Annotated in this window: 239 protein-coding genes and 9 pseudogenes (1 of these 248 only partly in view); 83 read left to right on the forward strand and 165 right to left on the reverse strand. The window is 52.8% G+C overall.

All coding sequences use genetic code 11. The features are described from left to right. Nucleotides 1–114 precede the first annotated feature (114 nt). The 3 genes and pseudogenes from AC22LX_RS05075 to AC22LX_RS05085 all read left to right on the forward strand — a co-directional run. A pseudogene (locus tag AC22LX_RS05075) lies at nucleotides 115–486 on the forward strand (ABC transporter permease subunit); the annotation flags it as partial. Further along, nucleotides 486–1,130 (forward strand): ATP-binding cassette domain-containing protein, encoded by a 645-nt coding sequence (locus tag AC22LX_RS05080; RefSeq protein WP_487333958.1) that lies wholly within the window; start codon nucleotides 486–488, stop codon nucleotides 1,128–1,130. The pseudogene AC22LX_RS05075 and the gene AC22LX_RS05080, both read left to right, overlap by 1 nt. Nucleotides 1,131–1,205: 75 nt before the next feature. Further along, on the forward strand, nucleotides 1,206–2,513 hold the full coding sequence (locus tag AC22LX_RS05085; RefSeq protein ID WP_047045093.1) for a rhodanese-like domain-containing protein: 1,308 nt from the start codon (nucleotides 1,206–1,208) through the stop codon (nucleotides 2,511–2,513). Between the two features lie 5 nt (nucleotides 2,514–2,518). On the opposite strand, the gene AC22LX_RS05090 is transcribed toward AC22LX_RS05085, so the two are convergent. Then, nucleotides 2,519–3,151 (reverse strand): CDP-alcohol phosphatidyltransferase family protein, encoded by a 633-nt coding sequence (locus AC22LX_RS05090; RefSeq protein WP_487333785.1) that lies wholly within the window; start codon nucleotides 3,149–3,151, stop codon nucleotides 2,519–2,521. 100 nt (nucleotides 3,152–3,251) lie between these two features. On the opposite strand from AC22LX_RS05090, the gene AC22LX_RS05095 reads away from it, so the two are divergent. After that, nucleotides 3,252–3,650, forward strand: a complete 399-nt coding sequence (locus AC22LX_RS05095; RefSeq protein ID WP_045393266.1) for a pyrimidine (deoxy)nucleoside triphosphate diphosphatase — start codon at nucleotides 3,252–3,254, stop codon at nucleotides 3,648–3,650. A gap of 193 nt (nucleotides 3,651–3,843) precedes the next feature. Further along, complete coding sequence (gene gdhA, locus AC22LX_RS05100; protein ID WP_063447185.1) at nucleotides 3,844–5,187, forward strand: NADP-specific glutamate dehydrogenase; 1,344 nt, start codon at nucleotides 3,844–3,846, stop codon at nucleotides 5,185–5,187. Between the two features lie 43 nt (nucleotides 5,188–5,230). Here gdhA and AC22LX_RS05105 read toward each other — a convergent pair whose 3' ends face one another. The 5 genes from AC22LX_RS05105 to selD form a co-directional block, all read right to left on the reverse strand. Then, entirely contained in the window at nucleotides 5,231–6,208 is a 978-nt protein-coding gene (locus AC22LX_RS05105; RefSeq protein ID WP_063447186.1) for an NAD(P)H-quinone oxidoreductase, read from the reverse strand. Nucleotides 6,209–6,234: 26 nt separating this feature from the next. Beyond that, nucleotides 6,235–7,086, reverse strand: coding sequence for a glyoxalase III HchA (gene hchA / locus AC22LX_RS05110; RefSeq protein ID WP_045393272.1), 852 nt, complete (start codon nucleotides 7,084–7,086; stop codon nucleotides 6,235–6,237). 32 nt (nucleotides 7,087–7,118) lie between these two features. Further along, on the reverse strand, nucleotides 7,119–7,838 hold the full coding sequence (locus tag AC22LX_RS05115) for a PA1136 family autoinducer-binding transcriptional regulator (protein ID WP_223683751.1): 720 nt from the start codon (nucleotides 7,836–7,838) through the stop codon (nucleotides 7,119–7,121). Between the two features lie 139 nt (nucleotides 7,839–7,977). Continuing rightward, nucleotides 7,978–9,927: a DNA topoisomerase III gene (locus tag AC22LX_RS05120; protein WP_015366158.1), complete on the reverse strand. Its 1,950-nt coding sequence runs from the start codon at nucleotides 9,925–9,927 to the stop codon at nucleotides 7,978–7,980. Nucleotides 9,928–9,931: 4 nt separating this feature from the next. Next, a complete protein-coding gene (gene selD / locus AC22LX_RS05125) occupies nucleotides 9,932–10,975 on the reverse strand; it encodes a selenide, water dikinase SelD (RefSeq protein ID WP_045360482.1) in 1,044 nt (347 codons plus the stop codon). 226 nt (nucleotides 10,976–11,201) lie between these two features. Between selD and phoC the strand changes: the two genes are divergently transcribed. After that, entirely contained in the window at nucleotides 11,202–11,948 is a 747-nt protein-coding gene (gene phoC / locus AC22LX_RS05130) for an acid phosphatase PhoC (protein ID WP_015705781.1), read from the forward strand. Nucleotides 11,949–12,166: 218 nt separating this feature from the next. On the opposite strand, the gene AC22LX_RS05135 is transcribed toward phoC, so the two are convergent. After that, nucleotides 12,167–12,718 carry an NAD(P)H nitroreductase gene (locus AC22LX_RS05135; RefSeq protein WP_045393276.1) on the reverse strand — a complete coding sequence of 184 codons (552 nt, stop codon included), beginning with the start codon at nucleotides 12,716–12,718 and terminating at the stop codon, nucleotides 12,167–12,169. 164 nt (nucleotides 12,719–12,882) lie between these two features. Between AC22LX_RS05135 and sppA the strand changes: the two genes are divergently transcribed. From sppA to chiD, 4 genes are all read left to right on the forward strand, one after another. Beyond that, complete coding sequence (gene sppA, locus AC22LX_RS05140) at nucleotides 12,883–14,736, forward strand: signal peptide peptidase SppA (RefSeq protein WP_487333786.1); 1,854 nt, start codon at nucleotides 12,883–12,885, stop codon at nucleotides 14,734–14,736. Nucleotides 14,737–14,876: 140 nt separating this feature from the next. Further along, entirely contained in the window at nucleotides 14,877–15,893 is a 1,017-nt protein-coding gene (gene ansA, locus AC22LX_RS05145) for an asparaginase (protein WP_045393280.1), read from the forward strand. Between the two features lie 10 nt (nucleotides 15,894–15,903). Further along, nucleotides 15,904–16,545, forward strand: coding sequence for a bifunctional nicotinamidase/pyrazinamidase (gene pncA, locus AC22LX_RS05150; RefSeq protein ID WP_045393282.1), 642 nt, complete (start codon nucleotides 15,904–15,906; stop codon nucleotides 16,543–16,545). A gap of 172 nt (nucleotides 16,546–16,717) precedes the next feature. Next, nucleotides 16,718–17,974 (forward strand): chitinase ChiD, encoded by a 1,257-nt coding sequence (gene chiD, locus AC22LX_RS05155; protein ID WP_047077933.1) that lies wholly within the window; start codon nucleotides 16,718–16,720, stop codon nucleotides 17,972–17,974. A 79-nt stretch (nucleotides 17,975–18,053) separates the two neighbouring features. On the opposite strand, the gene AC22LX_RS05160 is transcribed toward chiD, so the two are convergent. Beyond that, nucleotides 18,054–18,332 carry a YeaC family protein gene (locus AC22LX_RS05160; protein WP_015366149.1) on the reverse strand — a complete coding sequence of 93 codons (279 nt, stop codon included), beginning with the start codon at nucleotides 18,330–18,332 and terminating at the stop codon, nucleotides 18,054–18,056. 41 nt (nucleotides 18,333–18,373) lie between these two features. Beyond that, a complete protein-coding gene (gene msrB / locus AC22LX_RS05165) occupies nucleotides 18,374–18,787 on the reverse strand; it encodes a peptide-methionine (R)-S-oxide reductase MsrB (RefSeq protein WP_045393286.1) in 414 nt (137 codons plus the stop codon). A 338-nt stretch (nucleotides 18,788–19,125) separates the two neighbouring features. Here msrB and gapA point away from each other — a divergent pair, with 338 nt between their 5' ends. Both gapA and AC22LX_RS05175 read left to right on the forward strand, forming a co-directional pair. After that, complete coding sequence (gene gapA / locus AC22LX_RS05170; RefSeq protein WP_004203784.1) at nucleotides 19,126–20,121, forward strand: glyceraldehyde-3-phosphate dehydrogenase; 996 nt, start codon at nucleotides 19,126–19,128, stop codon at nucleotides 20,119–20,121. A 71-nt stretch (nucleotides 20,122–20,192) separates the two neighbouring features. Beyond that, entirely contained in the window at nucleotides 20,193–21,077 is an 885-nt protein-coding gene (locus tag AC22LX_RS05175; protein WP_045393288.1) for a D-hexose-6-phosphate mutarotase, read from the forward strand. Between the two features lie 332 nt (nucleotides 21,078–21,409). Here the strand turns inward: AC22LX_RS05175 and AC22LX_RS05180 are convergent, their stop codons facing one another. After that, nucleotides 21,410–22,156 (reverse strand): MipA/OmpV family protein, encoded by a 747-nt coding sequence (locus AC22LX_RS05180; protein ID WP_045393290.1) that lies wholly within the window; start codon nucleotides 22,154–22,156, stop codon nucleotides 21,410–21,412. Between the two features lie 427 nt (nucleotides 22,157–22,583). Here AC22LX_RS05180 and AC22LX_RS05185 point away from each other — a divergent pair. The 7 genes and pseudogenes from AC22LX_RS05185 to AC22LX_RS05215 form a co-directional block, all read left to right on the forward strand. Further along, nucleotides 22,584–22,712 (forward strand): annotated as a pseudogene (locus tag AC22LX_RS05185) (hypothetical protein); the annotation flags it as partial. A 93-nt stretch (nucleotides 22,713–22,805) separates the two neighbouring features. Then, entirely contained in the window at nucleotides 22,806–24,740 is a 1,935-nt protein-coding gene (yeaG, locus tag AC22LX_RS05190; protein ID WP_015366145.1) for a protein kinase YeaG, read from the forward strand. Nucleotides 24,741–24,857: 117 nt separating this feature from the next. Next, complete coding sequence (locus AC22LX_RS05195; RefSeq protein ID WP_015366144.1) at nucleotides 24,858–26,141, forward strand: YeaH/YhbH family protein; 1,284 nt, start codon at nucleotides 24,858–24,860, stop codon at nucleotides 26,139–26,141. A 637-nt stretch (nucleotides 26,142–26,778) separates the two neighbouring features. Further along, a complete protein-coding gene (gene ymcF, locus AC22LX_RS05200; RefSeq protein ID WP_047077931.1) occupies nucleotides 26,779–26,994 on the forward strand; it encodes a cold shock small protein YmcF in 216 nt (71 codons plus the stop codon). Nucleotides 26,995–27,199: 205 nt separating this feature from the next. After that, on the forward strand, nucleotides 27,200–28,690 hold the full coding sequence (gene dgcJ / locus AC22LX_RS05205) for a diguanylate cyclase DgcJ (RefSeq protein WP_063447189.1): 1,491 nt from the start codon (nucleotides 27,200–27,202) through the stop codon (nucleotides 28,688–28,690). 60 nt (nucleotides 28,691–28,750) lie between these two features. Continuing rightward, the gene (locus tag AC22LX_RS05210) at nucleotides 28,751–29,251 is read left to right on the forward strand and encodes a YbaK/prolyl-tRNA synthetase associated domain-containing protein (RefSeq protein ID WP_045393294.1); all 501 of its coding nucleotides are present in this window, start codon (nucleotides 28,751–28,753) and stop codon (nucleotides 29,249–29,251) included. A 140-nt stretch (nucleotides 29,252–29,391) separates the two neighbouring features. Beyond that, on the forward strand, nucleotides 29,392–29,838 hold the full coding sequence (locus AC22LX_RS05215) for a DUF441 domain-containing protein (RefSeq protein ID WP_045393296.1): 447 nt from the start codon (nucleotides 29,392–29,394) through the stop codon (nucleotides 29,836–29,838). On the opposite strand, the gene AC22LX_RS05220 is transcribed toward AC22LX_RS05215, so the two are convergent. Continuing rightward, on the reverse strand, nucleotides 29,822–30,616 hold the full coding sequence (locus AC22LX_RS05220) for an AraC family transcriptional regulator (protein ID WP_487333787.1): 795 nt from the start codon (nucleotides 30,614–30,616) through the stop codon (nucleotides 29,822–29,824). The genes AC22LX_RS05215 and AC22LX_RS05220 overlap by 17 nt on opposite strands. Before the next feature lie 97 nt (nucleotides 30,617–30,713). Between AC22LX_RS05220 and AC22LX_RS05225 the strand changes: the two genes are divergently transcribed. Further along, complete coding sequence (locus AC22LX_RS05225; RefSeq protein WP_045393300.1) at nucleotides 30,714–31,895, forward strand: CynX/NimT family MFS transporter; 1,182 nt, start codon at nucleotides 30,714–30,716, stop codon at nucleotides 31,893–31,895. A gap of 33 nt (nucleotides 31,896–31,928) precedes the next feature. Here the strand turns inward: AC22LX_RS05225 and AC22LX_RS05230 are convergent, their stop codons facing one another. Then, entirely contained in the window at nucleotides 31,929–32,621 is a 693-nt protein-coding gene (locus AC22LX_RS05230; RefSeq protein ID WP_045393302.1) for a CTP synthase C-terminal region-related (seleno)protein, read from the reverse strand. A gap of 140 nt (nucleotides 32,622–32,761) precedes the next feature. Here AC22LX_RS05230 and AC22LX_RS05235 point away from each other — a divergent pair, with 140 nt between their 5' ends. Next, on the forward strand, nucleotides 32,762–33,109 hold the full coding sequence (locus AC22LX_RS05235) for a DUF488 domain-containing protein (protein ID WP_045393317.1): 348 nt from the start codon (nucleotides 32,762–32,764) through the stop codon (nucleotides 33,107–33,109). 10 nt (nucleotides 33,110–33,119) lie between these two features. Here AC22LX_RS05235 and AC22LX_RS05240 read toward each other — a convergent pair whose 3' ends face one another. Beyond that, nucleotides 33,120–33,368, reverse strand: coding sequence for a putative hemolysin (locus tag AC22LX_RS05240; RefSeq protein ID WP_045374851.1), 249 nt, complete (start codon nucleotides 33,366–33,368; stop codon nucleotides 33,120–33,122). A 292-nt stretch (nucleotides 33,369–33,660) separates the two neighbouring features. On the opposite strand from AC22LX_RS05240, the gene AC22LX_RS05245 reads away from it, so the two are divergent. The 4 genes from AC22LX_RS05245 (at nucleotide 33,661) to AC22LX_RS05260 (ending at nucleotide 35,158) form a co-directional block, all read left to right on the forward strand. Beyond that, nucleotides 33,661–34,683, forward strand: a complete 1,023-nt coding sequence (locus tag AC22LX_RS05245; protein ID WP_045397993.1) for a sensor domain-containing diguanylate cyclase — start codon at nucleotides 33,661–33,663, stop codon at nucleotides 34,681–34,683. A 47-nt stretch (nucleotides 34,684–34,730) separates the two neighbouring features. Next, nucleotides 34,731–34,835, forward strand: coding sequence for a YoaK family small membrane protein (locus AC22LX_RS05250; RefSeq protein ID WP_045374857.1), 105 nt, complete (start codon nucleotides 34,731–34,733; stop codon nucleotides 34,833–34,835). Further along, nucleotides 34,832–34,906 (forward strand): protein YoaJ, encoded by a 75-nt coding sequence (gene yoaJ / locus AC22LX_RS05255; protein WP_100279139.1) that lies wholly within the window; start codon nucleotides 34,832–34,834, stop codon nucleotides 34,904–34,906. The genes AC22LX_RS05250 and yoaJ overlap by 4 nt, the downstream gene beginning before the upstream one ends. 132 nt (nucleotides 34,907–35,038) lie before the next feature. Beyond that, the gene (locus tag AC22LX_RS05260) at nucleotides 35,039–35,158 is read left to right on the forward strand and encodes a hypothetical protein (protein ID WP_487333788.1); all 120 of its coding nucleotides are present in this window, start codon (nucleotides 35,039–35,041) and stop codon (nucleotides 35,156–35,158) included. A gap of 47 nt (nucleotides 35,159–35,205) precedes the next feature. Here AC22LX_RS05260 and AC22LX_RS05265 read toward each other — a convergent pair whose 3' ends face one another. The 3 genes from AC22LX_RS05265 to lpxP all read right to left on the reverse strand — a co-directional run bounded on the left by AC22LX_RS05265 (nucleotide 35,206) and on the right by lpxP (nucleotide 37,228). Then, on the reverse strand, nucleotides 35,206–35,469 hold the full coding sequence (locus tag AC22LX_RS05265) for a DUF2534 family protein (protein ID WP_015366132.1): 264 nt from the start codon (nucleotides 35,467–35,469) through the stop codon (nucleotides 35,206–35,208). A gap of 114 nt (nucleotides 35,470–35,583) precedes the next feature. Beyond that, nucleotides 35,584–36,222 (reverse strand): leucine efflux protein LeuE, encoded by a 639-nt coding sequence (gene leuE, locus AC22LX_RS05270; protein ID WP_047045141.1) that lies wholly within the window; start codon nucleotides 36,220–36,222, stop codon nucleotides 35,584–35,586. A 91-nt stretch (nucleotides 36,223–36,313) separates the two neighbouring features. Then, entirely contained in the window at nucleotides 36,314–37,228 is a 915-nt protein-coding gene (gene lpxP, locus AC22LX_RS05275; RefSeq protein ID WP_045397989.1) for a kdo(2)-lipid IV(A) palmitoleoyltransferase, read from the reverse strand. 925 nt (nucleotides 37,229–38,153) lie between these two features. On the opposite strand from lpxP, the gene AC22LX_RS05280 reads away from it, so the two are divergent. Continuing rightward, nucleotides 38,154–39,341, forward strand: coding sequence for an HD-GYP domain-containing protein (locus AC22LX_RS05280; RefSeq protein WP_045397987.1), 1,188 nt, complete (start codon nucleotides 38,154–38,156; stop codon nucleotides 39,339–39,341). A gap of 74 nt (nucleotides 39,342–39,415) precedes the next feature. Beyond that, nucleotides 39,416–41,200 (forward strand): diguanylate cyclase, encoded by a 1,785-nt coding sequence (locus tag AC22LX_RS05285; protein ID WP_045397984.1) that lies wholly within the window; start codon nucleotides 39,416–39,418, stop codon nucleotides 41,198–41,200. Between the two features lie 43 nt (nucleotides 41,201–41,243). On the opposite strand, the gene AC22LX_RS05290 is transcribed toward AC22LX_RS05285, so the two are convergent. Both AC22LX_RS05290 and AC22LX_RS05295 read right to left on the reverse strand, forming a co-directional pair. Next, on the reverse strand, nucleotides 41,244–41,672 hold the full coding sequence (locus tag AC22LX_RS05290; RefSeq protein WP_047045152.1) for a glycine zipper 2TM domain-containing protein: 429 nt from the start codon (nucleotides 41,670–41,672) through the stop codon (nucleotides 41,244–41,246). A gap of 75 nt (nucleotides 41,673–41,747) precedes the next feature. Then, nucleotides 41,748–42,158, reverse strand: coding sequence for a Spy/CpxP family protein refolding chaperone (locus AC22LX_RS05295; RefSeq protein WP_072251527.1), 411 nt, complete (start codon nucleotides 42,156–42,158; stop codon nucleotides 41,748–41,750). A 215-nt stretch (nucleotides 42,159–42,373) separates the two neighbouring features. Between AC22LX_RS05295 and AC22LX_RS05300 the strand changes: the two genes are divergently transcribed. Beyond that, entirely contained in the window at nucleotides 42,374–43,402 is a 1,029-nt protein-coding gene (locus AC22LX_RS05300) for a diguanylate cyclase domain-containing protein (protein ID WP_046883172.1), read from the forward strand. A gap of 14 nt (nucleotides 43,403–43,416) precedes the next feature. Here AC22LX_RS05300 and AC22LX_RS05305 read toward each other — a convergent pair. The 12 genes and pseudogenes from AC22LX_RS05305 to AC22LX_RS05360 form a co-directional block, all read right to left on the reverse strand. Next, a pseudogene (locus AC22LX_RS05305) lies at nucleotides 43,417–43,548 on the reverse strand (sugar-binding protein); the annotation flags it as partial. A 198-nt stretch (nucleotides 43,549–43,746) separates the two neighbouring features. Next, complete coding sequence (locus AC22LX_RS05310; protein ID WP_045413618.1) at nucleotides 43,747–44,172, reverse strand: tetratricopeptide repeat protein; 426 nt, start codon at nucleotides 44,170–44,172, stop codon at nucleotides 43,747–43,749. Nucleotides 44,173–44,399: 227 nt separating this feature from the next. Continuing rightward, the gene (locus AC22LX_RS05315; RefSeq protein ID WP_049059672.1) at nucleotides 44,400–44,921 is read right to left on the reverse strand and encodes an SMI1/KNR4 family protein; all 522 of its coding nucleotides are present in this window, start codon (nucleotides 44,919–44,921) and stop codon (nucleotides 44,400–44,402) included. Nucleotides 44,922–44,937: 16 nt separating this feature from the next. Continuing rightward, complete coding sequence (locus AC22LX_RS05320) at nucleotides 44,938–45,048, reverse strand: HNH endonuclease (RefSeq protein ID WP_487333959.1); 111 nt, start codon at nucleotides 45,046–45,048, stop codon at nucleotides 44,938–44,940. A 273-nt stretch (nucleotides 45,049–45,321) separates the two neighbouring features. Then, a pseudogene (locus tag AC22LX_RS05325) lies at nucleotides 45,322–45,405 on the reverse strand (RHS repeat-associated core domain-containing protein); the annotation flags it as partial. A 127-nt stretch (nucleotides 45,406–45,532) separates the two neighbouring features. Then, on the reverse strand, nucleotides 45,533–46,000 hold the full coding sequence (locus AC22LX_RS05330) for a hypothetical protein (protein WP_047045164.1): 468 nt from the start codon (nucleotides 45,998–46,000) through the stop codon (nucleotides 45,533–45,535). 385 nt (nucleotides 46,001–46,385) lie between these two features. Next, nucleotides 46,386–46,646 (reverse strand): annotated as a pseudogene (locus AC22LX_RS05335) (RHS repeat-associated core domain-containing protein); the annotation flags it as partial. Nucleotides 46,647–46,766: 120 nt separating this feature from the next. Continuing rightward, the gene (locus AC22LX_RS05340) at nucleotides 46,767–47,552 is read right to left on the reverse strand and encodes a macro domain-containing protein (RefSeq protein WP_020078516.1); all 786 of its coding nucleotides are present in this window, start codon (nucleotides 47,550–47,552) and stop codon (nucleotides 46,767–46,769) included. After that, the gene (locus AC22LX_RS05345; protein ID WP_047049999.1) at nucleotides 47,503–51,603 is read right to left on the reverse strand and encodes an RHS repeat-associated core domain-containing protein; all 4,101 of its coding nucleotides are present in this window, start codon (nucleotides 51,601–51,603) and stop codon (nucleotides 47,503–47,505) included. The genes AC22LX_RS05340 and AC22LX_RS05345 overlap by 50 nt, the downstream gene beginning before the upstream one ends. A 10-nt stretch (nucleotides 51,604–51,613) precedes the next feature. Continuing rightward, nucleotides 51,614–51,742, reverse strand: a complete 129-nt coding sequence (locus AC22LX_RS05350) for a hypothetical protein (RefSeq protein ID WP_015366119.1) — start codon at nucleotides 51,740–51,742, stop codon at nucleotides 51,614–51,616. Further along, complete coding sequence (locus tag AC22LX_RS05355; RefSeq protein ID WP_487333789.1) at nucleotides 51,739–53,292, reverse strand: hypothetical protein; 1,554 nt, start codon at nucleotides 53,290–53,292, stop codon at nucleotides 51,739–51,741. Before AC22LX_RS05355 ends, AC22LX_RS05350 begins: the two co-directional genes overlap by 4 nt. A 12-nt stretch (nucleotides 53,293–53,304) precedes the next feature. Next, entirely contained in the window at nucleotides 53,305–55,521 is a 2,217-nt protein-coding gene (locus AC22LX_RS05360; RefSeq protein ID WP_487333790.1) for a type VI secretion system Vgr family protein, read from the reverse strand. A 651-nt stretch (nucleotides 55,522–56,172) separates the two neighbouring features. Between AC22LX_RS05360 and AC22LX_RS05365 the strand changes: the two genes are divergently transcribed. Together AC22LX_RS05365 and AC22LX_RS05370 are read left to right on the forward strand one after the other, a co-directional pair. Further along, nucleotides 56,173–56,592 (forward strand): translesion error-prone DNA polymerase V autoproteolytic subunit, encoded by a 420-nt coding sequence (locus AC22LX_RS05365; protein ID WP_045398198.1) that lies wholly within the window; start codon nucleotides 56,173–56,175, stop codon nucleotides 56,590–56,592. 2 nt (nucleotides 56,593–56,594) lie between these two features. Continuing rightward, nucleotides 56,595–57,860: a Y-family DNA polymerase gene (locus AC22LX_RS05370; protein ID WP_047066916.1), complete on the forward strand. Its 1,266-nt coding sequence runs from the start codon at nucleotides 56,595–56,597 to the stop codon at nucleotides 57,858–57,860. A gap of 62 nt (nucleotides 57,861–57,922) precedes the next feature. Here the strand turns inward: AC22LX_RS05370 and AC22LX_RS05375 are convergent, their stop codons facing one another. The 5 genes and pseudogenes from AC22LX_RS05375 to AC22LX_RS05395 form a co-directional block, all read right to left on the reverse strand. Beyond that, complete coding sequence (locus AC22LX_RS05375; protein WP_487333791.1) at nucleotides 57,923–58,657, reverse strand: hypothetical protein; 735 nt, start codon at nucleotides 58,655–58,657, stop codon at nucleotides 57,923–57,925. Nucleotides 58,658–58,709: 52 nt separating this feature from the next. After that, complete coding sequence (gene tssJ / locus AC22LX_RS05380; RefSeq protein WP_487333792.1) at nucleotides 58,710–59,249, reverse strand: type VI secretion system lipoprotein TssJ; 540 nt, start codon at nucleotides 59,247–59,249, stop codon at nucleotides 58,710–58,712. Further along, nucleotides 59,227–60,312, reverse strand: a complete 1,086-nt coding sequence (tssG, locus tag AC22LX_RS05385) for a type VI secretion system baseplate subunit TssG (protein ID WP_487333793.1) — start codon at nucleotides 60,310–60,312, stop codon at nucleotides 59,227–59,229. The genes tssJ and tssG overlap by 23 nt, the downstream gene beginning before the upstream one ends. Beyond that, nucleotides 60,276–62,036, reverse strand: a complete 1,761-nt coding sequence (tssF, locus tag AC22LX_RS05390) for a type VI secretion system baseplate subunit TssF (protein ID WP_213292458.1) — start codon at nucleotides 62,034–62,036, stop codon at nucleotides 60,276–60,278. Before tssF ends, tssG begins: the two co-directional genes overlap by 37 nt. Before the next feature lie 72 nt (nucleotides 62,037–62,108). After that, nucleotides 62,109–63,077: pseudogene (locus AC22LX_RS05395) on the reverse strand (type VI secretion IcmF C-terminal domain-containing protein); the annotation flags it as partial. A 938-nt stretch (nucleotides 63,078–64,015) separates the two neighbouring features. On the opposite strand from AC22LX_RS05395, the gene AC22LX_RS05400 reads away from it, so the two are divergent. Then, nucleotides 64,016–65,047, forward strand: a complete 1,032-nt coding sequence (locus AC22LX_RS05400) for a GIY-YIG nuclease family protein (RefSeq protein WP_487333794.1) — start codon at nucleotides 64,016–64,018, stop codon at nucleotides 65,045–65,047. 105 nt (nucleotides 65,048–65,152) lie between these two features. On the opposite strand, the gene AC22LX_RS05405 is transcribed toward AC22LX_RS05400, so the two are convergent. After that, nucleotides 65,153–65,344 carry a hypothetical protein gene (locus AC22LX_RS05405; RefSeq protein ID WP_487333965.1) on the reverse strand — a complete coding sequence of 64 codons (192 nt, stop codon included), beginning with the start codon at nucleotides 65,342–65,344 and terminating at the stop codon, nucleotides 65,153–65,155. 712 nt (nucleotides 65,345–66,056) lie between these two features. Between AC22LX_RS05405 and AC22LX_RS05410 the strand changes: the two genes are divergently transcribed. After that, the gene (locus AC22LX_RS05410; RefSeq protein ID WP_487333795.1) at nucleotides 66,057–67,094 is read left to right on the forward strand and encodes an acyltransferase family protein; all 1,038 of its coding nucleotides are present in this window, start codon (nucleotides 66,057–66,059) and stop codon (nucleotides 67,092–67,094) included. Between the two features lie 29 nt (nucleotides 67,095–67,123). On the opposite strand, the gene AC22LX_RS05415 is transcribed toward AC22LX_RS05410, so the two are convergent. From AC22LX_RS05415 to AC22LX_RS05520, 22 genes are all read right to left on the reverse strand, one after another. After that, nucleotides 67,124–67,546 carry a tail fiber assembly protein gene (locus AC22LX_RS05415; protein WP_487333796.1) on the reverse strand — a complete coding sequence of 141 codons (423 nt, stop codon included), beginning with the start codon at nucleotides 67,544–67,546 and terminating at the stop codon, nucleotides 67,124–67,126. A gap of 25 nt (nucleotides 67,547–67,571) precedes the next feature. After that, nucleotides 67,572–69,011 carry a phage tail protein gene (locus tag AC22LX_RS05420; protein ID WP_487333797.1) on the reverse strand — a complete coding sequence of 480 codons (1,440 nt, stop codon included), beginning with the start codon at nucleotides 69,009–69,011 and terminating at the stop codon, nucleotides 67,572–67,574. Continuing rightward, nucleotides 69,004–69,567 (reverse strand): phage tail protein I, encoded by a 564-nt coding sequence (locus AC22LX_RS05425; protein ID WP_487333798.1) that lies wholly within the window; start codon nucleotides 69,565–69,567, stop codon nucleotides 69,004–69,006. Before AC22LX_RS05425 ends, AC22LX_RS05420 begins: the two co-directional genes overlap by 8 nt. Then, nucleotides 69,557–70,477 carry a baseplate assembly protein gene (locus AC22LX_RS05430; protein ID WP_487333799.1) on the reverse strand — a complete coding sequence of 307 codons (921 nt, stop codon included), beginning with the start codon at nucleotides 70,475–70,477 and terminating at the stop codon, nucleotides 69,557–69,559. Before AC22LX_RS05430 ends, AC22LX_RS05425 begins: the two co-directional genes overlap by 11 nt. Further along, nucleotides 70,461–70,814 (reverse strand): GPW/gp25 family protein, encoded by a 354-nt coding sequence (locus AC22LX_RS05435; protein WP_139397659.1) that lies wholly within the window; start codon nucleotides 70,812–70,814, stop codon nucleotides 70,461–70,463. The genes AC22LX_RS05430 and AC22LX_RS05435 overlap by 17 nt, the downstream gene beginning before the upstream one ends. A 37-nt stretch (nucleotides 70,815–70,851) precedes the next feature. Beyond that, nucleotides 70,852–71,967 (reverse strand): contractile injection system protein, VgrG/Pvc8 family, encoded by a 1,116-nt coding sequence (locus AC22LX_RS05440; RefSeq protein ID WP_487333800.1) that lies wholly within the window; start codon nucleotides 71,965–71,967, stop codon nucleotides 70,852–70,854. A 4-nt stretch (nucleotides 71,968–71,971) separates the two neighbouring features. After that, nucleotides 71,972–72,187, reverse strand: coding sequence for a tail protein X (locus AC22LX_RS05445; RefSeq protein ID WP_487333801.1), 216 nt, complete (start codon nucleotides 72,185–72,187; stop codon nucleotides 71,972–71,974). Next, nucleotides 72,162–72,623 carry a phage tail protein gene (locus AC22LX_RS05450; protein WP_487333960.1) on the reverse strand — a complete coding sequence of 154 codons (462 nt, stop codon included), beginning with the start codon at nucleotides 72,621–72,623 and terminating at the stop codon, nucleotides 72,162–72,164. Before AC22LX_RS05450 ends, AC22LX_RS05445 begins: the two co-directional genes overlap by 26 nt. A 5-nt stretch (nucleotides 72,624–72,628) precedes the next feature. Next, on the reverse strand, nucleotides 72,629–74,338 hold the full coding sequence (locus tag AC22LX_RS05455; RefSeq protein WP_487333802.1) for a hypothetical protein: 1,710 nt from the start codon (nucleotides 74,336–74,338) through the stop codon (nucleotides 72,629–72,631). A 102-nt stretch (nucleotides 74,339–74,440) separates the two neighbouring features. Beyond that, nucleotides 74,441–74,740 (reverse strand): phage tail assembly protein, encoded by a 300-nt coding sequence (locus tag AC22LX_RS05460; RefSeq protein ID WP_487333803.1) that lies wholly within the window; start codon nucleotides 74,738–74,740, stop codon nucleotides 74,441–74,443. A 53-nt stretch (nucleotides 74,741–74,793) separates the two neighbouring features. Beyond that, nucleotides 74,794–75,300, reverse strand: coding sequence for a phage major tail tube protein (locus AC22LX_RS05465; protein WP_139397615.1), 507 nt, complete (start codon nucleotides 75,298–75,300; stop codon nucleotides 74,794–74,796). Then, nucleotides 75,297–76,766 carry a phage tail sheath C-terminal domain-containing protein gene (locus AC22LX_RS05470; protein WP_487333804.1) on the reverse strand — a complete coding sequence of 490 codons (1,470 nt, stop codon included), beginning with the start codon at nucleotides 76,764–76,766 and terminating at the stop codon, nucleotides 75,297–75,299. The genes AC22LX_RS05465 and AC22LX_RS05470 overlap by 4 nt, the downstream gene beginning before the upstream one ends. A gap of 38 nt (nucleotides 76,767–76,804) precedes the next feature. After that, a complete protein-coding gene (locus AC22LX_RS05475; RefSeq protein WP_487333805.1) occupies nucleotides 76,805–77,428 on the reverse strand; it encodes a phage baseplate assembly protein V in 624 nt (207 codons plus the stop codon). Beyond that, nucleotides 77,421–77,975 carry a hypothetical protein gene (locus AC22LX_RS05480; protein WP_487333806.1) on the reverse strand — a complete coding sequence of 185 codons (555 nt, stop codon included), beginning with the start codon at nucleotides 77,973–77,975 and terminating at the stop codon, nucleotides 77,421–77,423. Before AC22LX_RS05480 ends, AC22LX_RS05475 begins: the two co-directional genes overlap by 8 nt. A gap of 11 nt (nucleotides 77,976–77,986) precedes the next feature. Next, nucleotides 77,987–78,643, reverse strand: coding sequence for a hypothetical protein (locus AC22LX_RS05485; RefSeq protein WP_487333807.1), 657 nt, complete (start codon nucleotides 78,641–78,643; stop codon nucleotides 77,987–77,989). Nucleotide 78,644: 1 nt separating this feature from the next. Beyond that, nucleotides 78,645–79,001 carry a head-tail joining protein gene (locus AC22LX_RS05490; protein ID WP_487333808.1) on the reverse strand — a complete coding sequence of 119 codons (357 nt, stop codon included), beginning with the start codon at nucleotides 78,999–79,001 and terminating at the stop codon, nucleotides 78,645–78,647. Next, nucleotides 79,001–79,336, reverse strand: coding sequence for a DUF2190 family protein (locus AC22LX_RS05495; RefSeq protein ID WP_487333809.1), 336 nt, complete (start codon nucleotides 79,334–79,336; stop codon nucleotides 79,001–79,003). Before AC22LX_RS05495 ends, AC22LX_RS05490 begins: the two co-directional genes overlap by 1 nt. A gap of 69 nt (nucleotides 79,337–79,405) precedes the next feature. Continuing rightward, nucleotides 79,406–81,478 carry a ClpP-like prohead protease/major capsid protein fusion protein gene (locus AC22LX_RS05500; protein WP_487333810.1) on the reverse strand — a complete coding sequence of 691 codons (2,073 nt, stop codon included), beginning with the start codon at nucleotides 81,476–81,478 and terminating at the stop codon, nucleotides 79,406–79,408. Continuing rightward, complete coding sequence (locus tag AC22LX_RS05505; protein ID WP_487333811.1) at nucleotides 81,468–82,988, reverse strand: phage portal protein; 1,521 nt, start codon at nucleotides 82,986–82,988, stop codon at nucleotides 81,468–81,470. The genes AC22LX_RS05500 and AC22LX_RS05505 overlap by 11 nt, the downstream gene beginning before the upstream one ends. An 8-nt stretch (nucleotides 82,989–82,996) precedes the next feature. Then, nucleotides 82,997–83,212 (reverse strand): hypothetical protein, encoded by a 216-nt coding sequence (locus AC22LX_RS05510; RefSeq protein WP_032723207.1) that lies wholly within the window; start codon nucleotides 83,210–83,212, stop codon nucleotides 82,997–82,999. Further along, nucleotides 83,209–85,329 (reverse strand): phage terminase large subunit family protein, encoded by a 2,121-nt coding sequence (locus tag AC22LX_RS05515; RefSeq protein ID WP_487333812.1) that lies wholly within the window; start codon nucleotides 85,327–85,329, stop codon nucleotides 83,209–83,211. Before AC22LX_RS05515 ends, AC22LX_RS05510 begins: the two co-directional genes overlap by 4 nt. Next, nucleotides 85,329–85,823 (reverse strand): DUF1441 family protein, encoded by a 495-nt coding sequence (locus tag AC22LX_RS05520; RefSeq protein ID WP_032723211.1) that lies wholly within the window; start codon nucleotides 85,821–85,823, stop codon nucleotides 85,329–85,331. Before AC22LX_RS05520 ends, AC22LX_RS05515 begins: the two co-directional genes overlap by 1 nt. A gap of 303 nt (nucleotides 85,824–86,126) precedes the next feature. Here AC22LX_RS05520 and AC22LX_RS05525 point away from each other — a divergent pair, with 303 nt between their 5' ends. After that, entirely contained in the window at nucleotides 86,127–86,684 is a 558-nt protein-coding gene (locus AC22LX_RS05525; RefSeq protein ID WP_275549331.1) for a YfbU family protein, read from the forward strand. Nucleotides 86,685–86,781: 97 nt separating this feature from the next. Here AC22LX_RS05525 and AC22LX_RS05530 read toward each other — a convergent pair whose 3' ends face one another. The 4 genes from AC22LX_RS05530 to AC22LX_RS05545 all read right to left on the reverse strand — a co-directional run bounded on the left by AC22LX_RS05530 (nucleotide 86,782) and on the right by AC22LX_RS05545 (nucleotide 88,732). Further along, a complete protein-coding gene (locus tag AC22LX_RS05530; RefSeq protein ID WP_275549330.1) occupies nucleotides 86,782–87,306 on the reverse strand; it encodes a Rha family transcriptional regulator in 525 nt (174 codons plus the stop codon). A 220-nt stretch (nucleotides 87,307–87,526) separates the two neighbouring features. Next, entirely contained in the window at nucleotides 87,527–87,994 is a 468-nt protein-coding gene (locus tag AC22LX_RS05535; protein ID WP_487333813.1) for a lysis protein, read from the reverse strand. After that, on the reverse strand, nucleotides 87,991–88,518 hold the full coding sequence (locus tag AC22LX_RS05540) for a lysozyme (protein WP_487333814.1): 528 nt from the start codon (nucleotides 88,516–88,518) through the stop codon (nucleotides 87,991–87,993). The genes AC22LX_RS05535 and AC22LX_RS05540 overlap by 4 nt, the downstream gene beginning before the upstream one ends. Continuing rightward, nucleotides 88,508–88,732: a class II holin family protein gene (locus tag AC22LX_RS05545; RefSeq protein WP_047043761.1), complete on the reverse strand. Its 225-nt coding sequence runs from the start codon at nucleotides 88,730–88,732 to the stop codon at nucleotides 88,508–88,510. Before AC22LX_RS05545 ends, AC22LX_RS05540 begins: the two co-directional genes overlap by 11 nt. Before the next feature lie 233 nt (nucleotides 88,733–88,965). Here AC22LX_RS05545 and AC22LX_RS05550 point away from each other — a divergent pair, with 233 nt between their 5' ends. From AC22LX_RS05550 to AC22LX_RS05560, 3 genes are all read left to right on the forward strand, one after another. Continuing rightward, nucleotides 88,966–89,148 (forward strand): type II toxin-antitoxin system HicA family toxin, encoded by a 183-nt coding sequence (locus AC22LX_RS05550; RefSeq protein WP_047043763.1) that lies wholly within the window; start codon nucleotides 88,966–88,968, stop codon nucleotides 89,146–89,148. Between the two features lie 24 nt (nucleotides 89,149–89,172). After that, entirely contained in the window at nucleotides 89,173–89,604 is a 432-nt protein-coding gene (locus tag AC22LX_RS05555; protein WP_139397592.1) for a type II toxin-antitoxin system HicB family antitoxin, read from the forward strand. A gap of 71 nt (nucleotides 89,605–89,675) precedes the next feature. After that, nucleotides 89,676–90,182: a helix-hairpin-helix domain-containing protein gene (locus tag AC22LX_RS05560; protein ID WP_487333815.1), complete on the forward strand. Its 507-nt coding sequence runs from the start codon at nucleotides 89,676–89,678 to the stop codon at nucleotides 90,180–90,182. Nucleotides 90,183–90,957: 775 nt separating this feature from the next. On the opposite strand, the gene AC22LX_RS05565 is transcribed toward AC22LX_RS05560, so the two are convergent. The 5 genes from AC22LX_RS05565 to AC22LX_RS05585 form a co-directional block, all read right to left on the reverse strand. Beyond that, nucleotides 90,958–91,560 (reverse strand): hypothetical protein, encoded by a 603-nt coding sequence (locus AC22LX_RS05565; protein WP_166479891.1) that lies wholly within the window; start codon nucleotides 91,558–91,560, stop codon nucleotides 90,958–90,960. Nucleotides 91,561–91,573: 13 nt separating this feature from the next. Then, a complete protein-coding gene (locus tag AC22LX_RS05570; RefSeq protein ID WP_487333816.1) occupies nucleotides 91,574–92,605 on the reverse strand; it encodes a DUF968 domain-containing protein in 1,032 nt (343 codons plus the stop codon). Next, nucleotides 92,605–92,808: a hypothetical protein gene (locus AC22LX_RS05575; RefSeq protein WP_487333817.1), complete on the reverse strand. Its 204-nt coding sequence runs from the start codon at nucleotides 92,806–92,808 to the stop codon at nucleotides 92,605–92,607. The genes AC22LX_RS05570 and AC22LX_RS05575 overlap by 1 nt, the downstream gene beginning before the upstream one ends. Next, a complete protein-coding gene (locus AC22LX_RS05580; RefSeq protein ID WP_487333818.1) occupies nucleotides 92,805–93,197 on the reverse strand; it encodes a LexA family protein in 393 nt (130 codons plus the stop codon). Before AC22LX_RS05580 ends, AC22LX_RS05575 begins: the two co-directional genes overlap by 4 nt. A gap of 342 nt (nucleotides 93,198–93,539) precedes the next feature. Continuing rightward, a complete protein-coding gene (locus AC22LX_RS05585; RefSeq protein WP_487333819.1) occupies nucleotides 93,540–93,773 on the reverse strand; it encodes a DinI family protein in 234 nt (77 codons plus the stop codon). A gap of 700 nt (nucleotides 93,774–94,473) precedes the next feature. Here AC22LX_RS05585 and AC22LX_RS05590 point away from each other — a divergent pair. Continuing rightward, nucleotides 94,474–95,001: a hypothetical protein gene (locus AC22LX_RS05590; protein ID WP_487333820.1), complete on the forward strand. Its 528-nt coding sequence runs from the start codon at nucleotides 94,474–94,476 to the stop codon at nucleotides 94,999–95,001. A 409-nt stretch (nucleotides 95,002–95,410) separates the two neighbouring features. Here AC22LX_RS05590 and AC22LX_RS05595 read toward each other — a convergent pair whose 3' ends face one another. The 7 genes from AC22LX_RS05595 to AC22LX_RS05625 form a co-directional block, all read right to left on the reverse strand. Continuing rightward, entirely contained in the window at nucleotides 95,411–96,325 is a 915-nt protein-coding gene (locus AC22LX_RS05595) for an FRG domain-containing protein (RefSeq protein WP_487333821.1), read from the reverse strand. Nucleotides 96,326–96,864: 539 nt separating this feature from the next. After that, on the reverse strand, nucleotides 96,865–97,017 hold the full coding sequence (locus AC22LX_RS05600) for a hypothetical protein (RefSeq protein ID WP_487333822.1): 153 nt from the start codon (nucleotides 97,015–97,017) through the stop codon (nucleotides 96,865–96,867). Then, entirely contained in the window at nucleotides 97,014–97,313 is a 300-nt protein-coding gene (locus tag AC22LX_RS05605) for a MarR family transcriptional regulator (RefSeq protein ID WP_487333823.1), read from the reverse strand. The genes AC22LX_RS05600 and AC22LX_RS05605 overlap by 4 nt, the downstream gene beginning before the upstream one ends. 13 nt (nucleotides 97,314–97,326) lie before the next feature. Further along, entirely contained in the window at nucleotides 97,327–97,872 is a 546-nt protein-coding gene (locus AC22LX_RS05610) for a replication protein P (RefSeq protein WP_487333824.1), read from the reverse strand. Continuing rightward, entirely contained in the window at nucleotides 97,784–98,767 is a 984-nt protein-coding gene (locus tag AC22LX_RS05615; RefSeq protein ID WP_487333825.1) for a DnaT-like ssDNA-binding domain-containing protein, read from the reverse strand. The genes AC22LX_RS05610 and AC22LX_RS05615 overlap by 89 nt, the downstream gene beginning before the upstream one ends. Before the next feature lie 51 nt (nucleotides 98,768–98,818). Next, a complete protein-coding gene (locus tag AC22LX_RS05620; protein WP_117032123.1) occupies nucleotides 98,819–99,373 on the reverse strand; it encodes a toxin YdaT family protein in 555 nt (184 codons plus the stop codon). Between the two features lie 2 nt (nucleotides 99,374–99,375). Then, entirely contained in the window at nucleotides 99,376–99,597 is a 222-nt protein-coding gene (locus tag AC22LX_RS05625) for a YdaS family helix-turn-helix protein (RefSeq protein ID WP_487333826.1), read from the reverse strand. A gap of 131 nt (nucleotides 99,598–99,728) precedes the next feature. Between AC22LX_RS05625 and AC22LX_RS05630 the strand changes: the two genes are divergently transcribed. Continuing rightward, entirely contained in the window at nucleotides 99,729–100,139 is a 411-nt protein-coding gene (locus tag AC22LX_RS05630) for a helix-turn-helix domain-containing protein (protein ID WP_042897099.1), read from the forward strand. A 496-nt stretch (nucleotides 100,140–100,635) separates the two neighbouring features. Here the strand turns inward: AC22LX_RS05630 and ymfI are convergent, their stop codons facing one another. Further along, entirely contained in the window at nucleotides 100,636–100,977 is a 342-nt protein-coding gene (gene ymfI, locus AC22LX_RS05635; protein ID WP_221012581.1) for a YmfI family phage protein, read from the reverse strand. 379 nt (nucleotides 100,978–101,356) lie between these two features. Between ymfI and AC22LX_RS05640 the strand changes: the two genes are divergently transcribed. The 6 genes from AC22LX_RS05640 (at nucleotide 101,357) to AC22LX_RS05665 (ending at nucleotide 106,161) form a co-directional block, all read left to right on the forward strand. Then, nucleotides 101,357–101,479 (forward strand): hypothetical protein, encoded by a 123-nt coding sequence (locus AC22LX_RS05640; RefSeq protein WP_259393463.1) that lies wholly within the window; start codon nucleotides 101,357–101,359, stop codon nucleotides 101,477–101,479. After that, nucleotides 101,476–101,670, forward strand: a complete 195-nt coding sequence (locus AC22LX_RS05645) for a DUF1482 family protein (protein ID WP_487333827.1) — start codon at nucleotides 101,476–101,478, stop codon at nucleotides 101,668–101,670. The genes AC22LX_RS05640 and AC22LX_RS05645 overlap by 4 nt, the downstream gene beginning before the upstream one ends. 169 nt (nucleotides 101,671–101,839) lie before the next feature. After that, nucleotides 101,840–102,136, forward strand: coding sequence for a hypothetical protein (locus AC22LX_RS05650; RefSeq protein ID WP_032708427.1), 297 nt, complete (start codon nucleotides 101,840–101,842; stop codon nucleotides 102,134–102,136). Between the two features lie 141 nt (nucleotides 102,137–102,277). Further along, nucleotides 102,278–104,737, forward strand: a complete 2,460-nt coding sequence (locus AC22LX_RS05655; protein WP_487333828.1) for a 3'-5' exonuclease — start codon at nucleotides 102,278–102,280, stop codon at nucleotides 104,735–104,737. Between the two features lie 67 nt (nucleotides 104,738–104,804). Beyond that, complete coding sequence (locus tag AC22LX_RS05660) at nucleotides 104,805–105,068, forward strand: excisionase (protein WP_072035725.1); 264 nt, start codon at nucleotides 104,805–104,807, stop codon at nucleotides 105,066–105,068. Beyond that, nucleotides 105,043–106,161 carry a phage integrase Arm DNA-binding domain-containing protein gene (locus tag AC22LX_RS05665; RefSeq protein WP_221696271.1) on the forward strand — a complete coding sequence of 373 codons (1,119 nt, stop codon included), beginning with the start codon at nucleotides 105,043–105,045 and terminating at the stop codon, nucleotides 106,159–106,161. The genes AC22LX_RS05660 and AC22LX_RS05665 overlap by 26 nt, the downstream gene beginning before the upstream one ends. 159 nt (nucleotides 106,162–106,320) lie before the next feature. On the opposite strand, the pseudogene AC22LX_RS05670 reads toward AC22LX_RS05665, so the two are convergent. From AC22LX_RS05670 to AC22LX_RS05760, 19 genes and pseudogenes are all read right to left on the reverse strand, one after another. Next, nucleotides 106,321–108,753: pseudogene (locus AC22LX_RS05670) on the reverse strand (ImcF-related family protein); the annotation flags it as partial. A 97-nt stretch (nucleotides 108,754–108,850) separates the two neighbouring features. Beyond that, nucleotides 108,851–111,289 carry a T6SS phospholipase effector Tle1-like catalytic domain-containing protein gene (locus AC22LX_RS05675; RefSeq protein WP_487333829.1) on the reverse strand — a complete coding sequence of 813 codons (2,439 nt, stop codon included), beginning with the start codon at nucleotides 111,287–111,289 and terminating at the stop codon, nucleotides 108,851–108,853. Continuing rightward, on the reverse strand, nucleotides 111,262–111,852 hold the full coding sequence (tli1a, locus tag AC22LX_RS05680) for a Tli1a family immunity protein (protein ID WP_487333830.1): 591 nt from the start codon (nucleotides 111,850–111,852) through the stop codon (nucleotides 111,262–111,264). The genes AC22LX_RS05675 and tli1a (AC22LX_RS05680) overlap by 28 nt, the downstream gene beginning before the upstream one ends. A gap of 213 nt (nucleotides 111,853–112,065) precedes the next feature. Beyond that, complete coding sequence (locus AC22LX_RS05685) at nucleotides 112,066–114,093, reverse strand: T6SS phospholipase effector Tle1-like catalytic domain-containing protein (RefSeq protein ID WP_487333831.1); 2,028 nt, start codon at nucleotides 114,091–114,093, stop codon at nucleotides 112,066–112,068. After that, a complete protein-coding gene (tli1a, locus tag AC22LX_RS05690; protein WP_487333832.1) occupies nucleotides 114,066–114,635 on the reverse strand; it encodes a Tli1a family immunity protein in 570 nt (189 codons plus the stop codon). The genes AC22LX_RS05685 and tli1a (AC22LX_RS05690) overlap by 28 nt, the downstream gene beginning before the upstream one ends. A 162-nt stretch (nucleotides 114,636–114,797) precedes the next feature. Next, complete coding sequence (locus AC22LX_RS05695; RefSeq protein ID WP_015366105.1) at nucleotides 114,798–115,217, reverse strand: hypothetical protein; 420 nt, start codon at nucleotides 115,215–115,217, stop codon at nucleotides 114,798–114,800. After that, a complete protein-coding gene (tli1a, locus tag AC22LX_RS05700) occupies nucleotides 115,190–115,762 on the reverse strand; it encodes a Tli1a family immunity protein (protein WP_487333833.1) in 573 nt (190 codons plus the stop codon). Before tli1a (AC22LX_RS05700) ends, AC22LX_RS05695 begins: the two co-directional genes overlap by 28 nt. 120 nt (nucleotides 115,763–115,882) lie before the next feature. Then, nucleotides 115,883–116,032 carry a hypothetical protein gene (locus AC22LX_RS05705; RefSeq protein WP_155956334.1) on the reverse strand — a complete coding sequence of 50 codons (150 nt, stop codon included), beginning with the start codon at nucleotides 116,030–116,032 and terminating at the stop codon, nucleotides 115,883–115,885. Then, on the reverse strand, nucleotides 116,005–116,574 hold the full coding sequence (tli1a, locus tag AC22LX_RS05710; RefSeq protein WP_063447869.1) for a Tli1a family immunity protein: 570 nt from the start codon (nucleotides 116,572–116,574) through the stop codon (nucleotides 116,005–116,007). The genes AC22LX_RS05705 and tli1a (AC22LX_RS05710) overlap by 28 nt, the downstream gene beginning before the upstream one ends. A gap of 56 nt (nucleotides 116,575–116,630) precedes the next feature. Then, entirely contained in the window at nucleotides 116,631–117,389 is a 759-nt protein-coding gene (gene tla1 / locus AC22LX_RS05715) for a toxin Tle1 chaperone Tla1 (protein WP_045390483.1), read from the reverse strand. Nucleotides 117,390–117,406: 17 nt separating this feature from the next. Continuing rightward, nucleotides 117,407–118,552 (reverse strand): hypothetical protein, encoded by a 1,146-nt coding sequence (locus AC22LX_RS05720; protein ID WP_063447867.1) that lies wholly within the window; start codon nucleotides 118,550–118,552, stop codon nucleotides 117,407–117,409. Then, nucleotides 118,549–118,806: a PAAR domain-containing protein gene (locus AC22LX_RS05725; protein ID WP_045390479.1), complete on the reverse strand. Its 258-nt coding sequence runs from the start codon at nucleotides 118,804–118,806 to the stop codon at nucleotides 118,549–118,551. Before AC22LX_RS05725 ends, AC22LX_RS05720 begins: the two co-directional genes overlap by 4 nt. A 39-nt stretch (nucleotides 118,807–118,845) precedes the next feature. Next, nucleotides 118,846–121,224: a type VI secretion system Vgr family protein gene (locus tag AC22LX_RS05730; protein WP_049060270.1), complete on the reverse strand. Its 2,379-nt coding sequence runs from the start codon at nucleotides 121,222–121,224 to the stop codon at nucleotides 118,846–118,848. A 200-nt stretch (nucleotides 121,225–121,424) separates the two neighbouring features. Continuing rightward, nucleotides 121,425–123,104, reverse strand: coding sequence for an OmpA family protein (locus AC22LX_RS05735; protein WP_487333834.1), 1,680 nt, complete (start codon nucleotides 123,102–123,104; stop codon nucleotides 121,425–121,427). Beyond that, nucleotides 123,101–123,766, reverse strand: a complete 666-nt coding sequence (tssL, locus tag AC22LX_RS05740; protein ID WP_047045208.1) for a type VI secretion system protein TssL, short form — start codon at nucleotides 123,764–123,766, stop codon at nucleotides 123,101–123,103. The genes AC22LX_RS05735 and tssL overlap by 4 nt, the downstream gene beginning before the upstream one ends. Beyond that, complete coding sequence (gene tssK / locus AC22LX_RS05745; RefSeq protein ID WP_487333835.1) at nucleotides 123,763–125,106, reverse strand: type VI secretion system baseplate subunit TssK; 1,344 nt, start codon at nucleotides 125,104–125,106, stop codon at nucleotides 123,763–123,765. The genes tssL and tssK overlap by 4 nt, the downstream gene beginning before the upstream one ends. 768 nt (nucleotides 125,107–125,874) lie before the next feature. Further along, nucleotides 125,875–126,870, reverse strand: coding sequence for a FecCD family ABC transporter permease (locus AC22LX_RS05750; protein WP_080961904.1), 996 nt, complete (start codon nucleotides 126,868–126,870; stop codon nucleotides 125,875–125,877). 8 nt (nucleotides 126,871–126,878) lie between these two features. Continuing rightward, nucleotides 126,879–127,835, reverse strand: coding sequence for an ABC transporter substrate-binding protein (locus tag AC22LX_RS05755; protein ID WP_063448046.1), 957 nt, complete (start codon nucleotides 127,833–127,835; stop codon nucleotides 126,879–126,881). 15 nt (nucleotides 127,836–127,850) lie between these two features. Beyond that, a complete protein-coding gene (locus AC22LX_RS05760) occupies nucleotides 127,851–128,639 on the reverse strand; it encodes an ABC transporter ATP-binding protein (protein WP_045390466.1) in 789 nt (262 codons plus the stop codon). 187 nt (nucleotides 128,640–128,826) lie between these two features. Here AC22LX_RS05760 and AC22LX_RS05765 point away from each other — a divergent pair, with 187 nt between their 5' ends. Next, nucleotides 128,827–129,513 carry an RluA family pseudouridine synthase gene (locus AC22LX_RS05765; RefSeq protein ID WP_049060741.1) on the forward strand — a complete coding sequence of 229 codons (687 nt, stop codon included), beginning with the start codon at nucleotides 128,827–128,829 and terminating at the stop codon, nucleotides 129,511–129,513. A gap of 4 nt (nucleotides 129,514–129,517) precedes the next feature. On the opposite strand, the gene tdcG is transcribed toward AC22LX_RS05765, so the two are convergent. From tdcG to AC22LX_RS05800, 7 genes are all read right to left on the reverse strand, one after another. Further along, nucleotides 129,518–130,882 (reverse strand): L-serine ammonia-lyase, encoded by a 1,365-nt coding sequence (gene tdcG, locus AC22LX_RS05770; RefSeq protein WP_049060740.1) that lies wholly within the window; start codon nucleotides 130,880–130,882, stop codon nucleotides 129,518–129,520. 86 nt (nucleotides 130,883–130,968) lie between these two features. Continuing rightward, entirely contained in the window at nucleotides 130,969–133,263 is a 2,295-nt protein-coding gene (gene pflB, locus AC22LX_RS05775; protein ID WP_487333836.1) for a formate C-acetyltransferase, read from the reverse strand. Between the two features lie 32 nt (nucleotides 133,264–133,295). After that, a complete protein-coding gene (gene tdcD, locus AC22LX_RS05780) occupies nucleotides 133,296–134,504 on the reverse strand; it encodes a propionate kinase (RefSeq protein ID WP_487333837.1) in 1,209 nt (402 codons plus the stop codon). 28 nt (nucleotides 134,505–134,532) lie between these two features. Further along, complete coding sequence (gene tdcC, locus AC22LX_RS05785; protein WP_045390456.1) at nucleotides 134,533–135,864, reverse strand: threonine/serine transporter TdcC; 1,332 nt, start codon at nucleotides 135,862–135,864, stop codon at nucleotides 134,533–134,535. 21 nt (nucleotides 135,865–135,885) lie between these two features. After that, the gene (tdcB, locus tag AC22LX_RS05790; protein ID WP_045376007.1) at nucleotides 135,886–136,875 is read right to left on the reverse strand and encodes a bifunctional threonine ammonia-lyase/L-serine ammonia-lyase TdcB; all 990 of its coding nucleotides are present in this window, start codon (nucleotides 136,873–136,875) and stop codon (nucleotides 135,886–135,888) included. Between the two features lie 95 nt (nucleotides 136,876–136,970). Then, nucleotides 136,971–137,909, reverse strand: coding sequence for a transcriptional regulator TdcA (gene tdcA / locus AC22LX_RS05795; RefSeq protein ID WP_045390453.1), 939 nt, complete (start codon nucleotides 137,907–137,909; stop codon nucleotides 136,971–136,973). Between the two features lie 585 nt (nucleotides 137,910–138,494). After that, nucleotides 138,495–139,640, reverse strand: a complete 1,146-nt coding sequence (locus tag AC22LX_RS05800; protein ID WP_045390450.1) for an MFS transporter — start codon at nucleotides 139,638–139,640, stop codon at nucleotides 138,495–138,497. Between the two features lie 91 nt (nucleotides 139,641–139,731). Between AC22LX_RS05800 and AC22LX_RS05805 the strand changes: the two genes are divergently transcribed. The 5 genes from AC22LX_RS05805 to AC22LX_RS05825 all read left to right on the forward strand — a co-directional run bounded on the left by AC22LX_RS05805 (nucleotide 139,732) and on the right by AC22LX_RS05825 (nucleotide 146,587). Next, on the forward strand, nucleotides 139,732–140,502 hold the full coding sequence (locus AC22LX_RS05805) for an AraC family transcriptional regulator (protein WP_045390448.1): 771 nt from the start codon (nucleotides 139,732–139,734) through the stop codon (nucleotides 140,500–140,502). Nucleotides 140,503–140,624: 122 nt separating this feature from the next. Beyond that, nucleotides 140,625–142,358: an alpha,alpha-trehalase gene (locus AC22LX_RS05810; RefSeq protein WP_045390445.1), complete on the forward strand. Its 1,734-nt coding sequence runs from the start codon at nucleotides 140,625–140,627 to the stop codon at nucleotides 142,356–142,358. A gap of 221 nt (nucleotides 142,359–142,579) precedes the next feature. Then, on the forward strand, nucleotides 142,580–144,700 hold the full coding sequence (locus tag AC22LX_RS05815) for a TonB-dependent siderophore receptor (RefSeq protein ID WP_487333838.1): 2,121 nt from the start codon (nucleotides 142,580–142,582) through the stop codon (nucleotides 144,698–144,700). 198 nt (nucleotides 144,701–144,898) lie between these two features. Continuing rightward, entirely contained in the window at nucleotides 144,899–145,750 is an 852-nt protein-coding gene (locus AC22LX_RS05820; RefSeq protein WP_063448041.1) for a hypothetical protein, read from the forward strand. A 15-nt stretch (nucleotides 145,751–145,765) separates the two neighbouring features. Next, entirely contained in the window at nucleotides 145,766–146,587 is an 822-nt protein-coding gene (locus AC22LX_RS05825) for a DUF2207 domain-containing protein (RefSeq protein WP_487333839.1), read from the forward strand. A gap of 57 nt (nucleotides 146,588–146,644) precedes the next feature. Here the strand turns inward: AC22LX_RS05825 and emtA are convergent, their stop codons facing one another. After that, nucleotides 146,645–147,256, reverse strand: a complete 612-nt coding sequence (emtA, locus tag AC22LX_RS05830; protein WP_015366071.1) for a membrane-bound lytic murein transglycosylase EmtA — start codon at nucleotides 147,254–147,256, stop codon at nucleotides 146,645–146,647. 95 nt (nucleotides 147,257–147,351) lie between these two features. Here emtA and ldcA point away from each other — a divergent pair, with 95 nt between their 5' ends. Both ldcA and AC22LX_RS05840 read left to right on the forward strand, forming a co-directional pair. Beyond that, nucleotides 147,352–148,266: a muramoyltetrapeptide carboxypeptidase gene (gene ldcA / locus AC22LX_RS05835; RefSeq protein WP_487333840.1), complete on the forward strand. Its 915-nt coding sequence runs from the start codon at nucleotides 147,352–147,354 to the stop codon at nucleotides 148,264–148,266. Nucleotides 148,267–148,356: 90 nt separating this feature from the next. Next, nucleotides 148,357–150,090: a potassium/proton antiporter gene (locus AC22LX_RS05840; RefSeq protein WP_015366069.1), complete on the forward strand. Its 1,734-nt coding sequence runs from the start codon at nucleotides 148,357–148,359 to the stop codon at nucleotides 150,088–150,090. A 16-nt stretch (nucleotides 150,091–150,106) separates the two neighbouring features. On the opposite strand, the gene dadX is transcribed toward AC22LX_RS05840, so the two are convergent. Both dadX and AC22LX_RS05850 read right to left on the reverse strand, forming a co-directional pair. Continuing rightward, complete coding sequence (gene dadX / locus AC22LX_RS05845) at nucleotides 150,107–151,177, reverse strand: catabolic alanine racemase DadX (protein WP_045390433.1); 1,071 nt, start codon at nucleotides 151,175–151,177, stop codon at nucleotides 150,107–150,109. 9 nt (nucleotides 151,178–151,186) lie between these two features. Further along, nucleotides 151,187–152,485, reverse strand: a complete 1,299-nt coding sequence (locus AC22LX_RS05850) for a D-amino acid dehydrogenase (RefSeq protein WP_047050672.1) — start codon at nucleotides 152,483–152,485, stop codon at nucleotides 151,187–151,189. 321 nt (nucleotides 152,486–152,806) lie between these two features. Between AC22LX_RS05850 and AC22LX_RS05855 the strand changes: the two genes are divergently transcribed. Beyond that, nucleotides 152,807–154,339, forward strand: coding sequence for a SpoVR family protein (locus tag AC22LX_RS05855; protein WP_015705842.1), 1,533 nt, complete (start codon nucleotides 152,807–152,809; stop codon nucleotides 154,337–154,339). A gap of 67 nt (nucleotides 154,340–154,406) precedes the next feature. Here AC22LX_RS05855 and fadR read toward each other — a convergent pair whose 3' ends face one another. After that, entirely contained in the window at nucleotides 154,407–155,126 is a 720-nt protein-coding gene (fadR, locus tag AC22LX_RS05860; protein ID WP_045390428.1) for a fatty acid metabolism transcriptional regulator FadR, read from the reverse strand. A 235-nt stretch (nucleotides 155,127–155,361) separates the two neighbouring features. Here fadR and nhaB point away from each other — a divergent pair, with 235 nt between their 5' ends. From nhaB to AC22LX_RS05885, 5 genes are all read left to right on the forward strand, one after another. Beyond that, the gene (nhaB, locus tag AC22LX_RS05865; protein WP_045390425.1) at nucleotides 155,362–156,912 is read left to right on the forward strand and encodes a sodium/proton antiporter NhaB; all 1,551 of its coding nucleotides are present in this window, start codon (nucleotides 155,362–155,364) and stop codon (nucleotides 156,910–156,912) included. 132 nt (nucleotides 156,913–157,044) lie between these two features. Beyond that, nucleotides 157,045–157,575: a disulfide bond formation protein DsbB gene (gene dsbB / locus AC22LX_RS05870; RefSeq protein WP_015705844.1), complete on the forward strand. Its 531-nt coding sequence runs from the start codon at nucleotides 157,045–157,047 to the stop codon at nucleotides 157,573–157,575. Between the two features lie 119 nt (nucleotides 157,576–157,694). Then, a complete protein-coding gene (locus AC22LX_RS05875; protein ID WP_047045263.1) occupies nucleotides 157,695–158,039 on the forward strand; it encodes a TehB family protein in 345 nt (114 codons plus the stop codon). Nucleotides 158,040–158,926: 887 nt separating this feature from the next. Continuing rightward, on the forward strand, nucleotides 158,927–159,604 hold the full coding sequence (locus AC22LX_RS05880) for an SOS response-associated peptidase (RefSeq protein WP_487333841.1): 678 nt from the start codon (nucleotides 158,927–158,929) through the stop codon (nucleotides 159,602–159,604). Nucleotides 159,605–159,750: 146 nt separating this feature from the next. Continuing rightward, nucleotides 159,751–160,503 carry a hypothetical protein gene (locus tag AC22LX_RS05885; RefSeq protein ID WP_316423160.1) on the forward strand — a complete coding sequence of 251 codons (753 nt, stop codon included), beginning with the start codon at nucleotides 159,751–159,753 and terminating at the stop codon, nucleotides 160,501–160,503. A gap of 600 nt (nucleotides 160,504–161,103) precedes the next feature. On the opposite strand, the gene AC22LX_RS05890 is transcribed toward AC22LX_RS05885, so the two are convergent. The 8 genes from AC22LX_RS05890 to AC22LX_RS05925 form a co-directional block, all read right to left on the reverse strand. Beyond that, nucleotides 161,104–162,369, reverse strand: a complete 1,266-nt coding sequence (locus AC22LX_RS05890; RefSeq protein ID WP_487333842.1) for a Y-family DNA polymerase — start codon at nucleotides 162,367–162,369, stop codon at nucleotides 161,104–161,106. After that, nucleotides 162,369–162,659 carry a hypothetical protein gene (locus AC22LX_RS05895; RefSeq protein WP_200782141.1) on the reverse strand — a complete coding sequence of 97 codons (291 nt, stop codon included), beginning with the start codon at nucleotides 162,657–162,659 and terminating at the stop codon, nucleotides 162,369–162,371. Before AC22LX_RS05895 ends, AC22LX_RS05890 begins: the two co-directional genes overlap by 1 nt. A 489-nt stretch (nucleotides 162,660–163,148) precedes the next feature. Next, nucleotides 163,149–163,907, reverse strand: coding sequence for a hypothetical protein (locus AC22LX_RS05900; RefSeq protein WP_348877090.1), 759 nt, complete (start codon nucleotides 163,905–163,907; stop codon nucleotides 163,149–163,151). Nucleotides 163,908–163,914: 7 nt separating this feature from the next. Continuing rightward, a complete protein-coding gene (locus tag AC22LX_RS05905; RefSeq protein ID WP_487333843.1) occupies nucleotides 163,915–166,065 on the reverse strand; it encodes a hypothetical protein in 2,151 nt (716 codons plus the stop codon). 87 nt (nucleotides 166,066–166,152) lie between these two features. Next, nucleotides 166,153–168,636, reverse strand: coding sequence for a host specificity factor TipJ family phage tail protein (locus tag AC22LX_RS05910; protein ID WP_487333844.1), 2,484 nt, complete (start codon nucleotides 168,634–168,636; stop codon nucleotides 166,153–166,155). Further along, nucleotides 168,623–169,018, reverse strand: coding sequence for an NlpC/P60 family protein (locus AC22LX_RS05915; protein WP_348877093.1), 396 nt, complete (start codon nucleotides 169,016–169,018; stop codon nucleotides 168,623–168,625). The genes AC22LX_RS05910 and AC22LX_RS05915 overlap by 14 nt, the downstream gene beginning before the upstream one ends. Next, nucleotides 169,015–169,485: a hypothetical protein gene (locus AC22LX_RS05920; RefSeq protein ID WP_348877094.1), complete on the reverse strand. Its 471-nt coding sequence runs from the start codon at nucleotides 169,483–169,485 to the stop codon at nucleotides 169,015–169,017. The genes AC22LX_RS05915 and AC22LX_RS05920 overlap by 4 nt, the downstream gene beginning before the upstream one ends. Continuing rightward, on the reverse strand, nucleotides 169,482–169,970 hold the full coding sequence (locus AC22LX_RS05925) for a hypothetical protein (protein ID WP_334754354.1): 489 nt from the start codon (nucleotides 169,968–169,970) through the stop codon (nucleotides 169,482–169,484). The genes AC22LX_RS05920 and AC22LX_RS05925 overlap by 4 nt, the downstream gene beginning before the upstream one ends. Before the next feature lie 111 nt (nucleotides 169,971–170,081). Between AC22LX_RS05925 and AC22LX_RS05930 the strand changes: the two genes are divergently transcribed. After that, on the forward strand, nucleotides 170,082–170,495 hold the full coding sequence (locus AC22LX_RS05930) for a coiled-coil domain-containing protein (RefSeq protein ID WP_072207329.1): 414 nt from the start codon (nucleotides 170,082–170,084) through the stop codon (nucleotides 170,493–170,495). 27 nt (nucleotides 170,496–170,522) lie between these two features. Here the strand turns inward: AC22LX_RS05930 and AC22LX_RS05935 are convergent, their stop codons facing one another. From AC22LX_RS05935 to AC22LX_RS06020, 18 genes and pseudogenes are all read right to left on the reverse strand, one after another. Then, the gene (locus AC22LX_RS05935; protein ID WP_487333845.1) at nucleotides 170,523–172,874 is read right to left on the reverse strand and encodes a tape measure protein; all 2,352 of its coding nucleotides are present in this window, start codon (nucleotides 172,872–172,874) and stop codon (nucleotides 170,523–170,525) included. A 59-nt stretch (nucleotides 172,875–172,933) separates the two neighbouring features. Next, entirely contained in the window at nucleotides 172,934–173,338 is a 405-nt protein-coding gene (locus AC22LX_RS05940; RefSeq protein WP_015705863.1) for a hypothetical protein, read from the reverse strand. 86 nt (nucleotides 173,339–173,424) lie between these two features. Beyond that, complete coding sequence (locus tag AC22LX_RS05945; RefSeq protein WP_487333846.1) at nucleotides 173,425–173,955, reverse strand: KilA-N domain-containing protein; 531 nt, start codon at nucleotides 173,953–173,955, stop codon at nucleotides 173,425–173,427. A 175-nt stretch (nucleotides 173,956–174,130) separates the two neighbouring features. After that, nucleotides 174,131–174,835, reverse strand: coding sequence for a DUF6246 family protein (locus tag AC22LX_RS05950; RefSeq protein ID WP_487333847.1), 705 nt, complete (start codon nucleotides 174,833–174,835; stop codon nucleotides 174,131–174,133). 67 nt (nucleotides 174,836–174,902) lie between these two features. Beyond that, nucleotides 174,903–175,667, reverse strand: coding sequence for an immunoglobulin domain-containing protein (locus tag AC22LX_RS05955; RefSeq protein ID WP_395030891.1), 765 nt, complete (start codon nucleotides 175,665–175,667; stop codon nucleotides 174,903–174,905). A gap of 58 nt (nucleotides 175,668–175,725) precedes the next feature. After that, nucleotides 175,726–176,109 carry a phage tail termination protein gene (locus AC22LX_RS05960; protein WP_212769684.1) on the reverse strand — a complete coding sequence of 128 codons (384 nt, stop codon included), beginning with the start codon at nucleotides 176,107–176,109 and terminating at the stop codon, nucleotides 175,726–175,728. Beyond that, the gene (locus AC22LX_RS05965; RefSeq protein ID WP_348854188.1) at nucleotides 176,106–176,474 is read right to left on the reverse strand and encodes an HK97 gp10 family phage protein; all 369 of its coding nucleotides are present in this window, start codon (nucleotides 176,472–176,474) and stop codon (nucleotides 176,106–176,108) included. The genes AC22LX_RS05960 and AC22LX_RS05965 overlap by 4 nt, the downstream gene beginning before the upstream one ends. A gap of 2 nt (nucleotides 176,475–176,476) precedes the next feature. Further along, nucleotides 176,477–176,839 (reverse strand): hypothetical protein, encoded by a 363-nt coding sequence (locus AC22LX_RS05970; protein WP_023301678.1) that lies wholly within the window; start codon nucleotides 176,837–176,839, stop codon nucleotides 176,477–176,479. Nucleotides 176,840–177,011: 172 nt separating this feature from the next. Then, entirely contained in the window at nucleotides 177,012–177,392 is a 381-nt protein-coding gene (locus AC22LX_RS05975; protein ID WP_487333848.1) for a DUF7370 family protein, read from the reverse strand. A 2-nt stretch (nucleotides 177,393–177,394) separates the two neighbouring features. Further along, entirely contained in the window at nucleotides 177,395–177,796 is a 402-nt protein-coding gene (locus AC22LX_RS05980) for a hypothetical protein (RefSeq protein WP_487333849.1), read from the reverse strand. A gap of 9 nt (nucleotides 177,797–177,805) precedes the next feature. Further along, on the reverse strand, nucleotides 177,806–178,882 hold the full coding sequence (locus AC22LX_RS05985; protein WP_487333850.1) for a major capsid protein: 1,077 nt from the start codon (nucleotides 178,880–178,882) through the stop codon (nucleotides 177,806–177,808). Nucleotides 178,883–178,893: 11 nt separating this feature from the next. Continuing rightward, complete coding sequence (locus AC22LX_RS05990) at nucleotides 178,894–179,334, reverse strand: hypothetical protein (RefSeq protein ID WP_032708492.1); 441 nt, start codon at nucleotides 179,332–179,334, stop codon at nucleotides 178,894–178,896. 362 nt (nucleotides 179,335–179,696) lie between these two features. Further along, nucleotides 179,697–180,534 (reverse strand): annotated as a pseudogene (locus AC22LX_RS05995) (DUF2213 domain-containing protein); the annotation flags it as partial. Nucleotides 180,535–180,596: 62 nt separating this feature from the next. Next, on the reverse strand, nucleotides 180,597–180,908 hold the full coding sequence (locus tag AC22LX_RS06000) for a hypothetical protein (protein ID WP_316423136.1): 312 nt from the start codon (nucleotides 180,906–180,908) through the stop codon (nucleotides 180,597–180,599). A gap of 42 nt (nucleotides 180,909–180,950) precedes the next feature. Beyond that, nucleotides 180,951–181,841 (reverse strand): phage minor head protein, encoded by an 891-nt coding sequence (locus tag AC22LX_RS06005; protein ID WP_487333961.1) that lies wholly within the window; start codon nucleotides 181,839–181,841, stop codon nucleotides 180,951–180,953. Nucleotides 181,842–181,872: 31 nt separating this feature from the next. After that, nucleotides 181,873–183,321: a DUF1073 domain-containing protein gene (locus AC22LX_RS06010; RefSeq protein WP_487333851.1), complete on the reverse strand. Its 1,449-nt coding sequence runs from the start codon at nucleotides 183,319–183,321 to the stop codon at nucleotides 181,873–181,875. A gap of 11 nt (nucleotides 183,322–183,332) precedes the next feature. After that, nucleotides 183,333–184,805, reverse strand: a complete 1,473-nt coding sequence (locus AC22LX_RS06015; RefSeq protein ID WP_487333852.1) for a phage terminase large subunit family protein — start codon at nucleotides 184,803–184,805, stop codon at nucleotides 183,333–183,335. Continuing rightward, a complete protein-coding gene (locus AC22LX_RS06020; protein ID WP_164961820.1) occupies nucleotides 184,792–185,364 on the reverse strand; it encodes a terminase small subunit in 573 nt (190 codons plus the stop codon). The genes AC22LX_RS06015 and AC22LX_RS06020 overlap by 14 nt, the downstream gene beginning before the upstream one ends. 22 nt (nucleotides 185,365–185,386) lie before the next feature. Between AC22LX_RS06020 and AC22LX_RS06025 the strand changes: the two genes are divergently transcribed. Continuing rightward, complete coding sequence (locus AC22LX_RS06025; protein ID WP_487333853.1) at nucleotides 185,387–185,614, forward strand: hypothetical protein; 228 nt, start codon at nucleotides 185,387–185,389, stop codon at nucleotides 185,612–185,614. A 197-nt stretch (nucleotides 185,615–185,811) separates the two neighbouring features. Here the strand turns inward: AC22LX_RS06025 and AC22LX_RS06030 are convergent, their stop codons facing one another. The 5 genes from AC22LX_RS06030 to AC22LX_RS06050 all read right to left on the reverse strand — a co-directional run bounded on the left by AC22LX_RS06030 (nucleotide 185,812) and on the right by AC22LX_RS06050 (nucleotide 187,652). Beyond that, on the reverse strand, nucleotides 185,812–186,063 hold the full coding sequence (locus AC22LX_RS06030) for a hypothetical protein (RefSeq protein ID WP_487333854.1): 252 nt from the start codon (nucleotides 186,061–186,063) through the stop codon (nucleotides 185,812–185,814). Nucleotides 186,064–186,421: 358 nt separating this feature from the next. Beyond that, entirely contained in the window at nucleotides 186,422–186,613 is a 192-nt protein-coding gene (gene lysC / locus AC22LX_RS06035) for an Rz1-like lysis system protein LysC (protein WP_487333855.1), read from the reverse strand. Next, nucleotides 186,582–186,959, reverse strand: a complete 378-nt coding sequence (locus AC22LX_RS06040) for a DUF2570 family protein (protein ID WP_487333856.1) — start codon at nucleotides 186,957–186,959, stop codon at nucleotides 186,582–186,584. The genes lysC and AC22LX_RS06040 overlap by 32 nt, the downstream gene beginning before the upstream one ends. Further along, on the reverse strand, nucleotides 186,956–187,450 hold the full coding sequence (locus tag AC22LX_RS06045) for a lysozyme (protein WP_487333857.1): 495 nt from the start codon (nucleotides 187,448–187,450) through the stop codon (nucleotides 186,956–186,958). The genes AC22LX_RS06040 and AC22LX_RS06045 overlap by 4 nt, the downstream gene beginning before the upstream one ends. Next, complete coding sequence (locus AC22LX_RS06050; RefSeq protein WP_015705890.1) at nucleotides 187,428–187,652, reverse strand: class II holin family protein; 225 nt, start codon at nucleotides 187,650–187,652, stop codon at nucleotides 187,428–187,430. The genes AC22LX_RS06045 and AC22LX_RS06050 overlap by 23 nt, the downstream gene beginning before the upstream one ends. 419 nt (nucleotides 187,653–188,071) lie before the next feature. Between AC22LX_RS06050 and AC22LX_RS06055 the strand changes: the two genes are divergently transcribed. Further along, complete coding sequence (locus tag AC22LX_RS06055; protein ID WP_063410419.1) at nucleotides 188,072–188,359, forward strand: hypothetical protein; 288 nt, start codon at nucleotides 188,072–188,074, stop codon at nucleotides 188,357–188,359. A gap of 73 nt (nucleotides 188,360–188,432) precedes the next feature. Here AC22LX_RS06055 and AC22LX_RS06060 read toward each other — a convergent pair whose 3' ends face one another. From AC22LX_RS06060 to AC22LX_RS06150, 19 genes and pseudogenes are all read right to left on the reverse strand, one after another. Beyond that, nucleotides 188,433–189,122 (reverse strand): bacteriophage antitermination protein Q, encoded by a 690-nt coding sequence (locus AC22LX_RS06060; RefSeq protein ID WP_487333858.1) that lies wholly within the window; start codon nucleotides 189,120–189,122, stop codon nucleotides 188,433–188,435. Continuing rightward, nucleotides 189,119–189,259 carry a YlcG family protein gene (locus AC22LX_RS06065; protein ID WP_487333859.1) on the reverse strand — a complete coding sequence of 47 codons (141 nt, stop codon included), beginning with the start codon at nucleotides 189,257–189,259 and terminating at the stop codon, nucleotides 189,119–189,121. The genes AC22LX_RS06060 and AC22LX_RS06065 overlap by 4 nt, the downstream gene beginning before the upstream one ends. After that, nucleotides 189,256–189,621 carry a crossover junction endodeoxyribonuclease RusA gene (rusA, locus tag AC22LX_RS06070; protein ID WP_487333860.1) on the reverse strand — a complete coding sequence of 122 codons (366 nt, stop codon included), beginning with the start codon at nucleotides 189,619–189,621 and terminating at the stop codon, nucleotides 189,256–189,258. The genes AC22LX_RS06065 and rusA overlap by 4 nt, the downstream gene beginning before the upstream one ends. Next, a complete protein-coding gene (locus AC22LX_RS06075) occupies nucleotides 189,614–190,186 on the reverse strand; it encodes an NUMOD4 motif-containing HNH endonuclease (protein WP_487333861.1) in 573 nt (190 codons plus the stop codon). The genes rusA and AC22LX_RS06075 overlap by 8 nt, the downstream gene beginning before the upstream one ends. After that, nucleotides 190,179–190,610: a NinB/YbcN family protein gene (locus AC22LX_RS06080; protein ID WP_087877426.1), complete on the reverse strand. Its 432-nt coding sequence runs from the start codon at nucleotides 190,608–190,610 to the stop codon at nucleotides 190,179–190,181. Before AC22LX_RS06080 ends, AC22LX_RS06075 begins: the two co-directional genes overlap by 8 nt. After that, nucleotides 190,607–190,675 (reverse strand): annotated as a pseudogene (locus AC22LX_RS06085) (hypothetical protein); the annotation flags it as partial. The pseudogene AC22LX_RS06085 and the gene AC22LX_RS06080, both read right to left, overlap by 4 nt. Nucleotides 190,676–190,798: 123 nt before the next feature. After that, nucleotides 190,799–191,041, reverse strand: coding sequence for an HTH-like domain-containing protein (locus tag AC22LX_RS06090; RefSeq protein ID WP_487333862.1), 243 nt, complete (start codon nucleotides 191,039–191,041; stop codon nucleotides 190,799–190,801). A 97-nt stretch (nucleotides 191,042–191,138) separates the two neighbouring features. Beyond that, on the reverse strand, nucleotides 191,139–191,282 hold the full coding sequence (locus AC22LX_RS06095; protein WP_487333863.1) for a hypothetical protein: 144 nt from the start codon (nucleotides 191,280–191,282) through the stop codon (nucleotides 191,139–191,141). 92 nt (nucleotides 191,283–191,374) lie between these two features. Next, nucleotides 191,375–191,632, reverse strand: coding sequence for a bacteriocin immunity protein (locus AC22LX_RS06100; protein WP_487333864.1), 258 nt, complete (start codon nucleotides 191,630–191,632; stop codon nucleotides 191,375–191,377). Next, complete coding sequence (locus AC22LX_RS06105; protein WP_487333865.1) at nucleotides 191,633–193,669, reverse strand: S-type pyocin domain-containing protein; 2,037 nt, start codon at nucleotides 193,667–193,669, stop codon at nucleotides 191,633–191,635. Between the two features lie 80 nt (nucleotides 193,670–193,749). Beyond that, nucleotides 193,750–194,991, reverse strand: coding sequence for a phage tail fiber protein (locus tag AC22LX_RS06110; protein ID WP_487333962.1), 1,242 nt, complete (start codon nucleotides 194,989–194,991; stop codon nucleotides 193,750–193,752). A gap of 87 nt (nucleotides 194,992–195,078) precedes the next feature. Continuing rightward, the gene (locus tag AC22LX_RS06115) at nucleotides 195,079–195,321 is read right to left on the reverse strand and encodes a hypothetical protein (protein ID WP_487333866.1); all 243 of its coding nucleotides are present in this window, start codon (nucleotides 195,319–195,321) and stop codon (nucleotides 195,079–195,081) included. A 10-nt stretch (nucleotides 195,322–195,331) separates the two neighbouring features. Continuing rightward, on the reverse strand, nucleotides 195,332–196,084 hold the full coding sequence (locus AC22LX_RS06120) for a hypothetical protein (protein WP_171824419.1): 753 nt from the start codon (nucleotides 196,082–196,084) through the stop codon (nucleotides 195,332–195,334). Then, the gene (locus AC22LX_RS06125; RefSeq protein ID WP_487333867.1) at nucleotides 196,081–196,503 is read right to left on the reverse strand and encodes a hypothetical protein; all 423 of its coding nucleotides are present in this window, start codon (nucleotides 196,501–196,503) and stop codon (nucleotides 196,081–196,083) included. The genes AC22LX_RS06120 and AC22LX_RS06125 overlap by 4 nt, the downstream gene beginning before the upstream one ends. Continuing rightward, entirely contained in the window at nucleotides 196,500–196,793 is a 294-nt protein-coding gene (locus tag AC22LX_RS06130; protein WP_487333868.1) for a protein ren, read from the reverse strand. The genes AC22LX_RS06125 and AC22LX_RS06130 overlap by 4 nt, the downstream gene beginning before the upstream one ends. Further along, a complete protein-coding gene (locus AC22LX_RS06135) occupies nucleotides 196,790–197,491 on the reverse strand; it encodes a replication protein P (protein WP_487333869.1) in 702 nt (233 codons plus the stop codon). The genes AC22LX_RS06130 and AC22LX_RS06135 overlap by 4 nt, the downstream gene beginning before the upstream one ends. Further along, nucleotides 197,488–198,420 carry a replication protein gene (locus AC22LX_RS06140; RefSeq protein WP_487333870.1) on the reverse strand — a complete coding sequence of 311 codons (933 nt, stop codon included), beginning with the start codon at nucleotides 198,418–198,420 and terminating at the stop codon, nucleotides 197,488–197,490. The genes AC22LX_RS06135 and AC22LX_RS06140 overlap by 4 nt, the downstream gene beginning before the upstream one ends. 185 nt (nucleotides 198,421–198,605) lie before the next feature. Continuing rightward, nucleotides 198,606–199,148 carry a toxin YdaT domain-containing protein gene (locus AC22LX_RS06145; RefSeq protein ID WP_277967588.1) on the reverse strand — a complete coding sequence of 181 codons (543 nt, stop codon included), beginning with the start codon at nucleotides 199,146–199,148 and terminating at the stop codon, nucleotides 198,606–198,608. A 3-nt stretch (nucleotides 199,149–199,151) separates the two neighbouring features. Further along, a complete protein-coding gene (locus AC22LX_RS06150; protein WP_017383044.1) occupies nucleotides 199,152–199,352 on the reverse strand; it encodes a Cro/CI family transcriptional regulator in 201 nt (66 codons plus the stop codon). Nucleotides 199,353–199,455: 103 nt separating this feature from the next. Here AC22LX_RS06150 and AC22LX_RS06155 point away from each other — a divergent pair, with 103 nt between their 5' ends. The 3 genes from AC22LX_RS06155 (at nucleotide 199,456) to AC22LX_RS06165 (ending at nucleotide 201,817) form a co-directional block, all read left to right on the forward strand. Next, nucleotides 199,456–200,166: a LexA family protein gene (locus tag AC22LX_RS06155; protein WP_047076784.1), complete on the forward strand. Its 711-nt coding sequence runs from the start codon at nucleotides 199,456–199,458 to the stop codon at nucleotides 200,164–200,166. Nucleotides 200,167–200,723: 557 nt separating this feature from the next. After that, entirely contained in the window at nucleotides 200,724–201,341 is a 618-nt protein-coding gene (locus tag AC22LX_RS06160; RefSeq protein ID WP_052766214.1) for a type II toxin-antitoxin system MqsA family antitoxin, read from the forward strand. Beyond that, nucleotides 201,338–201,817 carry a hypothetical protein gene (locus AC22LX_RS06165; RefSeq protein ID WP_047076783.1) on the forward strand — a complete coding sequence of 160 codons (480 nt, stop codon included), beginning with the start codon at nucleotides 201,338–201,340 and terminating at the stop codon, nucleotides 201,815–201,817. The genes AC22LX_RS06160 and AC22LX_RS06165 overlap by 4 nt, the downstream gene beginning before the upstream one ends. Before the next feature lie 48 nt (nucleotides 201,818–201,865). Here the strand turns inward: AC22LX_RS06165 and AC22LX_RS06170 are convergent, their stop codons facing one another. Continuing rightward, a complete protein-coding gene (locus AC22LX_RS06170; protein ID WP_343558468.1) occupies nucleotides 201,866–202,240 on the reverse strand; it encodes a hypothetical protein in 375 nt (124 codons plus the stop codon). A gap of 542 nt (nucleotides 202,241–202,782) precedes the next feature. Here AC22LX_RS06170 and AC22LX_RS06175 point away from each other — a divergent pair. The 12 genes from AC22LX_RS06175 to AC22LX_RS06230 all read left to right on the forward strand — a co-directional run bounded on the left by AC22LX_RS06175 (nucleotide 202,783) and on the right by AC22LX_RS06230 (nucleotide 209,629). Continuing rightward, the gene (locus tag AC22LX_RS06175; protein WP_487333871.1) at nucleotides 202,783–202,989 is read left to right on the forward strand and encodes a cell division inhibitor protein; all 207 of its coding nucleotides are present in this window, start codon (nucleotides 202,783–202,785) and stop codon (nucleotides 202,987–202,989) included. Between the two features lie 70 nt (nucleotides 202,990–203,059). Next, nucleotides 203,060–204,031 (forward strand): hypothetical protein, encoded by a 972-nt coding sequence (locus AC22LX_RS06180; RefSeq protein WP_487333872.1) that lies wholly within the window; start codon nucleotides 203,060–203,062, stop codon nucleotides 204,029–204,031. A gap of 202 nt (nucleotides 204,032–204,233) precedes the next feature. After that, complete coding sequence (locus tag AC22LX_RS06185) at nucleotides 204,234–204,392, forward strand: hypothetical protein (RefSeq protein ID WP_487333873.1); 159 nt, start codon at nucleotides 204,234–204,236, stop codon at nucleotides 204,390–204,392. An 11-nt stretch (nucleotides 204,393–204,403) separates the two neighbouring features. Then, nucleotides 204,404–205,276, forward strand: coding sequence for an ATP-binding protein (locus AC22LX_RS06190; protein WP_487333874.1), 873 nt, complete (start codon nucleotides 204,404–204,406; stop codon nucleotides 205,274–205,276). Next, nucleotides 205,273–205,788, forward strand: coding sequence for a single-stranded DNA-binding protein (ssb, locus tag AC22LX_RS06195; RefSeq protein WP_049061149.1), 516 nt, complete (start codon nucleotides 205,273–205,275; stop codon nucleotides 205,786–205,788). Before AC22LX_RS06190 ends, ssb begins: the two co-directional genes overlap by 4 nt. A 14-nt stretch (nucleotides 205,789–205,802) precedes the next feature. Further along, nucleotides 205,803–206,087, forward strand: a complete 285-nt coding sequence (locus AC22LX_RS06200) for a hypothetical protein (protein WP_285197817.1) — start codon at nucleotides 205,803–205,805, stop codon at nucleotides 206,085–206,087. A 13-nt stretch (nucleotides 206,088–206,100) separates the two neighbouring features. Further along, nucleotides 206,101–206,760 carry an MT-A70 family methyltransferase gene (locus tag AC22LX_RS06205; RefSeq protein ID WP_487333875.1) on the forward strand — a complete coding sequence of 220 codons (660 nt, stop codon included), beginning with the start codon at nucleotides 206,101–206,103 and terminating at the stop codon, nucleotides 206,758–206,760. Then, on the forward strand, nucleotides 206,757–207,491 hold the full coding sequence (locus AC22LX_RS06210; RefSeq protein WP_487333876.1) for a DNA cytosine methyltransferase: 735 nt from the start codon (nucleotides 206,757–206,759) through the stop codon (nucleotides 207,489–207,491). Before AC22LX_RS06205 ends, AC22LX_RS06210 begins: the two co-directional genes overlap by 4 nt. 18 nt (nucleotides 207,492–207,509) lie before the next feature. Next, nucleotides 207,510–207,731: a TraR/DksA family transcriptional regulator gene (locus tag AC22LX_RS06215; protein ID WP_431527529.1), complete on the forward strand. Its 222-nt coding sequence runs from the start codon at nucleotides 207,510–207,512 to the stop codon at nucleotides 207,729–207,731. Between the two features lies 1 nt (nucleotide 207,732). Further along, entirely contained in the window at nucleotides 207,733–207,942 is a 210-nt protein-coding gene (locus AC22LX_RS06220) for a hypothetical protein (RefSeq protein WP_431527530.1), read from the forward strand. 126 nt (nucleotides 207,943–208,068) lie between these two features. Then, nucleotides 208,069–208,317 (forward strand): excisionase family protein, encoded by a 249-nt coding sequence (locus AC22LX_RS06225; RefSeq protein WP_015705920.1) that lies wholly within the window; start codon nucleotides 208,069–208,071, stop codon nucleotides 208,315–208,317. Between the two features lie 31 nt (nucleotides 208,318–208,348). Continuing rightward, complete coding sequence (locus AC22LX_RS06230; protein ID WP_431527531.1) at nucleotides 208,349–209,629, forward strand: site-specific integrase; 1,281 nt, start codon at nucleotides 208,349–208,351, stop codon at nucleotides 209,627–209,629. A gap of 26 nt (nucleotides 209,630–209,655) precedes the next feature. On the opposite strand, the gene ycgN is transcribed toward AC22LX_RS06230, so the two are convergent. The 3 genes from ycgN to AC22LX_RS06245 form a co-directional block, all read right to left on the reverse strand. Then, on the reverse strand, nucleotides 209,656–210,102 hold the full coding sequence (gene ycgN, locus AC22LX_RS06235; protein WP_045390420.1) for a cysteine cluster protein YcgN: 447 nt from the start codon (nucleotides 210,100–210,102) through the stop codon (nucleotides 209,656–209,658). Between the two features lie 93 nt (nucleotides 210,103–210,195). Further along, the gene (locus AC22LX_RS06240; protein WP_045390418.1) at nucleotides 210,196–210,855 is read right to left on the reverse strand and encodes a fumarylacetoacetate hydrolase family protein; all 660 of its coding nucleotides are present in this window, start codon (nucleotides 210,853–210,855) and stop codon (nucleotides 210,196–210,198) included. A 17-nt stretch (nucleotides 210,856–210,872) separates the two neighbouring features. Next, on the reverse strand, nucleotides 210,873–211,154 hold the full coding sequence (locus AC22LX_RS06245) for a YcgL domain-containing protein (protein ID WP_026612271.1): 282 nt from the start codon (nucleotides 211,152–211,154) through the stop codon (nucleotides 210,873–210,875). 126 nt (nucleotides 211,155–211,280) lie between these two features. Here AC22LX_RS06245 and minC point away from each other — a divergent pair, with 126 nt between their 5' ends. From minC to minE, 3 genes are read left to right on the forward strand one after another with little or no spacing between them, the layout of a single operon-like run. Beyond that, nucleotides 211,281–211,982, forward strand: coding sequence for a septum site-determining protein MinC (gene minC, locus AC22LX_RS06250; protein ID WP_047045268.1), 702 nt, complete (start codon nucleotides 211,281–211,283; stop codon nucleotides 211,980–211,982). A gap of 23 nt (nucleotides 211,983–212,005) precedes the next feature. Next, nucleotides 212,006–212,818, forward strand: coding sequence for a septum site-determining protein MinD (gene minD, locus AC22LX_RS06255; protein ID WP_015366054.1), 813 nt, complete (start codon nucleotides 212,006–212,008; stop codon nucleotides 212,816–212,818). 3 nt (nucleotides 212,819–212,821) lie between these two features. Next, a complete protein-coding gene (gene minE, locus AC22LX_RS06260; protein ID WP_015366053.1) occupies nucleotides 212,822–213,091 on the forward strand; it encodes a cell division topological specificity factor MinE in 270 nt (89 codons plus the stop codon). A 96-nt stretch (nucleotides 213,092–213,187) separates the two neighbouring features. Here the strand turns inward: minE and rnd are convergent, their stop codons facing one another. The 5 genes from rnd to yoaA all read right to left on the reverse strand — a co-directional run bounded on the left by rnd (nucleotide 213,188) and on the right by yoaA (nucleotide 219,810). Next, complete coding sequence (gene rnd, locus AC22LX_RS06265; protein ID WP_161801895.1) at nucleotides 213,188–214,303, reverse strand: ribonuclease D; 1,116 nt, start codon at nucleotides 214,301–214,303, stop codon at nucleotides 213,188–213,190. Nucleotides 214,304–214,544: 241 nt separating this feature from the next. Further along, the gene (gene fadD / locus AC22LX_RS06270) at nucleotides 214,545–216,230 is read right to left on the reverse strand and encodes a long-chain-fatty-acid--CoA ligase FadD (RefSeq protein ID WP_015705923.1); all 1,686 of its coding nucleotides are present in this window, start codon (nucleotides 216,228–216,230) and stop codon (nucleotides 214,545–214,547) included. Between the two features lie 208 nt (nucleotides 216,231–216,438). Further along, on the reverse strand, nucleotides 216,439–217,020 hold the full coding sequence (locus AC22LX_RS06275) for a Slp family lipoprotein (RefSeq protein WP_045390409.1): 582 nt from the start codon (nucleotides 217,018–217,020) through the stop codon (nucleotides 216,439–216,441). Nucleotides 217,021–217,058: 38 nt separating this feature from the next. Continuing rightward, the gene (gene tsaB / locus AC22LX_RS06280) at nucleotides 217,059–217,754 is read right to left on the reverse strand and encodes a tRNA (adenosine(37)-N6)-threonylcarbamoyltransferase complex dimerization subunit type 1 TsaB (RefSeq protein ID WP_045390407.1); all 696 of its coding nucleotides are present in this window, start codon (nucleotides 217,752–217,754) and stop codon (nucleotides 217,059–217,061) included. Nucleotides 217,755–217,899: 145 nt separating this feature from the next. Beyond that, complete coding sequence (gene yoaA / locus AC22LX_RS06285; RefSeq protein WP_045390404.1) at nucleotides 217,900–219,810, reverse strand: DNA repair helicase YoaA; 1,911 nt, start codon at nucleotides 219,808–219,810, stop codon at nucleotides 217,900–217,902. A gap of 131 nt (nucleotides 219,811–219,941) precedes the next feature. On the opposite strand from yoaA, the gene AC22LX_RS06290 reads away from it, so the two are divergent. Continuing rightward, entirely contained in the window at nucleotides 219,942–220,286 is a 345-nt protein-coding gene (locus AC22LX_RS06290) for a RidA family protein (protein WP_015366047.1), read from the forward strand. Here AC22LX_RS06290 and AC22LX_RS06295 read toward each other — a convergent pair whose 3' ends face one another. Beyond that, nucleotides 220,287–220,472 carry a YoaH family protein gene (locus AC22LX_RS06295; protein WP_015366046.1) on the reverse strand — a complete coding sequence of 62 codons (186 nt, stop codon included), beginning with the start codon at nucleotides 220,470–220,472 and terminating at the stop codon, nucleotides 220,287–220,289. 85 nt (nucleotides 220,473–220,557) lie between these two features. On the opposite strand from AC22LX_RS06295, the gene pabB reads away from it, so the two are divergent. The 3 genes from pabB to sdaA all read left to right on the forward strand — a co-directional run. Further along, nucleotides 220,558–221,913, forward strand: coding sequence for an aminodeoxychorismate synthase component 1 (gene pabB / locus AC22LX_RS06300; RefSeq protein WP_487333877.1), 1,356 nt, complete (start codon nucleotides 220,558–220,560; stop codon nucleotides 221,911–221,913). 3 nt (nucleotides 221,914–221,916) lie between these two features. Next, nucleotides 221,917–222,495 carry a CoA pyrophosphatase gene (locus AC22LX_RS06305; RefSeq protein WP_487333878.1) on the forward strand — a complete coding sequence of 193 codons (579 nt, stop codon included), beginning with the start codon at nucleotides 221,917–221,919 and terminating at the stop codon, nucleotides 222,493–222,495. 163 nt (nucleotides 222,496–222,658) lie between these two features. Beyond that, a protein-coding gene (gene sdaA / locus AC22LX_RS06310; protein ID WP_487333879.1) for an L-serine ammonia-lyase crosses the window boundary here: on the forward strand, nucleotides 222,659–223,617 show its 5' portion. Its footprint extends 406 nt past the window's final position; only the first 959 of its 1,365 coding nucleotides appear in the window; its start codon is at nucleotides 222,659–222,661; its stop codon lies off the right edge, out of view.

Genomic DNA, 223,617 nt, shown 5'->3' on the forward strand with positions numbered 1-223,617 from the left:
CCTGGCGGATTTCATCATGGTTCGGGATAAAGAAATCCCATCAGAAACCGGATATATGGCTGCACCTACCCGTTTTATTACTGAACTGAAGAAAGCATTGCATTCCGGGAGCGTCCATATATGCTGTTTATCCTCTCCCCGGCGTGGCGCAATCTTGATCCACGGTTGTTATTAATTGCCCGTACGCTTGGCTGGCGGCGCGGCCGCCTGTTTTGGCGGGTCAAACTGCCGTCAATGGCGCGACCGCTGCTCACCGCGCTGGCGGTCGGATTTTCGGTGAGTATCGCGCAATATCTGCCGACCGTGTGGCTCGGCGGCGGACGGACGCCGACGTTGACCAGCGAAGCGGTAGCGCTGAGCAGCGGCGGCGACAGCACGCGGCTTGCCGCACAAGCGCTGTGGCAATTGCTGCTACCGGCGATCTGCTTTATGGTTACTGCGCTGATGGCCTGGTTTATGGGCCGTCGCCGCCGGGGATTACGCTAATGCTAACCGTTAACGACCTGACATTAACCCTCCACCGCCAACCGCTGTTGTGTGGAGTCAATTTTTCTGTCGCTCCCGGCGAAGTGTTGACCCTGATGGGCCCTTCCGGCAGCGGTAAATCAACCCTTTTTGCCTGGATGATCGGCGCGCTTGCCGACACCTTTCGCGCTGAAGGTGAATTATGGCTCAACGAACGCCGCTGCGACGGGCTCGCCACCGAAGCGCGGCACATTGGCATCCTGTTTCAGGATGCGCTACTGTTTGACCACTTCAGCGTGGGGCACAATTTACAGCTCGCTCTGCCTGCGGAGATCCGCGGCGCGGCGCGGCGGGCCGAAGTCGAGCACGCGCTGGCGCGCGCCGGTATGCCGGGCTTCGCCTCGCGCGATCCGGCCACGCTCTCCGGCGGACAGCGCGCGCGCGTCAGCCTGCTGCGCGCCCTGCTGGCGAGGCCGCAAGCGCTGCTGCTGGATGAGCCTTTTAATCGCCTGGACGCAGAACGCCGCGCCGATTTTCGCCAGTGGGTATTTGCGGAAATTGACCGGCTGGCAATCCCGGCGGTGCTGGTGACTCACGACAGCCAGGATCTCCCGCCGGGCGGACGCTATATTAATATCGCCGCCTGGCAGGCAAATTCCGTCTAACCTGCGTTATCGCAAAGAAATTCCCTTATCAGGAGCAGAGAATGAGCCCTCCTCTTTCTACCGTCGGGCATTTCGATGAAACGTGTTTCTCAATTGACCGCACTCGCCCTGCTCATGGGGCTTGCTGCTTCCTCTTCTTTCGCCGCTGATACCATGCCAACGCTGGACTTTTCAACGCTGCAACAGCGGCACGGCGTGGCGATAGACACCCGCCTCAGCGCTTTCTATAACGGTTGGCCGCAAAGCGCCAACGGGCCACAGGGCCATGAACCTCAGGCGCTAAACCTCTCCGCTACTTGGCTTGGCGCAATGAGCGACGAACAACTGCGCGCATGGGCAACTCAGCACCAGCTGCAGGCCGATACGCCAATCGCGTTATATGGCGGCGCCGAGGATAACGCCAGAGTTGCGGCGCGCCTGAAAGAAGCCGGATTCACGAAGCTCAGCACGCTTAGCGACGCCTTCAGTCAGAGCGAGCGCCTGCAGAAGCTGCCGCACTTTGAGCAGCTGGTGTATCCGCAGTGGATCCACGATTTACAGCAAGGTAAAACCGTTACCGCCGCCCCACAAGGCGACTGGAAACTGTTTGAAGTGGCCTGGGGCGCGCCGAAATTTTATCTGCTGAATCACATTCCCGGCGCCGGTTATATCGATACCAATGAAGTGGAAAGCGAGCCGCTGTGGAACAAAGTGTCCGATGAACAGCTAAAAGCGATGCTGGCTAAACACGGTATTCGCCATGACACCACGGTGATTCTGTACGGCCGCGACGTCTACGCCGCCGCGCGCGTCGCGCAGATCATGCTGTATGCCGGGGTGAAAGATGTACGCCTGCTCGACGGCGGTTGGAAAAGCTGGTCCGACGCGAATCTGCCGGTCGAACGCGGTATGCCAGCCGCAGAAAAAGCGGCGGCGGATTTCGGCGCGCCGATCCCCGGTCAGCCGCAGTTAATGCTCAATACCGAACAGGCGCGTGGGTTACTACACCGCCAGGATGCTTCGCTGGTCAGCGTCCGCTCGTGGCCGGAATTTATCGGCACCACCAGCGGCTACAGCTACATCAAGCCGAAGGGCGATATTGCCGGCGCGCGCTGGGGCCATGCCGGCAGCGATTCCACCCATATGGAAGACTTCCATAATCCGGACGGCACGATGCGCAGCGCCGACGATATCGCGGCGATGTGGAAACAGTGGAACATTCTGCCCAACCAGCAGGTCTCTTTTTACTGTGGCACAGGCTGGCGCGCCTCAGAGACTTTCATGTACGCCAGAGCGATGGGCTGGAAAAACGTCTCCGTTTACGACGGCGGCTGGTATGAATGGAGCGGTAATCCGCAAAATCCGGTAGCCACCGGCGAACGCGGCCCGGACAGCAGCAAATAATCCGACTACTGAGGGAGGTTCTGGCTTTGCGCCTCCCTCAGCGTCAGGTAGCCGCTCCAGATACGGGTGAAGGTCGTCAGCCAGCATAGCGCGCCGAAGCACCACGCCAGCCAGGTGAAGTGCGCCGGAAACAGGCAACACAGTACAAATAGCAGGATCGTCTCCGTTCCTTCCGTCAACCCGCCAAGATAATAAAATGATTTATGCGCATAGCCCGGATTGGCAATTTGATGCTTTGCCGCAAGGGTCGCAAACGCCAGGAAGCTGCTGCCGGTGCCGATAAACGCAAACAGCAGCCAGCCGCCCGCCGGCGCATTTTGCGCCGGGTCGGCGACAATAAAACCGAACGGCACCAGCGCGTAAAACAAAAAATCGAGCGAAATATCCAAAAACCCGCCCGCATCGCTGAGGCCGCGCCGCCGCGCCAGCGCGCCATCCAGGCCATCCAGCAACCGGTTGAGCAAAATGGCCGCCAGCGCGGCGCCGTACCAGCCGAGCGCCAGAAACGGCAGGGCCAGCACGCCGATAGCAAAACCGAAAAGCGTCAGGCCGTCAGGGGAGATCCCCGGGCGATCGAGCACGCGGGCGATGGCATTCAGTACGGGCTTCAATCGGGGGTGCAGGCGGCTATCAAGCACGGTGACGCTCCATCAGGCTAAAAGGTTGTCGGTACAGGGGAAAGACGGAGATAATACGCCATTATAAGCAAGGCCGGTATTTGAATGATTCAGGACAACTATGCAAAAAATCATTGATGTCGTCGCCGCGATTATCGAACGCGACGGCAAAATTCTCCTGGCGCAGCGCCCGCCGCATGCCGATCAGCCGGGGCTGTGGGAGTTCGCCGGCGGCAAGATCGAACCCGGAGAAAGCCAGGCGCAGGCGTTAGCGCGCGAGCTGGAAGAGGAGCTGGCTATCGTCGCGAGGCCAACCCGCTATATCGCCAGCCATCAGCGGGAAGTTTCCGGACGTTTGATCCACCTGCACGCCTGGTGGGTTGGCGAGTTTAGCGGTGAACCCGTCGCCCATTACCATAGCGAACTGCGCTGGTGTACGCCGTCGCAAGCATTAGAATTTGATCTGGCGCCAGCGGATATTCCTCTGCTGAATGCCTTTATAAACCAACAAGCAGGCTAGCTTCTCTCCCCCTCATCTCCGGCCTGGGTCATCGTTTTTAGTTATGACCCTCGTCGGATTATAAATTTTTCTCCGCGCTCAATTTTTCCTTGTCAGCCTAACTATTTCCGGTGTTATAGTCGGAAAATCGGCTTTTTCAAGGCCGGGTATAAAAAATAACAAGCAACCACAACCGTAAGGGGAAATTACATCTATGGATCAGGCGTGTACTCTGGAAAGTTTTCTCGCCCGCGTTCAACAGCGCGACCCGCATCAAACTGAATTCGCTCAGGCCGTCCGCGAAGTGATGACTACTCTGTGGCCGTTCCTTGAACAGAATCCGCGCTATCGTCAGCTCAATTTGCTGGAACGCCTGGTCGAACCGGAGCGCGTCATCCAGTTCCGCGTCGTCTGGGTTGACGATCGCAATCAGGTTCAGGTTAACCGCGCCTGGCGCGTGCAGTTCAACTCCGCGATTGGCCCGTACAAAGGTGGTATGCGCTTCCATCCGTCGGTCAACCTGTCGATCCTTAAGTTCCTGGGCTTCGAACAGACCTTCAAAAACGCCCTCACCACGCTGCCGATGGGCGGCGGTAAAGGCGGCAGCGATTTCGACCCGAAAGGTAAAAGCGACGGCGAAGTGATGCGCTTCTGCCAGGCTTTGATGACGGAACTGTATCGTCACCTCGGCCCGGATACCGACGTTCCGGCGGGCGATATCGGCGTTGGCGGCCGCGAAGTCGGCTTTATGGCCGGCATGATGCGCAAACTTTCCAACAACAGCGCCTGCGTCTTCACCGGCAAGGGTCTCTCCTTCGGCGGCAGTCTCATCCGCCCGGAGGCCACCGGTTACGGTCTGGTTTACTTTACGGAAGCGATGCTTAAGCGCCACGGTCTGGGCTTCGAAGGGATGCGCGTCGCGGTATCCGGCTCCGGCAACGTGGCGCAGTTCGCCATTGAGAAAGCCATGGAATTCGGCGCGCGCGTCATTACCGCCTCCGACTCCAACGGTACGGTGGTAGACGAAGCCGGCTTCACTAAAGAGAAACTGGCCCGTCTGATCGATATTAAAGAGCGTAGCCACGGCCGCGTCGCCGACTACGCGCGCGAATTCGGTCTGACCTACCTCGAAGGCCAGCAGCCGTGGTCAGTGCCGGTAGATATCGCGCTGCCGTGCGCGACCCAGAACGAACTGGATGTCGATGCCGCGCAAATCCTGATCGCCAATGGCGTTAAGGCGGTTGCCGAAGGCGCCAACATGCCCACCACCATTGCCGCCACCGATCTGTTCCTCGACGCTGGCGTGCTGTTCGCGCCGGGCAAAGCAGCCAACGCCGGCGGCGTTGCCACATCCGGCCTTGAAATGGCGCAAAACGCCGCGCGTATGGGCTGGAAAGCGGAGAAAGTGGATGCGCGTCTGCATCACATCATGTTGGATATTCACCACGCCTGCGTCGAGTACGGCGGTGAAGAGAAACAGACCAACTACGTCCGCGGCGCCAATATCGCCGGCTTCGTCAAGGTCGCTGACGCCATGCTGGCGCAGGGTGTGATTTAATCTGTGTCTTTATCCCCGACGCCTGGCGTCGGGGATATCAACTCTACTCCATGGTAATCACCACTTTCCCCAGATGATTACCGCTATCGAGGCAGGCATGCGCCTGCGCGATTTCAGCCATCGGATAGCTGGCGTAAATCAGCGGCTTACATTTACCCTGCGACAGCAGCGGCCAGACGTGGTCCTTCAACGCCTGAGCGATCTGCCTTTTTTCTTCTGCGCTTCGGCCGCGCATCGTTGAACCGGTCACGGTCGCGCGCTTGAGCATCAAGGTTTGAATATCAACATCATGGGCGATTCGCCCGCCCATAAATCCGATAATAACCAGCCGCCCGTCTCGTTTCAGCAGTTCCAGGTTACGATTAAAATAGGGTCCACCCACGATATCGAGAATAACGTCGACGCCTTTACCATCGGTCAGCTGAGTGATTTTCTCTGCGAAATCATCGGCTTTATAATTGATGGCCGTGGCATAAGGACGCAGCGCCGCCACTTTTTCTTCCTGCCCGACGGTGGTATAGACTTTCATACCTAACTCATGACACAACAGGATCGCCGTCGTCCCGATGCCGCTGGCCCCGCCGTGAATCAGGACGCTTTCATGAGGTTGCGCCCGGCCCATCTGAAACAGGTTCGCCCACACGGTAAAGAAAGTTTCAGGTATCGCCGCCGCTTCGCTAAAACTCAGCCCAGGCGGTATTGGCAACGTTTGCCCCGCCGGTACCGCGCAATACTCCGCATAGCCGCCGCCGTTGGTCAGGGCGCAAACCTTATCGCCGGGATGAAAATCCGTCACCTGCGATCCTACCGCCGCGACCACCCCAGCGACTTCCAGTCCGGGTATCGGCGTTACCCCTTCCGGCATCGGATAAACGCCCTGTCGCTGTAAGATATCCGGCCGATTGACGCCAGCGGCTTTAACCTGGATCAGGACGTCGTTATCACCGACCGAGGGGATGTCGCCTTCACCAATCTGAAGAACCTCCGGGCCGCCCGGTTGACTAATTGAGATATACTTCACTGCTCCCCCTCATCATCAGATTGCTGTTACTTTGCATATTCGTCGAGCAACGCTTTTGCCGCCAACTGACCGAGCGCATTCGCCGCAAAAGGGCTGTCCCCGGTCAGCACTTTACGGTCCTGATGTACACGACCTTTAATATCGCTGTTTACGATCTCAAGCCCCATTGCTTTTAACGCTTCGCCAAAATACCAGGTCAGGTGACCAGGCATATAGCCGATATCAGGGGTTTGTTTATCGGCGGCATCCGGAAACGCGCAAATAGCATAACCGTTTAACGGATTCTCCCCCTGTCGTAACGCGAGGAACGCCGCCGGGCCGTGACAGAGCGAAATCACAAACCGATCGTGTCGTAGCGCCCAGCGCAGCGTTTCGGCGACGGCTTCGCTCTCCGGCAGGCCGATAAGCGCACCGTGGCCGCCGGGAATAAATACCGCCGCATAATCGCTATCAGCATCCAGCTGCGCTACGACGTCAGAAAGGGCCAGAGGCTGGCGGAACTGCGGAAGATAACGCTCGAAGAACGGCATAATCTTTTGGTCTTCGCGCGGCATCGCCCAGTATTCAAACTTGACCATTTGCCCGGAGAGCGTCGCAATATCAAAATCGAAACCTGCGGCGTGCAGATGGTACATCGGCAGCAGCGTCTCTACCGGATGATTACCGGTCGAAAAGAGCGCGCCGTTATCGGTAGGCAGATAACGTTCATCGGCGGCGATAACCAGCACTTTCCGCCGTCCATTATAGCGCCGCGTGTAATCAGCGCCGCTAAGGTCAGACACCGGACTGGTAAACTGGCTGAGGGAATAGGCCGAAGGAAAAAAAGCATTCTCTTCAGCATGGTCCACTTGCGGTTGTTTACTGATTTGTTCGCTCATCATCTTTTCCTTTTCATCTGCGGATATAGCGATTATTCACTGTGTGGCGGCGATATTTCACCGTTCAGCATCGCCACCTGGACGGCCTGCGCCGTGGTCACCACTCTCAGGCGACCGCGCGCATGGCGCAAATGATTCTCCACCGTACGTTCAGAGATCCCCAGCACGGCGGCAATGTCTCCCTGCCTAAGCCCTTTGGCTACCAGAGTGAGTACTTCGATTTCTCTCCGGGTCAGTACGGTTGCGTTACCTTCCTCAACAGAGCTCAACAATCTCCGCGCGCAATGAAATGCCTCTATGCCCAGTAACATCAGCAGCATTTCGGCTCGTGGAGAAGCGTCGATGGCCATGCCGCCAAGGCTCAGCGCCCCTTCAATCCCCGTGCGGCCGAAAATGGGGATCTGCATGCCATGAAGCGCGCCTTTCAGGGGAATGTCGACAATTTGATACTCACCGCTGGCCGTGTCACTACCTGTTTTTCGCCACAAAAATGGCCGGGAGGTATGGATGAAATGCTGGTTGACCGGGCAGCGCTGCAGGTAGGTTTGTTCATCTACCTCATCGTCAAACCAGTGCCCTTCAATCCAGTAAATGCGTTCAATATAGGGAGTACGTAGTGGGGAAATAGAAAATAGTACGATCCGGTCATAGCCAAAAGCGGACATCACGTTTCTGACGTGTCGTTGCAGTTCAGCCATAGTGCTGACCGATCTGATTTTGAGGATACTGTCCATTGGATCGTTTGCCATCATCATCCCTTCTTTAACATCAATGACCCTATTTTAGAGCAGGGAGGCGGAAATGATATGCGGGAAAACCCTCAACCGGGTTAAGCGCCCTCAGACGGAAGGGCGTTTTAGCTAAGCCCCTCCGTGGCGAGGGGCGGAGACATTATTGCGGACTTTCCGGCGCGATATCCGCCGCCGGCTTTTTGCCTTTCGGCTTACCCTTCCCTTTACTAAACGATTTTTTCGCTCCGCCTGGCGCAACCAGCCCGCGGAACTGGCGCACCGGCGTGCTCCGCGCCTGATCGATAAGCTGGAAAAGCGTCCCTACCAGCGGCTGCATAAAGTCCTGATAGCGGCACTGTTTTTCGCTGATTTGCGTCAATACCGACTCCCAATGGGCGGTCATATCCGGACGTGCGGCCATTTCCGGCAGGGAATGGATTAGCGCCCGACCGGCGTCCGATGAGTGGATATAGCGCCCCTTTTTATTCAGAAAACCGCGCTTAAACAGCAGCTCGATAATCCCTGCACGGGTCGCTTCCGTCCCCAAACCGTCGGTTGCGCGGAGGATTTTTTTCAGTTCTTTATCCTGCACAAAGCGGGCAATACCGGTCATCGCCGACAGTAGCGTCGCGTCGGTAAAGTGGCGCGGCGGCTGGGTCTGTCGCTCCACCACTTCACCTTTTTCGCACAATAGCTCATCGCCTTTGGCGACCACCGGCAGCGGCGTACCGTCGTTCTCTTCGTCGCGCTCTTTGTTGCCAAGCAGCGCGCGCCAGCCCGCTTCGGCGAGGAAGCGCGCCTTAGCGACAAATTTGCCGTTAGCAATATCAAGGTCAATCTGGCACTTGCGGAATACCGCATCCGGGCAGAACTGCATCAGATACTGACGAGCGATCAGGTTGTACACCTTCTCTTCGTTATCGTTGAGTTTGACCTGACTGCTGCGCGCGGTCGGGATAATCGCGTGGTGCGCATCGACCTTTTTATCATCCCAGCAGCGGTTGCGGATTTCCGGATCCATCACCGGCTGCGGTAGCAGATCCGGCGCATGGACGCTAATCGCGTTCAGTACCGCATGGCGGCCAGCAAAGTGTTCTTCCGGCAGATAGCGGCTATCCGAACGCGGATAGGTAATTAGCTTATGGGTCTCATACAGCTTCTGGCAGATATCCAGCACATTCTGCGCGCTGAAGCCGAAGCGTTTCGCCGCCTCAATCTGCAACGCCGACAGCGAAAACGGCAGCGGCGCCGGTTCGGAATCGCGTTTATCGTTATAGCCGGTTACGATTGCCGGCTGCCCTTCTATGCGTTTAACGACATGCTCGGCCAGTGGACGATGCAGTAAACGCCCCTCTTCATCCTGATAGGGTTCGCAGGCTTCGCTTGGCACCCAGGTGGCGATAAACCGCTCGTCTTGCGGCGTGACAATATGCGCTTTGACGTCAAAGAAATCTTTGGCGACGAAGTTTTCAATCTCTTCATCGCGACGGACTACCAGCCCCAATACCGGCGTCTGTACGCGGCCAACCGACAACACTCCCTGATAGCCGGCATTACGCCCGAGAATGGTGTAGGCGCGGGTCATGTTGATGCCATACAGCCAGTCGGCGCGAGCGCGGGCCAGCGCCGACACGCACAGCGGGACAAACTCGCTATTCGCGCGCAGGCGGTTAATCGCCCGTTCAACCGCCTGTGGGTTAAGGTCGTTAATCAGGCAACGCTGCACCTGCTGGCGCTTTTCCGGCGCCAGTTGCAGGTAGTCCAGCACTTCATCGACCAGCAGTTGCCCTTCTCTATCCGGGTCACCCGCATGAACCACTTCCTGCGCCTCGCCAAGCAAGCGCTTGATGACGTTCAGCTGTTTCGTGACCGACGGTTTTGGTTGTAGTTGCCACTTTTCCGGAACGATGGGCAGGTCGAGCAGATTCCAGCGCGCATAGCGGCCGTCGTAAACATCCGGCTGCGCCTGCTCCAGCAGGTGGCCGATACACCAGGTGACCACCTGCCCGTTGCCGCACTCAATAAAACCATCACCTTTGCGATGCGGTTTCGGCAACACATCGGCGATAGCGCGACCGAGACTCGGTTTTTCTGCAATAAACAACCGCATCTAATCAACGGATCTCGATCATTGGACGCCCGCCGCGGGCGGTTACCAGCTCGCCAATGGCGGCCAGCTTGATGCCAAATTCCGCGGCAGCGGCCTGGACTTCGGCTTCAGCTTCCGGCGTTACCGCCAGCAGCAGGCCGCCGGAAGTTTGCGGATCGCACAGCAGATCGCGCCATTCCGCCGGCATCTCGCCCATCAAATGACCGTAGCTGGCAAAGTTGCGCCCGGTGCCGCCCGGCACCGCTCCGGCGGCGATATAGGCTTCAACGCCCGGCAGTTTCGGGATATCGGCGTAATTTAGCTGCGCCTGAACGCCCGCGCCGCGGCAGACTTCGCTGAGATGCCCCAGCAGGCCGAAACCGGTGACGTCCGTCATCGCTTTTACCCCTTCGATATTGGCAAATGCGGCGCCGGCAAGATTCATCTGGCACATGGTCTCCGTCGCCAGCCCCTGATGTTCCGGCTTCAGCAGCGATTTCTTCTCGGCGGTAGTCAGCACGCCAATGCCCAGTGGTTTGGTCAGATACAGCTTACAGCCCGCCTGCGCGGTGCTATTTTTCTTGATACGTTCGGTTGGTACCACGCCGGTCACCGCGAGCCCGAAAATCGGTTCCGGCGCATCGATGGAGTGACCGCCCGCCAGCGCAATTCCGGCCTGCTGGCAGGCAAAACGCCCGCCTTCAACCACTTCGCGAGCAATCTCCGGCGCCAGCGTGTTGATTGGCCAGCCAAGTATCGCAATCGCCATAATCGGTTTGCCGCCCATGGCGAAAATGTCGCTGATGGCGTTAGTCGCCGCAATACGGCCAAAATCAAAAGGATTATCGACGATCGGCATGAAAAAATCGGTGGTGCTGATGATCGACGTCCCGTTACCCAGATCGTAAACCGCCGCATCATCGCTGGTTTCGTTGCCGACAAGCAGGTTCGGGTCGACAAACTTCGCCTGCTCGCTATGCAGAATGGTTTCCAGCACTTTGGGGGAAATTTTACAACCGCAACCGGCTCCGTGGCTGTATTGCGTTAAACGAATAGCTTGCTCGCTCATGGACATCTCCTGTCATTGCAATCCCGCTATGGTAGCGCCCAAACGGCAAGGTGATAAGTGCGACAGTCCGAAATCGCGAGTGGTTGCTCATTAAGCAGACAAATATGCGTTTTTGCGATACCGAACAATTTTTTCAATGTGATTTTAACTTTTACTTACAGATGACAAAAATGTGACTAAAAACAAAACCATTGTTCTGGACATATAACACCGTAAGGAAATGTAGATGAAAAAGCGCGTTCTCGCCCTCTGCCTCGCCAGCCTGTTTTCCGTTAACGCTTTCGCACTGGTCCCTGCCGGCAACGATGCGACAACCAAACCCGATCTCTATTATCTGAAAAATGCCCAGGCCATCGATAGCCTGGCGCTGCTGCCGCCGCCGCCGGAAGTTGGCAGTATCGCATTTTTAAACGATCAGGCGATGTATGAGAAAGGACGACTGCTGCGCAATACCGAACGCGGTAAACTGGCGGCTGAAGATGCCAACCTTAGCGCCGGCGGCGTGGCGAATGCCTTCTCCAGCGCCTTTGGTTCGCCCATCACCGAAAAAGACGCGCCGCAGCTGCATAAGCTGCTGACGAATATGATTGAGGATGCCGGCGATCTGGCCACCCGCAGCGCGAAAGAAAAATATATGCGCATTCGCCCGTTTGCGTTCTACGGCGTCTCAACCTGTAACACCACCGAGCAGGACAAGCTGTCGAAAAACGGCTCTTATCCTTCCGGCCACACCTCAATCGGTTGGGCAACCGCGCTGGTACTGGCGGAGATCAACCCGCAACGACAAAACGAAATTCTCAAGCGCGGCTATGAGCTGGGCGAAAGCCGGGTTATCTGCGGCTATCATTGGCAGAGCGACGTCGATGCGGCGCGTATTGTCGGCTCGGCGGTAGTGGCGACCCTGCATACCAATCCGGCTTTCCAGCAGCAGTTGCAGAAAGCCAAAGATGAATTCGCCAAAACGCAGAAGTAACGTCATCGCCTTTGCATTCCCGGAGGCGGCGCGCTGCGCCTTCTCCGGGCTACCAAATCGCAAAGCGCTGTAGCCCCGGTAAGCGGCAACGCCACCGGGGATTTTGAGATAGCCAGCATCAGTAGTTTCAGCCAGCATGGTGAATAAATTAAAGGCAGGCCGCACGCCCCGTAGGCCGGGTAAGGCGCCAGCCGCCACCCGGCGTAACAAGCGTTGACTCAGAAGCGCGTGACGAACGGCGCGGTATCCGGTCGCGCAAACGTGGTTGCTGCTTTTAACTGCGGCGTGCCGAGGTAAAGGAAACCGACAATTTTGTCCTGCTCGCGGCAGCCAAAGCCTTCGCGGACAACCGGACTCTCGGTTAACGCACCGCTACGCCAGATACCGTTAAAGCCCTGCGCCACTGCGGCCATTTGCATCGCCATCACCGCGCATCCCGCGGACATCTCCTGTTCCCACTGCGGCACCTTCGGATGCTCTTCGCAGCGCGCGACCACCGCGATAATCAGCGGTGCGCGAAACGGCGCATTGCGTGCTTTTTCAATGGCTTTTTCATCCTGCCCGGCGGCCATCGCCCCTTTTTCCAGCAGTTGACTAAAGCGTTCGCGGCCATCATCGGCAATAATAAAGAACCGCCACGGCTGTAACGTACCGTGATCCGGCGCGCGCATCCCCGCATGAAGGATATTTTCCAGCTGTTCGCCAGCCGGAGCCGGGTCGGTCAGGCGCGACGCGCTGCGGCGATTTATCAGTAGTTCGAGAGCATCCATCTGTGTAACTCCTGTGATGTCATTTTGCATAAAATTAACATGCGCATGGATTTTGTTACAGCCCGATGGGTGATTCCTGCTGACAAGCGTCGGCACTCTCTTTAGGATAGCCAGACGCGGCAGCCCCTGCGGCTGACCCATCATCAAAATATTAGGGAGAATACATGCGAACCCTTTGGCGATTTCTTGCCGGATTTTTTAAATGGACATGGCGAATACTCAATTTCATTCGCCAATTCGCGCTGAACCTGGTGTTCCTGGCACTGGTGCTGATTTGCGTCGGCATCTGGGCGCAGTTTAGCAGCAGCAACGCGGAACATACCGCACGCGGCGCGCTGCTGATGAACATCACCGGCGTGGTAGTTGATAAGCCTTCTGCCAGCAGCAAACTGGGAGTCATCGGTCGCCAGCTGTTCGGCGCCAGTTCCGATCGTCTGCAGGAGAACTCACTGTTCGATATCGTGCAGACGATTCGCCAGGCGAAAGACGACCGTAATATCACCGGTATCGTACTGGATCTGAAAAACTTCGTCGGCGGCGATCAGCCTTCGATGCAGTACATCGGTAAAGCGCTTCGCGAGTTCCGCGACAGCGGTAAACCGGTATATGCCGTCGGCAGCAGCTACACCCAGGGGCAATACTACCTGGCGAGCTTCGCCAATAAAATTTGGCTCTCGCCGCAGGGTGAAGTCGACCTGCACGGCTTTGCCACCAACGGTCTGTACTACAAATCGCTGCTGGATAAACTGAAAGTCTCGACCCACGTTTTCCGCGTCGGTACCTACAAATCCGCCGTCGAGCCGTTTATTCGCGACGACATGTCGCCGGCTGCGCGTGAAGCGGACAGCCGTTGGATCGGCGAACTGTGGCAGAACTATCTCAACACTATTGCCGCTAACCGCCAGATCACCGCGCAGCAGCTGTTCCCCGGCGCTCAGGGCGTGATCGACGGCCTGCGTAAAGTCGATGGCGATACCGCGAAATACGCGCTGGATAACAAGCTGGTCGACGAGCTGGCCACCTCGACGGAAGTGGAAAAGGCGCTCACTAAGCAGTTTGGCTGGAGCAAAGCGGATAACAACTATCGCGCCATCAGCTACTACGATTACAACGTCAAAGCGCCTGCTGAACAGGGTTCAGCGGTAGCGGTTATCTTTGCGAACGGCGCCATCATGGATGGTGAAGAAACGCCGGGTAACGTCGGCGGCGACACCACCGCGGCGCAAATCCGCGACGCGCGCCTGGATCCGAAAGTGAAAGCGATCGTCCTGCGCGTCAACAGTCCTGGCGGCAGCGTCAGCGCCTCGGAGGTCATCCGCGAAGAACTGGCGGCGGCGAAAGCGGCGGGTAAACCGGTGGTGGTCTCAATGGGCGGCATGGCGGCATCCGGCGGTTACTGGATCTCCACCCCAGCGGATTACATCGTGGCGAACCCGAGCACCCTTACCGGCTCCATCGGTATCTTTGGCGTGATTAACACGGTGGAAAATACGCTCGGTTCAATTGGCGTCCATACCGATGGCGTCGCCACCTCGCCGTTGGCCGATGTCTCAACCACCAAATCGCTGCCGCCGGAAGTGCAGCAGTTAATACAGCTGAGCATCGAAAACGGCTATAAGCGCTTTATCACCCTGGTGGCTAACGCGCGTAAGAGCACGCCGGAGAAGATTGACCAAATCGCGCAAGGCCACGTCTGGACCGGTGAAGACGCCAAGGCCAACGGTCTGGTGGATAGCCTCGGCGATTTTGACGATGCGGTGGCGAAAGCCGCGGAGCTGGCGAAACTGAAACAGTGGCATATCACCTGGTACCAGGAAGAACCAACGTTCTTCGCGATGGTGATGGATAGCCTGACCGGTTCAGTGCGCGCGGCTCTGCCGGCCGCCATCCAGGCATACCTGCCTGCGCCGGTTGCGGCAGCCGCGGACGTTGTGAAAACGGAAAGCGATAAACTGGCGGCATTTAACGATCCGCAGAATCGCTATGCCTTCTGTCTGACCTGCGCCAATATTCGTTAATCCCCCGTCTGCCCCCGCCGTGGGGCAGCGTTTCAACGACATTAAATTCAAGCGCTTCTCTGCAACTCCCAGGGTTAGCGCTTTATTTTTTTGCCTGCCACTTTATACTGCGCCTGTTCACATCCAACCTAAGCGATGCTATGCAAAAGAAATCGATTTACGTTGCCTACACCGGTGGGACCATCGGTATGCAGCGCTCCGATCACGGTTATATCCCCGTTTCCGGCCACCTGCAGCGCCAGCTGGCGCTGATGCCCGAGTTCCACCGCCCGGAGATGCCGGACTTCACTATTCATGAATATGCGCCGTTGATGGATTCGTCTGATATGACGCCGGAAGACTGGCAGCATATCGCTGACGATATTCGCGACCACTACGACCAATACGATGGCTTTGTTATCCTGCACGGCACCGACACCATGGCCTTTACCGCTTCGGCGCTGTCGTTCATGCTGGAGAATTTAGGTAAGCCGGTGATTGTGACAGGGTCACAAATCCCGCTAGCCGAGCTGCGTTCCGATGGGCAAATCAATTTGCTCAATGCGCTGTACGTCGCCGCCAACTATCCCATCAACGAAGTTTCGCTGTTCTTCAATAATCGTTTGTATCGCGGCAACCGCACGACTAAGGCCCACGCAGACGGTTTTGATGCCTTTGCTTCGCCAAACCTCGCGCCACTGCTGGAGGCCGGCATCCATATCCGCCGTCTCGGTACCCCGCCGGCGCCGCACGGAAATGGCGAGCTGATCGTTCACCCGATTACGCCGCAGCCGATCGGCGTGGTCACCATCTATCCGGGGATTTCTGCCGATGTGGTGCGTAACTTCCTGCGTCAGCCGGTGAAAGCGCTGATCCTGCGCTCTTATGGCGTAGGCAATGCGCCGCAGAACGGCGAGTTTATTCAGGTCCTGGCGGAAGCCAGCCAGCGCGGTATCGTGGTGGTGAATCTGACGCAATGCATGTCGGGTAAGGTGAATATGGGCGGCTACGCCACCGGCAACGCACTGGCGCAGGCCGGTGTCATTAGCGGTTTTGATATGACCGTGGAAGCGACGCTGACCAAGCTACACTATCTGCTCAGTCAGAACCTTGATGGTGCGGCCATTCGGAACGCCATGCAGCAAAACCTGCGCGGCGAGCTGACCCCCGATGAATAAGGAGCATGCTATGAGCCACCGCGCACTGCTATTGGTCGACCTGCAAAACGATTTCTGCGCCGGCGGCGCGCTAGCCGTCCCCGAAGGCGATAGCACCATTGATATCGCAAATCAGCTGATCGACTGGAGCCTGGCGCGCGGCGACGCCATCATCGCAAGCCAGGACTGGCATCCGGCCAACCACGGCAGCTTTGCCAGCCAGCATCAGGCAGAACCCTATGCCCAGGGCGAGCTTGATGGCCTGCCGCAGACTTTCTGGCCCGATCACTGCGTGCAGCATAGCGATGGCGCCGCGCTGCACCCGTTACTGAAACAGCAGGCCATCAACGCCGTGTTTCATAAAGGGCAAAACCCGGCAATCGACAGCTACAGCGCGTTTTTCGACAACGGTCACCGGCAGAAAACCGAACTGGATGGCTGGCTACGCGCGCACGGCGTGACGGAGCTGAACATTCTCGGCCTCGCGACGGATTACTGCGTTAAATTTACCGTGCTCGATGCGCTGGATTTGGGCTACACCGTTAACGTTATCACCGACGGCTGTCGCGGCGTCAACCTGCAGCCGCAGGACAGCGCCGTTGCCTTTATGGACATGGCCGCTGCCGGAGCCACGCTCTACACCCTCGATGACTGGCTGGAAACTCAGCCCTGACGTCGCGCCCGGCGTACCTTACGCCGGGCGGTATTTACCGCCTCGTTGACCTCGATAAATTGAGCTGTCTCGCAGTTTCCCCGGATAAGGGCTGATACTGTGGGCAGGCTGTTTTTTCGCCACGCCATTTCCGTGGCGTGTGCATTTTTATTATTGTCAAAGAGGAACTCCGATGAAACTTTTGCCCTTGCTGGCAGCATTACCCCTGCTCTGCGCCTCTGTCGTTTCCGCGCAATCTTACATGTCGGTCGGCTACTTTAACGGCGGCGGCGACGTCACCGCTGGCCCCGGCGGCGATATCGACAAGCTTGATGTCCGACAAATAACCCATCTTAACTACTCGTTCGGCCTTATCTACAACGATGAAAAAGACGAGACCAACGACGCGCTGAAAGACCCTGACCATCTCCATCAAATCTGGCTGTCGCCGAAAGTACAGGCGGATTTACAAAAACTGCCGGCGCTACGTCAGCAAAACCCGGATCTAAAAGTCCTGCTCTCCGTCGGCGGCTGGGGCGCGCGTGGATTTTCCGGCGCGGCGGCCACGCCGGAAAGCCGGGCGGTGTTTATTCGTTCGGTTCAGCAGGTCATTAACCAGTATGGCCTTGATGGCATCGATCTTGACTGGGAATTTCCGGTTAACGGCGCCTGGGGATTAGTGGCTAGCCAACCGGCGGATCGCGATAACTTTACCGCGTTGCTTAAAGAACTGCGTGCCGCCGTTGGCACTAAGAAACTGGTGACCATCGCCGTGGGCGCTAATGTTGAAAGTCCAAAAAGCTGGGTCGACGTGAAAGCGGTCGCCCCGCAGCTGGATTACATCAACCTGATGACCTACGACATGGCCTACGGCACGCAATATTTCAACTCCAATCTGTATGACTCCCGCCACTGGCCGACGGCGGCCGCAGCGGATAAATACAGCGCCGATTTTGTGGTTAATAACTATCTGGCTGCTGGTCTCAAACCCAGCCAGATGAATCTCGGTATCGGTTTCTATGGCCGGGTACCGAAACGTGCCGTCGAGCCAGGCATCGACTGGAGTAAGCCGGATGCGCAGAAAAACCCGGCCACCCAACCTTACTTCGGGGCGCAGCAAATCGAGTTGTTTAAATCGCTGGGTTATGACCTGAGCAAAGATACCTATGTGAAATACAACGATATTGTCGCCAAACTACTAAACGATCCGCAGAAACGCTTTACTGAACATTGGGATGACGAAGCGAAGGTGCCGTGGTTATCGGTAAAATCAACCGATGGCAAAGCGCTATTCGCCCTGTCCTACGAGAACCCTCGTTCGGTGGCGATCAAAGCCGATTACATCAAGAGCAAAGGGTTAGCGGGCGGCATGTTCTGGGAATATGGCGCAGATGACAAAAACCAGCTTGCCCGACAGCTGGCCGAGTCGCTAGGTATCAAGACGCAGTAAAGCGCGAGCCCCGGAAGCACGACGCGACCGGGGTGACTTAAAGAGCCGCCCGGTTAAACCGGGCGCTCAGTGCAGCAGATTACTGCGGTTTGAACGTCGCAATCGGCTTCGGCACGATTCCGAAATCCTCTTTCAATTGCTGTTTGCTCTTCATCACCATCTGACCGTTGGTGTCGATGGTCATATGCTGCGCATCCGTGTTGTTGCGCGCCTGCCACAACATCACCAGCTGCATGCTGTTTTCTTTTTGTTCCGGGGTCAGCGCAACGCCGTCCGGCCATTTTCCTAACTCCACCGCGGTGGCTAAACGTTGGTACAGTTCCGGCGTCATACTGGCAATAATTTGCTCGATATCCATCTTCTGCTCATCCGACTTGGAATAATTTGCTGAATCGTTTCTTAGCCTTTGGTTCGCTCGCCGTTTTGGTCATCGGTGAAGCTTAATGAGGCCGAATTGACGCAAAAACGCTCGCCGGTCGGCTGCGGGCCATCCGGGAAGACATGCCCCAGGTGCGCATCGCAATTGCCACAGCGAATTTCCGTACGCTGCATACCGTGGGAGTAATCATTGAGATAACGAATCGCGTCGTCGCTCACCGGCTCATAGAAGCTCGGCCAGCCACAGCCGGAGTCATACTTGGATTGTGAGTGAAACAGCGGCGCATCGCAGACCAGGCAGTGGTAGATGCCGTCTTTTTTGTTATGCAGCAACCGACCGGTAAACGGCGGTTCGGTACCGTGATTCTGCGTCACATAAAACTGCATCTCGCTCAATTCTTGTTTGAGCTCGTCAGGAGATGGTTTATTAGCCATGTGATTACTTCTCGCTTTGAAAGGGCAACTTTACCCGTCGATTCTAACAAAACATTAACAATGAAACCTGTACTTTTGTTCTAAACTTATCCGATGCCATCAGGCAGCCAGATAATTGTGATACCAATCACATTTTTATCTTATATGACCTTTAAAATTCCGGACGCAGTCCCCATATGGAATTGGGCTCAAAGGGAGAGTGAGGCAAATCAATCGCGCAAAGGTCTGCTCAGGATTGATTTGTCGCAATGATTGACACGATTCCGCTTGACGCTGCGTAAGGTTTTTGTAATTTTACAGGCAACCTTTTATTCACTAACAAATAGCTGGTGGAATATATGACTATCAAAGTAGGTATCAACGGTTTTGGCCGTATCGGTCGCATTGTTTTCCGTGCTGCTCAGAAACGTTCTGACATCGAGATCGTTGCAATCAACGACCTGTTAGACGCAGAGTACATGGCTTACATGCTGAAGTATGACTCCACTCACGGTCGTTTCGACGGCACCGTTGAAGTGAAAGACGGTCATCTGGTCGTTAACGGTAAAAAAATCCGTGTTACCGCTGAACGTGACCCGGCTAACCTGAAATGGGACGAAGTTGGTGTTGACGTTGTTGCTGAAGCAACCGGTATCTTCCTGACCGACGAAACCGCTCGTAAACACATCACCGCTGGCGCGAAAAAAGTCGTTCTGACTGGCCCGTCCAAAGACAACACTCCGATGTTCGTTCGCGGCGCTAACTTCGACACTTACGCAGGCCAGGACATCGTTTCTAACGCATCCTGCACCACTAACTGCCTGGCTCCGCTGGCTAAAGTTATCAACGACAACTTCGGTATCGTTGAAGGCCTGATGACCACCGTTCACGCTACCACCGCAACTCAGAAAACCGTTGATGGCCCGTCTCACAAAGACTGGCGCGGCGGCCGCGGCGCAGCTCAGAACATCATCCCGTCCTCTACCGGCGCTGCTAAAGCTGTAGGTAAAGTACTGCCAGAACTGAACGGCAAACTGACCGGTATGGCGTTCCGCGTTCCGACTCCGAACGTATCCGTTGTTGACCTGACCGTTCGTCTGGAAAAAGCAGCGTCCTACGAAGAAATCAAGAAAGCAATCAAAGCGGCTTCTGAAGGCGCAATGAAAGGCGTTCTGGGTTACACCGAAGACGACGTTGTATCTACCGATTTCAACGGCGAAGTTTGCACTTCCGTGTTCGATGCTAAAGCTGGTATCGCACTGAACGACAACTTCGTGAAACTGGTTTCCTGGTACGACAACGAAACTGGTTACTCCAACAAAGTTCTGGACCTGATTGCTCACATCTCCAAATAAGTTGAGATGAACAAGTAATTAATAAGAGCGGCTTCGGTCGCTCTTTTTTTTGCCTGAAAGAGGATGGCGTAATGATTAATAAAATTTTTGCTCTCCCGGTGATTGAACAACTTTCTCCTGCTTTATCCCGCCGCCAGCTGGACGATCTTGAACTTATCGTGGTTGACCACCCACAGGTAAAAGCTTCCGTCGCCCTACAGGGCGCTCACCTGCTCTCCTGGCAACCGGCCGGTGAAGAAGAAGTTTTGTGGTTGAGCAACAATACCCCATTTAAAAGCGGCGTCGCCCTGCGCGGTGGCGTACCCATCTGCTGGCCGTGGTTCGGCCCATCAGCGCAACAGGGGCTGCCGTCGCACGGTTTCGCACGTAACCTGCCGTGGGCGCTAAAATGCCAGGACGAAGATGAAAACGGCGTGATGCTGACCTTCGAACTGCAGAGCAGTGACGAAACCCGCAAATACTGGCCGCACGACTTCACGCTGTATGCGCGCTTCAAGCTGGGTAAGACCTGCGAGATCGAACTGGAAGCCCACGGCGAGTTTGAAACCACTTCTGCCCTGCACACCTATTTCAACGTTGGCGATATCGCGGCGGTGAAAGTTAGCGGCCTTGGCAATCGCTATGTTGATAAAGTGCTGAATGCCGAAGAAGGCGTGCTGAAAGACGGCATCCAGACCTTCCCTGACCGTACCGACCGCGTTTATCTGAACGCCGAAGCCTGCAGCGTGATTCATGATGATGTCCTGAAGCGCAACATCGATGTGATCCATCGCCACCACGGTAACGTCGTTGCCTGGAACCCGGGCCCGGCGCTTTCCGTCAGCATGGGCGATATGCCGGATGATGGCTACAAAACTTTCGTTTGCGTCGAAACCTGCTGCGTGACCGTGCCGCAGAAAGCCAGCGAAGAGAAACCCACCCGCCTGGCGCAGACCATTCGCGTCGTGAAGCGTTAATCAACGCGCAAACCCTGCACGAAAACGCCCGATAACCGTCGGGCGTGAGCGGGTAGCCTATGTGCGCCTGATGGCGCTTCGCTTATCAGGCCTACTTAAATGGGGCGACAGGGAGCGGCCAGTCGCCACCAACACCGGCAGTGTCAGTAACCATGGGTACGAGATAGAGATTTAAGCTCACAATAGCGCGGACCGTAGGCCGGATAAGGCGTAGCCGCCACCCGGCATAAACGCGAATTGTCGTGGGAGTTCGCCACTTTCGCGCCACCGGATAGTAAAACAGGGCATAACGCCCTGTTTTGATGCACAAAAAAGTCTGTCGTAGTGCGCTGTTAGAAGGAGTAGGTAATCCCGGTCGAAATCAGGCCGCTCCAGGATTTGTCCACCATCGGGCTATCGGTGATTTCGTCAGACAAACGAGTGTAGCGGGCGATACCGTAAACGCTCCAGTCGCCGAGGAAACGATAGTTCGCCGCCAGCTCCAGATACGGGTTCCAGCTGCTGTCAGGATCGTAGCTGCGCATGCCGCTGCGATTAGACTCATGCTTCGAGACGCCGTAGTAGTATTCGTTTTGATTGTCGCTGTTCCACTCCACGCCAATACCCGGCGTCAGGGTCAGGTTGCCGTTGGTATAACGGTACAGCCAGGCCAGATCCCAGGTGATACCGTTGCTGTTGTCCAGCGTATCACCAGCAAGCGTCGTACGCAGGAATCCGTACTGAGTGTTATGAACGTAGCTCAAACCCGCCATCATGGTGGATTTGCGGCGGTCCAGCTTGCGCATCTGCGAATTGTCGCTGTCGCCCGGCTTGAAATACATCGGCGACCAGTAAGCGGTCACGGACAGTTTGTCGTTGGTATCATTCCACAGGTAGTAACCACCACCCAAACCGTGGAACCAGAAATTATCACTTTCATAACTAATGACAGGTACCGGATAAACATCTGCATCATATTGTTTATAAGGATGCTCGACGACGCCCACGCCGGCCCCCAGCGTTAACTTCCCGTCAGCGTGCGCTGCGCTAGCTGACGTCGCGATGAACACACCCAGTGCCAGAAGTTTGATTTTAGTCACGATCCATATTCCTGTTGTCAAATAATTAGCGCGTGCAGTTTAACGTCGTAGAGGTCATGCCTCAAATACTTTACTTGCTCTTACACTAAACCGAACAATTTCCCACTGCTTGATGACCGCCCTCTTGCAACTTCATGACGCATTGATGAACGGCTTTGGCAAGATATGCGAAAAATTGCCTGGTTTCCGGATGAGTTATTGATATGTCATTGAAATTGAGTTTTAGCTGCATGCAAGTTTTCTAAATGCATCTACGCTTAAATTTAGAAGGTGTAGTCGCAGAGCACGTTATCCAAATCGCTTCTGTAACCTGGCACGAGGGTTGCTGAGAAGTGAAGGATGTCGTTCAGCCTGCTCCTTCCGGGGGCCCCTACTATTCATATGAACGGCTCTCAACCTGTGCTAAAAAACGAAAGGACGGCATGCCATGAATATATTCGATCACTATCGCCAGCGCTATGAAGCTGCCAAGGACGAAGAGTTCACACTGCAGGAGTTTCTTACCATCTGCCGGCAAGATCGCAGTGCTTATGCCAACGCGGCTGAGCGGCTATTGACGGNATGTCGTTCAGCCTGCTCCTTCCGGGGGCCCCTACTATTCATATGAACGGCTCTCAACCTGTGCTAAAAAACGAAAGGACGGCATGCCATGAATATATTCGATCACTATCGCCAGCGCTATGAAGCTGCCAAGGACGAAGAGTTCACACTGCAGGAGTTTCTTACCATCTGCCGGCAAGATCGCAGTGCTTATGCCAACGCGGCTGAGCGGCTATTGACGGCCATTGGTGAACCAGTCATGGTCGATACGGCCCTGGAGCCGCGGCTGTCCCGCCTCTTTTCAAACCGGGTTGTTGCACGCTATCCGGCGTTTGAAGAGTTTTATGGTATGGAAGATGCCATCGAGCAGATTGTTTCCTATCTGAAACATGCTGCGCAGGGTCTGGAAGAGAAAAAACAGATTCTGTATCTGCTGGGGCCGGTCGGCGGTGGTAAGTCCTCGCTGGCGGAACGACTGAAATCGCTGATGCAGCGAGTGCCAATCTATGTACTGAGCGCCAACGGCGAACGCAGCCCGGTCAACGATCATCCGCTGTGCCTGTTTAACCCGCAGGAGGACGCGCAGATCCTCAACAAAGAATACGGTATTCCTAACCGTTATCTCGGCACAATTATGTCGCCATGGGCGGCGAAACGCCTGCACGAGTTCGGCGGCGATATCACTAAATTCCGCGTCGTGAAAGTGTGGCCGTCAATCCTCGAACAGATTGCCATCGCCAAAACGGAACCCGGTGATGAAAATAACCAGGACATTTCGGCGCTGGTGGGGAAAGTGGATATCCGCAAACTGGAACACTATGCGCAAAACGACCCGGATGCCTATGGTTACTCCGGCGCGCTGTGCCGCGCCAACCAGGGGATCATGGAATTCGTCGAGATGTTTAAAGCGCCGATTAAGGTACTGCACCCACTGCTGACGGCGACCCAGGAAGGCAACTATAACGGTACCGAGGGGATCTCCGCCCTGCCGTTCAACGGCATTATCCTCGCGCACTCCAACGAATCCGAGTGGGTAACCTTCCGTAATAACAAAAACAACGAGGCGTTCCTTGACCGTGTCTATATCGTCAAAGTGCCTTATTGCCTGCGCATCTCGGAAGAGATCCGTATTTATGAAAAACTGTTGAATAACAGTGAGCTGACCCATGCGCCATGCGCCCCAGGAACGCTTGAAACGCTGTCGCGCTTCTCTATTCTGTCGCGCCTGAAAGAGCCGGAAAACTCGAGCATCTACTCGAAGATGCGCGTCTATGACGGCGAAAGCCTGAAAGATACCGACCCGAAAGCGAAATCCTACCAGGAGTATCGCGATTACGCCGGCGTCGACGAAGGGATGAACGGTCTCTCTACCCGTTTTGCCTTTAAAATTCTCTCAAGGGTGTTTAACTTCGATCATGCCGAAGTGGCGGCCAATCCGGTCCATCTGTTCTACGTCCTGGAACAGCAAATCGAACGCGAACAGTTCCCGCAAGAGCAGGCCGAACGTTATCTGGAATTCCTCAAAGGCTATCTGATCCCGAAATACGCCGAGTTTATCGGCAAAGAGATCCAGACGGCGTATCTTGAGTCTTATTCCGAATATGGACAGAACATTTTTGACAGATATGTCACTTATGCAGATTTCTGGATTCAGGATCAGGAGTACCGCGATCCGGATACCGGGCAACTGTTCGACCGTGAATCGCTGAATTCGGAACTGGAGAAAATCGAGAAACCTGCGGGGATCAGCAACCCGAAAGATTTCCGTAATGAAATCGTCAACTTCGTGCTCCGCGCCAGAGCGAATAACAGCGGACGTAATCCGAACTGGACCAGCTATGAAAAACTGCGCACGGTTATTGAGAAGAAAATGTTCTCCAATACCGAGGAGCTGTTGCCGGTCATTTCGTTCAATGCCAAAACGTCTACCGACGAGCAGAAAAAACACGACGACTTTGTCGATCGCATGATGGAAAAAGGCTATACCCGTAAACAGGTGCGCCTGCTGTGCGAATGGTACCTGCGGGTACGTAAATCGTCCTGATAGCGACAAACCCGGTAGCCGCGGCTGCCGGGTTTCAGCACCACGGCTCGTATAATGAAAGACATCTACCCTAATCAACATCAGGGTACAGTTGGCAAATGCAGTACAGGAGGGCATATGACCTGGTTCATAGACCGACGCCTGAACGGGAAGAACAAAAGCGCTGTCAATCGTCAGCGCTTTCTGCGCCGTTACAAGGCGCAGATAAAGCAGTCGATCTCCGAAGCCATCAATAAACGTTCGGTGACCGACATTGACAGCGGTGAGTCCGTCTCTATTCCGACGGACGATATTAACGAGCCGATGTTTCATCAGGGGCGCGGCGGGCTACGTAATCGCGTCCATCCCGGCAACGATCACTTTGTGCAGAACGACCGCATTGAACGCCCTCAGGGCGGCGGCGGTGGAGGCGGCGGTGGTCAGGGGCAGGCCAGCGCCGATGGCGAGGGCCAGGATGAATTCGTCTTTCAGATTTCCAAAGATGAATATCTTGACCTGCTGTTTGAAGATCTGGCCCTTCCCAACCTGAAGAAAAACCAGCAACGCCAGTTGAACGAGTTCAAAACCCATCGTGCGGGTTTTACCGCCAACGGCGTACCGGCCAATATCAGCGTGGTGCGCTCGCTACAGAATTCGCTGGCGCGGCGAACCGCGATGACCGCCGGTAAACGGCGCGAACTGCGGGCGCTGGAAGACGATCTCGATACCATTGCCAAAAGCGAACCAGCGCAGTTGCTGGAAGAGGAGCGGCTACGTAAAGAGATTGCTGAACTGCGGGCTAAAATTGAGCGCGTGCCGTTTATCGACACCTTTGATTTACGCTATAAAAACTATGAGAAACGACCGGAGCCTTCAAGCCAGGCGGTGATGTTCTGCCTGATGGATGTTTCTGGTTCAATGGACCAGTCCACAAAAGACATGGCGAAACGTTTTTACATTCTGCTGTATTTGTTCCTCAGCCGGACCTATAAAAACGTTGAGGTGGTCTATATTCGCCACCACACCCAGGCGAAAGAGGTGGATGAACATGAGTTTTTCTATTCCCAGGAGACCGGCGGCACGATCGTTTCAAGCGCCTTAAAGCTGATGGATGAGGTTGTTAAAGCCCGCTATGACCCGGCGCAGTGGAATATTTACGCCGCGCAGGCGTCGGATGGCGATAACTGGGCGGACGACTCGCCGCTGTGTCATGAACTGCTGGCGAAGAAAATATTGCCGGTGGTTCGTTACTACAGCTATATCGAAATCACCCGCCGCGCCCACCAGACGCTGTGGCGCGAGTATGAGCATCTGCAGGCGACGTTTGAGAATTTTGCAATGCAGCATATTCGCGATCAGGAAGATATTTACCCGGTCTTCCGCGAGTTGTTCCATAAACAAGGCGCCACCAGTAATACTTAGTCTCATAAATCAGCCAGATAAATACCCATTCTGGCTGATTTATCTGTCACGAAAACACATTGCCAGGCAGATTCTGGCTCCGTCCATTTAAATTTTGATAATTGCCGAATTAATCCTTTACGCATCGGGCCTCCGGACGGCTAAAATAAAGGTTGCACTATTTTTTCTACTATGCGTTAATGGTTGCGTCGATTTGAAAGACAGAAAGATATTACCCAAGCAGTTACTCACACCTCCAGGCGCTATCGCTGATACCACCTTTCCTGAGTCTCTCCAATAGTATTAAGATTCTTCTGCAAATCAAATCCTGTATGCTTTGATACATTAAAAACTGGATAGAAGATGACTAATAAGAGTAATGGCTTAGTAAGACGGTTAAACGCCGACTGAATTTGATGCGAACTTCTGATTTACGATAACGATGACGGCCTTGACCTGAGTAGATAAATAAGAAGCATCTCATTCAAATCAACACAAAATGGCATAAATTGATAACATAATTTGTCAGGCATGCTATTTTTAGTAGTAACACAAACGATATTTCCGTTTTGCAGTTCAGCCCATCAGAAATTTACATATTCATCTGTGGGTCAGTGACAAAATGTAAAAAAACATAATAATATAAAAGGATAAAATTATGATTAACAATATTCATTTCCGATGCCCGTGCTGCCATGGGTCACAGTACAGAACCTCACATTTTGATGTGAGCGAAAAAAACCCCTTCGGCGCGAAATGCATTTTTTGCAAATCCGACATGGTGACTTTTGACAATATCGAATCTATCGATGTTTATCAGCCTGTCATGTCACAAGTCGCCGGAAGCAAAATGTTTGCCTCCGCCGCCTCATGAGTGGCCTTTGGCCAGTCCTGCGCACTCTTCAGACACGCGTCATGAAGAGTGCCGCATTTTAGTTAATCTGCCCTGCCTCGCTCTCCACACCTACACTATCTGTCAGCATAGTTAATCTGACCAGCCGTTCGTTCACCCACGCTCTGGTAGCCTGTTTATCCACTATGATAAAATCAGCTAAACGGGTAAGACGAATCCAAACATCATGAAATTACAGAATAAATTACTGCGACATGTTATTTCCGCAGGCGTTGTGGTGTTGACGTCTTCATTTCTTGTATACGAATTAATCGCTACCCATCGCGATATGTCAGGCTATATGCGATACATCATAGAAAAAGGAGAATCGACCTTTCTCTATGATAAGTATCAGAATCAACTCATCATCTCTCAATTTCTGCGCAAACTGGATACTCCCCCAAATCAAACGGAGCTAGAGCAGGTCTGCAATAGCGTACAACACCACGGGGATGTCAGTGGTTTGAATATCGCCGGATATACCTATCCCCAACTGCATGGCACGCTAAGCGCCGCGCATGCCGACTGCGGCAAGTGGCGTGGCGATATTCCTGCGCTCCAGGCATTCGATCGCGCGGTTGCCAGGAATGATAGCTGGCAGCCAGAGGTACCTGCGACGCTCAAATCAGAAAAACGCTTTCGCTATTACATAGATCTGGTAAATAAATATATCTATTTTTATGCGCCCGTCAGAATTAAAAGCAATCCGATACAGAACTGGAATTTTCTTCAGGACAGTAAACTGGGTATTAGCCAGGCCAGCCTCGATGGTTTAGAACAGGGTCGCTCGCTCATCTCAACCGTGTATGTTGATGCGATGACGGGAAAGAATATTTTATCGTTTTTAACGCCGGTGTATTTCAAGGATAAGCTAAAAGGCGTAGTGATGGTCGATGTGACCGCGCAAGAGATTGAGGCGTTGTTATATACCAGCGACCGGCCTTTAGTGTGGCGCTATCTGGATATTACCTTGAAGGATTCCGATACTGGCGCCCTCATTGAGGTACATCATAGTAAAACACATCTGTTGAATTACGCCCATTACACCCATCAGGTGGCAGAAAACTTACGGATAAGCTTATCTCTTGATATTATGTATTTTCTGCTCAGTTCGTGGAAACTCTTCCTGTTTTATTTACTCTCTACCGCCGCGTTACTGCATCTGGTGCGGGTTCATTTCCGCCTTTATAACTCGGTATCGAAAGAGAATATCAGCGATACCATGACCGGCCTTTATAATCGTAAGATCCTTACCCCGATGCTGGAGTCGCGCCTGCAACGGCTTACCGCGCAAGGGGTTAACGTGGTAACGATGGCGCTTGACTGCGATGGACTGAAAAAGATCAACGATACCTGGGGGCATAACGCCGGCGACGAAGCGATTATTCTTCTGGCGCGGGCTATTTCCGCTTCCATTCGTAGCAGCGATTATGGCGTGCGCTTAGGAGGTGATGAGTTCTTTCTAATTCTGATCGATTATCCGCATGATGAAGCGGAAAATATCGCGGCGAAGATCCGGCAATATCTGGCGATTCATGACCATCAACAGCGCGTCGATTTTTCCTGGGGCGGGGAACATCTCGCGCCAGAACAATCACTCAGCGACGCAATGAAAGCTGCCGATGCGCGCCTGTATATGAACAAAAAGCAGAAAAAAAGCCCCGACCTTCGCAGATAAGTTTTCATTGCCATCGCGCGGGGTTAAGCTTTGCCTTTTCTGTAGAGGAACTATCGCAACATGCAATCGCCAGAGACCGCAGACATACACCAGCGGTTATGTCGCCTCCTTGATCGGCAACAGGCTCGCTACCGGGTTATGGAACATGAAGCCGTTGGTAAATGTGAAGCCGTATCTGCAATCCGCGGTACCGCGCTGGGACAGGGCGCCAAAGCGCTGGTCTGTAAAGTGAAAGGTAATGGGATAAACCAGCACGTGCTGGCTATCCTTGCCGCCGATCAGCAGGCCGATTTATCCCGCCTGGCGCAGCATATTGGCGGCAGTAAAGCGTCACTCGCCAGCCCGGCAGAAGTCGATGCCCTTACCGCCTGCGTATTCGGCGCTATTCCGCCGTTTAGCTTCCACCCTAAGCTAAAACTGGTCGCCGACCCGTTGCTGTTCGAACGTTTTACAGAGATAGCCTTTAATGCCGGCCTGCTGGAAAAATCGATCATTATGAATACCGACGATTATCTGCGTATCGCCCGTCCTGAGCTGGTAGCGTTCCGTCGCGTCATTTAACGCATCGCCGGTATGCGACAAGGTTCACGGGCGGCGCTGGTAGTCTTATTTGCAGCTAATAAATTAAAAGCCTGTTTATTCACGCGATTATGCGTAGAGTAAGCAGGTTTTCTTTTTTTATTTTGGCAAGGATCTCTGGCATGTTCGATACAACCCTGTTTATTTTGCTGGGGCTGGCGGCGCTCGGCTTTATCAGTCATAACACCACTGTCGCTATCTCAATACTGGTGCTCATCATCGTGCGGGTGACGCCGCTTAATGTTTTCTTCCCCTGGATTGAAAAGCAGGGGCTGACCATTGGTATCATCATTCTGACCATCGGCGTGATGGCTCCCATCGCCAGCGGAACGTTACCGCCCTCGACGCTGATCCACTCTTTTGTGAACTGGAAGTCACTGCTGGCGATTGCCGTGGGCGTGTTCGTCTCGTGGCTTGGCGGACGCGGAGTCGCGCTCATGGGTTCGCAGCCTCAGCTGGTCGCCGGGCTGCTGGTGGGTACCGTGCTGGGCGTGGCGCTGTTTCGCGGCGTCCCGGTCGGGCCGCTTATCGCCGCCGGCATTATTTCACTTTTTATCGGAAAGGCTTAGATAAACTGGCGTGGTAGCGGCCAGGCGTTTGCCCTAATCCTTTTTTAAACATGGTGATAAAGGCGGTTGTTGAATCATAACCGAGCGTCTGAGCGGTTTGCTGTACCGTCTGTCCGCGCACCAGCATCTGCAGCGCCAGAATCAACTGCAGCTGATGCCGCCAGCAGCGAAAGCTTAGCCCGGTTTCCCGCACCACCAGCCGCGCCAGGTTGCGTTCGCTCATGGCGAACGCCGCCGCCCACTGCGACAGCGTCTGCCAGTGCGCCGGATCGCGAGCCATGGTGTCGGCCATCCGGCGGATCTTCGGATGTCCTGAAACCGGCAACTGCAGGTGCTCCTGCGGTTGTTGCGGTAGCTCATCAAATAACACCTGCACCAGGCGCTGCGTAGGCGGCGCGTCAAGCGCCTCCCTGCCGCGTTCGGCAAGGGCCATAATCAACTCTCGCACCAGGGGTGAGATTTTTAACGTGCAGCAATGCTCAGGCATCGGCGCCGCCCCCGGTTCGATAAACAAAAAGCACACCTGCGCCCCTGGCGTTGCACGATTGCTGTGTGGAAGCTGACCCGGAACCCACACCGCATACAGCGGCGGCACCATCCACATAGCGTTATCCACTTCGCAGGTTAAAGCGCCGTGCAGCGCGAGGATCAGTTGACCTTTGCGGTGCTGATGGCGCGGAATAAACTGCTCGTCGTCCACCACCTGGATGCGAAACGCCAGCGCCGCTTCATGCCCGCTGTCTGGTTCATAGCCGTCTAAACCCAGTCCAATCATCAAATTGTCCGATATTAGCGATAATCTGTCATTTTAGCTTGATTCAAACAGCGGTTAAACAGGCTATTGTTACGACCCTGTTTATTAGTCTGAGAATGTTATGAGTCCTGTTTCTTCCTCTGCCAACGGCAGCAAGCTGCTGCTGATTGTCGGCATTTTATTTATCGCCGCCACGCTACGGGTAACTTTCACCGGTATCGCCCCACTGCTGGATGCGATACGCGCTGAATACCAACTGACGACGGCGCAAACCGGGCTGCTCACTACACTACCTTTGCTGGCCTTCGGACTGGTCTCTCCGCTGGCGGCCGGCGTCGCCCGCCGTTTCGGCATTGAGCGTAGCCTGCTGCTGGCGATGGTGATTATTTGCCTCGGGATCGGATTACGTTCCCTCCCCTCAACAGCCTGGCTATATCTCGGTACAGCGCTCATTGGCTGCGGCATCGCGCTGGGTAACGTGCTGCTGCCTGGGTTAATTAAGCGTGATTTTTCCGGCCATGTGGCCCGTATGACCGGCGCCTACTCCATTACCATGGGTGCGGCGGCGGCGGCAGGTTCCGCAATGGTGGTGCCGCTGGCGCTAGTGGGTTTTGGCTGGCGCGGCGCGCTGCTGCTACTGATGATTTTCCCCCTATTTGCGCTCTTTCTCTGGCTGCCGCAGGCCCGCCGCCAGGCTTCCACGCCGATGACCGGTTCGGGCGCCGCGCATAATCGGGGGATCTGGCGCTCGGCGCTGGCCTGGCAGGTAACGCTGTTCCTCGGCATTAATTCACTGGTCTATTACGTGATCGTTGGTTGGCTGCCCGCAATCCTGCAGAGTATGGGCTACAGCGAAGCGCAGGCTGGCTCTCTGCATGGTCTGTTGCAGCTGGCGACCGCTGCGCCTGGCCTGGCCATCCCGCTGGTACTCCATCGCCTGAAAGATCAGCGTGGCATCGCCGTTCTGGTAGCCTTAATGTGCGTGTTCAGCACGCTCGGTCTGTGGTTACTGCCCGGTCAGGCGGTGATCTGGACATTGATTTTTGGTTTCGGATCCGGCGCTACCATGATCCTTGGCCTGACGTTTATTGGCCTGCGCGCCAGCTCAGCGCATCAGGCCGCGGCGCTCTCCGGCATGGCGCAGACTATCGGTTATCTGCTGGCCGCCTGCGGGCCGCCGCTCATCGGTAAAATCCATGATGCTTACGGCGATTGGCATATACCGTTAATTATCGTCGCACTCATCGCAGTGATCATGGCGCTGTTTGGCGCCCTTGCCGGCAGGGCGCGGGAAATTCATTAATAACAAGGGTCGGCAGCCGGGGCTGCCGATTTTTTATTGTCGGGCTGCGTGCAGGAAAGCCTGTACCAGCGGCGCCGGACGCCCTTCCAGCGCGTTGCGCTCGTGCTGGAACAACGTGGCGACGAAGAACGGATGGGTGGTTAACTCCACGGCGCGGATCTCGCCGTTCTCATCCCAACCGGTCACCCGCAGCGCGCCCTGCTCCAGCTCATGGGCAAAGCTTTCGGCAATGCCGTAGTTACAATGATATCCCTCTTCAATGCTGTCCCGGCCATAAGCGCGAGCAATCAGCGTGTTCGCGCGCAGCTCGATAGCGTCTGATTTCTCCACCAGCGAACAGCTTAACGGCGCAATGACCATTCGCCCTTCGCTATCGGTTTCGGCGTGCGCCGCATCCTGCCATCCCATTACATTACGGGCGTATTCGATAATCGCGTGCTGGAAACCGCCGCAGGTGCCGAGGAACGGAATGCCATTTTCACGGGCGTAGCGAATGGCGATAAATGCGCCTTCGGCGTTTTTATACGGGCTGGCGGGAACCACCCAGATAGCGTCATAATCGGTGAGCCGGTCTGCGCTGGTAATCTCGCTGGTGGCTATCCAGTCATAACTCACCGGTTGTTCCAGAACCGCGGCTGCGTCATCAATAGCCAGCGAAATCGCCTTATGGGCAATCACGTCAGGGTTGTAATCGCCAACAAGAGCAATGCGCAAAGGGGTGTTCATAGCAGGATCCTTATGTCTGTGGATTATCGGGCAACACAAGGAACCTCAGATTAGCGTTATCATTCGCGGAACACAATGGTTATTTATCGGTGCGCTGCAAGGGCTTACCGCCCGATTGACATAACGACGGGAGAATAATGATGATTCAATGTAAACGCGTTTATGACACCACAGAGGCCAGCGACGGTTACCGCGTGCTGGTCGATCGCCTGTGGCCACGGGGGATAAAAAAAGAGGATTTGCATTATGACGAGTGGTGTAAAACCCTGACGCCTTCCAGCGATTTACGCAAGGCTCTGCATGGAGAAGCGATTGACTTCCCTCACTTCCGCCAGCAGTACCACAAAGAACTGGAAAACCATCGCGATGAAGGGCTACGGCTCGCCAAATTGGCCAACCAGCAACCATTAACCCTGCTCTATGCGGCAAAAGATACGCAACAAAACCATGCGCTGGTGCTGGCGGAGTGGCTAAAGAGCTTAATTTAGCGGCGGCGAATTATTTTTTCGCCGGATGATCGCGCCGCCACAGTTCCCATTCATCGAGCGTTTCGCCACTGGGAAGTTTACAGTCGGTGCGCACGCCCTGAGGTGTCTGGACCGGAACCTGCTTACCGCCCTTCTGGTCGCAATAGACGGCGGCCGGATTGGCCATCCCGATCGAGTTTGGCGGCGGCGGCGCATCAGGCTGTTGTGACTGAGCGCAGCCCGCTAACGCCAGCGGCAACATCATTACTATCCACTTCATAATTGCTCCTGTTTTATTCAAAGCGACCTTTCGCCCTGAATCTCCACGGTTTCTCCATTTTAACTACACTTTTGCCCTTTAGAGTAGCGCTCGTTCTCGAATTGACCAGAGAACAGATCATTCCATAATCAATGAGTTTTGCCCCATCGCCCCCGATGGGGCTTTTTTTTACCGTCGCGATAGCAGATATCCCCCTGCCAAATGTGATACATTCGTTATAAATATGTTTGTTATTAGCTGTTCGCTGCGCCAGCTCGCAGTACTGCGCTAACGTCCGGGGGCCGTTTCATTCATGTCAGACTTCATTCTTGCCCGCGTCTCACAGACGCTTGCTACCGAACGAACGCTCGAAACGTTGGTGCGACAATTGCTGGAAATGCTGGAGCTGGTGACCCGTATGGAGTCAACTTATCTCACCCGCATTGACTTCGAAGCGCAGCGCCAGCTCGTCATGTATGCCCACAACAGCAGCGAAATGCAGATCCCCGAAGGGTTCTCCGTTCCCTGGGACGAGTCGCTTTGCAAACGCGCGCTCGATGATAACTGTATATTTTGCAACGACGTTGGCCAACGTTGGCGCTCCTGTATTGCCGCGCAGGAGCTCGGTATCGCTACGTTCTTCAGTATCCCGGTCCATCTTGCCGATGGTTCCTTATATGGCACGTTGTGCGCCACCAGCCGCGTCAAGCAGCCCTTTAACCTGGAAGGCGAGCAGGTTATGATCCTGTTCGCCAGCCTGATATCTCATTACGTGGAGAAAGAGACGCTGGTTCAGCAACTGCGCAGCGCGAATGCGGCGCTGGAGATGCACTCCTATACCGATGAGTTGACAGGTTTAGCTAATCGTCGCGCATTGTTTAAACATCTTAAGACGCTGTTTATTACAGCTGGCGCCCAACAACGCAGACTTCTGCTTATCTTCATCGACCTCGATGATTTTAAAGCGATTAACGATAAACTGGGCCACCCCTGCGGCGACAGTTTTCTCATCCAGATAGGCGAACGATTAAGTGCCAGCGTGCGTGACGAAGATACCGTTGGCCGCCTCGGCGGCGATGAGTTTTTAATCATCGGCCCGGCGCTTGAATCATCCGCGCAGGAGGCGTTTATTGCCCACTTACGCCAGCAGCTTACCGGACGTTACCGCCTGGCCGGACACGGTATAGAATATCCTGGCGCCAGCTTTGGGGTGATCGAAGTCGATCCGCGAAATATGGATGTTGAGCAGGCGCTACGCGCGGCGGATGAGGCTATGTACCACGACAAAAACGCACGCCGCATGCTGACCCGGTTCGATATTGACCAAAAAGCATAACTTTCCAGTATGATAGATAACATAACGTTAATAGACAGGAACTGAGCATGAAATTGGGTATTCTTTTTCCGGTGGTGATTTTCATCGTCGCCGTGGTCTTTCTGGGCTGGTTTTTTGTTGGTGGCTATGCGGCGCCAGGGGGGGCATCATGAAAAAGACGACCATTATTATGATTATCGTCGCCATCGTAGTGGTCGCCGGTACCGAATTGGGCTGGTGGTAATCTCATTTTTCCCCTCCGCCCGGTATTGCAGAGTTGTCTTATCTACTCAATAAGTTAAGACGATACACTCACTTCATCAGCCGCTTCGCTGTATTTATTTGCTAAAGCGGGCATTAACTGGAGAAGTGAGTAATGAAAAAACCGATGGTGTTACCGTTGATTATTGCGCTGTGCACGCTGTTATCGGGATGTATCGTAGATGATGGTTATCATCATCAACACCACCACCATCATCATGACCGTGGCTGGTGACAGATAGGATCATTCAAAAAGGCGAACAAGAGTTCGCCTTGTTGCATTTAGTCCTGACGATCAGAACCTAAAAACAGAAAGCCCAGCGGGATAGCAAATAACACGGTGAACACGGTACTGTAAACCATCACCATCGCGCCTTGCAGGAAGAACATTGAAGTTGTCCACTCCGAGTACGGCATGTTGTACTCGCTCACCACGCCACCGAACGTTGCGCGGCCCACGACGGCAAGCGCAATAGCAAATACCGTCGCCATCGACAACAGAAACTTCTTGCCGTTTTTATTACTGAGGATTTTTTGCAGAATCATCCGGGTTCCCTTCTCTGTGAGCGATAATCGGCTGTATATGTAACACCAATGCAATAAAAATTGAAGGGTTTTTGTTACAACACAGCGATTATCGCTGGCAGATAGTTTCCGGGATCAGGACTGCAGCGTCGCCAGGCGTGCGGCAAAGCCGACAAAGACCAGGCCGATCAAGCTGTTGCCCAATTTCGCCAGTTTCTTTTTGGTTTTCACATAGCGCGTAACAAACGAACCAGACAGGATAAGGAAGCTCATGTAGATAAAACTAATGATCTCCAGCGTCAGCGCCAGGATAAAGAACGCGACGCCCGGCGATGTCGCATTAACGTCAATGAACTGGACGAAAAAAGAGACATAGAAAAGGATCGCTTTCGGGTTGGTCAGGCTCAGGGTTAACGAACGTTTGAGGATCGCGCTCCCCGGCTCAGCATCGGCGGCATCATGCCCCTCGCGCTGTTTAAATACCGAGTAGAGCATTTTGGCGCCCAACCAAAGCAGATAAATCGCGCCGAGATAGCGCACAATATTAAACAGCACCGGGGTCGTTTTGATAAGCGTCGCAACGCCAGCAAAAGCCAGGAACATCAGAACCGCATCGCCGATAAATACGCCAGCGGCGGCAAGGTATCCTTTCTTAACGCCGTGCGCGATACCGGTTTTCAGTACAAAAAAAGTATTGGGACCTGGTACGAGAATGATAAAAATAGCCCCGACCAGGTAGGTCAGATAATTCAAAACACCAAACTCAGCGAACACGCTGCACTCCTTCGCTTTCAACAAAAAGTATGATCCGGCTCACGTTAACGCAACTGCGGTCATTTTGAAAGCGTGGAGCGCAACTGTGGTACTAATATACCGAAGTTTCGCCAAGCGGGCGGGTTTTGAACCGGCGATGCACCCACAGGTACTGCTCCGGCGCACGCAGAATTTCGCGTTCAATGACCTTGTTGATATAACTGGCGGCAATCTGTTTATCTTCGCCGGGATAATCATTCATGACTTCACTGATATGCAGGCTGTAGCCTTTACGATCCAGCTTGCGCACCATACTGATACTCAGCATTTTTGAACCGGAGAGGCGCGACAGCACCCAGGTACCATTAGTCGTCGCCGCCTGTGGAACCGAGAAGAACGGCGCAAATACGCTGCCCTTCGGGCCGTAATCCTGATCCGGCGCAAACCACACCGCCTCACCGGATTTCAGCGCATGTACCAGACCGGAGAGATTACGACGGTCGATCATCGCTTTATTCGAGCGCAGACGAGCGCGAGTCTGCACCCACTCCATAAGCGGGCTATTGTGCGGGCGATACGTCGCCATCATCGGACGACACAAGCCCATTGCGCGGCCACCCAGTTCCAGTGACATAAAGTGAATGCCAACAACCATCACGCCTTTATCGGCGCTGAGCGCGTTGTTCAGATTGGCGATACCGTCGACGTCAAACCATTTTTTAACGCGTTCATCGCTCCAGAACCACGCCATACCCGTTTCGATAAGCCCCATGCCGAGAGACATAAAGTTCTCTTCCAACAGCTTTTCGCGGGCAGCGCAGGACATCTCCGGAAAGCACAGCTCAATGTTACGCCGGGCAATGTGTTCCCGACGTTTCAGAAAACGACGTGATAACCGCCCTGCGCTAGTACCGAGCGTATGTAACACGGGATAAGGGAGTTGGACGATTAACCAAAGAATGGCCAGGCCAAACCAGGTCACCCAATAGCGGGGAAGCAATAGATGTTTTTTAAAGGCGCAAGACATGGTTTTTCCTGTAAACATTAAAATATAGGGTAACGCTTAAGGAAAAAACGAGTCCCTTCATCCGTCATTAGGCGATACAGCAAGTCAGACAATAGTAATCCTGGTAAATTCACGGCAGCAAGAAAAAATTACACTTAATGCCAAAATACATAATAGATTCACAGATGTTACAAATTGTAAAGCGGAAATGAAGTCCGTTCATTCATATTCACGCTGATAATCATTTTCGCGCTAATGATTTTTTCTGATATAGGAATGGACTTAAACTGCTATCTGGCGTTTTTACAGGCATGACATCACGCAGGCCGCTGTTGACGCCGCCTTCCGGCACATTAGGCCCTGAACGCGCACGGGCAAAAAACATACATACATCAAATATAGTCAGTGCAAACAATCACTGTGGATAATAATATTTGCGACCGCGCTGGCCGATTAAAAATGTTAGCTATTAATAAATATAAATAAGAACAGGATTATTTATGCTTACTGATAAATACTGACAAAAGTATAACATTGCAATTAACTAATAGTCGCGTTCGCAGGAATCTCAACTATTCCCTGGTTGTTACTTTTTGCTGCACTCCTGGTAATTAAACCGCATTGCCGATGCCATCTCGCAAAATTGAGACTGACAACACATTATCGCTGATTTGGGTTTGTCAGTCCGCGCCTATCGCCTCCTGAAAGGTGATGTAAAAGCAATCACTCCTCATCGCAACTAGATATGAATCAAACTGTGAAAGGATTCATCAAGTGATTAGCAGAATGAAAGCGACTATGTGAGCTAAAATGAATTGTTTACGGAGCGTGGATGAAGCCTCAGATATACATCTCTTCACTCATGCAGCGTCCGGGAGGCATTTGAGCATGCTTTCGGATGCCACAGGATTAACGGCAACAGCGGTTTACATGGACGGAGAGAAAAATGCGTATTGCCTTAAAGTCGGCTTTAATGCTGGTCACGCGCGTCATTAACGCCATCAACCCAAGGTTGGACCTGCATTTACTGCGCACGGCGCTGATAAGCTACAAATTATCGCTGGCGTTGGAGCTTCCAGCACTGCAGCAAAAAACCATCTTTCTGGCCGCGCTGCTGCATGATATCGGCGTACTGGGTGATAAGCGGCGCATTGACTCACTGAATGCGATAGATAACCTTTATGACCCACACCAAATCCGCGGCGTACAGATGCTTGCCGGCCTGGACACTTTTACCCTTATCCGTCCTATTATTGGCGATCACCACTTTGATCCAACCCGCAAAGGCAATCTGGAGCAGCATATCGTCTATTTTGCGGACTGCTTTGAGCGTCTCCTTCCTACGCAAGGCGTCGTTGCTCCAGACCAACAAAAGGCGCTCGTCGCCCGCTTTGTCGATGACTATCGCGATATCGATCCACCACTTTGCGATACTCTGCGTGAACTAGCGCAACACCCTACCTTCTGGCGCCATATGCAAGCAGAGCATATTCAGCGGTTGCTGGAAATTGTGGGGCCGATTAACGACGTATATATTGACATCGATGGTCTGAAAGATATTTGTTTGCTGATCGCGAAAATTGTTGATACCTACAGTAGTTTCACCGCCAGCCACAGCATCATGGTTGGCGAAATTTCTTATGCCCTCGCCGTCTATATGAATTTACCGCCGCTGGTGTGCCGTAAAATTGAAATTGCCGGCTATTTGCATGATATCGGCAAAATATATATTCCACTGGCGATCCTCGAAAAACAGGCTGAACTTAGCGATGACGAAGCCGAATTGATTCGCGAACACAGCTATATGACCGGTGAAATATTACGAGATTTCACCGATCTGGCGGAAATCATCGATTGGGCCGCTAATCACCATGAAAAACTCGATGGCAGCGGCTATCCACTTCATTTGAATCATCGTTATTTGCACCTTCCAGACAGAATTATCGCCGTTGCGGATATCTTTACCGCGCTCGTTGAGGATCGCCCTTATCGGCTCGGTATGCCGTATCAAGAGGCGTTACATCTTATCGAAACTGATGTTATAAATGGCGCTCTGGATAACGATGTGTATCTTGTTTTGCGCCAGCATGCCGAGGAGTTACACCACCTCGTCACCCGCATACCGCGCCTCTGAATCTTCCGGTTGGCTGCGGGGTTCTATAATAAAAAGACGAATGTCTCATTCATCTGCCTGCAAGGAAATATTCGGTGAGAATCGCCACCATGACTAACTGGGCCTACGGGATCACCGTAGGCCTGACCATTGCATCCGGTATGGCGATGCTAATGGCTTCCGGCGCCGATCGCGCTGAACGCCAGGCTGTACAACAACGGGATGCGTTCGTTCGTCTTGCCGATGAGATAGAAAGCGACGCGTGGGAGCTTTCGGACCTCACGCGACTGTACGTCATCGAAAAACAACCAGAGACCCTGCAACAGTATCGTCAGCAGATCCAAACTCTCAAATCAATTGAAGATCGGTTGCTTAAACTAAAAGACATTGGCGCCAGCCAGCAGGAGTTGGCGCTGTTGCGCGACGGCCTGCGTATTGCCGATGAATTACAAGATGAACAGCAGGCCGCCATCGATCGCGTCGCTCGCGGCGAAGAGAAAGAGGCGATTTTGCAGGTTTACGGCAAGCCTTATGAGCAGGAGTTGGATCGGGTGCAAACGCAGATCGATCATTTCCGCCTGCTGCTGGAAGGCCGAACGAACAACGCCATGCAGCAAGCTACTGAAAAATCGCACCTCTGGCGGACGCTTTCGGAAGCGATGGTCGGCCTGACCGCCTTAATGTTTTTATTTGTTCTCGGTTTTATTCTCAAACGCCGGGTACTCACCCCTGTGGTACGACTCAGCGATGTGGTACAACGTCTGGCATCACAGGATTATGCCGTCGAACCACCGCACTTCAAACAGATCGATGAAATCGGCGATATGGCGCAGGCAATCCGCATCTTTCGCGAAAATGGCCTTGCCCGCCAGCGCCTTGAACAACAACGCGATGCCGACTGGGCGGTTCGTGAACTGCTGGCGCGAATGACTCAACGCTTGCAGGGATGTGAGTCATTCGAGGATGTGGTGAAGGTTGCTGAACTTTTCGCGCCCAACATCGCGCCGGACGTTCCTGGCCGACTGTATATTCTGGATACCGATCCCTGGCAAATGCGCTGCGTCGCGCAGTGGCTTTCGCCACCTGACGAGCCCGCAGTCTTTTATCCTGATAACTGCTGGGCAGTACGCCGCGGTCTGAGCCATCCGCCGGTTAACGGCGAGCCGGACATCGCCTGCTATCATCTGCCGCAAGAATGTAACGAGCAATCATTGTGCGTCCCACTGATCGCCCAGGGTGAAGCCATTGGCCTGCTCTCTTTTCGTAATGTCACCAGTGAGACAGCCCCTTCCCGCGCCTATCTCGAACTCATGGCGGAAGCGCTGGGCCTGGCGCTGTCCAATCAGCGTCTGCGCAACGCGCTGCTGGAAAAAGCGTTGTTTGATTCTCTGACCGGGTTGCGAAACCGCCACCATCTTGAGGAAGCGCTGCATACGCAGATGAATCTGGCGGTGCGCAACAACAGTCCGCTGAGCTGCCTGATGATTGATATCGATCACTTTAAGGCGGTTAACGATAATTACGGCCATGAAGCGGGCGATCTGGTGATTAAAAACGTCGCAGCGATCATCCAGCGCGCGGTTCGCGATATTGGCATGGCATTCCGCTATGGCGGCGAAGAGTTTTTGGTGCTGCTTTCCGGCAGCGATGAGGCCAGAGCGGAAGCCTGCGCGACTGAAATCTACAACAACGTGAGAAATATGACTTTACGCTGCGGGCTGACGGATATAGGCCAGGTGAATGTCTCTATCGGTATCGCCAGCTATCCGCAACACGCGCAAAGCGACAGCCTGCTACGTGCTGCAGATGCCGCGCTGTATCGGGCGAAAGAGCTGGGACGTTCGCGGATTATCCGCTTTGATATGCTGAAATCAGCATAACGTGTCACGCCAACCGGGAGTATATTGGCTCCCGCTTGGCGCATTACACCGATTTATCCACCCGGGTATCATTTCCCGACGTCAGGATACGCACCTTATCTCCCTTGTTGAAGATAAGCCGACCGTCGTAACCCTGTAGCACCTGTATCACCTGGCCGCTATTGGTTTTGATTAGCAGTTCAACCTGCTGAGCGCCCTGCTGCCGATCCTGGTGATAGCGTGAAGCGCCAGCTCCGGCCAGGGCGCCTGCGGCGGTCATTGCCGTCTGCCCTTTACCATTACCGAATTGATGGCCGACAACGCCGCCCAGCGTTCCCGCAGCCAGCGTGCGAAGCGGCTGGCGCTGATGCGGGTTGCTAATAATATGGCTTTCCTGTACGACGCCATAATCGACCAACGTTTTAGTCCCGGCGACCCCAGCCTGGCTAAACAACGCGGTCATTCCCAGCGCAATAAAGAGAAACTTCTTCATGATGGCACCCTTGTCTTTTCATTGCGGAAAGTCATTACGCATGTTCCGCCAAAGGGCGGAACATGCGTACATTGTTTAGTTTAGTGCCTGCTGCAGATCTTTTTTTACCTGCTCGCGCTGTTCAGCCGTCAGTACCTGATTAATACCGAAGTAATATTTCACTCGGTAATAACGCGTTTGCTGATCCAATTGCGCAAAAGCGGCTAACTGCTGTTTTACTTTCGCATCATCCCATTTGCCGGATTGAATCACATCAACCAGAGCCCCATCCTGGTAACCACCAATTTTGATATTTTTGAGGTTTGTTTCCAGCTCCTGACGCAGGGCCTGAATTTTGCTGACCTGATCGTTGCTCAGCTTGAGATGTTGCACCACCGGGTCCTGGGATAACGGCGGTACTTCGGTTGTCGTCGCGGCCTGAGCGGCAACGGAAAGACCCGCAGTCATCAACACGGCGGCCAGGGTGTTACGCAAGAAAGTATTCACGATAAATTGTCCTTAATACGCTTTATAAAGAGTGCGGATTATTACCTCCGGAATATGATCCATCTGTAACTAAGCGTTAAATTTAAATCTGGACAAATTTACAATAGATTTTATTTAATAGATAAAATAGCGGAGATGTCAGCAGCGGATCTTTTTTTAACTACACTTATTGTTATATTGGTTGAATATTCTCTTCGATTCATCAGGAACGCCTTATGCCACCACGTAGCGCCAGCGATCTCTACGCCGAAATGAAAAATATGTCAGTAGAAGAGCGTATTCGCTTTTTCTCGCTTTCGCTTGCGGAAATGCATCGTGAGCTGCAAGAGAGTATCAGCGAGATTGAGTCGATGCAGCGAGCGCTGGCAGAAAGCGAGGAGAACCATCGACAGCTGGTTGAGACCGCGCAGGATGCGGTGATTACCATCAATCATGCGGGCGTAGTGATTAACTGGAACCAGGCCGCGGAAAGAATGTTCGGCTGGTCCGCTGGGGAAGCTATCGGCAACAACCTGGGCGAGATGATCGTGCCGGAAGAGTTTCGCGAGCAGCACGCACGTGGTTTAATGCGCTTTCAGGCGGCTCAGCCGTCGAATATCCTTAATCGCACCATCGAAATTACCGCCCTGCATCGCACTAAAGGCAAGTTCCCTATCGAGCTGTCAATCTGGCCACATCAACAATCAGGCAAGCAGATTTTCTCCGCGTTTATTCGCGATATCACCGACCGCAAACAGCGGGAGCAGGTGGTCTGGTTGCACGCCAACTTCGACGCGCTGACCGGATTACCAAACCGCAGGCTGTTGGTTAATCGCCTGGAGCTGGCGATTACTCAGGCCATCGCCAATGAGACAGAAGTAGCGCTGCTCTTTATCGATCTCGACCGCTTTAAGCCGGTGAATGACGTTTACGGCCACGCCGTGGGTGACGAACTGCTGCGGCTGGTGGCGTTTCGTCTACAAAGCGTTTTACGAGAAGGTGATACGGTGGCCCGCCTCGGTGGCGATGAGTTTATCGCCCTGCTCCCTGGTTTAAAAGCAAACGATCCGCTCCCCCGACAAACGGCGGAAAAAATCAGCAATGCGCTGACTCAGTCATTTTTGATCCACGAGCATGTTATTACGATTTCCGGCAGCATCGGCATTGCGCTTTTCCCTCACGATGCCGCAGATGCCGATACATTGCTGAACAGTGCGGATAAAGCGATGTACAGTAGTAAGAAGGCGACGCCGCGAGAGAGGTAAGTAAGGTATTCAGCCGTTTCAGCGTCAAAATACTGGCCCCGGAAGCGCAGCGGGTTGTTGATACGATCGGCGTAGACCTCCCCTTTTTCTCCCCATACGCCCGTCTTCTCTGACCACACTATCTCGCCCTGCAATGGCGTCAGGCGGTGCTGCCGGCTGCCAGTATCAAAAATACCCTGTGCCGCCGGCTGGAATCTTTTTTCCCGACATTATTCCATTTGCTAAAAGGGCTTTCGCATTGCAAAAACCACACAGTAGCGTGGATTTTTATCATTTAAAGAAATAGTTCTTACTCTCGCTAAAAAATAAACTCTCTCATTTTCGATTACTTTATAAAATTTCCACTATGCCCTTTTATTTAAAAAAAACTCAAGGTACTTCTTAGGTCTGCCTTTAAATGCTCTCTCTTTTCCATAGCTATAAGCATCGTTAAAATATTTGTAAGCTTCATCAAATTGTTCTAGCTCATAACAAACCATACCCAGATCGATCGATGGCGCTGTATCTATCTCCGACCCTCTCGTTTGCAACGTCATTTCGCCCCATTTTTTTGCCTCATTGTAATCACCAAGGTCAAAATAAGCGCTGAATATATTTGCGGAAATCCAGTTAGCAACTTGCCATTCTGGTTTTGGTTCAGGCAAAATACTCCAGGCTTTTTCATATTGCTCTAACGCCTGTGCATATTTTTTGTCATCATGCAACTCATTCCCTTTTTCAACAAAGGAGTTAACTTTGGATTCAATTCTTGGATTTTCGAGTTCTTTCATAGTGCAATACTCCTTTACTGGAAATACTGAGATTTTTCTTCTGGGCCAATAAAATTTTCAAAATGTTTATATCTATCAGGAAGCAAGACTCCCTAAACCCTATGATTCCATTTATAACTTTTTAATGCTTGACATTATAGATATGCAATCCAATTTATTATTGAACCCTGCATGATAATTAACCAAGCAGGGTATTAAAGAAGTACATCCTTAAATTAAGAATATCATTACAATCCCGTAGATAACATCATTCCTTTATTAACTGTTAGATTCATTATACTTCCAAAAAAATCTGAAAAGGTTTTATTCATAAGATAAAGATGATTTAAATCATCATCATCACTAATATCATAGCTTTGTTTATTATCTTCAGCATGTAGGCAAGTCCGGTCCCAGTAATAAACTCCGGCTAAATCATTTTTAGTTATCAGGACATAACCATTGTCACTTGGATCCATGCCAATTATTAGCGCGCCATCAATAAACGATATTTCATCTAGTAACTCTTCATTAATTTCAATTATATCAAAATTACTATTACTAGTCTTATAACCAAGAAGCACATCGAATGAAATAAAATCATTATCAACCTTGTCGAATGGTAGATCGCAATAGTCAGGTGCAACGATTCTATATCCATTGTGTTTTTTTAAAAAATCTTTGTAATCATCAGGAAAAGCAACAGAGAAATGTCCCTCCAGATAACTAATATCTTGTTTATCAATACTTAATCCAGTCAAAATAGGCATTCTATAACTCCTGATATTATTGACAGTTGCTTTTTATTTTAGATACACCACCTCTATGGGTGAACCGGCGATGAATATTTTTGGGCACTTCCTGCATTGTGATGCCATTTTGATGATGATGCCACATATTAAGATCATAATTCGCCTGACCTTTTGGCGCTAATGCATCTGCTTTACCAAAATCTCCTCCAGGTGACTTACTATGATCTCCCCTTAAGTCTGGAACATTAACACTCTGCCTTTCATATGGTGTAAAATCTGGAAACCCTTCTGGATAGCGAACAACATTGCCAGCACTATCTTGGTATACCCAAACTTTGCTTTCAACTTCTTGCCAAACCGTTCCCCCTTTATTAAGCCACTTGCTTATATCAGGTGAGTTTAACGGTTTTCCAGTCAGCCCCCACGGATCCACCCATCCCAGCGGGTTCGGCGCATACTGAAAAACATTCAGCCCACCGGCTAATCCAATCGGATCAGACGAACAATCCTATCCCCTGGGCCAATCGTACCGTCAACCCGCACCAATCTAAGCTCTAAGATAGAGTTCCCAAAGCGCAGCGTTGCTATAAAGGCCGGGAAGAGTTAATTTATTACCCGGCTTTGCTTTGTTATTTACATGGATTCCAAAATGAAAAATCCCCTATATATATTTCATTCAATTTCAAGTCGGACGGAATGTTATCTATACTGTCAGCTATCTCATCAAATGGTGAGGGTAATATAAATTGAATGCCAAAATCCTCGTCTATAATAATGGAACCATTAAATATTCTTTGCCGATAAGTGAGTTTTTTTATCTCACCAAATTCTTGACCGGCATATAATAAGTTTTTGTATAACCCTTTGTAATTTTGATTGCATCCAATAGAAAATATATTTCCATCAGGTTCGGTTGATATAGTTAAAGTATCATCCAATACATAGGCAAATCTCTTACTCGCATCAGGTAGAAGATACTCTTTGTACTCAACACAATGGTCAGCATACATTTCAGCAAGATAGACAGATATATTTGTATTTAACAGCACATCGCCTAACGAATGAAATGATTTTATTTCTGCAGAAAAATCAAACATTTTACATCCCACCATTTACTAATACACCGTCGACATAAACAGGAGAGTCCTTTATTAGATCATAATTTTCAAAACCACCATGACCTATACGTCCATATACGATATCCTCACCTTCACTATTAGTCCTATAAACCTTCCAGTAATCATTTCCATGAATATTTTGTTGTTTTGCGTTACCACCAGGATGATAATCTAATTTATATGTTGTACCAGATTTTGTCGTTTTCACATATTGTATATGTTGAATAGCCTCAGGCCTACCAGCTTGTGGATAGATCTTCGTCCAACCTTTAGATGTTAAAAGGGAGTCTATTTCAGCCGGAGTTTTACCTGTTAATTTATTTACCCACCTTTGGGTTATATTGTCCTTTTCCGCGAAGCCACATTTTAGTCCCAGCGGATCGATCCAGCTTAATGGGTTCGGCGCATACTGATAAACATTCAGCCCACCGGCTAATCCAATCGGATCCTGGCTAATAAATCCCGCAATTTCAGGATCATAGTAACGATGTCGATTATAGTGCAGCCCCGTTTCAGCGTCAAAATACTGGCCCTGAAAACGCAGCGGGTCACAATGATAGTGCCAGCTCTCCTTCCTGCCCGCTTCCTGCGTCAGCAGCGCCAACAGCTGAAAACTTACAGGATAGTTGTTAATATCACCGGACTTAGAATATTTAAAGAGCGAATATATTATGATAAATTCACTTTAATATCCCGCCTATCCAGATACAGCTGTAAAAAAAAATAAGGTACCCCGCTCTGGGAATCACAATATCACAACAGTACATTTAATTAATTTATAACATAAATGTTTTTGTATTAAACTCTCAATATGCTTCCAATCTCCGCCACCTAATCCAGCTCCAATTTTTGGCATTTGTACAACCAATCGATTAATCAATGCAAACTCCGATAGTTTTTCAAGACATTCCTCAAGTGCGTGATATGATAAATATTGTTTTTTATCAGCATGGTTTTTTCTTATCCCATCTTGAGAAACCATATTAGCCACAAATATTCTATCCTTTTCATCTACAGATATGAACTGTATATCACCCAAAGTTAAATCTGATGTGTTAGAATATTTATCCAAATAAACCTTCTTGGCTGCTGGGTATTTTTTTGATAATGATAAAACAAATCCTTTCCCCCATTTACCTTTGTTATTAACTATATGAGCAATGATAGTGGCAGAACTTAATGGGACAGCAGCATCTCCAGTTACATATTGAATGATTTCTTTTTCTTTGTGATCATTCATAGCTATTAACCACACAGCCTCAAATTCGTCTTTTGATATAATCTGTGAATCAGATAGTTCTAATTCACTTTTTTTTCCATCATAAAGAAGGAAACCTATTTTATCATTTTCATCACTCAACGAGGCTGATGGGTAATATAAGCTATCCAAAACACTTATCTGTCTTGTGGCAATTTCCCCCATAAACTCTGTATACAGGATGCCTTCCCCAGACGTAAATTCCGCATTAGACTTATAATATTCAACCACAACTTGTGGACTTTCCACTGCTGACGATTCTATCCGAAACATTCAGTTCTCCTGTATTTGCAACTCTAAATGTATTTTTTCTTGGTTCTGTGACATTTAGCCCAGTTACATCTATTTCTACAAAATGAGTAATACCATTCAACTTTCTGGAATCACCATATATGTTACTTGCCAGTTGGCCCAGAGACATTTTACCTGTCCCTGAAGCATCTTTTAATGTCCTTCCGCCGATCATGGCTGGTGTAATATCTGTAAAATATTGCCCCTCACCAAAACGCGCATGTATATCACCTGATGAGGCGCGAATAGTCCCACTTTCCATAATCCCATTCATCCCCTCCTCGGTCGTATAATGATACAATGTCTTCGGTGTTAAACCTTTTGGATCTATATAACCCAGCGGGTTCGGCGCATACTGATAAACATTCAGCCCACCGGCTAATCCAATCGGATCCTGGCTAATAAATCCCGCAATTTCAGGATCATAGTAACGATATCGATTATAGTGCAGCCCCGTTTCAGCGTCAAAATACTGGCCCTGGAAACGCAGCGGGTTGCTGATACGATCGGCGTAGATCTCCCCTTTTTCTCCCCATACGCCCGTCTTCTCTGACCACACTATCTCGCCCTGCAATGACGTCAGGCGAACCGGCGCGCCGTTCGGGTCACAATGATAGTGCCAGCTCTCCTTCCTGCCCGCTTCCTGCGTCAGCAGCGCCAGCGGCTGAAAACTTCCCGGATAGTACACGTACTCGCGCATACTGCCGAACAGCGCGGCCTGCGCTTTCTGCCGCTGCAGCCGGCTGCCGGTATCAAAAATGTTCTGTGCCGCCAGCGGTTCGCGGGTGATAGTGACCGTTTCCCCCGCCAGCGCGTCGCCCTGCCAGTAGAACCAGCGCGTCTCTTCCGCCGTCTGCTTGAACACCCGGCGCCCCAGCCCGTCGTAACCGTAGCGCACCAGCCGCTCGCCCTTGCGCACCGCCACCAGCTGGCGGTTATCGTCCCAGCTAAAATCCTCTTTCTCGCCGTTATGCCGGACATCGCGCCGCTGTCGCAGCTCGCCCGCGCGATCGAATACATAACGCACCCCGCGCTGCTGCCCCTCGCGGAACCAGCCTCCGGCGCTCTCATTCACCGCCCGGGTCTGCGTCTGCAGGTGGCTGCCTGCCGCATCCTGCACAAACTGCCGCAGCGTACCGTCCGGCGCGGTATGGGCCGTCAAGCGCCCCACCGGATCGTAAGCGTAACGATCGCTGCCCCACAGGCTGTCATCGCGCCGGGTCAGGTTACCCAGCCTATCCCAGCTGAAGCCGCTGGTGAACAGCGGTAAATCATTCTGCAACACCTGCTGCGACGTCAGCTGGCCGAGCCGGTCGTAGGTGAAATGACGCGTCACTTCAGCCGACAGCTGCTCGCTGACCCGCCGCCCGGCCTCATCGTAACCCAGCACGATCGGCGCATCGTCATTCAGCTGGATCTGGCTCAACCGGTCATACTCATCCATGGCGTAACGCACCTGATGACCGCTGTCGCTGCGCCGGGAGACCAGCAGGCCGCGCTCGTTATAGCCATAATGCAGCTGAAAACCGTCCTGCTCCTCCAGCAGCACCCGCCCGGCGTCATCATAGCGCCACGCCAGCCGCCGCCACGGATTCTCACACAGCACCATCCGCCCGCAGGGATCGTAATGATACTTCGCCTGCAGGGTATCGCCGCTGCGCCGCTCGCTTAGCCGCCCACCGCGGTCGTAACCGTAGCGCACCAGCCGCCCCAGCGGATCCTCACGGCCGATCAGCCGGTTGCCTTTATCCCAGCCATAACGGGTCACCTGTCCCCAGTAATCGGTCTCCGCGGCGATGCGCCCCAGCGCGTCGCGGTCCAGCTGCCAGCGCTGACCGTTCTGGTTGATCACCGCCAGCAGGCGATCTTCCAGGTCGTACTGATAGCCAAGCGTCGCGCCATCCGGCGTCTCGCAGGCGGCCAGCATTCCTGTGCGGTTATAACGAAAACGGGTTATCTGGCCGGCTTCATCGGTGAAGTGAAGCGGTGAATCTTCCCGGTCGTAAGCGACGCGAATTTCGCCACCCTGCGGATTGACCATCGCCACCAGCCTATCCTTGCTGTCCCAGTGGAAACGGCTGCTGCCACCACTAGCGTCAATACGCTCCAGCAGCGTACCGCGCGCGGAATGCCGCAGTTGAGTGGTTCCCGCGCCGGCCTGGCTCAGCGCCTGCAAAAAACCAAACCGATCATAGCGATAACGACTCTGCCCGGAACCCGGCACGTCCGCCGCGCTCAGTTGTCCGTACTCATCATACTGATAGCGCGTGGTGACGCCGGTAGGGTCCGTTCCCGCCAGCAGGTTGCCGCGTTCGTCATAGTCCGAACGCCAGCACGCGCCTTTCTCATCAATCAGCGTCAGCAGATCGCCGTCTTCATTGTAGGCCGCCTGAATCTGGCTACCGTCCGGCAGATGTTCGGCGATCATTCGCCCCTGTTCATCATACTCCCAGCGACGCGCGCTGCCGTCCGGCTCAATGAGTTCGACGGTACGGCCAAAATCATCGTAGTGGAAGACGGTATTGCCGCCGATCGGATCGACCTCCGAAACCGGCAGGCCGTTATCATCAAAGCTGACAGACGTTACATGGCCGTTGGAATCGGTGATTTCCACTTCGTTGAGCAAGTCGTGCCAGGCGAAATGGTAATCCCATACGCCGCCGTCGCCCCAGGCGTGGACCACCTGCCACTCGTCATTGAACTGGTAGTGGAAGCCCTGGCCGTTACGGTCGACATGGCTGGTCATATGACGCTGTTGATAGTAGAAGCGCCGCGGATGCGAAAGCGCATCGATCTCCGCGCTCAACTGATTATCGCTATCGTATTCATAGCGGGTCAACGGCGTGATCTCGTCATCCAGCGCGTTGCGCAGGCGTAGCGCCCGCAGGCGGCCATCCTGCCAGGTGACGAGGATCTCCCTGCCGCTCATGCCGCGCGTGCTGACCTCGCGGATGCGCTCAAGTTCGCGTCCCTGCCAGTCGAACTGCCAGCCGTTACCGTTACGGTCCGCCAGCCGGTAAATCGCCAGCGGCCCGCGCTTACCGCGAAATTGCAGCCGCGCGCTCCCTTCCTGCTCAACATGCCAGAAGCATTCGCCATTGCGGGTTTCCCGCCACAGGCGGCTGCCGTCCGGCAGGCCGACAATAGCCTGCTCGCGGCCGTCGGACTGCGGCAGCGCCGCAAACAGCGTCATCCCTTCCGGCTGAGTCAACACCGCGACGCCTTCATCGGCCAGTATTTCAAGGCGGGTGTCCGCCGGGGTTGACCAGCCGTAACCGCACAGCCCTTCTTCATCGAGATCCGCCGACGAGTAGCTTCGCGTCCACGCCAGCGGCAGGCGGCCGGGTAACAAAAAATCCTCATGCTCCAGGCTCACGCTACCGTCGCGGATATCAACCGGTTCGGCGCGTAGCACCCGGCATTTCAGGACGCCGGGATCCATGTTGCGAAACAGCTTCTGGCGCAGCTTTTTAAACCGCCGCATAAACAGTCGCCACTGCGGCGTTTTTTTAACTTTCTTCAACCCCTTGCCCAACCCGCTTAACCCGGCGCGCATCAGCAGCGCCATCAGGTTGATGGTTGGCGGCCCGCCGACAATCACATTGTTGGGAATCGCGAGGTTAAACGTCAGCGGCAGCGTTAGCGAAAGCGGCTTTGGTTTGCTCAGCCGCTTCAGGCGGAACGGCGGCACCATCCCGAGGATGTTACAGCTCAGCACCGGCATGCCGATACGGGAAAACGGCTCACCGTCGACGGCGACGGTTTTACTGCCCATAAACAGCTCGTCTTCCATCTGCGGGCCGCCGGGCGCGCGCAGCGGCGGTACCCACACGCCGCCGACCGGAATATGTACCGCAATACCGCCGGTCCCCGCGCTGGCGCGTTTGATGCCGTTGACGTGTACGGTAGTGCCCAGCAGCGGCAGATAATCAAACACGTCGAAAACGATGCCAATATGCGGCGTCGGCAGCGGCCAGGGATAAGTATGGATATCCAGGCCAAGCTGCGGGTCGAAGTGAGCGCCGGAGTGCATCAGACGCGCCTCAGAACATGGCGCGCAGCAGCGCGCGCAGGAAGGTGCGCACTTCGGTGGCGAAACCGCCGTCCGAGAGGCTTAAAAACAGGATTGCCAGCAGCGTCACGGCAACAATAATAATAATCCGGGTCTTCATAGCGGGTTGCTCCCTGCAGTTTCAGTGGATGATGCATCGGTATTTCCCCAGGCAGGCAGGCTTTGCCATTCACCCGGCGGGGCATCAAAGGGGTGGGCGATCTCCGGCAGGCCGTTCCAGTGCGGATGCAGCGTCTCCCGCGCCAGACGGATCACGCGGCGAAAGCTGTCATCGCCGCCGCGGATCAGTTTTTCCCGCGCTTCGCGGATCAGCGCGAACGCGGCTTCCAGCTGTAGCTGTAACTGCCGATCCACGCGTTTTACCTGTTCGACGACGGGTTCCTGCGGCAAGCGGTCTTCCGCCTGCTGGATTAAGCGCTGTTTTTCGCTTTGCCAGCGCGTCGCGCAGGCTTCAAGCGCCTCGGTCCGCCGTTTATCATGGATACGCAGCAGATCCTGAAATGCCAGCGGCAGCGTGGTCTGGGCGCGCTCCTGGCGTGGGATCGGCTCCGCCGCCTGGATAGCGTGGGCATACTCCTCCATCGCTTTTGCCCGATGCCCGGCGAGGTTGAGACAAAAACCGGACATCCGCCAGCCTTCCACGGCAAATACCGGGTGTGGAATGGCTTGCGCTTCACCCGCCGCCCGACGATAGCCTTTCGCCGCCTGGAGATACTCTTTGCGTGCGAACCAGGCGCCGGCCTCGCCAAAAGTGCTTTGGGTACGCAGTTGTCCTTTAAGCGCCGGATCGGCAATTTCGCCGCTGATGTTTTGCGCCTGGCGGTAGTGTTCAACGGCCCGTTGATGATCGTTACCTTTCAACCAACCGCCGGCGATCAGGTTATGCATCATCGCCTGCTGGTCGGCCCAACCGCAGCGCTGGGCGACGCCGAGCGCCATGCCGCCGCGCGCGGCCACCTGCGCGGCGCTGCCTTTTTCCAGCAGCAGCATGGCGTCAGCCAGATAGCGGCGAAACAGCAGGCGATCGGGATTCGGATCGCTCTGCCCGCGCGCGGTTTGGTGCATCACTTTCATACTGTCGACATCATCGGTCAGCAGCCGTACCCTGCGCGGATGCGCCTCATACAGCGGCTGCCAGATCGGTTGCTCAAGGGTGTCGATCAGTAACAGTCTGGCGTTGCACGCCTCCTGCGCCAGCCAGCCGTTCAACCAGCGGTTCAACGCCTTTTCATCGCTGACGGCGGAGGGTTTCAGCACCAACACCAGATAACGTAAATCGTCATGAAATGTCGTCGCAAAATCCTGCAGCATCTGCCGCAACTGCGCCGGGCTATAGGTCGGAAGAAAGCGTTCGGCATCCCATATAGCGGCATCCGGCGTCGCTTCGTAATGTTCCACAAACTCGCGCCCAAGCGCGTCGCTGTAGCCATAGCTGGTCTCAAACGGCGTGGTTAGCCCCAGCAGCAGATCCGGCAGCGAGCGCCCTTCAGGGTGCTGCTGCAGCGCGATAAAACCATCAAGCAGCGACTCGCCGCCGGCAGGCACCCGCCAGATAAATAAGCGGATCTGTTCCGCCTGCTCGCTGGCGTCCAGCCAGCTAAGCTCAAGCTCGCTCATCACTTTTTCGGTCGGATTCTTCGCCGCGTTCATTCCCTTTCCCTGTCAGGCATTGAGCTCAATCTTCTTACCATTCACCATCACGCCGGCGGCGTTAATGGTGATCGTCGACCCGCCAGCGGTAATCTCCACGCTGCCGTTGCTTATCAGAATGCCGCTTTCACCCACGTTGATATGTACGGTATCGGTAGCGCTGTCGGTTACGCTCCCTTGCGTAAAGCGGGTATCACCGCCGGTGATGCTCAGGGTACGCCCGGCGCCGATCGTCACCTCTTGCTTGCTGGCAATGGTCTGCGTTTGCTTACCGGTCACGGAAATATCGTGATTGCCGGTCACTCCCAGCGTCTGATTGCCGGTGACCTGCACGTTACGGTTCTGCTGGACGCTGACGCTTTCGTTACCCTGCACCTGACGGGTGCGATCCTGTACGACCGCCAGAGACTGCTTGCCTTCGACGGTCGCGGTATGGTTGCTTTTCACCGTGGTGGTATGGTTGCCGCTAATAGTTTCATCGCGGTTCTGCTCAACGCTTAGGGTCTCATTCCCCTTCACGCTCTCGGTACGGTTCTGCTCAACGGTGGTGGTTTCATTACCATTGATGGTTTTGCTGCGATCTTTGCCGACGGTCACGCTTTCATTGCCATCCACCGTGCGGGTTCGATTCTGTTTGATATGGCTGGTTTCGTCTTTGCCGACGGTTTTGGTGCGGTTATTGCCGACATCATGGGTCTCGTCGTTTTCGACTTCAGTATCCATGTTGCGCTCGGCGTGCAGCCAGAGCTGCTCTTCGCCGGGTTTATCTTCAAAACGCAGGGCGTTGGCGTTGTCCGGCGAACCATCCTTTGAGCGGCTCATAAAGCCCATCTGCGTGGCTGCCGCCGGTAGCGCCCACGGCGGCATACTGGCTTCGTTATAGACGCGACCAATGACAATCGGCCGGTCCGGCTCGCCGTTAATAAAGTCCACCACCACTTCATCACCGACGCGTGGGATCTGTACCCCGCCGTAACCTTGCCCGGCCCAGGCGCTGGAAACGCGCACCCAACAGGAGCTATTTTCATCGCCCTGGCTTTCGCGGTCCCAGTGGAATTTCACCTTAATCCGGCCATATTTATCGGTCCAGATCGATTCTCCTTTCGGCCCTACCACGCGGGCGGTTTGCGGCCCGTAGGTGCGCGGCCAGTCGGTCCTTGACGCGGGGACAAATGGCGTCGCGGCGGGAATAACGGTGAATGCGATGCGGTGCTGCGCGGTATTTCCGCCGCCGGAGGCATACTGATTCTCTTCAAAATCATAGCGGGCGCCCACCACCAGCCATTTAGCGTTATCAGTCATATTAGGCGCATGCGTCAGGGTAAAGGTGTGTCCCGGGACGATACCGGTCGCGGTGGCGATACCCTGCGTTTGCTGCTGTTCGGCCTGCCAGGACTGCTGACGAATGCGGGCGTAGGCTTCGCCGTCGCCGTGCTCCATAAAGCGCCCCGGCCAGTCGTAAACGTCGATTTTGCCCGGCGTCGGCGAGACCGGGTTCTGCAGCGTTTGCAGCATCCAGGCGTGGGGCTTGCGAAAATCATAGTCATCGGTGCTGTAAAGCCCCGGCGTGACGACGTGGCTCGCCATCAGCTGGCTGATGCCCTCTTCGCCGACCGCGCCGCCGCCCGGCTGCGCATGCCAGGGAATAGTTTCATAACCGGGGAAGGATTCAGCCTGCTGATAGTCATCCATCAGCACCAGGGTATGGCCGTCTTTATCGTGGCGGAACAGATAGCTAATACCTTCCAGCTCCAGCAAACGGCTGATGAAATGGAAGCTACTTTCCGCGTACTGCACACAATAATCCCACTGCCGGTAGCTACGCGTAAGTTTGTCCTCAAACTTAACGTTATGCTCGCTAAACAGTTTGGCCACGATATCCGGCACCCGCTGCTGCTGGAAAATACGGAAGTTGCGGTCGCGCATCATCGGCCAAAAATCGGGTTCCAGCGTGGTCTGATAGACGGCGTAGCGCGTCTCGCCAAGATCTTCGGCGCGCACGGTAACGGCGGTGATTTTGCCGGAAAGATAACGCTCCTGCCCCCATTGGCCGGGGACCGCCACCGTCATGTTTTTGCCAAGCATGGCCTGACGGTCGATAGCAAAATCCTGGCTGAGTAAATCGACCTGAAAGTGGAAAGGTTCGGACAGTTTCTCCTGCCCGCTGAATTTCCAGAATAATAACGAGGAGCTGTCGACAGATGACAGGATCGATATCCGATTAACCATATGGATTCCTTTATGGTACAGGCAGCCGCGGGGCAAATTCCTTAAGATTGATAAATTATCCTGAATATTTATCAGAAGTCATCTCTCTGCCCGATAATTCCCCCAGGAATACTCTTAATTATTCAACTCTGTGCTTTTGTTCATCTTTATACCGTCATTATTAGTAGTGGAGCTTTCTTAACAGGCGTTAATTAGTGGTTTGACTTATTAGCAACGGTAATGAGGTAAGTCTGAAAATAGCCTCCTGGCGCGAAGAAATATGTTTAAACCTGCGCGGACGCTTTAAAATAACCGCGGCTGCGAACTGCCATCACAGCCATTTGCTCACCGGCCAGCTCTTGCATACGGTCGGCCGGTGAGCAATCCCAGCGCGTTAATCGCGCAGACATCCCAGTCTCGTTAATATCAGATCCTTTACCCAGTCATATTCAGATTCTTTTTACATAAAATCGCCGCGCTATTTTCGCCAGCTAAACGGCGAAGTCGTTAATATTAGCGATGAGGTAATCTATTGTTTATCAACCGGCTTCAGACATAAAACCCCCGCCAGCCGGGCGCTGGCGCAGGTTTTGATAAGGTACGCCCCTCTTGATCTCTGCCACCGATCTACAATACTGTATATGCATACAGTAAAAATAATCGGTGATCATCATGCAGTTTTTCACACTAACCGAACTACGCCAGATCGTGGCATTACCGCTGTTCAGCGACCTTGTTCCCTGCGGTTTTCCTAGCCCCGCACAGGATTATGTTGAGCGGCGTATCGACTTGAATGAACTGCTGATTCAGCATCCAGGCGCCACCTACTTTGTGAAATCAAGCGGTGACTCAATGATTGACGCTGGCATTGGCGATGGTGATTTACTGGTGGTGGATAGCTCCCGCAAGGCCGTCCATGGCAGCATCGTTATTGCCGCAGTGGATGGAGAATTCACGGTTAAGCGCCTCCAGTTACATCCTGTTGTCATGCTCAAACCTGATAATCCCGCCTACCAGCCGATTATGCCAGGCAGTGAAGAGTGTCTGGAAATTTTTGGCGTGGTGACCTACATCGTGAAATCGGCGGGCTGATCGTGTTTGCCCTGTGTGATGTGAACTCGTTCTATGCTTCCTGTGAAACCGTCTTTCGCCCGGACTTACGCGGCCGCCCGGTGGTCGTTTTGTCCAATAATGACGGTTGTGTGATTTCACGTTCTGCGGAAGCCAAACCGTTTGTGAAAATGGGTGAACCGTACTTTAAACAAAAAGATATCTTCAGACATCATGGGGTGGTTTGCTTTAGTAGCAACTATGAACTCTACGCCGATATGTCCAACCGGGTAATGACGACGCTTGAAGAGATGTCGCCTCGCTGTGAAAAATACTCCATTGATGAAGTTTTTTGCGATCTTACCGGCGTGCGTAACTGCCGCGTTCTTACCGAGTTTGGACATGAGCTCAGAGCCACGGTGCGGCAACGCACGCACCTGACGGTAGGCGTCGGTATAGCCCAGACAAAAACGCTGGCTAAACTGGCGAATCATGCGGCAAAACGCTGGCAACAGCAGACAGGAGGCGTGGTTGACCTGTCGAATGCGGAGCGGCAAAGAAAATTGATGGCGGCGCTACCGGTGGAAGAGGTTTGGGGAGTGGGTCGACGCATTGCGAAGAAGCTTGAAGCGATGGGGATCCGGACGGTATTGCAGCTGGCTGACACGGATATTCGATTCATCAGAAAACACTTTAATGTCGTACTGGAAAGAACCGTCCGTGAATTACGCGGCGAACCCTGCCTTGAGCTGGAAGAGTTTGCCCCGGTAAAGCAAGAGATCGTCTGCTCCCGTTCGTTCGGCCATCGCATTACGGAGTACGAAGAAATGCGCCAGGCCATCTGTAGTTATGCCTCCCGGGCAGCAGAGAAACTTCGTCAGGAACATCAATACTGCCGGTTTATCTCCGTCTTTGTAAAAACCTCACCCTTCGCGCCTGACGAACGGTATTACGCCAATAATGCCTCGGTGGCCCTGCTTACCCCAACGCAGGACAGCAGGGATATTATCGCCGCCGCGACGCGTTGTCTGGATGCCATCTGGCAAAGTGGCTGCCGGTATCAGAAGGCCGGGGTAATGCTGGGCGATTTTTATAGCCAGGGCGTCGCGCAACTTAATCTGTTTGACGAAAATGCGCCGCGAAAAAACAGCCAAAAATTGATGGAGGTGCTGGACCGCCTGAATGCAGAAGACGGACGTGGGACGCTTTACTTCGCCGGCCAGGGTATCCAGCAACCGTGGCAGATGAAGCGGGAAATGCTCTCCCCGCGATACACCACCCGATATAGCGATCTGCCCACGGTTAAATGATTCCCCAACAGGCCAAACCTTAAATAAAATCAGGTTTGGCCATCATGGCAAAATGTTGTTGTTTATTTTTTCGACCGCGGTTTGGCGATTCTTTTTGCAATCAATGGTTCGTTAGCATAAATTTCATTTAAATTATTTTGTTGTTCAAAGCGTAACATTGGGCTTTGCATCACGGTAATCGAACTATTTTCATAAGCATAAGGTAATGGCTGAATCAAATGTGGATTCTGTTTATCATAAATACAGACAGGTCTCCCCCCCAAGAGATCAACAAAAATAACCTTATCAAACATAGAATTAGACTTAGATATTAAGTATTCAGACCATTGTCGCAGCCCATTTTTGAAAATAACATTGTCAGTTCCTATTACTTCACTAAAACAGATAAGCACAACCTCTTTAAATACCCCGGCACAGACGTAGTCATTGAACTTGCTATTCTTTCTGACAACCCCCTCATATATATAATCAACAGGAATTTTAACATCGACCTTTTTATTTGGGGTTTTACTATCTATCCCATGAATAAAATCATTAATTTGGTTATCGACCTTATCTTTGCCAAATTTATCATCCTTTAAATAGCCAAGATCACCACACTTATCGCAAGTAGTAATTTCGATTCCTACCCTAAATGGAACTCGTGATTTACAAAATGCCCTGTGCGTTTTTTTAACATAAATTGCAGCATCCGGTCGGTCAATCTGACTTTTATCAATGCTGTATCCGCCATAAATTTTATGTAGTAATGGCCGGGAAAGTTCCAGTACATGAACTTCAGTTTCTCTTTTATCCATCATGATATCCTTGACATTATTTATTGAAAATAAAAATTGCGCAGCGCGTTTCTCACTTGTCTTTCCGCGGTTGCAGAACAAGTTGATGATGGCTGGCCTCAATGACGCGCGCGCGGTCCGGGTCAAGATCCTCACGGGCAAGCACCAGCTTCCAGTCGTTTTTCGTCAGATCCGGCGCCCGGAACAGCGCCACCACGGCGACATACTGCGCCTGTTCATCCAGCGGCATGGTGAGACTCATCGCCGTTCCCGGTTTGAGCACCAGGCCGCGGCTGGCCAGTTGGTCGTCTTTTAAAATGTCCTCTCCTTCCGCCGCCAGCTGCTGGTAAACCGTCTTATCGAAGGTCTTGCGATCTTTCAGCACATAGACCCGCACCATTACCGGCTGGGAGGCGCTGTTATCCTCGCGGTTATCGGTGTTTAACGCATTGCGCGCGCTAAAATCCAGACGCAGCGTTTTCACCTGGCGATAAAATACTGACTTTACGGCGGACGAAGCGCCGTCGCTGATTTTCTGTGTTAGCCCACAACCCGCCAGCATGAACGGCAGAAGAATCAGTGCGGATAGTTTAAGCGAAGTGATATGCAACACGTTGGTTTCCTTGTGATAATGATGCAAGCGGCATGCCGCGGTAGCCGCCCAGTTCCGTGGTAAACGTGGCCGGTAAATCCGGCGGAACCGCGTCCCCCTCCATGCCCAGAACGCCGGTAATACCGAGCATAAACGGCGTTTCGCCGAGCACCGGCGCGGGTAACAGCGGCGTGGGAAGCGTTAAGGTGATTTTGGCCTTATAGCGCCAGCCGAGATAAACCCGCAGCAGAACCAGAAAGTCCGCATAGATTTGCCCTTCCGGCATCCAGCCTGCGGCTTCGGCGATATCATCGGTATACAGCGCGATCAGCAACTGGCTGGCAATCTCGGTCGTTTCATCGCCCAGTAACGTATAGCCATCAAGCAGGAAATCGTTATCGTCGTAAAAACCCAGCGGCTGCGCCGGGTACACCGTCCGTGGGCAGTGCGGCGACGCTTCCGCCCGCGTATGGGGCGCCAACAATCGTACCAGCGCCTGAATTCCCTCTTCAGTGCGCGCGGGCAGGCGCATCACGCTGAGTAATGCCAGAAAGCGAGATACCGGCGCGGCAATATGCTGCGCGGTGCCGGGAATGCCCAGCCCGATCAGCCCCAGCAGGCTCTGCGAAGTACGGTCGCGACCGCCGTCTTCAAAGGTTGCCGGATACGAGTATTTGCGCCAGATGCGATAAAACTGGCTCAGAATGCGGTGGTTGAAAATATCGAGAAATGCTTCCTGCGCCTCATGCCCTTCTCTTTGCTGCGCAATATCATCCAGCCAGGCGGTGGGCAACGGCGAATCGACACCGTATAGCCCCATAAAGGTGGTGCGCAGCGTCGGCGGCGCGTCGGGATGCGCCTCATCATACTCCACCGCTTTGAGTTCGCTGACCGGAAAACCCATCCCCGGATGCGGGCGAAAGCGTATCGGATCATCCGCCGGGTTCAGCGTGCTGCCTAATGCCGGCGCGCCAGGTCGCGATTTTTCCAGTAGCTGACAGAAGCGGTAAAAGTTGATGCGCTGAATATCCCGCTCAAGCCGCGGGCTCAGCCGGGAATGCGGCGTTTGTGGTTCTCCTGCCATTCGAGACGCTCTCCGGTAGGTTGCAGTATCAGAATCAGACGATTAAACAGGTGGATGTCGGTATACAGGGCAAAGAAGCGGTTGAGCATCTCGCCAAACAGACAGATGTCGCCGTGCCCGGCGAAGCCGTTACCGTCAAGCGTCACTTCTATCTGCACGCCGCGTAGAAAATGCCCCTCGGCAAAACGTTCCACCTCACAGTGGCTCACATCAACGATCGCCTGCAGACGACGGCGGTTCATTTCGTTATCCGTCCAGTCATACAACGCCAGCGCGCCGCGCAACACCTCGGCGTTATCCATCATCCACAGGAAGCTGCTGCCGAGATGACTCAACACCCGCCAGTGAAAACGGTCGCGATCCGGTGGATAACACGGCAACGTCGGCGCGGTGAGATTACGCACCTGGAGGCGCGACGTCGTGGATTTCACCACCGTGTCCAGCAGCGTGCTTTGCAGCGCCCGGCGCGGCAGCTGGCCGTTGGTGCCGATCAGGCTCAATGACAGGGTTTCATTCTGCGGCACGCGATGCTGGTCAAACGCCTCGCCGCCAAGCGTCAGCCAGGTATCATGTAGCCCGGACGGGCCACGTTTAACGCGCGTGTGGTAATAATATTCCGGCGCATCATGGCGCAACATGCCGCCTTTGTGGCGAAAACTGGTAAACGGCACATACGCCTGGGTGCCGGAAAGGTGAGAAGAGGTGACGGACTCCACCGAATAGATTTCGGTGTGTCCATCCTGGACGCGCATGGGGCGCAGCAGATACTCACTTTGTAGTGAATCCAGATGCAGCGGGTCCGACTCCAGCGGGAACAGGTTAATAACCGGGGTGCAGTGTAAGCGCAGATGTTTCTCTGACAACGCGTATTCCTGCGGCCACGATTTATCCAGCACCACGTCTATCTCAAACCATCCCGGCGCATCAGGAAACGTCATATTCTCCAGGCCGCACAGCGCGACCGACATAAATTTTTCACGAAAGCTGAAATACTCCAGCAGCAACTGGTAGCCGCTGAACCCGCCGCTTTGAGGCAGCAGCGCCTCATCGTTGGCAAACCCGCAGACGGCAAAATGGGCCGCCAGCGGTCTACTATCAGTCTCCCCCGCCAGACATATGCCGATGTGCGCCACGTTCAGGGTCAGCGCTTCATGCAGCGCGCAGGCCAGCGGCGCATCGGCATTCAGGTATAGCGGGATACGGCGCAGGTCGAGCGTGCTCCAGTCAACCAGCTCGCCACAATCAAAACGCAGACAAATCGCCTGGCGGCCATCCGCCAGCGTCCTGATACTGGCGCGGGAGAGCGCGAGCGGCTGTAAGGTTAGCGGCTGGGTCGTGGTGTAACGGCAGCGGGTGCCCGTCTCGCCGATAGGCCGGGAGATCACCTCCGTCCCCTTCTCCAGCCGCTGTGGCTCTTTCATCTCCCGCCAGTCGATGCTGAACTCCACCATCGCCAGCGACGGAATGGTACGTAGATAATGCGGCCAGATCATACTCACCAGCCCGCCGGTCAGCTCCGGCAGATCGTCGTCGAGCTTTTCGCGCAGCCGCCCTATCAGGAAAGCAAAGCCCTCGAACAGCCGCTCAACATAGGGATCGCGGGCGCCGGCTTTATCGAGGTTTAACGCCGCGGCGCGATCGGGATGGGCGCGGGCAAACTCCTCGCCAGCCTCGCGCAGATAGCGCATTTCAGCGTCAAAATAACGCAGAGTTAAATCGTCCATGGAATATCTCAGATGTCAGAATTAGAAAACTCGCTGCTTGTAAAGCAGCGCTTGCAGAGTGAATGTCGGCCCTTATTCCTCTACGTCACCGTCGGCAAACGGTTCTGCTCGGGGGGCCTCCACGATGAAAATCTGTGTCGGCAACGTGAAGTTTCGCAGTTTCAGCAACGCCAGCGGGCCATCGCCGAGTTCCGTACGCAGTAACCACTGCAGTTGCCGGCTATCCGGCGTATTGACCGTCAGGCGAAACAGCCCATCGCCGATCTGCTGGCGCTTCATTCTCTCCAGCATACGCAGCGTGCCCCACGGGCCGCTGTCGTTCGCCAATAGCCGGGCGCCCGCCGCCGTTGAGCTCCAGGTCAGCATCGCGCCGGGTTTGTTGAACGTCCCCGGCCAGCGGAAACTTTTCCATTCGGCAAGCTGGTTAAAGTAGTGCAGATTCTGGCCGTCGAGGGTGAGCTGCGTTTCAACAATACCCGGCGTCGCCACCCCCTGTAGTTCAAACCCCATCCCCTGGCTGCCGTCGGTAAACAGGATGTCGGACAAGGAACTCAGTTGATTAATCGCCTTCAGGAAGGCCGGGTTAAACGTCAGCCCCTGACTGTGCGTGCTATCGGCCACCCAGCGGCTGCCCTCGCGGTTGAGCACGCCACCCAACTGGCTGGTGAGAAACCGGTCGATCCGCCCGCTGTCGCGGCGGATAAATGCCGCCAGCATCGGTAGCGAGACATCGTTTTTACCCGCGGCAAACGGATAGCGGCCGTCAAAAGCCGAATGCCAGTTGGCGACCACAGAACGCTGCCACGCCTCGTTGAGGCTGGCCGCCGATGGCTGCAGCACCGTCTCCCAGGCCTGCGTCAGCGGCTGGACGAACATGGTCTGGCCAAAACCGCTCCACTCTTCGCCGAGGCTGGCCGCCACCAGGCTGCCGTACTCCTGGGTGTCGGTCAGGTCGACGCTTTTGCCCTGGAACACGGTCTGCGCCAGCTGCTGCATCATCGCCTGCGGGTCGGGGGCGTTTGCCACCTGCTGGAGCCAAAGGCAACTTAAAATAGACATTAAGCAATATAAATCATCTGGTTATACTGCTTTTTGAGACTTGCTTACGTTAAAGATTAACAATATACAACCTCTTATAATTTCAAGAGGTTGTATATGAGTTTTGGAGAAAAGGTTTTTAGTGAACTAACTATATTTTTGTTCAAAACCAGCCGTCGCCCTCCCGGTAACTGTTGCTTACGGTTACGGGGCTCCCAGAGTCGGCGTGCATGTAAATTTGATAACGCTTAGTGATTGTGTTGCATAGAGGCAAGTTATGTACTATTTTTCCTTATGTCTTCCATGGCCGGATGGGCAATCATGTCAAAAATTGATCTTCTTATTCTTGTTTTTACCTTTGGCATTTCGGCCTTGGGTTATTCCATCTGGCTTCTGATTGAGCATTCCCTGAGTTTAATATCAAAAAATAGTCTGGATAAATGAGATCTCTAGTTATTTGCTTGAACTACAACCAGATTCGAATCATAGCCATTACTGCATAGGAACACTCAGCAATGTCAGTGATGCTTAAGTTTTTCTTTTTATGGATATTTCTTGTCATAATTGTCAAAGCTACAATTGAGGCTGGTTTTCTCGATGCGCTGATCATTTAATGTAACCAGCTACCGCGCAAATTATCCAGGAGCAGATTTGTTAAATAGTCAAACCATCCTAAGCCTTCACACATCACACCTAGTAACTCTTGCATACGGTTACTTGGTGGTAGCATGTCATTAAATGGCATTATTTGTTGTCTCTTAGACCTGATCTGACACTCTAAAGTCACAGATCCAAACATAATCTGAAAGTCCGCTCCGTGCCAAGAGCGGACGTTATCTATCAAACTCTCGATGGGTGTATTTAAAACATATGGTAATTGATTATTATTTTTTTTCACGTCATAATGAGGATGTATTGATAAAAAATTTAAGATGGTAAATATGATTAACGAAACGACTGGATATGTATATATATTAGAGGTTTCTGATATTGACTTACCTGTATGTAAAATTGGAATGACGACCAGAGATCCAACCTCCCGATGTGATGAGATAAATAAGAGCTCAACAGGCGATTTTATTTGGGCTGTTTCTCACTCTATTTTTGTTAGTGATTGTAAAAAACTAGAACGATTAATTCACGATAAGTTAAGTCCCTTGCGGCAAAAAAGAAGAGAGTTTTTTAATTTACGCGCAGATGATGCATACAAAGCAGTAATGTCAATTTTTGAATCTCAGGATGAGATAAAAATGATGATTGAGTTGGAGTCGAAATCCTTATCAATAATTAACCCGGACCATAAAGTTAAAAAGAATAACAGATATCTCTCCAAACATGGTTCTGATGAGTATGCAGAGATATTACAGTCTTTTTGCGAAGTTCTGGGTGTGAAAGGAAGGGCTTTTGGCCAGCTCAATAAACCATTTTTTGGTATGAGCGATGGAAATGAAGGCGTCCAATGGAATATTTCTGTCTGTACGCAAAGTAATAATATCCGTATGGGTGTTAATCTTGAAGGTATAAAATACAAAGATTGGCCTATAGCTAAGCTTATTAAATCAGAGTTGGCAGTCCCTGGGTTGCTAAGTGTAATACAAAAATTAGATTCTGAAGACGAAATTAACATGACTTTTTATCGGGATGCCTGGCAGGTGGTTTCTAGACCTGAAATTAGAGAGAAATATATAGGCGGCAAGGAATTTAACCTCAATGAGCTGACTCATGGGGAATGGGAACGTATTTTAAATGAAGCTTTAAATTGCTTGGATAAAGAACGTGATTATAAAGGGAGAAATATGCAGGATGTTACGATGGTAAACAAAAATGGTAGTGTTCTTGTTCGTACCATGCCAGTTTCTCCTCATTTAACAATATGGTCTCCATTAATAATTAACGATAATATTGATGATGCAATCCGAAATAAGTTTAATCAATTGATTCATATTCATCGTTGGATGATGCAGTTAAGTTGAAAAGTTGAGCTTGTTATGTCCGCTCCTCGCTCAAAGCTGACTGTCAGAGTTAATTGCATTCTGCATGCACAAATTGTCAGTTGGGGTCTGGACATGTAAACATGATTACTGGATTTCTAATGCAGATAATTTCTCCTCCAGTTCGTCTACTCGCTCAATCAGCACCTTTACCGTTGCCAGCGTGTCCATCATGAATACGTTGTTATCCAGCTGCAGGCGATCGTCGTTCACCCTCTCACCGTTGCGCATGTATGCCGTGTTAACCTTCTTCACGTACTGCGGATCAACCTCTTGCACCTGCTGCGCGATAATCCCCCCGCACGTCCTGTTCTGCTCGTCGTCGTTGTAGATGAATGTCACCAGCTCAAGCGCCGACAGATAGCTGGGGTCGGTTCGATATAGTGTTTCAGGCGCACATCAAACGTTCCCTAGAACTGCATGAACCCGTTCTGACTCTGTCGGATCCTTCCGTCAGGTAGAAATGCAGCATAGAGTCAAAGGTAACTTAAAATAGAAATTAAAAATATAAATCAGATAGTTACACTTATTTTTTGAGACTTGTTTACGTTAAAGATTAACAATATACAACCTCTTATGATTTCAAGAGGTTGCGTATAAGTTTTGGAGAAAAGGTTTTTTGTGAACTAGCTATATTCTTGTTCAAAAACAGTGCTCCCCCTGTGACTCATGCATGCGATTACCGGATGGATTTCCTCCATCTTAGCAACTAACGCAGTAGCAGAAGCGTTAACGAACTATCGCTGAAAGCGATACACCTGGAGTTAGAGAGTAGTTAGCGGTGAGAAATGGATGGCGGTCATACCACGAGAAGAGCTGACCAACAAGTTGGCAGGTATGACTAAGTAGTTTCTACTCTCACATTAGTGAGTATGACCTTCAACAATAGAATCTGGACAAATAATCACTATGTCATTGATATATAGTGCCCTTGTAATAGGCACTATGTTATAGTGGTTAAATTATCAGTTCCTAAAGGAAAGAGGTTGGAGTGGAACTCAAACATAATACAAGAAACTTAAGTTTCGATTTCTTCAGAGGTATTATGGCTATACTTGTAGCCATAGGGCACTTTTACTATTGGAATAACAATTATAATTTCCCACACTCATTTATATTAGCAGTGGATTTCTTCCTGGTTTTAAGTGGATTCGTTCTCGCTAAGTCGATTCTCAACAAAACTTCTTTTTGCTCTATAAGATTCGCAAAGAAGCGTTATATCAGATTAGCCCCTGTTTATCTTTTTTGCGCTATACTTACAGCATCATCGGCTATCATTTTAAAGGGAACCCCAGTTCCGACCTTCTCTGAGATAGTAAAAATACTTGGAATAGCACAAATCATTCCATTTGATTCAAAGGAAGGTTTTGCATATATTGGAAGCTTAGCAATTTCTTGGACTATTTCCGCAGAACTATGGTTGGGAATAGTCATATTCCCAGTGGTATATTTTTTAAATAAGCATGCAAAACCGCTATTATTCCCATTACTTTTAATTGCAATACTTTATTCATTTTTGGTCATAAATAAAGAATCTCCAAACTACATGGACATTCAATATGATAACTATAACCGTTATATAATGTTTGGTTTAATCCGCACATTACTTGACTACTCACTTGGAATATTATCATTCGTTGTACTAGACAAAATAAAAACTTTAAAATATGACAAAGTTAATTCAGTAGTACAAGTGGCGGTAATTATTTTATATTTAAGCCTATTCTCTGGCTTAGGATATGAAAGAGCAAATGAAATTTTTGCCCCTTTTATATTTTCAATATTCATTTGCTCGCTTGGTACTGAAAAGGGGATTATATATCGATTGCTGTCAGGAAGAATAAGTGCTTTCCTAGGCGATATCTCTTACCCTAGTTACATGATACATATTCTATTACTGTATGTAATGACAAGAACTTTATCCATGCCGCTCAACTGGTTAACAACAATAATTTTCGTCACTCTATTAATAGTAATATCCAAGCTAATAAACATATGCATTGAAAAGCCTTTTATGCGTTTTTTATAAAAACGAACTTGTTATTACATCACTACTATTTAGTCTGGCCTTACAGGCCAGACTATTTCAGGCGCATCATCGAAATTTATTCTACTCACCAAAACCCTGAATTTTTTCCATTCCCTTAAAGATTCCAACTCATGTTCTGTTGCTATATTTAAATCTACTGCATCTTGTAGGGGAGTGATTTTTTTATTAGCAACACCTAATAATTCCGCAACCTTCTTTTTTGCTTCACCGATATGTTGTTCTTTCGTTAGTGGCGGAAGATCCACCCACACAGGAAAACCGTTGTAGTCACACCCTCTCTGTTTTCCTTTTGGCGGTATCGCTGTGTATTTTAAAAAAACACCTTCACTTACATCTACGCCATCTTCTGGCCAAACTCCCGCTTGTTGATATTCTGGCTTCATTTCAATTGGGTAAAAACTATTCGTGTTCCCATCATAAACATATCTCATGCGTATTTATCCATTTCAATAATATTTAGTACCCTACCGCGATATAGGTTGCGGTAACACTTCCTGCTGAATTGCTTTGTAACTTGAACCCCCAACGACTCCGATTAGAAGCACCAGTAGCCCAGGCCGCCACTCCAGAATCGCTAGCAGCTACCGCCGTACACGAGTTTGGAAATGCTATTGGAAATGTAATGTCTGTACCTGAAACTCCGGATATAGTTCCCCACTGAGTAATAAACCCAGTTACAGAATCCTTAAACCAGCCACTGGTAGACTTATTTACGTGGTTACGCATATTACCAATATAGTTACTCAGTGAACCATTCCATAATGGTCCCTGAATGTCACCCTGAATAACAGCATCGCCATTATCTCTGAACTCAAACCATTTATCGTTAACTGCACCTACCACATGAAACGATAATGCGTAATATTGACCAATTTGTTCTGTAAAACCTAAATCAGCAGACGTATTGTTAACTCCAGTAATTCGATAGCCACGTGTAAATCGTGAGTTATTAGCAACAGGCCCAACTCCACTTTTAATGACATACTCTTCACTGGTATTGGCTATACTACCTGTTGCCGTTAATTTAGCTACTGTAGTATTCCCCTTGAGTAGCGTAATTCCACCTACAGTTAAACCTTTATTATCTAATATTGATTGCGTAATAATTCTGGGGTTAGCCCCCTGATTTTCCTGTTCACCGTAGCAAAGGTCTCCTTCAAGATTGATTCCAAGGCGTTTCGTACTCATCCCCTGAAGTTGAAACCCGATCGATAAATTAGCATTAGCTGAAGGGCGACGGAGCACCAGAGGCGTATGCTGTACCCCTGAGATATCCAGCGTAACATCCGTCGTTGCATTGCTGGAATTATTGATTGACTGCTTGGCCCCCCATGTATTGCTCACGTTTAATACAGGAACTTTATCCCCACTGGTGCCGGTATCCTTCATCGCCGAACTACCCAGCCCGAGGTTCTTACGTGATTCTGCCTTATTATTAACATCATTAAGATTGGCATCCTGCCGCAGGAAAAGCCCATCCCCCGTGGCGACCTTTAGTTCAATATCCGCGGTTTCATTCACCGCCAGGCGAAACTGTAACCGGACACTCACCCCACTTTCCGGTTTTTCGATGGCTGCACAGTTCCCGACGGCATACAGTTCTCCGCTGTCTGTCAGAAGACCCACTTCACGGACGGTAAAACCGCCGATATCAGCAGGCAATACCAGCTGCGCAATAAACTGATTATCCTGCTCAGGGGAAACCGCCAGTGAGGATATTGCACCGCGATAAACCTCATGAACAAGGGTAGTGTTTGCCGGGTCTGGCATAACCGCTTGCCCGTTCCCGTCGCCAGTCACAAAATCCTTCAGGATAACCGGCTTCCCGCTGGCCGCGGATTCGGCCTCAAGCGCCTTTCCACGGTTTGTCAGTATGCTGTAATATTTCTCAGACATTTTCTGTTTTTACCTCAATCACAATATCGATATAGCTGGTCACGGCGCCACCCGCATAGCAGTTCCCGTTTGAGCCTAAATCCGCGATGACGTCGATCCCGCTCATCCAGCTGCGCAAGTTTTTGGCTTTATCCACCTGCCGGCGGATCCTGCTGTAAAGCGCAGCATCAATTTCCTGCTGGCTGTAAACCTCAATCCGGAAGGTGTAGGGAGCCTTACGGGGCGTTTCTTCCCACCATTCAACAACGGTGGTTGGCAGGCTAACGGCACTCAATGAACGCCTCACTGCGCCGGCGGTCCCCCTGTGCTGGTGTACATAGGCTGCATCACGGATGACCTGCCTTTTTTCCTGCTCCGTCCAGCTGTCATCCCAGAAATCCACGGCAAATTCCCAGGCCAGCCACGGCAACAAATGGAGCGGGCAGGTGTCCGGATTTTTCACTTTCCGGACCATATCAGTGTCAAGGGCCCGGATCTGTTCCCGTCCGGCCTGCTCCTGTGCCCTCTCCTGATGAAGTGATGCAGGAGGAAGCAGGGAGCGAAATTTATCGGCCACCTGTCGCCTCCTGTTTTCGGGTTACATTGATGGCAGTACACCACGGCGCCTTCCCGGCTTCCGGCTCGATATCCGCAACCGGGCTGCTCAGCCGTACCCTGACCACCCCCGCCTGTCTCAGTGCGGCATAAAATGCATCCAGCGATACCAGCATTCTGATCCGGTGCGACAGTTCGGTGTACGACGTCACCACCCTTATCGCATTCTGAAGCACAGTCTGCGCGTCAGGGCCATCCGGGATTTCCAGCTCAGCCGTAACCTCATAAGGAATATTCACGGCACTTTTCACGCTGACAAAATCCGTCAACGGGCGTACCTCGTCGGCGTTCAGGGTACCCGCAACCTTGTCCAGCAGGACTTGCGGTGCAATGCCATCACCCGAACGGGAAAGCACATACACATCCACTTCACCTGGCCGACCATGCGTCTCCGGGCCATAGGCATCCGCATCCAGAACGTCAGCGTCCGCAGATTTGGCAAAAAAACGGTAAGCATTACGCGCGCCGGCAGTGTTCAGTTGCGCCCAGGACAACTGGATACGCTCACGAAAAGCATCATCATCTTCCAGTACCGCCTCAACGGGAGGTACCGCCCCGGGATCGGCTGGCGTGGTAACAAACCGCTGGACGTTAAAAGCCGCGCCAATCTGATCCAGATCGCTCCCCTGAGCACTGGCAAGAAATACCGCTCTGACCGCATCGTTCACGCGCTGGAAAGCGAGAGTCAGCTGATAAGCATTAACCTCGCCCTGTTTGTACGTCGGGTCAGACTCCACCAGCGCATCAAACGTCGAATCGAGTGCCCGAAGACGTGCCAGCCAGCGAGAAAAAATAGTGGCCGCATCCGGTACCACAATGGCATCAGGAACGGCCAGTTCAGACAGGTTAATCACGTCATAGCTGCTTGCCATAAACGGGTATGCCTCCAGTGGTTACAGGTGAATGATTCTCTTTATTGATCCCCTCTATATCGACGATGCACCCGGAATCATTATCCGGAAAGGAGACCACAACACGGGTGACTTTCAGCCGTGGCTCCCATCTGGCAAGCGCCGATGCCGTCGCGGCAATGATCCGTAACCGGGTGAGGTCATCACGTGGATTGTCCACTAAGGCAAACAAATCACTGCCGTAATCCCGAACCAGCACCCGGCTACCGACAGGCGTATTCAGTATGTCGCTCACCGACTGGCGCAAATGCGCCGCACCGGACAGACGTTTACCAGTCCGGCAGTTCACACCGTTCATCATGATTTCCCGTATGGTTTCGCCGTCAGGCGGAGAGTTAGCCGAAGTAATCCGGGCCGGTCTTACCTTGGCCGCCGGATTTTTTTGCTGGTTTGGCCGGTTTATGAATATCCACCACCAGATTCCAGGTATAACTGAGCCCGGCGGAAGTGAGGGAATACACCAGCGATTCCACCACCCAGGCCCTGTCTTCACGGGAACCAAATCCCGATGTGGTGACCGATGATTCAGCGGTCAGGGGGATGTGCTTCGGGCGACACGGCCCGGTCACCGTCATTTTTTGTTCATTTCGCCTGGCCTGTGTTTTTCTGGCTTTTGCCTGTTGATCGGCGGTGGATTTCGCAGGTTGGGTATAGGGATTGGCGAGAGACGGCCCATCGTGATCCACGGTGGTGGTTTTGGTTTTACCATCCACTTCATCGTAGTAACGCACGCCGATCTTGCCGGCAGGCTTGCCACTCTTGCCCGTGGCTTTTCCTGTCGAGCTGCCACGTTCCCCTTCGCTGTAGGACCAGTTTGAGACTTCTTCCGGTGTCACGGTCACACCGCCAGTCTGCTCCCCTGAAACGTTTGCCGTCGCGCCCTGCAGCAGAAAGAGCCAGTATCCTCCGGAAGGTTTGCTGACGGCATTACAGGTGCGGGCCAGCCTGGACAGCAGATTCGCATCCGATTCAGCCACCTGATCCACATGGTCAATATGGATGTCGGCCAGCTCACTGGCCACGCGGGCGATCAACCCGTTATCCGTTGCCACCGTTTTAACAATGTCGGCCAGACGCAGATTATCCCAGCTGCGGGTCTTCTGGCTGAGTACATCGCCGGGTTGCTTCTGGGCGTTCATCGGTGCAGCCGTCGCATAGATTTCAATACGCCGCGGCGGGCCACTGCTGCCCACCCCCGCAACAACAAACCAGCCTTTATCGGTGAGCTGGTCATTAAACCCCAGCCCCACCCTCAGGCGGGCACCTTTAGACGGCAGTGCCATGGTTTCTGAGTGAAGAGTGATCTTCAGCTCATCCGCTTTCGCGGTGGCACCGCCATAATCGGTCAGGGTGAGTTCCACCAGGCGCTCCTGCAGCGCCCGCGTAATATCTTTCCCTTCCGCGCTGACGCTGAACGCCGGCGCATATTCGGGTACAACACGCTGCGCCATATCACTAGTCCCACAAACTGAAAGATGAATCTTCAACAGGCGGTGCCAGATCGGGCAGGGTAATCATTATCCCTGCCGGATAAATGGCGCCCATGTCCGCCAGTCCCCGGTTAGCTTCAAGTACCTGAGTGACCGTAAAGGAGAGGTTCCCGGTGCCGTAGTGTCGCGCGCAAATTGCATCCAGCACGTCACCATCACAGGTCTGATAAATCGTCGGCATAATGTTTCAGCGTCATATTCCAGTTTTTATTACGGTGACCGCCGCCCGGCAGAAATTTATTCGTCGAGTCAGAAAATTCGGTCACCACCCACCAGCCCAGCACATCCCCTTCACCGCTGACCAGCTGTTGCGGTTTTGCCTGATCGCTAAGGTCATGGAGATCGTTTACCGCCTCCACGCCTTTGCGGAACATGGCATGCGCCTCCCCCTCCAGCCTGACCGTCCGGCCAGGTTTGCCGGTATACTGCAGAAGATCCTGTTTACCGATGCGCTCCTGCTCACTCCAGCGCCAGCTGGCTTCCCGGGTCAGCTGGTTGTATGCTGTGGAGTCTATCGAGAACGCGAAGTCGCCAAGCATCATCATCACCCGGGCAGCCTGACCTCCCCGAATGGAAGAAGACTGCGCCTGCCCGAAATCTTCAAAGACAGGAATAATTTCGCTCACCAGTTAAACCCTCCATCCTGCATGCTGCTGTTTCCCGCAAACGCCGGGGCCGTTTTAGTGACGCCGACAACGGCATCAGCAATCCCCTGCTCGCTCTGTCCGGGCGCACCATTAATGGTGAAACTGTAATTTTTGACACTATGATCGTTAAATTGCGGTGTCTGGCTGCTTTTATCAGCCTCGGACAACTGCTGCATCAGCACATCCCATGCCCCACCAGATGACCCACTATCTGATTGATTAGCAGCAGCGCCGCCAGGGCCTTTCAGTGCCTCGTTCCAGTCGGGTAAACCATCTGACTGAGCCGTCATATACGGTTCCAGTGACTGATTAAAGGCGGCATCATCATCACTGAAGTAACCGCGGGTTGAGAGGTATGACTGCTTTACTTTCTCCGGTAAGTCGGGGTGCTGCTGAAGCTGCTGTTCGAACCACTCTCCCTGACCCTTTCGCTGTGCTGTCATTCTGGCAATATCGACAGATCCGGTCCGAGCCAGAGAATTGAGAACATCTTTCTGATCGCCACGATCATCAGGGAGTAGCCATGACAGTTTCTTAGCCAGCGCATAAATAATCTTCCCGACAAAGAAAACCCCCTGACCGAATGTCAGCACACCAGGGTAGAGGTCATGGCGCAGAAAGTTCACGACACGCCGGATCCCACCGCCCTTAAACCAGTCAGCTAAATCATCCGTGAGTTTGCGAATATCAGGTGACAGCTCATTACCCAGTTGCCCGGAAATCTCCGCCATGGCGGAAGACAACACGGTCTGCAGGTCGCTGATGGCCCGGCTGCCGGTGATCGCCCCGTCCGCGCCCTCTTTTGTGACCAGGTTATATCGCCGTTGTTCGTCCATCAGATCGCGATAACTTTTCCCGGACTGCTTCAGGAGCATCAGCAACTTACTTGCCTCCCCACCAAACAGGGAGTCCAGCGCAAAAGACGATTTCGAATCATCCTTAAGGGTCAGCGCCCGCTCAATAATTTTGTCAAACTGCGCCATATTACTGAGCCCGGCAAAATCCCCGGCTTTAAACCCGAGGGTCTCAAAAGCATCCTGCAGGCTACCCTGCTTCCCGTTCTGCTTATACTCGCCGGCTTTATGCAGGTACTCTTCAAACAGGTCAGCAATATTTTCCCCGTTCATATCGTACTTTTTCGCCAGTGTGTCCCACGCATCGAATGTGGTCACATCCACGCCGTAGCTTTTTGCCACACTGGCCCGGCGGGCCGTCTCCGTGTTTGTGGCGGCTGGCGCTATCAATGCCCCCAGTGCGGTGGCCACCGCACCCCCCCCCCCCCCCCCACCACCGCCGCCAATGGCCAGACCCGGCGCCATCATCCCGCCCAGTTGCCCGGCGACGCCCAGGCCCCGGCGAAACAGCCCCTTACCAGCCCCCTTAAAGGCGGCCAGCCGTTGCGCTTTCTGCATCTGCGCATTCAGTTTTTGCTGTTCTGCCTCCGTTTTGCGGATTTCACGGGAGACCTCACTGTACCGGCGTTTCAGATCGCCAATACTCTGCCCGGCCAGCTTCGCGCGTTTAATTTCGGCGGCGAGCTTCGACTGATCCTTTGTCAGTTTCTCTGACTGCTTCCCGACCCCTTTCAGGCTTTTCTGCAGGCCGCTGGCCGAACGCCCCCATGAGCTGTCGATGTTGCCGCCAAAGGTGATGACGGCTTTAAGGTTTTGGCTGATTCCGGCCACGGTTTACCGCCTCCACTTCATCAATGAGAAAATCAGAAAAGGTACTGAACGGCATATCCAGATAGTCCGTCATGGGAAAATGCAGACGCCGGCCCAGAAACCTTATTGCCCGCAGCAGCCCGTTTTCGGTCGCTCGGCGGGCGGGAGCATAAAAACGTTGAAGGCATCCAGCAGTTGCGCATAATCCGCAGCGGTCAGCTTCCAGATATCCTGCTCACTGAGACTGCACAATTGCGCAATCATGCGGGCCTCTTTCTCTTCGTCATTGCCGCGGTCCTTGGAATGCGCAATACGGTCACGCACCAGCGGCTCCCGCATGGACACCTGTTCCAGTACAGAACCATCCTCCAGCGTGAGCGGTGAATAAAAGGTAATAACGCGTGTTTCGCCAGGAAAACTCATATAACACTCCGGTATAAGAAAAACGGCCCGCAGGCCGTCAGAAGAAAGGAAGATCAGAGCCGGACTTTTGCCGCCAGGCCGGAAAGGACATCCACACCATTAACCCGGCGCGAAAACCGCTCGGTATCGATGGCAAACAGTTCACGGCCATCTCTGGTCTGCCGGTAATAGCTCACGGCGATATCGACCGTCACCGCATTTTCAGACAGGTTTGCATTACCGCGGGCGTCCGGTGTGACGTTGAAGACAAACCCCTCAATCTCTTCGATCGTCCCCAGTGCGGTACCATTCGCCAGATACCCCTGATAAGCGGTAAAACGTGGACGGTTGCCGCTGACGAAGCCAAACGCGGTCAGCATATCCGTGTCGATGCCGTAGAATTTCACCTGGCAGGTCAGCGCTTCCATGCCGTCATCAACGGGAGTGGGCGCATCCTGTGCCCCCGTGCGCAGGTCGGTTTTGACGATGGACAGTGCCGGCGGCGTGAATTCATGCGCCCCCTGAATACGTACCCCCTGCCGGAAGAAGGTCCAGACGCGTAGTGTGTTTTTGTCGCTCATGCTGCCAGCATCTCCTCAAGTGCATAGTTGTTATTCACCCGGACGCGCAGGCTGATAAGTTCAGTCGGCGATTTCGGACCGAAGTCATAGTTAATATAGAGGACGCCGGCCGCCATGCTTTCCGCGGTATTCAGCTCCTCATCCAGCCAGGCCCGCCCACCGAAAATCGCGCCAAGATTGACCAGCTGGCGGAGATACGCATTGATGGTGCCAATAATGTCGTCGGCGTTCTCCCGGTCCAGCGGTCGATCCACATATTCCAGCATCGACTCCTGAATGCTGTCCTCGATAACATCGGCGGTACGGCGAACAGACTCGAAACGCCACTGAGGATCGGTGGCACACAGACGGTTTCCCCAGTGCTTAAAGCCGGCACGGCGGATGATGGTGGAGACGTTCTGCATATTGAGCAGGTTCGCATCACAGTTTTCCTCCCCCAGGATAAATTCATCAACCTGCTCCACACCCAGAATGTTGTTGATGTCCTGGTTGGACTTGCTCCACCACCAGCCTTTCTCGTAATCGATTCGCGCACGCAGCCCCGCCGCAAAGGCGGAATAGGGCCGGTAGACCAGCTGGCCTGACGCATCGCTGACCTGCACGCGGGGACGTAACAGTTCCACGCGGGCCCCATAGGACTGACGGCGCTGCACCACTTCCTGCAGCGTGGCGCCGGACGCGCAGTCTACATAAGCGACAGCCCGGAGTTTCCCGGCAACCGTCTCCAGCGCCTTACCCACGGCATCGTCCTCGCTGAAGCCCGGGGCAATCACAATGCGCGGTTGATAAGTGGTCACGGATTTTGCCGAAGGCAACATACCGATCCCGGCAAGAACGGCAGCCCGTTGTGCCTCCTCTTTCGCATCTTCAGCCACTCTGACCACCACCGTCAGGGCATTACGCTGATCGTTAATTTCATTCAACGCCTGCTTCAGCGTTCCTTTTTCACCGAGCCGGGACAGCATGGTGGTACCGACAACGGCCACCGGCGTATTCAGCGGAAACGGCTCATCTTCACCACCCGCGAGCTGAAGGCTGAACGGTGAAACCAGCCCCGTGCCGTCCCCCTTCGCGCTGATTTTACTGTCCTGCACTTCCGCGACGGCCGCCACCACATCGGCAGCGGTCGCCGTCAGTACACCTTTATCATCACAACCCAGCGTAACTGTCAGCGTTAACGACACCGCATCCCATTCCGCCGTTGTCGGTACCGCGGCGGGATTTTCTGCATCAGGAACACCGGCTACCGCCTCAACCAGCAGGACATTGCCCGCCCTGCCGGCGATCGTCGCGGCAAACTCCACAACGTTATCCAGAATAGGCGTCCCGACGGTTCCCGCTGCCAGCGTTCCGGCTGAGGCATCCGGCGCGGTACCCACCAGACCGATAATGGCCGTCTGGATCGTCGTGACCGCAACTGTACCGGATGTCAGTTCGATCGTTTCCACACCATGTAAATTCGCCATTCGTTTTCTCCAGGCATAAAAAAACCTGCTGAAGCAGGTCACATTTTCTGATTAGGGGCATCCGTGGTGCCGCCGCCGTTCCCATTTTCTTCATGGTCGTGACGGTTAAACGTGTTACGGATGCCGCTCATTTTCCCCGCGCCGTCCGAAATTTCCTGTGTGGCACCGATATTTCCGGCCACGTTAGTATCAGCATTAATTTGCGTTACCCCCTGCACGGTCAGGGTGTCAGTAATTTCCACCGGACCGTCCAGCGTGCCTTTCCCGGTAATTTTGTAGGTGCCTCCCTCTACCAGGGTGATGGTCAGGGCATGTGCGGCTCGGTCGTAACGAATTTCCGTACCGTCGCCGTAGCGGGTGATATGTTCACTGTCGCTCCCCTCCGGTACCGGAAGCCCGCCGGTATTCCAGCCGGGAAACACCCGGCCATTATTCAGCTCACCCGCCTCCGACAGCACCGTGACCGCATCCCCCACCGCATACGGATTGGAATCCGCCCGGTTAGCGCCGGAAAATCCCTGACAGAGCGGCAGCCATGTGGTGATGATATCGCCCAGATCCACCCGGCACTTCGGAATGCCGTCATGTTTCACGGAGTGGATGACGCCGCGCCGCACGAGATTCGCCAGGCGCCGCTGTAAATCGCCCTCAATCTCACTCACCGGATGTTGCCTCATAAATCAGCTGGTAGTCGTCCACATGGGCGCGCCCGATAGCCGGCGCTTTACCAAGCCAGGCGGCTTTAAGTGGAGCATTAAGCCGCGCAAACGGATCGACACCAAAGGCCGCCGACTGGGTAAAGGAGATACGCCACACCAGGTAATCATCCATACGCGGATCAAATTCATCGCGTTCGGCGGACGTAAACACCGCGGGCTCAATATACCCCAGGCCAAACTGCTGCCCGTCAATCCACTGGGTAATGTCTGCCGCCGCCGTACGGACAAAAATTTCGGGACTGGATATCCCCGCCCCGGCAGCATCCACAACCACAAACAGATCGCAGGTCAGCCCGATATTGAGCTGCCCCTCATTTCCCCCGGCCTGCTCCCAACTGTTAATGGTGAAATACACTGCGGGCGTAACCAGACCGGAGAATCGCGGGATATTCTTTTCCGGATACGCATCAGCATCACGAACCCAGCTGATTTTTTTCAGTGCTGCAATCACCGCCTCATGGTACTGCGCCAGTAATAAAGGTTCCGCCATGGTTGTCCCCCTCAGACTGATATTTTTGCTTTTACCCGGCCACGGATATCGCTTTCAAAGTGATGCATGAAAATCTCCATTGCCTCCGCAAAGGCGTTATCCTCGATGTAGTTCAGCATCGGCTCATAAATATCGATTTCCGCCTCGTGGGTCCTCCGGGTGTCAGGATCACGAATCACCACCGTTCGCCGGTTCTCCCTGCGGGAGCGTGCCACTTCCCCGTTTTCAAACGTCCGGGGAGACAGCAGGCTACCTTTGGGTGTGAATCCCGCGTTTTCAGCCTGGCGGCGCGCCTTAATAAACCGCCCCGTGGCTTTATCCCGCCGGGAGTGGTGGGGTCTTACCCGGCCATTAATCCGCCCCTTCAGGTCTTTGACCTTGATGGCATTCAGGCCAAACCAGAGACGGAAGTTATCCAGTTGTGACCCACGATCAAGGCGGAATGACAACAGACGACGGCGGACCAGATTAAGGCTGCGGGGAGCCAGTCCCGTTTTCAGGTCAGCCATCGCCTTCTTGCGTAACGTTGCCGCCGTTCGCCGCAGCGCGCGGGAATAAGCCGCCCGAAACTGCTTTTGTGTCGCACCCACTTTTTCAGCAATACGCCAGATAGCATCAACATCGATATCGACGGGCAAATCCCGCCGCAGTCTGGTTTCACGGGACATATCAACTCCACTTGTCGATTTCCGGCTGTGGCTTACCCGGCTCACCGTAGGCCAGCGTCACCCGCGTCCGCCCTTCTTCATCCGTCCCGACATGGGTCACGCGGTACGGCATACCGTTCACCACCACACCATCGTGCTTTGCGAGTCCCTGAATATCCGCTGTCATGGCGCTGAAGGCCGGAGCATGATCCTGAATTTCGCCGCCGCCCGGCACGCTGACCGGCGTATCCGGCGATTCGAAAATCACCACCACCGCCCGTTTCTCCTGACCGATAGTAAGCAGCGCCGGAATTTCCTCCGCAAATGCCCGGGAGATCCGGGCATCCGCGTTTAACAGGCGTTGACGAAAGCGGTTCATCAGTAACCCAGCCGTACCGGAATAGCGTCGTCCCCCACGTCAGCAGCCGCCCATGCGGTGCCGGCAAGGGGATTCGGGGCAGCAGCCTCACCCGCAGCGACCGTCAGTTTCCCGTCGGCGAAGTAAAGTTTCTGTCCGATGGTAACGGCTTCCGCCGCTTTGGGCAGAACAAACACACCGGCAGTGTGCAGTACCCCCCACGAACCGGCCGGGATCATATCGTGGGCGACCCCCACCAGCCCGCCTGACAGCACAGCATCACCCGACTGAATATCCTCAGCACCCGCATTCTCAAAATCGATTGTCCGGCCATCCTGCTGATAGTTCTTTGCCATTTTTTTCTCCAGAAATAAAAAGAGCAGCTGGCGCCGCTCCGGAATAAAAAATCCGTCAGATGACGGTTGTTATTTTTTGGTGGCTTTAACCAGACCGCGCCAGTCGAGCGGCGCCACACCGGCGTCAATTCGCACCTTGAAGGCTGCCCCGTCCACGGTGAAACCCTGTTGCTGCTCCAGATAGGGTGTATCAATACCGTCAAGATACGCCACCTCGATGGTGTCGCGGCCCTGCGCCGCTGCCAGGTAGTAGTCTGTCGGACTGCTGTCATCCAGGCGGGCCTCTGACAGAACCGTCACAAAGTTCTGGATCGGGTTATTGATGCCACTGTTAACATCAGCCCCCGGTACGCTGGCAGATTTAATCAACTGATTCGCGCGGGATTCAATCGCCACTGGCGTCAGCATAAAGGCCGGACGAATATTGAGACGGCGCTCACCGGATTTTTGTAACAGCATCGCCTGACGGCCGGCATCAAGCCCTTCGATGCTCAGATCAGAAGAGACCAGGTTGCCGTGGTCAGCATGGAACAACGGTTTACCGTCCGACATTTTTGGGTTACTGGTCAGCACAGCCCAGACCAGGTCACCGACGGTTGCACGCGCAGCGCCCCCCATCGCCATTGGAATGCGGGTCAGCATATCCATATCGTCGTTAATGATGGTCTGGCGATCGATACTGAAGAGCTCGCCATAAGTCGCCAGCGCAATGGGCTCACCACGATCTTTCAGGGTGACGTATTTGTATTCCGCTCCGGCACGCACTTTGCGCAGCGTAGGGAAAGAATCCAGCCCTGCGCGGTGCGCGGTTTTGAAATCGGTCAGCGTACCCTTGCGGGTCCACTGGTCGAAGGTTTCACTGGCTTCATCCCAGCCCATCAGCGCGGCTTTATGAGCCACATCCATCAGGATGTTGCCAAAATCGCTGCTGCTGTGGGTAAACGCCAGCCCCACCATCGCAAGAGGGGACGAGTGGCCGGAGATACCAATGCCGCGATCCACCAGCGAGGCGCGCGCCAGCTCACGCAGGGTGTATCCGTTGTAGGCATTGTCTTTTTCAGACTGGGCATACCCGGCACGGGTCATAATCGCAGCGCGGATGGAGTCGCCGACCAGATTACCGTTGCCGGCATAGAGATGAATCGCGCCCGGACCTGCACTCGGGGTAGTGCCTGCCGCCAGGGCCTGCAGCAGCTTATCGCGGGCTTTTTCAGCACTGCAGGTAAAGTCCGCCAGGCATTCCGCTTTCAGCGTCGCGAAGGTAGGGAACGCCTCAAACACAGAAGAAACAGCATTCACGCGCTCCGCGTTCGCCGTCTGCATCTGCAGCTGAAGTTGCTGAGCCAGCGCAGTGATATCGATATTTGCCATCTGCGGCGCGGGCTGTTGTGGCGGGTTAAGGTTTGCCTGTACCGGCACAGGTTGCTGAACCGGAGCCTGCTGTTGTGGCTGGTTCACAGGAGCTTCAGCACGCGGCGTAAAAAGGGATTTAATCTGTTCTGGCATATTCTGGTAATCCTTCAGTTTATTTTCATTCACACAGGCCGCGGCCTGCAGTTCAGGTTCAAGCGTATCGGCGAAACCTTTTTCCACCGCCTCGGCGCCGTTAAGCCATGTCTCCGCTTTCAGCATCGCCTCCAGCTCTTCCTGCCCCAGTCCGGTTTTGTTCATGTAGGCACTGAGCATCAGGGCTTCATTTCGGTCCAGCCAGTCGGCATAGTCGCGCATATCGTCAGAATCACCCGCGATACCACCCCATGGTTTGTGAACCATCAGCCAGGCGTTTTCCGGCATATGGACCGTGGCTCCAGGCAGACAGACAATCATCGACGCCATACTGGCCGCCACACCATCCACCCAGATGTCCACCTTCGCTTTCAGCCGCGACAGCGTGTTGTAGATAGCAAAGCCCTGCATCACATCGCCGCCGGGACTGTGGATATGCAAATCCACCGCACTGGCCTCAAATACACCCGCCTCTTTACAGTCAGTGACGAACTGCTGGGCCGTAATCCCCCAGCCGCCGATCACGTCATAAAGGAAGATTTCAACGCGCCCGGCGGCCAGCGCACGAATTTCGTACCAGCACTGGCCGTTTGCCGCATCGACACCCGCCAGGCTGGCCCGGGGATTAATCATCATCGTCCGGCTCATGCCGGGTATTGCTCGTTTTTGCCGTTGCATCTGGCATCGCTCCTTTGTCATTGGCGGCGTCAGAATCAAACACCAGCCCGTGTTGACGGTTGAATTCAGTTTCCCGCAGACGCTGGCGCTTAACCTCCTGAGGGTTCTGGCCACGGGCGCGCGTCCACTCCGCCTCGGTACCTGCACCACCCCGTACAATCGCTTTCCACGCAGTTGCCTCTTTGCCCGGATCAATCCATGGCATGACCGGGCCGAGATAAAGCGCGTTATAGAGGGATTTGGGATCCACATCCGGCGGGACATCGATACCACTCAGTAACGCCATCGCCAGCCATGCCCGGTAAACCGGGCGGCTGTGCTGGCCGACAAACCACTGCTGCAGAACGTTGTACCCTTCGAAACTCTCCACCAGTTCCTGCCGTTGTGAGCTGTAAGTGCCGTTATAGTCGCGGGCAATGCTGGAGTAACTGCCGCGTGTACCGGCGGCCACAGCCCGCATCTGCCCGTTGCGGAATTCGTAGAGATGGACGTTAGGGCGGTTTGACTCCACCATGCCGAGGTCTTCGCCGGGGCGGAGTTCGTCATAAATCATGCCTGGCGCGATATCGTAATGGCGCTGGCCGCCGGGCGCAGAAAACTCCCCCTCATCGCCCATCGACTGTGCATCACCGCGTTTGATATAGAAGCCCAGCGCAGCAGCAATTCGTGCCGCCACGCGTTCGCTCTCTTCATAGTCTTTGATATCAGAAAGGCGGGTAATCACCCCATGGATCAGACTGATGCCACGTAGCTGGTGCAGGCGCTTACGCTGTGCCAGGTGAAGCATGTTGTCAGCGGAGATCGTTTTCAGTTCAGCACTGAAGCGCGTCATGTTTGCCGGGTGGTATTTGTAAACCCGGTACCCGACGGGACGCCCCCAGTCGTTCACAATGATGCCCTGGCGAATCTGCTGGCCTGCGGTGCTGTTAAGGTTGAACGGCACAAAATCCGCTTCAAGCATTTCCAGCGAGAACGGTACGGAGGTGGCATACTGCAGGCCCGGCACATTCCCCCTGACCAGTTGCGTGAACACCTCGCCGTCACGCAGCGCTGAACGTAATAACAGACGCTCGGCTTCAGGACGGGTAAACATCCCGGTTACCTCAGGACGCACAGACCACTCCGCCCAGAGCGCGGAAAGCTGCCCGGCAAAATCAGAATGAAGATTGCCCTCCAGATCGAGAGGCTGAGGCTCGACATGGATGCCGTGGGCACCAATTACCCGGTCTTCCATTTTGTCGAACAGGCCAATCACCAGATCATGGTTTTCATCCAGCCACCGGGCCTGCTCCCGCAGGGACTGACCCGCTGCAAACACAGCGGTATCCGCAGACTGGGTTTGTTTTTTCGCTTTGTGCAGACGCGACGGGTTTGCCGCTTCATACGCATTAAGCCGGAGACGATCCCGTGCGCGTGCCGCTGCCCACCCGGGGGAAATGGCCCCCAGTGTTCTTTCAAGAATGCCCATAAGACGCCCTACAGAAATTTAGCGAGTTTGTACGAACCACCGCGGTTATTGGCTGCCCGCCAGCGTCGCTCCCAGTAATCAAGCTCTTCGCGCAGCGCTTTCGGATCGTGATTGGTAATGGCGCGACCGTTCACGCCAGTGAAGGAGATACTTTTGCCGTCAAGGGAGTCCTGATAGGCCTGCCGCACCATCATCAGCGTTTTTAGGAGATCCTCTTTTGTCACAACCAGCCTCCCTTACCGGAAGACCCCAGCCAGCTGCCGGACAGATCTTTTTTCTGTTCAGGCTCAGCCGGAACAGGCGACTGAGCGGCTTTTGTATTTTTCACGGTTATCTCCCGGGGTCGTTCCCCTTCAAAAATATTTGGATTCATATCCTGCGTCTCAGCCCATGCTGGCGGTTTTTCCCAGTCACGGATTTTTTCGTATCCACGCAGGACCGCCACGGCGTGGGCATAACAGAAGAGGTCAAAGGCTTCGTTGGCACCCTTACCGGGTTTACGCCATTTACCGTCAACACCGCGCTCTTCGTAGGTCAGTTCTTCATAAAACCATTCGCCCAGCCAGTCAGGAAAATGGATATACCCGGCTCCGGGTGTTTCCCTGTCCAGGTTGTTGCTGAGCTGGTCCTTAAGCAGATCGGTCTGCAACAGATACACCGGCACCTCGCCGCGGGCATCTGCCCGGCGGTCACTGCGTTCGGTATTATTCGGGTGGGTTTTAGTAATGATTTTCTGGCGCTTTGCACTGTCGCCCTTGATCAGGTAGACACGCTTACCCAGTCCATCTCGCCGGCACTGGCGCCAGAATTTATACGCGTTATCGGTCACACCTTCTTCACCGCCACTGTCGACAGCCATCGCCAGCACTGGCATACGCCGCACCGGATCAGACTGCAGCGCATAGGTTTTTTCCAGAACATCGGAGACCAGCAACTGCCAGTCCTCCGGATAGGCCCCCGGATGGATCGGCTCTGCCTCACCATGCTCATTACAACGCAGGGACTGGCGGAGGTTGTAACGGTCCACCAGCCAGCGCTCACCGTTTTCGCCGTAGCCAATAATCTGCACGACGAAACGGCGCTTTTTGCCGCCCTGAACGTCGACAGCCGCCAGCAGGAAACGCACCTTAGCCGGTACCAGGCGCTTACCGTAATCCTCCGCCCGCTGCAACAGGACATCAGCGCGTCGCTGTTCGCTGGCTGCCCGCGGCAGGTACGGTAATCCCCAGTCGGTGTTAATCACCGCTTTCAGGGTTTCTTCACTGCCCGTGGCCTCGTATTCCTGTTCAGCGGTCAGCAGTTTATAGACCAGTTGAGCCCAGGTCTGGTACGCAGCCGCAGGGCCCTCCATCCAGAAACTGGCAATTCGTGAACGGCGCGGCTCGCCGGAAATATCACCGTCACGATCAATACTCTGCCCCTCACGAAGCCAGATCCCGACGCCGTTAAGCTCACGTTTTTTATCGGCGGTGATAATGCCGCTGCAGTGCGGACAAAGCAGGTGCGCCGCCTCACTGGCTTTAACCGGGTCCGGTTCATCCCGGTAGCCGGTCATAGCCTCCATTGCCGGCTGAAAATATTCCCCACAGTGCGGACATGGCCAGTACCAGCGACGACGATCGCCGCGGTTATATAAAGACAGGATCCCGGTTGTTGGCGGTGCCTCATGGGGTGACTGGCGACGCCACTTACTGTCACGGATATCCCGACCGGGGGAACTTTCCACCAGCGTCATCCCGGCGGACATAAAGGTGGTAGTACGTTTGGAGGCCAGAGAAAAGCCATCGCCCTCACCATCAATATCTTCCGGGAAGCGATCGTAATCCGTCAGCGCCACACATTTAAAATCCGACGATGACATGACGTTAATGGAGGGCCAGCCGATTTTCAGGAAGCTACCTGAAAGGAAATATTTGTCATGTACGTTATTGTCATTTCGTCTGGGGCTGAGACATTTTTTGACTTCGGGGCTGCAGCGAAACGTTCTGGCAAGACGCTTTTTCGAATGCTCCTGCGCTTTGTCCTGTGTCATCTGCACCAACAGCATATCGGACGGATCACAGACAATGTTGTAAACCACCCAGCCATCAATCAGGCCGTTAGTTTTCCCCGTTCGCGCAGGACCGACAAATATCACCGCATCATATTCACGGGACGCCAGACAGTTCATCGGTTCCAGAACATACGGCGCTACCATCGGGTCCCACGGTACCGAGTTACCACCGGACGTCGGTACGCGCATAAATTTTGCCACTGCTTCGGCAACTGGCATCCTTCGGGGTGCCTGAATCAACTGGCCAGTATCCTTTTTAAGTGACAGCGCCGTGGCCTGTACCGACATTATTCCTCCTCCGGGATGCCCTCCTCTGCTTTCTCTTCGTCACTCATGATTCTCCGGGCAATTTCATCACGGAGATCGTCGATAATCGACTGGACGCGGGAAACCGCCGCAGGATTCAGCGCACAATCACGTTCAAGAATGTCCGGTAACGTCTCAAGAACCTGCACCATGGCTTTTGCCATCTCAGCAAACTCACGCGCCACATCAGACGCCGGGATCAGTTCGCCTACCTCCTGTTCAAATTTCAGACGCTCACGTTCAGACTGATACCAGGCTTTTCGGTCCTGCGGTTCCATTTCGCCTTCCGCTACCGGCGCAGGCATTTTCATCAGCTCAGCAAGAACATCCGTCAGGCCATACAGCTTCAGGTTACTGTCATTGCCACCTGCCGGACGGACATTCTTTAATCTGGCGGACACCGTCTGACGATGGACGCCGGACAATGCAGCCAGCTGGCTGACGTTAAGTTGCAGCCGCTTTAATTCATGGTCCATGCAAGGCTCCAGTGATGAACAAAAAACAAACAAATTCGACACCGGAGAAATTTTTCCCCCGATGTTTCAATAAATTGAAGTGGTGGTGATGGCCGATAAAAATGCAAAAATTTGGCTTTTTCCGCGTGTTGCCAGCCCCTCGGTGTTCAGAATCGCCAGGAGGACCCGCAAAAATAAGAGATATTCTCAAATAAAAAGAGAGCAGCGTCATGCTGGGGCCATTAATGTCTTGAAACTTAAGGGTGCAGCAGTATCTTCATTTATGCCCTGGAGGCATTTTTAGACTATAAGGAAAAGAATTGTATGAAATACACTCAGCAAGAAAAATTACAAATTCAAATGCTCACGGAAATTTTTCGTGCCCTTGAAATCGAAAATTCATTTGATCCTGATCTTATTGATGAAGCTGTAAGCACCGACAACTACTGGGCTCTGTCATGGCAATACTCTAGCCTTGACACGGGTGAAGAAAACCCGCAGGAAGTCAAACTGTTTGTTGACGTTGTCGATATGTACGAAATCCTTAAATATACTTATGAACGTTTCAGTGCCGAGGATAAAGCAGAAGTAGCAGAGGCTATTCCACATTTCAATGAGAACACATCCCTGTCGTTCCCAGGATTTGACGGTAACAATGAAACAGAATATCTCGTTATTGGTGGAATCCTGAAACGTATGGGCCGTTTTTCCGGCAAAGACGAACTGACACGTAATTCACACAGCCCAGCAGTAGATATTTACCGCAGAATGCTTGAGGTTTTCTTACCTGCTCGAGCAAACACATGGATGTATCAAGTAGGGATTTCAAAGGAGGATTTTATTAAAACATTAAATGCACGTATCCATCCAGAGAATCGTTAAGATTGTAATGCCCGTCAAAACGGGCATTATCACAGCACTCAGCGAGTGCCTGCTGTAATGCTTAGTCTTAATTATGTAGGTCGCACTACTCTTAACATTAATAAATCAGCAAGTCAGGTTGTGTTACCTGCATGATATGTTCATGCTCCAGCGCCAACACATACTTCTCTTTCTTTCGTTCATTCATCAGCCGGCTGCCTATCGTCCCTTTCAGTTTTGAGCGAGTTTCCTTAATAACGTAGCGGTGCTGCATTTCCTCCCCCATAGCCAGACGTCGTTTCAATTGTTCAGCCATCCAGTTAAAAGCGGAGATATAACTCTCCTTTATCGCGGTAGCTGATTTACCAGTAAAGCCCATGACGAGCATCATCCACCCATCTTTCGTGATGTTGTACATCAGACGCATCTCGCCCTTTTTATCGATGTATTCAACGGGCTCAAAATTGAGCCGGTTGAAATCCGGAGAACATTCACTTTCAAGCCGCTTGATAGCACGAAGAACGTTTTTATGCGCTTTGCAAAAATAACAAGCGACTTTAAGCGACGTAGTAATCACTTTATTCCCTGATGGGACAACCATTTCACTGAAGTCGAAGGCTGGAATAACTGACAGATTATTCATGGCGTTTTTACCTTTCTTTGAGATGAACCTTTGCCGCAATAGAAATCAGCCCACCGAAGGCTCGCCAGCTCAAACTGACTTCCTCAAAGGCTCATTTCAAAGGGTAGGTTCGGTGTTGTCATATGCGCATTGCGGCGCGCGTTTACTGCGGATACTAAAAGGGCCCGCATAGGGCCATTTTCTTGAAAGTCACTTGTCAAACTTCAGAGGGATAAATAATTTATTTCTGACACTGCGTGTTGATGTACTCCTGCAAAACCATCAATGCTGATTGATCTCGCTTGATACCGGCTCGAATACCGAGAACGTTTCGTCCAGCAACTGAAGAGAGTTCGACGGTGGCAGCATCGCCCATGCTGGCGGTGCTGGTGGTTTGGGTTGTGGCAGACACTGGACACTTGCCTTTGACGAGCACCCGACCACCAGCATCAAGCTTACGCTGCAAAGCATCATTCTCAGATTTCGCATCTGCTAACTCCCTTGTGTATCTGGCATCCAATGCGGCAACGTCACGCTGCCGGGTTTGCATGTCGGTGATGGTAGCGTTCGCCAAGTCCAGCGCCTGGGTCTTTACGTCACGCTGCCTTTTGTATTTTGTTGCGGAGGTATGGTAGTGATTTGCAAGCCAGCCCAGATAAACTATCAAACAGATAATCGCGGAGTAGATAATGGTGGTTATACGGCTCATTGCTCTATCCCCCAGCACGTTAACGCACTTTCTTGGTCCCGGCGGGATACTTGCCCATAGCAATTATTAGAGCGTATGCGGCAATCCTTTCCACCGTCCTTAATCCACCAGCGAATCGCTTCGCACGCACCTTTACGGTCTCCGGCGTTAATCCGCTGATAGAACGTTGACGGGAAACATTTACCAGGGCCGATGTTATACGGACAGAATGAGGCAATGCCGACTTTCTGCGGCGGTGTCAGTGGAGCATGGATATTACGATCCACCCATGCCAACGCTTTGTCGCGCTCGATGGCGTTAATCTTTTTACACTGCGCCTCGGTTGCAGTCTGGCCTTTCACAACACGCTTACCACCAATGACCGTCACACCGTGGCATAACGACCAGACGCCGCCCGGATCGGCAACAGCTACCAGCGCGTTGCCTTCCTTCTCACTGATGAACTGATCAAAGAGTTGCGGAGCAGTAGCACCAGCAGCAATCAGCCCCAGCATAGCGGCACTAAGTTTCGCTTTATTTCCCATCAACACTCCGTGCCGCCTTGCGCCGGTCATCTTTAATTTTGAAGTACAGATTTGTCAGGTACGTAAGCAAGCCGAAAAGTAGGCTGCCAAGTACGCCAATGGCTGCCCATTGTGATGGACTGACCCTATCCAGCATCTGAAGCATCCAGAACCCGGCGTTTCCAGCTGATGTGCCATAGGCAATGCCAGTTGTTAGTTTGTCCATGCGATACATACTCTCACCTCGCTGTGTGCGGGTGCTGTGCGTGTGTTTGAAGGGGTCAGGCTCATCGGGCTGATTTATCAACAAACCGTATCAATGATGATTCCCGTGAGCCTGATTAAGGGAATAACCCACCAGCAAGGCAGGTAAATTAATATTGAATTCAAATAAAACACACCAATACACACAAAACCCTTGCCTCGTGTGTATTGGTGTGTATAATAAGAATCAGGCCAGGAGGGAATATGAAATCGACTGACCTGATAAAGGAATTGATAGCCGCCGGATGTGAACTCAAAAGGCAAGGGAAAGGCAGTCACCAGATATGGTGGTCGCCGATAACGGGAAAAACATTCCCGGTTCCACACCCTAAGGGCAACCTACCGATCGGCACCATCAAATCCATCAAGAAAACGGCGGGGATCTAATCCCCGCCACCTTTGGAGGTTACTATGTTCTTTTCAGTGGGCGTCGAAACGCCAAAAGATGAAAACACCGCCTACGGTATGATTGTTCCTGCGTTTTCAGCTTATGAGATGGGTTGCTTCTCCGCCGCTGATACACAGGACCAGATCGCGCCAATGGTTAAAGAAGCCATTCTCTTAAGCGTTGAGTGTCTGATCGAAGATGCCGGGCGCAGCGTCGATGAAATCAAAGACGCCGGTTACATGGTGTATGCAGCTAACCCAGAATATAAGGACTTTGACAGCTGGTTCATGGTTGAAGTTGATTTGTCTGAGTTTGAAGGCAAACCACAACGTATCAATATTTCACTGCCTGATACACTGATTAAGCGCATCGACAATGCCGTAAAGGGTAACGCTAGCTATCGTGACAGAAGCCATTTCCTGGCTGAAGCAGCACGCCATGAACTAAAAAGCTAATTCTTAATCACCGGGGCACTGGATAGAGCCCTGGTACAAATAACTCTCTTATTAAAAAAAGAAACAAGATCATGAGTATTTTCTTAACAAGCACCCAAGAATCTTATGGATTACTCTGCTCACAAGACAGTTATGCTTCTTGCCTCCGCTTCTTCGAGCCTAGAGGTGTGCATGTGGAGCAATTAGGCGAGAAGACACTGGAACAGTTAGTGTCGAAAGCGTATCTCAATACACCACATGATGTATTTTCCTTGACTGCAGGCAAACTTTGCGGCCTTCCGCAGTGTGGACCGAAACAGGCCCAGATTCTGGTCAATGGAATTCACCAAGCACGAAACACAACACTCACCAGACTACTATTTGCATTCGGTATCTATGGTATAGAAGAGCATTCGGCCTACTCTCTTGCTGGTAAGTTCAATAACCTGAGAGCCATTCAAAGTGCAGATATACATTCGCTTAAAAAATTGCTTCCAGAAAGTTCGGCAGTGAATCTATACAACTTTTTTCGTCATCAGGACAACATTTCAGCCATTGAGAAACTCATGAGTGAGATCACAATTGTCTCCCCAATGTAACAAAAGCAAGCTTAAATAATATCGCGTTAAAAGCTCTGTGGTTGAAATACGCCGAACGTGGCGCGGATGTAAAAAAGCCCCGCGTCATAACGAGGCTTGTAACCGGTTTAATCGGGATATCGAAGAGGACCAGCCAGAATTACTACTTCTTCATCATGGCAAATGTCATCACTCCTGGTCAGGCTCCAAACGCCTATAACGTCACTTCCTGTTCTGACATCCTGGAATATCTCATTGGTGAAATACGCAATCTCAGAAATGCCGCTATGTTGAATCCAGTAAAACCCCTCTTCCATATCCGCCTCCTAATGCTTTTAAGCAGTATATGACGGACTACAGCGGGGAGCAGGATTAAAAATGCTCTGTATTTCTATAGGGCGGTATGGTGCCGGGTGCCTCCCGGTGAATCAGCCAGCAAACTGACCCGCGTTTGACAAGGAAATATGGAGAATGTTTACAGTAACTGAACGCTCAGCCGCACAGGGAAATTCACCGACAGGCAAACCTAACACAGCAGAAACAAAAGCCGGGTTAGCTATTTGTTTAAAAATAATCTAGTAATTACGACGATATGACAGGGGTACTGATGCAATGCATCTCGCGAATACCCCTGTCGTATCGCCGGAAAGCAAAAACCCCGCGCCGGCGGGGTTCTCGATATAGTCAAATTGTCGCTTTTTGTCGCTGCCTAGTGGCGCAGCTCTGCCAAGCATGAATGGATTATCTAATTTTTTGGCCCGTTTTCAACATTGAGATGAATTTATAGCACTTTTTGCTAATTCCCATGAATTTCACGCCAGACCGAAAGAAAGACTTTTGCTCTGAATATTTCCAGACACCAGCGCATTCGCTTTCTGGCTTCGCTGTCCGTCAGCCACGGTGCCACCAGCTGTAGCTCACGGGTAATATCAGAGATTTTTTTACGTGTGGTGTAATAGTTAACCCCCACCAGATAAACCGGATCATCAGTCTCAAATGCAGACAGCACGCACTTTTCCATAAATGTTACGTCATCCTCACGCATAGCTGAGTCTATCGCGCTGGTGGTAGGCTGAGGCCATAAAATAGCGTGTGCCCGGTTTAATGCCTGCTGCCCCCGGAACCCTTCACTCCTGGCTTGCTCAATCGCCGCTGTAAAACGCTCCATTGCTTTATCCGACCATCGCTCTGCCCTGAGGCCGCGCCAGCATGAATGACCTGTCGGTTTACGTGGTGAAGGACTTCCCCGCATGCCCTCCCCCCAGACTGTAAGCAGTGATTTAATCCATGGCGACTGAATGCCGCTCAAAGGGGTGAACCGACCTAACCAGCTTTTGCGCGGGGCTGCGGCTACGGTTTGTAATCCTGCGTTGTACTGTCGGCGTTGACGCGGTGTCATCATGTTCTTCTCCTTACGCCAGAACGCCGAGTGCATAGGCCCGGTCCAGCAACTTAATAATCAATTCCGGCTGAGTGCCGTACTCACGCTCGAAAGCAACTGGATCGTGATGAAGCGTCCGGTGATGCTTACGGCAAAGAGGGATCGTAAAAATATCGTGTGCCTTGGTACCAACGCCGCCCTGCCCCCATCCTATAAGGTGATGCGCATCGTCGGCAGACTGACCGCAGCACATACATGGCTGAGTCTTTACCCAGGAAATAAAACCATCTGACACCCAGCGGATCCGTTTAGGTCTGGTGAATAAAGTGGCTGGCGCCACGGGATCAACAACCACTGGCACCTCTGGTTTTATCGGGGCTGGTGGTTCAGGATGCCTGGCAACCTTAGCAACAAGCGGGGAAAGAATGCTGGTGGCCGGCACCGATGGGACGATTTCGCTTTCTTTGTAGACTGACTGGAAAACCTCTTCTTTAAGCCGGAGGGAACGGCGCGCCATCTCTTCTGTGATTTCGTCCCCTATTCCAACGCTGACAGCCCACCAGCACAATTCAGCAAGTGACAGGGAGCGTTCGGGGTCAAATCCCAGTGCGATACGGGCAGCATCGATTACCAAATCTGCGTTATTGATACCTACCAGCCTATCAAGGGTTTGATCGGTCTGGTACTTCAGCTCGTTATCACAATGCCAGCATGCGACGATTGCCCCGGTTGAATGCCGGAACGTTACCAGTTCTGAATGGTGATAATCAGAATGTGGCCACTGGCAATGCTTGACCCTCTGAAGCAACCAGGATTCGAGACCATTCACCCCGCCAGCAGCCCTCACCACTCGCTCTTTCATAAAGAATGGGCGAATTTCGGGATCATCTCGTAAAGGTTGCCCGGCGTCAGGAATGCGCCCGCTTGGGAGAGCCTTCATTTTTTCTGGCAGAGTCTCCACCAGCACGCGCCCACCACTGAATAAAGACATCAACTCTTTACCGGGTTTAAGCAACACAATTCCCAGGTGCCGGGCAACATCAACATTTAATAATGCGCGCATCACTCCCTCCACATTTTTTGTGTGTAGGTTCTGTTAACGCGCGGTGGCTTGCTGGATTCCGGCAACAGCACACGGAGTTCCCATGAGATAAAGTCGCTCGACAGGCTTTTCTCAACCGGACAATTCTTTTTCCGGTAGCGTTCCTCCAGCTCCAGAGCCTGAGACTCTGAAAGTTGTTCATGGAGAAACCAGCTTTTCTTCATGGCCGGTCCTCGTACACTCGGAGGAACTCCAGCGCCCGATCACGCGCCCCAGGTTCGTCAGCGATAATTTCTTGCAGCAGCTGCACGGCAAGTACCGGTTCCTTTCTTCCGACGACAGAAATCCCACGGGAAACACCGCGAGATAGTTTTATGAAGTTTTTTTTATGTAACGCACGAAGGTGCAAAGCGACAGCATTCGGTGAGCTAACGCCGAGAAGCCCGGCCAGTTCCCGAACGGTCGGCGGGTAGCCATGCTGATTGATATATACCACCAGCAGATCAAAAACTTCCTGCTGTCGTGGTGTCAGGTTGTGGAATGAAGAAAGACCGGCACCATCAACATGATCGCCAGCCTGTTCCGCATCAGATATTAATTTTGTTTGCGCCATGGTTTCTCTCCGTGACGCAGCAGGTATAGGTTGTTCAGGCCTATGACGGGAGTGTAACAGAGCCCGGAGGAATCTGGTAACCCCCTCCGGCCTTTGCTCTTTCAATCATCTGCGAAAACAGCGAGAGAGTCCCCACGATCTCATCGGGCTGCAGAGGCATAAACGATACAGTATCACCGCAACGGTACATTAAAGCGCGCTCACATACGGGAAAAGAGGTGAGACGGGCAACAATTACCCCGTCATCGCATCTGATTACTACATAGCCGGTGTTCGGCATTTGTTGTTTTTTAGCCACAGCAAAATCCTCAAAATAAACCAGGTCAGCCACTGGACCTCTACTCAATAGAACCAGTCGTCAGCACTTTCCCAGGTATCCTGAAGGATTTGCTCCACCCGCTTTTTGTCCCCATCCATCCCACCAAACACACTCAGACCATCAGTACCGGTTCGGCGAATGATCAAACTGCACTTGTTAAAGTTTTGGTCAAGCCTCCGCAGTAGCTCTTTCTCTAATGCCGGGACAGCGCCCTCTGGTAGCTTTTTGCGACGATCAATTGTGATTTCCACTTTCATAATTAGCTCCTTACGCAAATACTGTATAAATAAACAGTAAACCTGTTAGGTGAAATGTTCAAGCCCTTGATGTCACTTTTTGTTAATCACATGCCCATGTTTAACTTGAAGTTTTCCCCAAAAAAAACAAAACCCGCCGTAGCGGGTCGGGATTCAATCACAGGATTTGGGTCTTCCTCGACGTAATTTTCTCGGTTGATCGGGAACGTTAAAATCCCCTTCACGTCCACATCATCCAGGGCGTCCCACCGATCGCTTCACTATCTGAAGTATTGAGTGCGCGATCTCGGACAATACCAAACTGACTTACTCATCAGGACAGAACGAGTATGTGGTCAACTTGTTCAGGGTGACGTGAATTATCAATTATAATGAACATCCTAGGCGCTCTAAATACATGCCGCCGAAGACGACCATACGAAAGTAACGCTTCGCCCAACTTTTGATTTTGATCCAATCTTCAGCAAAAACACCTCTTCCCCCATCCCATCTTCGCCTCCCCTCAAATGCAGCGCAACAAAAGATCAGAGTAACACACTGATTATTAAGAAAAATAAAAGATCAATGCAAATTCAAACGAATCAGCGCCGCGCATTCAATCCAGTAAAATCAAACTAATTAACGATACTCACAAATCAATAGTTGATTGTCTATTGCGAACGATGTATTTTACACTTTATTGATTAAGAGGGGGTGGCACATGCCGGAAGATATTTATAGCTATGAGAGATTCGAAGAGTTTCTACAACGGCTACCTCAGTTGAACATCGTTACTGAAGCGACAGCTAGGAATCTTAAGGAGTCAGCCCTAAGATTGTTAGCAACCTACACACCTGATTTTGATGAAGATATCAGAGATTTGGATGTAGATGAGGCAATAAGGCAATACTGTGAGTCCTCAGGGGTGGATGTTTCAAATTCAACGTTACATTCGTACAAGAGTCGCCTGGCGTCAGCAATTGAGAAATTTATTGAGTTCCAAAATACTCAGGATGCCAAAGTTGACGATGTTAACAATGAGAAGTCAAAGCCAAAGCGCCGGAGAAGAATGCCTAAACAACCAGTCCCTGTATCGGCAACAACTCCCGAACCGATAAAAACTTTTGATCTTCCAATTCCCGTGCGGGACGGAATGATTATTACAGTTGGAAAATTACCGATGGACTTAACTATTGATGAAGCTGAAAGAATTGCAACGATTATTAAATCGTTCGCAGTAAGGCAATAAAAAAGCCCTGCTACCAACAGGGCTTAGTCGGGCGGGAGCGCTACCAACGCTTCCTTGGTATGGAGGTTACACCCACCGATACACACCCAAGTGTTACGAGCTAGAGTGTATCGGTTCTCCCCACAAGAAACAACCCTGACAGGTGTACAGGGGTGTGACAGGAGAATGCACAATGGCCACCACTACGTGTCCGAAATGTGGAAACACCTGCCCGGTCGATTTTAGACCATACATTCATGATAGACATGGCAACATTATCTATCCGAAGAAGGCTCGTGTATTTCCAATCCCGCGCTGCAATTGTGGACGGGTGTAAATGAAAGAACCCGGCCATACGGCCGGGTTCTTTATTTAACTCCCATCTTCCACAACCAGAATATCTGGAAAAAATAATGGCACTATCTAAGTATTAAAGTAAACCACTTCCACTCAAACCCTGACGCCTGCTCCCGTACAAATCTGTTATGAATTTTGCTGATTTATCAATTTCAGGAAAAAGAGTCCTCTCATTAATGCCTAAAAGGTTAAGCTCATCTCTTATTGAGGCTTTATCGGCTTCATCTATCCAAATTCTATCCTGTCGTAAACGATCACCGGATGTAGATGCATCAATATTTACACCCCAAAGCATAAACGCTCCGGCCTGAGCAATTATTCGCTTGTTAGACATTTTGGGTTTGACATAAACCGGACGTAATAAATCGTCAGGGTTTACAACCTTTCTGAAATGAGCCTTCTCCATCCCAATATGAAAAACCAAGATGTCGACGATAGACTCCTTATTAAATTCGGTTATAGATGAGGTATTTACGGCACAATAGGCTAGCTCCTCTTTCTGCTTTTTGGTCAGATTCGCAATGTTAGCCATGCAACTAACTCTATCACTATCATAATAACGCTGCCGGTCTTTTGGCACTAAAAAAGCCTGGACTGCACCATGATACTCCTCATTACCATTACTCATTTCTGTTGCAAACCAGAGTGCTACGAGAGGATTCGTCGTTACATCCAAAAGCCTTGTGGGCAAACCAAAATGTTGCATTCTGACCAATCGATCAAACATAGTTTTATCAGATTCAAACTCACCAGGATGCAATGAAACAATATCCCTGACAGCAAAGTTTTCGCTACTAAGAATATCATTATCATCACGTAAAAGTTTAGGTACAGAATACCATCCATAATGCCTCTGTCCGCGGAAAGCGGTTGGTGGATAACCATCAAGCCGCCAATTGACAACATGATGGACAAAATCAGACACTGATGTAATCTGTAGTGAAGGGCGAGGCCTTTTTTTCTTTAATTTCAATTTAACATCTAACATTATAAGCCCTCAAGTTTATTTCTGATACACAGTAAAATTTAACTCAACAATGTTTAGTAAACGCGCTAGAAGCAGTAATAACGACGTCGACATTTTCGCATTCTTCCTAGTTCTTAGTTAGAATGATACACTTTGTCATAAAAATTTCGCTGATATAGCGAGACTTTTATGACCTTATTGCTAAATTTTTTTACTCTAATATTTTATAGTATACAGATGCCCTCGATAATGCTCCCGCACCCTGTCAAAACCTCATAGTTACTGTTCTCTCAGTCAAGCGTTTATGACAATATGCTTCCAGCCCTTACTGCTAAATCCAACTCAATATCTTCTACTACTTCGGTTTCATCAAGCCTCACGGAATACAGCATGTTAATAATATCCTATACGATTCAACAAAAGTGCTTACACCTAATCACGTGTTAATATTCTGCAGAATCCTCAGTGTGCATCTGCAAGTGCCTCATTTGACCACCTGTAGAGCAGTTGGTAACAACTTCTAGTACGTTCGAGCAGAACATTTTCCTTCCTGCCAATAGCTAACCTTTTTTCACAGTCTTGTGAACCTTCTCCAACGCTTCTACCAGCACATCAAGGTCCTCTAGCTTTACAAAAAGAACATCGTGGCCAAGCTCTTTAGCATGGGCTGTGCGGCGCTTGATGCTAGTAATCAGTCTGTTGATATCGGTCATGCTGCTCGCTCCTCACATTTCTTACGATGCGCCTGTAGCAACTGTTCAAATCTCATTCGCATAGGATTACCGCAGCCAAACGGCATATCGTTAACTCTCCACGTAGGGGAACCATCTTTAGTGCCCGTCCGGACAATTCGTCCGGTCCCCGCCAGCTGCTTAACCTGTCCACTGACAGAACTGCCACTACGCCCCATTGCTTCGGCTATTTCGCCGGACGTCATATCCGGGTTGGCCCTGAGGAACTCAAAGGCGGTTAATTCATTGCGATATCTGGATTTGATTTTTTTGGTCATGGTCAAAACTCGTTTATCTGGTTAAACCTGCCGCTTTGCGGCGTTTGTACTCTTCCATCAGAAGCTGTGCTGGTGTTGGCCCTGCCGGATGTCGCGGCGCTTCAAGCTGTCGGCGAATCGGTGGGATCGAGAATCCATTAGCCAGATGCTTCGTCCACTTCGTGAGTAATTTTTCTGCCAGTTTTTTTAGTTCCCCCTCTGTGAGGTTTCGCTCAACTCCAGTTCTGCGCATCTCAACGCAGATGTGATACAGCACGTCCTGTTTCCAGGGGTATCTGTCGCTGCCCGAAAAGCGATAAGACTCATTGCGCCAGCGCTTGTATTCAGCCATCACAGCTTCGGATGTCAGGTTGAATGGGTTGGCTCCACTCGCCGAAACCAGCGCTACGAATTCAGCCAGATCCGGTGGCCATGTGTTACCCGCGGCGCAGCGCTCCATGCACTGACGGCAGACCAGGGTAATCTGGGCATCACTCATCGATCCAATCTGGGCAATCCACATATCCGATGGCGCCGCCCCGTTCTTCTGGGTCCATCGGTTCGAGAATATCTCCCCCATGACCGTCCATAGCCGCCATGCCGTATCCGCCGCCAGCAAGTCCGCGTTGCTTCTCCCAGAGCTCTCTGGCTTCCTGAATTTGCTGAACTGCCCGGGATGCGGTGTTAACTGATTGAATTCTTGCATTGCCGTTACCTCCGGTTGCTGGTTGTGGTTTGGATTTGGCTCTGGCACTTATCACGCTGCGGGCAAATTTCTGCTCCCACTGAACCTGAGTGAATACTTTCCCTTCGGATTTCCAGTACGCGGTGAACTCTGCCAGCTCTGTCGGCAGGTATGCCGGTTCGGGAAGCGCTATTCCCCAGGTAGCAGCCAGTCTCGGCCAGTCCTGTGACGGCAGCCAAAGGTCGTGCATAGTGAATTTCCCGATCGGAATATCCAGATCTTGCAAATACTGAGGTTCCTGAAAAACATTTCCCTTGTGCGCGTAGAGAGTGGGGTTTGATCCTTTTCCCTTCCCTTCCATTCCTTTTCCGTCAGTGAGTCCTCCATGAGGATTCACTGAGTCCTCATGGAGGACTCCTTGATTAGGAGCTCTCTTTTCTTCCTTTCCTGCCTTAGCCTCAGTGAATTCTGGCGGAAGAGGTATTTTTGAGGCCGAAGGCCTGTTTATTTTTTGATGCTTAAGGAAACCTTTAATCTGCAAATAGCAGACATCATTCACTGAATACTCAGTGAGTAATCCATGAGTAATCAGTTCCTGTATTAGTGGTTCGCAATCGAGCGCATCCGCAGGGAAGATTTGCATCTTCAACCGTTTTGGCGAACGCTCAAGGCATCCCATATCGTTGGCGAAGTTGAACAACCCGATAAACAGGAGACGCGCTGGAATTGAACATTCCACCACCTTCTCATCTGTCCAGAATTCAGGTTTAACTGTTCTGATGCGGGCCATCTGAAACCTCTTATTAACCAGCTGGTGCTGGTGGTCATTGTCAAAACTCGATTAGAAAAATTGCGGCGCTACGGCGCTGATGCTCGCCAGTAGTGGTCCCGCCGCATCTGCAGGGAGCATGTTAAAAAGTGCAATTGCAGCTTCCCGTATTTCACGCTCTAGTTTCTGCAGAGGTGCGCCAAGCAACTTGGCCTGGTGCGCTTCGCTGCATTCTTTGATTGCATTGGCCACCAGCTCGGTTTCAGTTAAGCCACTTTTTAGGCCATGTTTGCGCGCGATCTCTATCGGCATTGCATCAGCGATCGCCGTCGAAAGCTGGATGACATAACTGGTGTACTTCTCTGAACCGCCCTCGTTTTTCAGGTAGCGATACAGATTCTGTTTATTGACGCTGATTCCGCGCCCGTTTTGTTTCTCCCACTGTTCGGCCACCAGCTGCGCGACGTGGTCTTGCGCACGTCCAGGTAATGAGGACTCCCATTCCTGAACGGCGGTATAAATGGCCCTACACTTATTGCGATCGCGGCGCATCGGTAAATACTGATTTTCTGTTTTCAGCTGCATACCTTTCACCAGGGTATGATTTTCAAAAGAGATGGTTTGCATGGTTACTCCTTTGGAAGTCCATCAGCAGGGTTCGGATAAAGATCTGGGCGCAATTCGTGTGGTGTTACCTTCCAGTCGACAGCTTTGCTCACCTTGATCACTAGCTCTCCTGGTATTTTATTTTTGAACCACCCATTAACTGTTTGGGCTCTCCTTTTCATACGACGGCCGAGCTCGGCTTGGCTGCAGATGTTCAAGAGCTTTTTTTGGGTTGATATCTTCATCGGTTGATCTCATTGGTTGTCGATGGAAGACAATAAAACAAATTTAATCGATATCGTCAAATTATTTCGATAGTTAGACCTACAGAAAAAATCTGTATAATCAGTTGTAACTTTATGAATTGGATGAAGAGATGAACTTCGGAAAGAGATTGCAAAGGGCTATAAAAGATCTCGATATATCTCAATCTGAGCTAGCCCGCAGGTTGGGAGTTAAGGCTCAGTCGGTAAGCGGCTGGTGTAACTCTGATATTCTACCTAGATCTGAAATCTTAAATCTTCTGCCGGCAGCTACTGGTTATCCGCTTTCATGGTTTTTTATGGAAGATGGCGAAGTATCTCAAGATAAGGATCCGTGGGAGACAAACGTTCAAATCAAGCCGTCTTCTGAACTCCAAGCAAGGTTGCTTAATGCGTTTGAACAGTTACCAACTGATGATGAAAAAGAGAGAATTATCAGCCTTATAGACATGCGTCTTGAAGAACTTGATAATTTCGCAAAGGCCTATCTACAAAAAAGAAACCTGATTCCCCCTACTAAATAAACCCTTCTATCTCCTTCCACATTTCGTGGGTCATGAATTGACCTGCTGGTTTTTTTCACCCCTAGCTATCAATTTAATTTGACGCATATCGATTACTTCGATAATAATACACCCATCGCAACACGTCATCGAGGCAGGAAGCCCACGAAGTAGCTGCCGGCGGCATACGAAACACCGGATGAGATGACGGCAACATTAATCGCAGCAGGTTTAAACGTTCCGCTACCCGGCGATAAGGGTCAACTAAACGAGGTGCGAGATGGACAGCCAGGAATTGAAACACGTGATAGCTCTTCTGCTTGAAGATTCAAAGCGCTTGCAGGAGTTAGAGCCAAACGCAGGTACAGAGGCCCGTGTTTTATTAGCAAAGCAGGCGTTGAAGACTGGCGAGACACAAAGCCCTACCCGAACCAATTTCATGACTCACACGATCACTCCCCTGCCGTGCAAAGGAAATGGTGTGAGCCGTGTTTATCACGAAACGATGGTTAAGGCTTTAAGAATCGAGCTTGAGAGGCTTAGGAGTCAGATCAGGATAAACGAAATCGTTGCCAACTAAGGCAGCAGATGGAAGTAAACATGCACTTTGTTCAAATTTACAGACAAAGATATTTGCATTAACACCAGCGCTATTAGCAATTGCAAATGTTTGATCAACGATTTGCTGGCAGTTCATTGTGCTTTTGAGGATGTATCCTTCCGGAGCCAGTCTGCAGCAGCTTTCGTCAGACTCTTTGATTGTCTTCTGGTACAGAAAGGTAAGCATAATTTCTTCAAATTTTTTAGCTTGTTCGGCTGTGGCTTCAAATAATCGAACGTGAACATAAAACTGGTTCATTTAAGTTTCCCTTGCTGGCTGTGTGAGAACTCCAGCATACCACCGAGCCTGAAGTGGTGAAAAGACAGTCACAGGTAACAGGCTTTGCAATGTGGTGAATGCGGCTATGCGCACGCGGCACAGTTAAAAAGGTAAGCATGGGCGGTTTCCATGTTGCGGGAAAAAGCAGGTCGGCAGCAGTTGTTAACTGGCTGATGTCACCGGGAGGCACCCGGCACCGCATCGCAAAGCCTGATTAATGGTTAATCAGCAAGTAGCGTTAGCCGCGACAAGGCTGAGGCTGGAATGAGTAAGAACGGTATTCGCTCTCTGGTCATTTCGTTAATTATCGGCCTTTTGTTCTGGGTCGCAGTATTTATCACACTCAAGGAGTTAATCCATGATCGATTTCAAACGCAAGCCAGCGCGCCAGCAGGCCATCCGCCTGAGCTGGTTCGAGACAAGAGTTCGCCAGCTTTGCTACCTGTTAGCCCAGAAAGGAAACCCTGAGGCTAAAGCATGAATACGCTGTTTGCCCTTGTCATCAGCGTGTGCGCCCTGACCGGCGAGTGCTCTAATGTCCTGATAGGCGTGTATCCATGTGAGACCAGTTGTAACAGCGATGCTGAGGCCCAGAAGGTAAAAGGCACATGCCAGCCATACAAAAAGGCATTGAAGACGGCTGACGACCAACAGCCAGCAGTAAGTTTCTGATTCGGGTTTTGATAATGAGCACTGGCAGATGCCGGCCTAAAGCCTGGTATACCGGGCTTTGTGATGGTACATCCGCCATCGTAACCAAACAGGAGGCGAGGCCTGTTCTGGTTAAATTGGAAAAGTTGACTTTGCCCGCCCCGCGGCGGGCCCTTTTTCCGGAGGTTTTATGTCAGCTAACGAACTGGCATTGAAATTTAGTACTGCTCCAGCTGAGCAGCTCATCGGCGTTCTGACCGTTCACGAAGTGAAAGAGGCACTTCACGATGAAGTGGAGGAAGAGGTGCAGAGTGAAGTTTGGATGGAACATAACTTTGCTATGGAAGCCGCTGAAGAGGTTACAGATGCCTTTGCTACAGCGATGAAGCTGGCGCTGACGCAACCCGCAAAGGTGGCTAAAGCTACATTACGCAAAGCGCTAAAGGATTATCCGGGTTATGGCTCGGAACCAAAGAGCGGCCCATAAAGCACAAAACCCGCGCAAGGCGGGTTAAGTACCCCGGTTAGCCGACCAAAGCTTCCCGGATTCGAGTTTTGACAATGACCACTACCCAGAGGGAGCTTTCACAGTCCCGGGTATCTTACAGCCTTAAGGAACCCAAACGCAATGAACAACTACGCGTATCTCATTAAAGCAAAGGCAAAGGCCACCGAAGCGAAAAACCTATTCTGCTGGTTCTCTGCAAAATCTGATTCCCGCGCCGAACGCCGGATCCTGGACATTCTGGAAGACGCTGAGATTAATGTTGGCCGCGGCGCCAACCATCAGCTGCCTATCCGCACCAACTGGCTCATCGTTGATGACCTACCGGAAGAAGGTGTGCTGGATGACACCTGGTGTGATCGCTATGAACTGGCAGAAGACGGGCTGACATGGCAAAAAATCGTTGCGCCGGCGGCCGCTGAACCTCAGGCGGACAACGAACCGGAAAACAACACTTCTACTGATAGCGATGAAGAGGACTATTCGGCCAATGAAGATGCCCTGTTCAACCTGGCCGAAATGTCCTTCCGCACGCAGCTGCTTGCCCAGTACATGGCTGACGATCGCCACGTGTATCACATTAGCATTCCACATCGTGACCGCCTTTCCTTAATGGAAATGGATACAGAGAATCACGCTGTACAGAATCTGATCCTGGCTGCTGAAAATGTTCCGGAAATTAAGAAATACGATATGCCTGGACTGTGGAAATTCACTAGTGCATTCAAAACCGTGTTCCCTGAAGGAAAGCGCTATGAGCTTGGTAAACAGGTTCAGTTTGCCAAATTATGGTTTGAGACGGCGCACATTGACCGCGGGATCCTAACTAAAGAATGGGCTGCAGGTAATAGTATTTCAGCCGTTAATCGCACTCCCTCCGGCGCGAATGCCGGCGGCGGTAATGTAACAGACCGGAAAACACCGCTGACCAGAACGGGGCTGGCCTACGAAATCGCAGCTGGCCTGCTCGCCCGTGTTAACGAGTTCGATATCTATAACCCACCATTCAAAACCGAATGCGCCATTAACGCCATAATGAACGACTGTGACAACCTGGAGTTCACGGCGACCGTGAAGTTATTCGAGGAAATGCCGGGCGGCATGGATTATTCCCGCGCCTGCAATATTGCGACGGTTAAAACAACACCAGAAGGTTTGTGGAAAGATCCGGTGAAGCATCGCGAATATCTGAACCGTGTCATGACTGAAGCAGACCACGCTCACCCGGACGAACTTATTGTTGATATCGCCTGCGGCCGTTCCTCGATGCCTATGCCAATGCGTAAAGTTGAAGAACCTGACAATAGTGATGCAGATAAGATGACCGGCGCGAATGATCAGGCCGATGATACGCCGGCGCGCGAACTTGAAATCAGGCCTCAGGTAGAACTGGCTATTTCCGGTAAAACTGCAGTAATGGATCTGTCAGAAGCAAGTGAACTGCTTAACCTTTTAGAAATCGAACGGGATAATTTTATCAAATCCCTTTCATTCGACCTTTATTTTATGGAGGTAGGTGGTCTCTCCATTTCCGATGACGAAATTCATCACCTCACATTACAGGCACTGCATAAGTGGATTAAGGTTCCGGCCAGACGTGTGCGAATGCTTGAAGAAGCACTGGCGAACATCCGCACATCAAACGCAATGCCTGAAAACCCGGAGCAAGATGATCTGCAGGACAAAACAAATCAGATATTAGCTGCTAACCGTGGCGAATATATCGAAGGCATCAGCGATCCTAACGACGGCAAATGGGTTACAGAAGATCTAACCAAAACTAATTCTAACGCAGAGGCCACCAGCGATGTGCAGATGGAAGAGAATTTCGGTAATGAAACCGAAGTTAATAATGAAATTTCTGAAAGCGAAACAGCAGTTGAGACAGGTACAGGAAATGCTGACATTGGTAGCGAAACAACTACCGTAAATATTGAATCCGGTCATCATAATGATGTTGAAGAATTACCAGCAGATAATATTCACGTCATGGTTGACCTTGAAACCTTGGGGAATAAACAAGACGCCCCTATCGTCGCTATCGGCGCAGTTGTGTTTGATCCGGCAACAGGCTCAATCGGAGAATGTTTCTACAAAGTCGTAAGCCTGGAATCCTCAGTGAGTTGGGGAGCCAAAATGGATCCATCAACCGTAATCTGGTGGCTTAAGCAGTCCTCTGAAGCGCGCTCGGCAATCGTGAATGATGATGCTATCCCGCTACATGATGCCCTGCTCCAGTTCGGTGAATTCATTTTTGAAAATATCCCGGGCGGTCGCAAAAAAGCACAGGTCTGGGGAAATGGCGCATCTTTCGATAATTGTATTCTGCGTTCTTCATTTGATTTCATCGCTGAAGAATACCCATGGGAATACTGGAATGATCGCGATGTTCGAACAATTGTAGAACTCGGCAAAGCAATTGGAATTGACCCGAAGAAAACCATTCCATTTGAGGGAGAGCGGCACAACGCCCTTGCCGATGCCATCCACCAGGCCCGGTATGTTTCTGCAATCTGGCAGCGTCTCATTGAGGGAAATCAAGTCTGGAAGAAATTGACGGCGCCAGTACACGTAGCAATTTAACTGATATTTAAAAATCAGATTATCCACCGCCACAGAATTATAGTGGCGGTGGTCGAGAGATTAGACCATGAGCGAACAATACATGATCCCATTATCGGAATGGGGAACCAGAAGGTTTAGCATAAAACTTTCCAGTCAGTGTCTGGTTAATTATGGTCGTTTGGGTTACATCCAACCTCCTCCAGAAAAAATTGCTGGCAGATGGTTAGTTGATGAAAGTGCTAAATATGTAGGTAAAGGATCTGCCGGCATAAGGCCTTTAGTCCTCGACGATGATGATGATGCACTGAAAGGAATTTTAAATCATGTCACCGAGACCACGAAAAAATAGCATTAAGATACCCGGGCTGTATGCCCGGTTTGACCGACGCACGGATAAAACCTACTACCAGTATAAAAACCCAGTGACCGGAAAATTCCATGGTCTGGGAACTGATAAAGAAAAGGCAGAGAAAATAGCCACTACGGCAAATCAGCGTCTGGCAGCTGCTGAAGCGGATTATTTTTTGAAGAGAATTGAAGATAATCCGGAGGCCAAAAAGCGTCGAGGAATCAGTCTGGCATCATGGGTCGAGCGCTACCTCAAAATACAGGCCGCCAGACTAAAAGATAATACCATCGCTGAAACCACATATTCGGAAAAGGTCAGGATGGCTGGAAATTTAGTTGAGCGTCTTGGCAACCATCCTTTAAAGAATCTAGAGGTTCGCGATTTTGCAATGATTCTCGATGAATGGATCGATAAAGATATGAACAGCACTGCCCAGAATAATCGTGTGTTGTGGATCGATATATTCAAAGAGGCTCAGCATGCAGGTGAAGTCCCCCCTGGCTGGAATCCGCCCGAGGCAACCAGAAAACCAGTGATTCGAGTTTCCCGAGCACGCCTTACGTTTGAGGACTGGAAGTGTATTTTCGATGCTGCTCCAGATAAACATTACATAAAAAATGCCATGCTTCTGGCTATAGCAACTGGCCAGCGTCGAGAAGATATTTGTAACATGCGTTTTGCTGATGTTTGGGATGGATATATCCATATTGTTCAGGGAAAGACAGGTACCAGACTGGCGCTGCCGCTTAGTCTTAGATGTGAAGCTCTGGGATTAACACTGAAAGAAGTTATTGATGGATGTCGGGATCGCATTGTGAGCCCGTATCTCATCCATTCCTCCAACAAGAGGAAAGCAGGACCTTTAAGAAAGGATAATCTGTCACGTACTTTCGCTAAAGCGAGAGATAAGGCAGGCATAGTGCCACCGGAAGGAAAAACAGATGTGACGTTTCACGAACAGCGTTCGTTAGCTGAACGTCTCTATCGCGCTCAGGGAATCGATACAAAGATACTCTTGGGACATAAGATGCAAAGCACTACCGATCGTTATAACGACACACGCGGGCAGGAATGGATAAAGCTGGTCATATAATCGGGCTGTATTTCCGGTTCTGGGGAAATAAAGTTTTAAAATGCTCGGTTTGAAATAATAGCCATCACAGATTATAGGATGAGCAGTTTTGGTGAAAAGTTTTGGAGATATTTTGGAGAAATGAAAAAGTTATTAATTTTCAATATACTAAATCATCCCCACCTGCTGGAGCCGCAGGCGTACGCGAGTCAGGCGAGTCAGCCAGGTCTGTAAACTGAGGGTGCTATCTGCGGCGACCACGCTCTGAGAGGGATTTTTGCCCATCAGCGCCAGCAGCGGCCCAAAGGTACTCTCCAGCGGGCCGCGCACGCCGCCGGCCTGCTGATCGATAAACGGCTGCTTATCCTTATCGAGTAGATTTTTAGCCGATTTCACCAGCGAATCCGCCACGCCCTCACGCTGCTGCCCGGTCTGCCCCTGCCAGGCAAGGGTATTCATCAACGCAATCAGCGGCGACTGACGAACGTCGCCCGCCAACGTCAGCTGATCGGTCACATCGGCAATATTGCGCGCCGGATTCAAGCGAATGCTATTGAGAAAACCCAGCCACGCCCCGGCGAAATCGGTGAAATAGCGATCGGTCAGCCGCTGTTTCAACGCCTCCGGGGAGACATCGCCGCTGACGGTCTGGCGGCTATCGCTCAGCACCCAGTCGATCTCATCGCGCCTGGCCGCCACCACCTTATCGATCGCCTCGCGCACGCCGCCTTCCCACGCCGGGCGGGTGAACATCCCCGGCACCACCTCTTCCGTGGTAAACAACCGGCTGGCATTGGTCTGCGGCGTCATATCTTCCAGCGTCATGTCGGCATAGTTGCGGCGTACCTGCAGCAACATGTTCTCGTAAAGCGTGCTTTCAGCGTTGCGCCGCCCGATTTGCGCCAGCAGCACCTGACGCGCTTGCGTCACCAGCACGGCGTCCGGGGTGATTTTCCACGCCGGCTGCGACGGCAAGTTGTCCATATAGAAGGCCCATAGATCGGGGGCGATACTCTGCCATAGCGCCGGGGCGACTCCCTGACGCGTCTGCTGCGCGGCGGTCATTGTCTGGCGGTAAAACGCCGCATCGGCTTTATCCGGACGCGCCATCATCAGATAGGCCTTTAACTGGTCATAACCCGCTTTCGCCAGCTGCGCCCGCTGCGGGCTGCGCGGCGGCAGGTTGACCAACACCGTCAGTTGCCGGGTGAGCGCTTCTGCCGCCGCGTCGCGGATCAGACGCTGGTTAGCCCGCCCATACCACGGCAGCAGCGCGGTAGAAAGCGGCTCGTTATGATTAAGACCAAAGCGCTGATACCAGGGCGCGCCGTTGGCGAGCTGATTCTGTAGACGGCCGATATCGTTGCGCAGCACCTGCAAATCGATCAGCTGTTGGTCGTTAACGACGGGCTGCCGCAGCAGCTGTACCCGCTGGATGGCGCTGACAATTTGCTGGCGGTTGACGATAAAAGAGAGCAGGCTTCCCGCCGCCCACAAGCCAAACAGCGCCAGCAGGCCGACGCCGAGGGAGCGGCGCCACGCCACCCCCACCGGCACGCCGCGCGCGCGGCCGCAGTCTGCGATGATCCCCTGCCAGACGGCCGGGGCTGACCAATGGTGGGGATAGAGCCCATTGTCCGCCGCCTCTTCCGCCTTTAACGATGGGCTGAAAAACAGACCGCGGAGCGGGATCTGTTGCAGATACCCGGTAAGCCACGGCGTCAGTAGCGACTTCCAGCCGCTGATACCGCCCTCCTTCAGCCATTTAGCGATACGCAGCAGGTAATCGTGGGACGAATCAGCGCACAACTGCTGGGTCCCCTGCGCCAGCATGGCGGGCAGAATGGCGCGAAGCTGCAGTTCAACATCCTGCGGGACGGCCCGCGGCGGGAACAACGCCCCCAGCGTCTGGGTAATGCGCGTATCCTGCGGCCAGTCGCTGTCGTGGAGTTGCCACAGATAGACCGGCGGCTGGTAGCGCAGAACCTGCGCAACCTGCTCCAGCGTACGCAAATACCCGTCCAGGTTCGCGTCGGTGGCCTGAGCGCTGTCCAGCGCCAGCACGATACCATCCAGCGGCCGGCGGCCACGCAGCCGACGCAGGACGCTGAGCCGCTCGTTATCCACCTTCGCCGACAGGCTACCGCCGTGAATTAGCACCGTACCGCGGCCCTCCAGCCATTGCTGTTGCGCAAGGCCGGGAACGATGGCGGCAATCTGCGCCGCCTCGCCAGCGACCCACAGCAGGCGGACCTTATTGCGCCACAATCGGCCGTAGCGGCGACGAAGAGTGTGCTTTAAGGACGCAAACGGCTGCGCCGGTTTTGTCTGCTGGCTAATAAAAGTCCGCGTCTGACGCTGTTGCCCATCGGCTTTTTGCCTGATAAACAGGTGGAAAGCAATAAAGCCCAGTACCCAAAGACAGAGACCAAACGCCCAGACCAGGCTGCAGACGGTCACTATCTCGCGGACCGCCGTCCACTGCAGCGTGCGGTTGGCGTGCCAGTTCCACCATCCCAGACCGCCCAGCAGGACCACAATTGTCCAGACGGCAAGACACAGGGTCGCGGTGGCCGCTACGGTCATTACCGCGGCATTTTTTTCCTTGAACATAAAATTGATGATTCCCTTAGCCACGGGCGTGCATCATCACGCCCGTATAGCGTTATTAAGGATACTTAGCGGATATAATGAATATGGCGATAGCGAATTAAGGCAGCAGTATTTTAAAAGCCTCGCTTTTTATATCGCGATATATTTTCCCCAGCACGCCCGATACCGTATTCAGATCTTTCATATCCGTTCGCGCCTGCACTAATATATCGCCGACATTAATATCTATAATCGCTTTTACCCGCTGGCCAAATTGTTTCACCGAATCCCACGTATCGTCATCGTTATCGTAAATCGTCCGCGACGCAAAATAACCGTGGGAAAACGAGGAGTGCAGCGGGTCGTGATTATATTTGGCCAGCGTGTCATGCACGTAGTTATCGTAAAAATCCAGCATCGTCGGCGAGCCCATCAGCGCCGCCCGCCGGGCATCGCCGCTTTTCTTGATCTGGATATATTCCGACTCCTGCGCCGCCACCAGCGGACCGCCAAGCTGGTCGGTCTGCGTGGTGGGGATCACATCCAGCAGCACCTGAGCCAGCAGCGCCACGATACCGGTATGGGCAAAGTCATAGCCCCACGCCGCGCGATCCAGACGATCCTTATCGATAAACGGCACTTCTCGCGGACCTTCGCTTTCCGCGGGCGCCGCCGCCGACGGCAGCGCGCTGGCCTGCTCATTCAGCGCCTGCTGATAAAAAGGCTTACGCTGATAATACTTATCGGCGTATTGCGGGCTGGCAAAGCGCTCGGTGCGCCACGCGGTGATCCAGCTCAGTTGGTCCGCCAACATCACCTCAAGCGCTTTGGCCTTCAGCGGCACATACACCGGATCCGGCAGCTTGCCCAGCGGGCCGTTCTCCGGCGGCTTCGCGGCGGCGGCTTTCGCCTTATCGCCATCCGCCTTGTCGTGAGCCGCCTTCAGCGCGGCAACCGGATCCCGGCCCTGGGCCACGGCGATGGCCACCACCTCCGCCTCGTTGACGGCCGGCGTTTCGGTCTTCGCCCCCGCCTGCTGCGCCCCAGCCTGCTGCCAGGCGTTAAACAGGGCGATGGCCTGTTCGGAGATTTTGAATTGATCTGCGACATCCCCTTGCATTATCCGATAGGTTTTATCTTTGGCGCCGCCGGGCAATACCTCCTCAGGTACGCTCAGCGGCGCCCCGGCGTCAAAGGCGGCGGCATACATATCGTGCAGCACAATCTTTGACAGCAGGCTGCGGGCGTCGGTCTGCACTTTGCCGAGTTCTGACGGTTTACAGTCGCCGCCAACATCGGCATGCATCCCGGGATAGACCACCTCCACCGCTCCCGCCGGGTATTTCCCGTCAGGACCGCGAATGGAGTCCAGCGGCAGGTCGCCGTGCTGCTCGTGGCCGGCGACAAAGTGGTAGCAGCTTTTTAAAAAACTTTTGGTGGTCGGCAGCCGCAGGCTGTTGGCCGCCCAGCCCAGATGCCCGGTGGCCGACGGCAGGATATGCGGCACGCCAACCGCGGAGACCGTATCCAGCAGCCCCATAAACTCGATACTGATGGGAATGCCCAGCAGGGTCGGGCCGGCGGGTACCACCGCCCCCGCCGGCAGCATATTTGTCGCATCAAGCGGCATTTTAGCGTCATCGAGCAACGACTCCAGCCCGCGGGCGAAGGCGCGGGCGGTGGCGGCCCCCCGGCAGTAGCCGTAGACAAAGAGCTTGATTTTGGCGATGCGCCGCTGCGAGCGCTGGATATGCAGCCGCGTCGGCTGCCGCGGCCACTGGTTGACCACGGCACCCAGATGGTCGTCGCAGAATTTGTCAAGCGCGCTTTTACGGTTGAACTTCTGGGTCAGCCGCGAGAAGGGCCAGACGGTGGCCATCTGTGGTCGAAAGGTATCCAGTTCGCTGTCCTCAATTGCCTTTTTATTCACCGCATAGCAGATGCTGCTGTAGGTCTTAAGCAGCGCCTGGTTGATACGATCCTCACCGCCGTTGGCAAACAGCTCGCCGTCCAGCGAGTAGTGCTTCTCACCAATCTCCGGAAAGCTTGCGCCACAGCCGGGAAAGTAGTAACAAAAATAGCCATCTTTTTCTGCTGAGAAATTCTGGTCGGTCCAGTTCGCTGCATGATAGAGCCGGCCAATATTGGTCAGCGGCGGATTACGAGAGCCGTAGACCTCATCGGCCCCCTTTTCATTACAGCAGGTACCGTCAAAGAACAGGCTGATATGCAGACTGGCCGGGCAGCCCGGTTCCGTTTTTTTGTCCGATTGATGTTCAGACTCCCCGACATATCCTTCCAGATACTGCCTGGCGTAGTTGCCTTCGGCCTGCGTTCTGCTCGCCGGCAGGCGGCCGCGCTCGTTGTATTCGGTTTTCTGCTGCGTGGAGTTATCTGCTGGTTTTTCCCCTTTTTTATCATCCGGCCCGGGAAACTTTGGCGGTAAACTGGCCGCTTCTGCGGTGGAGGTTTTAACCGTGACCGGAGTGGCACCGGTCTGGAAGGCCGCAATAAGCGCCTTCAGGGCATTCAGCGTGGAATCTGCGGTGTCGGACATACAACTTCCTCCTTGATATGTTCGATAAGTATTTTGTGTGCCCTTTCCCTCCAGTCAGGTGGAGACTGAGGGACTGGATATTCAGGTTGACCTGGCTGAACCGGCCCCCCCGGGAGCACACAGGAACGCACTATCCGCACCTTATCGCAGGGGAAAATATGCACATGAAAACCGCAGGCCTGACCCTTCTCCCAGCGTTCAATCGGCACGGTAATCGGCCCATGGTGCTGATAGTATTGCGCGTAGTTGTCAGGCATATCGCTTAGCCTCATCCAGGAGTTAGGATCGGAGGTCCAGGTGATTTTTGCCGTCAGCCCCGGCCGCCAGTCGTTGGGCACCATCACACAGCAGAAGCCGCCGCCGCCGCCGTAGGAATTGGCCCTTGGCCCGCCGTAGCCATTCACCTGCACCGAAACGATGGCATCCGGGCCGTGGTTTAACAACGTTATGTCGGCGGCGCTCATGCCGTCGCGACTGTGATCGCGGCAGGCCGTCAGCAGGCAGAGAAAAGCGGCGGCCAGCACCGCCAGCCCGCCGGGCAAAATACGAATATGCTTTATCATTGATGTGTCCTTACAAATATAAATTGATGAGTTATTAATAAATGGCGTAATTAAATGCTTGTATTTATGCTAATATATAACCCCCATATATAACTGGTAATGATATTTGTAGCGGTCAAATAAAATGGGCCGCTATAAATATCTTCAGCTGTATTTTCATATCCGTTCGCGCCTGCACTACTATATCGCCGACATTAATATCAATAATCATTTTTACCCGCAGGCTTGCGTGGTGGGAATAATATCCAGCAGCACCTGAGCCAGCAGCGCCACGATACCGGTATGGGCAAAGTCATAGCCCCACGCCGCGCGATCCAGACGATCCTTATCGATAAACGGCACTTCTCGCGGCCCTTCGCTTTCCGCGGGCGCCTGCGCCGACGGCAGCGCGCCGGTCTGCTCATTCAGCGCCTGCTGATAAAAAGGCCTACGCTGATAATACTTATCGGCGTATTGCGGACTGGCAAAGCGCTCGGTGCGCCAGGCGGTGATCCAGCTCAGCTGGTCCGCCAGCATCACCTCCAGCGCTTTGGCCTTCAGCGGCACATACACCGGATCCGGCAGTTTGCCCAGCGGGCCGTTCTCCGGCGGCTTCGCGGCCGCGGCTTTCGCCTTATCGCCATCCGCCTTGTCGTGAGCCGCCTTCAGCGCGGCGACCGGATCCCGGCCCTGAGCCACGGCGATGGCCACCACCTCCGCCTCGTTGACGGCCGGCGTTTCGCTCTTCGCCCCCGCCTGCTGCGCCCCGGCCTGCTGCCAGGCGTTAAACAGGGCGATCGCCTGGGCGGAGATTTTGAATTGATCTGCGACATCCCCTTGCATTACCCGATATTTTTTACCTTTGGCGCCGCCGGGCAATACCTCCTCAGGTACGCTCAGCGGCGCTCCGGCATCGAAGGCGGCGGCATACATATCGTGCAGCACAATCTTTGACAGCAGGCTGGCGGCATCGGTCTGCACCTTGCCGAGCTCCGCGGGCTTACAGTCACCGCCGACATCGGCGTGCATCCCGGGGTAGACCACCTCCACTGCCCCGGCCGGATATTTGCCGTCCGGACCGCGAATGGAGTCCAGCGGCAGGTCGCCGTGCTGCTCGTGGCCGGCGACAAAGTGGTTGCAGCTTTTTAAGAAGCCTTTGGTGGTCGGCAGCCGCAGGCTGTTGGCCGCCCAGCCCAGATGCCCGGTGGCCGACGGCAGGATATGCGGCACACCAACCGCGGAGACCGTATCCAGCAGCCCCATAAACTCGATACTGATGGGGATGCCCAGCAGGGTCGGGCCGCCGGGCACCACCGTCCCCGCCGGCAGCATATTTGTCGCATCGAGCGGCATTTTAGCGTCATCGAGCAGCGACTCCAGCCCGCGGGCAAAGGCGCGGGCGGTGGCGGCCCCCCGGCAGTAGCCGTAGACAAAGAGCTTGATTTTGGCGATGCGCCGCTGCGAGCGCTGGATATGCAGCCGCGTCGGTTGCCGCGGCCACTGATTGACCACGCAGCCCAGATGATCGTCGCAGAATTTTTCAAGCGCGCTTTTACGGTTGAACTTCTGGGTCAGCCGCGAGAAGGGCCAGACGGTGGCCATACTGTTCCGGTATCCGGTCAGTTCGCTGTCTTCTATCCTTTCCTTTTTCACCGCATAGCAGATGCTGCTGTAGGTTTTAAGCAGCGCCTGGTTGATACGGTCCTCACCGCCGTTGGCAAACAGCTCGCCGTCCAGCGAGTAGTGCTCTTCACCAATCTCCGGAAAGCGCGCTCCGCAGCCGGGAAAGTAATAACTGAAGTAACCATCATCCTCCGCCTTATCTAACCAGTTTGCCGCATGGTAGAGGCGGCCGATATTGGTCAGCGGCGGGTTTCGCGAGCCATACTCTTCATCACCATCTTCTTCATTACAACAGGTACCGTCGAAGAACAGGCTGATATGCAGGCTGGCCGGGCAGCCCGGTTCCGTTTTTTTGTCCGAGGGATCTTCTGACTCCCCGACATATCCTTCCAGGTACTGCCTGGCGTAGTTACCTTCGGTCTGCGTTCTGCTCGCCGGCAGGCGCCCGCGCTCGTTGTATTCGGTTTTCTGCTGCATGGAGTTATCCGCGGGCTTTTTGTCATCCGGCCCGGGAAACTTCGGCGGTAAACTGGCGGCTTCCGCGGTGGAGGCTTTAACCGTAACCGGAGTGGCACCGGTCTGAAAGGCCGCAATAAGCGCCTTCAGGGCATTCAGCGTGGAGTCTGCGGTGTCGGACATACGACTTCCTCCTTGATATGTTTAAAAATGACGTTATCTGCTTTTTTATCCTCATCGGGCGCACGCTGTATCGGATATTCCGGAGATGAACGACCGTAACAGGAACGTACAATTCTTACCTTATCGCAGGGAAAGACATGCACTTCAAAGCCGCAACCCAGCCCTTTCTCCCAGCGCTCAATAGGCACGGTAATCGGTCCATGGCGCTGATAGTATTGTGAATAGTTGTCAGGCATATCGCTTATTTTCATCCAGGAATTAGGATCGGAAGTCCAGGTAATTTTTGCCGTCAGTCCCGGACGCCAGACATCAGGCACCATCACACAGCAGAAGCCGCCGCCGCCGCCGTAGGAATTGGCCCTTGGTCCCCCATAGCCGTTCACCTGCAACGAGACAATGGCATCCGGACCGTGGTTTAAGACGTTTATATCAGCGCCGCTCATGCCGTCGCGACTGTGATCGCGGCAGGCCGTCAGCAGGCAGAACAAAACGGCGGCCAGCACCGCCAGCCCGCCAGGTAAAATACGGATATGCTTTATCATTGATGTGTCCTTACAAATATAAAGTGATGACTTGTTAATAAATGACGTAATTAAATGCTTTTATTTATGCTAATAGATGCCCCCCATATATAACTGGTAATGATATTTGTAGCGGTCAAATAAAATGGGCCGCTACAGACATTAATACCAGTTTTTCAGAGGTTAGAGCCGAGCAATATTGGTCAGCGGCGGGTTTCGCGAGCCATACACTTCATCACCATCTTCTTCATTACAGCAGGTACCGTCGAAGAACAGGCTGATATGCAGGCTGGCCGGGCAGCCCGGCTCCGTTTTTTTGTCCGAGGGATGATCGGACTCTTTAACATACCCCTCCAGGTACTGCCTGGCGTAGTTGCCTTCGGTCTGCGTTCTGCTCGCCGGCAGGCGCCCGCGCTCGTTGTATTCGGTTTTCTGCTGCGTGGAGTTATCCGCGGGCTTTTTGTCATCCGGCCCGGGAAACTTTGGCGGTAAGCTGGCCGCTTCTGCGGTGGACGTTTTGACCGCGACCGGGGTGGCGCCGGTCTGAAAGGCGGCAATAAGCGCCTTCAGGGCATTCAGCGTGGACTCTGCGGTGTCGGACATACGATGTTCTCCTTAACATGCTTATAAAGTATATTTTTTGCTCTTTCCTTCCAGTCTGGCGGCGACTGGGGTACCGGGTAGCCCGGCTGTCCCGGCGGGATGCAGGAACGCACTATCCGCACCTTATCGCAGGGGAAAATATGCACATCAAAGCCACAGGCCTGTCCCTTTTCCCAACGTTCAATAGGTACAATAATCGGCCCATGGCGCTGATAGTGAGTTTCATAATCATCCGGCATCTCACTGGATTTCATCCAGTAATTGGGATCGGAGGTCCAGGTGATTTTTGCCGTCAGGCCCGGCCGCCAGACATCTGGCACCATCACGCAACAGAAGCCGCCGCCGCCGCCGTAGGGATTAGCCCTGGGGCCCCCGTAACCGTTTACCTGCACCGAAACAATGTCATCCGGGCCGTGGTTATAGACATTTATGTCAGCGCCGCTCATGCCGTCGCGACTGTGGTCGCGACAGGCCGTCAGCAGGCAGAGCAAAACGGCGGCCAGCACCATCAGTCCGCCGGGCAAAATACGGATATGCTTTATCATTGATGTGTCCTTACAAAAGAAATTAAATGCGCGTTATTAAGAGATGACGTGATGACAGAATTATATTTTTTGCTGATATATATACCTCCAGAATATTTGTGATAATGATATTTGTAGCGGTCAAATAAAATTGGCCGCTACAGACATTAATACCGGTTTTCCAGATGCTTCCACAGTGGAGGTTTTAACAGCGACCGGAGTCGCACCGGTCTGAAAGGCCGCAATAAGCGCCTTCAGGGCATTCAGCGTGGAGTCTGCGGTGTCGGACATACAACTTCCTCCTTGATATGTTTAAAAATAACATTATCTGCTTTTTTATCCTCATCAGGATGAGGAAGTATCGGGTATTCCGGGGCTGCACGACCGTAGCACGATCGTACTATCCGCACCTTATCACAGGGGAAAATATGCACATCAAAGCCGCAGGCCTGCCCCTTCTCCCAGCGTTCGATAGGGACAGTAATCGGCCCATGTTTCTGATAGTGAGTTTCATAATCATCGGGCATCTCACTCGATTTCATCCATGCGTTAGGATCGGAGGTCCAGGTGATTTTTGCCGTCAGCCCCGGTCGCCAGTCGTTGGGCACCATCACGCAGCAGAAGCCGCCGCCACCGCCGTAGGAGTTAGCGCCTGGCCCGCCGTAGCCGTTCACCTGCATCGAAACAATGGCGTCCGGACCATGGTTTAAGACGTTTATATCAGCGCCGCTCATGCCGTCGCGACTGTGGTCGCGACAGGCCGTCAGCAGGCAGAGAAAAGCGGCGGCCAGCACCTTCAGTCCGCCGGGCAAAATACGGATATGCTTTATCATTGATGTGTCCATACAGAACTGATAATCGCCTATTGATTATCAAAAGGGAGGATGTTTCATTCCTCAAAGTGACTTTCAAACCAGGAAGCTAAATCACCGATAAAATTCTGCTGATGCGCCTGCCAGCCGAGCTGCCAAAGGGTATTAAATTTGTCCTCCTGAGTCGTAAAAAAGGTGCTGAATTTTTCAGAAACCGTAAATCGCTGGGCATCGATAGCGACATCCAGTTTCATTATTTGCTCATCGCTGAAATTAATCTTGATCGCCTCCGGGATCGTTGCCTGAACTGGCGAACACTCGCCTTCCAGCCAGCAGATCTTGTTGTCTCTATCGCGGTAGCTCCAGAGATAAACCGGTTCTAAAAACCACGCTTTTTGTTCTTCAGTGAGCACATGCTGCATCAGCAAGGGGAACATGCGAGTATCGTAATAGCGCACCAGGCCAGAACGGTCTTCCCAGGCGCCATCGGCCAGATTGCGCAAGTGGGCGGCGAGCGTTGAAAAACTTAGCGGTGAGAGAAAGATCAGCAGACCCGGCTTGTAGGAAAATGCGGCGATCAGATCGGCGAGCCACTGACGATGCTGCCAGCAAGCTAGCTCAAGCCGCATCAATAAAGGCGCCATCTCCAGCAGCGGCTCTTCCGGTTGCCCCTGATAGAGCGAGAACCATTGCACCGGAGGAGAAAGTCTATTTAAGCCATCCAACAACGGATTGCTTAAAACACCTTGATCGGCAATGAGATAGACGTCGCGCAGCGCGAGCTTTCGGGCAAATTGTTCCAGCTTGCTAGTCCATTCCTGATTCATTAACGACATGTTCATTCCTTCTTATCTTAAGGTTGCGGTGCCGGCACGGCTGCGGTGACGATGCCCAGAGAGAGAGCATGACGCGGATCGCGGGCGATCCAGCCGCAAGACTGATGAAAGCGGCGGGCAAATATCGCCGCCAGCGCGATGGTGATGAGCTGCTCCATCTGCCCCGTCTCTCCCCAGTTTTCATCCTGCAGGAGTTGGTTGCTGTTCCAGCCGCTTTGCGCCAGTTCCGGGATTTGCGGCTGTGTAAATGCGATACAGGGATCGGGCGGACGTTCGGCCCCGCTTTGCTGCATCGCCCGCTGACAGACCTGCTGGATATTTTCCACCGCGGCGCCTTCATAAACCTCGCCGCGGGTCAGTCGCGCCTCCCCCTCCCGGGCCAGTAACCACAGCACGGCGGATTCACCCGCCGGTCTTGCGGTATCAGCCGTCGCCGCTACCGACTGGCACCCTGCTACCAGAATGAAACATGCGTCGCCAGCCACATTCATTCGCTCGGTAATCTCCGATAAGCTGGCCTCACCTTGCCAGGGTTCCGCCATATGCGGCAACTGGGCGGTGGGATAGCGCTTTCGCAGCTCGGCGCAAAATTCTCGCCATGCCGGTTCGCTGCCCTGCCAGTAACAGCCACTCAGGCAGGGAAATTGATGGTCGCCTCGCTGAGCCAACCATTGCCGCACCAGCATCCGGGCCAGCTGTTGTTCGCGCAGGTCGATATCAACGATGTCCGAGTGGATCAGCCGCAGCGCCCGCGCACCGGCCTCCAGTTTCTCTTTTGGCGCCTGATGTTCTCGCTTCAGCAGCGTCTGCCAGTGCTCGGGCTCACACCCCACCGGCCCCAGCAGCACCGTTTCCCCCAGCCCTACGCTATATTGATGCCGGGCCCACCACGTTTGATGATCGAGATCGATCAACCGCTGGTAGTACTGGGTGTAGTGGACCGACAGGCGGTAATAAAGCAGACGCAGCATCCAGATGATGAAGACCAAGAGCACGGCGCTAACGATCGCGACGGCAATTAACGCCCCTCCACGCGCTTCGGCAGGCATTAACGCCGCGCCTCCTCCGCTGATAAACGTCAGCCCCGCGCCAAAGGACAACCACCGTCCGTTGTGGGGTGGCGTGGCGGTTTTGTAAGGCAGATAGTCGGTGAGCTGTCTCATAGCGCGACTTCGCAATCAGGGCGTGAACTCACCAGCGTACAGCCGCAGGCGCAACGATGCCCGTCAAGAGCCACCGGAGCACCATCCACTTCATACAGCGAGCTTCCTTCGGCTATGACCGTCAGGCCATGTTTATTGCAGCTCACCTGGTCGCCTTTACAGGCGATACCTTTACCAAAACAGAGGTAATGGCCGCCGATCACCGTACCGCCATGCTCACGCAAGCTATCACCCTGCCGAATAATGGGTTTCAAGGTCTGTTCCTCCGGGTAAGTTATATCAATAAGCGATTGTCAGGCGGCACGCGGAACAAAGGTCTGAGCCAGTTCTTGCGCATGAATCAGGCAATCTTTACAAATCGATGTGGGAAGGTCGGGAAGCGGAAATGTCTCGCCGGCGGGCCCTTGCATCTTATGTGTGCCCTTAAAACTGAGCAGGCTCGGGCTATGAAGGTGGATTTCCCCCTGCGGAGTCAGACGAATGTAGCCGCCGCCGCAGCCCAGGGTGATACCATTTTTGGCGGTAAGCTGCAGATGACCCTGCGTTGACTGAACGGTAATATCTTTCAGTGAAGTGAGCGCCAGAGTATCGCCGTGCGACTCTATCTCCAGCGGGCCTTTCACCGATACCATACGCATCCCTTCGCGGTGGGAAAGCAGTGAGATAGCGTTTTTGGTATTCACCGACAAACGATTACCGCTGGCCAGCGCAATATCGCTGGCGCTTTGCAGATACAGTCCTTTACCACTCTGCAACAGCGTCGTTTCCGCCGTCACCATGCCGATGCCCTTCGGCGCGCTCATCAGCAGGACGGGGCTCGCCAGATTGACGGCTTTGCCGACGAACTGCTTTAACGTGCTGATATCCGGTGGGGTGTTGTAGTGGGTGCGGGCAATCTCCTGCCAGTCGTTGAGCTGAACTGCGGCGGCGCTGAGCAATTTACTGGCGGGCTCCATTTCCGCGACCGCCCCCATCGCTTTCAGCTGTTCGTCAGCGGTGATAAATATCCCTTTGCCTGCGCGGATCGCGCCGTAGCTGTCGGTGCGTAACTCAAACCCTTCTCCCCGCGGCGTGTTCTGATGATCAACCAGATGGCCGAGGTTCAGTTGGCTCTTGCCGCCATATTCGGTGCTGACCTTAACGTGCTCTTTACCTCGGGTATCATCGAGGCGAATTTTGTTGTTCGCTGGCGTGCGCAGCACGTTGCGCTTGTAGTTGTAAAGCGTCACATGGTCCTGGTGCGTGGAATCGTGCAGCGCGCCGGCGATGTAGGGCCGATCCGGATCCCCCTGCTCAAAAGCGATCGCCACTTCGGTTCCCGCTAACAACGGCAGATGCAGGCCAAAAGTTTCACCGGCGTAAGGGCGTGCCTGCCGCACCCACAGGCTTTCCTCACCCGGCTGCCAGCGATCGCGGTCGAATAATAAGTTCACCCGATAACGTCCGTCGCGATCGATATGGCCGTAGAGATCGTTGATTTTGGTGCTGGTGACGCGCGCTGGCAACGTCCCGGCCATCTTGGGTTTGCTGATGATTGCCGGGCGAAAGCAATAGGTTTCTACACTGGGAATGGCCTGAAACGTCACTTCGAAGCTGCGATCGCGGCGGGCGCGACAGTGAATAGCGGTGATCGCCACGCCCCGGCGCCAGACCTCCGTCACCTCCTCGCCGCCGTTCACTTTTAGCAGTTGGCCGGGAGCCAATGTCGCGCAGTTTGTTTCCCCGCTCAGCCGCGTCTGCTGGTTCAGGTAGCGCTCATGGCGAATACGGGCATAAAAGGCCCCGCTCTCCGGGTCCGGCGTATGCTGGTAGCGATTACCCGGCGCCAGATAGTTGTCCGCCCAGTGATAGGCTTCACCATAGGTGGTACTATCGCCGCGGCTGACATTGATGTTGAGATTCATGTCCTCGGGCGCGTTACGATAGTTGTAGTCACGGGTGAAGACCGAACGCTCAACCACGTGGTGTCGGCTCTGCAAATCCCACACCGACTCGCTGCCGCCATCATGCTGCCCTGACGGGGCGACCGAGGGCAACATCAGCCCCGCCTCGTAGTGTTGCTGGTCGTCGAAGAACTCCGCCACATCAATATTTAGCCGGGTATCTGCGGTGAAGCGAAACCAGATCCCCACCTCGCCCAACAGCCGGGAGATAAAAGTCAGATCGTCCTCGCCGTACTGCATCACCTGTTCACGGCGCGGATATTCATGCGCCAGTCGAAATACAAAATCTTCCCCGCGCATGTGGTGACGGGTTCTGAGAATGTGCTCCACAATCTGCGGCACCGACATGTCCTGGTAAATTCGATTCTGATGGCTCTTCGACAGTAACGCCAGACGCGGCTGTAACGTCAAGGCGTAACGCGTTTCCTCCTTTGAGGTGGAAATCCGTTCAAAAGTGGTGATCGTCCCCTGCAGCACGCGCACCGGTTGCTGGATCTTAATGCCAAATCCCTGGTCAACCGGCGCCTGCAAGGTCAGCGAGGTGTTTTGCAGCAACATCTGCTGCGGGGTGATGGCGCGATCGCTGCTGGTAAATTCAATGGTATAGCGGAAAGGCTCGCTTAAGTTTTCCTCGCCTTCGAAGCACAGAACATCCAGCGAGGAGTTACAACCATGCACCTGTAAAAGATGATGACTGTGGTTGAAAAACAAAGGCTTTATGTTACTCATGGTTTATTTTCCCTTATCAAACACCATTTTCTTTATCTCCCTTCCATCACTTTCAGCCACGCTACCGCCCGTCGCTGTTTCCTGTTGATGAGGAGCCCAAAAGCGCACAAGGTTGGGCAGATTGTGTTGACCCCGGTCCCCGGCAACAAAAACGACGGACAGGAAAACCTGCCCGCACGGAGATTGATGAGATAGTCGGTTTAGAAAGCACCATCCGCCGGGGATGAGGCGGAGTTGGTCGCCACCCGGCAGGCATCGGCCTGCGGCACCAGGCTAATTTCGACCCGGCGGTTCAGCGCCCGGCCTTGCTGCGCCTCGTTGCTGGCGATAGGTCGGCTTTCGCCATAACCCTGTACCGCAAAACAACTTTCCGGCACGTCACCGGTGTCGCGCATCCAGTTGCGCACTGATTCGGCACGCTTCAGAGAGAGTGTCTGGTTAGATTTATCATCACCCACGCTGTCGGTATGCCCGGCGATGACGATAAGCCAACCTGGCCTGGCCTTTATCCCCAGCAGCGAGTTCACCAGCAGCTTGGTGGAGCCCGGTTTCAGCGTCCACTTGCCGGTATCGAAAAGTGACATGCTGTCGAGGCGGATAATTTTCGGCACGATTTTTTCTACCGCTTTCGGCGGTGGCGGGGGGACGTAGGAGCGAATCGTTTCCAGTACCGTCAGACGCAGACGCTCGCCGCGATATAGCCCGAGCCCCAGCGCCAGCGGCGCGCCATCACGCGCGAAGGCGTCCAGTTGCGCCGCATCCTGACGTAAAATCTGTACGGCGCGGGCTTTTGCTGCATGGTCGTCCATCGCCGTCCGTTCATAGCGCTGAACATCAAAGCCGATTCGCTGAAGGAGTTGATGGTTGTTCCATGCGCTGCAGCACAGCGCGATCATGGCCGCGAGGGAGAACAGGCAGAATGCCCGCCGCAGAGCACGGCTTTTCGGCGTGATGCCACCGCCCAGCGGTAGTATTGGCAAAATGAAATCAGGCAATGTCCGCGCTTCTGAAGTCATTTCCGGCAACCAGCCCGGTAGTGAGTTGAGGGCGGTATGACCAGACAGCCAGCGCTGCCATAGGTTATCCGCCACGACAGGCGCCCCGGCAGGCGTGAAATGATACAGCACGACTGCCGGGGCAATCGGGGGAACATCGTCGGTTGCCGCAGTCAGCGCGCTCAACGCCATCTGCTGCGTAAAGCGGGTAAACGCATTCATCCTCACCTGCGCCGCCAGGCGGCTACTCCCGCTCTCTTGCGCAAGCCAGCTTGCGCTGCTGCAGGGCACGCCGTCAGAGGGCCACACCTGCGTCATCTCTCCGACACGCGCTGTCTGCCATAACGGCTCCAGCGATACGCCGGACAGGGTGCTGTTCAGCAGTAACGGTATCGCCCGGCGGGTATCACGCCGCACCTGAGCAAGCTGCCAGCGCAACTCGCGAAGCCGGGCCGTCAGCGCCGCGTCATCATCATGTTGTTGCGGCTGCACGCAGAATATCACTGCCAACTGCGCGATGAGCGCCGGCCGCTCACGCTGCAAATAACGCGCCGTCTGCTGTAACGCAGCGGTGGTGACTCTCAGCCAGCAACCTTGTGAGGTAGGATAAACCGCGCTTTCTCCCGGCCAGTCCGCGGTGTCGCCGCAGACCAGCACAACCGGCAGTCGGTAAGGCGCCGGCGGTAGCTCAACCATCCAGTCGGCATCCTCTGGTCGCCCGCGTCGTTGCCGCTCGACGTAGACCACTCCGGCCGCTACGCCCGCCACCGTCAACCCAACAGCCAGCAACCGGCCGCCGGTGGTTAACGGCAGAAACAGCAGGCTCAGCAGCACTACCAGCAGCCCCGCCCACAACCATAACAGGCGCTGATAGCGCGCGTTCATTGCCCGCTCCCCAGTTGCAAAGCCGCTACCAGACCATCCAGCCAGTAGTTCAACCCCAGCCACAGCGCGGCCACCGCCGCCAGCGACAATCCAATGCAGATAGGCCAACGGCGCAGCCAGTCAGCCATGCCGTTGCGCCCGGAGAGCGCCGCCAGTATCGGCTGATGCGGGTCGCTCGCAAACGGCGGTACACGCTCGCCGAGCGTGCTGACAAGCGCTGCGCGCGCCGGGTCATTAAGGCTATACCGGCCCTTAAACCCCAGCGCCAGCACCCGATGAAAACAGGTCAGTACGGCTAGATCCGGCGCAGGTTCGCGCAGCACCTGGCGGATGCGCTCATAGAGCGCATCCCCGGCTTCCATGCCGCCAAAATATTTGACCTCCAGCGGTCGATCGTACCAGGTGATACTGGCGTCATCTTCCTCTTTGCGGCCTTTGGCGGTTTCATCCAGCAGCGCGCACCAGCTATAAAGGATATGCTGGCGGTTCGCCTCACTGACATCCGCGGCCACAAGCTGCGCCATCACCTGTTCAATGTTGTTTACACAACGCTGCCAGAGGAGCTTCCCCTCTCCCTCGGCCAGTTTGGCGCCGAGACGCAGTTCCGTCACCGTAAGCCAGCTATCCGCCAGCAGAGCATCAATATTGAGATCCTGAGTCATGAGCGCAGCACCGCATACAGTTCGAGTTCAGGGGCGCCCAGCAGGCCGGGCACATAAAAGACGCAACTCCCTTCCGCCAGCATCGCCTGCGCCGCCGGATGAGTCATATCAAGGGTGAAATACTGATTTTCCAGGCGCAGCGGGATGGCGGCGGGAACATGGCTCATGGCCTTTAGCGGAATACCCGGCTGCGAACCGTTGACCACCCGGTCAACCTCATCGGGGCTACCGGCTTTACACTGTTGCGGAAATTGCTCCAGCAGCTGCGCCGCTGGTAGCGTGGAACGCACCGAGAGATAAAAATCAGCCTCTTCGCGCAACCTTGGATCGTGCAGACGGGCATGCCAGCGCTTACGCCGGTCATCGTGCGTCATTTCAATCGCCACGACCCTGGATGGCAGGCTGGCTTCGAGCAGTACGCCGAGTAATTTGAACAACGGTGGAAAGACTTCTGTCAGCGCCTGATGACGATAAGGCGGAATATCCGCCGTAGTATGGTCAAGGGAGAAGGTCAGCAAGCTGCCCGCCAGGCCGGCCAGCGCTTCATACAGCCGTTCCGGATGTACCTGTGGATGGCGTAGAAAATGGCTCAACACCGGCTCCGCGCTGTTGAGCGCGTTAAGTAGCCAGAACAGTGATACATCCGCTACCGCAAAATCCGCCATCCTGGCGTTGCTCTCCCGGCGCATCGCCATCAGGCGCTGCAGGCGCGCGCGCAGCTGATTCGTCAGCTGTTCCGTCTGTTCGTAAAGCCAGCGGCTGGCCAACACTTTCAGCAGCGGCGGGATAAAGTGCTCATCCAGCGACCAACAGTTCTGACTGTCGCGACGTAGTCTGGCGAGGGCGACGGTTTGATAATCGCCGTTATCGTCATCCGCAGCGCGCAGCGTCAGTTGCGCAAGCAGCACCGCAATTTGTCGACTGTCTTCGCCATATCTGTTGCGCACTTCTCGCCAGGCCAGACGCCAACGTACCGGCCGCTCTGCGCGCTCTTCCATCTGCAGGCAGTTGCCGCCGTTTTCATGCTCATGAGGCAGCGCCAGCACCACGGTTAATTCACGGCAGTCCTCCTGCGGCAATACCATTACCGCAGGAAGCGCATCAGCGTTATCGCTATCGATAAGCGTGCCGTCAGGAAAGCGCACGTACAGGTGGCTGGCTTTCAGTGTCCCTTGCTTTAGCAGGGCGGCGTCAAATTCGACGCGGATGACGCCCCAGGGATTCATTACTCCCAGACGGGCAATACATTCGCTTTGCCAGGCCGCCTGGTTCACCTGTTGTTGAAAATGTTGTGGGGAGATCATCTGACCCCTGCCCCACAGTGGTCGTAATGTTTTCATCGCACCTCCTGTGCGTTACTTTTGCTTCTTCAATAAGACGTTCTTAAACCCCAGATTTCATTTCACCTTGCTAACTCACGGGCAAACGGCGCTCCGAAAGAGAAAAACTTGAATTATTGTTATTGGTATTTATTTTTTCTTGAACGAATATTGGGTGGGCTTTAATATTATCGAAACGACTAACGGCCAGAAGTTTAACTGTCAACTCGACGGCCCTCGGTTCAATTTCGATATGCAGTGACAATTGTGAATGAATACGGGTATTGAGTCGCTCACCTGGGAAGGCGTTGTTCATTACATCCCTTATATATCCGAACCACATCAGAATGAATCACTAGTTACCGTTAACCACCCAGATTAATGAACCATATTTAGATTGATATCAAGAATATTCACTATAGAAATAACAAACAAAATAACCAGCAATCGCAATATTGCAATATATCGCGTGGGCTCATGTGTTTTTAGTAGGGAATTAAACCAAAAACTCACTGACTAACGGGGCATGCGCCAATGATGCCTATTCCATTGATATAAATCATCACTTACCGCTATGCCGCAACAATATTGACCTGAAAGAATTTCCGGCTCAATTATATTTCTGGCGAATTATTTACAAACATTCCACCTCCCCCAAAAGCGCACCAACCAGAAAAGTCACCTCTTCAACGGCGGCGAATAATTTTATATTCGGCGAATAACATTCATTCAAATAATAAAACCCATTAATTGCGCGCAATTAATGGGTTTTATTAGCCTTGACCCGGCTTATCGTGTTGCCCGCATCAGCAGACTAACAATAAACGCGCCGCCAAGCCCGGCAGTAATAATACCAATCGGTAATTCTTGATTCGCTATCAGGCTTCGGCTAAGTATATCGCCGCCAATGAGCAATATCGCGCCCAGCAGAGCGCACATTGGCACGGCCATTCGGTGCCTGACGCCCACGACCCGACGCGCCAGATAAGGCACCATCAGGCCGACAAAACCAATGACCCCGGTTAAAGAGACCAGCAAAGCGGTAGCCAACGCGCAGCAGAGAAAGGTTTCGCTTCTCAGCCGCTCCACGTCGACGCCCAGCGAGCAGGCCGTCTGCTCCCCCGCCAGCAGCGCATCCAACGCCCGCCAGCGAATCAGGGTAAATCCGCTCAACAGCGCCAGGCTCAATAACGGAATGAACAGGTTGTCCCATCTCGCCAGTCCCAGACCGCCCAATGACCAGAATAGCAACGAACCGGCCGCTCGCTGATCGCCGGAAAAGACCAGATAGCTGGTCAGCGCGCTGAAAAGAAACGACACCGCCAGGCCGCAGATAATTAACTGTTCCGCTCGCCTTAACTGGTTGACGCGAAACAACATCATCACCGCCAGCGCGGATAATATCCCGCCGATGAAGGCCGAGACCGGAAGCGTAAACGCCCCCAGTATCTCGCCGAAACGGGTGATCACCAGCACCGCGCCGGCGGAAGCGCCTGAAGAGAGACCGAACAAGAATGGATCGGCCAGTTCGTTACGTGTCGTAGTCTGTAACAGCAAGCCGGCGATCGCCAGTCCTGCGCCGGTCAACGCCGCCAGCAGGCTCCGTGGTAGGCGTAAGTCAATGACGATAGTTTTCAAAATCTCGGGAATGGGAGCGGATGATAGCCCTAACGCTGATATCACCTGTCGCCATGAGAGCTCCACACTCCCCAACCGCAGGCTCGAAATCATCAAAGCGCATAAAACGACGGATGCCAGCGCCGTCCATAGAACAAAACGTTGCATTGACGGCTTCATTTCACGTCCGTGGCATATAAGAGATGCGCCAGCTTCTCAACTGCCGCAATATTCGCCGGCCCCGGAGTCAATTCAGCATACTGCAACTTTAGATAACGCTGCTGCCGGACAGCGGGGGTCTGTTTCATCAGGGGATGGGATTCCAGTACGCGCTGCAGCGCCTCGGTTCCCGTGCCGGTTTGGTAATCGAGCAGAATAATCACCTGTGGTTCTCTGGCCGCCACCGCCTCCCAGCTCGTCGTTGTCCAGTTCGCGTCCAGAGTATCCATCACGTTGCGTCCCCCGGCCGCCTCGATAATGGCCGTCGGCATCCCGTACTTGCCGCTGGTAAAAGGTTTATCTTCGCCGGAGTCATAGACAAAGACCCGCAGCGGCTGCGTATTCGCTGCCCTGGCGGGCAGATGCGCCAGGCGACGCTTCCACCCTTCCACCAGCGCTTCTGCCTGTTGTTGCTTGCCAAAAATCTTGCCCAACTTGAGTTCATCGTTGTACAGCAAACTCATATCAGCTTTCTTCCCGCGCCCGCCGGCCTGGACGCAGCTTTCACTGAGTACCAGCGTGTTAATCCCATATGGCGCCAGCGTCTGCGGCGTCACATCGCCGCCGATTTTCATGCCGTAGTTCCAGCCGGCGAAGAAAAAGTCCGGCCGAACCGCCAGCAGCGTTTCCAGCGCCGGATATTTAGGCGCCAGCTCGGGGATGACCCCCATCGCCGCTTTGAACTCCGGCGTAAGTTTGTACCAGCCGGTGATGCCGGTTAGCCCAACAATACGATTCTGGAGATCGAGCGCGAAGGCCATTTCCGCCATATTAAGATCGTTAATCACCGCGCGCTGCGGGGGTTGATTAAAGGTGATGGGCTTACCGCAGCTATCCACGGTGACGGGAAATTGATTAGCCAGCGCCAACGGGCTACTTAACAGCAGCAATAAAGTAGTTAAAAGTTTGTTCATATTTACTCGAGTTCATTAAGCGCGATGAGGAACTTCAAAAATGCGCAGCGCTTTACCGCTAACGGGATGCGCCACGCGAAAACTGGTCATGCCAAAAACCGGATAGCTCACGCTGGGGTGCAGCGCAGCCTCGGGTACGTCGCAAATCACCTGCTTGCCATGGTGGAGAACCAGCATCCGGTCGGCAAAGGCTTCAGCCGCGGCAAGGTCGTGTAACACCGCAATCACCGCAACCTCTGCGCGTTTTACCAGGGCAAGTAACTCGGTTCTCGCCAGCGGATCGAGGTGATTAGTCGGCTCATCCAGCAGTAATAATGTGGGCGATTGCGCCAGCGCGCGGGCGAGCGCGGCGCGCTGGCGCTGACCGCCGGAGAGGTCGCCCAACTGGCGATGGCGTAAAGGTTTCAGATCCGTATCACTAATAACGCTCTCCACGATGCGACGTCCCTGCGCCGAGGACGGTGATTCGCGATACGGTAAACGCCCCAATTGAACATACTCTTCCACCGTCAGACGCAAATCGGGGATATCGTTTTGCGACAGGAAGGCAATATTCCGCGCGCGCGCTTCCGGCGACAGTTGCCGTAGTGGACGCCCCTGCCAGTACAGCGTCCCTTTATCCGGACAGAGTTCGCCAATAATGGCTCTTAATAGGCTCGACTTACCGCTGCCGTTAGGTCCAATAACCGCCAGCTTTTCCCCGGCTCGGAGCGAGAAATGAATACCGTCGAGTATTACAGTCCCCTTTTTGACATTTAGACTCAGCCCCTTGATGCTAAGTATTTCAGAATCACTCTTAAGCATATTTACCGATACTTATATGTTATAACATAACATACACCTACCATACCCAGCTCGTCTCTGCAAAGGGGTTGCATACTTTGTTATCGTTATTCGCTAAAAAGTCTTCCGTTCCGGAGCGTAGATTCCGGGTCGCCTTCCAGACAGAGATTCGCTATCATCCGCCCTCACCCTTAAGCAGCGCCTGCCCATGTCTACCGTAATTGATACCTTCATCGCCCCACCTTGTTCCGCGCAGATTAAGATCCTCTACGAGGACGAACATTTGTTATTGATCGACAAACCCAGCGGTCTGCTCAGCCTATCGGGTAAGAACCCGCAGAACCTGGATTCGGTCCATCACCGCCTGGTGCAGAATTTTCCTGGGTGCTCGCTGGTTCATCGGCTCGATTTCGGGACTTCCGGCCTTATGGTGGTGGCGCGTAACAAAACGATCAACGCCGCGCTGTGTCAGCAGTTCAGCCAGCGGGCGGTAAGCAAGGTTTATCACGCCCTGTTGTGTGGGCATCCAGAGGAAGATGAAGGGGTGATAGACGCGCCGATTGCCAAAGATCCGGCGCTGTTTCCACGGATGGCGATTAGCGAGCGTAACGGTAAACCGGCGCGCTCGCGCTATCAGGTGCTATCACGGGAATGGTTGCCAACAGCCAGCGGTTCGCTGGCGGTAACTCGCGTACGATTGCTACCGGAAACCGGACGCACCCATCAGCTACGCATCCACTGCCAGCATCTCGGCTATCCGATTCTCGGCTGCGATCTCTACGGAGGGCTGGCGTCACATCAGGCCTCACGCCTGATGCTCCACGCCAGCGAACTGCATTTTCACCATCCGGTCAGCGGTGAAGCGATAGCGGCGCGCCAGCCCAGTCCTTTCTGATTCGTCAGTCGCAAATCACTTTTATCGCCAGCCCGCCGCGTGAGGTTTCGCGATATTTATCGTTCATGTCTTTACCGGTTTCATACATTGTCTCAATGACCTTGTCGAGACAAACCCGCGGCTCGCTGGTTCGGCGGAGCGCCATCCGCGCGGCGTTAACCGCCTTCACCGCATTGATGGCATTGCGTTCGATGCAGGGGATTTGCACCTGCCCGGCCACCGGATCGCAGGTCAGACCGAGGTTATGTTCCATGGCGATTTCCGCGGCGTTGCATACCTGCGCCGGGCTGCCGCCAAGGAGTTCCGTCAGCCCAGCCGCCGCCATAGAGCAGGCCACGCCAATTTCGCCCTGACAGCCAACTTCTGCGCCAGATATAGAGGCATTCATCTTATACAGTGAACCGATAGCCGCCGCAGCCAGCAGATAGCGGGCAATCGAGTTGGCATTGACTGGGCGGCGAAACTTGTCGTAATAGGCCAGAACCGCGGGAATAATCCCGCATGCGCCATTGGTAGGCGCGGTGACGACCCGCCCACCGGCGGCATTTTCTTCGCTCACCGCCAGCGCAAACATATTGATCCAGTCGATGACGTTCATCGGATCGCGGGACAGACTATCGCTGGCCACCAGCTGTCGGCGCAGCGCCGCCGCCCGCCGCGGCACGTTGAGCGGCCCCGGCAGCACGCCCTCGGTATTCATTCCCCGCTCAATACCGTTACGCATCACCGCGTAAATGGCGGCGAAGCCAGCATCGATTTGCCCCTTATCGCGCAGCGCCAGCTCGTTTTGCATCATCAGGCCAGAGATGGAAAGGCCATTGTGTTCGCACAGCTGAAGCAGTTGATGGGCGGAACGGAAATCAAAGGGGACGGGCGTTGCGATATCGTGAGTCTGGCCAAAACGCGATTCCTCAACGATAAATCCGCCGCCAATTGAGTAATAGGTTTTGCTGAGTAGCGGCTGCTGATGATCCCAGGCGCTGATGCGCATACCGTTCTCATGGCGGGCCAGCGCGCTATCATGAAATACGATGCTCTCCGGCAACGGGAAATCAACCTGCCGACTCCCCTTCGCCACCGGCAGACGGCCGCTCGCGGTCACCTGCTGAATGAAAGCCGGGATGGCGTCAATATCGACATCCTGCGGACTATTTCCCGCCAGCCCCATGATAATGGCGACATCGGTCGCATGCCCTTTGCCGGTCAGCGATAGCGAACCGTACAGATCGACGACAATGCGCGTAGTCTGCGTCAGGTCGCCGCGGGTCGCCAGCTCGGTGATAAAACTTTTTCCTGCATTCATCGGCCCCACCGTATGAGAGCTCGAAGGACCAATACCAATTTTGAAAATATCGAAAGCGCTAATCATATCTACACCTCGGTTTACCGTGCAGTGAAGACCAGGTTTCACACCCATGATAAAAATGGGGCGACCATTATCGTCGCCCCGTTGCGTTACAGCGCCTGGGTGAAGGTTCGCGAAATGACATCCTGCTGCTGTTCGTAGGTTAGCGCATTAAAGCGCACCGCATAGCCAGAGACGCGGATGGTCAGGTTCGGATAATTTTCCGGATGAGCTATGGCGTCCAGCAGCATCTCGCGGTTCATCACGTTGACGTTCAGATGCTGGCCGCCCTCGATCCGTTCTTCGTGGTGGAAGTAGCCATCGAGCAGACCGACGAGGTTGGTTTGCCGGACGCTCGCCTCTTTACCTAACGCCGCCGGGACGATCGAGAAGGTATAAGAGATTCCATCCTTCGCGTAGGTGAACGGCAACTTAGCCACGGAAGTCAACGAAGCGACCGCCCCTTTGCGATCGCGGCCATGCATCGGGTTGGCCCCCGGCGCAAACGGCGTACCGGCGCGGCGGCCATCCGGGGTATTACCGGTTTTCTGGCCGTACACCACGTTTGAGGTAATCGTCAGGATCGACTGCGTGGGCACCGCGTTACGGTACGTCGGCAACACCTTAATTTTCTTCATAAAGCGTTCAACGAGATCGCAGGCAATACTATCGACGCGCTGATCGTTATTGCCGTACTGCGGATAATCGCCTTCAATCTCAAAATCGATCGCCAGGCCGCTGTCGTCGCGGATGGGTTTCACCTTCGCGTGCTTAATAGCCGAAAGCGAATCCGCCGCCACCGACAGCCCGGCAATCCCGCAGGCCATAGTGCGGTATACGTCGCGGTCGTGCAGCGCCATCAGCGAGGCTTCATAACTATATTTATCGTGCATGTAATGAATGATGTTCAGCGCGCTGATGTACTGCACCGCCAGCCAATCCATAAAATGATCGAGGCTGGCCATCACTTTGTCGTAATCCAGTACCTCATCCATCAGCGGCGCGGTTTTCGGCCCGACCTGGATTTTGAGTTTCTCATCCACCCCGCCATTGATTGCGTACAGCAGCGTTTTGGCGAGGTTGGCGCGCGCGCCGAAGAACTGCATCTGTTTGCCGATGACCATCGGGCTGACGCAGCAGGCAATAGCGTAATCATCACTGTTGAAATCGGCGCGCATCAGGTCATCGTTTTCATACTGCAGCGAGGAAGTGACGATCGAGACCTGGGCGGCATATTTCTTAAAGGCAATCGGCAGCGCTTCCGACCACAATACGGTAAGGTTGGGTTCCGGCGCTGGGCCCATGGTGTGCAGCGTATGCAGATAGCGGAAGGAGTTTTTAGTCACCAGCGTGCGGCCATCCAGCCCCATCCCGCCAATCACTTCGGTTGCCCAGATAGGATCGCCGGAGAACAGCGTGTCGAATTCCGGCGTACGCAGGAAACGCACCATGCGGATCTTCATAATGAAGTGGTCGATCAGTTCCTGGGCCTGTTGTTCATTGAGGATCCCGGCGTGGAAGTCGCGCTCGATATAGATATCGAGGAAAGAGGCGGTACGCCCCAGCGACATCGCACCGCCGTTTTGCGATTTCACCGCCGCCAGATAGGCGAAGTACAACCACTGTACCGCTTCCTGAGCGTTGCGCGCCGGGCAGGAGATATCGCAGCCGTATTTCGCCGCCATCTCCTGCATTTGCAGCAGCGCGCGGCGGTGTTCCGCCAGCTCTTCACGCAGACGAATAGTGGCTTCCAGATCCTGCCCGCGCTCCAGCGTTGCCTGCAGATCGGCAAACTGCAGTTCACGTTCACGCACCAGATAGCGGATGCCGTATAGCGCCACGCGGCGGTAGTCGCCAATGATACGCCCGCGGCCATAGCCATCCGGCAGACCGGTCAGTACGCCGGATTTACGGCAGCGCAGCATATCCGGCGAATAAGCGTCAAATACCCCCTGATTGTGGGTTTTACGCAGCTCGGTGAACAGATATTCAAACTGGCTATCCATTTCCCGGCCATAGGCATCAAACGAGCTTTTAATCATGTTAATGCCGCCAAACGGATGCAGCGCGCGCTTGAGCGGTTTATCCGTTTGCAAGCCGACTATTTTTTCCAGCGATTGCTCAATATAGCCGGCATCGTGAGCGGTAATGGTGGTGGCGATATTAGTATCAAAATCAACCGGCGCGTGGGTGGCGTTCTCTACGCGAATGCCGGCCATGACTTTTTCCCACAGCGCGGTCGTCGCCGGCGTCGCCTCAGCAAGGAATGATTCATCTCCGGTATACGGCGTATAGTTGTGCTGAATAAAATCACGGACATTAATTTCTTCTTTCCAGTCCGTACCTTTAAATCCGTGCCATGCTTCGGCGTACAGCATATCGCTGGTATCGATATTTACCTTCATGAAAATAATCTCTCTACAGGACCACAACGTAATTAAGCAAATTCCAGGGATGCATTAATTTTGCCTAAATGAATAGCATCGAGCGCAATCATCTTCTCTTCATTGGTGGGTATGACTGCAGATATCACTCGTGCCTCGCGGGAAGAAATAATGCGTTCACCGGCGGAGTTGGGTTGTTTATTTAGCGCATCATTCAGGCTGACGCCGAATACCGCTAAATGCTCAATCACCAGTTGGCGGATTAATACCGAATTTTCGCCGATACCGCCGGTAAAAATAATCGCGTCAAGGCGGCGTAGCGAGGCGGCATGGCCGGCAATGTGGCGGGCAATACGATGCACAAAGGTTTTAATCGCCAACCGCGCACGTTCATGCCCCTCATGCCAGGCTTTTTCCAGCACCCGCAGGTCGGATGACAATCCGGATATCCCCAGCAGGCCGGACTCCTTATTCACCACGCGCTCCAGATCGCTGAGCGTCTGGTTAGTTTCGCCGGCGATCCACGCCATCGCGCCAAAATCGACATCCCCGCTGCGGGTACCCATCATCAGGCCTTCCAACGGCGTCATGCCCATCGAGGTGTCCACGCTGCGGCCGTTGCGTACCGCGCAAATCGACGCGCCGTTGCCAAGATGAGCAATGACCAGCCCGCTATCCTGCTCGGGTAAATCAAGCAACGCCAGCGCGCGCTGAGAAACATAACGGTGCGAAGTACCGTGGAAACCGTAGCGACGCACGCCCAGTCGCTGGTAATAGTCCCACGGCAGACCGTAGAGAAATGCCTCTGGCGCCAGCGTCTGATGAAAGCTGGTATCAAAGACCGCTACCTGCTGTACGCCCGGGAATAACTGCTGAGCTGATTCAATACCGCTGAGATTGGCGTAATTATGCAGCGGCGCCAGCGGCGACACCTGGCGAATATTGTCGATAACTTCATCGGTAATTATCGCCGATTCGGTAAATATGCTGCCGCCGTGCGCGATACGGTGGCCAATTAACGCCACGCTATCCATTAAATCACGTTTTTCTAATTCAAATGCGATCGCCTTCAATGCGCCTTCATAGCTGCGGTGAGCCAGCTTAGCCGGCTCTCCCCCATTTATTGACAGGAACGCATCTTCAGAATTAATGCCATCTGCAATACCAGCCATTAATACTTCACAGCTGGCGGCATCAAGTACTGAAAATTTAATTGAAGACGAGCCGCAGTTAATGACCAGTACTACCGGATATTCATTCATGTCATCACTCCGCTCGTCCTGAGCTTAATTAAAACAGTTTGTAAACGATGTTCAGAATGGTCAGCAGACCGATTACCGTGACGAAGACGTTGTCCAGGCGGCCGCGATATTTCGCCAACGATGGCGCTTTACGGATGGCGTACATCGGCAGCAGGCACAGCAGCGAGGCAATAATCGGCGCGCCCATCGCTTCAATCAGGTCGAGAATGTTCGGGTTGGCGTAGGCGACAATCCACGTTGAGCCCATGATAAAAATCATGCTGATGGTGTTGAGCTTGCCGCTGGAAACGCGGGTTTTATCGCCTTTGTAACCAAACTTCAGCACCAGACCGTTCAGGCCTTCCAGCGTGCCGAGGTAGTGTCCGAAGAAGGATTTGAAAATCGCCACCAGCGCGATGATTGACGCGCCATATTCAAGCACCGTTGCAAAGGTGGATTTGGTGCCGGACAGCGAGGCGAAGTGGTTCGCCAGGTACGAGAGCACCGGGATATTCTGCGCTTTGGCATCTGCCATATTCTGCGGCGACAGCGTAAACAGGCAGCTGAAGGCGAAGAACATTACCACGGCCACCATCAGCATGCTGGCGCGAGAGATAATCTGTGAACATTTGCGCTCGGTGAACTCGCGACCAAAGTCTTTTTCATACTCTTCGCGCTTGGAAACCACGAATGAAGAGACAATTGGCGAGAAGTTAAACGAGAACACCATAATCGAAATACCCAGCCAGACGGTCACCAGAATACCATCGTGACCGGTCAGCGAGATCTCGCTTAAATTCACCTGATCGATAACCGCGGAGTTCCAGTAAGGGATCAGCGACAGAGAAATCAGCACCAGGCTGGCGATAAACGGCCATACCAGATAGCTCATTACTTTCACCATCAGATCTTTACCGAACCAGATGACAAACGCCATCAGCAGCAGCAGGAACAGCGCGACAAAACCGCGGTTCAGCGCCGGCAGCTGCAGCTGGTTTTCCCAGAAGGTCATAAAGGTATTGGTGATCGTCACGCCGTAAATCCACAGCAGCGGGCAAATCGCGAAGAAATAAAGGAAAGTAATCACCACCCCGCCGGTTTTACCAAAGTGCTCCTCTACCGTTTCAGTGATGTTGCCGGAAGGATTTGAGCCGGAAAGGCACAGCCGGGCCAGCGCCCGATGGCAATAGAAGGCGATCGGGTAGGCCAGCACTAACATCAGTAAGATGGGGATCAGGCCGCCGAAACCGGCGCGGATCGGGAAGAATAATACCCCGGCGCCAATGGCGGTGCCGAATAAGCCCAGGGTCCAGGTGGTGTCCGATTTGCGCCAGGACGACTCTTTTGTCTGGCTGGATACAATGCTATCTGTAGTACTCATATCCTATCCTCATCAAAAAGATTAAGCGTCAACTAAACCAGTAATTTGCGATACGCGAGACAGGTCGATATTGCCGCCGGAAATAATGCTGACGGTTTTTCGGTTCTGAATATAGCTGTCCAGCTTACCGCTTAATAATGCGGCACAGGCTAACGCCCCGGCCCCTTCGGTAATCACTTTATTGCGTTGAATAAGTGCGACCATGCTGTTGCGAATTTCGTCTTCGCTGACCAGCACAATATCGTCAACTAATTCACGAACAATCTGATAAGTAATATTTCCCGGGCGAGAAACGTCGCAACCGTCGGCCAGGGTGGCATTATTGCGATGATTGGTGATTTCTCCGGCGTAATACGAGGCCGCCATGCCGTGAACGTTTTCAGACTGTACGCCAATAATCCGAATGGTCGGGTTGATCGATTTAATCGCCACCGCGATACCGGCAATTAAACCGCCGCCGCCAATCGGTACAATAACGTTATCGACATCATATAAATCCTCCATGATTTCCAGACCAATAGTCCCCTGGCCGGCTATCACTTTCGGATCGTCGTATGGTGGAATAAATATCCGCCCTTCCATTTCAACAATTTCGCTGACTTTGGCGATGGTGTCGTTAAAATTATCGCCATGTAGCACCACTTCCGCCGAATAGTCGCAGGTGGCGGCCACTTTTGATTTTGGCGCGCCTTTCGGCATCACCACTTTACCGTCGATGCCGAGCATAGCGCAGGAGAGCGAAACGCCCTGCGCATGGTTACCGGCGGAACACGCCACCACGCCTTTGCGCTTTTCCGCATCAGTCAGCGAACTGAGTTTATTAAACGCGCCGCGAATTTTAAAAGAACCGGTGCGCTGCATATTTTCAAACTTAAGGAAGATTTCGCCTTTGCATCGTTCGCTGAAATAATTCGAACGCGGCATCCCCGTTTTATATATTTTACCTGCCAATCTTTTTTTCGCTTCGAGGATATCTTCAATAGCAACTGGAAGATCGTATGTAATATGCATGAGAACCTCTTAACCTGGAATTAAACAAATAGCGTTAATGGGCAGCGACTGATAAATAAATCGCAGCTTAAGTTTCAATCAATATAAAAAGACAGTTAATCTACGGTGATTAATTGTCGTCGTCGGCAACCGCTATGGGCTGAATATTCTTTCGCTAATTCAACTAACGCCGAGGCCGCACTTTTAATGCGATAATTCTTCGACCATACCGCAGCATAATGCGCTACCGGTAATGCGTCCTCGACAGGAATAGTAATAAATTGATTAGAGCCAAATGGTGCGGTCATATCACACGGAATAACCGTCAGGAAATCAGCATTGAGAACAAGATTATAAATAGTAACGACAGAGTCTGTTTTAACGATGTTTTCATTGTTGATGCCGCTGCGTTGAAGCGTGGCGAGGAGTTCACTGTAGTAACCCATATTGGTTTGCGGCAATACCCACTGTTCGTGCTGTAACGATGCCAGCGTGGCACTGCCGCTCCGCGTTCGCGATTTGCTGGCCACCAGCACGAATTCCGATTCAAATAGCGGTTCGACATGTAGATCGTGCAGCTTCATTTCATCGCTCAGCGTGCCGATGGCGAAATCGAGACGACCATCGCGGATCGCCGGCAGGAACGAAGAAAGCTGCGCTTCATACATCGAGACCTGTGCTTTTGGATATAATTTTTTGAATTTATGGATCATATCCGACATAAAAGTGAAGCCGATTAGCGACGGGAAACCAAACGAGACGTCAACGACTGTGCTGCAGGTCATACTGTGCATTTCGTTAACCATATTTTTCATTTCACGGGTAATCGACTCCGACCAGGTCAACAGCACCTGCCCGGCTTCAGTCAAAGTTACACCGGTATTTTTACGGACGATGAGCTCGGTACCGAAATAGTCTTCAATATCATTAATTGTTTTACTGACTGCAGGTTGAGTTAATCCTAATTCTTTCGCTGCTGAACCAATCGAACCACTTCTGATCACCTCCTGGAATACAACCAGGTGCTGAGTTTTAGGGAGCGGAATAGTATTCATATTGGTTATCCACGTTAATGACTTTGTTGACGGCGGGAAGTGTATCAAATGATGATCTGGTGGTTGTGTGAGACCACTCACAAAGCCCTTTCACCTATAATCAACCTTATCCAAAAAAACAAATTAAAACATTTAAAATCAATAAGTTAAAATCAAAAACATGAAATTAATCATGATTTTAGTCAAAGAAATATGAGGGGATAAAAAATATTTATGGGGATAAAAAAGGTTAATTTTTAAGCTAAAAATGAGCGAGCAAAGGGTAATTTTCAAGCAATAAAAGGAGGCATTTCACATTAATTTCTGTTTAAACCTCAGGTGTAAACAATCAAATAAAATGAGAAAACTGTATTTATTTCGATTCATTACGGGATGAGGTCACAATTTTTCACGTTATTTGTATGTAAAGATATATTTCATTAATTTAGCTGAAAACAAAAACAAACAATTGGTTATCATTATCAACATTATTTTAACCTAATTTTTAGGCTATTTTATAGCAGGTAATTCCTTGATTAAAATCAATATCGATTTTTCATCCAGTCACAAACCTGCCAAGCAGTGATTTGTGCTAATCATCACAAATCAGGAAAACTCATCATCCATGTGCCGCAGATAACGCCAACCGGTAAGCGCACTCACCGCCGCACAGATCGCTAACGTGATACCCAAGGATTCCCCCCAACCCACAATTGCCAGCCCCAAGCCGATAATCAAATAATAGGCCAGGCCAAGCAGCGCCCCGGCACTACCGCGGCAATCGCCGTAATCGCTAAGCGCCGTACCCAGCACCACGGGGATCGCCATGGCATAGGCTGTCGCTACCCCCATCATCGGCAGCAAAAAGAGCCATGAATGTGTTAACAGGCCAACGCCTGCGCTGGCGAGCAATAACAGAAGACCGGCACAAATAAATATGTGCTGCTGCCCCGCTCCACGTCGTAGCAACAGACGATTCCCCTGCGCGCCGGCTAACGCTCCCGCGGCCAGCGCCATACCGCTGTAGCCAAAAGCCCGCGCATCCAGCCCCAGGCGGGCAAAAAGGAACGGCCCCTGGCTGTAGTAGCTGAACAAACCGATATTCAATGCCGCCACCAGCGCCACCGCTAAACGGATTTTTGTATCCACCATCATGCGCAGTAATAGCGGCCAGAGCGCCTGATTTGCCGTTCGCGACGGCCGGGTTTCCGGCATTACCGCCGCGCACAGCAGCAATAGCGTCGCCGCCAGCAACGCCAGGGCGCTAAACACGCCATACATCCCCCACCACCCCGCCAACACGCCGCCAGAATAGACGCCAATTGCTGGGCTGATAGCCAGCGCCATGCCCACGAAGGAAAAAATCGCCGCCAACTGCCGACCTTCAAACGCATCGCGCAACACCGTTTGCCCAACCACCGACCCGATAGCCGCGCCGAAAGCCGCCACGATGCGAGCCGCCAGCAATACGCCAAAATTTGGCGCCGCCAGCGCCAGCATGCAGCCTGCGGTATACACCGCCAGACCGAGCAATAACGCCGGCCGCCGTCCACGCCGGTCGCTGAACCAGCCCCAGAACAGCACACCGATGGCAAAGCCGATGAAATAGACCGCCAGCGTCTGCGCCGCATCGGCGGCGCTAACGGAAAAATGGGCGCTGATATCAATTAGCGCCGGGCTATAGATAGTTTCCGCGATTTGCGGAAACATGAGTAATGCGGTAACCAGCGCCATCGCCGAACGACTTAACATATCAATCTCCCTCATCAGAGGCGCCATTGTAGGGAGCGGCAAAATCGGCGATTATAAATATAATGACACTTAACATCGAGAATCAGACATCATGGCCTGGCTCAGCGCGGATGCATCCTTTGACCCAGATATATTCAATGCGCCGCTGATTGGCGTGCAAGCGACCCTTAACGGCGATCATGACGATGGTCTGCATCAACATCAAATGGGACAGATGCTATTTACCCGTCAGGGCTGCATCCGGCTGACGCTGAACGACGGCGCGCTATTGTGTATGTTGCCGCCGACCCGCGCGGCGTGGATCCCCGCAGGCGTCACCCACCGCGCCGAAATGCAGCACATCGTTGATTACCGTTCGGTATGGTTCGCCAATGACTCATACCCGCAGTTGCCCCGTCAGCCTGCGATCCTCAACGTTACGCCGCTGCTGCGCGAGCTACTGGAACGCATCAGCGCCAGCCCCTGGGATACCGACTGGCGACAGGGCCCGGCCCTGCACCTGGCGGCGCTTTGCGTGGCGGAAATCGGCGCGGCAAAACATGAACCGATGATGCTAACGCTGCCGCAGGATAAACGTCTACGTCATCTCAACGGCCATGAGCAACCGCCGCTACTTCAACAACTGGCGGCGCAATGTGGCGCCGGAGAAAAGACCATCAGCCGCCTGTTTCAGCGCGAAACCGGCATGTCATATCAGCAGTGGCGCCAGCAGTGGCGGCTGATGAAAGCCGTAGAATTGCTGTCCTGCGGTCAGCGCATCACGGATGTCGCCCAGGCGCTAGAGTTTGCCAGCGATAGCGCCTTCATCTACTTCTTCCGTACTCAGACCGGCAAAACGCCGGGACAATATGTCGCCAGGTAAATACTCTGTTTTCGGCCAAAATGTTAACTCCAGCACGCGAGGCGGCCGATATTCGGCTAAGGTTTTCTGATGGCCGTTCGCAGTGGCGCGAAGTCAGCAAAACGTAAAATGGAGAATTATCGATGACGAGATCGGTTCTACGTCGCCCGGAAACCCTGACCCACCTTATTCAACTGGCGCTGGGAGGCGCAATGTTAAGCCTGGCGACATTCGCCGCGCAGGCAGATGACAACACCTCCCCGGTGCCGCAATCGCCTGATGAACTTTTAGGCCCGCTATTTAACGACGTGCAAAGCGCGAAACTCTTCCCTGACCAAAAAACCTTCGCTGATGCGGTCCCGAATAGCGATCCGCTAATGATCCTTGCCGACTATCGGATGCAAAAAGGTCAGGCCAGCTTCGATCTGCGCCATTTCGTCGAGATCAACTTCACCCTGCCGCGTGATAACGATCAATACGTGCCGCCGAAAGGGCAAACCCTGCGTCAACACATTGATGGGCTATGGCCGGTGCTAACCCGCAGCACCGTCGAGGTCGAGAAGTGGGATTCGCTGCTGCCGCTACCGAAACCTTATGTGGTGCCCGGTGGACGCTTCCGCGAAGTCTATTATTGGGATAGCTATTTCACCATGCTGGGCCTCGCCGAAAGCGGGCACTGGGATAAAGTGGAAGACATGGTGGCCAATTTTGCCGCCGAGATTGACCGCTGGGGGCATATTCCAAACGGCAACCGCAGTTACTATCTGAGCCGTTCGCAACCGCCGTTCTTTTCCTTTATGGTTGAGCTGTTGGCCAGCCACGATGGCGATCGGGCGCTAAAGACCTGGCTGCCGCAGATGGAAAAAGAGTATCGCTACTGGATGGAAGGCGCCGATGCGCTGACGCCCGGCAACGCGAATAAACGCGTGGTACGTCTGGAAGATGGCGCGCTGCTTAACCGCTACTGGGATGATAACGATACGCCTCGCCCGGAGTCCTGGCTTGACGACGTGACTACCGCCAAAAACAATCCTAACCGCCCGGCCACCGAAATCTATCGTGACCTACGTTCCGCCGCGGCCTCCGGATGGGACTTCAGTTCTCGCTGGATGGATAATCCGCAGCAGCTGGGGACTATCCGCACCACCAGCATCATTCCGGTCGACCTCAATGCGCTGATGTTCCACATGGAGAAAACCATTGCCCGCGCCAGTAAAGCCGCAGGTGACAGCGCTAAAGCCGGACAGTACGACGCGCTGGCGAATGCCCGCCAGAAGGCGCTGGAAAAATATCTGTGGAACGATAAAGAGGGCTGGTATGCCGATTACGATCTGAAGAGCCATAAAGTTCGCAATCAGCTGACCGCCGCGGCGCTGTTCCCGCTGTACGTCAAAGCGGCCTCCAGCGAACGTGCCGCGAAGGTAGCCGCCGCCGCCGAAAGCCGCCTGCTGAAGCCCGGCGGGCTTACCACCACCACGGTCAATAGCGGCCAACAGTGGGATGCGCCAAACGGCTGGGCGCCGCTGCAGTGGGTGGCGGTGGAAGGTCTGCAGAACTATGGTCAGAAAAAGGTGGCCATGGACGTCACCTGGCGCTTCCTCAGCAACGTCCAGCACACCTATGACAGCAAGCAGAAGCTGGTTGAGAAATATGACGTGAGTTCGACGGGTACCGGCGGCGGCGGCGGAGAGTATCCTCTGCAGGACGGCTTTGGCTGGACCAACGGCGTGACGTTAAAGATGCTCGACCTGGTTTGCCCGCAAGATAAACCGTGCGATGCGCTGCCGGCAACCCGCCCGGCGCAGGCAGAAATCACCGCTGGCAAGCAGCCCGCCGCGAACGATGCCGTGGCGGCTGCGGAGAAAAAAGCCCAGTAATCCCCTGCGCGCGGCGATATCTTCGCCGCGCTTTTTCCATCGACGTAACCCCATCATCCGCCGACAGCCAGCAAAATGTCTTCTTGCTCTGAGGAGGACTATTTTGCTTGATCATGCAAAAGCAAACGATAATAATTCGCATTATTTTTAACGAAAAAGCATTTCGTTTATTTCCGCGGCGGCGCACAGGAGTGCCAGACCGCGCTATTCAGGATTATGGCATGATCTCCTCTGTTAATTTTAAGCGCTCCGCGCTGGTGTGCGCCCTCGCGGCCGCTTTCCCTCTCGCCGCTCAGGCGCAAGATACCCTGATCGTGACCGCGCAACCTGACGACTCCGCCAGCGCGCAAACTCAAGGCTATAGCGCCAAAACGTCAACCGGCGCCACAAAAACCGACCAGCCGTTGATTACTACCGCCCAGTCGGTATCGGTGATCACCCGCCAGCAGATCGCCGATCAGGGCGCCAATACCGTAAGCCAGGCCCTACAATATACGCCGGGGGTTTATTCCAGTTTTGGCGGCGGCGCGACGCGCTTTGATACCATCTCGCTGCGCGGCTACCACGGCGGCGACGTTGATAACCTGTTCCTTGACGGCATGCGCCTGATGAGCGACGGCGGCAGCCATAACGTACTGCAGATCGACCCATGGTTTATTGAACGCGTCGACGTCATCCGCGGCCCCTCTTCCGCCCTTTATGGCCAAAGCGTGCCGGGCGGGGTGGTCAATTTGACCTCCAAACGGCCGCAGTTCAGCCAGCAGGGGCACTTTCGCCTGACCGGCGGCACGCAAAATACTAAGGGCGCGGCCTTCGACTATACCGATGCCATTAATGACCAATGGGCCTGGCGGCTCATCGGCATGACCCGCAGCAGCGATACGCAGTATGATCATACCCGCGAAGAGCGCTATGCGATTTCGCCTTCCTTGCTGTGGCAGCCGGATAGCGATACTTCGCTGCTGTTGCGCGCCTACCTGCAAAAAGATCCCTCCGGCGGCTACCACGGCTCTCTGCCGCTGGATGGTACCCGTTATGCGCACAACGGCCGTAAGCTCTCACCCAGCACCAATGAAGGCGATCCGGGCGATGGCTACCAGCGCCGCGAGCAAATCTACAGCTATGAATTCAACCACCAGTTCAGCGATGTCTGGTCGGCTTACTCCGCGGGCAGCTATACCCATACGAATGTCTCGCTGGCTCAGGTTTATCAGGTTGGCTGGGTGGGTGACAGCGACCTGCTTTCCCGCGGCTACAGCGGTTCCCGCGGGTCGCTGGACGGCTGGTCAACCGATAACCGCCTGCGCGCCGATTTCGCGACCGGTGAAGTGGCGCATACGTTAATCCTCGGCGCTGAGTATCATCGCTTCCGCAACGATTTATGGACCGGCGCCGGCGGCGCGGCGCCGCTTAACCCCTTTACCGGCTATACGCCGCAAACCGGGCATACCATCACCTACAGCGATAATAATAATCGCCGTTATTACCAGACCGGGATTTATCTGCAGGATGAAATGGTGTGGAATCGTTGGCACTTTGACGTTTCCGGACGCTACGACCGCATCGTTTCACAACAGGTTAGCGACACCTCAGGCACGTCAAACCGCCGCTCCGACGATCACATCAGCGGCCGCGCCTCGCTGCTGTACGCGCTCGATAATGGCCTTTCGCCCTACTTAAGCTACAGCCAGGCGATTACCCCGGCGATGCTGCCGGGCGCCGATGGTACGTTATTAAAACCCACCACCGCCGAACAGGTGGAGGCCGGCTTGAAATTCCAGCCGCCGGGCAGCAGCGATTTGTATAGCATCGCGATTTACGATTTGATGCAAAAAGATGTCGCCACCCGCGATCCGAACATCGCCACCGCCACCTATATTCCCGCCGGGAAAGTGCATTCACAGGGCGTAGAGCTGGAAGCGCATAACCAGATTACGCCGCAATTGAGCACGATTGCCTCTTATACCTGGAATCGCCTGCGCTTTCAGGACACGAAAGACGGCACCGATAATAATACCCCTCAGCTGACGCCGGATCAGATGGCCTCATTCTGGGCGCGCTATCAATTGCCGGCGGGCATCACCCTTGGCGCGGGTGTGCGCTATATCGGTAAGCAGTGGGCCGATGACGCCAATACCGAGCGTTTACCGTCAGTCACCCTGATAGATGCGATGGCGCGCGCCGACCTCGGGGCATGGTCAACGGCGATGAAAGGCGCCTATATTCAGGTTAATGCGAATAATATCGGCGATCGCGAGTATATTTCCGGCTGCTACGGCACCGGCAACTGTTATTGGGGGGCTGAGCGCAGCGTCACGGCAACCGTGGGCTACGATTTTTAATTTACCTCGTAAACATAAGCCTCCTGAAATAAGTCGGAGGCTTAATTTCATAAACCACATAAATATCTGATCAGTGCTTTTTAATGAAAGCCGCCAGACAAACTAAATTTATTGTTTAACCAGAACCACCCTATTAAACTAGCTACTATTCTGGTAAAAATTTACGCGCAAGGTTGCGGTTATCACAAGGAGTGTGAAGTGAACAATTTAATCAATTTCATCTCTGATTTATCCCCATTGTCCTTTATGGGTTACCATATATTATCAACCACGGTGATATATATTCTAGTGATGATTATCATCTCAAAGACTCGTCCTTCTGAGAAAAACACGCCGATACCACCACCTTACTCCATATCTCCGTCGTTTCTTGCCTGGCTACGGGGCAGAGCCACCGTCGTTATTCAATTAGCCATGTTCAGGCTATTAAGAAAAAACTACGTAACCATTATTCATTGCGCTGAGAATATCGAACTTTGCGCCAACCAGCAGTATGCAGAGTGCAAGATGACTCGTGTAGAAAAAATACTCTTTGACCATTTTTCTACACCAAAACCCAGCGCCCAGAATTTACCCCTTTCTCTTTACGTCGCCGATAAAAACCATTGGTCAGACGATCCCCAGTGTTGGGGCCTGATGCTCAGTCCGGCGCAACATACGTGGAATATGATCCTGATCGTCGTTCCTTCATTAATTTTAATCGGTACATATCTGTGGAAAACGTTTTTCGATAGTAGCACGCTTATCCACTCCAGCGTATTAAGCTGGCTCATGATGCTTATCGTTACCGGGCTTTGGTTGTTACTTTGGCTCATCATTACCTTAAATGCCACCCGGATGGACCGTGAGGGGATCTCAATTAACATTGTTCATAATTATGTAAATAGATTAAAGGATACTCTCATGGCTGAGGCCAAGACAACAACGGATGAAACAGCTGATTATTACGTCGCCATCGGTAAAACTTCCCTGCTACCCGAGAAATATCGTGAATTTATAACGATCATCAAGCCAATAAATTATGCATTTTCTGTTGAACGGCTTGAGTAGTCTGAGGGCGACATCATGTGGACTCTTATTATGCATATGCATCCTTTACTGTTTCTCGGCTGTATTATCGTTGTCGTCCCGGCTATTTATCTTTCTATCGGAATCATTATCGCCCTGACGCGGCCTGCGGCTAAAGCCCAGCAGTTAACGACCGGGATCGACCCATGGCTTCTTGCCTGGATTGACGGCGGCGGCACGCGGGTCATTCAGTTAGCAATGTTCAGTTTGTTACATAAAGGATATCTGTGGATCCCCGAGCCCGGGCAGATGTTGGCTAACGGACGTTATGCAAGCAATGAAATGAACGTCATTGAAAGAATTTTATTTGACCATTTTGAGGTACGAAAACCATGTCATGAAGATCTGCCTACTAGCCTGCATATCACCAACCTTAACATCTGGCAGGATCAGCAAAAAAGCCCAGAGCTGGCCTTAAGTATGCTACGCCGCCGATGCAATTTTCTGTTGTTCAGTATCCCCTCACTCATCTTAGCCGTAATATTAGCTTGTCGAATATTTATCTACGTCGATGTCGCTGAAAACACTTTTTGTTGGATATTGATGGTTACAGGAAGCCTGTTGTGGTTCACAGCATGGGGTTGCAACGTCTGGGATCATAATCGTCTGGATTTGAATGGGGTCTCACATAATAATTCTCAGGCGCTTATCGGATTATTATGCGAAAAATTAGCCCAGACTAGCGATGAAATGGATGAGGCCACGGCTATGCTGGTGGTGGCGGTTAATGGAATCGAGTCCCTTCCAGAAAGTTACCGGGATTACAAAGAGTTGATTGGTCCCGTCAGCTACATCAGTTCAATTAGCCACGAAAGTTAGGATTATCTGAAAGGCACCCCGCAAGGCGAATCCTGCCTGACGGGGTGAGAGATGACGCTACATCGCGTCCAGCGCTTTCTGCAGTTTCCAGATATAGCGCGGGGCCTGCGGGGCAGGATGCTTTTTCGCCACGTGTTCAAAGAACTCATCGGCATCAAGATCGTTAATCTCGTCGATGGCGTCCTGGCGATTCGACGAGAAGGTGCGCAGCAGCGCGCCTGCGCCGTTGGCATAAGAGACCACCACCGCATAGCGCATCACCTGCGGGTCCTTAATCCCCGCCAGCGGGCCGTTTTCCAGAATGCTCAGATAAGCGGCGCCCATCGAAATATTGCGTTCCGGGTTTTTCAGCTCGCTGACCGAAGGCTGGCCACGCCAGCCCATCCGTTGATAGACATCGCGCCCGGAGGTCGACGGCTTCAACTGCATCAGTCCTACCGCACCGGATTTACTGACCACCGAGGGATTACCGCCGGACTCAATCGCGATGATCGCGGTTATCAGCTGCGGGTCAACCCCCCACGCGGCACCGGCTTTTTCACTGATCGGCATCCACTGCATCGACCGCTTCACCGGGACTTCCGGGTTCCACGGCGGATTGGTGTAATCGTGCTTCGAGCTACAACCGGCCAACAATACAAATAAAAAAACAAACCATCTCAATTTCACACATCTATCCTTATTGGCTGAAGTTTGCCGCACGGAGATGACAATAAACGTTCCAGGCGGCATGATAACCCTTTCATTCTTTGCAAGGAATTGCCATGTCTCAGTTTTATCTGGTCGCCCCTTCCGGTTACTGTATCAATCAACAGGCTGCGGCCCTTGGCGTGGCCCGTCTTCAGGAGGCCGGTCATCAGGTACTGAACCAACAGGCGATCCCCCGTCGACAGCAGCGTTTCGCCGGCAGCGACAGCGAACGTCTGGCCGATATTAACCAACTTGCATCCCTTGAGGGAAAAAACCACATCGTGCTGGCGGTGCGCGGCGGCTATGGCGCCACCCGGTTACTACCGCATATCGACTGGCAGGCGTTATCGAAACGCCAACAGCGGGAACCGCTGCTTATCTGCGGCCACAGCGATTTCACCGCCATCCAGATGGGACTGCTGGCTAAAGCCAACGCGATCAGCTTCAGCGGGCCGATGTTAGCGGGCAATTTCGGCGCCGAAACCCTGAATGCGTTTACTGAACATCACTTCTGGCAGGCGCTACGCGAACCCGAATTTACCCTCGAATGGCAAAGCGACGGCCCAACCTGCCGCGTCGAAGGTACCCTGTGGGGCGGCAATCTGGCGATGGTCACGTCGCTCATCGGCACGCCGTGGCTCCCGCAGATTGACGACGGTATTCTGGTGCTTGAGGATATCAACGAGCATCCGTTCCGCGTTGAACGAATGCTGCTGCAGTTACTCAACAGCGGGATCCTTGCTCACCAGCGGGCTATCGTGCTCGGCAGTTTTACCGGCGCGCAACCCAACGACTACGACGACGGTTATGATCTTCCCACCGTCTACACCTGGCTACGTCAGCAACTCACCATCCCGCTGCTGACCGGCCTCGAGTTCGGTCATGAACAGCGCACCGTTACCCTGCCTCTCGGCGCGCGGGCGCGGCTGGTCAACAACGCCTCAGCCGCAACCTTAACGATAAGCGGCCATCCGGTGCTGGCGGAATAAAAATTCCTCTGCGCGAGTATCCTGCAAACGCGCGGATTGTTAAAATAGTGTAATTTTCACCCCTTCACGCTGACAAGGAGTACGTGAACATTGGACGCCGCTGCGGTCATTAGTCTGTTTATCCTGGGTTCTGTTTTAGTAACCTGCAGTATTTTATTGAGTTCTTTCTCCTCACGCCTCGGCATCCCGATTCTGGTTATCTTCCTCGCCATCGGTATGCTGGCAGGCGTAGACGGTATCGGCGGCATTCCTTTCGATAACTATCCTTTCGCCTATATGGTGAGTAACCTCGCGCTGGCGGTGATCCTGCTGGACGGCGGAATGCGCACCCAAGCCAGTTCGTTTCGCGTGGCGCTCTGGCCAGCGCTGTCGCTGGCGACGGTCGGCGTGCTGATAACCTCCGCCCTCACCGGGATGATGGCGGCATGGCTGTTCAAGCTCGATTTAATCGAAGGGCTACTAATTGGCGCCATCGTCGGCTCCACCGATGCGGCGGCGGTGTTCTCGCTGCTCGGCGGTAAAGGGCTTAACGAGCGCGTCGGCTCGACCCTCGAAATTGAATCCGGCAGCAACGACCCGATGGCGGTGTTCCTCACCATTACCCTGATTGAAATGATCCAGCAGCATGAAGCCGGACTGAGCTGGATGTTTGTGGTGCATATCATTCAACAGTTTGGCCTGGGCATCGCTATTGGACTCGGCGGCGGTTATCTGCTGCTGCAGATGATTAACCGCATCGTCCTGCCTACCGGGCTCTATCCGCTGCTGGCGCTAAGCGGCGGGATCATGATTTTCGCCGTCACCACCTCACTGAACGGGAGCGGTATCCTCGCGGTCTATCTCTGCGGTTTCCTGCTCGGTAATAAACCCATTCGCAACCGCCACGGCATTCTGCAAAACTTTGACGGCCTGGCGTGGCTGGCGCAAATCGCCATGTTCCTCGTCCTCGGCCTGCTGGTCACACCGTCCGACCTGTGGCCGATCGCGATTCCGGCGCTACTGCTGTCAATGTGGATGATCTTCATCGCGCGTCCGCTGTCGGTATTTGCTGGCCTGCTGCCGTTCCGCGGTTTTAATCTGCGCGAGCGGGTGTTTATCAGCTGGGTCGGTTTGCGCGGCGCGGTGCCGATTATCCTCGCCGTTTTCCCGATGATGGCCGGGCTTGAGAACGCGCGGTTGTTCTTTAACGTCGCCTTTTTCGTGGTGCTGATTTCACTGCTGCTTCAGGGCACCTCGCTCTCCTGGGCGGCGAAAAAAGCGAAGGTCGTGGTACCGCCGGTCGGCTGGCCTATCTCACGCGTCGGGCTGGATATCCATCCGGAAAATCCGTGGGAACAGTTTGTCTACCAGCTGGGTGATGATAAATGGTGCGTTGGCGCAGCGTTGCGCGACCTCCACATGCCGCCGGAGACGCGTATCGCCGCACTCTTCCGCGACAACGTACTGCTGCACCCTACCGGCAGCACGCGGCTGATGGATGGTGATATTCTTTGCGTTATCGGCCGCGAGCGCGACCTGCCGGCGCTGGGTAAAATGTTCAGCCAGTCGCCTCCGGTCTCGCTCGATCAGCGGTTCTTTGGCGACTTTATCCTCGATGCGGAAGCTAAATTCGCCGATGTGGCGCAGATTTATGGCCTCGACGGCGGTGAAGAATTTCGCGAACATCAGCAGTCGCTGGGCGATGTGATTCAGCAACTGTTGGGCGCCGCGCCGGTCGTCGGCGATCAGGTGGAGTTTGCCGGTATGGTGTGGACGGTCGCCGAAAAAGAGGACGACCACGTACTGAAGGTGGGTGTGCGGGTTGCGGAAGATGAGGCGGAGTGATCCGCCTCACACAAAGTTACACTGTCACCACCGGTACGCGCGGCGCCAGAGCGCACATTAATTCATAACCGACGGTGCCGCTGGCCGCAGCGACATCGTCAATCTTAATCTCCTGCCCCCACAACTCAACCGGCGCGCCAATACCCGCATGCGGACAAGGTGTCAGATCTACCGCCAACATATCCATCGAAATACGCCCGACGGTGGTGGTGCGTACGCCGTCGACCAGCACCGGCGTGCCGCTCGGGGCGACGCGTGGATAGCCGTCGGCATAACCGCAGGCGACAATGCCGATGCGCTGCTCGCCGGATGCCTGATACAGCCCACCATAGCCCACCCGTTCGCCGCTTTTCAGCGTCTGTACGGCAATCACTTCACTGCTGAGGGTCATCGCCGGTTTCAGGCCGCTATTGGCAATATCCCGCCACTGACCCGACGGCGATGCGCCGTACAGCACAATTCCCGGGCGCACCCAATCAAAGTGCGCTTCCGGATGCCACAACGTGGCCGCTGAGTTCGACAACGAACGCGGGCAGTCCAGCCCCTCCGCCGCCTGCTCGATACGGCGCAAGGGCTCCACGATGCCATCCGGGTTTTCCGCATCAGCGAAATGCGACATCAGCGTCATTTCACCGACGTTGGCGAGCGATCGCAGCTGTTGCCAGACGATATGCACTCGTTCTGGCATAAAGCCCAGCCGGTTCATACCGCTATTTACTTTGAGATAGATATCCAGCGGCGCATGCAGTTTAGCCTGCTGCAGCGCTTTAATTTGCCAGTTGCTGTGTACGCTGGTGGTCAGGCGATACTTATCCAGCAGCGCCAGTTCATCGGCGTGAAAGAATCCTTCCAGCAGCAGAATCGGCCCTTTCCAGCCCTTTTCCCGCAGTAGGATCGCCTCTTCGAGATTCAGCAATGCGTAGCCATCTGCGGCGTTCAGCGCCTGCCACATCCGCGCCAGGCCATGGCCATAGGCATTGGCCTTCACCACCGCCCAAACGCGCGCCCCAGGGGCAGCGCGGCGAACAATCTGTAAATTCTGACGTAAAGCCGACAGGTCAATGCTGGCTTTTACCGGACGAGACATGGAGGCTCCTTAGTTATGCACGCCGTGCAGATGCTGAGCGCGAGCCGGCGTAAAGCCCGGGCTGTAACGTGCCACGGCCAGATCATCATAAGGGATCGCCGGCGTACGCCCGGAGATCAGATCGCTCAGAAGCTGCCCGGACCCGCAGGCCATGGTCCAGCCCAGCGTACCGTGCCCGGTGTTCAGCCACAGATTTTTGTACGGCGTGCGGCCAACCACCGGCGTACCGTCCGGCGTCATCGGTCGCAGGCCGGTCCAGAAGGTCGCCTGCTCAACGTAGCCGCCGCGCGGGAACAGATCGCGAACCACCATCTCCAGCGTCTCGCGGCGCGGCTTCAGCAGCTCTTTATTAAAGCCGACAATTTCCGCCATCCCGCCAACGCGAATACGCTGATCGAAACGGGTAATCGCGATTTTGTAAGTCTCATCAAGGATAGTCGATACCGGCGCGCCGCTCTCTTCGGCAATCGGAATAGTTAACGAGTAGCCTTTCAGAGGATAGACCGGGATGTCCACCAGCCCTTTAAGCATCGCGGTGGAGTAAGAACCAAACGCCATCACGTAGGCGTCGCCCTTAATAATTTCGTCGCCGCATTTCACACCGGCGATTTGATCGCCTTCGTAAAGCAGCGCATCGACGGAGGTATTAAAGCGGAAAGTCACCCCTGCCGCCTCGGCCATCGCCGCCAGACGGGTAGTGAAGAGCTGGCAATCGCCGGTTTCATCATTTGGCAGGCGCAGGCCGCCGGTCAGTTTATGGCTGACTTCCGCCAGCGCCGGTTCGACTTCGAGCAGGCGGTTGGCTTCCAGCAGTTGATACGGTACGCCAGCCTCTTCCAGCACGGCGATATCACGAGTGGCGTTCTCATACTGTTTTTCGGTGCGGAAGAGCTGCAGGGTGCCGCCCTGGCGGCCTTCATACTGGATACCGGTGGTTTCACGCAGCGCTTTCAGGCAATCACGGCTATATTCCGCCAGGCGCACCATACGCCCTTTGTTTTCCATATAGTGGCGGGTATCGCAGTTACGTAGCATCTGCCACATCCACTTGAGCTGGAACTGCGTGCCGTCAAGGCCAATCGCCAATGGCGCATGGCGCTGGAACATCCATTTAATCGCCTTCAGCGGCACGCCCGGCGCCGCCCACGGCGCCGCGTAGCCGGGAGAGATCTGCCCGGCGTTGGCGGCGCTGGTTTCTTCAGCGGGCCCTGGCTGACGGTCGATAACCGTCACCTCATGTCCCGCCTGGCTTAAATACCAGGCGCTCGCTACCCCAACCACCCCACTTCCCAGTATGACGACTCGCATAGCCACTCCGTAATAGTTAAAGAACAATCATCTAATTACAAATTGATAACCCAGATGAAAATATTATTCAACATACGCTTTATTTATGGTGACTTATCTCACACCAAACCGCACCAGCACTGACACCAGAGATTTACGATCTCGTGCTGCGCTTTATTTTTCCTCAGCATAAAATGCTAAGTAAATGTTAAATTAAGGCCTTTGGGATTGTGATATCGCGAAGAAAAGAAATTACCCGCAGACGCAGTTTGTTATGGCGTGTTCTATGCTTGATAAGAGGTTCTCCACAAAGAGAGAACCACCAACAACGAGGGCGCGCTAATGGCTACGATTGATTCCATGAACAGGGACACCACCCGGTTAAGCGATGGACCCGACTGGACTTTTGAACTGCTGGAAACCTATCTTGCCGAGGTCGACCGGGTGGCGAAGCTGTATCGTCTCGATACCTATCCGCATCAAATCGAGGTGATCACCTCCGAACAGATGATGGACGCCTACTCCAGCGTCGGGATGCCGATCAACTATCCGCACTGGTCGTTCGGCAAAAAATTTATCGAAACCGAACAGGCGTATAAACACGGCCAGCAAGGTCTGGCCTATGAGATAGTCATTAACTCCAACCCGTGTATCGCTTATTTAATGGAGGAGAACACGATTACCATGCAGGCGCTGGTAATGGCGCACGCCTGCTATGGGCACAACTCCTTCTTTAAAAATAACTATCTGTTCCGCAGTTGGACCGATGCCAGCTCAATCATCGACTATCTGATCTTTGCGCGTAAATACATTACCGAATGTGAAGAGCGTTACGGCGTCGATGAAGTTGAAAAATTGCTCGACTCCTGCCATGCGCTGATGAACTACGGCGTCGACCGCTACAAACGCCCGCAGAAAATATCGCTGCAGGAGGAGAAGGCGCGGCAGAAAAGCCGCGAAGAGTATCTGCAAAGCCAGGTGAACATGCTATGGCGTACTCTGCCAAAACGGGAAGAGGAAAAAGCCATCGAGGCAAGCCGCCGCTATCCTTCCGAACCGCAGGAGAATCTGCTGTACTTTATGGAGAAGAACGCGCCGCTGCTTGAGTCCTGGCAGCGCGAGATCCTGCGTATCGTTCGTAAGGTCAGCCAGTATTTTTATCCGCAGAAGCAGACTCAGGTTATGAACGAGGGCTGGGCGACATTCTGGCACTACACCATCCTCAATCATCTGTATGACGAAGGTAAAGTGACCGAGCGCTTTATGCTGGAGTTTCTGCACAGCCACACCAACGTGGTGTTCCAGCCGCCCTACAACAGCCCGTGGTACAGCGGGATCAACCCCTACGCGCTGGGTTTCGCTATGTTCCAGGATATTAAACGTATCTGCCAGTCGCCAACGGAAGAAGACCGCTACTGGTTCCCGGATATCGCCGGCTCCGATTGGCTGGAGACGCTGCATTTCGCCATGCGCGATTTTAAAGATGAGAGCTTTATTAGCCAGTTCCTGTCGCCGAAGGTGATGCGAGACTTCCGCTTATTCACGGTACTCGATGACGACCATAATAATTACCTGGAGATTTCCGCCATTCATAATGAGGAAGGCTATCGGGAAATTCGTTCTAAGCTGTCGGCGCAGTATAACCTCAGCAATCTTGAGCCGAATATTCAGGTCTGGAACGTTGACCTGCGCGGCGACCGTTCGCTGACGCTGCGCTATGTGCCGCACAACCGCGTGCCGCTGGATAAGAGCCGTCGCGAAGTGCTTAAACACGTTCACCGCCTGTGGGGCTTTGACGTGATCCTTGAGCAGCAGAATGCCGACGGCAGCGTTGAGCTGTTGGATCGCACCCCGCCGCGGCAGAACGCGTTGTAAATCGGATCAAGTGTCAAAAAGCGAAATGCCCGGATTATCCGGGCATTTTTTATAGGGTGGTCCGTACTTAGCGCATATTGATGGCTAAATCGCCGGGCAGCGTTTTTTGCATCCGATGCCAAATCTCGCCGCTGTTGTGGCCATAGGCGCGGACGATTTCGTACACTTTATCGTGCTGACTCTCTTCGCACACTTTCGCCAACTGGTGGTAGAAACCCAGCGCCAGGCTACGCGCTTCCGGATTAGCAAAATAGTGACGACCAATGCGGGTATACAGCCCCTTCATGCCGTTGAGGATCAGACCGTAGATCGGGTTGCCGGAGGCAAACGCCAGACCGCGGAAGATGTTGTAGTCCAGTTCGGCGAAAGCATCGGCATGATCTTCAACTTCACGCGCGGTAGCCAGGACCTCCAGCGCTTTGTCCGGGTGCTGGCGGAAAGCGGTACGAATAAAAATCGTTGAGATATTGGTTCGCACCGACAGCAAGTTATCAATCAGCTGCGGCACGCTATCGTGGTCGAGACGCGCCAGCGTTTCAAGGATATTCAGTCCGGAGGTTTCCCAGAAGTTGTTCACTTTCGTCGGTTTACCATGCTGGATAGTCAACCAGCCATCACGGGCCAGACGTTGCAACACTTCGCGCAGAGTGGTTCGGGTCACACCAATCAGTTCAGAAAGTTCACGTTCAGCAGGGAGAATGGATCCAGGCGGGAAACGATTATTCCAGATACTTTCAATGATGTACTCTTCCGCGAAACCCGCAGGGCTTTGCGCCTTAATGACCATAATAAGATTTCCATTACACAGCGTTGCAAATTGCACTCATCATACCAGAGCAGCCATACGCCAGATAGCATCTGAAAGTAATTAAAAGGGGATCGCCGTTTCATTTTCAGCTTTTGCTTAACGCCTTCCATTACCTGTAATGCGCCGCGAAGAAAGTTGCTTCCCTTTTTACTCAACTGGTAATCTTGCAATAGTTACGCATAAAATCATGTTGTTTGACGGAAGGACCTCTGTCGTGGAAATGTCTTATGGCCGCGCCCTGTGGCGCAATTTTCTTGGCCAGTCGCCAGACTGGTACAAGCTTCTCCTGATTATCTTCCTGGTGGTTAACCCGCTGGCGTTTTATCTTCAACCGTTTGTCGCCGGTTGGCTGTTAGTGGTGGAGTTTATCTTCACCCTGGCGATGGCGCTCAAATGCTACCCGCTGCTGCCTGGCGGCCTGCTGGCGATAGAAGCGGTGCTGATCGGTATGACCAGCCCCGAACATATTCGCGAAGAAATAGCCAATAATCTCGAAGTCCTGCTGCTGCTGATGTTCATGGTGGCCGGGATCTACTTCATGAAGCAGCTATTGCTGTTTATTTTTACTCGGCTGCTCCTCGGGATCCGCAGCAAGATGCTGCTGTCGCTGGCCTTCTGCCTGGCAGCGGCTTTTCTCTCCGCCTTCCTTGACGCGCTAACTGTTGTTGCGGTGGTCATTAGCGTAGCGGTCGGCTTTTACGGTATTTATCATCGCGTCGCCTCCGCGCGGCCTGATGATAACGACATGCTTGATGACAGCCATATCGATCAACACTACCGCGACGTGCTCGAACAGTTCCGCAGCTTTTTACGCAGCCTGATGATGCACGCCGGCGTCGGTACCGCGCTCGGCGGCGTGATGACCATGGTCGGCGAACCGCAGAACCTGATTATCGCCAAAGCCGCCGGCTGGCACTTCGGCGAATTCTTCATCCGTATGTCGCCGGTAACCCTGCCGGTAATCGTATGCGGCCTGATAACCTGCCTGTTGCTGGAAAAATTCCGCCTGTTTGGCTATGGCGAGCCGCTGCCAGTCCCGGTGCGCAAAGTCCTGCAGGATTTCGACGACCGTAGCCGCCAGAGCCGCAGCCGCCAGGATCGGATGCGCCTTATCGCTCAAGGGATCATCGGCGTGTGGCTGATTGCCGCCCTCGCCCTGCATCTGGCGGAAGTTGGCCTGATTGGCCTCTCCGTCATCGTGCTGGCGACCACCTTTTCCGGCGTGACCGACGAACACGCCATCGGTAAAGCCTTTACCGAAGCGCTGCCGTTTACCGCCCTGCTGACGGTCTTTTTCGCCATTGTGGCGGTGATTATCGATCAGCATCTGTTTGCCCCGGTGATTGAGTTCGTCCTGCAGGCTTCACCGCACGCTCAGCTATCGCTGTTCTATTTGTTTAATGGCCTGCTGTCGTCCATCTCCGATAACGTCTTTGTCGGTACGGTGTATATCAACGAAGCAAAAGCGGCGCTGGAACACGGCGTTATCAGCCTGCAGCAGTTTGAAATGCTGGCGGTCGCCATTAATACCGGCACTAACCTGCCTTCCGTCGCGACCCCCAACGGCCAGGCCGCGTTCCTGTTCCTGTTGACCTCGGCGCTGGCGCCGCTGATCCGCCTCTCTTATGGCAGAATGGTGTGGATGGCGCTTCCCTATACCATCGTGCTCACGCTGGTCGGCCTGCTGTGCGTCGAAACCCTGTTGATGCCGGCCACCCAGTGGATGCTCAGCCACGGCTGGTTGACCACCCCAGTACTGCCCTAATTGCGCAGCCCGTTACCCGGGTTCCCCCCGGGTAACGAATATTCATTTACGTAATATTTTCCGACTAGCGGATGGCGTCGCGGTAGTTTTCGTTTACACTGCCATGATTTAGCATGTTCCAGGGAAATGATTATGTTGCAATACTTAAACCAGTGCTCAAGGGGACGCGGCGCCTGGCTCTTGATGGCGTTAACCGCTTTTATACTTGAATTAGTGGCGCTGTGGTTCCAGCACGTGATGCTGCTGCAGCCCTGCGTGTTGTGTATTTACGAACGCTGCGCTCTGTTTGGCATTATGGGCGCCGGTCTGGTGGGCGCTATCGCGCCGAAAACCCCGCTGCGCTATGTCGCGTTGCTCATCTGGCTATACAGCGCACTGCGCGGTCTGCAGTTAGCCTGGGAGCACACCATGATTCAGCTACACCCTTCTCCGTTCCAGACCTGCGATTTCGCCGCTCGTTTCCCGACGTGGCTGCCGCTGGATAAATGGCTACCGCAGGTATTCGTTGCCACCGGCGACTGTTCCGTGCGCCAGTGGGAATTCCTGACTCTGGAAATGCCGCAGTGGCTGGTAGGCATCTTTGCCGCTTATCTGGTCATCGGCCTGCTGGTACTGATCGCTCAGCCATTTAAAGCCAAAAAGCGCGATCTGTTCGGCCGTTAAGCTATCCTGCCAGATGGTAAACGCTCCTTCGGGGGCGTTTTTTGTGCCTGTAAGTTGACGACGCCCCTTTAAAGTTGCATATTAAATACATCTTATTTGCATCCACTAAGGAGCTTACTATGTCCCACCTGCGTATCCCGGCTAACTGGAAAGTCAAACGCTCCACTCCGTTCTTCACTAAAGAAAATGTTCCGGCAGCGCTGCTCACCCATCACAATACTGCCGCTAACGTTTTCGGTCAGCTGTGCGTAATGGAAGGCACAGTAACTTATTACGGTTTTCATGATGAGCAGGCTAGCGAACCGGAGATGAAAGTCGTCATTAATGCCGGGCAGTTCGCCACCAGCCCGCCGCAATACTGGCATCGTATCGAGCTCAGCGATGATGCCCAATTCAATATTAACTTCTGGGTTGAAGATGAAAGCCACGGCGAAGACGGCCTGTTCCACGCCAGGAAAAGCTAAGCCCCTCACGTGCTTGCGGTTGAAAATCGACATCCGGATGTTTAAAGTCGTTACCCGATAGGCTCGTCTTTCTTGAGTCTGAAATGGGATAAGTCACCATGAGCATAGTCTGGTATATGACGCTAATCTGCATTGTCGTCGCGTATTTGATGATGAGTTTCCTGCCCATCTGATCGCCGCAAGCAGTCATCGCGCCGGGGAGACCTGGCAGCTCGTCAACTCCCTCTCAGCCCGGCCACCGCGCCGGGTCTATTTTTATCTACATCTGCTTTACAAATATTCCTAAAGTTCCCCGCCCCCGCGCCGATGATGAAATGCCAAACGCACCTGGTGATGATGACTTAAATGTGGGGTTTCCGATGAGTAGAAACGGCTGGCGTTCTCTTAGTGTTGTTATTTTTCCATGCGCTTTATTGTGGGCGGGAATTATCTGGCTGGCATTAAGAATGATGGGATATTGATGCGTACAAAGAACCGGGCCGCGCAGGCAGGGAATGCCCGGTTCTAATATTTCAACGAGCTTACTGCGCCCAGTCTGGTTTGTTTAAGACAGGCATCAGCTTAAAAGCAAGGTGCGTTGAAGTAATGCGGATGTAGTGTTTAAGCAATGCATTAGCGCAAGACGAATCGATACCTTACGAGGTTTTGAGTTGTTTTGCGCTAATTTTTTGCCCCATACATGCCCCATTAAAAATTCTGCGAGCAGCTTTCCAGATTAAAAGCAACGCCGTTTACCTCTCCCCCATCCCATGTCATCCTCTTTCGCGGTAATCATGGATTTTCGGTGCGCACCACTCTTTCGTGATTCCCTTCTTTTTCAAGCTTACAGCTTTGTCCAGAACTCGTTTTTGACGCCTATACTTTCAGTCTGACCACTGGAGGTTGATATGTGCGGACGCTTTTCCCAGTCAATGACCCGTGATGATTATCTTTCCTGTCTTGCCGATGAAGCCGATCGTGACATCGCATATGACCCGGAACCGATTGGTCGATACAACGTCGCGCCCGGTACCAAAGTTTTGCTTCTGAGCGAACGCGACGAACAATTGCATATCGATCCTGTCTTCTGGGGTTATGCGCCAGGATGGTGGGATAAACCGCCTCTGATTAACGCACGCGTCGAAACGGCGGCCACCAGCAGAATGTTTAAACCTCTCTGGCAACATGGCCGGGCGATCTGCTTTGCGGATGGCTGGTTCGAATGGAAGAAAGAAGGTGACAAGAAGCAGCCCTACTTCATCCATCGCACCGATGGCCAGCCGATATTCATGGCAGCAATCGGAAGCACACCATTTGAACGCGGAGATGAAGCAGAAGGCTTTCTGATTGTCACCGCGGCAGCAGATAAAGGGCTGGTAGATATTCATGACCGCCGGCCGCTGGTACTTACACCAGAAGCAGCCAGGGCATGGATGAGACAGGATATTGGAGGGAAAGAGGCCGAAGAAATAGCTGCGGACGGTACCGTGTCAGCAGGCCATTTTACATGGCACCCTGTTTCACGTGCCGTTGGTAATGTGAAAAACCAAGGCTCAGAATTACTCGAAGCTATTGAGCGCCATTAAATTGATAACGTCCGCAACCATTCTAAAAGCTGTGGTTGGATAGCCAGAGACTCTCTAACAATAGAGAGTCATTTTGAATTGGCAGTTACACAAATGCTTACCAAACGCTATAATTGTATAATACTTCATCATGCAGGCACTAATCTATGATCAGGTTGAACTATAGGTATTATTTATTATTAACTATTTCAACATTTTCATTTTATTCGCTTGCCGATGATCGTTCATGTATCGGGGTCAGAACTCAATCAAGCATAGGTGGAAAAACTGTAGCAATAATCTCAAATAATTGTGGCAGTTGCAAAAGCGGAGATGTAAATATATACAGGGATAATCAATATGATAATCAAGGAACACATTTTAAAAATTTAACAAATGGCTCCGAGATGCCATTTGAATATTCGACGATTAAGCCTGGTTCATATTTCTATGTTGTTATGAACGTGCAGGACTGTAGCTCCCTCCCAAAACCACCTTCTACGCCACCAAGTGAACCGCACGTTCCAACACCAGTACCTGCCCTAGATTGTCCTGGTCCAGTTGAAAACACGTACCCCTTCATGCAAAGGCCAATAGCAGGACAATCACAGTTTCTAACTGTTCCCGCTTCAACTAAGACGGTCGAGCTCTGTGTATCTAAAGTTTCAGTTCCTGTAGTTGACCACGTTCTATGCACAGCAGATATTTTCCCTCCAAATATCAACGAGAATAAGTACAAGGAGATGTGGGTTTGTAAATCTGGAGAATATTGTGGCGGCCTTTATTTTTCTCATGGCTATGAGAAAGTCTTTACAGGAAGCAGCACCCGAAAGGATGGTGCATATTGGTGTGTAAACGCATCTATCGAAAACTCCTTTAAACCGTATCGTGTCTTTTTTACTGTTTTACCTAAGAAGTAACATCTTGAATTCATTTCTATTCTTATAGAGGGCATTATTATGAAACATAAATATTTTATATACTTGCTTTCATCATTATTATTTTTTAGTTTCAATTCTTTTTCTGAACAACCTAAAGACCAAATGTCGATTACTCAGCTTAAAGCGCAAAACGCTATCCTGCTTCATGCTCTGACTCCTGCGCAGAAAAAATTACTTATGCAGTCACCTGAAGTCATGCAATGCACACCACCTAATGATTGTAACTGCCGTGCCGGTGGGTACGGATATTGTACTACCAAAAAGGAATGTGATTATGTTCAGGGTACGTGCTACTGAATTATTAGGTCTTTGACTTGCTGTTCTGCATGATGGCATATGACCGAAGGTTTACTTTGCGCATGTGCAAAGTATGGATCTGTCGCATTAAGCTGGCGTCAGGTAACATGTTGTTTTTTTGATGTTACCTGACCATATTTCCATTTCGTAAAGCCTTATTAAGTATCTATGTAATCCGAACCATTTACTTTTAGATATCTTCCTACTAACTAAGTTGTTAGCTCATGAAGGACTTAACTTGCTACAGAAACAGCAATGATACATTTCATATTAATGGATGAATTACCTTACTTCGAGTAAATCACTGTATCTTGTGGTATATCTAGGGGAAAGCATTTCTCTCTTCATCTGCCAGGTGGCCTGGATCCCCTGCCCAGCAAAATAGAGAGTTCCCCTCCCATCCTTTGCGTTGAGGTGGTCGAGAACTTCCATCAGCTTCTCGCTGTTCTGCCTTGGCGCATTATCATCGAACAGGTTCAGTTGCGAGACACCCTGGCTATAGAAATCACCGAGCATGATCCCCGCTTTCTGATACCGATGCCCGTCGACCCATATCGCATCCAGGCACTTTACCGCCGCATTGATGATATCCCGGCTATCCTGCGTTGGCGTCAGCAACTTAATGGATCCGCTGTTACCGTAGTATTTTTCATTCAGCGCAAAGGGAGATGTCTTCACAAAGGTGGAGATATAACGACAATACTGATGCTCACCACGAAGTTTCTCTGCGCCTCTGGCCGCATATGAACAGATAGCCTGTCGCATTTGTTCATAGGTGGTAATACGCTCCCCGAATGATCGGCTGCAGACAATTTCCTGTTTCACTGGCGCAAACTCTTCCAGCTCAAGACACGGCTCGCCGCGAAGCTCCCGGACGGTTCTCTCAAGCACAACGTTGAAGTGCTTACGGATAAAGCGGATATCCGTATCAGCTAGCTGCAGGACGGTTTTTATCCCCATAGATTCAAGCTTTTTGCTTATACGGCGGCCAACACCCCATACCTCATCTACCGGAAGTAAAGCCATCAGTTTGCGCTGCCGTTCCACATTCGAAAGGTCGACAACTCCGCCAGTAGCTTTCCATGTTTTCGCCGCATGATTGGCGAGCTTTGCCAGCGTCTTTGTTTGTGCGATCCCCACCCCGACCGGAAGCCTGGTATTGCGGTAAACGGTATCTTTCAGCTCATGCCCGAACTCTTCCAGCACACGGCAATTACGCACACCAGTGAGATCACAAAAGGCCTCATCGATACTGTAGATTTCAACTCTGGGACACATTTCCTCCAGTGTCGTCATGACACGGTTGCTCATATCCGCGTAGAGTTCATAGTTCGAACTGAAGCAAACCACGCCATGCCGGCGGAACTGGTCTTTGCATTTGAAGTACGGATCCCCCATCTTGATGCCAAGTTTCTTGGCTTCGGCAGAACGCGCTATCACGCAACCATCGTTATTGGACAATACGACAACCGGCTTCCCTCGCAGATCCGGCCTGAAAATGGTTTCGCAGCTCGCATAGAAGCTGTTCACATCAACCAGAGCAAACATCACATCACCGGGCAGTCATCAAAGCCAGCTTTGCTGATAATGTGGGTAACCACACCTATCAGCTCTACATCCGCGAGCGATTCCCCTTCTATAGCTTCCCCATCCTCAGTAATGAGCGCTCCACCAAGAAAGCGCGCAAACTGCTGCACCCCACAATATGAGATAAGTAAAACCGCTGATGCTAATGGTGATGATGAGCGCTCAACTACAGCGACTCCACGTTGTGTTTCAACAAATGTTGCATGCTGGCTGATGCCAGTTGTCTCGTAAAACGGTGATTGTTGAAGCATGATCTGCACCCATAAATACTGTTTTTATATACAGTAGTTTCGAAGTGGCACAAGATCAAGCGCTCTGTTTAAGCACTTCAATAATTATTAATTATCATTAAGTATTATAAGGACTTATAGGAAGGAGCAGAGAAAACAGCGAAAGGTAGAATAAATAAAGCCATTACATTCATTGATTTAGCCGATAGCCTTAAGTAAGGTATAGCCTCACTAAATGTATGGCATTTACATATAAACCATGGATATGGCTTGGCTAAATCATGTTTAGCTAAATAATTACACAGCAGAATAATATGTTTATTACCTTTCTTGTACGCTTTGCCGCAGTTGTTGCGATCTACTCGCTGACATTCCTGGGAACCAGATGGCCTCATCCCATGTTCATACCAGATATTGTGTTACTTCTACTCTGGGCTCATATGGAATGGGATTTGTGGCGGAAACGCGGGGAATAACCTGCAGCTTTGATCGCTGCAGGCTTGTACATCATCAGATACTTTTACCCAGCCCGGCATAATAGCTTTTGTATGCCCGGTAGATGGTCGCCATTTCCGTATCGGTGATGGCCCGACTAAAAGCCAGTACAGCCATTACCTGACCCGTTACTGTAGTGCCATGGTCAAGACTGGCGCCAATATAAATATTTCCGGTGATTGACGGTGAAGGTGCTGTACCATTCGTCACCAGCGCATGCTGACCCGTTATCGGCAAGTCAGCGTGGATCCCGACCCGACCAGTACCGTCATTTGTCACCGTTCTGGAGACAGAGAAAATACCATCTGGCGCAGCAGCTTCTGCCGGCGCTGAGTCCAGCACTGAAAACCATGATGCACCGGCGGAGTTCAGCCATAAACCGCCTGGTTTATGCGTAGTTTCAAACTCATGGCACCGTGACCGTTTCGGCGCAGCAACCTGCATCACCCCAACCACGTTAAACTTGCCTCCGGGATTGTTCGTTATCCCGATAAAGGTCATATCACTGTTGGCATAGGGGGCAATACTGATCCCCGTATCAATGTATGCCGTCTCATTAAGTGATGCGGCGTAGCTGGCGATTGCTGGCGAACCAACAACCGTCATATCCGCACCAACGCGATTGCGTGCCAGCGAGCCGGTTGTCCCGTCAACGTCCCACTGGAGGATCATGCCCGGCACCAGGTCAGGCAAACTAGTGATGGGGAAAGCAATCTGACCAAGAGAACGGCTGGCCGTCACGGTACCATCGATATAAACACGGGTAGTTGTCATTGTTACCTCAGAGAGTTTTGTTAAAAGCGACCAGGTCGTTGTAAAGCGGAAGGTTTGATACGGGTGAAATATCTGTGGCAGAGTCCCTGATGCATCCCCTGCTGCCAGTCGTTGCACCCGGCATATTTGCCCGGTTGCCCACGTAGGCGTAATTCACCGCGGTTGCGGTACCCGTTTTTGCTATTCGAATGGTTCTGCCCGCGTCAATGGTCACCCCTGTAATGGTGGCGCCGACAAGCCGGAAACCATAGTTACCCGGATCGGATACCCTGGCGGTATCAATCACCGCATTTCCGACACCGCCAAGCAGTGGAATGACCACCTCTGTTGATGTCTGGGTGATATTGGCATCATCAGGGCGAAGCGCCAGCACGCTCCCTGCATTCAAATACTGAGCAATTGAGACGCCAGCAATCTCCCCATCAGTCCTGTAGCCATTGCTGGACAGATGGTCTTTATCAACATACGGCCGCGCATACTGTGTTCCCGTCAGGATAAATTCTTCGTTATCCCGGCAAATTTCATACTGTGCGTTGCCAATAACGAGATTAACGTCAGCGCCCGCAGCCCCAGCCTGAACGGTAGCGTTACTGAACTGCTGAACAAACATTTTCAGTGACTGATCGCCGTCGTCGGTGAGGGAGTGGAGATAGCTTTCGTAGTCCTGACGAAGACTGATCATCAGGCTTTTATAGGTATCCGCACTGGTGTTGTTTACCGCGTCCGCATTGCCGTGGATGAACAGCATATATGGCTGATAAGCCATTCCGAGACTTCTGGCAATTTCATACCCTCGCTGCATCACCAGTTGAGTCGCAATGAAAGAGGCAGTCCCTTTCGAAATATTCGCCAGTGATGTGCCGGACGCCCCGGTAGCTGAAACAAGACAGGTCACACCGCCCTTTTCAAAAAGGCGCTCGCCAAGGCCACTGCAGTCTGATTCCTGAGAGCCAGCCTTACCGATGTTTTCCACAGCTGGAACCAGGTACTGCAAATCGGACAGCGCGACTGATTTCTCAGCGTGTGCGCTGTCATATTTTGAACCGCCATTGAAAATCACCGCCCCGTATGGGTATCTGGCCGTTGTCGTTACGGGAGCCTGAACTACAGATGCCGCGCCAACAGAGAGCGACTGTCCAACAAGCATAATGTGAACCAGCTCAGCGCGCCCCTGCCTGATGCGTGAACGCCCATCAGTTTTGATGCGGTGAAGATGATAATCACCGCTGCCGCCCTCCTGCGAAGCGAATTTCACAAAATAACTGTTATCAACTGCACGGAACGTAACCGGGCCGGTATTCCCCCCGTCAGTTGTGATGTCAGTATTCGCCCCTTCAGGTGAAATAAATTTGAGGTTTCCGCTTACTTCAATTGCCATTCCGCCATCGGCAGATACAACCGGCTCGCTCTGGTCTGCTCCGCTATCACGCAGATCTATAACCTCACCATTGCGCTTAACGATTTTGAAGATTTCGCCATTAATATCAGCGTGAACTTCGGCATAGTCAGGGTAGTCAGCAGAGAAGAAAGTATTGAACCGTAGCATTCCCACGCTGCCATCCTCGGACAATGACAGCACTGAAGCGCCTGATGTTCTTGACTGAAACACTGAGCCATCAGCCTTCTGAACCTGCTCAATACTGCTGCCTACCATCACAGCCGGGAACTGTGATGTTCCGTCTTCAAGGCGCTGATAGGTTACATTGCCATTCTTATCTGTTGCCATCTCAGCTATCCCCGGAAACCCTGTCACGTTTTTTGCATTGCTGTCGAAAATGAAGTCGACCTGTTTTTGCAAACCGTAAACAAAATCACTCGATGGGTAGCTTTTGCCCGTTCTGGTAGGCACGCCATTGATATTCTGCCAGACATCCGCAACATTATTTTTATCGTCAGACCAGACAAAATAATAAGCCATGTTTGGTATTTCACCGGATGCAATAGCGGCGCTGGCCTCTGCTTCTGTCCATGGATGACCGAGAGGCTCAATATTTGCGAGAGCGCCAGCCCACGTATAGCGCTCCACTCCGAGCCTGTCGATATACGTTTTGTTATCAGACGAGATAATCTCATCCATTTTTGCGCCGGCAAATACAGCATCCCTGATGTCCGTACTTGGCACCGGGTTCTGAGTTGGAGTCGGTAACGGTGTTGCCATTGTGCTTGTCGCCCTATAAATGGCGCACGAAAGCCTCAGAAATTAATCTGATGTAGTGCGCGAAGGTTGAAGAGTTACTGCAGTGTGTTACGGATAAATTGCGTCTGAATATTCGGACAGGGTCAGTGTCTGGGTGTAATCGCCATTGGGTTTTGCAGTTTCAACGCGCCAGATGGACGAGTTCAATTCAGTGTCTGTTGCAATGAAGTAGCGGCTGGCTACCTGGCAATCGCTGCCATTGTAGATATTCAGGTCGAAAGCATCTGCAGCGGTCTGAAAAGCTTTTGCATTTCCCGTTACAGGATAAGCGCGCCACCGGCCGCGGAAGTTACCCATGCTATCCGTCATCACCACCCACATGTCGCCCAGTGAAAAATCAATACGCTCTGAGGTCGTGAAGATGTCACCATTGCGGCCAGTAAGATAGCCGTTCTGCTGCTTGTTGTCGTACATGTCCGGACACTGGACGACGGCGCCGCGAACCACCTGCTCAGTTTCCAGCACCTTGACCGTCATGCTCAGTCGCGAATACAGAAGGCGCTGAGCCTCAAGCCACGCCCGATCCAAAGCCTGAGTACGATTACGGCAACCATCCAGGCTAATCTGGCTGGCATTGACGGTTGCATCTTCAACTTCCCTGATGCCACCAGCGTCGATTTGCAGGTAGATATAAGATTTCTTATTGGTGAGCGGGTCAACATAATCGACCGTGACGCCGTCATATCCTCCCGGCAGCGACATCTGCCATGAAACCTTATATTCATCAAAGAACATGTTTGAGCGCGCAAATACCGCATCCGGATAGCTGACCTTTTCATCACGCCAGAACGTCAGCACATCACCGATGTTATTTCCATCCACCCTCGCCGCATTGCAGATAGTCCGGATCCGCTCACCGAGCGACAACTTCTCATCTGAAAAGGTGTAATCGAAATAGCCGAGTTCCGGAACCGTTATTGAGTCAGCAATCGCGTAAAGCGTCGCGACATCGATGCTGGCCACATCCTGCTTACCGATAACTATCCACTCATGCAGTGCAGCGTCGGCAAATGAACGGCTTGGGCGCAGCGTGTAGTCAATCTGGCCGGTCGTCCTGTCATAGCTGATGGTATGACGCTGAGCGAGCATATTGTATTTCTGCTCGCGGTTACTGTTACTGTTGTTGCTCCCCTTGATGGTCACTCTGGCGATCGTATCGTCAGGATAAACAACATTGACGCGGGTATTTACCGCGTGAATAGCCATCAGCGTGACGACGTTGCTGTCGTTGCTGTTATCCAGCCTCTCAATTGTGACCGCATAGCGGCCCATCCCGGCGGCCGGGGTGAATTTATGAGTGGTTCGGAAGTTACGTGTCGAGACCTGATAATCGTTATCGAAGAAGTAATCATATTGCTCTGCTGTTCCGGGGATTTGATTGTTGTTCTCGTCAACCTTCCAGAACCGGATACGATAACGCGTCGTACCCGCGGTGGCGCCTAACTGAACCATCGCATGAACCCAGATTTGAGAAGACTCAAGGGGAGAAACCGATGGGCCAATGACCAGCGGCGTCTGATCGTTCAGGGTAAACAGAGTCAGATTTATGGTCGCATTAGCGGGTAAAGTGGTGATTTCTCCTGTCATGTCACCCAGATAAAACGTGGTGTATGACTGCGTGTCCTCGCCAATATAGCTCTCTGAATAGACAATATTCCCGCTGCCGGTGACATTCCTGGTGACGGGACTTCCGCCCGAGTTCCAGGTTGCATTAATCACAAAGGTAACCGGATGCGGCACAGCAAGCGCGGCAAAGTATGAGAAATTGTCGTCATTGGACAGCACCGTCGCTTTAAGCTGATTGCTCTCAATGCTCATTGCGGTCGGCGTGGATGTGGTCGCCGTCTGCGCCGGAAAATCCTCACTCTCATTCAGCCCAGGCACTTCTTCGTTATCGATATCATCGAACTGATATCCAACGTCAATAGTGCCTATCGTCGCGCCAGGATCAAAAATCTGGTAACTGGCGCCTGCCAGACTCCCCAGATTCGATTCTGAATACCGGACAGAGGAAATGGTGTATTTTCCTAACCCCACTTCAAACCATTCGGTAATGTATTTGTTGTTGTCGATGAACTCGAACAACGCCTGCTGCGTCAGATCCGGAAACACCCTGCACTGCCCGTAAATGTTCGGTCGCCCTTTGTACAGTCTGGCGCGGTTAGTTTGTCCGGTGGCATCGTTATTTGGTGATTCGCCAGTCGAAATTGACGGAGCAGAGGCATTTTGCTGCCCGGTGATCCCCGCCAGCACCTTTTTGGTAAAGCGGATCGGGTTAAGGTGCTCTACAGGGTTGAGCAGCGTCTTTAACAGGCCTCCGCTTTCTGGCTGGTCAAAAACCGCTACCACGTCGCCGGCGCGCAACTTAAACGACAAGTCAAAATCATCTTTAAGCTCGCGGCCATTCAGACGCACTTTCACGTTATTGTGCAGTCTGAGAGAATCCAGTAATGCTATCAACTCAGTTCCCGGCGGCGTCGTTCCATATTGTTTCGGCGCGCCAGGCAGGCGCTGGAGCTCATATCGAACCATGAACCAGATACTCCACTTTGTTGAATTTCTTCGCCAGGATGACCATGCTGTCAGCGCGCACAAACCCGAACTCACCGCGGGAGTGCATGCATTTAACCGGGTCCAGCATTACGCCCACATGAACAGGACGATCAGCGTAATAAAACACGGCGAGGCAGCCAGGCGAAGCTACGGGAACCACTCGCCAGTGGGCGGATTCCTCTGAGTAGCAGGTGATGAAGTCGGCGCCCGATTCGTAGCCGGGAATATGATGCAGCTCCAGACCTAGCACATGCCTGTAATACAGCACCACCAGCCCCCAGCAATCCATCTGTTCAAAACAACAGGCACGGTTAACCCACGGCTTGCCATTCACAAGCCGGATAAATTCGTTCTGCGTCATACGGTAATCAGTCCGGGATAGTCTTTCGTGGTGTAAATGATGGGATTGGCCAGCGTCAGCGGATTGGTCTTGCCGGAATTAACGGTGACGTTTGTGCCGTCGGCGCCAACATCCTTCACAAACAGTGACCAGGTCTTTAGGGGCTCCGCATCACCGATCGCATTCCATTGTTGATACTTGCAGGTGATAGCAGTCATCCTGGCGGCACCTGTCCACGCTTTTAGCGTGTTTCTGACCTCTTCAGCCCCCTGCAGGAAGGTGATCCCCATCGTGATGATTGCTGACCCGTTCTGGGTCGGTTCTGTGATATCAAACGCTGCCGGTTGATACAGGTTGCCGCCAAACGTCGCCTCCTGAAAAAGCTTGTTCACCACACGGTAATATCCAAACGCCGGGTGATAGAACTCGATGGTCTGTTTGATATCACTCGCCGGCCGCCGCTCCTTCCATTCGCGCAATGTTGTCATGAATTACCTCCCGGATATTCCGGCATAACCTCCGTAACAAGCAGGTCATAGAGATATTCGGTACCAGGAGCCATCCCAACGATCCAGTCGTCGTATTGCTCGGTATAGTCACTCATGCCGTTTGACAGAACCGTCGCCGTCCAGGTCACCACTCCGCCATTTTTGCTGGTTTGCACCGGCATGTTGATGAAGTGAAGAGTCTGCAGCTGCGGGCCGTAAGTGTCGCCAAGGTCGATACGCATCTGGAACCAGTTACGTCCGCGGTCACAGTACGTCGGCGATCGTAGCCAAGACTTAAACACTTCCGCCTGTTTAAGAGTGAATATCCACTGAAGCGTCCATGTCGTTTTAAGGTCCGTTGTAAACGGAGTGAATATTGCTGGACCGACCGCCGGCTGCGTTGTCTGCCAGCCGGTATCCTGCGTCATGTTCTGGCTGGGACGCTGCGGAAGGGGTAGAAATTCCGGGTATGAAACTGTTGCCACGTTTCCTCCGGGCATATAAGGCCGCGAATGCGGCACTGATCTTTTATCAGGATGTTCGCCGGTTAGTTACCAGGTTAGGCTGATTAACCCTACACAAATCGGCGGATAATTATGGACATCGGTTTACTTATTGCTTCTCTTAAGAACGGAATTGGCGCCCTCTCTGCTGTTCAAAGCAACGAGGTCTTGCGCGAGCGTATCGCTTTCATCGGCGAGCAGATTGACGTACTTCAGAAAGCCCATGCTGCCACCGTACAAGAACTTGCCGAGACGAAAGCCAAAAACGTAGAACTTGAAAAGGAAATAGCGGCTTACAGGGCAAAGGATCAGTTTGTCGAGCACATGGGTGCGGCCTTTAGAAAAAATCCCTCTGGTGGCTACGTCAACGCGGTTTATTGCCCCAACTGTCATAAACAAGTCGGGAGTGGGTTTGATGATTTTCCGTACCATTGTGGCTCCTGTGGTTGGACATCGAGATTCGAGGCTCGTGAAACAGAGCATGTGATGAAGTCTCTTCCTCAGTGAAAACCAACCCGCCGGAGCGGGTTGGTTTTAGTAATCGCCATTGGCCTGCCGGCGAAGGCCGAACGTGTCCTGCATCTGAGAGGACATCGGGCCACCGTTCTGCATATCGGTGATAAAGGTTTCGATAACCAGTTGCCCGCCGTTCTGGCTGCTGCGGGTATCGACATTGACGCCATTAGCATAGTTGTAAACGTTGTTCACGACTTGCAGCGCGCCGCCGCCACTGCCCTGCAAATCCTTATTGCTGATGACAGAACCGTTATCACCCGGGATCATGTACTGACTGCCATTACTGGCACGGTAGATTTCAGGCATGCCGCCCTCACCTACCTGGTACATTGAACCCGCCGAAACCGGACCACCATTCTTGCGCTTGCCGGCCAACGATGAGCCTACAGCCAGCGCAGCCACCAGAGCGCCGAGACCAATAGCAACCGCGCCGCCGAACGAACCGATCGACGCCACAAGCGCCGCCGGCGTCCATGCTGCTGTTGTGGCCGCCGCCGACGATGTGCTGGCTGCGGTTGTCGTTGCCAGAGAACTGACTTGCGTAGCAGTGGTGGCGGCTATAGCTGCTTGCTGGGTTGTTGCCCCCAAAATAGCAGACTTAGCCCACTGAACTCCCATTTGCACAAAGGTATTAATTACCTCGTTCAAAATGGTATTCCCAATTGAACGCAATGCATCAGAGGCAGCCATGCTTCCTGTCACTATGCCTGTTAATGCATTACTAGCACTATTAGCAAAACCATCAAACGCCGCCGCTGCCGCTTGTGTCGCAGTGGTTTGCTGCGCCCACTCTTGCCACATAGCTGCTATGCGCTGGTCTCGATATTGCTTTTCAATAGAGGATCTAGCCGCCTCAGCCTCAGCTATTTTCTGAGGGTACATTTGAGCGTACATTTTGATATCAGCAATATCCTGCTGGTACTGAGTATCTAGCCCTATAACCCTACTTGATTTATTCTGAATTGAACTAAACTTGCTTGCCGTATCAGCTCGTTCTTTTTCAGCTTTGGCCTGTTCGCGCAACGCTTTTGCGTTGTCCCAAGCTTTTGCTGCATACTCTCCAGCCAAAGCAATTTGTTCTTGCGATGCCGCTTTGCCCAAAGATTGCTGGGCATTTAGGATTGCTTGAGCTCTTGATAGTTCAGTGATGCTACTGGCGGACAGTTCTGCTTTGCTTTTTAAATCCGACAACCTTTCCGTAATTAATTCTTGTGCTCTAGCGTACTGCTCAGCCTCTTTCCGTGCTGCGGACTTCCCACCCTTGGTCTTACTTTGCGAAGTGGTCGATACAGCTTTTATCTCAATAGGCTTGGTGTTTTTCGCCACCTTTTGCGCTGCATCCCAACCGGCGCGGGATGCCTTTTCCCAGGCATCTGCAGTTAACTTTGCTGATTTCTGCTCATTTTCTTTCTGCCAATCGCCAAACCCCAACCATCCCCAAGTCCTTGCTCTTCTTGCATACATTTCAGCTTCAGATCTAAGGTCTGCGATTTGTTGACTTGCAGTCGCAGCCTGACCAGTTAATCTGCCTATTGCTACAGCCAAAGAATCGATCACTAAGACCATTCCGTTACTTGCCCCTGTAGCCTTATTTAGATTATCCACCATTGTTAGGAATGAATTAGTTAATGATGTATTGGCTTGAGACAAAGTCCTTGGTAGTTTCTCGAACTCGGTATTAACTAAAACGGTCTGTTTCTGAATGGCGTTTAGAGCATCCTGCGCCGATAATTTTCCTTCGAGCATCAATTGGCGAAGCTCTCCCACGCCAATTCCCATTCCTGCAGCAATCTGTCGCGCCAACTCCGGCATTTGTTCAAGTATTGAGTTAAATTCCTCAGCCCTCACAGTCCCCGAAGAAATCGATTGACCGAATTGTCGAAGAGCATTCGCCATTTCCTCTGAAGAAGTGCTCCCTATACGACCAATTTTCTGCAAAGTTTCTGTAAGTTGAATAATTTGGCCGTTTGATGCCCCTGTGTCACGTAATGCAGTACTAAGCGATTCCCATAGCTTTGTCGTGTCCTGTATAGACCCGCCTGTCGATGAGCTAACTCGCATAAGACTTTGCATGGTTTGAGAGGCAGATGATGCACTTCCAGTTAATCTCTCAACTCTCGCATTTAACTGACTCATATTATCTGCAGCAACAAGGAATGCTCTTCCCCAATCAACGACAATAGATGCAGCAACAGCTCCAGCGACTTTATTAAGGCTTGTTTGCAGTTGTTCAAATTTTTTCGAGGCATTATCGGCGCTGTTACCGATTGCGTTTAATGATTTGTTAGCCTGTCGCTCTCCAACCAAAAGCTTAGCGGTATCAGCTTCGATTTCTATATAAAGGCTACCTACTTTTTCACCTTGCGACATATTTTCTCCAGGCAATAAAAAACCCCGTCAATGCGGGGCTTAAATCAGTTCATCATTGTTTAAGGGACTCGCTTAACCCTTCCAAACTGGAAGTTTGCTGTGGTGTCATACATCACCCCATTAGAGAACATAAACACATAAAGTTGATTTCCTGTGTATCCGCCATAACTGTTTTTTGCATTAACCTGCACACCGACAACCTGGCCATACGTCACGCCTCCACTCGTCGAAGAAAGGGAGCCATCCTGCGAATAACCTTTGAAGGGAGGTTCAAACGTATATCGAGCAGACTCCGGGTCTTTCAGAATAGATGCCATGTGGTTTTTAATTTGTTGCTGATAGTCATTCGGCAAAGTGCCGTAATTTGCAGTGGATATTTCCACTTGAGAAGGTGGCTTAGGTGCGCAGCCTGCAATGACAAACGACGAAGCGGCCAATACTGCCGCCATCAAAACCTTTTTCATATCCCTATCCCCATTGATTAGTTTGGACAAATCCTAGCAGGGATAGAAGCGAACGACAAAACGCTCTGGCGTGGGCTTATCGATAACTATGCGATACCGGGTAAATATAACTGGACCTCATCAGCAGCACGATCGCGCGCTGCATGGAGCAATTGCTTACGCCCACCTACACCCCACTTTGCCATCTGGCTCGCGCACAGGCTGATTGCTTTGGTTTCAGTGTTGATGATGTGGTCGATTTTATTCAGGCGGGACATAGCGCCGATCCCCAAACGAACGACGGTTCGAAATACCTCGTACACCTCAATTTCGAACTCCGGCTTAATCCAGGCTGCATAACGAATTGCTAAAAGTTCCACTCCCCATGCGCCACTTTGATCACCACCCTTTACAACCCTAAGTGGCTGATTTTGTTCCGAAGCACTTTTTAGTGCTTTGGATTCTAGAGCTTTCACGAAGCGTTTGATCTGGGCACTGCGTAAGAACACGCTGGGACGTTGGGATTCTGTCGCTTCTCCATTAGCTACTGCTGCTGCATGGAGATCATTAAGGCTGTAGCGCCCTTCATCGTCTACACGAACGGAAACGCCGTTAACTGATACGGTTGGATATTTCATGCGATTTACCTTAAGAAAGCGAACCTGTCACACAGAAAAGCCGCCCCAAGAGGCCCGCCGGCACTAGCGGCAGTTCTCAGGATCGCTTTCTGTAAGGTTCTTGGATTATACATTGCGCGTGTGAAGCGCGGTGAAACGCGGATATAAAAAAGCCCCGGACTTTGCCGAGGCTGATTCATCTGGTTTTGCTGGTTTGTTCCTGCTGCATTAACGCCTGCCAGCGCCGATCGTCATCATCCATAACTGCATCGTACTCTTCCCGTGTAAATCCTTTCTGGTTCGGGTACTTCGCATTAAGCATTAAGGCGAACTCAGTCATTGTGAGGTTTTCAGCCTCTTCTCGACTTATGCCGAAATGATTGCGCGCGGCCATGATGTAATCGGTAGCGCGAAATTCTGATGTGGTTTCATTCGACTCGTAGCGCTGCAACTTGCGTACTTTCGCCTTGCCAATGATTCCATGCATCATCAGATTTTGAGCAACGATGATCATTTCCGTCGCCGGCATAGTTCCAGGACGCCACATGAATCCCCGCTTGCGTGATTTTCCCGGCTTCATCCATCCGACCAGTTCCCCGATATCGTCATCGCAACAAGCAGTAAGAACGGCATGGGCAGCCATAACTGCTTTACGGTTCAAAAGTCCGCTCTGGATGAATCGCAGAACGCAATCTGGCAGGCGGCTGTACTCATCGCGGATATATACCTGAGCCGCCAGTTGAATTAACGGTGTCGCCTCATCGTTACACAGGTCATAGAACGTCTGGACGATTTCGTCCGGCTCGCCTATGCGCGCCATATTTCGGAAGGATGGACGGAAGAAGTATTCATTGGTATCAGTGCCGATGACACATTCACCTAATTCTTTAATGGGGGTCATATTCGCTCCATAAACAGTATCAAGGGCGTTTATGCGCCCTTTGTACTATTCACGAACTGGCTTGCGCTTAGTTGATTGTCACTGTGCAGGCGGTGGAGGTGATCTTCGCCGGCGTCGTTGCCGAATCAGTCACCTCACAGGTATAAACCCCGGCGTCGCCGGCGGCTGCACTGGCTTTGTTGAAGGTCGCTGTAGTCTGGCCACTTACAGCAGAACCGTCTTTTTTCCATACGTAAGTGTACGGAGCAGTGCCACCGTCAACCGCTACTGACATGTTAAGCGCAGATCCCGCGGTGACCGTTTTCGTTGCAGTCAGGTTGGTTGTGAAAGCCAACGCCGGGCCAGCAACCTCAAAGACGACAGTGTCGGCATCGTAGACTTTCCACTCCCCGGAGAAGGTGGAAATATCTGAAGTGCCGAAGTCACCAGACCATGAAGTGGTGTTGAAGTACCCCATGATATAAGTGCCAGCATCTTCACCGGTGAAGTCAAAGCGCACCCAAATCGTCGGCTGCCGGCCAGCCTGCACTTCGTCGAAAATGTATTTCGAAATAGCGATAGCGCCGATCTCAGTTGTTTTGTCCTGTTTACGGAATTCACCTTCACCGGAGATGGTGAAGTCCATGTTATTCACCAGGTTCTCAACCAGTCCTTTCGTATCGTCAGCTTCTGAGTTGACGGTGTTCATGGAGTAGTCAAAGCCTTTTGTGGTCATAGCCCCGAGACGCTTCCATTCGGAAAGCGCCGGAACGGTGTCAGCACAGCCATAGGCCATACGTAGCACCGCAACCTTACCGATTAGCTTACCGGTATCATTCTGGCAGCCCTGCATGTGTACCTCTCAAATAAAAAAGGCCGCCAGAAGGCAGCCTGATGGGTGAATCTGGCGATCACTCGCCGTATGTACATGAAACAAGCAGCCGGGTTACTAACCGGCCCTCTTCGGTTGGTATAGCCGCCGGAACATTGCCGACAAGCCGAAGCGCGCCGACGCACTCATCAGCTCCAGTTTGCGCGCTAATATATTCAACGATGGCGTTAACCGCAGAGTCAGCGGCATCCGGATCGACTTTCGAAGAGATTACGTCGACCATCACATACCAGTCTCCGCCGAGGTCATAAGTAATATCGGTGCCGCCGGAAGGCCGGAATACGATGAACTGGTCAGCATCTTTCCCGGTGTCACGCCACTGCCGCCATTGAACCTTAAATCCAGCAGTCAGACCCTCGCTCTCAAACAGATCCTTCAGGCGCATATACATCGGAGGTGTCATAGCGAAAGCTCCTTCTTAACCGCAGCGTCTATCTGGCTACGGGTATCTTCGAAGCCCTTCGTTAAGAACTCTTTTCTCGCCGTTGAACGTCTGAAGGTCTGTTGCACTGCCGGGTCATGAACGAACACCGCATAGTTTGCTGTATAGCCGACGCGTCCAGTAACACGAACACCCCGAGCAATGATTTCCCGGTACTGGCTGTTAAGCAGCGTCGATGTGTCGATTGGGGTATAAAGCGCCGCCTGCGCGCTACCGATAAGCATCGCCGACTGGATTGCGCGCACGGCCTTACGCCCCTGGACGTCTTTGATGATGCGATCGAGGTTGGCCTTGGCCTGGCGGATTCCTCTCACTTTCAGGCCCATAATCAGACTCCCGTAATCAGTGCGAAATCGTCCGCCAGTCGCTCGAAGGTGTCGGCGAACTGGACGATCTGCCGTATCTCATCAGCTTCATCCGGTGGCGCCGCATCGGTTGACGCGCCAATCAGGATGTAATCTCCCTCCCGCGCCGTTGCGTACTCGGTCCATATCGTATTTTTAACCACGATCTCCCGGCCAAGGTCACCGATTTTCGCCGAGAGCCCGCCCTGGTAGTCGCAGAGAATAGCGATAGGCGCTTCCCACCCGTACGGCTGACCTCCGCCGTCGGTATCACTACCGTCAGCATCGCGTATGCGCCGCCAGATTGTCGCTGTCGCGGTATAAGACCAATTGGCAACCGAAGACATCAGTCATCCCTCCATCGCAGTACAACGGAACCTGTGGCGCGTATGCGGTCGCAGTTGATGTACCACTCGCCATTGGATTTGACGTACGCCGTCGTTTGCTGTCCGGTATCGGTCATCACCCAGACACGGACGAATGACCGCGGATGGCGTTCTTTTACGGATATCCATTTCATCAGCAACCACCAACGACCATAAACAGGCCTACGCTATTACCGGCACTAATTGGGAGTTCACCAGTGCAGCCACTGGTATCAAGCTGGGCCAGCGAGTCACGCAACCAGGTGATGCTGTCATTGCCATAATCGAACGAACGTGACGCTCCTGATGGCGCTCCCTGCGATTTTATTCGCCTGGCACCGGAAGACGTCGCCATGAGCGCAGCGGCATACATGAGGATGAGTTTTGCCGTGCATTCGTCATATCCCGCACCATCGAGGCACGGGATAATCTTGTTCACCACGCAGAGAATCGGATCCAGTAGCGCGCCGGGAATGGAATAACCCAATTCACCGAGGAACGCCTGCACATCAGCCGCTGTGATTGGGTCAGCCATGGTTATTTCGCCTTTTTGTTTGCTTCCGCCAGCGCGGCTTCGGCCTCTTCAGCGCGTTTGTTCGCCGATTCCAGCTCAGCCGCATGCGCCTGCTTCAGCTGCTCAAGGGCATCAGCATGCTCTTTGTCTTTTACATCAGAATTTGACTGGGCCTGCTTCAGCTGCTCAAGGGCATCATTGAGTTTTGACTGCAAATCAGATGCCCCGGATGCAACCGGCGCAGACGGCGTAGCCACTTCGAAGACGAGCTTTTCACCCTTCTTCTCAGTGGATTTCTCAACCTTGCCCTGCTCAATCCACTTTTCAGCGATTGAGTCATCAACATCATAAACCTGTCCAGCCTCCAGCTTTTGAAGGCTGGCACCGGCAAAGAGGTTTGCTACCAATACCTTTACGAGTGCCATGTTGTTTCCTTAGCTCGAAGCGTGAATAACAGAGTAGTGACCGTTGATGTCCTGCTTGACCATCAGGCCTGCAGCTCCCCAGGTGCGCCATACGTAATCTGAGTTGTAGTGCAGGCGCGGATCAGCGACGGTGCCGAACGCCTGGCCGACGATAGGAGCAATCACGCCGGCCTGCAGCGGTACGATTACGATTTCGTTGCCGGTCAGCTCAGCATCTTCTTTGATTGCCGCGATTCCTGACAGTTTTGAGATTTCTTCCAGCACGGTGCGGAGAGAGTTCACATCGAAGTACTGTTCCCAGTTGGACATGATTTCGCTGGAGACGTACCACGTCTGCTGGCCGTACTGCATGTTTTGCAGCTTGAGGACGTCACGCAGGGCGATCGCTGCGGCACGCATGGCTTTCGGGTCAGTGCTGGTTGCGAAGTCTACGGTCAGTGTCACCTGCGCCACACGCTCATCATGACGTAAACCCTTCCAGGTCTTGTCATCGAATTTAATGTAGTTACCTGCCGCATCGCGGAAACCTTCCCATATGTAGTCGACATACTGACGACGTACGTCATCGACAGAACCCGCCTGAGCATCGGCCAGGGATGAGAGCGCAGATCCTTTATTGAATACCGGATCACGCCAGTTGAACTTAAAGCCGCTGTCGTGGATCGGCACCATGGTGCCATCGAAGGTGTAAGACTTCGCATCCAGCGCAGCACCAATCTGACCGGACATGGAAGTGTGCGCCCAGCCACGGCCGCCGGTGCGAGCGTACTCATACACAGACTCTTCCAGGCGAACAGAGCGAGACAGCGGCATCAAGTCGTTCAGCAGCGTGAATTCGGTGTTCGGTTCGAATTGCTTCATCACGGTCTGGTCGTAGGCTTTGTACAGACGGCGGATATCGTCGACTGCGTTTACCGCATTCAGCTCTGGTGTATCTTCTGCATCGCCACGCCATTTAGTGCGTGCAATGAAATCAGCGGCAGCCTGAGCGCTGGCATTGCGAGCTGAAGTCAACTTTTTAAATTGAGAGGAGTTAACCTCTAGGTTCCCAGTTTCGGTCGCCTTCTTAGTGGAGAATACAAACATTCAGGTGCTCCTTATTTAATGACCACGCGCAGGAGGTCACCTGCCGTGGCAATGGTATATGGACGGTCTTCTTCTACGTAGCAGCGGACCGACTCATCAGTGCCGACAGCTTTAACTCGACCGTTGGCCACAGAGAGCGGCTGCCCTTTTGTGTAAGTGCCTGCTGCAGCTGGAACGTTGAAGAAAACGCCTGGGGTTGGGTGAAAAGCAACAACCCAGTCGCCAGCCTTGATGACGTCGTCTACGGTTTTGCAACGCAGGTAGTCATAGTTGGCTACGTAGAGGATCGCGGCTTCATTACCATCCACGGAGGCGGTGAATTTCTTCGTGGTGTTGTCGAAGAAACCAATCGTACCTGGAGGCGTATCAGCGGCTGCAGCGCCTTCACGGTGAAGCTGTGGGTTTGCGAAGATACCGCCCGCATGAATTACGTGTTTTCCGTCTTTAGCCATTTTTTACTCCGGCATTTCGCTGACTGATTGGGTGTTGGTAGCCTGGTTGCGGAATGCACCGTTCAGGCCGAAAGAGGTTTGGCACTTGGCGTACATGGCGTCGAGCGCCTTACCGTCCAGATCTGCGACTTCTTCATCGCTCATATTCATCGCCAGCTTCACAGCTGCGCGCTTTTCGCCTTTCTCTTTGTCAGCGTTCGCGTTCAGGCTGTTGAAAACGACGTCCACGCGATCGGCGAGTTTCTGCGCCCAGGCTGGCATCTCTTCGTTATTAGTGGCCTGATCTTTAGCCTTCTTGTCATCCGCCTCTTTCTTTTCACGGGCGGCCTTCTCTTCTGGCGTTTCTTCTTTGCTGTCGGCGTTTTCTGCCAGCATCTGATTGTATGCGTCCATCAGTTCGGCATCGGTTTTACCGTCAACCGATTTACTTTTGGCCTTCAGCGCATTAACGATGAGCTCTTTCATCGGGTCTGTTTCCTTCTGGGTTGAATCGCTGTTGGCGCCGAAAAACGCCTTTAGCTGGTTGAAAAATGTTTTGAATGCGGGGTCTTGCTGATCTGGGGCATCGGACTCTTCGAGATTGACAACCTCGATTTCGACCTCATCACCCTCGGCGTTCACAAAGATACCGACGCCTTCTTCTGGCGTTCCGGCGCCAGGTTCATCAAGCAGCACCGCCACATGGTCAAACATCATGTTGGTGGCAATCTCGTTGTACTTCTTGCCCTTTGATTCGCCGTTGGCGGCGATGCCGGAATACAGCAGGCCGGTGGAGATGTGGATCGGCTCGGAATTGGTGCCCGCTAGCATCTCGTCCAGGCGGTTAATCAGGCGCTTACCCTTCTCGCTGGATTCGGCGTACTGGCGGTTAACGTACATGTCGCCAGTCACCTTTCCGTCTTTGTGGCTGACGTTCTGCAGCCAGGCGCCGACGTGGTATTCGTTCACCGCCCGGACATCGCGCGCCGACACGTGCTTACCGTCCACTTTCGGGTGGCCCAGCGGCATCGGGTTACGTTCGAGTGTGTTGTAGGCCTTTTCGATTTCGGCTGCCGGGTACAACTTCCGGTTCATCACGATATCGTCCACGACAGGCGTGATGCCGCGAACCACGATATGTGGCTTGCCGTCGATGGTTTCAGTGGTGATGTTTGAAGCGGAGTTGACGACGGTCAGCACGTTAACGCGGTTGCGTTTCATGCTGGGTCCTCGTTGGTGGATTTCAGGCAATAAAAAAGGCCGCCTGAGCGACCTATGTAATGTTAACTAAGTCCCCACTGATGGGGGTATTTAAATGGTATTTCTGGAAGTCTAACTGACACTAAAACATCATTCGTAAATGCAGTTTCAAAAAGAGGTATTTCTTCTCTTACGCGACCACTAGCATCAATCTGCCTGAAAGGATCGTTAAGAATAACATTAACAACTTGCTCGCGAGTTAGGGTTACTTGAACATTCTCGTTGATGGCAGACATTAGGTCATCAATACTAACAAGTATGGGGTTATTACGATTTCTACAGTTAGCATTCCATAAAACATTGTAAATACGCTTACCTATTTCTCGTGCTTCCATAAACCCTCCAAACCATAGGAAACACAAGGTTATTACGCACAGCTAAACATGCCAATCATTTCTTTCTTTCGCAAGCCTTTCACTCAGCCCTTCGTTGAAAATGCTACCATCGTCGTTGAGCAGCACCGGTATCTGGCTGCAATAGCAGTTGTACCGGTTTCCGTTCTCAGCGTAGAAGTCGCGCACTTCTTCGGTGGTATAGACCTTGCCGTGACGGCTGGCGTGCCAGATGCGCGTCGTCGGCTTGAGCGCTGACAGCCACAGTAGGCCGGTATTTAGCCCCAGCCGGTCAGCGGCCCAGTCCGTTTCGTTCCATTGCGCCTGCCGCAGCGCGCCGACCTGCTCAGTCTGAGCTATGGTCTTGGCCTTCGACATCGACACGTCGAGGCGCTTGCTAATAACGCTGGCCGGTTCGCGTGGGTTAACTCCGCGCGCCACCGCATCGGTAATGATGCTGGTCAGATCGCCGCGGGCGGTATCGCTGATGACTTTCCAGTCACTGAACGTTGTCAGCCTGGCTGCTGCTATCTGGTTAAGGTGACCTGGACTGCTTAAAAGCTGCTGTAGCGTCGTCTGGCTGGCGTACACCTGCGACTGCTGCGAGAGATTATTGAAAGCCTCCAGTGTGCCACGCTGCGCCTCTGCGACTACGTAATCCATCGCCCAGAGGTTTTGCTCGCTACCATCCAGCAGGTAATCGTCGAGAATCGCTTGCACCGCTTCGAGCAGGTCGGCCATCTCCTGTGCTGACATGTCGTAGATGAACTTGCCGGCGTTGACCTGGTAGAGCCGCATGTCCGCGCCGTTGTCGTGGCACAGGAAATGCCAGTTATGGCTGTTTATCTCACGTTCTCGCCCGGTCAGGCGCTGGTCGAACAGAGCTTTCAGCGCCACCTTTATCGCGTAATACCGCTCCTCGATGTCGCGCTCCATCTTGCTGACGGACTTGCGCGACATTGTGGGGTCAACTTTCGACCGTGGTATCACCGGACTTTTCGGCTTCTGATTCTGGGTCGGCCAGTGGGTCAGGCTTTGGCTTATTGCCATCTGGCGGCTCCTCGTCATCAAGTTCAGGCAGGGCTTGCAGTTCGCCCGCCGCGCGTATCTCATTTTCTGTGATAGCTGAGCGGCCAAAGGCGTTCGTCGACTTCACTGCCACGTCCGCAAGTTTGTCCATGTTGGCAATCTTCTCTGCCTGGCTCGGTGCCAGTAAATCGGACCATCCCACGGTGACTTCTTCGCCGCTGGCAGGAGGAATAAAACCAAGCGTCCAGAAGCGAGTAACCACCTCAGTGATTACCTCGGTCAGGAAGCCATTGCGTCGGCTCATGCGGGTTTTGGCCCAGTCCTTCGCATCTTCCGTGCTGGCCCTTTCTCCTGTCTGCATGCCCACCAGCACCTTCACGGGGATCGGCACTGTGGCGCAGAACTCATTGAGCGCAGTCCGCCATGTTGGCTCCGGGTCGGCAACTGCCACTGAAAGCACGCTGGTATCGCCCTCCTGCATAATGACTGCGCTATCTGTACTGTCATTAAGGCGGCGAACCTGGTCATCCATCCCTTCAGAGAGTTGGGCCTCGCTAACACCCAGCGCTCTTGCCAGTTGGGCAAAGCTTGTCTTGGCACTGAAGTTGAAGTTGAGCTGGCGACTGGCATTCTTCAGGAACCCCTCCGCTGCACCACCAGACACCTTCTCGAGGTCCATCAGCTTGTTGAAGCCCTCTTCTAGCAGAGACTCGCCGGAATCCAGTCTTCCATCGTCTGAGCCTTCAGCCAGGATGATGACGCGATCAGGGTGAACATTGATGATTCGCCCGGGCTGGCCACTGCGTTGCTGCTGAACCGGTATCTCTGTAAACGAGTACATGTTGACAGCACCGTAGTCCTCGCTGTTCTGGTCCTCGTTATAACTGACCGGGTCGAGTTGAGCCTCCCAGACCGGGATTAGTCTTACGAGCGCCTTTTCCTGCAGCCTGCCGACCATCGCCTTATCGACAGAATCCCACCATGGCTTACTGTCTTTAACCTGGATGAGCAGCGCTGAGTAACGGCCAACGAGGTTACGTTTGTCAGCGCCCTTAATCTGCTTCCAGCAGCGCTTAAGCAGCTTATTGACCCGCTTATCCCAGGCTGTCTGCTGTGTGGCATCCTTAGTTTTGTCGCCTTCGTAAACGTCCGGGAAATCCTCCCAGCAGCCATCAACCATGCGCGCCACTGCGGCGCCGGCGATGGCATTGCGGCGGTACGCCCGGTAAAAATCATCGAAGCAAAGATCCTGCGGATACCCAAACTCCTGATACAGGCGCTTACGCTTGGTATTACTGGTGCCATTGAACAGTGCGTTGACGTAACGCATCCGCTCGCGGTCGATGCTGGCATTCGTGGCGAGTTGTTTATTTTCGCTTTCGTTCACGATTTCCTCCGTCAGCGCGAGCGCACCAACATGCCGGTTGATTGTGGTTCTGATAATTCGGTGAGCGCGTATACCGCGGCATCGAGCCGGTCAGGTGATTTCTTCGCAGTGGATGGCACGTACTCCATGAACTGGTTTTCTACCTCGTAGAGACTTCCACGGTGAGCGACTCGACCCTGCGCATACAGCGCAGAGATAGGTTCTGCACGTGCGTATTTACCCTTACTGGCGTGCACACGAATGATGCGGCCGCCGAACCCGGCATTACGCAGAGTGTCCTCGGCCATATCGCCGCCCTGGTTGGTTTCAATGACGATCGCATCAGCTTCGTGCTGCTCATAGGCATCAATGGCTTTAGTAGCCCACCCGTTAGGCGAATACTTTCCGCTGTAATCCGCATCGAGGCTGTACTGCCTCTCATCGCCACTGCCATAAACACTCGCAACAGCAATACCGGATTCATCGCTCTCTTCGCTGTTGGTGGCCTGCGGGTCGATTGCCACTACAGTACGGGCAAGTTCCTGAGTGATGCGTATCGCATGTGCGGCGCTGATCATCTCCTCGTTCCACAGTGCACCCTCCGCATTGAAGCGTTTCGGGTTCTGCATATACTGAGCTTCGGCGGTGCGCCGATGCGAGAACAGCGATACGCGGTGCGATTCGTTGTGCTTAAACGGCCACAGCCAGCCGTCAGGCAAGCCGTGATCAATCGGGATAGCGTGGGTGTTTTCCGGATATGTTTCTTCGTAGCTGCGACTGCTATCAATGAGAACAGGCAAGTTCAGGTGATACCATTTCTCGCCACTCCCGCCCCGCAGCAGATACCCGCTCAGGTCGTGGTAATGGATGCGTTGCATGATGACAATCATCGGCGTCGTCTCGATCGCCAGTCGTGATTTGATTGTCTCGTTAAAACGGTTATTGACGCCGTCACGGACGATTTCCGAGTAAGCATCATCAGGCTTAACCGGGTCATCAATAATCAGCGCGCCTTGCCAGCCTGGCTCCATATGCCCGGCACGAAAGCCGGTAACTTGCCCCGCAGCTGATGACGCATATACGCCGCCGCCGTGTTCAGTCCACCACATAGCCTTACTGTCGGCATCGTCACGCAACGCCATTGGCCACATGGACTGGTAAGCTTGCGACTTAATCATGCCGCGCGCCGTCGAGGAGTTCAGCAGCGCCAGATTATGCGAGTAGGACAGGTGCATGAAGCGCGCCCGACAGTTCAGCGCCAGCCCTCTCCCCATCATGTTGATGGTTGCCAGCTCGGTCTTCGTATAGCCAGGAGGGACGTTGATAATCAGACGCTGAATCTCACCGTCGATAACGCGATCCAGTGTCTTCTGAATCACCTTGTGGTGAGGCGCCACAATCATCTTGCCGCCGGTACGTTGTTTGAAGAAGTACCGAGCGTAATAAAGTCCATCCTCTTCACACTCTATCTTACGGGCATAGGCTTTTTGCTCAGCAGTCGTCATCCTCCAACATCTCCCGCCGCGCTGCTTTATATTCTTCTTTGGTCAGCGTTGCCATTTCGATTGGCCCGCCGTTCTTGCCTGTATGCTCATGGGTAGCCTGCTCTTTGAAAGCCATCACATCTATGTGCTTCCCGAGCAGCTCGAGGTTTTTAACTTTATCAGGCCACTTAATTTTCTTAAGCAGCCCGACCATCTCACGCTCTTCACCGCGGCCTTCGAACATCTCAGCTACATCGAATCCGCTAAGATATCTCCGCCATGATGAAGGCCACTCGCTTACTGGCTTCAGGCTCATGTCGTCTTTGAGAATGTCGAGCACGTCCATCTGGTCTATCTCAACAAGACGATTCAGGACGTATGTCGCATTTATGCCAACCAGATCATTGCGCTGCGCTTTCAGTTCGGCAATTCTGGACTGGATGTCAGGTTTTGACAGGTTTTCGGACGCAGTGCGGTTAGCTGTCTTTGCGCTGTACCCCGCCCGAATAGCCGCTTGCGTGGCGTTTAAATCGATGAGGTACTCGCGACAGAACATATCTTGTTTGTCGGTGAGTGCCATTTAAATACCTATGGGGAATGTGATGAGCAATGTGAAAATTTACGCCGGATTGGTTAATGGAGACCTAATGCCAATCCTTGAAGATAAAACCTCTGAAGAGATCGTTATGGCTTTTACTGGGGATGACACTGGAGCGCCTCCGTCATCTGTTACTATAGAAGTCGTTACTAATAACGGCTCAAAAGTCAAAATACTCATACCAAACAGCACTGCTGATGCCAGCGTGACCATTGATGGCAAGCGTTTATAGATCAGTACAGTATCCAGTATTGAAGCTCGACCCAGTCCGGTTTTGCCATAGTATTTTCCTGTAGTAAAAACCAATAAAAAAGCCACCCGTGGGTGGCCTATTCAATGTCGGTTTATCCAATCTCACTAATGAAGGGAAACCCGAAATTCGCGTACGGCAAGAATCCCCCCATCCTAGGCAGGGATAAATAATGTAATTCAAGGAAATAGTGCAGGTCTTGGTTTGTTTCTAAAAATGGCTTCTTCTATATTTGCTGTGAGCGGTTTTATTCCAGAGTACCCTAACCAGTAATTATTTTTATCAATAGACTCATATATAAAAAGAGAGAACACAACTTCTCGTAAGTTAGGATCTCCATTTGTTGGGATATATGTAAACCTCTGAATACCTTCTTCTACATTCCGTACTTCACCATTCCAGCCTTCGCCGTATAACATTACATCGCGCATAATTTTCCTCGTTAGTCCCTGATAGATAAAAATAGCATAGTCAGAGATTAACCTAGGAAGATAGGCTTAAGGTTGTGATTTACTCAACACTTAGGAGAGCATTATCGAAGCCACTCTATGGAATGTCCTCTGTAATGACGCCACCCCTACCCTCTTTTGGAGTGCAATTTAATTAGGTAGCACTATAGGGAACCGATTTACGCGGGACTCTTATAGAACCTTAACTATTAGCACGCTATTGAGTAGCACAATAGAAATCACACAACCACACCCAAGGAGGTATTTATGTTAAAAATATTGAAAGCATTAGCACCATTTTCCCCAGCAATAAACGGCATCATCCTTCTTGCTTGCCACATCATTGAGAGGCTCTTCGACGTCCTTCCTCAATTGTCCTAATCCCCGCCTTATCCAGATTGCACTGCCCCAGCGCAGAGTAAAGCTTCGCGTTTAACTCCAGACTAGCCTGCCAAGTGAACGGAACCTCCATTCCGGGGATCGGCGTGTCTGCTGTCAGGTCAGCGCTTATTGGTACCACTGGGGCTGGCACGTAAACTATCTGCTTGTTCCCGCAGGCTGTCAGCAGCGGCAGAAGGAACAAGCTGGTTAGCGCACGGATCGCCTTCAAGCGCCTGCCTGATGTAGACAATACGCGTCTCGCCTTTATTGGCCAGTTCGTTCTTTGCATTCTGGGTAGCCTGTGAGATGTCACGGATGAGGTTCATCGTGGTGATCACGTTGTTGGTGATTGCCTCCGATTTTTCTGCAAGGACCGTCGCCTTATCGCGCTGGTCTTTATAAGCGATGGCATTGTCGCGGTAGTGGTTAATCGCCCAGGCCATAGAAACCAGGAGGCAGATAACGACAGCGCAGATGATTGCGGTTAATCGGCTCATTTCTGGCCCCACTCGCAGACTTGGCGCTCAATCTCGCGTCGGGTGAACAGACCCTTCCACTGCTTGCCACCGGCATAAGTCCAGCGCTGCAGTTCTTTGCATGCCCCCGGCACATCACCGGCGTTCAACTTCTTCAGCAGCGTGGAACTGGCGAAAGCGCCAGAACCAACGTTATAAGTAAAGGAGTAAAGCGCGGCACGGGTAGGCTCAGGGATGCGAACCTTAATCAGCGGGTCGATGGCGTTAGCAACCTTTCGCAGATCTGCCTTCAGCAGGTTGTCGCACTCTTTATCAGAGTATCGGTGTCCACGGCGAATATCGGCGCCAGTGTGGCCATCGCAAACAGTCCAGACGCCGACGACATCCTGGTAAGCGTAATAGCGACGCCCTTCCAGCCCATCAGCGTTACCAAGCATGACAGAAGCGATTGCGATCGCGCCGGAACCGCCGGCGATTGCGCCAATAAGCTTATTCCTGAGCGTCGGGTTCATCTCTGCTCCTGCTTCGTCGGTTGTCTTCGCGGATTTTAAAATACAAATTTGTCAGATACGTTAGTACGGCAATGACAATGCCCACCAGCACGCCGATGGCATTCCACTGCTCGGGGCTGTAGGCATTAAGCATGCCATTCAGGATGCTCCCGGCTGAAGCGCCATACGCAGCACCAGTGGTAATCTTTTCCATGGAATACATACTCTCACCTCGCGTAGTTAGCGGGTGCTGTGTGTGTTTGAAAGGATCAGGACCGTCGGGCTGATTTATCAACAAAGCTCGTCGTAGATGATTCCCGCGGTCCTGAAATAAAAAGGCCGCGCAAAAGCACAGCCTTGAAATGAGTTTTATCGAATGTCGATTTGCCCTTTTGCGGCAAAAAAAAGCCTGCTATAGAGCAGGCCAAGAAGTAGGTTCATGTCAAACCAAACCGACAGCATCATTCCAAGTATCCCGAGCTACTGTTTTACCTGGAGGGCAATCGATGCTTCGCTTTGTCTTTCGTATATATAGCATGCGTTACAGAAGTGGGAAACATAGCAAGAACATAAAATTACAGAGTAGTTTTAACGCTCTGTAGACATTAAGATCCGATGTGTGCTTAATGACAAGGAGTCAATATGAAACAGGTAATTTTAACAACAGTCTTGCTAGTATCCTCAGCGAGCGGCTTCGCTTCAGACGCAGTCGGAAAATACAAACAAGGCGACTGCATAATAGGTACCAACCCACATTATAGCTGGAATGGCCAGATCGCCGCCGTTGAAGCATATTCTGAAATCTCGGGCTTTATCGGGCCTAAATACATCCTTAATTTTCCAAAATACAAATCTAGTGCTGTAGTCTTCGACAAGGACATCGAAGCGCACTCAACCAAAATTGGAGATAATTTCTGTAGAAATCTTTAAGACAAAAAACCCGCTCAGAGGCGGGTTAACGTAAAATTGGCACACTATCAAATTTACATGAAATATATGCGTTTCAATCCAGTTTTGCAAGACTTCCATCTAAATTTGTCGCCTTTTGTTGTGAACGTGTTCGCGTAACCTGTAATAACGAATCGCTATCAAGGCGCCGCAAAGTGCTTTTCATCTCCTCCCACCGCTCCGTAAACGTTTCTGACCAGTTCTTCGTGGTCACTCCGATCAGGGAGGCAAGCATTTGGTATTCGTATGTGTTGCGCCCTGTCAGTTCAGCTTTGACGTCCTGCGCTGCCAGCCAGATAAGCTGACGCAGACGATCGACCGTTTTCTTTGCAATGCGCACGCCGGCCAGCTTCTGGCTGAATTGCTCCCACGCCCACCAGGTGATCGTCTCCTGATGCTCCCAACGGATATTGTCGCTGTAGTTCCACAGTAGCCAGGATTTCTGATGCTCTTCCAGCGATAGAACCGCGCGGCGCCAGGATGCAGTTGAATATTCCACGGGCCGCACCAGGGCAATTGCGGAGCCTTTTGCGCGGGACTGCTGCCCTGGAATTGGCGGGCTGGATGGGTTTACCATGCGGCCGGAGACCGGATCGGCGACTTTCTTTCTGCCGCGGCTGCGCGCCGTCGCTGTGAATTGTGCGTTCTCTGCAAAGGCTACCAGTTGCCCTTTCGTCGCACCGCTCAGATCGGCGGTGGCCACTATCAGCTGCTGGCGAACATACTCAAGGTACTGGGTATTCATGTTTTCTCTCCTGAAGCCTGATAGATGCGGATGAAATTCTTCAAAATGCGGTAGTCAACCAGTACGGTGTCCCGGTGCCGGCACAGGCGCAGCTTGCTCCAGCGTTCGCGGATGCGTTCGATAACGTCACGACTCATGCGGCCTCCATTTCGGTAATGGTCAGCTCAAGCCGCCCACCTTTGACGACTGGCATTCTCTTCATGCTGTAGTAATCAACCTGCTGGTCATCGAGCCAGAACCCGGATTTCGTTAGGGCATCGAAGGCGGCCTTTTGTAGATTGTCCAGGTCACGGCGACGGCGGTCAGGCATGTGGCACTCGATACGGATTTTCACTGGAGTCGATAAGCCGATATCCAACATTGAGTCTTTGATGATTCTGGCGACGCTGTCTCGGTACGCCTGCCCTTCTGCGCTGATATGCGTGCGCCCGCGGTTATGCCGGTAGTAGCGATTGTTGCTAGGCGGCCAGGGTAATGAGATCCGGTATTGGTTAGCCATGCTGCTCACCCTCAAATCGCCAGAAATAACCTTTATGGTAAGATGATTGACCTGTGCAGCACCTGCTAATGCAGCCACTGTCAAAGCCATCGCGAACCGCATCCATAGCGGCTGCGTAGCGAACCTCTTTGCCAGTAACTCGGCATGTCGCAATTACCGATTTACTTGCGTTGTGATCCTCGCCGAATCTTCCTAGTTGATTTGGGGTTACACCAAGATCGTTATATGCATGGCGAAGATTGTTCGAAGGAGTTGTCCATTCAAGGTTTTCTGCTCGGTTATCTTTTTTGTTGCCGTTTTTATGGTTAACAACTAATCCGTCGGCGTAACCGTCGCAAAATGCCATGGCGACAAGCCTGTGTGCTGCATACTTTTTGCCGCGAATCTTTATCTGAAGGTAACCAGTGGCATGCACGTCAAACGGCTTCAAATCCTTGCCTTCTAAAACCTTCTTGTAGCCACACATCACGCTAACGGTGCGTGTTAAGGATCGGAATCGACCATGATTACTGACTTCATAATCGCTCGATATGGAAGTTTCTTTCCAAATCTCTTCTTCAAACATGGTCGTGCCCTTTTGAGTGATATTCGGAGTTGGTAGGGATCCGTAATTTGATGCCGCGCTCAGCACACCAGACTTCAATGCGACGCAGGTAGAAGGTCATTTCTTCGGAGTCGAGAAGCTTTGTGGATTTGACCCACTTCGTTTCGCCGAAAATGGTCACTGGTTTTGCTGGGCAATACAGGTCTTTGAAGAACTCATGAAGCTCTTCGTCAGTGTGGGTTTCTGTTGAGTGTTGACTGGCAGCAGCGGCAACATCGCTATTCCACATCCACATAAGTGAGTTCTGAGGAATGGAGCGCTTGTTTTTCCACGGCTTGATAATGAGGCGATAACAATCTCCGGATTCCAGCATGGGCTGTATCTGTTGTCCGATCGCGTTGAAGTTTGATTTGTGCAGACGGATGCCGTCTTTGTGTAGATTCACGCTTCACCCCCTGAGAGATAAAACGCAGAATGCAGAAAATCGCAGGTGCATTTCTGCATCTGTGACTGGTTGAAAGGTGTTCTGATTGTCGTTTGCACTTTGAGTCCCCTCAAAGCGCAGAAGTCACCGGAGTTGTTCAGGCTCCGATGACATGATTATGGCTGGTTGATAATGGAAAATCAAAACTATCAGATTTTTGATACGTCCATGCCAGCGGCAACAAGGCGATCAATGATATTTCGCATTTTACCAACTTCTGTTTTAAATGAAGGATTTAAACCAACCTCCTCACAAATACTCTCACGTGGAACATGCTTCAGCTCTTGAGCGTATTTAAGTAATTGAAGATGCATTTCAGAAGAACGGTTCCCTTGTGGAGCAGCGTTGATTGCTTTACGCATAGCGTCATAGATAGCTTGTTCTTTAGTCACAGTGCTTTACTCAGATTTGGACATGGCAAGATTATACAATAAAGCCCCAAATACCGGACTTGAGTAATATCGCGAATATGCGCCAAACCTATTGTTGCTAGTTGATAGCAAGTTGTGCACTCAGTATCTGACCAAACTCATCAACTTCCTGTTGTGAACCTAATTCAGACATCACTTCTGAGTGTGCCTGCGCTTTTTCGGTGAGAGCATTTAACTCTTCATTCGTTAGAATCTTTGTCATGCTAGTTTTCGCTTAAAAGACGGCTTGCGGAACACACAGTATCAAAAAAACCCGCCATAGCGGGTTTAGATTTATTGGAGCGGTTCAGGTGGTTAACTATCCTTGAATCCTGGCTTGCCATTTTTAGCCCGCCATTCTTTTACCTCCTTCACGATACCTTCCGGACTATCTTCACGATCATCGCGAGGATAGTAAATTAAGTCAGAGCCATCTGGGTGCTCAGTCAACCGCTCGAACTCGTCAACTAATTGGTCATCTTCCTCTTCCGTTGCACCTTCAGCTCGGCATATTTTTTCTACAAACTCAAGGAATTCAGCTTCGGTATAATCAGAAATGGTTCTATTGTTCAATTACTTATCCCCTTTATGAATATCAATGTGCCGCTTTGGTGTCATTACGCGAATGTTATCCACATCATAAACTGCACCATCATCTTTTATTCTTTTAAGATGATGAAGCTCATAGCGTTTCCTTTCACCAACCCTTTCAGATTTTCTCACGAAAGGAGACTTAGATTTTTTCAGGTTAGCTTGGTTTTGTAGTTTAAACTGTTTGTTTAATGATGGATCTTTACCAACTTCTTGCCAAACTGCCCTACGAAATGAGTCAAAGTTCGAAAACTCACGACCACGTAATTTGTCTGCAATCTGGCTTGGAATTGGAGAACCTAGTTCCTGACCTGCTTTGTCTAACCAACCATCGCCAACCTGCTCCCCTTTACCAGTGACTTTACCAGGCAAGTCTCGAGGGCTAGCCAACATAACATATATTGGTTCAACGCCTGTGAATAGCGCATCTGGTTGCCAGTAGATAAAGTCCTGAATCGCCAGCTCTTCCGCAGCTGGATAGGTCGTTGTTACGATGCTATCTGCTTGTCTGATATCTGTCCCCGTATGTACAGGAGTCTTTGGCACTGGCCCCGTATTACCGGTACTGGCTGGTACTGATGGCCCGCTTGGAACCGGGTTAATCAGGATGGTACGAGATGGTGCGCCCGCCACTGCCGGAACTGTTATACGGTCAAGACCAGTCGCTTCATCCCGAACTGCATTAAGCACCGGAACAGCTGCAGACACGCCGCCAACACCAGTTTTAACCATATGTACTGACTGATGACCATCCTCATCGGTGGTAATGAAGCTACGTACCGGTAAGTTAACGCTGGTCATCCCTGGCTCAATACTAACCTTTCCAGCCGCCATCAATCGGGCCTGCACTGCCAGCATACCAATATCCCGTCCAGGAACACGGCTACTGCCAGTGCCAGCAGGCAACGGGGTGAATCCGACAGCAAGTGCACCGATTACAGCCCCATACGGGCTGGTGAGAGCAATATCGGACAAAACTACAGCTCCCCTCCAGAAGACACCGGCCATCCAGCCAGCCATTTCACTAGCTACAGTCATGACACCTTCGGCCAACGTTGTAAGCTGTAAGGTACCAGGAGCTCGGCTAAGCGCCTTTGTTCCTGCCTTCGCTAGTGCAGCACTCCCTGCCGCTGCTTTTTCGGCAGTATACATTGGAGTGGGTAAAATTCCCGCTTTAGCATAAAGGGCCTTTCGTGCTTCTTCCGCTTTGCGAGCTTCTTCTGCCCGGCGGGCTTCCTCGGCCTTTCTCGCCTCTTCCGTCTGTCGGGCCTCTTCCGCTTTACGGGCTTCCTCAGCAGCCCGCCTGGCTTCTTCAGCCTGTCGCGCCGCCTCTGCTAGTTCCGCCTGAATCCGCTGACCATCACGGTACGCCTCCGTCAGAGATGGAACCTCAACATCCTTATCACGGTATCCGATACGGTCGTCACCTTTCCCCCCTCCATTAATGATGTAAGGGATCCTGGTTCGGGTCATGACTCTGTTTCCATTCAGCCAGAATCCCGCCGGGATATCGCCCTGCAGCACAGACACGTATGCTTCCAGCGTCACTTTATTCTCTGCGGCAATAGTGCCACTGTCGTTGCCCCCGCCGGTACCGTTATCATGAGGAATTTCTCCCAACACATGTCCGGTCTCAAGAACCCCTGCCGTGTGTAATATTCCGTCCAGGTCACGCATGGTCATCATTGGTCCCGTCATGCCCAGCGCTTCAGCCTGCACATTGCTAATCCCTGTAATGACGACGGAAAGAGCTCCCGTTTCAGTCAACCCGTAAGTGTTCAGGTAGGCACCGGAATAAATCGCTTTTGCCCCTTTAATCATCGCCTGCAGTTTATTCTGGACCGCCGGGTCACGCATCGCGGCATCATACTGACGCTGCGCAGCTGTTTTACCAGGGGATGATCCACTGCTGTCACTGCCACCAGTTCCGCTACTGCCGCCACCCGGATCCGGTCCATCTCCACGCTCAGGACTCCATGTCGTACCATCCCCAAAACCACCGTAATCAAATCCACCCATGTTTATCTCCATTACCTTGAGGTACGTGACCAGCCCCAAACCGGCCGTTTCCCTGCTTTGGTTATTCCGTTATATCGTTGTTACGGCTTCGTGTATTCCAGAGTAGTCAGTCTCTGCTCCAGTTGAATTCGCAGTTGTCGCTCTTCTTTCAGGGCTTCAACCAGCAGGGCCACCACGCCGTTGATATTGACGCTGCGCGCATCTTCAAGCAGTGAACCATCATTCATCCGTAATTCTGTCTGACTAACGGCCTGTGGCAACACAGCCTCCACTTCCTGTGCTATCACCCCGGCTTCCGGAGCCCCTTGTTTGAGATAGGTATAACCGCCAAGGGTTGAAAGCTTATCCAACGCACCGGAAATAGGAGAAACGTCAGATTTCATGCGGGAATCAGAACTGGTGAGCCACGAACCATTAGTGAACGCACTCCCGTCATGGCGGAATTCATACCAGCCATGCGAGCCGCCATTCCCGACATGCATTCCGAGGAAATGATGCTTGTTGATGCGCTCGTAATGATAAATGTCAGCAAACAGGTCACCAGCGCCCTGAATATGCATCCCGTAAGTGGTGTGGTCGGCGTTATTATTTAAACTGACAACGCCCTTAGCAGTGAACCATCCCCCTGCATTGCGCTTGACGAACTGGCCTGCTGATAATTCACTGTTTGCTCTTACTTGAATTTCATTCCATGACGAATCCCAGCCCTGGTAGGAAAGGATGCCGTAATCCTCTCTGCCAGCAACCGTCCTGTTACCCACCAGCATTCTCGTCGTGACGTTACCGCTGGTAAAGGCAGTCTGCACAGCCGGGGAGTCATAAATTTGTCCAGCGATGAGCGGGGAAGGACCAGTGGTATGAGCCGCAATACCAGCGTTATTAGAGACCAGAGCACCACCAGAAATGTCGACACCATTTCGTAGAGAGACTCGGCCAGTTTTAAGATTAAAAGATAATGGACGAAGAGTGTTCCACTGTCCGTCTTGCGCCTGACCTTCTGGAGTTACAAGAGCATAAAAGTCATTACCGTCATTACGCAGGATAACACCCGTATTGCCACCCGCCAGACGAAAAGCGTTCTGTGATTTAGAAACCACCTCACCATCGGTAACCACACGCTTGCGCAACGTGGTCAGTGATTTCATTTCTGAAATATCGTCGTTAACACCGTTTAAAACTTGTGCATTGCTTTTTTGGTCAACCATTTCCATTTTTCCTTGTCGATTACGAAAACCCATACTGTATAAATACACATGTGTATTTATACAGTACTTATAGTCCTGATTTTTACTTTCGTCAACTTCACTATCGATTAAAGAAATGGTGACACTCTTTAGGCTGACATATGCTTAACTCTCTGAGATTAAAAGCAATAAATAACCATAGCGTTAACGTTGATTTGGTCACATCTACGATGTCTTTAGAGGTGCTCTGTCGACGCAGTTCAAGGATGTTTCAATGCACTGATCGCGAAGAGTGCCTCTTTTTTCACAAGGTTTACCCAGCAAATTTGAGGATGATGTACTCGGTTCCAGCGCCTCTACCAGCGCATCAATATCTTCTAACTTTACGAACAGCACATCGTGGCCAAACTCTTTTGCGTGGGCAGAGCGGCGCTTGAGGCTGGCTAATAGTCGGGTGAGATCAGTCATAGTTGCCTCCCTAAATCTCAAAGGCCAATTGCGGCATAAAGCGGTCGCGATCGGCGTTATAGTTGAGTGCGCTGGCACTGTTGTTTGATTCAATTCGTTCAGCTAAAACCCAAGCTCTAGTCTCTTTACTAGATGTTCTATAAGGAGTTTTTTCCCAGTACTTATCAATATTGATATTTCTGGCAATGTTAGTGCTGTCCGCCGATGAAAGAGGTATGTGCATGAAGATGTCTTTATTCAGCATCCGCAGACCATGCAGCTTGGTAATTGGATAGCCATTCTTGTCCACGACATGGCGGATTAGGTCCCGGAGTTTCGCCCGACAAGCTCGAGGGCGCTTCGCGTCGTACTCTCCCATTGAGCCGATGCATACCCGCGGGAACTCATGGCACAGACGGATAAAGCGCTCATCCGGTTCATTGAAGTGATACACAGGCGCGCCGATAATTTTACCGTGAGGCCACTCGGCAATCAGTGCATCGTTCTCCTCACTCGTTCCTCCGATGACGTCAGGAATTACAGCAAAGGAAAATCGAGGATGGTTCATCCACTTTGCGACAAAGGCGTAATATTCGTTCCAGTCCACCACGCGTTTTTTCGTCCAGAAGCTGAATGCGCCGTTATCCAGAGCAAATGATTGAGTAACCTCGCTAGCCAGTGCTAACTGACCAGCGTTTGCAAAGCTAATGAACGCATGGCGCCCCTTCCACGCCTTCAACGCACAGGTATCTGGCGTGATTGGCCCTCCGTGGAAGTGGATCATTTGTCGGCCCCCTCGCGCAGCTGCTGAATCTTGCCACCAAACAGGAAATCGAGATGGTCTACCGAGTCACTGTCCAACATGGATTTTGTGAATTCTTTCGCCTCCATCCACACATCAGCCTTAATCCCGGCTACGATGCGATCGGTGGCAGGGGTTTGTTCTTCTGAAATCTCGGCAACGACATCTTCGTGATACGTCGTAATATCGTCCTGGTGAATGTCTACGTAATACCCTTCAACCGTGGACTCATGACCGCGCAGATAGCCTGAGTTGAAAATTCGTACCCGTTCAGCCTTCAGCGCCACATTCTCCGCCGCCAGCTTCTTCACCCAGTCCTGCAGGTCTACGCCAGCCGGGCAGCCTGAAAGCTCTCGGCATTTCTCGATAGTTAACAGTGCTGCTGTGAGTTCGTTATTCATGCCTGCGCTCTCCCGTAGACCGCTAAAATTCGTTTCATAACCGGGCTCTGCCGGCACTCGTTGAAAATCTGATTGGTACTCTTCTGGCCGGAGATTTCCTCCTCGGTGGCCAGCCGGTAGTGAACCGTTCGCCATACCTTTGCTACTGCTACCAGTACGCCCTGCTTTGCCAGAATGTTGGCCGCCTGATTGATACAACTGTGCGACATGCCAGAGGCTTCAGCCACATCCGGGGAACTGCAGGTTTTGTGCGTCTTGAGGTAATCAAGAATTGCGTCTTTGCCGGTCATTGTTTGCGCCCTCTCAGTCCGTGCTTCTCACGAATTTCAGCCAGCCTGGCCAGCCCCTGCATGCGTGATAACGGCTTACCACCAAGTACAGGAAGTTGCTTAACGGGCTCCGGAATCGTCTCTCCTGAGTTAATTCGGTTAGCCATGCGCGCCAGTTCCTCTGATGCTTTGCGGCGCAACTCAGCGTCACTGAGGCCGTTTGCGCGCATGTTCTGGTACAGGGATGTAACCAGCCAGTAGTGAGCGTTGGACTCCCATGGGTGGGATTCAGCATCCGGATACTGTCCGCGCGTACGGCAGTACTGGTAAATCATGTCCACCAGTTGTTCGGCGTTAGGTAACCCGGCCGCCGCGGCTTCTTCAGCCTTGCACCAGGCAACAAACTGACCGGGTGACGGAAGGAATGGGCGTTCCTGACGACGGGCTACCCGCATACCAGCTGCAACCTGCTCCATGGTAGTGATGCCGTTTTCCCTGAATGCCAGAACCCACTGGCGCCGGATTTCGTTCATCTCGGTCTGGTCACGGTTTGCAGTGGTTGCCGGGAAAGCTGCCAGCAACTGGCTGAACACGCTGTTGATGACCTGGGCAACCTGCTCAAGCTGCGGTTTCTCGTCGTAGTGTTCCGGCAGGTTATGCGCAACGCGGCGCATCTGTTCGCGGTCAAAGTTATGCATCTGCTCTGCAAGGCTTTTCATAGCTGCACTCCGTAAATCCAGTCAGTGTTGGTCAGGTCAACCTTTGGCTTGTCGGCGGCAGAACCGTTGCTCTGCTTGCCTCGCTTGATATCGAGTTGGGTCCACTTTTCGCGAAGGGTTGACGGGCACAGGACATTGCCCTTCCAGAACTTGTCTTCACAGGCCCACTTGAACAGCGAGGCGATTTCCTTGTGGGTGCGCTTGTCACGCTCTCGCATCAGGCGGATATCATTCGCCCAGGTGGCGTAGTTCGGTTTTCTTGCAGAGGGGGCGATGCCCTGTACGACGGTGAACAGCCATTCAGCACAGCGGAGGTCTTCAGAGTTGCCCCATTTGGTTCCGCTCTGGATCGCTGCTTCTGGTCTCAAAGCAGGAGTTTTCTTTCCGGGCTTGTCAGAGGATTCGTCAGAATTCTCGGACGAAGAGTTATTTATATTCTTGTTATTACCTTCTTGTTCATGATGTGCGGGGAATTGTGCGGCCTTATGTGCGGCATACCCTTCCGAACCCGCGCCATTACTGGCTTCGTCATGTGCGCTTGTATGTGCGGCTTTATGTGCGGGTAAATCGTCCATTTTTTGAGCATATTCGACATAGTTTTTAATGGTGATCACCCTGCCTTTTCGTTTCTCTCCTTCGATGGTGATCATCCCTTCGCGAACGAAGACAGACAGCATTCTCTCAACTGCGTCACGGCTTGTCGGATTACCCTGACGGTCACACAACTGAAGCCCAAGATCTGCAGCAGTGACGACCAGTTGACCGGTTTGCAGAGGCCATTGCTTGCCCTTGAAGAAGGCCACATATGGCTGTCTGGCTGCGTCAATGAGAAGGTTTTCCCACAATGCGCGCAGGAACACGTCTTTAGCCCATGACTTCTTCTTGATGCTCCGGTACAACGGGACGTAACCAGACTTCTGGTTCTCCATCCTGTTGCTCCTAGCGGCTGAGTGTGCCGCGAAATTGGCGTAAGCTACGTTCGACACAGTTAAACCTCCTGCGCCTGGCGTTTTTGATTAGCGTTTGTCATAATGACCTCGCAATTGACTGACGTTATTTGCAATTGAAAGCCGTTGGTGTTCCAGCACCGCGGCTTTCGCCATTTCTGTAGTTCTCACATAACCCCCAGCATCGATGTCACCATCGTCATCAGTGGGCCTACCTGCTCCGGCATGAGGCGAAACAGCGAAGCGATACCCTCGCTTACCTCCTTCAGTTTCTGATGCTCAGGTGCGTTAAGAAGCACCGCCTGCTTGGCCTCTGCGCACTCTTTCATTGCCGAAGCTATCAGCGACATGGTGTCGTTCTGCGGCGCCAGCTTTGTGCGGAATTCCAGCGGTAAAACGGCCATGATTGCCGGTGTCAGCTGGCGAACGTTCTCGCGGTACTGATCCGAATCAAACCGGTTATCCAGGAAGCGAAAGAGTTTCTGGCGGGCCCGACTGATATCGTCAGGAAAGCTGATTGAATCGCCGCCCTGCTCCCGGTACTCGTTGATAATCAGTGCTGATACCACGTCCTGATTGTCGATAGCCGACGCCCAGGCTCTTACTGCATCGCGGATCAGCTCATGATCGTGATCCTGTTTTGTTTGAGCGCGATTTATCATCGCGGCCGGAACGAATCCTGTATTGTGTTGATATGCAAGTGAATGCATGTGCTATTCCTGATGTTCCTGCTTCTTGCTATGAGGAAAATCGCGGTATTCGACCGCCTTCACCTCGCCAGTAGGAAGCTTGTTGATAAAAATCTGACGACCAACCCTGATCGCTTTACTAATTGCCGTTTGGTGAACGCCGATGGCATCAGCTGCTTTGGCCTGACCTACCTCGCCAACAAACTCAGCTAAAGAAATTTTCATGTGGTTGCTCCATTGAGTGCATAACCAAACAATACCACAAGTATTAAATAAATCAATACTTGCGGTATTTTTAAAATATGAGCTTTGGTATTAATATCTGATAATGGAAAAGAAAAAGATCCTCACCCCTGCTCAAGTGGCTGACTCACAGCGTTTAAAAGCCCTTTACGAAGCGAAGAAAAAAGAACTGGGTATTACTCAGCAATCCATTGCGGACGCGCTGGACATATCTCAGGGTGCCGTCGGCCATTACCTGAATGGAAGGAATGCTTTAAATACAGCGGTAGCATCAGTATTTGCGAGGCTTCTTGGGGTTAGTGTCTCTGATTTCAGTCCGTCACTTGCGAAGGACATCTCTGACATGAGCTCGGTAGCGTCGGAAAATACTTCGTTCGCCGGGCATTATTATCCAGGTTCAAAATACCCGGTCATTAGCAAGGTTCAGGCAGGTGCATGGTGTGAGGCTGTTGAGCCATACACCCTCAAAGATATCGACTTGTGGCTTGAGTCTGACGCTCACATTCAGGGTGAGGCGTTTTGGCTGCAGGTAGATGGTGACTCCATGACTGCACCGGCAGGACTGAGTATCCCTGAGGGTACATTTGTTCTATTCGATACTGGTCGTGAAGCGATCAACGGCAGCCTGGTTATAGCAAAGCTATCGGACTCGAACGAGGCAACATTCAAGAAGTTGGTGATCGACGGTGGGCAGAAGTACCTGAAGGGCCTTAACCCGCAATGGCCGCTCGTGCCGATTAATGGTAACTGCCGGATTATTGGGGTTGCTGTAGAGACAAAGTTGCGTTTAGTTTAAATGTGCTAATCATGAAATGCGCAGGCTATTGATTTAAATATTAATTTCAGAATGCCGTGCAAACATTATCATACATATTTGAGACTTATTCCTGTTGACATTTTCACCCTGGACTTACCATAATGGTAATAAAGATATGTAGTAAGTATAAGACTGGTGCGCCAAAGGAGCCCTTGAGAGATGGCGAAGAGCGCATCATTGAGGAAGGTCCGCTGTATCCAAACCTCCTAGCGGAGTTAGCAAGGTGCCAAGTAAACTCTGTTACACATAAGACAAATGATTTTTTAGCACTTCATCGTGTGGATCTGGGGGATGTTCGTACATACGTAGAACTAGCCTTAAAAGGTGGGCGATACATCAACTCACAGTGGTGCAATGGTAACGCTCCGAAAGGGCTATTTGCATGTGATGCTTATGTAGTGCCTGCGCAATTGTACATACCCCACGAACGTTGCGAGTGCACAGTTATGTTATACGTAAAAGTATGCCTTTTAGACTCTGGAAACACGGTAGCAGTCATTTCATTGCATGAATCAACTGAAAACTAAGGACAAATCATGAAACGTTATTCACTCTGCCCAATATGCGGGGATGAAGGGTTGCATGAAACGAAAACCAAGATCCTCAGGGAGTTTGAGGGTTTTAAAAAAGAGGTCCCGTTCCATGCATCTGTTTGCGAATCATGTGGCTCAGAAACCCTAACAGTTCAGCAGGCAAAATTTAACAAACGCCAGATGACTGATTTTTATCGAGAAGCTGATGGATTGCTTACAGGCGGTCAGATAAAGGCGATCAGAGAGGATTTACGTCTTACCCAATCTGAAGCAGCAATCATATTTGGTGGGGGCAAAAACGCGTTTACCAAATATGAAAATGGTGACGTAACGCAATCATTTGCGCTGGATAAGCTTTTAAGAACGGCTTACTCGGTTCCCGCTGCTTTTGAGTTTCTGCGTAAAGGTTGTCCGGCCGTAACCACCGTAGAGTATACCAATCGCACTACCGAGTTAGAAATGATCAAGACTTATCTTGTTTCAAAAACTGGTCACCTTAAATACGCGAAAAGTCCTGCTGAAGATTCGGTAAAAGTCGTCATCCAGAATTATGTGTCTGAACCAACTCAACATAACACTTGGCATATGATTGAAACGATTGCCTTAGGTAGTAAATTATGATTTTAAGAGAAGTAAAAGATGTACTGTTGAGAAAGTCTTCTCTCACTTTTGATGCTGACACAAACATTTTTATGTTAGAGGGCATGGATCTAACCCTTCAATCGAATAACCGTATTGTTAGCGTACAAGTTGCTGAAAAATATGAAGACGAAGAACTAACTAAGATAAGTCGGTGCGTATGTCTTTTCAGGCTGCAATGTTCTATAAGAGCGACTGAAGCAGAGCAAGATCCAGAAACATCTAAAGTTCTGTTCGAAATTGAAGCTCAGCACGATGTTGTTTTTGACTCAGACTCAGCTGTAACAATCGAAGAGATAGAAAAGTTTAGCGCTGATGACATAATCAACAATGCTGCTTGGCCGTATTGGAAAGAGCATGTTACTTCGCTTTGTTCCAAAGCTGGACTCAGCCCTTTGCAGGTACCGTCAGCTCAGAAGAATGAGCCCATAAAAATTACAGCCAAGCGAGAGTTGTAAACAAAACCGGCCGCGTGCCGGTTTTTTTATCCCTTTAACCCTACTCGCCTACTCTCTCCATCCCTCTGATCTTCTCTTTGCTTCGAGCTGAGCAACTATATCTAACTGCTTCCTTTTCTTCATGATATTTATCAGTTGCCGGTATCCGTGGTGGGCCGGTGCGTAAAATTCAGCTGGGTATTTATTACCCGTCAAAGCTTCGTATTCAGCAGCCTGCTTGTTATGTTTTGCCTTCAGCGCTGGGAATGCCAGTTCAGCTAAAGCCACATGCTGCTCGCAGAACTGGATGGCCCGCTCCAGATTATCGCCAACGTCTCGTTGCTTATAGTGCTCTTTGATTTTCTCCTGGAGCTGGAAGTGCAAATCAACAATCTGCTCGTCACTAAGCCACCGAAGGCCGTCAACCCACTCTTTGGTATCCATTGAAACCCGCCTAATGATGTTTTTTGCAGCATATCACCGGCATTTACAAAAATAAAATCACATCAAATTCATACCATTAGTATTAATCAATGATTTATTAATACTAGCGGTATTGATATATATTAGTACCGCTAGTATTGTTTATCCATCGAAACGAAACATCGACAGCTGAGCGAAGTTAGCCAGCGGCGAAGTGGAGATTCGGTCAGTCGAACGGCGCGACAGTAAACCATGCGTCGGGCGCCCGGCGGGCTCAGGGAGAGCGGCAATGGTGCGTATTCAAACGACTTTCATACCTCAGTCGCTTCACCGAGGCGGCTTAGTTATGACAACCGGCGGCCATCCACCGTCAGAGATTAAGCGCAGAAGTCTTTCTTGTTCCGCTGGCCGGCGATAAGGCAACGAGGGTGATATGAATCACGATGAATTTGATGATGGTCGTTGCGGTATGTCGCGCCGGTGCTGGCGATATATGGTCCGCTTCTGCATTGGCTTGATAGCAATATACCTGCTGATTGCCTTGTTTGTGATGGAGGTCTTCCATGATTAGTCAGCACTACGGTACCCAGACCGTTAACCGCGGCGCCGTTCAGCCAGGCATGCTGGTTAAGCATCGCGACGGCACATGGACGGCATCGGCTCACATGCGCGGCAAGCTGTACCTTCACCGCGGCTGCGAACGTACCTACACCGAAGCCCTGCTTATCGAGATCTACCTCGATGGACGCGGAAACGGCTTAAGCAACTAACCAACTAATTCAACCGATCTGCCTGGCAACAAGCGGGCGGGATTCGTACACCAAAAATTCAGGAGAAGCCATGAGCGAAGTAACGGATTTAGTAGTCATTGAGAAACAGAACGCAATGGCGGTATTCACCACCAAAGAGCAACTCGACCCGATTATTGAGGCAATCGAAAAGGAAGCTCGCAGCCTTGTCCCGGATGTGTCGACTCGTAAGGGCCGCGACGCTATCGCATCCATGGCACATAAGGTGGCACGTTCAAAAACCTATATCGACAACGCCGGGAAAGACCTGGTCGCTGAGCTTAAAGCCTTACCGAAGCAGATCGACGAAAGCCGACGGATTGTTCGCGAGCGACTTGACGCGCTTAAAGATGAGGTGCGCCGCCCGCTCACCGAGTGGGAAGCCGAGCAGGAGCGCATTAAGGCCGAAGAAGCCATGAACGCGCTGCATGCCGAAGCGCTAGTGTTGAACGAGAACATCGATCTGCAGCGCGCGATTCAGTACGAAGCTGACCATGAAATGGCCCTGTTGATGAATGACAAGTTTGACCGTGACCGTGAAGAGCAGCTCCGCCTGGCAGAACAGGCCCGACGAGAAAACGAAGAACGAATTAAGCGCGAAGCGGCTGAACAGGCAAGGCGTGACGCTGAAGCAAAGCACAAGGCTGAACTGGAGGCTGCAGCACGCCGCGAGGCTGAAGAGAAAGCACGTGCAGAACTGGCTGAACGCCAGCGCATCGAAGCGGAACAGCGTGCTGCACGAGAGAAGCAGGAAGCCGAAGCGCGGGCTGAGCGTGAAAAAGCCGCGGCCGTCGAAGCCGAGCGCCTTAAAGCAAAACAGGCAGAAGAAGCTCGCCTGGCTGAAGAAAAGCGCAAAGCCGAAGAGCAGGCGAAAAGAGAGGCTGACGTTAAACACCGTAAGACTGTCGGCACCAATATTGTCAACGCGCTAACCAGTCATACCAGCATCACCCGCGAGCAGGCTATCGAAGTGCTTACGGCATTGAAAGACAACCTGATTCCATGCGCGACGATTCATTACTGAGGTGACTCATGAATATCACATGCGAGTGCGCTGACATGCGCACATCTGTTGGTCCACACAACACTCTCAAAGTTGAGATGGAAGGCGTTGTGCTGGCCGGAACTGTAAAAACTAGGGACGTACTTCCCCAGCTCGACGGCGCAGAGGTGATCGAGTGGTTGGTTGAGCAGGGTTACGTCATCACCCATCAGGAGCGAGCGGCATGACAGCGGCAGAACGTTGGGATGACGACGCTTTCGTCAGACTGATGCGTGACGCAATCCACGAATCACCGGTTGAAGATGACGAGCCGGTTAACCTGGCTGCAGAACGCCATAACCCGGTGATCAGCATGGAAGAGTTCGCAGGTAATTTTAACTAAGTGAGACCATAATGAAATTCGAAAAAGCCATGAGAAAGAAAGCCAAGCTACGGCTGGCACTTACCGGGCCAAGTGGTTCTGGCAAGACCTACAGCGCGTTGCTAGTCGCCAAAGGTATCGGCGGCAAGGTCGCATTCATCGACACCGAAAAGGGCAGCGCTTCTCTTTATTCCGATATTGCTGACTTTGATGTTCTTGAACTGGATCCCCCCTTCTCTCCCGAACGATTCATTGAGGCGATTAAGTCAGCTGAGGATGCCGGATACGAAACTCTAATCCTCGACAGCATCACTCATGAATGGGGCGGCGTAGGCGGGTGTCTTGAACTGGTCGACACTATTGCCAAGGCAAAGTACCGAGGCAACAGCTGGTCAGCATGGAGCGAGATTAACCCTCGTCACCGCCTTTTCCTCGACGCAATTTTGCGTTCGCCAATGCACATCATCGCAACCATGCGCAGTAAGACTGAAACCGCCCAGGTTGAAGAGAACGGCCGTAAGAAGGTCGCCAAGCTTGGCATGAAGTCTGAGCAGCGCGATGGCGTCGAATACGAGTTCACTACCGTGCTGGATATCGCTCACGAAACGCACCATGCGATCGCCAGTAAAGACCGTACCAAGCTGTTTTCCAACTCCGATCCGGTAATCCTGAGTGAAGACACTGGCAAGCGTCTTCTGGAGTGGCTGGAATCTGGCGTTAATCAACACGAAGAAAACCTCAAGCAGTTCGTTGCTGATGCTGAGAAAGCGCCGGATATGGAAGCACTTAAGCCGTTATTCGAGGAAGCATGGCGCACCCTGCGCGGCACAGAATATCAGGCTAAAGCGAAAGATATCTATGACATCAGGAAATCAGAACTCGAACAAGCGGGAGCAGCGGCATGAGCAGTAGAGGCGTAAACAAGGTAATCATCGTTGGTCGATTAGGTCAGGATCCGGAGGTGCGCTATGCACCTTCTGGTGCTGCATTTGCAAATCTCACAGTTGCCACATCCGAGCAGTGGCGTGATAAGCAAACAGGCGAACAAAAAGAGCAGACTGAATGGCATCGGGTAGTGATTAGCGGGAAATTAGCTGAAATAGCCGGCGAATATCTGCGTAAAGGTTCAGAGGTCTATCTGGAAGGGAAACTGCGCACAAGAAAATGGACAGATCATAACGGTGTCGATAAGTACACCACCGAGATTCAGGTTGGTATTAACGGCACAATGCAAATGCTTGGCGGCAAGCAGGTAGGAAACGAACAGAACATGTCTACGCGCAATAGTGCACAGCCGCAGACACCAGCGGCAGAGCAGAAATATGAGCGCAGCGAACCCCCCATGGATTTCGACGACGATATTCCATTTTCGCCGGTAACTCTTCCCTTCCCTCGTCACACCATTCACGTCATTTAATCAGGAGCATGAACATGCCATCACCTCTTCTCGGGGCGGGATATTTACGCCCGCCAAAACATTCAGGCACCAAAGAGGAGGTGCTGGCGAGGTGCTTCGAGGCAATCGCAAATAACGATTACCAGACACCGAACATGGAAGTTCGGATTCAGGAACGATTCGAGAAGGATGTCTGGTTCGACAATCTGGAAGCAAGTAAACGCCCTCAGTATGTACCGGTCGGACCGATGCGCCCATCACGTGAGGATGAACGAATCAAACGCTATCGGGCCCGCTTCGGGTCTGTTAGCAATAACTGAATGCAGGTCATTTATGACTAAACAATATTCTCTTATCTACGCTGATCCTCCCTGGTCATATGGCAACACCATCAGCAACGGCGCCGCCGTCGATCACTACCCCACCATGAGTCTGCTCGATATGAAACGGCTCCCTATATGGGAGCTCGCCGCGGATAACGCTGTGCTGGCGATGTGGTACACCGGCACCCATAACCAGGAGGCGGTCGCGCTTGCCGAGGCCTGGGGTTTTACGGTGCGCACGATGAAGCTATTCACCTGGGTGAAGCTGAACCAACTGGCCGAGTTACGCATTAATAAAGCGCTGGCAGAGGGAGATGTGACCGACTTTTACGACTTCCTCGCCCTACTGAATGCAGAGACGCGCATGAACGGCGGCAACCACACTCGCGCCAACACGGAAGACGTGCTGATTGCCACCCGCGGCGCCGGGCTGGAACGCAAGCATGCCGGCATTAAGCAGGTAGTCTACAGCCCGCTCGGCGCTCACAGCGAGAAACCGTGGGAAGTACGCCACCGGCTGGAATTGCTTTACGGCGACGTACCACGCATTGAGCTATTTAGCCGCAGCGCGGCGCCAGGCTGGAGTCACTGGGGAAACCAGTGCGCCACCGCTTCCGTTGAGCTGATCCCCGGTTGCGCAATCGACGTTATGAAAACGGAGGTGGCATGAATGAGTTGGCTCTTTTCGCAGGCGCTGGCGGAGGAATATTGGGCGGAAACCTCCTTGGTTGGAGAACAGTTTGCGCAGTTGAACGTGATGCCTACGCCGCACAAGTTCTCGCGCAACGACAAAATGATGGAATTCTCAAGCCTTTCCCGATTTGGTCTAACGTGTGCAGTTTTGACGGGAAACCATGGAGAGGAATTATTGACATCGTTTCTGGCGGGTTTCCGTGCCAAGACATCAGCGCAAATGGTCACGGTGCCGGCATTGATGGCAGACGCTCAGGACTGTGGTCTGAAATGGCGCGAATCGTCAGTGAGGTACGACCTAAATTCGTCTTCGTGGAAAACTCTCCACGACTCAGGGGAAAAGGTCTTGCCGTGGTCATCAGTGACCTTGCCGAAATGGGGTATGGCTGCGAGTGGTTTCGTCTTTCGGCATCGAACTGTGGAGCGCCCCATGAAAGAGACAGGATGTGGATTGTGGCCTACAGCGAAGGCAACGATACGCGGAGACTGTCCAAGCGAGCGGCTGCGCAGAACACCAGACTTGCCGAGTGCAATAAAGATGCGTCCGTTGCCGGATGGGTCGCAGCCACGACAGGATGGACAACTGAACCCGGAATGGGTCGAGTGGTTCATGGGTTGGCCCATCGGGTGGACCGAATTAAAGCCCTTGGCAATGGACAGGTTCCGCGAGTGGCGGCAACAGCATTCTCTTTGCTCTGTGGAAAATGAAAAACAGGAGCGTGCCGCATGACAGCAGAAATCATCGATCAAGCCAACGAGCTTGCGCAGCAGCGAATCGACATGGCGATCGCAGCGCACCGGATAAACCACAACGCCGTATCAGCTGAGCATTGTAGTGAATGCGGAGAGAGTATTCCGGCGCCGCGGCGCGCTGCCGTTCCTGTCTGCCAGACATGCGCGGAATGTCTGGCAGACTTAGAGCTGATTATGAAGCAGAGAGGTAAGTGACATGCATTCCTTGCAAGACGTACACAACAAGTTAGCCGATCTTGTATCAGAGGCGCACAAAGTAGCGTGTGCCCTCGATATTGGTGACGAGCGCACTGAAGCATTCGAGCTATACGAGGCACTTCGCCGACTTCAGCGCCAAGGTGCAGCAGCTGAGCTTCTTTCCGCGACCAACCCTCTTCTGGCCTCACCTTATTACGACGAGGACTGAGAAGAAGATGAAGATGACTAACGCAACTTATAGCCAGTAATGAGCTGGCTATTGGGTGCGAAAACACCGCCTCCATTATCCCTTTAACCCGGCCACGCGCCGGGTTCTTTTTGCCTGGAGAACACCATGAGCGAAGTTATTCAGCTGACTCCTAATAAGTGGGTTTCGGAAGAAGTGCTGATGACGATCACCGGACTCACCAAAAACGCTATCAAATCGGCCCGCGAAAAATCATGGATGGAAGGTCGCGAGTATCGGCACTATTCCGGAGACTGCCAGCCTAAGGACAACTCCCCTATCCTCTACAATCGCTTAGAGATAGACAACTGGGTTGAACGTCAGCGCCCGGCGATCCCGCGCCAGAAATCTGTTTAAATACCCCAGTGATTCACAACAAGGAGGACACATGAAATATCCTACCGGGGTAGAAAATCACGGGGGTAGTTTGCGCCTGTGGTTTATATATAAAGGTGTAAGGGTTCGGGAAAATCTCGGTATACCTGACACCCCAAAAAACAGGAGAATGGCAGGAGAACTGAGAACGACCATTTGCTATGCCATCAAGATCGGCACGTTCAATTATGTCGAGCAGTTTCCGCAGTCTTCAAACCTTGGGCGATTTGGCCTGACGCGCCCAGGGATTACTGTTGGCGAACTCGCCAAAAGATGGTTGGAGCTTAAAAGAATGGAAATTACGCTTAACGCCTTCAACCGTTACCGGTCTTACATCAAAATTTGCTGCGAATTACTGGGCCCAGACAAATTGCTTTCCAGTATTAACACGGAACAGATTCTGGTAGTGAGAAAGGAGTTACTAACAGGGTTCCAGATTTGTGGGAAACACCAGAAGAATCGCTCCGCCAAAAAAGGCCGGACAGTGAGAACAGTAAATGTTTACCTTAACTGCCTTGGAGGTATGTTTTCTTTCGCTAAGCAAAATGGGTATATCGACAGAAACCCATTCGAAGGCATTGATCCCCTCAGGAAGAGTAGATCGGAACCAGATCCACTTACCCACGAAGAATATTTCCGACTTCTTAACGCTTGCCCATCAGAGCAAATAAAAAATCTGTGGATACTGGCCGTTAACACAGGACTACGTCACGGAGAAATTAGTGCGCTTGCCTGGGAAGATATAGACCTGAAAAAATGGACAATCACTGTAAGCCGCAACATTGCCATTAAAGGACATTTCACCCCGCCTAAAACAGAATGCGGAAACCGGGAAATAGTACTCACCGACGCAGCAATACAGGCTCTGAAAAGCCAGATGGCTTATACGCGGATGGGCAAACAGCATCAAATAGAAGTGCATTTGAGAGAGTTCGGCAGAACAAGAACAGATGCATGTACTTTCGTATTTGTTCCGCGGCTGACTGCAAGGAATGGAAGAGGTGGAGACTGGTATGCACCTGGTTCATTCGGTGCAACGTGGAATGATGTGCTCAAGAGAGCCGGCATTCGTCATCGCCGTGCGTATGAATCAAGACACACTTTCGCATGCTGGGCATTAAGTGCTGGAGCAAATCCAAACTTCATTGCCTCACAGATGGGCCACACGTCAGCGCAAATGGTTTACAACGTTTACGGAAAATGGATGACTGACAACAACAGTAATCAGATGGCGATACTCAACGCAAATTTTGGAGGTTTTGCCCCATCCATGCCCCAGGCACTAAATCAGTAACCACTTTTCCCTTTCATTTCAACGTGTCATTGCGCCCAGTCTGGTTTGTTTAAGATATGGTCCTGCCAGTCGACGACGGTGGACTCTTTCACCGCTATATGGCGCACGGAAATACGTTCGCCGTGCATCGCCACTTTTGAGCCGGTCAGCAGCGGATGCCAGTGCGGCAGCGGTTTACCTTCCGCCAGCAGGCGATAGGCGCAGGTGTGCGGCAGCCATTCGAAGGTCGGCAGATTCTCACGCGTGAGTTTGATGCAGTCCGGTTCGTACTCGAAGCGACGCTCGTAGTTGCGGCACTGGCAGGTTTTAATGTTGAGCTGACGGCAGGCGACGTTAGTAAAGTAAATCTCGTCGGTATCTTCATCCATTAGCTTATGCAGGCAGCACTGTCCGCAGCCGTCGCACAGTGATTCCCACTCCGCGTCGGTCATTTCATCCAGTGTTTTTTGTTGCCAGAAAGGTTGTTCGCTCATTGGGATGTCCGTCATTGCAATTCAGGGTGCACCTTATAACCAGTCTGGCACGCCGATGCAAGTTTTGCCGCCCCAAAAGGCGGCAAGCGGACTTTACAGCACGCGGGTAGACAACGTCAAACCATTGAAGCCGACTTCCAGCTCGTCGCCGCTGGCCAGCGGCCCGACACCGTCCGGGGTCCCGGTCAGGATGATATCGCCCGCTTTTAGCGTAAAGAAGCGCGACATATAGGCAATTAGCGGTACGATCTTATGAATCATATCCGCAGTCGTCCCCTGCTGGCGGACTTCACCATTAATCTTCAGGCTTAGCGGCGTATTTTGCGGATCGCCGTTGAACTCGGCGGCAGGAATAAAACCGGAGATCGGACAGGCGTTATCAAACCCCTTAGCTTTCTCCCACGGTTGCCCGGCCTTTTTCATCTTGCCCTGAATATCACGCAGGGTGAGATCCAGCGCTACGCCATAACCGGCAATCGCCTTGCGTACGTGGTCTTCGCTGGCCTGTCGCAGGGTACTGCCAATCAGCACCGCCAGTTCAACCTCATGATGCACCGAGCCCAATCCTTCAGGCAGTACCAACGGCTGGCGGATATCGCATAGCGCCGTTTCAGGTTTAATAAACAGCACCGGTTCTTCCGGCATCGCGCTGCCCATCTCCTTAATATGTTTTGCGTAATTACTGCCAACGCAAACCACTTTGCTCACTGGATAATCCAGTAACTCACCCTGCCAGTTATGATGTTGGTACATTATTTTCCCTCAATGGGTTAATCGGATTTATTCCCCTGTTCCGCGAGGTGTTTCTTAAGTAGATTCTCAGGAGGGGGAGGAAGTTGAAGGTAATAGCCCTGATCGACGAGCGCTTGTTTTACTTTTTCGAGGTCAGCGTTAGCCAGCGTCTTGCGCCCGTCGAGCGGCAGCAGCATGGTCATCTGCGGGGTGCCGAAGCTTGCCATCAGTTCCGGCGGGACGCGCGAGAAATCGTCCTTTTTTTCGACATATAAATAGGTTTGTTCACGTTTAGTACTTCGATAGATCACACAAAACATAGTTTTACTCGGAATTAGACCCGTGGTCACTTGCCTCAATATATGAGTGACTATAACATGCCTTTTAGTCTTCGGAATATCACCGCACTTCGGCGGATGATAAACAGCAAATTGAGTAAGGCCAGGATGTCAAATACGCCAATCGAACTTAAGGGCAGTAGCTTCACTTTATCTGTCGTTCATTTGCACGATGCAAATCCCGAGGTTATTCGTCAGGCGTTAGAAGACAAAATCGCCCAGGCTCCCGCTTTTTTACGTCATGCACCGGTCGTGGTCAACATCAGCAGTATTGAAGAGAGCGTCGACTGGCGCCCGATGCATGAAGCTATCGTCGCCACCGGATTGCGCATCATGGGGGTGAGCGGTTGTAAAATTTCCCGCCTGAAAACGGAAATCGACCGCGCCGGGATCCCGCTACTGACGGAAGGAAAAGAGAAAATCGTTCGTCAGGCGCCGCCGCCGGAACCCGTTGAACCACCACCAGTTGCTACGCCGATCACAAAAACGCGTTTGATTGATCTGCCGGTACGTTCCGGTCAGCGCATTTATGCGCCACACTGTGATCTAATTGTTACAAACCATGTGAGTGCCGGAGCGGAACTTATCGCTGATGGTAACATCCATGTGTATGGCATGATGCGGGGACGTGCGCTGGCTGGCGCAAGCGGCGACAGAGATGCCCAAATATTTTGTACTAACCTCGCGGCGGAACTGGTGTCCATCGCAGGGGAATATTGGCTGAGCGATAACATCCCAGCTGAATTTTATGGCAAAGCGGCGCGCCTGCGTTTAGGCGACGGCGCTTTGACAATTCAACCGTTCAATTAATCCCTTTTTAACAAGGAATTTCTATGGCACGCATTATTGTTGTGACTTCGGGTAAAGGGGGCGTTGGTAAGACCACCTCCAGCGCGGCCATCGCTACTGGTTTGGCCCAGAAGGGAAAGAAAACTGTCGTTATCGACTTCGATATCGGCCTGCGTAACCTCGACCTGATTATGGGATGCGAGCGTCGGGTGGTTTATGACTTCGTCAACGTTATCCAGGGCGATGCCACTCTCAATCAGGCGCTAATCAAAGATAAGCGTACTGAAAATCTCTATATCCTTCCGGCTTCTCAGACCCGTGATAAAGACGCGCTGACCCGCGAAGGCGTAGATAAGGTTCTTGAAGAACTGAAAAAGATGGACTTCGATTTTATTGTCTGCGACTCCCCGGCAGGCATCGAAACCGGCGCGCTGATGGCGCTGTACTTCGCTGACGAAGCCATCATCACCACTAACCCGGAAGTCTCCTCCGTGCGCGACTCCGACCGTATCCTTGGCATTCTGGCCTCCAAATCCCGCCGCGCGGAAAATGGCGACGAGCCGATCAAAGAGCACCTGCTGCTGACGCGCTACAACCCGGGCCGCGTGAACAAAGGCGACATGCTGAGCATGGAAGACGTGCTGGAAATTCTGCGCATCAATCTGGTCGGCGTGATTCCGGAAGATCAGTCCGTGCTGCGCGCATCGAACCAGGGCGAGCCGGTCATTCTGGATACCGTTTCAGATGCGGGTAAAGCCTATGCGGATACTGTGGATCGTCTGCTCGGAGAAGAACGTCCTTTCCGCTTCATCGAAGAAGAGAAGAAAGGTTTCCTCAAACGCCTGTTCGGAGGATAAATTATGGCATTACTCGACTTTTTTCTCTCGCGAAAAAAGAACACGGCTAACATTGCGAAAGAACGCCTGCAAATCATCGTCGCGGAGCGCCGCCGCGGCGACGCGGAACCACATTACCTGCCGCAGCTGCGCAAAGATATCCTGGAGGTCATCTGTAAATACGTGCAGATAGACCCAGAGATGGTCAGCGTACAGCTGGAACAGCGCGATGGTGATATTTCGATTCTCGAGCTGAACGTGACCCTGCCAGAAGCTGAAGAGTCGAAACCCTGACCCTGTTGTCTTGTTAACGGCATTTCGCCGTAGCCTTAAAAAAAACCGGCCACGCAACGCGCGGCCGGTTTTTTATGGCCTGAATCGCGCCGGGCGCTAGCGAGGATAGTCGTTGAGCAGCGCTTTAAGACGATCGGCCATCAATTCCCCGCGCCAGCCGGAAACCAGTTCTGGCTCACCATTTTTATTTTTAAGCTGCCAGTGCCAGTTCAGCAGTTGGTTTATCTGACGGCGCGACGCCAACAGCTCGGCGCTCACGCCCTTCTCCGCGCTCACTTCCTGCACCAGCGCTTTAATATCTTTAAAGGCCTTGCGATACCCCGGCATATCGATCAGGTTTTGCAGCGGCTCCGGTAGCGCCGATTCCGGCAAGGCCTGCGCTTTTTCAACCAGGCTAATCAGCGTTTTGCCGTGGAAGCGAATTTCGCTGCCGGATAAACCGAGGCTATCGAGCTCGCCGAGGCTGGTCGGCATATAGCGCGCCACGCTCCACAGATGCTCTTCGCGTACGACAAAGTTCACCGCCAGGTTACGCTCGCGCGCTTTGCGCAGACGCCACTCCGCCAGCAACTGCAGGCAGCCCAGCTGGCGCGTTCGCAGTTGCCAGGCATTGCCGATTTCCCGCCACGCATCCGCCGGGTCAAGGATTTCCTGACGGCGCTGCTGCATCAGGTGGCACTCGTTCAACGCTGCCGGCAGCCAGCCCGCATGGTCGGTTTCCGCCATTAATTTGCTGGCGATCGGTAACAGGTACCAGACGTCGGCGGCCGCATATTCGCACTGACGCTCGGTCAGCGGGCGGGCCAGCCAGTCGGTGCGTGATTCGCTTTTGTCCAGCGCGACGCCGGAATATTCTTCCACCATTGAAGCAAAGCCCCACGACATCGGGCGCCCGCAGAAGGCGGCCAGAATCTGGGTGTCGATCAGCGGCTGCGGCATCAGGTTGAACGCGTTGAGGAAGACTTCTAAATCTTCGCTACCCGCATGCAGGTATTTGGTGACATCCTGGTTGAGCAGCAGCTCGCGCATCGGCGCCCAGTCGTTGATGGTCAACGGATCGATCAGAGAGACCTGTTTGCCGTCGAACAGCTGCAGCAAACCAAGCTGCGGATAGTAGGTACGGGTGCGAACAAACTCGGTATCCAGCGCAACTGCGGGTGCCGAAGTTGCCGCTTCACAGATAGCGCGCAGGCCATCGTCGGTGGTGATCATCTGATAGTTCAAATCATACTCTCTTAACTTGCGCCCATAAAAAACGCCGGCTTAGCCGGCGCGAGATTAATCACAAACCTCATGCAATCGTTGGGCTTGCAGATTGCACCAGACAAATAACAAGGAAAATCAATTGATTGATTTTCGGCCGATCGCCACAAAGAAGGAAAAACCACGCTTTTTCCTTCTTTGTCAGTAATCTGGACGCCGGCTAGCCGGCGCCTGGCGACTCACTCGTTGCTTAGCCTTTATTGTCTACTTTAGCACGGGCTTCGTCACGCAGTTCTCGACGTAAAATTTTGCCGACGTTGGATTTCGGCAGTTCATCACGAAACTCAACCAGCTTCGGCACCTTGTAGCCGGTCAAATGGCGACGGCAGAAAGTAATCAGCGCTTCTTCGGTTAACGCAGCATCTTTCTTCACCACGAAGATCTTCACCGCTTCACCGCTGCTGCCGGACGGTACGCCGACGGCGGCCACTTCCTGCACGCCGGAATGCTGCATGACCACATCCTCAATTTCATTCGGATAGACGTTAAAACCGGAGACCAGAATCATATCTTTTTTGCGATCGACGATGCGCAGGAAGCCTTCATCATCCATCACCGCAATATCGCCGGTATGCAGCCAGCCATCTTTAATGATTTCATCGGTGGCATCCGGACGCTGCCAGTAGCCCAGCATCACCTGCGGCCCTTTGATGCAGAGCTCACCCGGCTCGCCCGGCGCGACTTCATTATCATCGTCATCGACCAGCTTGGCTTCGGTCGACGGCACCGGCAGGCCGATGCTGCCGCTGTGGTAGTCGATATCATGCGGGTTGACGCTCACCAGCGGCGAGCACTCCGTCAGGCCATAGCCCTCCAGCAGATACTGACCGGTCAGTTTCACCCAGCGCTCCGCCACCACCTGCTGCACCGGCATGCCGCCGCCGGCGGAAAGATGCAACGAAGAGAAATCAAGCTGCTGGAACTCTTTATTGTTCAATAGCGCGTTAAACAAGGTATTCACCCCGGTCATCGCGGTGAACGGATATTTTGCCAGCTCTTTTACCAGGCCCGGAATATCGCGCGGATTGGTAATCAACAGGTTCTGCCCGCCGAGTTCAATAAACAGCAGGCAGTTCATGGTCAAGGCGAAGATGTGGTACAGCGGCAGCGCGGTCACCACCAACTCTTTACCACGGTGCAGTAGCGGACCGTAGGTCGCATTCACCTGTTCGAGGTTAGCCAGCATATTGCGGTGAGTCAGCATCGCCCCTTTCGCCACGCCGGTGGTACCGCCGGTGTACTGCAGGAAGGCCAGATCGTCCGCGACGATTTCCGGCTTCACGTACTGCATACGGTAGCCATGCTGCAGGGCGCTACGAAATGAGATGGCGTCCGGCAGATGATATTTTGGCACCAGCCGCTTAATGTACTTCACCACGAAGTTGACCAACGTTCCTTTAGCGGTGGAGAGCTGATCGCCCATCCGCGTCAGGATGACGTGTTTTACCTGGGTTTTATCGACTACTTTCTCCAGGGTATGTGCGAAGTTGGAAACGATCACAATCGCCGCCGCGCCGCTGTCATTGAGCTGGTGCTCCAGTTCGCGCGGGGTATACAGCGGGTTAACGTTGACGGCAATCATTCCGGCACGCAGGATCCCAAACAGCGCCACCGGGTATTGCAGCAGGTTAGGCATCATCAGCGCGACGCGATCGCCCTTCTGTAGCCCTAATCCTTGCTGGAGATAAGCGGCGAAAGCACGGCTGCGCTCTTCCAGCTTACGGTAGGTCATCACCTCGCCCATGTTGATAAATGCCGGCTGATCGGCATAACGGGTGGTGGCGTGTTCAAACAATTCAACCAGGGATTGATAGCGGTCAGGATTTATCTCCGCCGGGACATCGGCGGGATAACGGTTTAGCCAAACCTTTTTCACTGCTTCACCTCTGAAATAGTTATTCGTCGTCATCACAGCCCCTGATCAACAAACATTTTGTTAACATTATATTAACTCAGCGTACCAGTTTATTAATTAGGCGTTTTTCAGGTTGCGAAGCGCGTCACTATTTATTTTTCTTATGAGACTATAAAACACGAAACAGCGGGCTAGCCGCTGTTTCTATTCCATTATAAAAACAACAAAATCATTCCGTTACGACATTTCTGACCTCAGCCGGTCCCGGGTTATACCAACCCCAACCGCCGTATCCGTAGCCCCAGGGGCGTGGGCCGAGCATCCACGGGTCGATGGGCTGCGGCGGCATCACCACCTGCTGCACCACGTTCCAGCGCTTATAGCCGGTGGCGTTCATCAACATGAATTTATAGGGGGTGGCGCCAACTTTTCCGTCGACGACGCCGCTAATCGGCCCAACCACGGTCACCAGCTGGCCGCGGAAATCGACCGGGTCGAGGAAACCGCTCACGTCGGCGAGGATACGGCCGCGTGAAGGTTCCCCCAGTTCCGGCCGCGCGCCGCTATCCAGCGGTACGGTGGCAATCTCTAAGCGGGTTTTCCCCTGCTGATTCTGCACGTTGACGACCTTACCGCCAAAACGCGCTTCCTGGCCGATATACAGCTGCGGCGCGTTCATCACCCGCACTAAATCCTGCTGCGGCGTAGGGCTGGTGCCTTTAATAACATCCGGCACCGACACGCAACCGCTTAGCGCAACGGCGACCGCCGCGGCTAACAGCCAACGAACGCCCTGTTTTTGACCCGCCATGATGCGACTCCTTCTCTCAGTCTTCTCTCTACTGAGATTCACTCGCGGCCAGGAAGTTTCTTCCACGCCACTTCGTTTCGCAAATAAACTGGTTCCGCATGCTCAACGGCCACGGTTTTTCCCGCCGCAAGCAGTTGGATGGCCAGCGGTAGCATATCTTCTGCCGCCGGCAGTTCAATCTCGCCGCTGCTTAAAATCAGCCCGCTCTCTTTCGCCAGATCCGGCCACGCCTGCCAGCCGGTGCCGACGGTAGCCCATTCGCCGGAAAGCCGCGCCAGGCGTTCGGCAACCGCAGCCGGTTTGAGGACCGCTTCAGTTTCTTCGCCGTGCCAGACGCCATCTTCGTCGCGCTGATACTCGGCCCAGTAGACTTCGCCCATACGCGCGTCAATGGCCGCCAGCACGCGAGTAGCGCCGGTTTTGCGCCACGCGCCCTGCGCCATCGTCGCCAACGTAGAGACGCCAATCATTGGCAGCTCCGCGCCCAGCGCCAGTCCTTGGGCAATGCCGATACCAATACGTACGCCGGTAAAACTGCCCGGCCCGCGGCCAAAGGCCAGCGCGTCAAGTTCATTCAGCGTAGTGCCGCTTTCAGTGAGGACCTCCTGCACCAGCGGCAGGATACGTTGGGTGTGTTCGCGAGGACAAATTTCAAAATGGGCGCTCAGGGCGCCATCATTCCACAGCGCCGCGGAGCACGCCTCCGTGGCGGTATCGATAGCCAAAATTCGCATGGGTGGTCACGCTCTCGTTACATATTCCAGGTTTTAGGGCGGTACATTCATCGGCGGGCGGACTCACCGCCGCCGTACCGTCCTAAATCCATTGGGGATAGCTGATTAACAAAATGGCGCGCAGCTTATCACATTTTACTGCGGATTACCTTGCCGGCGGCACGGCGAGGAAGCGCACCGCCCGGCGGATATCGCGGGTCCGCGGCGCGGGTGGCAGGCTGGCCAGGAACACGGCGCCGTAGGGGCGCATCACCAGCCGGTTGTCGCAGATAACCAGAACGCCGCGATCGTCAATATCGCGGATCAGGCGCCCCACGCCCTGTTTGAGGGTAATGACGGCATCCGGCAACTGAACTTCATCAAACGGATCGCCGCCGCGCAGTCGGCAGTCTTCCATTCGCGCTTTGAGCAGCGGATCGTCCGGTGAGGTAAAGGGCAGCTTATCGATAATCACCAGCGACAGCGCGTCGCCGCGCACGTCAACCCCTTCCCAGAAGCTACTGGTCGCCACTAATAGCGCATTGCCGGCGCTAACAAACTGCTGCAGCAGCTGGCCTTTGCTGGTCTCTCCTTGTAGCAGTACCGGCAGCGTCATGGTGGCGCGAAACTGCTCCGCCAGATCGCGCATCATGGCATGCGAGGTGCAGAGCATGAAGCAGCGTCCATCATTGGCCTCAATCAAGGGTTTCAACATGGCCGCCAGATGACGGGCAGCACCGGGCTGGTTCGGCAGAGGTAGGTTACGCGGTACGCAGAGCAGCGCCTGATGCTGATAATCAAATGGGCTGGGCAACAGCAGCGTCTGCGCGTCATCAATGCCGAGACGAGCGGTAAAGTGGTGGAGATCGTCGTTCACCGACAGCGTCGCCGAGGTAAAGATCCAGCTCCCCGATTTTTGCGCCATCACCTCTTTAAACTTCTCGGCCACCGTTAACGGCGTCAAGGCGAGGGTAAAATGACGCGACGTGCATTCATACCAGTAGCTATAGCCAGGCTGATTGATCTCTTTGAGCCGCTTCAGGCGCCCGCGATAGAGCGTCGCGCGCTCAAAGGCTGCATCGAGCAGCGCCGAGCGGCCAAGGGAGAGTTTAGCGACGTCGTAACACAGTTCAAGCGCGTCATCGAGCAGCAGCAGCGCGCGCTGAATGTGGCTATCCGCCAGCAGTTCGCGCAGGTTGCCGCGATAGCCCGGATCGCCCAACTGCAAACGGAAATCCTGCGCGCTTTGCGCCAGACGATCGGCGCATTTTTGCAGCTGTTGGGTATCTTTTAGTTCGGTACGGTAGGCAATGGTGATGTCTTTGGCCAAATCCAGTAGCTGGCGGCTGGAGAGCGACTGGCCAAAATACTGGCTGGCGATATCCGGCAACTGATGGGCTTCATCGAATATCATTACTTCCGCTTCGGGGATCAGTTCGGCAAAGCCGCTCTCCTTCACCACCATATCGGCAAGGAACAGGTGATGGTTGACCACCACTACATCCGCATCCATCGCCTTCTTACGCGCTTTCACCACAAAACAATCTTTGTATAACGGGCAGTCGCTGCCGAGACAGTTATCGTTAGTGCTGGTCACCAGCGGCCAGGCCTGAGAATCTTCGGCGACGCTGGCGCAGGTGCTGATATCGCCATCCTGCGTCTGATTAGACCAGGAGCGCAGAAGAATAACGTCACTTAACGTTTGTACCGGCAGATCGCCGCCCGCCAGCGCCTGCTGCTCAAGGCGTTCAAGGCACAGGTAGTTTGAGCGCCCCTTTAATAGCGCCAGTTTACCGGTGAATTTCAGCGCTTTGGCGACGGTCGGCAGATCGCGGCTATAGAGCTGATCCTGCAGCGCTTTCGAACCCGTGGAGATGATCACCTTTTTCTTCGCGCGCAGCGCGGGCGCCAGATAGGCGTAGGTTTTACCGGTGCCAGTCCCTGCTTCCACCACCAGCGGCCGGGAGGCTTCAATAGCTTCACTCACCGCTATCGCCATCTGGCGCTGCGGTTCGCGCGGCTTAAATCCCGGTATCGCCATGGCCAGCTGGCCGTCTGCTGCAAAATCGTCGATCACGTTGCCCCCTGGTTATTTGGACAGTGATTATGTCAGGGAGGACGGCGTTTCGCCAGCCCGGGTAGTGACGCGGGCGGAACATTGTGGCAGTCTTGCCGCAGCCAAATGGATAGAACAAAGAGGAAAGATAAATGACAATTACGCGTATTGATGCCGAAGCCCGCTGGTCTGATGTGGTGATTCACAACCAGACTATCTACTACACCGGGGTGCCGGAAAACCTCGACGCCGACGCGTTTGAGCAGACCGCCAACACCCTGGCGCAAATTGACGCGGTGCTGGAAAAACAGGGCAGCAATAAGTCACGTATTCTTGATGCCACCATTTTCCTGGCCAACAAAGATGATTTTGCGGCGATGAATAAAGCCTGGGACGCCTGGGTGGTTGCCGGTCACGCGCCGGTGCGCTGCACCGTACAGGCAACCCTGATGAAGCCGCAGTATAAAGTTGAGATCAAAATCATCGCCGCGGCGTAATTACTCGTCTTCGTCGTCATCTTCGAAGCGCGCTACGATCCGGTCGCCGGTATGCGTGGCGCGCAGTTCATCGGCCACCAGGGCGATTGCCTGGCCGCTGCTCATCCCCTGCGCCATCAATTCCTGAATACGTTCGACCGCTTTTTGCTGTTGCTCATGGCTCAGCGAAGGTAAACCTGCAAACATCACTCACTCCTGCTACATTGTGGGGCGTAATTATTTCACGCCGTCCGCCATTTCGCCAGTGGGCGGCACATTAGGATCGAGGTTAATGTTGTCCCCTGCTATTATTACCCTGCCCTGGCGCCCGGATGCCGCCGAACGCTATTTCGCGCCGTTAAGCGCCACGCCGTGGGCGATGCTGCTGCACTCCGGCTTCGCCGACCATCCGTATAGCCGTTTCGATATTATCGTCGCCGAACCGCGCGCGACGCTGGTTACCCGCGGCGAGCAAACCTGTGTCTGCAACGGTGAAGGCGAATTTGTCTCGCAGGACGATCCGCTGCAGCTGCTGCAACAGCAGTTGGATCGCTGTCAGTTAACGCCGCAGGCCGATGAAAACCTGCCGTTTCTCGGCGGCGCGCTGGGGTTATTCGGCTACGATCTTGGCCGTCGCTTTGAACGTCTGCCGACGCAAGCGCAGGCTGATATCGCCCTGCCGGAGATGGCGGTCGGCATTTATGACTGGGCGCTGATCGTCGATCATCAACGCCAGCAGGTGTCGCTGCTCAGTTACGACGATCCGCAACAGCGCCTGCAGTGGCTGGAGTCGCAAACAGGTGAGCCGGGTGAAGCATTCGCCCTGACCTCCTGCTGGCAATCGAATATGAGCCGCCAGCAGTACGGCGAAAAGTTCCGCCAGGTGCAGGCGTATCTGCGCAGCGGCGACTGTTATCAGGTCAACCTGGCGCAGCGTTTCCAGGCTCGCTACCGCGGCGACGAATGGCAGGCATTCTGTAAGCTTAATGCCGCCAACCGCGCGCCGTTCAGCGCTTTTATTCGCCTGCCGGAAGGGGCGATTTTAAGCCTGTCTCCGGAACGTTTTATTCAATTGCATCAGCATGACATCCAGACGCGCCCCATTAAAGGCACGCTGCCGCGACTCGATTCCCCGCAGGAGGACGCACGCCAGGCGGCGACGCTCGCCAACTCGCCGAAAGACCGCGCCGAGAATTTAATGATTGTCGATCTGATGCGCAATGATATCGGCCGCGTCGCCGTGCCGGGCAGCGTTCGCGTACCGGAACTGTTTGTGGTCGAACCGTTCCCGGCGGTGCATCACCTGGTGAGCACCATCACCGCACGATTGCCTGCTACGCTTGATGCCAGCGATCTGCTGCGCGCGGCCTTCCCTGGCGGCTCCATTACCGGCGCCCCGAAAGTTCGCGCCATGGAGATTATCGATGAACTTGAACCGCAGCGACGCAACGCATGGTGCGGCAGCATTGGATATCTCAGCTTGTGCGGCAATATGGATACCAGCATTACTATCCGTACGATCACCGCCTGGCAGGGCCAACTGTACTGCTCAGCGGGCGGCGGTATCGTGGCGGACAGCGAAGAAGCCGCGGAATATCAGGAAACTTTTGATAAAGTTAACCGTATCCTGCATCAACTGGAGAGCTAGAACATGGCGGCTAACGCCCTCGATCTGGACGACTTTCTTTCCCGTTTTCAACTGCTGCGCCCGCAGCCCTCGCCGCAGTCGCTGAACCAGCGCCAGGCGGCGGTACTGGTGCCGATTGTCCGGCGCCCGCAGCCGGGGCTGCTATTGACCCAGCGTTCGCCGCTGCTGCGCAAGCACGCGGGCCAGGTCGCCTTCCCCGGCGGCGCAGTTGATAACACCGACGCTACATTGATCGCCGCCGCGCTGCGCGAGGCGCAGGAAGAAGTGGCGATCCCGCCGGGAGCCGTTGAAGTGATCGGCGTGCTGCCGCCGGTCGACAGCGTCACCGGCTTTCAGGTGACGCCGGTGGTCGGCATAATCCCCCCGGACCTGCACTATCATGCCAGTCAGGACGAGGTGTCTGCGGTGTTTGAAATGCCGCTGGAAGAGGCGCTGCGCCTGGGTCGCTACCACCCGCTGGACATCCATCGGCGCGGTAATTCTCATCGCGTCTGGCTATCGTGGTACCAACATTATTTTGTCTGGGGAATGACCGCCGGCATTATTCGCGAGCTGGCGCTGCAAATCGGCACTCGCCCTTAGCTATAATAAGTAATGCGAAGCCGCTCGCACTATTAGTAAAACCAAGGTTATCCATTAGTTTAATTCATGTGAATAGTTAAGCTGACAACCCGGTTCCCTCTTACACTATGCGCAGTTATTACATCGTTACCGCAACCGCGGTAACCCTGTCAGGAGTGTTATCGTGATTAGTATATTCGACATGTTCAAGGTGGGGATTGGTCCCTCATCTTCCCATACTGTAGGGCCGATGAAGGCCGGTAAACAGTTCGTCGATGACCTGGTCGAAAAGGGATTGCTTAATGAAGTGACGCGCGTCGCCGTTGACGTTTATGGGTCGCTTTCATTAACCGGCAAAGGCCACCACACGGACATCGCCATTATCATGGGGCTGGCGGGCAATCTGCCTGCAACGGTCGATATTGACGCGATCCCGGCATTTATCCGCGACGTTGAAACTCGCGGCCGTCTGCTGCTGGCAAACGGGCAACACGAAGTCGACTTCCCGGCGGATGACGGCATGCGTTTTCGTAGCGACAACCTGCCGCTGCACGAAAACGGCATGACTATCCATGCCTGGGCCGGCGAGAAAGAAATCTACAGCAAAACTTACTATTCAATCGGCGGCGGTTTTATCGTCGACGAAGAGCATTTCGGCAAAGAAGACGCGAGCGAACTGCAGGTTCCGTATCCGTTTAAATCGGCGCAGGAAATGCTGGGCTATTGCAAAGAAACCGGTCTGTCGCTCTCCGGCATGGTGATGCAAAACGAACTGGCGCTGCACAGCAAGCAAGAGGTCGAAGCCTATTTCGAAAACGTCTGGCAAACCATGCGCGCCTGTATCGATCGCGGCATGAACACCGAAGGCGTGCTGCCGGGGCCGCTGCGCGTGCCGCGTCGTGCTTCGGCGCTGCGTCGCCTGCTGGTCGCCAGCGATAAACTGTCTAACGATCCGATGAACGTTGTCGACTGGGTGAACATGTTCGCGCTGGCGGTCAACGAAGAGAACGCCGCCGGCGGCCGCGTCGTTACCGCGCCGACCAACGGCGCCTGTGGTATCGTTCCGGCGGTGCTCGCCTATTACGATCACTTTATCGAGTCCGTCAGCCCGGATATCTATATTCGCTACTTTATGGCGTCCGG

This window comes from Klebsiella sp. PK01 (assembly GCF_057624675.1).

What these genes read in the sequence shown, in the direction of transcription:
- AC22LX_RS05080 (WP_487333958.1), top strand. Translation starts at nt 486, where the DNA reads ATGCTAACCGTTAACGACCTGACATTAACCCTCCACCGCCAACCGCTG.
- AC22LX_RS05085 (WP_047045093.1), top strand. Translation starts at nt 1,206, where the DNA reads ATGAAACGTGTTTCTCAATTGACCGCACTCGCCCTGCTCATGGGGCTT.
- AC22LX_RS05095 (WP_045393266.1), top strand. Translation starts at nt 3,252, where the DNA reads ATGCAAAAAATCATTGATGTCGTCGCCGCGATTATCGAACGCGACGGC.
- gdhA (WP_063447185.1), top strand. Translation starts at nt 3,844, where the DNA reads ATGGATCAGGCGTGTACTCTGGAAAGTTTTCTCGCCCGCGTTCAACAG.
- hchA (WP_045393272.1), bottom strand. Translation starts at nt 7,086, where the DNA reads ATGAGCGAACAAATCAGTAAACAACCGCAAGTGGACCATGCTGAAGAG.
- AC22LX_RS05115 (WP_223683751.1), bottom strand. Translation starts at nt 7,838, where the DNA reads ATGATGGCAAACGATCCAATGGACAGTATCCTCAAAATCAGATCGGTC.
- AC22LX_RS05120 (WP_015366158.1), bottom strand. Translation starts at nt 9,927, where the DNA reads ATGCGGTTGTTTATTGCAGAAAAACCGAGTCTCGGTCGCGCTATCGCC.
- selD (WP_045360482.1), bottom strand. Translation starts at nt 10,975, where the DNA reads ATGAGCGAGCAAGCTATTCGTTTAACGCAATACAGCCACGGAGCCGGT.
- phoC (WP_015705781.1), top strand. Translation starts at nt 11,202, where the DNA reads ATGAAAAAGCGCGTTCTCGCCCTCTGCCTCGCCAGCCTGTTTTCCGTT.
- AC22LX_RS05135 (WP_045393276.1), bottom strand. Translation starts at nt 12,718, where the DNA reads ATGGATGCTCTCGAACTACTGATAAATCGCCGCAGCGCGTCGCGCCTG.
- sppA (WP_487333786.1), top strand. Translation starts at nt 12,883, where the DNA reads ATGCGAACCCTTTGGCGATTTCTTGCCGGATTTTTTAAATGGACATGG.
- ansA (WP_045393280.1), top strand. Translation starts at nt 14,877, where the DNA reads ATGCAAAAGAAATCGATTTACGTTGCCTACACCGGTGGGACCATCGGT.
- pncA (WP_045393282.1), top strand. Translation starts at nt 15,904, where the DNA reads ATGAGCCACCGCGCACTGCTATTGGTCGACCTGCAAAACGATTTCTGC.
- chiD (WP_047077933.1), top strand. Translation starts at nt 16,718, where the DNA reads ATGAAACTTTTGCCCTTGCTGGCAGCATTACCCCTGCTCTGCGCCTCT.
- AC22LX_RS05160 (WP_015366149.1), bottom strand. Translation starts at nt 18,332, where the DNA reads ATGGATATCGAGCAAATTATTGCCAGTATGACGCCGGAACTGTACCAA.
- msrB (WP_045393286.1), bottom strand. Translation starts at nt 18,787, where the DNA reads ATGGCTAATAAACCATCTCCTGACGAGCTCAAACAAGAATTGAGCGAG.
- gapA (WP_004203784.1), top strand. Translation starts at nt 19,126, where the DNA reads ATGACTATCAAAGTAGGTATCAACGGTTTTGGCCGTATCGGTCGCATT.
- AC22LX_RS05175 (WP_045393288.1), top strand. Translation starts at nt 20,193, where the DNA reads ATGATTAATAAAATTTTTGCTCTCCCGGTGATTGAACAACTTTCTCCT.
- yeaG (WP_015366145.1), top strand. Translation starts at nt 22,806, where the DNA reads ATGAATATATTCGATCACTATCGCCAGCGCTATGAAGCTGCCAAGGAC.
- AC22LX_RS05195 (WP_015366144.1), top strand. Translation starts at nt 24,858, where the DNA reads ATGACCTGGTTCATAGACCGACGCCTGAACGGGAAGAACAAAAGCGCT.
- ymcF (WP_047077931.1), top strand. Translation starts at nt 26,779, where the DNA reads ATGATTAACAATATTCATTTCCGATGCCCGTGCTGCCATGGGTCACAG.
- dgcJ (WP_063447189.1), top strand. Translation starts at nt 27,200, where the DNA reads ATGAAATTACAGAATAAATTACTGCGACATGTTATTTCCGCAGGCGTT.
- AC22LX_RS05210 (WP_045393294.1), top strand. Translation starts at nt 28,751, where the DNA reads ATGCAATCGCCAGAGACCGCAGACATACACCAGCGGTTATGTCGCCTC.
- AC22LX_RS05215 (WP_045393296.1), top strand. Translation starts at nt 29,392, where the DNA reads ATGTTCGATACAACCCTGTTTATTTTGCTGGGGCTGGCGGCGCTCGGC.
- AC22LX_RS05225 (WP_045393300.1), top strand. Translation starts at nt 30,714, where the DNA reads ATGAGTCCTGTTTCTTCCTCTGCCAACGGCAGCAAGCTGCTGCTGATT.
- AC22LX_RS05230 (WP_045393302.1), bottom strand. Translation starts at nt 32,621, where the DNA reads ATGAACACCCCTTTGCGCATTGCTCTTGTTGGCGATTACAACCCTGAC.
- AC22LX_RS05235 (WP_045393317.1), top strand. Translation starts at nt 32,762, where the DNA reads ATGATTCAATGTAAACGCGTTTATGACACCACAGAGGCCAGCGACGGT.
- AC22LX_RS05240 (WP_045374851.1), bottom strand. Translation starts at nt 33,368, where the DNA reads ATGAAGTGGATAGTAATGATGTTGCCGCTGGCGTTAGCGGGCTGCGCT.
- AC22LX_RS05245 (WP_045397993.1), top strand. Translation starts at nt 33,661, where the DNA reads ATGTCAGACTTCATTCTTGCCCGCGTCTCACAGACGCTTGCTACCGAA.
- AC22LX_RS05250 (WP_045374857.1), top strand. Translation starts at nt 34,731, where the DNA reads ATGAAATTGGGTATTCTTTTTCCGGTGGTGATTTTCATCGTCGCCGTG.
- AC22LX_RS05260 (WP_487333788.1), top strand. Translation starts at nt 35,039, where the DNA reads ATGAAAAAACCGATGGTGTTACCGTTGATTATTGCGCTGTGCACGCTG.
- AC22LX_RS05265 (WP_015366132.1), bottom strand. Translation starts at nt 35,469, where the DNA reads ATGATTCTGCAAAAAATCCTCAGTAATAAAAACGGCAAGAAGTTTCTG.
- lpxP (WP_045397989.1), bottom strand. Translation starts at nt 37,228, where the DNA reads ATGTCTTGCGCCTTTAAAAAACATCTATTGCTTCCCCGCTATTGGGTG.
- AC22LX_RS05280 (WP_045397987.1), top strand. Translation starts at nt 38,154, where the DNA reads ATGCGTATTGCCTTAAAGTCGGCTTTAATGCTGGTCACGCGCGTCATT.
- AC22LX_RS05290 (WP_047045152.1), bottom strand. Translation starts at nt 41,672, where the DNA reads ATGAAGAAGTTTCTCTTTATTGCGCTGGGAATGACCGCGTTGTTTAGC.
- AC22LX_RS05300 (WP_046883172.1), top strand. Translation starts at nt 42,374, where the DNA reads ATGCCACCACGTAGCGCCAGCGATCTCTACGCCGAAATGAAAAATATG.
- AC22LX_RS05310 (WP_045413618.1), bottom strand. Translation starts at nt 44,172, where the DNA reads ATGAAAGAACTCGAAAATCCAAGAATTGAATCCAAAGTTAACTCCTTT.
- AC22LX_RS05315 (WP_049059672.1), bottom strand. Translation starts at nt 44,921, where the DNA reads ATGCCTATTTTGACTGGATTAAGTATTGATAAACAAGATATTAGTTAT.
- AC22LX_RS05320 (WP_487333959.1), bottom strand. Translation starts at nt 45,048, where the DNA reads ATGTGGCATCATCATCAAAATGGCATCACAATGCAGGAAGTGCCCAAA.
- AC22LX_RS05330 (WP_047045164.1), bottom strand. Translation starts at nt 46,000, where the DNA reads ATGTTTGATTTTTCTGCAGAAATAAAATCATTTCATTCGTTAGGCGAT.
- AC22LX_RS05340 (WP_020078516.1), bottom strand. Translation starts at nt 47,552, where the DNA reads ATGTTTCGGATAGAATCGTCAGCAGTGGAAAGTCCACAAGTTGTGGTT.
- AC22LX_RS05345 (WP_047049999.1), bottom strand. Translation starts at nt 51,603, where the DNA reads ATGCACTCCGGCGCTCACTTCGACCCGCAGCTTGGCCTGGATATCCAT.
- AC22LX_RS05350 (WP_015366119.1), bottom strand. Translation starts at nt 51,742, where the DNA reads ATGAAGACCCGGATTATTATTATTGTTGCCGTGACGCTGCTGGCAATC.
- AC22LX_RS05355 (WP_487333789.1), bottom strand. Translation starts at nt 53,292, where the DNA reads ATGAACGCGGCGAAGAATCCGACCGAAAAAGTGATGAGCGAGCTTGAG.
- AC22LX_RS05360 (WP_487333790.1), bottom strand. Translation starts at nt 55,521, where the DNA reads ATGGTTAATCGGATATCGATCCTGTCATCTGTCGACAGCTCCTCGTTA.
- AC22LX_RS05365 (WP_045398198.1), top strand. Translation starts at nt 56,173, where the DNA reads ATGCAGTTTTTCACACTAACCGAACTACGCCAGATCGTGGCATTACCG.
- AC22LX_RS05375 (WP_487333791.1), bottom strand. Translation starts at nt 58,657, where the DNA reads ATGGATAAAAGAGAAACTGAAGTTCATGTACTGGAACTTTCCCGGCCA.
- tssG (WP_487333793.1), bottom strand. Translation starts at nt 60,312, where the DNA reads ATGGCAGGAGAACCACAAACGCCGCATTCCCGGCTGAGCCCGCGGCTT.
- tssF (WP_213292458.1), bottom strand. Translation starts at nt 62,036, where the DNA reads ATGGACGATTTAACTCTGCGTTATTTTGACGCTGAAATGCGCTATCTG.
- AC22LX_RS05400 (WP_487333794.1), top strand. Translation starts at nt 64,016, where the DNA reads ATGATTAACGAAACGACTGGATATGTATATATATTAGAGGTTTCTGAT.
- AC22LX_RS05415 (WP_487333796.1), bottom strand. Translation starts at nt 67,546, where the DNA reads ATGAGATATGTTTATGATGGGAACACGAATAGTTTTTACCCAATTGAA.
- AC22LX_RS05420 (WP_487333797.1), bottom strand. Translation starts at nt 69,011, where the DNA reads ATGTCTGAGAAATATTACAGCATACTGACAAACCGTGGAAAGGCGCTT.
- AC22LX_RS05430 (WP_487333799.1), bottom strand. Translation starts at nt 70,477, where the DNA reads ATGGCAAGCAGCTATGACGTGATTAACCTGTCTGAACTGGCCGTTCCT.
- AC22LX_RS05435 (WP_139397659.1), bottom strand. Translation starts at nt 70,814, where the DNA reads ATGAACGGTGTGAACTGCCGGACTGGTAAACGTCTGTCCGGTGCGGCG.
- AC22LX_RS05440 (WP_487333800.1), bottom strand. Translation starts at nt 71,967, where the DNA reads ATGGCGCAGCGTGTTGTACCCGAATATGCGCCGGCGTTCAGCGTCAGC.
- AC22LX_RS05445 (WP_487333801.1), bottom strand. Translation starts at nt 72,187, where the DNA reads ATGCCGACGATTTATCAGACCTGTGATGGTGACGTGCTGGATGCAATT.
- AC22LX_RS05460 (WP_487333803.1), bottom strand. Translation starts at nt 74,740, where the DNA reads ATGAGTTTTCCTGGCGAAACACGCGTTATTACCTTTTATTCACCGCTC.
- AC22LX_RS05465 (WP_139397615.1), bottom strand. Translation starts at nt 75,300, where the DNA reads ATGAGCGACAAAAACACACTACGCGTCTGGACCTTCTTCCGGCAGGGG.
- AC22LX_RS05470 (WP_487333804.1), bottom strand. Translation starts at nt 76,766, where the DNA reads ATGGCGAATTTACATGGTGTGGAAACGATCGAACTGACATCCGGTACA.
- AC22LX_RS05480 (WP_487333806.1), bottom strand. Translation starts at nt 77,975, where the DNA reads ATGGCGGAACCTTTATTACTGGCGCAGTACCATGAGGCGGTGATTGCA.
- AC22LX_RS05485 (WP_487333807.1), bottom strand. Translation starts at nt 78,643, where the DNA reads ATGTCCCGTGAAACCAGACTGCGGCGGGATTTGCCCGTCGATATCGAT.
- AC22LX_RS05490 (WP_487333808.1), bottom strand. Translation starts at nt 79,001, where the DNA reads ATGAACCGCTTTCGTCAACGCCTGTTAAACGCGGATGCCCGGATCTCC.
- AC22LX_RS05495 (WP_487333809.1), bottom strand. Translation starts at nt 79,336, where the DNA reads ATGGCAAAGAACTATCAGCAGGATGGCCGGACAATCGATTTTGAGAAT.
- AC22LX_RS05500 (WP_487333810.1), bottom strand. Translation starts at nt 81,478, where the DNA reads ATGATGATTAATCCCCGGGCCAGCCTGGCGGGTGTCGATGCGGCAAAC.
- AC22LX_RS05505 (WP_487333811.1), bottom strand. Translation starts at nt 82,988, where the DNA reads ATGGGCATTCTTGAAAGAACACTGGGGGCCATTTCCCCCGGGTGGGCA.
- AC22LX_RS05515 (WP_487333812.1), bottom strand. Translation starts at nt 85,329, where the DNA reads ATGTCGGTACAGGCCACGGCGCTGTCACTTAAAAAGGATACTGGCCAG.
- AC22LX_RS05520 (WP_032723211.1), bottom strand. Translation starts at nt 85,823, where the DNA reads ATGGACCATGAATTAAAGCGGCTGCAACTTAACGTCAGCCAGCTGGCT.
- AC22LX_RS05525 (WP_275549331.1), top strand. Translation starts at nt 86,127, where the DNA reads ATGAAATACACTCAGCAAGAAAAATTACAAATTCAAATGCTCACGGAA.
- AC22LX_RS05530 (WP_275549330.1), bottom strand. Translation starts at nt 87,306, where the DNA reads ATGAATAATCTGTCAGTTATTCCAGCCTTCGACTTCAGTGAAATGGTT.
- AC22LX_RS05535 (WP_487333813.1), bottom strand. Translation starts at nt 87,994, where the DNA reads ATGAGCCGTATAACCACCATTATCTACTCCGCGATTATCTGTTTGATA.
- AC22LX_RS05540 (WP_487333814.1), bottom strand. Translation starts at nt 88,518, where the DNA reads ATGGGAAATAAAGCGAAACTTAGTGCCGCTATGCTGGGGCTGATTGCT.
- AC22LX_RS05545 (WP_047043761.1), bottom strand. Translation starts at nt 88,732, where the DNA reads ATGTATCGCATGGACAAACTAACAACTGGCATTGCCTATGGCACATCA.
- AC22LX_RS05550 (WP_047043763.1), top strand. Translation starts at nt 88,966, where the DNA reads ATGAAATCGACTGACCTGATAAAGGAATTGATAGCCGCCGGATGTGAA.
- AC22LX_RS05555 (WP_139397592.1), top strand. Translation starts at nt 89,173, where the DNA reads ATGTTCTTTTCAGTGGGCGTCGAAACGCCAAAAGATGAAAACACCGCC.
- AC22LX_RS05560 (WP_487333815.1), top strand. Translation starts at nt 89,676, where the DNA reads ATGAGTATTTTCTTAACAAGCACCCAAGAATCTTATGGATTACTCTGC.
- AC22LX_RS05565 (WP_166479891.1), bottom strand. Translation starts at nt 91,560, where the DNA reads ATGACACCGCGTCAACGCCGACAGTACAACGCAGGATTACAAACCGTA.
- AC22LX_RS05570 (WP_487333816.1), bottom strand. Translation starts at nt 92,605, where the DNA reads ATGCGCGCATTATTAAATGTTGATGTTGCCCGGCACCTGGGAATTGTG.
- AC22LX_RS05575 (WP_487333817.1), bottom strand. Translation starts at nt 92,808, where the DNA reads ATGAAGAAAAGCTGGTTTCTCCATGAACAACTTTCAGAGTCTCAGGCT.
- AC22LX_RS05580 (WP_487333818.1), bottom strand. Translation starts at nt 93,197, where the DNA reads ATGGCGCAAACAAAATTAATATCTGATGCGGAACAGGCTGGCGATCAT.
- AC22LX_RS05585 (WP_487333819.1), bottom strand. Translation starts at nt 93,773, where the DNA reads ATGAAAGTGGAAATCACAATTGATCGTCGCAAAAAGCTACCAGAGGGC.
- AC22LX_RS05590 (WP_487333820.1), top strand. Translation starts at nt 94,474, where the DNA reads ATGCCGGAAGATATTTATAGCTATGAGAGATTCGAAGAGTTTCTACAA.
- AC22LX_RS05595 (WP_487333821.1), bottom strand. Translation starts at nt 96,325, where the DNA reads ATGTTAGATGTTAAATTGAAATTAAAGAAAAAAAGGCCTCGCCCTTCA.
- AC22LX_RS05600 (WP_487333822.1), bottom strand. Translation starts at nt 97,017, where the DNA reads ATGACCGATATCAACAGACTGATTACTAGCATCAAGCGCCGCACAGCC.
- AC22LX_RS05605 (WP_487333823.1), bottom strand. Translation starts at nt 97,313, where the DNA reads ATGACCAAAAAAATCAAATCCAGATATCGCAATGAATTAACCGCCTTT.
- AC22LX_RS05610 (WP_487333824.1), bottom strand. Translation starts at nt 97,872, where the DNA reads ATGGGGGAGATATTCTCGAACCGATGGACCCAGAAGAACGGGGCGGCG.
- AC22LX_RS05615 (WP_487333825.1), bottom strand. Translation starts at nt 98,767, where the DNA reads ATGGCCCGCATCAGAACAGTTAAACCTGAATTCTGGACAGATGAGAAG.
- AC22LX_RS05620 (WP_117032123.1), bottom strand. Translation starts at nt 99,373, where the DNA reads ATGCAAACCATCTCTTTTGAAAATCATACCCTGGTGAAAGGTATGCAG.
- AC22LX_RS05625 (WP_487333826.1), bottom strand. Translation starts at nt 99,597, where the DNA reads ATGAAGATATCAACCCAAAAAAAGCTCTTGAACATCTGCAGCCAAGCC.
- AC22LX_RS05630 (WP_042897099.1), top strand. Translation starts at nt 99,729, where the DNA reads ATGAACTTCGGAAAGAGATTGCAAAGGGCTATAAAAGATCTCGATATA.
- ymfI (WP_221012581.1), bottom strand. Translation starts at nt 100,977, where the DNA reads ATGAACCAGTTTTATGTTCACGTTCGATTATTTGAAGCCACAGCCGAA.
- AC22LX_RS05640 (WP_259393463.1), top strand. Translation starts at nt 101,357, where the DNA reads ATGATCGATTTCAAACGCAAGCCAGCGCGCCAGCAGGCCATCCGCCTG.
- AC22LX_RS05645 (WP_487333827.1), top strand. Translation starts at nt 101,476, where the DNA reads ATGAATACGCTGTTTGCCCTTGTCATCAGCGTGTGCGCCCTGACCGGC.
- AC22LX_RS05650 (WP_032708427.1), top strand. Translation starts at nt 101,840, where the DNA reads ATGTCAGCTAACGAACTGGCATTGAAATTTAGTACTGCTCCAGCTGAG.
- AC22LX_RS05655 (WP_487333828.1), top strand. Translation starts at nt 102,278, where the DNA reads ATGAACAACTACGCGTATCTCATTAAAGCAAAGGCAAAGGCCACCGAA.
- AC22LX_RS05660 (WP_072035725.1), top strand. Translation starts at nt 104,805, where the DNA reads ATGAGCGAACAATACATGATCCCATTATCGGAATGGGGAACCAGAAGG.
- AC22LX_RS05665 (WP_221696271.1), top strand. Translation starts at nt 105,043, where the DNA reads ATGTCACCGAGACCACGAAAAAATAGCATTAAGATACCCGGGCTGTAT.
- AC22LX_RS05675 (WP_487333829.1), bottom strand. Translation starts at nt 111,289, where the DNA reads ATGTCCGACACCGCAGATTCCACGCTGAATGCCCTGAAGGCGCTTATT.
- tli1a (WP_487333830.1), bottom strand. Translation starts at nt 111,852, where the DNA reads ATGATAAAGCATATTCGTATTTTGCCCGGCGGGCTGGCGGTGCTGGCC.
- AC22LX_RS05685 (WP_487333831.1), bottom strand. Translation starts at nt 114,093, where the DNA reads ATGTCCGACACCGCAGACTCCACGCTGAATGCCCTGAAGGCGCTTATT.
- tli1a (WP_487333832.1), bottom strand. Translation starts at nt 114,635, where the DNA reads ATGATAAAGCATATCCGTATTTTACCTGGCGGGCTGGCGGTGCTGGCC.
- AC22LX_RS05695 (WP_015366105.1), bottom strand. Translation starts at nt 115,217, where the DNA reads ATGTCCGACACCGCAGAGTCCACGCTGAATGCCCTGAAGGCGCTTATT.
- tli1a (WP_487333833.1), bottom strand. Translation starts at nt 115,762, where the DNA reads ATGATAAAGCATATCCGTATTTTGCCCGGCGGACTGATGGTGCTGGCC.
- AC22LX_RS05705 (WP_155956334.1), bottom strand. Translation starts at nt 116,032, where the DNA reads ATGTCCGACACCGCAGACTCCACGCTGAATGCCCTGAAGGCGCTTATT.
- tli1a (WP_063447869.1), bottom strand. Translation starts at nt 116,574, where the DNA reads ATGATAAAGCATATCCGTATTTTGCCCGGCGGACTGAAGGTGCTGGCC.
- tla1 (WP_045390483.1), bottom strand. Translation starts at nt 117,389, where the DNA reads ATGTCGTTAATGAATCAGGAATGGACTAGCAAGCTGGAACAATTTGCC.
- AC22LX_RS05720 (WP_063447867.1), bottom strand. Translation starts at nt 118,552, where the DNA reads ATGAGACAGCTCACCGACTATCTGCCTTACAAAACCGCCACGCCACCC.
- AC22LX_RS05730 (WP_049060270.1), bottom strand. Translation starts at nt 121,224, where the DNA reads ATGAGTAACATAAAGCCTTTGTTTTTCAACCACAGTCATCATCTTTTA.
- AC22LX_RS05735 (WP_487333834.1), bottom strand. Translation starts at nt 123,104, where the DNA reads ATGAACGCGCGCTATCAGCGCCTGTTATGGTTGTGGGCGGGGCTGCTG.
- tssL (WP_047045208.1), bottom strand. Translation starts at nt 123,766, where the DNA reads ATGACTCAGGATCTCAATATTGATGCTCTGCTGGCGGATAGCTGGCTT.
- tssK (WP_487333835.1), bottom strand. Translation starts at nt 125,106, where the DNA reads ATGAAAACATTACGACCACTGTGGGGCAGGGGTCAGATGATCTCCCCA.
- AC22LX_RS05750 (WP_080961904.1), bottom strand. Translation starts at nt 126,870, where the DNA reads ATGCAACGTTTTGTTCTATGGACGGCGCTGGCATCCGTCGTTTTATGC.
- AC22LX_RS05755 (WP_063448046.1), bottom strand. Translation starts at nt 127,835, where the DNA reads ATGAACAAACTTTTAACTACTTTATTGCTGCTGTTAAGTAGCCCGTTG.
- AC22LX_RS05760 (WP_045390466.1), bottom strand. Translation starts at nt 128,639, where the DNA reads ATGCTTAAGAGTGATTCTGAAATACTTAGCATCAAGGGGCTGAGTCTA.
- AC22LX_RS05765 (WP_049060741.1), top strand. Translation starts at nt 128,827, where the DNA reads ATGTCTACCGTAATTGATACCTTCATCGCCCCACCTTGTTCCGCGCAG.
- tdcG (WP_049060740.1), bottom strand. Translation starts at nt 130,882, where the DNA reads ATGATTAGCGCTTTCGATATTTTCAAAATTGGTATTGGTCCTTCGAGC.
- pflB (WP_487333836.1), bottom strand. Translation starts at nt 133,263, where the DNA reads ATGAAGGTAAATATCGATACCAGCGATATGCTGTACGCCGAAGCATGG.
- tdcD (WP_487333837.1), bottom strand. Translation starts at nt 134,504, where the DNA reads ATGAATGAATATCCGGTAGTACTGGTCATTAACTGCGGCTCGTCTTCA.
- tdcC (WP_045390456.1), bottom strand. Translation starts at nt 135,864, where the DNA reads ATGAGTACTACAGATAGCATTGTATCCAGCCAGACAAAAGAGTCGTCC.
- tdcB (WP_045376007.1), bottom strand. Translation starts at nt 136,875, where the DNA reads ATGCATATTACATACGATCTTCCAGTTGCTATTGAAGATATCCTCGAA.
- tdcA (WP_045390453.1), bottom strand. Translation starts at nt 137,909, where the DNA reads ATGAATACTATTCCGCTCCCTAAAACTCAGCACCTGGTTGTATTCCAG.
- AC22LX_RS05800 (WP_045390450.1), bottom strand. Translation starts at nt 139,640, where the DNA reads ATGTTAAGTCGTTCGGCGATGGCGCTGGTTACCGCATTACTCATGTTT.
- AC22LX_RS05805 (WP_045390448.1), top strand. Translation starts at nt 139,732, where the DNA reads ATGGCCTGGCTCAGCGCGGATGCATCCTTTGACCCAGATATATTCAAT.
- AC22LX_RS05810 (WP_045390445.1), top strand. Translation starts at nt 140,625, where the DNA reads ATGACGAGATCGGTTCTACGTCGCCCGGAAACCCTGACCCACCTTATT.
- AC22LX_RS05815 (WP_487333838.1), top strand. Translation starts at nt 142,580, where the DNA reads ATGATCTCCTCTGTTAATTTTAAGCGCTCCGCGCTGGTGTGCGCCCTC.
- AC22LX_RS05825 (WP_487333839.1), top strand. Translation starts at nt 145,766, where the DNA reads ATGTGGACTCTTATTATGCATATGCATCCTTTACTGTTTCTCGGCTGT.
- ldcA (WP_487333840.1), top strand. Translation starts at nt 147,352, where the DNA reads ATGTCTCAGTTTTATCTGGTCGCCCCTTCCGGTTACTGTATCAATCAA.
- dadX (WP_045390433.1), bottom strand. Translation starts at nt 151,177, where the DNA reads ATGTCTCGTCCGGTAAAAGCCAGCATTGACCTGTCGGCTTTACGTCAG.
- AC22LX_RS05850 (WP_047050672.1), bottom strand. Translation starts at nt 152,485, where the DNA reads ATGCGAGTCGTCATACTGGGAAGTGGGGTGGTTGGGGTAGCGAGCGCC.
- AC22LX_RS05855 (WP_015705842.1), top strand. Translation starts at nt 152,807, where the DNA reads ATGGCTACGATTGATTCCATGAACAGGGACACCACCCGGTTAAGCGAT.
- fadR (WP_045390428.1), bottom strand. Translation starts at nt 155,126, where the DNA reads ATGGTCATTAAGGCGCAAAGCCCTGCGGGTTTCGCGGAAGAGTACATC.
- dsbB (WP_015705844.1), top strand. Translation starts at nt 157,045, where the DNA reads ATGTTGCAATACTTAAACCAGTGCTCAAGGGGACGCGGCGCCTGGCTC.
- AC22LX_RS05875 (WP_047045263.1), top strand. Translation starts at nt 157,695, where the DNA reads ATGTCCCACCTGCGTATCCCGGCTAACTGGAAAGTCAAACGCTCCACT.
- AC22LX_RS05880 (WP_487333841.1), top strand. Translation starts at nt 158,927, where the DNA reads ATGTGCGGACGCTTTTCCCAGTCAATGACCCGTGATGATTATCTTTCC.
- AC22LX_RS05885 (WP_316423160.1), top strand. Translation starts at nt 159,751, where the DNA reads ATGATCAGGTTGAACTATAGGTATTATTTATTATTAACTATTTCAACA.
- AC22LX_RS05890 (WP_487333842.1), bottom strand. Translation starts at nt 162,369, where the DNA reads ATGTTTGCTCTGGTTGATGTGAACAGCTTCTATGCGAGCTGCGAAACC.
- AC22LX_RS05895 (WP_200782141.1), bottom strand. Translation starts at nt 162,659, where the DNA reads ATGCTTCAACAATCACCGTTTTACGAGACAACTGGCATCAGCCAGCAT.
- AC22LX_RS05900 (WP_348877090.1), bottom strand. Translation starts at nt 163,907, where the DNA reads ATGACAACTACCCGTGTTTATATCGATGGTACCGTGACGGCCAGCCGT.
- AC22LX_RS05905 (WP_487333843.1), bottom strand. Translation starts at nt 166,065, where the DNA reads ATGGCAACACCGTTACCGACTCCAACTCAGAACCCGGTGCCAAGTACG.
- AC22LX_RS05910 (WP_487333844.1), bottom strand. Translation starts at nt 168,636, where the DNA reads ATGGTTCGATATGAGCTCCAGCGCCTGCCTGGCGCGCCGAAACAATAT.
- AC22LX_RS05915 (WP_348877093.1), bottom strand. Translation starts at nt 169,018, where the DNA reads ATGACGCAGAACGAATTTATCCGGCTTGTGAATGGCAAGCCGTGGGTT.
- AC22LX_RS05920 (WP_348877094.1), bottom strand. Translation starts at nt 169,485, where the DNA reads ATGACAACATTGCGCGAATGGAAGGAGCGGCGGCCGGCGAGTGATATC.
- AC22LX_RS05930 (WP_072207329.1), top strand. Translation starts at nt 170,082, where the DNA reads ATGGACATCGGTTTACTTATTGCTTCTCTTAAGAACGGAATTGGCGCC.
- AC22LX_RS05935 (WP_487333845.1), bottom strand. Translation starts at nt 172,874, where the DNA reads ATGTCGCAAGGTGAAAAAGTAGGTAGCCTTTATATAGAAATCGAAGCT.
- AC22LX_RS05940 (WP_015705863.1), bottom strand. Translation starts at nt 173,338, where the DNA reads ATGAAAAAGGTTTTGATGGCGGCAGTATTGGCCGCTTCGTCGTTTGTC.
- AC22LX_RS05945 (WP_487333846.1), bottom strand. Translation starts at nt 173,955, where the DNA reads ATGAAATATCCAACCGTATCAGTTAACGGCGTTTCCGTTCGTGTAGAC.
- AC22LX_RS05950 (WP_487333847.1), bottom strand. Translation starts at nt 174,835, where the DNA reads ATGACCCCCATTAAAGAATTAGGTGAATGTGTCATCGGCACTGATACC.
- AC22LX_RS05955 (WP_395030891.1), bottom strand. Translation starts at nt 175,667, where the DNA reads ATGCAGGGCTGCCAGAATGATACCGGTAAGCTAATCGGTAAGGTTGCG.
- AC22LX_RS05960 (WP_212769684.1), bottom strand. Translation starts at nt 176,109, where the DNA reads ATGACACCTCCGATGTATATGCGCCTGAAGGATCTGTTTGAGAGCGAG.
- AC22LX_RS05965 (WP_348854188.1), bottom strand. Translation starts at nt 176,474, where the DNA reads ATGGGCCTGAAAGTGAGAGGAATCCGCCAGGCCAAGGCCAACCTCGAT.
- AC22LX_RS05970 (WP_023301678.1), bottom strand. Translation starts at nt 176,839, where the DNA reads ATGTCTTCGGTTGCCAATTGGTCTTATACCGCGACAGCGACAATCTGG.
- AC22LX_RS05975 (WP_487333848.1), bottom strand. Translation starts at nt 177,392, where the DNA reads ATGGCTGACCCAATCACAGCGGCTGATGTGCAGGCGTTCCTCGGTGAA.
- AC22LX_RS05980 (WP_487333849.1), bottom strand. Translation starts at nt 177,796, where the DNA reads ATGGCACTCGTAAAGGTATTGGTAGCAAACCTCTTTGCCGGTGCCAGC.
- AC22LX_RS05985 (WP_487333850.1), bottom strand. Translation starts at nt 178,882, where the DNA reads ATGTTTGTATTCTCCACTAAGAAGGCGACCGAAACTGGGAACCTAGAG.
- AC22LX_RS05990 (WP_032708492.1), bottom strand. Translation starts at nt 179,334, where the DNA reads ATGGCTAAAGACGGAAAACACGTAATTCATGCGGGCGGTATCTTCGCA.
- AC22LX_RS06000 (WP_316423136.1), bottom strand. Translation starts at nt 180,908, where the DNA reads ATGGAAGCACGAGAAATAGGTAAGCGTATTTACAATGTTTTATGGAAT.
- AC22LX_RS06005 (WP_487333961.1), bottom strand. Translation starts at nt 181,841, where the DNA reads ATGGAGCGCGACATCGAGGAGCGGTATTACGCGATAAAGGTGGCGCTG.
- AC22LX_RS06015 (WP_487333852.1), bottom strand. Translation starts at nt 184,805, where the DNA reads ATGACGACTGCTGAGCAAAAAGCCTATGCCCGTAAGATAGAGTGTGAA.
- AC22LX_RS06020 (WP_164961820.1), bottom strand. Translation starts at nt 185,364, where the DNA reads ATGGCACTCACCGACAAACAAGATATGTTCTGTCGCGAGTACCTCATC.
- AC22LX_RS06025 (WP_487333853.1), top strand. Translation starts at nt 185,387, where the DNA reads ATGAGCAATGTGAAAATTTACGCCGGATTGGTTAATGGAGACCTAATG.
- AC22LX_RS06030 (WP_487333854.1), bottom strand. Translation starts at nt 186,063, where the DNA reads ATGCGCGATGTAATGTTATACGGCGAAGGCTGGAATGGTGAAGTACGG.
- AC22LX_RS06040 (WP_487333856.1), bottom strand. Translation starts at nt 186,959, where the DNA reads ATGAGCCGATTAACCGCAATCATCTGCGCTGTCGTTATCTGCCTCCTG.
- AC22LX_RS06045 (WP_487333857.1), bottom strand. Translation starts at nt 187,450, where the DNA reads ATGAACCCGACGCTCAGGAATAAGCTTATTGGCGCAATCGCCGGCGGT.
- AC22LX_RS06050 (WP_015705890.1), bottom strand. Translation starts at nt 187,652, where the DNA reads ATGTATTCCATGGAAAAGATTACCACTGGTGCTGCGTATGGCGCTTCA.
- AC22LX_RS06055 (WP_063410419.1), top strand. Translation starts at nt 188,072, where the DNA reads ATGAAACAGGTAATTTTAACAACAGTCTTGCTAGTATCCTCAGCGAGC.
- AC22LX_RS06060 (WP_487333858.1), bottom strand. Translation starts at nt 189,122, where the DNA reads ATGAATACCCAGTACCTTGAGTATGTTCGCCAGCAGCTGATAGTGGCC.
- AC22LX_RS06065 (WP_487333859.1), bottom strand. Translation starts at nt 189,259, where the DNA reads ATGAGTCGTGACGTTATCGAACGCATCCGCGAACGCTGGAGCAAGCTG.
- rusA (WP_487333860.1), bottom strand. Translation starts at nt 189,621, where the DNA reads ATGGCTAACCAATACCGGATCTCATTACCCTGGCCGCCTAGCAACAAT.
- AC22LX_RS06075 (WP_487333861.1), bottom strand. Translation starts at nt 190,186, where the DNA reads ATGTTTGAAGAAGAGATTTGGAAAGAAACTTCCATATCGAGCGATTAT.
- AC22LX_RS06095 (WP_487333863.1), bottom strand. Translation starts at nt 191,282, where the DNA reads ATGACAAAGATTCTAACGAATGAAGAGTTAAATGCTCTCACCGAAAAA.
- AC22LX_RS06105 (WP_487333865.1), bottom strand. Translation starts at nt 193,669, where the DNA reads ATGGGTGGATTTGATTACGGTGGTTTTGGGGATGGTACGACATGGAGT.
- AC22LX_RS06115 (WP_487333866.1), bottom strand. Translation starts at nt 195,321, where the DNA reads ATGACTGATCTCACCCGACTATTAGCCAGCCTCAAGCGCCGCTCTGCC.
- AC22LX_RS06120 (WP_171824419.1), bottom strand. Translation starts at nt 196,084, where the DNA reads ATGATCCACTTCCACGGAGGGCCAATCACGCCAGATACCTGTGCGTTG.
- AC22LX_RS06125 (WP_487333867.1), bottom strand. Translation starts at nt 196,503, where the DNA reads ATGAATAACGAACTCACAGCAGCACTGTTAACTATCGAGAAATGCCGA.
- AC22LX_RS06130 (WP_487333868.1), bottom strand. Translation starts at nt 196,793, where the DNA reads ATGACCGGCAAAGACGCAATTCTTGATTACCTCAAGACGCACAAAACC.
- AC22LX_RS06135 (WP_487333869.1), bottom strand. Translation starts at nt 197,491, where the DNA reads ATGAAAAGCCTTGCAGAGCAGATGCATAACTTTGACCGCGAACAGATG.
- AC22LX_RS06140 (WP_487333870.1), bottom strand. Translation starts at nt 198,420, where the DNA reads ATGGAGAACCAGAAGTCTGGTTACGTCCCGTTGTACCGGAGCATCAAG.
- AC22LX_RS06145 (WP_277967588.1), bottom strand. Translation starts at nt 199,148, where the DNA reads ATGCATTCACTTGCATATCAACACAATACAGGATTCGTTCCGGCCGCG.
- AC22LX_RS06150 (WP_017383044.1), bottom strand. Translation starts at nt 199,352, where the DNA reads ATGAAAATTTCTTTAGCTGAGTTTGTTGGCGAGGTAGGTCAGGCCAAA.
- AC22LX_RS06155 (WP_047076784.1), top strand. Translation starts at nt 199,456, where the DNA reads ATGGAAAAGAAAAAGATCCTCACCCCTGCTCAAGTGGCTGACTCACAG.
- AC22LX_RS06160 (WP_052766214.1), top strand. Translation starts at nt 200,724, where the DNA reads ATGAAACGTTATTCACTCTGCCCAATATGCGGGGATGAAGGGTTGCAT.
- AC22LX_RS06165 (WP_047076783.1), top strand. Translation starts at nt 201,338, where the DNA reads ATGATTTTAAGAGAAGTAAAAGATGTACTGTTGAGAAAGTCTTCTCTC.
- AC22LX_RS06170 (WP_343558468.1), bottom strand. Translation starts at nt 202,240, where the DNA reads ATGGATACCAAAGAGTGGGTTGACGGCCTTCGGTGGCTTAGTGACGAG.
- AC22LX_RS06175 (WP_487333871.1), top strand. Translation starts at nt 202,783, where the DNA reads ATGATTAGTCAGCACTACGGTACCCAGACCGTTAACCGCGGCGCCGTT.
- AC22LX_RS06180 (WP_487333872.1), top strand. Translation starts at nt 203,060, where the DNA reads ATGAGCGAAGTAACGGATTTAGTAGTCATTGAGAAACAGAACGCAATG.
- AC22LX_RS06185 (WP_487333873.1), top strand. Translation starts at nt 204,234, where the DNA reads ATGACAGCGGCAGAACGTTGGGATGACGACGCTTTCGTCAGACTGATG.
- AC22LX_RS06190 (WP_487333874.1), top strand. Translation starts at nt 204,404, where the DNA reads ATGAAATTCGAAAAAGCCATGAGAAAGAAAGCCAAGCTACGGCTGGCA.
- ssb (WP_049061149.1), top strand. Translation starts at nt 205,273, where the DNA reads ATGAGCAGTAGAGGCGTAAACAAGGTAATCATCGTTGGTCGATTAGGT.
- AC22LX_RS06200 (WP_285197817.1), top strand. Translation starts at nt 205,803, where the DNA reads ATGCCATCACCTCTTCTCGGGGCGGGATATTTACGCCCGCCAAAACAT.
- AC22LX_RS06205 (WP_487333875.1), top strand. Translation starts at nt 206,101, where the DNA reads ATGACTAAACAATATTCTCTTATCTACGCTGATCCTCCCTGGTCATAT.
- AC22LX_RS06210 (WP_487333876.1), top strand. Translation starts at nt 206,757, where the DNA reads ATGAATGAGTTGGCTCTTTTCGCAGGCGCTGGCGGAGGAATATTGGGC.
- AC22LX_RS06215 (WP_431527529.1), top strand. Translation starts at nt 207,510, where the DNA reads ATGACAGCAGAAATCATCGATCAAGCCAACGAGCTTGCGCAGCAGCGA.
- AC22LX_RS06220 (WP_431527530.1), top strand. Translation starts at nt 207,733, where the DNA reads ATGCATTCCTTGCAAGACGTACACAACAAGTTAGCCGATCTTGTATCA.
- AC22LX_RS06225 (WP_015705920.1), top strand. Translation starts at nt 208,069, where the DNA reads ATGAGCGAAGTTATTCAGCTGACTCCTAATAAGTGGGTTTCGGAAGAA.
- AC22LX_RS06230 (WP_431527531.1), top strand. Translation starts at nt 208,349, where the DNA reads ATGAAATATCCTACCGGGGTAGAAAATCACGGGGGTAGTTTGCGCCTG.
- ycgN (WP_045390420.1), bottom strand. Translation starts at nt 210,102, where the DNA reads ATGAGCGAACAACCTTTCTGGCAACAAAAAACACTGGATGAAATGACC.
- AC22LX_RS06240 (WP_045390418.1), bottom strand. Translation starts at nt 210,855, where the DNA reads ATGTACCAACATCATAACTGGCAGGGTGAGTTACTGGATTATCCAGTG.
- AC22LX_RS06245 (WP_026612271.1), bottom strand. Translation starts at nt 211,154, where the DNA reads ATGTTTTGTGTGATCTATCGAAGTACTAAACGTGAACAAACCTATTTA.
- minC (WP_047045268.1), top strand. Translation starts at nt 211,281, where the DNA reads ATGTCAAATACGCCAATCGAACTTAAGGGCAGTAGCTTCACTTTATCT.
- minD (WP_015366054.1), top strand. Translation starts at nt 212,006, where the DNA reads ATGGCACGCATTATTGTTGTGACTTCGGGTAAAGGGGGCGTTGGTAAG.
- minE (WP_015366053.1), top strand. Translation starts at nt 212,822, where the DNA reads ATGGCATTACTCGACTTTTTTCTCTCGCGAAAAAAGAACACGGCTAAC.
- rnd (WP_161801895.1), bottom strand. Translation starts at nt 214,303, where the DNA reads ATGATCACCACCGACGATGGCCTGCGCGCTATCTGTGAAGCGGCAACT.
- AC22LX_RS06275 (WP_045390409.1), bottom strand. Translation starts at nt 217,020, where the DNA reads ATGGCGGGTCAAAAACAGGGCGTTCGTTGGCTGTTAGCCGCGGCGGTC.
- tsaB (WP_045390407.1), bottom strand. Translation starts at nt 217,754, where the DNA reads ATGCGAATTTTGGCTATCGATACCGCCACGGAGGCGTGCTCCGCGGCG.
- AC22LX_RS06290 (WP_015366047.1), top strand. Translation starts at nt 219,942, where the DNA reads ATGACAATTACGCGTATTGATGCCGAAGCCCGCTGGTCTGATGTGGTG.
- AC22LX_RS06295 (WP_015366046.1), bottom strand. Translation starts at nt 220,472, where the DNA reads ATGTTTGCAGGTTTACCTTCGCTGAGCCATGAGCAACAGCAAAAAGCG.
- pabB (WP_487333877.1), top strand. Translation starts at nt 220,558, where the DNA reads ATGTTGTCCCCTGCTATTATTACCCTGCCCTGGCGCCCGGATGCCGCC.
- AC22LX_RS06305 (WP_487333878.1), top strand. Translation starts at nt 221,917, where the DNA reads ATGGCGGCTAACGCCCTCGATCTGGACGACTTTCTTTCCCGTTTTCAA.